Here is a 168,553-nt window from a genome sequence, read left to right as displayed (position 1 = left end):
GTCCTGTTCGCCATGCTCCGCACCAAGACCCACTACCGACACCCCGACACCGCTCCCACGCCGGCTGCGGCTTGACAACCACATAGGGACACCCCCCGCAAGGAGTTGTCGTGCCACAACGCCGTGGCTTCATCGCCGTTTTGTCGGCCCTCCTGCTCGGTGGCCTCCTGGCACCGCAGGCCGAGGCGGCACCCGTGACGATCACCAACGGAACGCAGTTCGTCGACACGTCGGGCCAGGTCGTGCACGCGCACGGCGGCGGTGTCATCAAGGTCGACTCGTACTACTACTGGTTCGGCGAAAACCGGAACGCGGACAACACGTTCCGCGCGGTTTCGGTTTACCGGTCCACCGACCTGCGCACCTGGGAATTCCGCCGGAACGTGCTGACGCAGTCGTCCGACCCCGAGTTGGCGGTGGCCAACATCGAACGCCCGAAAGTGATCTACAACAATTCCACCGGCCGTTTCGTGATGTGGATGCACAAGGAGAACGGCAGCGATTACGGCGAGGCGAGGGCGGCCGTGGCCAGTTCCGCCACCGTCGACGGCGACTACACCTGGCACGGCAGCTTCCGCCCGCAGGGCCACATGTCGCGCGACATCACCCTGTTCCGCGACGACGACGGCACCGGCTACATGATCTCCGCCGCCCGCGAGAACGCCGACCTGCACGTCTACCGGCTCACCCCCGACTACCGCCAGGTCAGCACCAGGGTGCACGTGCTGTGGCCGGGCTCCTGGCGGGAGGCGCCCGCGATGTTCAAGCGCAACGGCGTGTACTTCCTGCTCACCTCCGGCGCGACCGGCTGGGCGCCCAACCAGCAGAAGTACGCCACCGCCACCAGCGTGGCCGGCACGTGGAGCGCGCTCGCGAACGTCGGCGACGGCACCGCCTACGGCTCGCAGGCCGCGTTCGTGCTGCCCGTCCAGGGCTCGCAGACCACCTCGTACCTGTACCTGGGCGACCGGTGGGCCGGCGCGTGGGACGGCCGGGTCAACGACTCCCGGTACGTGTGGCTGCCGCTGACCTTCCCCAGCAACACCACCATGTCGATGAGCTACGCCTCCCGGCTGACCATCGACACCGCGACGGGCGCGGTGACCCCGGTGTCCTCCCCCGCCCAGACCTTCACCGCGCGGCACAGCGGCAAGTGCCTGGACGTCCCCTCCTCCAGCCAGCTCACCGGGGCGCAGGTCAAGCAGTACCCGTGCAACGGCGGCAACAACCAGCGGTGGGAGGCGCAGGGCACGGGCGACGGCTACTACCGGCTGGTGGCCCGCCACAGCGCCCTGTGCCTCGACGTGGACGGCCAGTCCACCGCCGACGGGGCCGTCGTCAGGCAGTGGACGTGCGGCAGCGGGACCAACCAGCAGTGGCAGTTCCAGGACGCGGACAGCGGCTACGTCCGCGTCGTCGCCCGGCACAGCGGCAAGTGCCTCGACGTGGTCAGCGGCTCGTCCGCCGACGGCGCGCTGATCAAGCAGTACGCCTGCAACGGCGGCAACAACCAGCAGTGGAGCCGGGCGGGAGCCTGACACCGGTCCGCCGGGGCGGTCGCGACCGACCGCCCCGGCGCGCAACGCTGACCGAAACTTTCGACTCTCGCTTTCGGCCCTGACCCCGACTTCCTTGGCGAATATGACGGTGGACCTGACCCGATCTCCGATCCCACCAGTGACTGAGACGCAGCGGTGTTACCACCTTTCGATGACCGGACCGAAACTTTAAGCAGTCGGTACGTGATCACTGATCGGTGTCGCGGTCCTCACCCACCTCGTCTCACAGGAGAGCACTGGTGATCATCAGCCGGTGATGTGGGCGTCATGGCGGTGGAGGACGACGGGGCGGATTGCCCGGTGTCGTTGCCGGGGTCGACGGCGTCGAACTCGCGGTTGCCGGACCCGTTCACCAGGATCAACGGGCAGCGGATCACGTCGAAGTCGGACTGGCGGTGCCGGCGGGCGGAGATCCGCGAGCTGGCCGAGCGCTACGTCTACGGCGACAAGCCCGCCAAGCCCTCCAGCGTCACCGGCACCGTGACCAGCTCCGGCATCACCGTCTGGGGCGTGCGCGACACCGACTCCTGGCGCGCCTCGGGCACCCCGCTGCTCTTCGACGGCTCCGGCAACAAGAAAGCCGCCTACAACGCCACGCTGGACGCGTTGAACGAAGGTTCACCCAGCACCACCCCGACGACCCCGACCACCCCGACCGACCCGGGCGGCGGCTGCACCGCGGCCTACTCCGAGGGCCAGAAGTGGAATGACCGCTTCAACGGCCAGGTGACCGTCTCGGGCACCGACAACCGGGTCGTCACGGTCACGTTGACCTCGCCGCAGAAGGTCGTCGCCACCTGGAACACCAGCGCCACCTGGGACTCCAGCGGCAACGTGATGACCGCGCGCCCCAACGGCAACGGCAACGCGTTCGGCTTCACCGTCCAGCACGGCGGCAACTGGAACTGGCCTTCCCCCACCTGTCGGGCGGGCTGACGTTCGCCCGGTCCGGTGGCGAGGCGACCTGCCTCGTCACCGGGCCCCGACCCCCGGCGGCGCGGTGCTCTGCCGGATCACCAGCTCGGTGGCCAGGTCGATCCGCGGGTACGGCGGTCGTTGCCCGCGGGCCAGGGTGATGGCCATCTTCGCGGCCACGGCGCCCATGTCGCGCAGCGGCTGCCGCACGGTGGTCAGGGGCGGGCCGCTCCACTCGTTGATGGACAGGTCGTCGTAGCCGACGACGGACAGGTCCCGGGGCACCGACAGGCCCAGCTCGTGCGCCGCGCGCATGACGCCGAGCGCCTGGTAGTCCGAGCCCGCGAAGATCGCGGTCGGCCGGTCGTGGTCGGGGCGGTCGAGCAGCTCCAGGCCGTGCCGGTAGCCGCTGGTGGCCCGGAACTCGCCGTAGCGGACGTGGTCGGGCGCCGCGGCGAGCCCTTCGGCGGCCAGGGCGGCGTGGAAGCCCTCCACGCGGGCGCGGCTGCACAGCAGCCTGACCGGCCCGGAGATCACCGCGATGCCCCGGTGCCCGAGCTCGATCAGGTGGCGGGTCGCGACCAGGCCGCCCGACCGGTTCGCCGAGCCCACCACCGGCACGTCCGGCGGCTGCTCCTGCGCGGTGTCCACGAAGACGAACGGGATGCCCGCCTCGGTCAGCAGCCGGCGCTGCCGGTCGTCCAGCTCGACCACCACGAGGACCACGCCGAGCGGCCGGCGGTCGAGCAGGTCGTCGAACCAGTCGTCGCGGGGCCGGTGGTCGCCGCCCAGCTCGGACAGCACCAGCGCGGCCTGCTCGGCGGAGAGCACCTGCTCGACGCCGCGGATGATCTCCATGGCCCACTCGGAGTGGATGTGGTCGAACACCAGCTCCAGCAGCGCGGGCCGGGCCGGCAGGCGGTCGGGCGCGGTCCGGTGCGGGTGGCGCTCCACGCCTCGACCCGAACCCGCCATGGCGGGCTTGGCGGCAGCCCCCGCCCGCTGGGCGGGCACCCGCGGCGCGCCCGTGCTCCACGGCTGCGGCGACGTGCTCATGGCTGTCCCTGTCCGAGAGGTGGTCCGGTGGGTCGGGGAACGCCAGGAGGACGGCCGCGCCCCGACCCACCACGGTACGTCGTGAACCGGCGGACACCCGTTGAGACGCGATGTTGCGGAGTGTTTCGCCGCGCCGGCGGCGTTCGGCGTAGAACGATCACCGCCACTTTCGACGGCGTTACACTCCGGCCATGACCTCGGCGTCGAAACCCGCGCAGGACGCCCCCGACCGCGGCAGCGCGACCATCGCCCAGATCGCCGACCTGGCCGGGGTTTCCACCGCCACCGTGTCCAAGGTCGTCAACGGCCGCGCCGACGTCGCGCCCGAAACCCGCGCCGCCGTGGAGAACCTCATCCACGAGCACGGTTACCGCCGGCAGAAGAAGGTCACCCGCGCCACCATCGTCGAACTGGTCCTGCCCGAGATCAGGGGCGCGTACGGCATGGAGGTCATCAAGGGGGTCGAACGCGTCGCCGTCGAGCACCAGCTCGCGCTCGTCGTGTCCGAGCTGCACGGCGACCACGTGCCCGGCCGCAACTGGATCGAGGCCGTCATCGCCCGGCGTCCCACGGGCGTGGTCGCCGTCCTCTCCGGTCCGCCGCCCGCCGAGCAGGACCAGTTGCGCAACCGGGAGATCCCCCTCGCGCTCGTCGACCCCGTCGGCGAGATCGATCCCGACCTGCCCTCCGCGACCGGTGACAACTGGGGCGGCGGCCTGGCCGCCACGCGCCACCTGCTGCTCCTGGGGCACCGGCGCATCGCCGCGATCACCGGGCCGGCGCTGTCGCTGCCGAGCAGGGCGCGGTTGGACGGCTACCGCACCGCCCTGGACACCGCCGGCGTGGCGATCGACCCCGAGCTGGTCCGCGTGGGCGACTTCCAGCTCGAAGACGGCCTGACCCACGGCCTCGACCTGCTCACCCTCCCCGACCCGCCCACGGCCGTCTTCGCGTTCAACGACGCCCAGGCGATCGGCGTCTACCAGGCGGCGCACCAGTTGGGCCTGCGCATACCGCACGACCTGAGCGTGGTGGGGTACGACGACCTGCCCACCGCGACGTGGGCGATCCCCGCGCTCACCACCGTGCGCCAGCCGCTGCGCGACATGGCCGCCACCGCCACCCGCATGGTCATCGACCTCGCGCAGGGCGCCGCCGCCACACCGCACCGCTCGCTGTTCGCCACCGAGCTGGTCGTGCGCGCCAGCACCGCGCCCCCTTCCCGCTGACCTCGGCCGGCCGGCCCGGGTCCACCGGTGGAGGACTCCGCGCGCGTCACCCGGTGCCGCGTGACGGACGAACCCCTCGCGCCACCGGCACCAGGGCGGTAACGGCGTCGTCCGGCGGCTCGATCCCGGAAGGGACCAGGGTCGTCAGGGCCCTGCGGAAGAGGGCGGGTCCGGATGTCCTTATTCGATGCGGCGCGGCACAAATCCGGTGCGGCGCCGGCCAGGTTGTGGGCGGCCGTGGTGGTCACCGCCGCGCTGGTGGTCGCGCGGGGTGGCGCGGAGCGGGCCCCGGTGGCGGCGGCGAGCACGACGACCGCTTTCACCGACGTCCCGGGCACGGCGGCGGTCGGCGCGCCGTACGCGTTCTCCGGCACCGTCACCGACGAGAGCCCGGTCGCCGCGGTCGAGGTGTCCACCGACGGTGGCGTGGCGTGGACCCCCGCCGGGTGGCGGGTCGGGCAGACCACGTGGAGCCACACGTTCACACCAACGGGTTCCGGGACCGCACAACTGCGGGTCCGCGCCCTGGACGCGGCGCGCGAGGCGGTCGGCCAGGCGTCCGCGGAGACCCCGGTCGCGGCCCGCACCTGCCCGTGCGGCCTGTGGTCCGACTCCGACGTGCCCACCGCGGTGAGCGCGGCGGAGGGCGCGGCGCTCGAACTGGGCGTGAAGTGGCGGTCGACGACGGACGGGCACGTGCGCGGCGTCCGGTTCCACAAGGGACCCGACAACACCGGCACGCACACCGGCTCCCTGTGGTCGGCCTCCGGCGAGCGGCTCGCGACCGGCACGTTCCGCGGCGAGACCGCGAGCGGCTGGCAGACCCTGGTCTTCGCGGCGCCCGTCGCGGTCGCCCGCGACACCACCTACGTCGCCTCCTACTTCGCCCCGAAGGGGCGCTACTCCTACGACCGGGACTACTTCGCCCGGTCGTCCCGCTACCTGGAACCGCTGACCGGCCTCCAGACCGGTGTCGACGGGCCCAACGGCGTGTTCCGCGCGGGCGGCGGGTTCCCGAACACCGGTTTCTCCGACACGAACTACTGGGTCGACGTGGTGTGGGCGCCGGAGCCGGGCGCGGACACCAGGGCGCCCGACCTGCTCGGCACCACGCCGCTCGACGGCGCGACGAGCGTCGCACCGTGGGGCGCGGTGACCGCCGCCTACGACGAGCCGCTCGCGCCGGGCCAGGTCGAGTTCACGCTCACCGGTCCGGCCGGCCGGGTGGCCGGCGCGGTCTCGTTGACCGGCAACGGGAAGACCGCCCAGTTCACCCCGGGCGCCGCGCTGCTCCACGGCGCCGCGTTCACCGCGGTGGTGCGGGTCCGCGACGCCGCGGGCAACCGGACCGCCGAGCACACCTGGCGGTTCACCACCGGCACGCCGCGGACGGCGGGGTGCCCCTGCTCGCTGTGGGGCGACCTGGACGCGCCGCTCGTGCCCTCCTCCGACGACCCGCGGCCGATCGAGGTCGGCACCAGGTTCCGGTTCTCCGGCCGGGGCGAGGTGACCGGCGTCCGGTTCTACAAGGGGCCCGGCAACAACGGCACGCACACCGGGTCGTTCTGGACCTCGACGGGGACGCTCCTGGCGACCGGCGCCTTCAGCGGTGAGAGCGCGGCCGGGTGGCAGACGCTGGTCTTCGACCAGCCGGTGCCCGTCGAGGCCAACACCCCCTACGTGGCGTCCTACTTCGCGCCCGAGGGCCACTACTCGGCCTCCCAGGGTTACTTCCGGGGGCAGTCCGGCCTCGGCCCGGTCATCGCCGTCGTCGACGGCGTCGCCGGTCCCAACGGCGTGTTCAGCTACGGCGGCGGGTTCCCGACCACCGGTCACCTCGCGTCGAGCTACTGGGTCGACGTCCTCTACCGCACCGGCCTCAACGGCGACACCACCCCGCCCGCGCTCGTCAGCCGCACACCCAACCAGAGCGACGTCGGCGTGTCGCTGGACCCGGTGGTGACGCTCGTGTTCAGCGAGCCCGTCGACCCGCAGTCCGTGATCGTCCACATGGTCGACGACGGGGCGGCGACGCTGCACGGGGCGCTGACCTTCTCCGACGACCGGGAGACCGTCACCTGGAGGCCGAACGGCGCGCTCAAACCCGGCAGCCGCTACTGGATCCGGCAGGAGGCCGCCGACGTCAACGGCAACGCCCTGGCCGGCTCCTCCGGCTCGACGGTGTTCACCACCCGGACCGCGGCGGTCTGCCCGTGCTCGCTGTTCAGCACGGCGACCGTGCCGAACACCCCGTCCGCCAACGACGGCGGGCTGTACGAGCTGGGCGTCCGGTTCTCCGCGGCGCGCGGCGGCTGGGTCAACGGCGTCCGGTTCTACAAAGGACCGGGCAACACCGGCACGCACACCGGCTCGCTGTGGACCGCCACCGGCGAGCGGCTCGCGACCGGCACCTTCACCGGCGAGACCGCGGAGGGCTGGCAGTCGCTGACCTTCGCCGAGCCCGTGGCCATCAGGAGCGGCACGACCTACGTCGCCTCCTACACCGCGCCCCACGGCCACTACTCGGCCAACCAGTACTACTTCCTGAACCGCTCCCAGGTCGTCTCCGGGCCGTTGAGCACGGCGGACGGCAACCAGGCCGGCGTGTTCATGCCCGGCGGCGGGTTCCCGAACCGCTCGTGGAGCGGCGCCAACTACTGGGTCGACGTGGACCTCACGCCGTTCGAGGACGTCACGCCGCCGGTCCACACCGCGCACACGCCCGCGAACGGCGGCGCGGACGTCGGGTTGGCCGAACCGCTCACGATCACCTACGACGAGCCGGTCAGCGAGGTCGACTCGACGTTCCAGGTGCGGGACTCTCGCGGTGTCACCATGCGCGGCGCCCTGACCCGGGCGAACGGGAACCGCACGCTGGTCTGGACACCGGCCGCGCCGCTGGTCCGGACCACGACGTACACCGCGGCGGTGCGGGCGGGCGACGTCTACGGCAACATCGCGGCGGGCGCCACCACGTGGTCCTACACCACGGGCAACCCGCCGTGCCCGTGCTCGCTGTTCAGCGAGGCGGCGGTGCCGCAGGTGCAGCAGCAGACCTACTACGGCGGCATCACCCTGGGCGTCAACTTCGTCCCGACCACCGACGGTCTCGTGACCGGTGTGAAGTACTACAAGTCGGCGGCCAACGGCGGTCGGCACGTCGGCGGGCTGGCCCTGCCGGACGGCACCGGGCTCGCGTCCGCGACCTTCACGGACGAGACCGCGACCGGGTGGCAGTCGGTGTCGTTCGCCACGCCGGTGCCGGTCACCGCCGGCACGACCTACCTGGCCCTGTACGAGACGGTGCAGGGCAACTACTCCGAGAACACGAACTACTTCCTGGCCGGTGACGTGACCACGCCGCAGCTGGTGGCCCCCGCCTCGCCCAACGGGATGTCCGGCCGGATCCAGGGCTACCCGGCGTTCCCGAGGACCGCCACGGGCCACAACTTCTGGGTCGACGTCGTCTTCACCACGACCCCGTAGCGCGGGGTGCGCCGGTGGGCGGGGTCCGTCCCGCCCACCGGCGCACCGGTCACAGCCCGATGCCGGCCTGCGGCCCGGTGTTGGTGCGCAGCAGCGCCGGCACGTCCGCGGCCGGGTCGAGGGTGTAGGCGTAGAAGGAGCGCGGGTCGAAGGCGTTGCCGCCCGTCTCCCGCTGTCCCGTGGAGTTCACCACGACGCTGCCGGACTGGCGCAGCTGGGCGGTGTCGTCGCGGTAGTACGGGTCCTTCACCCGGTCGTAGTAGGTGTTCTCGATGACCATCTTCGTGCCGCCGCGGGCGTAGTTGCCGTAGCCGGTGATGTTCTGCATGTGGTTGTTGTAGAGGTGCGCGTAGGCGACGTTGTCGGTGCTGGGGTTGCGCTGGTTGGTGTCGTGGATCCAGTTGTGGTGGATCGTGATGCGGGAGGTGACGTTGTCGGTCCACCCGATGCCGAACGACTTGTTGTTCTCCGCCAGCACGTTCCACGACACGGTCAGGTTCGTGGTGTCCTTGCGGCTGTCGATCAGGCCGTCGTTCATGCGGGTGATGGTGTTGTGGTCGATCCAGATGTTGCGGGAGTTGTCCATCTGGATGCCGTCGTAGTCGAAGTCCTTGTCGTCCGGGTCGTCGGAGGCCATCCGGGTGTCGCGGATGGTCAGGTTCCGGATGATCACGTTGGACGCGTCGGTGAGGTTGAAGCCGCCGTTCACGACCTGCCCGGCGGTGCCGACACCGACGATCGTCTTGTTGGAGGCGACCTTGACCTCGGTGCCGTAGGGGGTGACGGTGATGGCCCGGTCGACCCTGATGGTGTACGGGGTGGTGGCCGAGGCGTAGCGGACGAGGTCGGCGTAGGTGGTGGCGGTGACGGTCTGGCCGCCCGCGCCGCCGGTGGTGCCCGCCGCGCCGGCGAAGCCGTCGGGGGTGTTCGACCAGGTGCGGCTGCCGGTCACGGGGGTGAACAGCCACTGCTTGTTGGAGTTGGTGGTGCAGGTCTCCTGCACCACCGCCACCCCGTTGTCCTTGCCCGCGTCCTTGTTCGACAGGCACAAACCCGACTGCGCGTTGACCAACCGGTAGGTGCCGCTGCCCGAAGCGGTCAACCGCCACTGCTGCATCACACCGTCCCAGCAATCCCACTGCTGCGCCTGCACGAACAACTCCGTCGTGCCATAAGCGATGTCCAGGCACTTGCCCGTCGCCACGTTCACCAGGGCGAACGTGCCCGAACCCGAACCGCGCAGCACCCACTGCTGCATCGCCCCGTTCCAACAATCCCACTGGTGCACCGGCACACCGTCCTCCGGCGCACCGTTGACCACGTCCAGGCACTTCCCGCTGTTCCTCACGCTGATCGCGTAGGTCGAGCCCGCCGTCGGGACGGCGGCTTGGGCGGCGGGTGCCGCCGCGGTGAGCGCGGCGAGGCTCATCGCGGTCACGCACGCCGCGAGGAACTTGGTTCTCATCGGTGGACGTCCTTGTCTCGATGAAGGGGGTCTCGGCGAACGGGGTCTCTCAACGGACGGGGTTCCAGCCGTCGCTGCCGGCCAGGTACTTCTGCGGCGTGTACTCCGCGGCCTGGGCGTCGCTCAGCTGCGGGCGGTTGGAGTTGGAGCCCGCGCCGGACCCGGTGTTGCGGTACTCCAGGAATCGGGCGTTGCGCCACGAGTTGCCCGACATGTCGGTCCACGGCTGCGCCGTCTTGACGGTGGCGTTGAGGGTCGACTCGCGGTAGAGGACCTGCGCGTCGGGTCGCCACGGGCGGCCGAGCTGGGTGACGTTGTTCGCCGCGCCGGTGATCGTGGAGCGGTGGAACAGGAAGCCGTACTTCTTCGCGGCCGGGGTGCTGGCCGCCGTGATCGGGCCGCCCGAGGTGCGCTTCTCGTGGACGGTGGTGCGGTCGAAGACCATCGTGCCACCGCCGAAGATGAAGTCGACGGTGCCCTCGACGTAGGAGTCGACCATGTAGGCGCGGGTGTTGTCGTTGACCAGGAACGTGTCCTGGTCGCCGAGCAGCCGCACGGTCCGGAACACCGCGCGGTCGGCGTTGAGGTGCAGCGCCACCGCCTGGTGACCGCTGGAGGTCGAGTTCTCGTCGAAGTCGTTGGAGATGGTCAGGTTGGTCGCTTCGAAGCCCGCGCCGTTGACGAACACGCTGGCGCTGCCGGACGTGCCGTGCGTGCCCGCGCTGTTGTTGAACACGATCACGGTCTGCGACGGCGACGAGCCCAGGCCCTGGAAGGTGATGTCGGGCTTGTTCGCCGGCACGGTCACCACCTCGCGATAGGTGCCCGCCTTGATCGTGATCACGGTGCGGCCGGAGTTGGCGGGCACGGCGTTGACCGCGTCCTGGACCTTGCGGTGGCGGCCGGTGCCATCCGCGGCGACGATCGGTTGCTGCGCCGAGGCGACCGGGGTGAACAGCCACTGCTTGTTGGAGTTGGCGGTGCAGGTCTCCTGCACCACCGCCACCCCGTTGTCCTTGCCCGCGTCCTTGTTCGACAGGCACAAACCCGACTGCGCGTTGACCAACCGGTAGGTGCCGCTGCCCGAAGCGGTCAACCGCCACTGCTGCATCACACCGTCCCAGCAATCCCACTGCTGCGCCTGCACGAACAACTCCGTCGTGCCATAAGCGATGTCCAGGCACTTGCCCGTCGCCACGTTCACCAGGGCGAACGTGCCCGAACCCGAACCGCGCAGCACCCACTGCTGCATCGCCCCGTTCCAACAATCCCACTGGTGCACCGGCACACCGTCCTCCGGCGCACCGTTGACCACGTCCAGGCACTTCCCGCTGTTCCTCACGCTGACCTGGTACGTCGAGCCCGCCGCGGGGGTGGCCGCGGTGGCAGGGGGCGACGTCAGGGTCGTCAAGCCCAGGAGCAGGGCCAGGAGCGCCGCCCCTCTCCCGGTGCTCCCCCGCGGGGAGCCGGTCTTTCCGCTTCTGCCGAGCACGGGGATTCCTTCCTCAACCGGCGTCGATGACGGTGAACCCGCCCCGGGCAGGGCCGCGGGCAGGGCTCGGGTGCACAGACACCCCCGGCCTGTTAGCGATAACACAAACCGGTGTGGTTCACTCGTTCGGACTAACGCTCCCCGTGAAGGGCGCCGGGGCCGTCGAACGGTTCGACGATCTTTACAACCCGCCGGCACCTGTGCGAGCCTCTGCGACCGCATCGCACGACACCCCGGGCGACCGGCAGGACGAGAGGCGGCGACGTGGTGGCGGAAGTCGACCCCGACGTCGTCGCGGCCGCCCGGTCAGGCGACCGACGAGCACTGGACCACCTGGTCACCGCCTACCTGCCACTGGTCCGCAACGTGGTCCGCCGGGCACTGCCCGGCGACCCGGAAGCCGACGACGTGGTGCAGGAGACCATGCTCCGCGTGGTGCGCGGCCTGCCCGCCCTCAACGACCCGGAGCGGTTCCGCGCGTGGATCGTCACCACCGCCATCCGACAGGTCCGCAACCACACCCGCGGCCGCCGGGCCACCCTCGCCCGCCGCCTGCCCCTCGACGAGGCCGCCGACGCGCCCGACCCCCGCGCCCGGGTGGCGGAAGACGCCGTCGACCGCGTCGCGGTCGCCCGGGAACGACGAGACCTGCTCGACGCCACCCGGTGGCTCGAACCCGACGAGCAGCGGGTGCTCGCGCTGTGGTGGCAGGAGGTCAACGGCGAACTGACCCGCACCGAGGTCGCCGAAGCCCTGGAACTCAGCACCGCGCACACCGCGGTGCGCGTGCAACGCGTGAAAGAACGGCTGCTGACCGCACGCACGGTGCTGCACGCCTGGCGGGCCACACCCCGCTGCCCCGGCCTCGCCGACACCGGCCGGACCTGGACGGGCGCACCCGACCGGCGGTGGCTCAAGCGCCTCGCCCGCCACGTGCGCGACTGCCCCGCGTGCACGGCGGCCGGCGCGCCGCGCACCTCCTCCGAACACCTCGCGCTGGGCATCGGCGTCCTCGCCGCCACCCCCGCCCTGACCCAGGCGCCCGCGCACACCGGCCTGCTCGGCCGGCTGCCCGACCTGCTGTGGACCAAACCCGCGATCGCGATCCCCTTCACCGGCGCCGCCGCGGTGGCGCTGACCGTGTGGATCACCCCGCTGCCCGCCGAGGACGAACCGCGCCACGACACCGCCCTGCCCACCACCTCCGCCCACGCGGACGCGCCACCCGGCGCCACACCCCCCTCCCCCGGCACGACCCCGCCCTCCACCACCGCCACCCCGACGGCCCTCTACGTCTCCCCCACCGGCGACGACACCGCCGCCGGCACCGAAACCGCCCCGTTCGCCTCCCTGGCCCACGCCGTGTCCGTGGTACGACCGGGACAGACCGTCTACCTGCGCGGCGGCACCCACCGACCCACCGCACCCGTGGTGATCACCACCAGCGGCGCCCCCGACCACCCCATCACCCTCACCAGCCCGGCGGGCGAACACGCCGTCCTCGACGCGAGCGCCGTGCCGAACGGCCCGTTCATCACCCAGCGGGCCGCGCACTGGACCCTGCGCGGCCTGGAGATCAGCGGCGCGAACGGCACCGCCTACTCGTGCCAGTCCTGCCGCGCCACCACCTTCCAGGGCCTCTCGATCCACGACAACCTCGGCACCGGCCTGCACCTGCACGGCGCCGGCACCACCGACAACCAGGTCCTCGACAGCGACCTCCACGACAACCGCGACCCCACCGGCCGCCACGCCGACGGCCTGACCCTCGGACCCGGCTCGGGCACCGGCAACCTCGTGCGCGGCTGCCGCACCTCCGGCAACGTCGACGACGGACTGGCCGTCGACGACTTCACCGACCCGATCGCCATCGACTCGACCTGGGCCTACGGCAACGGCGTCAACCGCTGGTCCCTGCCCGCCACCAGCGGCTCGGGCCACGGCTTCGACCTCGGCGGCGCCGGCGCGCACGTGATCACCCGCAGCGCCGCGTGGAAGAACAACGGCCACGGCTTCGCCGCCAACGGCCCCGCACCGCGGCAGTTCACCGGCAACAGCGCCCTGCGCAACGCCGGCGACGGCTTCGCCCTCGGCGACTCGGGCTCCTCGGTGCGCCGGAACTTCTCCTTCGGCAACCGCGAACAGGTCGTGCCCACCCGCCGCGTCCCCGAGGAGGGCAACACCTGGGACGGACCGGGCTGGGGCACCCACGTGCTGCGAAGCCTGGACCCCGGCACCGCCGAAGGCCCGCGCCCACCCGACGGCTCCCTGCCGGCCACCGACTACCTCGTCAACACCAGGGACCCCTCGGTCGGCGCACCCATGACCGCCGCGCGCTGAACCGCGCGGCCCGACCGAGGACCGGCCGCACGGGGCAGGACGCCGCTCAGTCCGTCCCCCGCGCGGCCTCCGCCTGCTCCGCGCGGTAGGCCAGCACCTCGGTGTAGGTGGGCGGCGTGCCGCGCCACCCCAGCTCGCGGTGGCGCACCGTCAGGCGGTTGAGCAGCCACACGTCGGCCACGCGCCGGTTCTGCGGTTCCATCCGGGCCTGCGCCCGGATCAGCGGGTGGTCGTGCTCGCGGGCCTGCTCGTCGGTCATGGCGTGGACGGTCAGCAGCGCCACCAGCTGCTCGCGCCGGTCGGTGGGGGCGTTGGTCATGGCGTCATGATCCGCACCGGCGGCCTCACCTGATCGAGATACCACCGTCGATACCGATAGTGTTCGATCTGCACTGAAGTGGTAATTATGGCTGATGTGCGACCACCCTATGGGTTGACACGGCCGATTTCCCTTTGACAAGGCTGACAAAGTGGGTCGACGTGATGCGGGACAACACGCGCGAGATCCTCGACATGGCCGGGCTGGCCACCCCGATGGCGCTGCGGGTGGCGGTGACCCTGGGCCTGCCGGACCGGCTCCCCGGCGACGGCAGCCCCACCGACGACCCCGGCAACGGCAGCCCCGCCGACGGGCTCCCCGCCGGCGCGCTCGCCGCCGACCTGGGCGTCGACCCGGTCGCGCTCGAACTGCTGCTGAGCCACCTCGTGACCCTCGGGATCGTCGAGCGCGCCCCCACCGGCTACCGGACGACCGCGTTCGGCGCGAACCTCCGCTCCGACGCGGGCAACGGCCTGGTCGACCGCCTGCACCTGGGCGCCGCCGGCGGCCGCGCCGAACTGGCCTTCGTCGAACTCGCCCACAGCGTCACCACCGGCGGGGCCGGCTACCCGCACCGCTACGGGCGGGACTTCTGGGCCGACCTGGACGAGCACCCGGGCCTCCGCGAGTCGTTCGACCGGCAGATGACCCACCGGTTCCACGAGCAGGTGCCGCGGGTCGTCGCCGGCGTCGACTGGTCCCGGTTCGCCACCGTCGTCGACGTGGGCGGTGGCCGGGGCGGCCTGCTCGCCGCGATCCTGGCCGCGCACCCCGGGGTGCGCGGTCACCTCGTCGAGCTGGAGGCGACCGCCGCCGGAGCCCGCCGCACCTTCCACGCCCACGGCCTCGACGAGCGGGCGCGGGTGACGGCGGGGAGCTTCTTCGACCCGCTCCCGGCCGGCGCGGACGCCTACCTGCTGGTCGACATCCTCCACAACTGGGACGACGAGCACGCCCACCTCGTCCTGGGCCGCTGCGCCGAGGCCGCCCGGCCGTCCGGGCGCGTCCTGGTCCTCGAACCGGTCGGCGGGCTGCGGTCCGAGAGCGAGTTCGACCTGGCCATGCTCGTGATCTTCGGCGGTCGCGAGCGCCGGCTCGACGAGTTCCGCGCGCTCGCCGCGCCGCACGGCCTGGTCCTCGACACCGTGACCGAGCTGACCGACCAGCGCTGCCTGCTCGAATTCCGGCTCGCCGCCGGGTGAACCGCCCGCGACGGGGCCCCGCCGCGGGCGGTTCCGGGCCTCACAGGGGCAGTCGCGGCCAGGACGCCGTGTCGCGCAACAGCTGCCGGTCGTGCGTGGCGATCACCACCGCGGCCGGGGTGGACCCGAGCGCGGCGGTCAGCTCGTCGACGAGCGCGGCCGACAGGTGGTTGGTCGGCTCGTCCAGCAGCAGCACGTGCGGGCGGCCGGCCAGCACCAGGGCCAGGTCCAGCCGCCGCCGGGCGCCGACCGACAGCTCGGACACCGGCCGGCGACCGTCGTGGCCGCTGAGCAGGCCCAGCTCGCCCAGCCCCGGACCTGATCCGCCCGACCGGGCGAGCCGTTCGTCGTACAGCTCGGCCGCCGTGCGCCCGCCCGGCGGGTCGGACTCCTGGCCCAGCCTCCCGACGCGCACGGACGGGGCGCGGGTGACCGTGCCCGCGCCCGGCTCCAGGTCGCCCGCCAGCACGGCCAGCAGGGTCGACTTGCCCGCGCCGTTGGGCCCGGTCACCACGAGCCGGTCACCGGCCTCCAGCGCCAGGTCGACCGGGCGCGCGAGCCTGCCGGCCACGGTCACCGCGGCGGCCCGCAGCAGGGTCGCGCCGCGACGACCCGGCAGGTCGGGCATGGCGAACCGGGTCGGCGGCGGCGGGACCGCCACCACGTGCGCGGCCAGCTCCTCCTGCCGCCGGTGCACCGCCCGGACCAGGCCCGGCGCGCGGGTGGCCCGGGTGTGCCTGCCGTGGCCCTTGTCCGGCCGCCAGTTGTCGCGCAGCCGGTTCCGCGCCGCGGACAGGTCGTCGGCCAGGCGCTGCCGCTCGGCGACCTGCTCGGCGTGCGACGCCTCCCAGCGGGCGCGCTCGGCGCGGCGACCCTCGACGTAGGCGGCGTAGCCACCGCCGTAGACCCGCGGCCGGCCGTCGCCGGACGGGTCGAGGTCGACCACCGCGGTGGCCACGTCGGCGAGCAGCGCCCGGTCGTGGCTCACCAGCACGACCACGCCCGGGTGGGCGCGCAGCCGCTCGGTGAGGTGGTCGAGCCCGCCCGCGTCGAGGTGGTTGGTCGGCTCGTCGAGCAGCAGCACGGGGTGCCCGGCGCCGAGCAGGCAGGCCAGCCGCACCCGGTGGCGCTGCCCCACCGAGAGGGCGCCGAGCGGGCGGGCGCGGTCGGTGACGGCGTCCAGCGCGGCCAGCGAGACCCCGACCCGCCGGTCGGCGTCCCACGCGTCCAGCGCCTCGACCTCCGCGAGCGCGGCGGCGTAGGCGTCGTCCGCGCCGGGACTGCCCTCGGCGAGCGCGTCGCCGGCGCGGTCCAGGCGGGCCAGGGCGTCGCGCGCGGCGGCCAGTTCGAGGTCGACGAGGTCCCCGACGGTGTCGGCGGGTCCGAGCGGTAGCTGCTGGTCGGCGACGCCGACCGAACCCGCGCGGCGCACCTCGCCGCGGTCGGCGGGCAGGCTGCCCGCGAGCACCCGGAGCAGGGTGGTCTTGCCGCGGCCGTTCTCGCCGACCACGGCGAGCCGGTCGCCCTGGGCGGCGACGAGGTCGACCCCGGCGAGCACGGGCCGCCCGCCGAAGGAGACGTGGACGTCCGACGCGCGGACGTGTGCCGCGCGCACGAGCGCGGGCGAGAGGTGGGACGACATGGGGAACTGCCTCCGCGAGAGGTGATGAGCAGGAAGGGCGAGGTCCGGTACGGCGGGTTCGCGGTACCGGTGGAGGCGTCGCCCCTCAGAGGAAGAACAGTTGCTGCATCACGACCGCCAGGCTAGGCCAGGCACCCGGACCGGCGCACCCGAATTACCCCGTGCCCCGTCAGGGCACCAGAGGTCGCCGCGCCCACCGATGACCTCCAGCACTGCTCCGCGAAGTCCGAGCCCCGGGAGTCGAACCTATGGGCCCCTGGTGGGTCCACCGACGTTGATGCTGGTCAGCGCGGCCTGTAGCGGCCTGGTGCAGGCAGGTGTGGCGGGTGGCGACCGTTTGGTGCCCCCCGTGGGATCACGCGGTGGTCGGTACCTGTCCCCAACCCGGCCGCTGGGGTCCGGGTGGGGGACACCGGCTCCAGCTACGTCTGCGGTCACGTCCGGCACGTGATCCCGGTGACGTACCAGTCGGGCCCGAGACTGCTCGACCCGGCAGGCCGGTCCGAGGGTTGGCTGTCGAGTCAGGCCCGGGCCGCTCAGTCGAGTACGGCGGCGGCGCTACTCGTCGTGCCGGATCTCCACTATCCGAAAAAGATCGGTGAAATTCATGGGCTGCAAGGCTTTGAGGACACCCGCGATGAACACCGGACCCGACGCCGGGTCACCTTTGCGACGCGGGTCGCTGTGGACCTCATTCTTCCTACGCCGGTTCTTTAAGTGCGGTGCGCGTGATCCGGCCGAGCCCGGCGGGCTGCGCGATCCGCGCTCACCTCACGAAGAAGGCCGATCCAGGTGGCGGTCGGGTTCGCGGAGGGTGCGGAGGAAGAGCCACCCCAGCGCGGGCAGCGCGATCAGCGGGACCAGGGCCACCCTCAGGGAGGTCGCGTCGGCGAGCGCGCCGACCAGCGGGCCCGCGACGCCGCCCACGCTCACCGCGAGGCCGAGCGTCACGCCGCTCGCGGTGCCGGGGTGGCGCGGCAGGTAGTCCTGGCCGAGCGTGATGTGCAGCGAGAACGGCACCGACAGGCCCACCGCGGTCACCGCCGCGAACAGCAGGAGCAGCGGCCCCGGCACGAGCACGGCGCCGGCGACGGCCGGCGCGGTCAGGGCGTAGGACCAGCGCACGACGCGGAGCCTGCCGAACCGGCCGGCCAGCCGGCCGCCGAGCACGGTGCCGACCGCGCCGCCCGCGTAGAAGAGGAACAGGGCCGTGGTGGCGACCGCGGTCGCGCCGCCGACCTGCTGCCCGGCGTGCAGGGAGATGAACGTGCCCAGGCCGACGAAGACGACGGAGCGGCAGGCGATCGCGGCGGACAGCCGCGCGAACGACGCGCGGTCGTCGCGGCCCGCCGGGGACCGGGACGCGTCGGCGCCGGGTGGCTGCCGCCTGCCCGTCGACCGCAGCGCGGCCGCGCAGAGCAGCGCGCCGGCGACCGCCGGGAGCACCAGCAGCGGTGACGCGGCCAGGCCACCGGTCCCGACCACCCCGGAGACCAGCAGCGGCGCGGCGGCGAACCCGAGGTTGCCGCCGAGGCTGAACCAGCTCATCGCCCGGTCGTCGCCGCGGCCCGCGATCCTGGCGACGCGGGCGGCCTCCGGGTGGTACGCGGCCACCCCGACGCCCGAGAGGGCCACGACCGCCAGGGTGAGCGCGTACTGCCCGGTGAGGCCGCACAGGGCGATGCCGACGCCGGCGGCGAGGGTGCTCACCGGCAGCAGCCACGGCACCGACCGGCGGTCGGTGAGCACCCCGAAGAGGGGCTGCACGACGGAGGACAGCAGCGACGCGGCCAGCACCACGCCGGCGGCGGCCGCGTAGGGGTAAGCCCGTTCGGACACGAGGAACGGCACCAGCGCGGCCACGGAACCCTGGTAGACGTCGACGCACGCGTGACCGACCGACAGCAGGGTCACCGGACCGCCGCGGTGGCGGGAACTCTTCACCATGCCCGGAGCCTCGCCGCTGCGACCGCTGTCCCGCTTCCGATAAAGTGCCAGTTCATGCCGGAAATCCGCCACCTGCCGCGAGCCCCGACGCGGACCCGGCGGCTGCCACCGTCGGCGGGCATCGACGCGCACCGCCACGACGAGCACCAGATCGCCTACGCCGCCTCCGGCGTGGTCGCGGTGACGACGGGCGCGGGCACCTGGTTCGCCCCGGCGACGCAGGCGATCTGGGTGCCCGCGGGCACCGCGCACGCGCACCGCGCCCACGGCCGGGTCGACCTGCACCTGGTCGGCCTGCCCGCCCGGACCAACCCGCTCGGCCTGCGCGAGCCGACCGTGCTCGCCGTGAGCCCGCTGCTGCGGGAGCTGATCGTCGCCTACACCCGCGAGCCGGACGAGGACCGCCCCGAGCGGCGGCGGCTGCGCGGCGTGCTGCTGGACCAGCTGCGCGCCTCTCCCCGGCGGGCCGTCCAGCTGCCGACACCCCGGGACCCCAGGCTGGTGGAGCTGTGCGCCGCGCTGCACGACGACCCGGCCGACCCGCGCACCCTGGCCGAGCTGGGCGCGTCCGTCGGGGTGGGCGAGCGCACCCTGAGCCGGCTGTTCCGCGCCGACCTGGGCATGACCTTCCCGCAGTGGCGCACCCAGCTGCGCCTCTACCACGCCCTGCGCCTGCTGGCCGACGACGTGCCGGTGACCGCGGTGGCGCACCGCTGCGGGTGGTCGTCGGCCAGCGCGTTCATCGACGTCTTCCGCCGCTCGTTCGGCCACACCCCCGGCGCGTCCCACCGCCGCGGCTGACCCCCGGTCTCAGAGGCCGAACAGCCGCTCGACGCGGTCGACCAGCCCGTCCTCGCCCACCCCGGTGTCGAGCTCGACCACGTGCAGGTCCAGCGCACCCGCCTCCTCGCGCAGGCGGTCGGTGAACATGCGGTCCCGCTCCAGCAGGTTGGCCAGCGCGCGGGGCGGGTCCCCGGTCCGGTTCGCGATCTCCCACAGGGAGCCCCGGCTCTCGAACGCCGCCCGGCGGAACCGGGGCGTCGGCAGGAGCCAGACGGCGTGCCGGGGTTCGGCCAGGAGCGGCTCCACGAGGCGGGGCAGCAGCCGAAAGCCCTCGACGACGACACCGGGCTCCTCCGCGTGCGCGAGGAGGTCCTCCACGATGAGCCCGAACCCCTCGCCCCGGAACCAGTGGAAGGTGTCCAGCATGGCCGCCGGGGACCGGGTCACCCACCGCTCGTCCAGGTCCATGGCGGCGAACCGCCGGAGGTGCGGCGACTCCCCCGGCGCCAGCCGGCGGGCGTGGTCGGCCATCAGGTCGTCGGTGGAGCACAGGGCCAGGCCGTGGCGCTCCGCGAGGCGGCGGGCCGCGGTCGACTTGCCCGCGCCGCTGCCGCCGCCGATCCAGTAGACGTGCCGCAGTCGCTCGCGCGCCGCGACGGCGTCCGCCGGCATGCCCACCCCCCTCACGGCCTCCCGTTCGAGGTTACCGCGCGCCCACCGCCGGGCTTGCGTCCCGCGCGGTCGTCCGCGGCTCTTCGTGCGCGCACCTCAGGGTGGCCTCGGACAGGTCGCCGAAGGCGAGGTGCAGCAGGGGCGGTTCCGCCCGCCGCAGGGAGTCCACGGCGGCGGTGCGGGCGGCGGGCAGGTCCGCGTCCGGCGTCGGCCACCTGATCTCCAGCACCGGGTCCGGGCCGGCGGCCGGTCCGACCGGGACGTCCGCCTCCCGCCACGACCGGCTCGCGGGCAGGACGGCGACGGCGCGCCCGTCCAGCAGCACCTCGCCGGCCCCGGTCCCGTGCGGGGTCCGGTACACCAGCCGCAGCACGCCGCCGTGCGCGCAGTGCAGCCTCGCGCCGAACCGGGGTTCCAGGCACCGGAAGAACGCCGGTTCCCGGCCGTGGGTGAGGGCCTGCGCGCCGTCCTGGCGGTCGGCGACCAGGTCGTGCTCCGGGACGTGGCCGCCGGCGGGCGGCGGGCCGACGAGGTCGCGCAGGACGCCGGCCAGGTCGGTCTGCCGCATCTGCCGGAACGAGCCCAGCGCCGCGGCGGCGAAGTAGCGGTCGGCGTGCCGGTGCGCCGAGCACATCCGGTCGAACGCCTCCGACGTCCACGCCGGCACGTCGTCGTGGACGAGCCGGTGCAGGTCCTGGACGTGGGCGCGGGCAGCCGGCCCGGCCTCCGCCGCCAGGGCGAGGTGGCGGCGCAGCACCGGTCCCCGCTGCCCCAGCCAGGCGTTGTGCGACGCGGCCAGGACGTGCCCCGCCGCGACCTCCTCCGGCGTGCCGGGGCGCTCCGGTCCCACCGGCCGCCCGGTGAGCGCTCCGGCGAGCCTCGCGGCGAGGATCGCGATCCCGCTCGGGGCGAGGTGGCAGTAGTCCAGGAAGTGCGCGGGGTCGGGCAGGCCCGTCCGGGGGTCGGCGAGGTCCGCGGTCAGGTCGACCAGCCGGTGCCCGTGCGCGGCGGCGAAGGCGCGCAGCGCGTCCTGGACCTGGCGGGTCGCCCGCGGGGTGTGCCGGACGAGCAGGCCGGTCGCCGCGTCGCGGGCGCGTTCCAGGGCCGCGCGCGCGGCGGCGTGGTCGCCGAGGGCCGACAGCGCCCGGCCCCTGGCGCGTTCGGCCGCGGCGGCGAACCCGTCGAGCCCGGCGAGCTCGTCGGCCAGCGCGACCACCTCGGCCCACCGGCCCGCGACGCCGGCCTCCGCCAGCCGCTCGCGCGCCGACCGCCACCGCTCCAGCACGGGGGCCGGGGCCAGCGGCGGCGGCAGCAGCGGCAGGTCCTCCCACTCGGTCAGGTTGAACTCGGGCACGACGACGGTCACCCGCGCGCCGGAGCGCTCGGCGACGCCCTGGAGCTGGGACAGGAACCGCTCGACGCGACGGGCGACGACGACCTCCGCGTAGGCGGCCCTCATGCCCTCCGCGCCGTCCCGGTCGAGCGCGTCGGCCAGGGCGTCGCACTCGTTGTGCGTCAACGAGTGCATCGACCAGTTGTTGCCCGCGACCAGGACGACCTCGTCCGGCTCCAGCGCGGGCAGGTCCCGGACGACGGCGGACAGCTCGCGGATCTCGATGCCCGTGCGCGCCAGGTCGACGCACTGGTGCGCGCCGGGCGCGCAGCGGTCCAGCGCGGCCTGGAGGGCGGCCGCGGGCGTGATCACCGGGTCGAGCAGGTAGCCGCGGGCCACCGACTCCCCGATCAGCACCACCCGCGCGCGGTCGCCCTTGCCCCCGACCTCCGGCGCGTCGGCCCACAGCCGGCGGATCGCCGCGGGCGCGTTCGCCCGGCGCAGCCCGGGTCCGCCCGGACCGGCGACCACGCGCCAGATGCCGACGCGGTTCCCCGAGGGCTCGGCGGTCCAGTCCCGCGGGTCGGGCGCCACGTGGGCGGCCTTCTGCGCCTCCGCGAGGGCCCGCGCCCCGGCCTCGTCCCCGAACAGCGCGGCGAGGCGGTTCGCCCTGGCCACGCGGTCGTCGTGCTCGCGCACGGGTGCCTCCTCAGAAGAACGTGTAGACCGACTCGCTGATCGACGGCGCCCGGTACGGCGCGACGTCCGCCAACCGCCGGCGCAGGCGTTCCGGCACGTCGGCCCGGTCCACGACGAGGTCGTCGAGCACGAGGACGTCCAGGTCCGAGCGCAGGAAGCACGCCAGGGCGTCCCCGGCGGTGTTCACGATCGGCTCGCCGCGCATGTTGAACGAGGTGTTGAGCAGCACCGGGTAGCCGGTGCGGTCGCCGAACGCGGTCAGCAGGGCGTGGAAGCGCGGGTCGACGGCCGCGTCGACGGTCTGCACCCGCGCCGAGCCGTCGACGTGGGTGATCGCCGGCAGTTCCATCCCCGGCACCACCCGCACCGTCTCCAGCATGAACGGCGAGGGCACGTCCAGCTCGAAGAACTCCGCCGCCCGCTCGGCCGCGACGGCCGGCGCGAAGGGCCGGAACGCCTCCCGCTTCTTCACCAGCGCGTTGATCCGGTCCCGCATGGCCGCGTCCCTCGGGTCGGCGAGGATCGACCGCGAGCCGAGCGCCCGGGGGCCGAACTCGGCCGCGCCCTGGAACCAGCCCACCACCGCGCCGCCGGCCAGCCGCCCGGCCACGGCGTCCGCGAGGCGCGCGTCCGAGCCGAGGTCGGTGAACGGGACGCCCGCGCCGGTGAGCAGCGCCCGGCACGCGCCGGCCGGTTCGGCGAAGCCGAGGCGGACGTCCACGAGGCGCTCGCGCGTCGGCCGGCGCCCGGCGCGGTGCGCCACGAGCGCCGCCGCGCCGATCGCGGACCCGGCGTCACCGGCGGCCGGCTGGACGAAGACCTCGCGGAACGGCCCCTTCGCGCGGATGACGGAGTTCGCCACGCAGTTGAGCGCCACCCCTCCCGCGTAGCACAGGCGGGGCGACGGCACGAGCCGGTGCAGCCGGTCGACCTGCTTGAGCAGCAACGACTCCAGCAGCGACTGCACGCTCGCGGCCAGGTCCTCGTGCTCCCGCGTGACGTCGTCCCCCGGTTCCCGGGGCGGCACGCCGAGCGCCTCCACCAGGGCGTCGGTGTACATGCGGCGGTCGTCGGCGAAGTCGAAGAAGTCGAGGTCGAGGGCGAAGCCGCCCTCGTGCTCGGTCACCAGCGCGTCCATGGCGTCGCGGTGGCGGGGCGTGCCGTAGGGCGCCAGGCCCATGACCTTGTACTCGTCGCTGTTGACCGAGAAGCCCAGGTAGCTGGTCAGGGTGCTGTAGAGCAGCCCGAGCGAGTGCGGGAACCGGACGTCCTCCAAGACCTCGACGCCGTCCTCGCCCGCCCGGCCGAGGCTGGTGGTCGACCACTCGCCCACCGCGTCCACCACCAGGACCGCCGCGTCGGGGAACCCCGAGCAGTAGAACGCGGACGCGGCGTGCGCCTCGTGGTGGGTGACGAACTCGACCGGCCCGTCGTAGCCGAGCAGGTCGCGGATCTCGCGCAGCGGCCGGGACGCGTCGAGCCGCAGCAGCGCGGCCGGCCGGCCCACCACGTGCCGGGGCAGGTCGGTCCACAGCTGCCGCGCCAGCTTCTCCCGCGGCTGCTCGTAGTAGCCGACCAGGTCGACTTCGTGGACGCCGACCCCGGCCCGGCGCAGGCAGGAGCGGAACGCCCGCACCGGCATGGCCGGGTCGAAGCGCGCCCGGCTGAACCTCTCCTCGTGCGCCGCGGCGACCAGCTCGCCGTCGACGTAGACCGCGCAGGCGGAGTCGTGGTAGAGGGCGGAGACGCCGACGACGATCACGGCCGCCCCACCCCGCTCAGCACGCGGGCGGAGTCCTTCACGCCCAGGAAGCCCGCCATCGGGAAGGCGCGGACCGCGGCGACCAGGCCGTCGGTGTCCAGCACCTCGACGCAGCGGGTGAACCAGCGGCGCACCGCGGCGGCGTCGCGGTCGCCGACCGGGTCGAGCCCGGCCAGCTCGCGGTACTGCTCGTACTCCAGCACCAGCAGCTCGACCGCCCGGTCCCGCAGCACCGTCGTGGCCCGGTCGCGCTCGTCCTCGGGCAGGTCGCCGGCGTCGAGGCGGCGGACCAGGTCGTCGGCCGCCGCGCTCAGCGCGGTGGGCCGGTTCTCGGCGACGTCGACCGGCTCGTAGCCCGCGCCGAGCATGAACGGCTGGAACCGCTGGAGGGCGGACCGGCCGAACACGCGGTCCCGGCGGGCCAGCTCGGGGTCGCTCAGGACCGCGGCGATGCCGATGCCGCGGAAGGTCGGGTGCACTACCGTGCGCCGCGAGATCGTCAGGTGCTCGTTGACCTCGGCGAACACCGCGTGCCGCGCCCAGCTGCGCGGGTAGGCCGCGGACGTCACGTGCACGCCGGCCACGATCCCGTTCACCCGCACCACGTGGACGTCGATGTCGTAGGCGCTCTCCGGCACCTCCAGCCCGCCCATGTAGTGGAACCGCGACAGGGCCTCGTAGTCCTCGACGGTTCCCCGCTCGACGACGATCCGCCCGGCGAAGGGCCGCGCCGGCGCGGGCACCGGCCGCTCCTCCACCACCTTGCTCCCGTTGTGGTCGAGCGTGATCCGCACGTCCGGGGCCAGCGCCTCGGCCAGGTCCTCGTGGGCGGTGGCGACCACGGCCGAGATGCCGTTGCGCCGGCAGAACTTCTGGAAGCCGTACGCGACGATGGCCGCCGTCGTCCGGTCTACTGTGGACAGGAATTCGTCGACGACCAGGAGCTCCTTGCCCTTGGCGTAGGCCAGGGCGAGGCGGGCGCGGGCGCGCTGGCCGTCGGAGAGCCGCCGGTAGGGCGTGAGGAACACGAACGCCTCGCCGAGGCCGACCCGGCCCAGCAGCGCCAGCACGTCGGGCAGCTCCAGGTCGAACAGCTCGATCAGCGGCCGGTCGTCCTCGGGCTCCTCCGGCACCCACGCGTCCGGGTTGTCCCGGAGGAACAGCTCCAGCAGCTTGGACTTGCCGGTGCCGGAGAACCCGGTGACGTAGGTGATGCCGGCGCGACCCAGCGGGACCGCGTCGAGGACCGGGATGTCGGTGAAGCGGTCCTCGGTGAGGCCGAACAGCTCGCGGACCAGGTCGGTCCGGGCGGATGCGCCCGCTCCGGCCCCGCCCGCGCCCGGAGCAGGCCGGGTCCAGTGGTAGATCGTCACGCCGTCCCCCATCTCTCGTCCGTCGCGGGCGCCCCGTCCGTCGCGGGCGCCCCACCCGTCGCGGGCTCCTCGTCAGCGCCGCCCGCCGCGTCGCGCCGCGGCCGGTTCGGCCCGCGCCCGCTCGTCCCACACCGGCTCGTCGCCCTCGGTCACCGCGCCGTCCGCGCCGATGACCAGGTAGCGGTCGAAGCCCCGGGCGAACCAGCGGTCGTGGGTCACCGCGACCACCGAGCCCTCGAACCGGCGCAGGCCGTCCTCCAGCGCCTGCGCGCTGTGCAGGTCCAGGTTGTCGGTCGGCTCGTCGAGCAGCAGCAGCGTCGCGCCCTCCAGCTCCAGCAGCAGCACCTGGAAGCGCGCCTGCTGGCCGCCGGAGAGGTGGTCGAAGACCTGGTCGCCCTGGGCGCGCAGCTCGTAGCGGTTGAGCGCGGCCATCGCCGCGCCGCGGTCGCGGCCGGCCCGCCGGTCGTCGCCCTCGTGCAGGATGCGCACGAGCGTGCGGCCGGCCAGGTCGCGGCGGCCGTGGGTCTGCGCGAACCAGCCGGGGACCACGCGAGCGCCGAGCCTCGCCTCGCCGGTGTGCCCGACCGGCGGGCCCAGCAGGTCGGGGTCGTGCCGGTCCGACGCGGTGCCGCCCGCCGCCAGCAGGCGCAGCAGGTGGGACTTGCCCGTGCCGTTCGCGCCGAGCACGGCCACCCGGTCGCCGTAGAAGACCTCGAAGTCGAACGCGTCGGTCAGGCCGGTCAACCGCAGCCCGGTGCAGGTGACGGCCCGCTTCCCGGTCCGGCCGCCGGTCAGGTTCATCCGCACGTGCTGCTGCTCCGGCCGCTCCGGCGGCGGGCCCTCGGCCTCGAACCGGGCCAGCCTGGTCAGGGTGGCCCGGTACTTCGCGGCGACCGCGGACGACAGCTTCGCCTGGACCTGGAGCGTCCGGACCAGCTCCTTGAGCCGCGCGTGCTCGTCGTTCCAGTCGCGGTGGCGCTGTTCGAGGCGTTCGACCCGCCGGTCCCGTGCCTCGGCGTAGCTGCCGAACCCGTCGCCGTGCACCCAGGCCCCGTGGCCCTCCAGGGTCACGACGTGGGTCGCGGCGCGGGCGAGCAGCTCGCGGTCGTGGCTGATGAACAGCACGGTCTTGGGCGACTCGCGCAACCGCTGCTCCAGCCAGAGCTTGCCGGGGACGTCGAGGTAGTTGTCCGGCTCGTCCAGCAGCAGGACCGGCGCGGGCCCGCGCAGCAGGCTCTCCAGGGCCAGCCGCTTCTGCTCGCCGCCGGACAGCGTGCGGACCTCGCGGAACCGCACCAGGTCGTAGGGCTTGCCCAGCGCCGCCTGGCACACGACGTCCCAGGCCACCTCCGCCTCGTACCCGCCGACCTCGGCCCACTCGGCCAGCGCGGTGGCGTACGCCATCTGCCGCCGCTCGTCGTCGTGCTCCAGCAGCTCGTCCTCGGCGTCCCGGACAGCCCGGTGGGCGCGCCGCACCGCCGGCCGCTCCAGGTCCACCAGGAAGTCGGCGACGAGCGAGTCGTCGTCGACGGACCCGATGAACTGCGGCATGAAGGCGACCGCGCCACCGGCGACCGCGCCGCCCGACTTGGCCGGGCGGTTGCCCGCCAGCACGTCGAGCAGCGTGGTCTTGCCGACGCCGTTCGCGCCGATGAGCGCGGCCTTGGCGCCCGCGGCCACCCGGAACGACACGTCCCGGAACAGCGTGCGCCCGTCCGGGAGCACGTACTCCAGCCGCGAGATGTCGATGTGGCCCAGTCAGACCACCCCCCGGCCCCGCCGGGCGGCCGGGGGCGGCGTCGCGCCGATCCCCAGCTCCCACGCCCGGTCGACGGTCGCGCAGGCGTCGACCACCGCGCCCGTCATGAACCCGCCCGGCCCGGCCAGGGCCGGACCGGCGATGAGCACGGCCTTGCCCGCCGAGCCGACCGGCACGTGCACCACGCAGCCGTCGCTGTGCGCGCCGGCCTCGGTGGCGCGCAACCGCCCGTCCTCCAGGCTGAGCCACAGCGTGCGCTGCTCGCCGGCCGGGCCGCGGGCGGTGGGGACCGACACGACCGCGCCGGGCGCGCTGGTGACCCGGTCGCGCAGGTAGCGCTCCAGGTCCGGTCCCGCGACGTCGAGCGGCTGCCCGGCGACGAGCGCGGCGTGCAGCAACGGCAGCGACAGCTCCGGGGTCCGGTGCGCGGCCAGGGCGTGGGCCGAGGTGAACCTCGTCCACACCGAGGTCGCCAGGAACCCCGACGCGCCCAGCACGCCGCTCACGCTGAACGCGCCGCGCAGGCCGGCGCGGCGCCGCAGCTCGCCGCCCACGCGCGCGGCGGCGCCCAGCACCGCCGCGACCTCGTCGGTGGCGAACCGGGCGTAGGTCGAGCAGCCCGCCACGTGCGGGCGGTCGCCCCGGCGCAGGACCACGACCTCGTACGGGTGCAGGACGACCACGTGGTCCGGCAGGACGAAGCCGTGCGCGGCGCAGTGCACGCCGGGCAGCACCGGGGTGACCCGCACCGCCGCGCAGCGGGCGGCGAGCCAGTCCGCGGCCGGTCCGCAGTCCTCGCCGTCCGCGACCCAGCGGGCCAGCTCCATCGTCGGGTCGCCGCCGCCGCGGGCGGCGCCCTCGCACAGCACGCCGTACCCGAGGTCCCGCTCGGCGACCGCCGCGGCCAGCGGTCCGGCCGCCGGCGCGACGACCGAGGACGGCAGGCGCGCGATCCCGCTGTCGTCGAAGAACGCGTCGACCGCGGTGGGGTCCTCGTACCGGGTCCACGCCGGGCGCTGCGCGTCGACGACCGGGCGGCCGTCCAGCTCGGCCGCCGCGGAGGAGGGCTCGGCCAGCACGATCGCGTCGCGGTCGGGGTCGTAGGCCGCCACCGCCGCCCGCACGTCGTCGGGCGGCGCGCCCAGCACGGCGGCGACCCCGGCGCGGTGCGCCAGGAAGCTGTTCATGTCCGCGGTGATCTCGCGGTGGCCCGCCAGGCCTTCCGGCGCGCCACCGGCGCCCGTGCCGTTGGCCACCGCGAACGGGGGCCGCGCGCCGTGACGGAGCAGCGCGTCGACGCGGTCGGCGTACTGCGACAGCGGGCCGCCCACGAGGACCACCCGGCGGTCGCGGTAGAAGCGGCCCAGGGCCGCGGTCACCGCGGCCTCCACGTCGCGCTCACGTCCTGGCATAGCGGAACCTCACCGGGAGCGCCACCCACGCGTCCCGGACGGGGGCGAACAGCGACAGGGAGGCCAGGCGGCGCACCGCGTCGCGCTCCGCCGCGCCCAGGTCGGCCTCCGCCGCGCAGGACCGCGCGGTGTCCGACAGCAGGTCCACCTCGACCGGGTCGTCCAGGTAGGTCCTGCTCAGGGCGCCGCCGCGGCGGTCGTCCACCAGGGCGAAGTCCGGGCCGCGGCGCACCGTGAGCAGCGGCGCGGGCGCGACCGGCCACAGCGCCCGGCCCTCGGCGTCGCGCGGCGGGTCCAGGTGCCGGAAGGGCCGGTGGTCGAGGTCGCCGAACCGGCCCCGCCACAGCACGTGCAGCCCGACGCCCGCCGCCTCGCGCAGGAACGCCAGGTGCTCGGCCGCGGCGCGGGTGGGCAGCGCGCCCAGGTCGAGGGCCTCGGTCAGCCGGACGCCGCGCATCCCCGAGCGCGCCAGCGCCACCAGCTCGGCGCGGCTCGGTCGGGTCGACGGGTCGAGGAGGCGGAACAGGCCGCGCCGGTCACCCACGACGGCGGTCATGCCCACTCCAACCCGGTGGCGAGCGCGACGTGGTGCTCGCCGTCCCGGAACACCAGGCCCGCGTCCACCCAGCCCGCCACCACCTCGGCCTGCTCCGCGCCGCCGAGCGGGGAACCGGCCGCCGCGGCGCGCTTGGCCAGCGCCGCGAGCGTGCGCCCCTTCAGCAGGTCCCGGTAGAGCAGGCCCTCCGCGCCGGTCAGCTCGAACTCCCGGCGCCTGCCCCGGACCCGCTCATCGACGACCGACAGGCCGCCGGGCCGCTCGACCGCGACCAGGCGCGCTCCCGGGTGCCCGTCGTTCCAGGCGGTCAGCCCCGCGACCAGCTCCTCGCCCTCGGCCCGGCCGATGCCGGCGGGCGCGCTGTCGAACACGTACACCAGGTCGGACAGGTCGTCGACCGACTCCTGGTAGATCGAGGAGAGCAGGCCGGAGGGCCCCTCGTTCACCATGCCCAGGCCGGGGTCGTCGAAGTACGGGCTGAACCGGGTGAGCCGGACCCGCGGCCAGGCGTCGGGCGGGAACAGGTGCACCAGGTTCGGCAGCTGCGCGACGATCGGCGCGTAGTCGTCCCAGGTCTCGCCGGGGAAGCCGTAGAGGAAGTTCCAGCTGGGGAAGATGGCCAGGCTGCGGCAGTCCCGCAGGAACCGGACGTTCTGCCAGCCCTGCACGCCCTTGCGCATCAGCTTGAGCACCCGGCTGCTGAGGTTCTCGATGCCGGGCTGGATCTGGGTCACCCCGCCGTCGGCGAGGGCGCGCAGCTGGCGGTAGCCCAGGTTGGACTTGACCTCGAAGAACAACCGCAGGTCCCAGCCCGTGTCGCCGAGGTCGGGGATCAGCGAGTCGAGGTAGCCCATGTCGAGGATGTTGTCGGCGAACACGACGTCGAGCGCGCGGTGCTCGCGCACGGCCGAGACGATCTCCTCCAGCATCCGCTCCGGCGGCTTGGACCGGTGGGTCATCAGCGAACCGTTGAGCCCGCAGAAGGTGCAGTGGTGCTTCTCGCCCCACCAGCAGCCGCGCCCGCCCTCGACGCAGATCTTCGGCAGCACGTCGCGGCACGCCCGCGTGCGGTGGAACTCGGCGAAGTACTCGTCGAACCGGGGCGCGGGCACCCGGGCCATGGGCACCATCGCGCCGCTGAGCGGGTTGACCACGCTGCGGCCGCCCTCGCGCCAGCACAGGCCGCTGATCCCCTTCAGCAGCGGCGCGACGTCCTCGCCCGCCGCCTGCGCGGCCAGCGCGTCGAGCAGCTCGACCAGCACCAGCTCGGCCTCGCCGCGCACGACGTGGTCCAGGAACCCGAACGCGCGGTGCAGCGCGGCGCCCTGCGACCCGTCGCAGTTCGCGCCGCCCAGCACCGTCACGACGTGCGGCGCCAGCTCCTTGATGCGCTTGGCCAGCGCCAGCGAGGCGATGTTCTGGTCGAAGGTCGTGGTCAGCCCGACCACGTCCGGCCCGCTCCGCACGATCTCCCGGGCCAGCTCGTCGACGAACCCGCGCGAGCAGCCGAACATCCGCGCGGGCGCTTCGAGGTCCGCGCCCTGCTCCCGGGCGAGGGCGTGGAACGGGGTGTCCTCCGGCGCGGGCGTCGGGTACAGCGCCGGTGAGAACACCCACTCGCCCATGCCGGTGAAGTCGCCCCGGGCGATCACGTTGTAGTCGCGCTCGCCGATGGTCCCGGAGGTGTGCTCGTGCACGTATTCGACCCAGCGCAGGTTCGCGTACAGCACGTCCACCTCGGACACCCCGTCGTGCTCCGCCACCAGCGGCACCAGGGTGCTCAGCGCCAGCGACGGCATGTCCACCGACGCCCACGGCATGCACACCAGCAAAACCCGGCGTGGCCGCAGCGGTCCCGCCCGGTGGCGCGGGCGCGGGTGCGGCAGGGAAACGCTGGTCATCGGCTGACCTCCGCGTCAGGTCGATCGGACTCGTCGTGCTCCGGCACCCGGTGGAACCGGCGGACCCCGCTCAGCGCGGTCCAGGTCGTCGACAGGGCGATGCCCGCGGACGCGACCACGAGCGTCGCGCGCATCCCGAGCGGCCCCGCCGCGAGCGCGCCGCCGGCGATCGCGCCGATCGGCTCGACGCCCCAGGTCAGGAAGCGGAACGTGGCGGTCGTGCGACCCAGGTAGGCGTCGTCGACCAGGGCCTGGCGGATGGTCATCCCGGACACCAGCAGCAGGACCACGCAGAAGGACCAGAACAGCGACGACCCGCCGACCAGCGCCACCGCCACCCAGGTCGACGCGCCCTCCGCGGCCGGGACCAGCAGGCCCGCCGCGCCCGGCAGCGCGTAGCAGGCGATCAGCATGCGGCCGAGGCCGGTGCGCCTGCTGATCGGGCCGACGAGCGTCGACGCCGCCAGGCCGCCGACGCCGCCGAGGGCGGTGCACACGCCGAGCAGCAGCGGGCTGAAGCCGAGCACCTTCACCACGTAGAGCACGTACACGGCGAAGAACATCGCCGTGAACAGGTTGAAGTGCGCGGCGGACAGCGCCAGCGGCCGCAGGATGTCGTTGCGCCACACCAGGGACACGCCGCGCAGGGCGGCGCGGAAGTGGCCGGTCCGGTCCTCGGGCGCGACCTCCTTCGGCGGGGCCTTCGGCAGGGTGCTCAGCGTCGCCGTGCTCACCAGGTAGGTGATGCTGTCGACCAGGATGGTCACCGGCGCGCCCAGGACCTGCACCAGCAGGCCGGCGACGCCGGGGCCGCCGACCTCGCCGACCGCCTCGGTGCCCTGGAGCCACGAGTTCGCCTGCGTCAGCGACGACCGCCCGACGAGCCGGGGCACGTAGCTGGAGAGCGCGCTCTCGAACAGCAGGGTCATCGCGCCGACGACGAACGCGACCGCGAAGAGCACCCAGACGCTCAGCGAGTCCAGCCAGTACAGGACCGGCACGAGCAGCAGCGTCACCGCCCGCACCAGGTTCGCCAGCCGCATGACGTTGCGGCGCTCGTACTGGTCGGCCCACACGCCCGCGGACAGCCCGAAGAACAGCACGGCCAGCGACCCGGCGGCGGCCAGCAGGCCCATCTCCCAGGCGCCCGCGTCCAACGTGAGCACCGCGACCAGCGGCAGGGCGAACAGGGTGACCTGCGAGCCGATCAGCGAAGTCGACTCGGCCGCCCACAGCCGGAAGAACCCGGTACGCCGGAGTTCGGAATTCAGGGACACGTCATTCACCCATCGCCGCACGGAGGACACTGGCAGGCCACGCCGTCGAGGTCCTCGGTCCGCCCGGACGGGAACACCAGGTGACGGCGCGCGTTGACTATCGAACACGTCCCGGACGCGAGGAACCGCACCACCTCGTAGGCGAGGAAAGCGCTCACCGCGGTGTTCACCGGGCCGAACGAGAACCTGGTCGGCTCGGTGAGCGCGGCGCCCACCTCGACGTCGGCGGGCGCGAGCAGGCTCGTCCGGCGCGCCTCGAAGCACGGCAGGCAGTGGCCGCGCCGCGGGTCGAGCAGCGGGCCCCAGTAGCCGGTCTCCAGGCCGACGGCCGCGCCGCACACCGGCACGCCGCGACCGCGCGCCCACGCCCACACCCGGTCCGGCAGGTCCGGCGGCGTGTCGGCGGCGACGACCAGCAGGTCCAGGTCCGCGGGCAGCACGTCCAGGTCGCCCGGCTCGCGGACCGCCGCGCGCACCGCGCGGACGCGGGCCCCGGGCGCGGTCGAGGTCAGGGCCGCCGCGGCGCGGTCGGCCTTGGGCGAGCCGACGTCGGCGGCGCGGTAGACGAACTGGCGGTTGAGGTTGTGCGGCGCCACGGTGTCGTGGTCGATGAGCCACAGGTCGCGGACGCCGGCCCCGACGAGGTGCTGCGCGACGATCGCGCCGACGCCGCCCACGCCGAGGACGGCCACCGACGCGCGCTCCAGCCTGCGCTGCATCGCGACCGGGTCGGCGCCGAACATGCCGAGGTAGCCCACCTGCCGCTCGACCGGCTCGCCGACCCCGTACCCCGGGGCGTCCGCGGTGAGCCACCCGCGCTCGGCCAGCGCGGCGGCCACCCGGGCCACCACCGGCGCGCCCTCGACGCGCTCGGGCACGCCCGAGGTCAGCCGGTCGACCGCGTCGGCGAGCGGACCGAGGGGACCGCGCACCCGCAGCGACTCCGCGCCGCGGACGAACCGGAACCCGTCCGCGCACGGGACCACCGACACCACGTCGAGCAGCCGCACCACACCACCGTCACCGGGCACGGGCACCTCCCGGTCCGGCGGCGACCAGGACGCGCGCGGCGGCGAGCTTGGCCAGCACCTTCTCCGCGTTCGCGACGCCCAGGCTGGACGCGATCTCGCCGGCCGCGAAGGGCTCGCCCGAGCGGTGCGGCGCCAGCGACTCGGCGACCCGGCCCGGCAGCGACACCCGCTCGCGCGTGCCGATGTGGGTGCACACCAGCGTCCCGCCGGTCTCGAACAGGTCGAGGTCCTCCACCGGGAGCCGGACCACCGCGTCGAGGCCCAGTTCGGGCACCGAATCCTCGTCGCCGACGAGCGCGCGGGCGTTGACCCGGTTCGCGAACGCGCGGTACCGGCCGTGCACCTCGGCCCGCTGCTCCGCGGTCATCGCGGGGTCCTGGTTGTGCAGGTGGTTGAGCGAGTACTGCGACTGGCCCCGCGCGCCGTCGAAGTCCACGGTGAGCAGGCCGAACGAGCCGGGGTCGCGGCCCACGTTGGAGGAGCGGGTCGCCTCGAACGGGAACACCGAGACCGACTCGAAGCAGTCGGTGAGCTGCTCGGCGTCCGCCAGCGCGGACAGCGACTCCTCGTAGGTGGTGGTGGGCAGGTCGGGGATCAGGTTGACCCGCAGCTTCATGCCGGTGTCGCGGGCGTCGCGCAGGAACCGGAAGTTCTCCTCCCGGTCGGCGCTCTTGTGCACCAGCTTCAGCACCCTGGTGACCATCGTCTCCAGCCCGATCACCAGGAACTCGCAGCCGGACTCGGCCATGAGGGACAGCAGCTCCCGGTCGAAGCGGCGGTCGACCATGGCGAAGGAGTTCCAGGTGATGCCCAGGTCCGAGTCGACCAGGCGCCTGCTCAGCCTGCGGGCGAACGCGGGCGGGATCGACTCGGTGACGAAGTTGAACCGGCGCACGCCGTACTCCGACACCATGCGCTCGACCTCCTCCGCGAAGCGGTCCGGGTGCCTGCCCCGGTAGGGCGCGCTCCCGCCGTACAGCTCCACGAAGTCGCAGTAGTCGCACTTGCCCCAGTAGCAGCCCCGCGCCTGGGTGACGCTCAGCGACGGCGACACCAGCCGGTCCAGCGCCTCCTTCGGGTAGGCGGGGAACGGCAGCGCGTTGAGGTTCGGGCCGGGCGCGGGCGGCTCGTGGTGGCACGCGCCGCCCCGCGCGACGGAGGCCCCGGGCACCTCGGCGGGCTCCCACCGGTCCTGGAGGACCTGCTGGGCCAGCGCGAGCAGCGGCGCCTCGCCGTCGAACCGCACCGCGCAGTCCACGTCCGGGTTCGCCGCGAGCAGCCGCGCCAGGTCGTCGTCGTCCATCAGGCTGATCGCGGCGCCGCCGAGGACCACGCGCGCGGCGGGTGCGAACGCCTTGAGGTAGCCGGCCAGCGCCAGGGACGGCACGAGCTGCGGCCCCATCGCCACGGTCAGGCCGAACAGCTTCGTGCCGGGGTCGACCCGGTCGCCGAACCCGGCGAAGTCGAACGCGCGCCGGTAGACCTCCCGCAGCGGGACGTCCACCTGGCCGCCCGCCAGCGCCTCCGGGCCGGGGTCCACCGAGAACGGCTGGGCGAGGATCTCCATGACGTAGCCGTAGGGGCTGTCCGCGCCGAAGTGGTGCCTGCCCTCGTCGTCGATCAGCTTCTCCCGGTTGCGCGCCGCCCACCGGGCCACGGCGGCGGCCATGGAGTCGGGGCCGACCGCGGCCAGCTCGCCGCGCCCGACCGCCTCCAGCACGTCGTCGGTCAGCAGGAACTCGGCGAACCGCTCGTTGAGGTCGACCTGCGCGCAGGCGATCCCGGCCTCGGCGAGGTAGGCCGCGAGCACCGCGGGCGCGGGGTACAGGCTGCCGAAGTTGGACTCCACGAGCGGCGGGAACACCAGGCAGACCGGTGGCGGGAGGGAGGCGCTCACGAGTGCGGTTCCTTTCCGGCGAGGGCGGGGGCCTGGCGGGCTTCGCAGGCTTCGTGGGCGTGGCGGGCTTCGCCGGCGTGGCGGGCGCTCAGGTCGTCGAAGGGCACGATCCCCGCCGAGGACACGGCGTACCCGCCGACGCCGCGCTGGACGCTGTGCGAGCGGACCCGCGCCAGGGGCACCCTGGGCATCAGGGCCAGCCACCGGTCGTCGACGTGCCGCCACGCGCGGCGGGCGGCCACCGGGTCCACCTCCGCGCACGCCAGGTCGACGCGGCGGTCCAGCTCGGCGTCCGCGAGACCCGCGCGCCGGGCCTGCGCGCCGCCGCCGCGCCAGGGCAGCAGCACCGACGCGGGGTGCGGGAAGTCGGCGGTCGTCAACGTGTAGAGCAGCGCGAAGTCCTCGCGCACCACCGCCCGCACGTACTCCTCGTAGCTCAGGCGCCGGGGCTCCGCCTCGACGCCGAGCAGTTCTCCGAGCTGGTCGCACAGCCCGGCGACGACGTCGCCGTTGGGGGTGAAGTCCGAGTAGCCGACCGACACCCGCGGTCCCAGGGCCGCGCGCAGGGCGCGCACCTGGTCCGGTGTCGGCGGCACGGGCGCGGGCACCTCGTCCGCCGGGCCGTCCGGCCACGCGCCGGAGTGCCCGAACGCCGGGCTGAGCAGGCCGCCGACGGCGCGGGCCAGCCGGTGCCGGTCGAGCGCGAACCCGAGCGCGGCGCGCGCGTCGGCGTCCGCGCGCAGGCCGGGCGCCCGCTTGCCGAACTCCAGGCAGCCGAAGATCGAGATGTCGCGGGCGCAGAACCCCTCGTGACCCCGGTAGCGGGCGACGTCCTCCACCCGGAAGCTGGTCGTCGGCGACAGGTCCAGCTCGCCGCGGTCGAAGGCGGCCAGCGCGGTGGCGATGTCGTCGAAGCAGCGGAACTCGATCGCGCGCACGGCGTCGTCGCGGTCGACCGCGTGCGGCTGCCGGTGGAGGGTCAGCGTGCGGTCCGTGCGCCCGACCAGCCGGAAGTCGCCCAGGCTGACGTCGCCGAGCCGCGTGTTCGGCGTCCGCGAGGGCGCCAGCTGGGGCAGGGTGAGCAGGGCGGGCGCGAACCCGACCGGGCGGGCGAAGCCGATCTCGACGACCTCGTCGTCCACCGCGACCGCGGCGCGCCGCCGGTCGAGCAGCGCGTGCAGGCCGGCCCGGGGGTGCGGCGCGGCGCGCTCGGCGGAGCGGACGACGTGCTCGGCGGACAGGTGGGCGCCGTCGCTCCACCTCAGCGACCGGTCCAGCCGCACCCGCCAGCGCCTGCCGTCGTCGAGGCACTCGGCCGACACCGCCGCGCCCGGACCGACCGCGCCGGTCACGACGTCCTCCACCAGCAGCGTCCGCACGGTGGCGCTCGCCACGAGGCGCGCGTCGTAGTCGCTGGGCCAGTGGCTGTCGTCGTTGAGCGGCATCGAGTCGAGGCCCGCGGCGATGCTGGTGTTCACAGGTCACCCCCGGTGTGGAATCGTTGGTGAGCCCGGGGTGGCGTGGTGCAAGCACGCCACCCCGGGCCCTCATCAGCAGCGGTGCGCCATGGCGAGGTAGTCGCTGAGCGTCTCGCGGTCGAACTCCAGCTCGTCCGCCTCGACGTCGACCTCGGTCGCGACCAGGGTGGTCTCCTCCATCTCATTCCCTCCCTTCGGGTTCCGGTTGGCAGGCTCGGCGCTGATCCCGGCCGCGGTCACGCGGCGCGGTGCTCGCCGATGCTGACCGTGTAGCGGCCACGGCCCTCACCGGCGAACGGCTCCACCCAGTGGTGGCAGCTCGCGTCGATCGGGATCAGCGAGAACGAGTTGAAGAGGGGGTCGACGGCGAACTCCCGCCCCTCTTCGTTGCGGAAGCCGAGCCGGGCGCCGGCGCCCGGCCGGTAGTCGCGGTCCAGGTAGAAGTTGACCGCGATCACGCGGTTCTCGATCAGGTCCTGGTGGGGCCTGATCTCGTCGCCCGGCTCGTAGCAGGCCAGCTCGACGCTCGTGCGCTTCTCCAGCGGGAAGCCCACGCCCGCGCCGAGCCAGGAGCGCAGCAGGTCGGAGATCACGGCGAAGCTGATGAAGTTCTTCAGCACGGCCTGGTGGCGCTCGTCCATGCGGCCGGGTTCGAAGGCGTCGAGCAGGGGCCGCGCGAAGAAGTGGCGCGCGACCCGGTCGGGCCGGTCGGCCCACCCCGCCTCGTCGACCTCCACCGTCTCCTGGGCGTTCCGGAAGGCCGTCACGCACCGCGACCACACCGGCAGGTCGCGCAGCGCGGCGCCCACCGCCTCGGCCACCTCCGGGCGCAGGAAGTCCCGGAACACCAGGGGCCGGCGCGGCGCCCCGTGGAACCAGCCGTGTACGCGGGCCAGGGCGTCGCCGGTCAGGTGCTCGGCGCTGACGAACCTGCCCAGCTTGACCGGGTCGAGCCCGGACGTCGTCGTGGGTGTCATGATCGTCGGCTCTCCTCTCAGGTGGCGGGAACGGGCGGTTTCGAGGCCCACAGCACGCCACCCAGGTCGTGTCCTGGCGCGCGCACGGCGCTGTACCCCGGTGAGGTCAGCCCGCAGCGCTCCATCGCGGCGAGGACCGGCCAGCGGCTGCCCCGCCCGGACCGCCAGCGGGTGCGGGACGCGGCGAGCGCCAGCTCCAGCGCCCACGGCGTGCCGCGCCGGTCGGTGTGGCCCGCGACGTGCCCGACGACGAGGAGGCCGCCGGGTGCGAGCCGGTCGACGAGGTCGGGCAGCGCGGCGCCCGGGTCGGCCTGCTCGACCAGGCCGGTCACCGTGATCAGGTCGACCGGGTCGGCCGTTGACCGCGGCGGCGGGTCGCCGGTCACGTGCAGGGCGCTCCCGGCGCGCCCGCGGCGGGCTTCGACCACCGCGGCCAGCAGGTCCCGGTGCGGCGCGGTCTGCTCGGACCACGCGGCGCCCGGGTCGGGCGCGGGTCCGGTCGAGCCCCACCACTCCAGGAGGTCGTCCAGGGCGCGGTGCGCCAACCCGTGCCCGTGCTCGTGCTCGCGGTGCGCAGACCCGTGCCCCTGCGCGCGGTGCCCCGGCAGGCCGGACAGCCGGACGGCCAGGGCGTGCACCCGGCGCGCCACCGGGTCGCTCGGCGCGGGCGTGCCCGCGATCACGTCGGCGACGGCCGCCGCGTGCGCGAGCAGCGCCCGGTACCGGGCGTCGCCCTCCCGGACCGGCAGCCGCGCGGCCATCTCCCGCCGCCGCGGCTTCCCGGTCGAGGTGGCCAGCAGGCCGGAGGCGTCGACCGCGACCGGCACCGGCCCGCGGGCCTGCTCCAGCCCGGCGACCCGGCCGATCGGCCCGGGGTCCAGGACGAGGCCGAGGTCGTCGCCCAGGGTGGGCGACTCGACGCCCACCGCGGCGAAGGTCCCGGTGAGGCCCGCCTCGCGCCACTGCCGCTCGACGTCGAGGGGGTGGTGCTTCTCGCCGCCGCGGTTGATCACCTCGGTGCGCCTGCCGCGCAGCACGAGCAGCCCGTCCCGGACCTCGCCGAGGTCGCCGGTGCGCAGCCAGCCGTCCTCGGACAGCACCCGCGCCGTGAGGTCGGGCCGGCCCCAGTAGCCGCGCATCAGGTCCGGCGAGCGCAGCACCACCTCGCCGTCGTCCAGGACGAACTCGGTGCCGGGCAGCGGCAGGCCCACCGGCGGGTGCGCCTCGACGTACTGCCGCTGGAAGTCCAACCGCGACAGGAACGGGGTCACGAAGCTGAAGTTGACCGCCTCGCTGAGGCCGTAGCCCTGGCGCAGGCGCGGGCCGTAGGCCCGGTAGAACCGCTCGGCCAGCTCCCGGGTCAGCGGCGCCGCGGCCGTGATCAGGTAGTCCAGCGGCTCCGGCCAGGGCGGTCGCTCCTCGACGATCCGGTGGAGCAGGGCGGGCACGACCGACGCGGTCCGCGCGCCCGTCGCCGCGATCCGCGCGAAGTAGCCGGCGGGCGTGAACCGGGGCTCCAGCACCAGCGGCGCGCCGGTGACCGCGGCGCCCAGCAACGACATCATCGCGGCGTTGACGTGGAACAGCGGCAGGCAGGTGGCGTGCGGCGCGTCCGGGCCGAAGTCGTGCAGCCGCGCGACCTTCCAGGCGTTGCCGAACACGCTGCGGCGGTCGAGCTTCACGCCCTTCGGCTCCCCCGTCGAGCCGGAGGTGAACACGATGAACGCGAGGCCCCGCGCCTCCGGGTGCTCCGACCGTCCCGCGTGGACGGTCGAGCGCTCTCCGTCGACCACCGCCGAGGCCTCGACCCGCTCGGCGATGCGCGCCACGTCCGCGTCAGGCGTGCGCGGGCTCAGCGGGACGACCACGAGTTGCTCGCGCACGCAGTGCGAGATGACCCGGGCCAGCCGTTCGCCGGACGGCATCCGCACGACGACCCGGCTGTGCTCGGGCAGCTCGGGGAGTTCCGGCGGCCCGGCCGATCCGGTCGGCTCGTCCAGGCCGGTCGGTCCGTCCAGGTAGGTCGGCTCGGGCAGGTAGGTCGGCTCGGGCGGTTCGGCCGGGTGACCGATCAGCCGCGGCGGCGCGGTGGCGTGGTCAGTGGACACCCCGGTCACCCCCGAGGTTGACCGTGATCGTCTTGGGCCGCTGGTACTCGCGCAGCGCCAGCACGCTCAGGTCGGTGCCGGAGCCGGAACCGCGCCGGCCGCCGTGGGGCAGCTCGGGCGTCTGCACGAGGTGGCAGTTCACCCAGACCTCCCCCGCGTCCACCCGGCCCGCCAGCCCGATGCCGTCCGCCAGCGACGAGGTCCAGACGCTGGCGGCCAGCGCCTGCGGCTGCCCGTTGGCCAGCCGCACCGCGTGGTCGAGGTCGTCCGCCGCCTGCACGGTGAGGACCGGTCCGAAGACCTCCTCGCGGACGGCGATGTCGTCGTCGTCCACATCGGACAGGACGACCGCCGGTCGCCAGAAACCGCCACCGGTGCCGTCGTCCGTCGCCGTGGGCGACACCGCCCGCGCGCGGGCCGCGGAACCGCCCACGAGGCGGTCGTACCTGGCGACCTGGTCCGGGTTGTTCAAGGGGCCGAACGACGTGCCCGCCACCCGTTCGCCCACGGCCTTGGCCAGCAGCTCCACGACCCGGTCGTGGTCCGACCGCAGGGCGATGACCCGGGCGGGCGCGGCACAGCTCTGGCCCGCGTTGTACGTCACGGCGTCGGCCAGCGCGTCCCACGTCGGCTCGGGCGCGTCCGGCAGCACGACGCAGGGGCAGTTCCCGCCCAGCTCCAGGCTCACGCGCGCCACCCCGGCCCGCGCCGCCACGTCGGCGCCGCCCGCCGAGCTGCCGGTGAACGCGACACCGCCCACCCCGGACGACACCAGGTGGCGGCCGGTCTCACGACCGCCCTGCACCACCCGCAGGACGTCCGGGCCCAGCGCCTCCGCGGCGTCCCGGGCGAGCAGCGCCGCGGAGTCCGGTGTGGTCGGCGCGGGTTTGAGCACGACCGCGTTGCCGGCCGCGAGCGCGGGCGCGCACCGCCAGGCCGCCATCATCACCGGGTAGTTCCAGGGCAGGACGGCCGCCACGACGCCCAGCGGTTCCCAGCGGACCCAGCTCTCGTGGCCCGGCACGAGGTGGCCGGCGGCCGGGCCCTGGTCGGCCCGCGCCGCCCAGGCGTAGAAGTCGAACAGCTCCGCCGCGCCCAGGACCTCGGAGCGCGCCTCCCGTTCCGGTTTGCCCGTGCCCGCGACCTCCGCGGCGACGTACTCGTCGGCCGCGTCGACGATCCGGCGGGCGAGCGCGGCCAGCCGCGCGCAGCGCTGCGCCGGCACGAGGTCGGCCCACCCGGTCGCCGCGCGCCGGGCCGCGCCGACCACCTCGCGCACCCGGTCGGCGGTGCTGTGCTCCAACTGCCCGCGGACCCGTCCCGTGCGCGGGTCCACGAGGTCCACCGCGGTCATCGGGTCGACTCCGCCGCGGCGCACCGCGCGCAGGGGCAGTGCGGGCAGCCGACGTCGTGGAGGTGGTCCGGCGACCGGGACTCCGAGCCGCACACCAGGCAGGTCAGGTCGCCGATCTCGCTGAGCACCTCGCGGTAGTCCACAGGGGACATCCGCGCGTCGGACTCGACGGGCGCGTGCGGCGCGCCGATCGCCAGCACGACGTGGTCGGTGATGGCGCCGACCGCGTGCGAGACGGAGCCCTCCACCAGGAAGACCTGCCCGGCCTCGGTCGGGTGCACGCGCCCGCCGTAGGTGATGGTGCCGCGCCCGCCGACGATGACGAGGACGTGGTGCCCGACGTGCGTGTGCGGCGGGAAGCCCGTGCCCGCGGCCAGCCTGATGAGGTCCGCGCCGATCGCGCCGTTGCCCACCAGGCCCGATCCGGTCGCCTCGGCGCCGTGCAGCCGGGTCGGCAGCGGTCCGTGCGGGACGGTCAACGTGGACGTGCCACCCCCGACGACCCCGCGGGCCCACCTGACGATCTCCAGCCCGGCACCAGAAACGACCGCATCCGTCATAGCGCGAGAACCCCCATTGTTTCCGCACATGGTCGGGAATGCGCACCCCCAGGTACGCAGAATGATCCTGAACAGCGCTAAAGAGCACCCAATGCCATTGTTGCCCCCAGTTGAACCACAATTCGGTCGCAGATTCCCAAGACCTCGACCGACCCCCAAGCTCCACCTAGCAAAGCAGCGGAACATCTGTCCGAGCATCGGCCGTTCGGGGGAACTTGCCCGCCGGCCGAGTGGGCACTCCGTGACCGTACCTGCTGCGATCAGCCCCCATTGGACCATCGACGCCCGATCGACAAGGGACGGACACGAAGGACAGATCAACATTAGGGCCGCCTTACCGCAGGACGACAGCGGGCAGAATCAGGGACTTCCGCCAGCGGCGACCGGTGTTACAGTCGAAGTGATCGCGACGTCACCCGACGTCGCGACACACCGAAGTCCCCGCGTGCCCGAAAAAGGCACCGCGACCGTTCAAGGCACCCTTGCCGGGTGAATTATCGCCTTTTTCCGGTCCGCCGGCGCGGCCACCGCGGCCCGGCCGCCGACCGTCCACCGGGGACCGCCGGCGCGGCGGGGCTCGCCCGGCGGCCCGCGCGAGGTGGAGACTCCACCGGTGAACCGCGGACGAGTGCTGGTCGTGTCGGTCGGAGTCGTGCGCCCCCTGCCCTGGCACGGGCGCACGGTGGCGTCGGGCATCGCGAAGACACCGGTGGCGGGGCCGGTCGAGGTCACCCGGCTCGGCCTGGCGGGCGACGAGCAGGGTGACCGGAAGCGCCACGGCGGACCGGACAAGGCGGTCCTCGTGTACCCGGACGAGCACTACCGGGCGTGGGCCCGGCAGCTCGGCGACCTGACCGCGCCCGCGTTCGGCGAGAACCTCACCACCACCGGCGTCCTGGAGGGCGACGCCGTGCTGGGATCCGTCTACGCCATCGGCACGGCGGTGCTCCAGGTGACCCAACCACGCCGCCCGTGCTTCAGGCTGGCCGCGCACCACGGCGTCGAGGACATGGCCGTCCTCACCCAGCGCAGCGGCCGAACCGGTTTCTACTGCCGCGTCCTGCGCCCCGGCCACCTGACCGCCGGCGACACCGTGGCCCTGCTCTCCCGACCGGAGCACGGCATCACAGCCGCCGAGGTGCACCGCGTGCTCAACGTCGACCGCGGCGACCACGTGGCGGCCCGCCACCTGCTCGACCACCCCGGCGTCCTGCCGGAGTCGTGGGTCGCCCTGCTGCGCAAGCGCTTGGACGGGCACCTCGACGACCAGGCCGAACGCCTGCACGGCCCGGCGGGCGCCACGCCTCCCCCGTCCTGACCCCGGCCCCCGCCGGACCGGCGGGGTTTCAGGTGATCTTGCGGATCAGACCGGTGTAGCCCGCGACCGCCAGGGTGGCCAGCGCCCAGACCGCGCCCTGCAACAACCAGATGAGCACCGTGAAAGCCTGGCCCTGCCGCGTAGCGGTGTTCAGGTCGCAGCGGTCCCGCAGACCGGTCGCGCCCAGCGGGAGGCCCCGGTCGATGCCCAGGCCGACCTGTTCGACGAGGGAGCACGGCGTGTGGGGAGCCCTGGCGTTCTTGGTGCGCTCGGCCGCGTAGTGGCCCGGGGAGGTCGGCACCTGCCCCGCCGCGACGCCCGCCGCGCCCGCCATGAGCAGCACGACCAGCAGGGCGACGGCGGTGCGGCCCGCCCGGTAGCCGTAGCCGCCGACGACGCCCCAGGCGCGGTGCGCCAGCTTCCCCCAGGGGCGGGAGCGGAGGTCGCCGCGGTCGCGCAGGTCCTCCTGCTGGGTGATGAGGACCCGCCTGGCCGCGGCGTCGTGCCCGGCGGCGCGCTGGACGGCGGCGAGCTGCTGGTACGGCTGGGCGGCGTAATCGACGGTGTGGTGCCGGATCCAGTGCAGCCAGCGCTCCCACCCCGTGTGGTCCAACGAGGCGTAGGTGAACCCGGCGAGCCTCATCTTCCGCCGACCGTCGCAAGTCTCGGCGCAGAGGAGCCGGTCGTCCAGGTACACCGACGTGGACCGGGTGTGCACCAGGTCCAGGACGGGGCCTCCCGGGTTGGACAGCTCACCCGAGACCAGGAGCATCCCGCCGATATTCGCCGAGTGCAGGACGACCGACGCGGCGGGTCCGGCGCCGGACGCGGTGAAGTTGTCGGCCAGGTAGACGTTGCCGCCCACCTGCGCCCCTCGGGCGGACACCGCGCTCGCCGCGCTGTTGGTGATCGTCGAGTGGTTCAGGTCCAGGTCGCCGTCCACGCGGGCGGCGATGAGCCGCACGGTCCCGTGGTGGTCATCGGAGTGCGCGGTGAACCCGCGGCGCAGGAACACCGAGAGGTCGACGTGCAGCCCGTCGGCCATGAACGCGGGACCCCGCGTGCAGGTGAGCACGGCGCCGTTCGCCTCGAAGTTGCCCGCGATGTGCGCCCCGGTGAGCCGCACCGCGCCCTGCGGGTGGTCGGTGTTCGCGACGACCCCGCGGAGGAACGCGTTGCCGTCGACCCGCAGCCGGTCCGCGTGGAACGCCGGCAGTCGGCTGCCGTCGAGGTCCAGCGCGGAGAGGCGGGCGCTCCGGGCGGTGACGATCTCGGTGATCTCGCAGTCGGCGAGGCGCAGCCTGACCGGGCTCTGGACGAAGTCGAGGTCCAGCGCGCCGACGACGCGGGCGCCGCTCAGCTGCACGCCGCGCGGGTCCGGTCGGTCGACGTGGCGGCCCAGCAGCAGGTCGCGGATCAGCTCGGCCCTGATCTCGTTGCCGCCCTCCAGGACGGCGCCGGAGCGGACGGCCTCCACCAGGGCGCGTTCGGCCTTCGTCAGCCGGGACTCGGCGAGCACCCTCCCACTGTCCCACGCCGACGCGCGGGGGCACCGGCGCAACGGGCACGGCTTCACGCCGGCGCGGGCGTCCGCTCCTCGGCCAGGTGCTGCTGGAGGCGGGTGTGCCGGAACTGGTAGATCGCCCCGGTCTGCCGGAGCACCCCGCGCCGGTGGGCGTCGTCGAGGAACCGCACCAGCCGCCACGGGAGCCTGCCGCACAACGCCCACCAGGCCAGTGACGCCGCGTACAGCACCGAGGCGTTGCCGACCACGTACCCGAGGCCCGTGCCCAGGCCGAACCCCAGGGCCGCGACCACGTGCCAGCCCTGGACGGGCCGGCCGATCACCACCGCCGCGAACAGCACGGGCAGCTGGAACGCCACGGCCCAGGAGAGCAGGCACACGGCGGTCGACACGACGTCACCGCGCAGCGACCTGCCGGGCCGGGGCACGCTGAACGCGTCCGGCGGGGCGGTCAGCCACGTCCCGAGCCCGACGGCCGCGGCCACCACCACGCCGAGGGCGACGGGCGCCCACCAGTCCCGCGGGTCCTCGACCCCGGTCGCCAGGAGCGCCCCGGTCGCGGTCACCGCCGCGAACAGCAGGCCGAGGACCACCCGGGACGTGATCGTCCCGCCTCGGCCCCTGACGCGCGGGCCGAGGCGGTGCGGCGGGCGCTGCCCCGACGAGGCGATGCCGACCAGCAGCACGAGCGCCACCCCGGTCACCGCGGTCTCCCAGGCCGGTGCGGGGTGGGCGTAGTCGAGGAACCAGGTGGCCGTGCCCAGCACCACGGGCGCGAGGAGCAGGTGGCGCAGCGGCGCCCGCTTCCGCGCGACCCCGACCAGCCAGGTGAACGCGAACCCGATCGCGAAGCCGGACGCGAGGGACGAGGCCTCGCCGACCGCCGCCCAGAAGAGCGGGCCGGCGAGGGCGGGCACGAGGACGAGGCGGGGCCGGGGCAGCCGCCACCAGGCGATGTCGCGGCCGGCCGGCCCGGTGGCGTTGCGGGCCAGGAAGGTCAGCCAGCGGCGCGCCCGGTCGGCCGGGTACCGACCGGTGCGCGCGGGCAGCGGCGCGAGCCGGGGCGGTGGCGCGGGCGGGTCGCCGTAGACCGCGGTCACCAGCGAGTCGAGCAGGTGCCGCTCCACGTCGGCGGGCTCGGCGAACCGCCGCGGGTCGGTCAGCTCGGCGGGGTCGCGGTCGGGCCCGGCGTAGACGGTGCGGGCGAGGTTGATCGCCAAGGGGTTCGACAGGGACCGCGTGAGCGCCGAACCCGGCGCCGCGCGCAACTGGTCGAGCACCGGCGCCCAGCGCCGGGCGGCCCGCGGCGACGAGGCGGACAGGAACTCGATCGCGTCGTCGGCGGCGACGGGTTCCAGCTCGACCACGGCGGCCGCGGGCAGGGCCTCGCCACCCTCGCGCACGGCGTCCTCGTACTCGTCGCCGCGGCACGTCAGCACCAGCGGCCGGCCCCGGCCGAACGCGCGGTGGACGCCCTCCAGCGCGGGCGCGAGCAGGGCGTGCGGCAGTTCGTCCAACCCGTCGAGCAGCGGCACGAGGCGCTGCTCGGCCACCAGGCGGCGCGCGGCGTGGCGGCCGTGGGCCCTCCGGTTCCGCAGGGCCGGGTGGTCGGACTCCAACCGCCGGATGATCCAGTCCTCCAGGTGCTCGCCGCGCGGGTCCCACGACGACGGCGAGAGCAGCACCGGCACGGGCTCGCCGGGGCGGCGCCGGGCGAGCAGGTCCAGGGTGAGCAGCAGGGCCGTCGCCGACTTCCCCGCGCCGGGCCCGCCGAGGACCACCAGCCGCCGGTCCGCCGAGGCGAACAACCCGGCCAGGTCGTCGAGGTCGCCGCCCGCGACGACGGGCGCGACCGGGCAGGCGACCGGGCGGCGGGTGGGTGCCCAGCGCAGGCGCAGCGGCTCCGGCCTGCGCAGCGAGCGGATCGCGGCCTCGGCCTCCCACTGCCGGCCCACCACGGCCGCCAGGCCGTCCGCGGCGCCGCCCGGGGCGGGACCCCCGGTCACGACGTCGCCGTTGACCACGCCGATCTGCGTGACCTCGCCCGCGTGGCCGTCGAACCCGTTCCACACGATTCGCGCCGCTGCCCGGTCGCGTCGGAAAACACCCATGTCCACCCCCGCGCTTCGCACGAGAGTACTTGTCGGACAACCGGAAATCGGGAATCCGTCGCGCATTCACACCAAAGAGGAGCCGGGGATTCCACTCGGCGGCAGCCCTTTCCCACGGGCCTCGTCGGGCCGCGAGGACCTGCTCCGCGGACCTCGCCCACGACGACGCGGGTCCGACCGGTTCGAGGCTGCCGCCCGCCCGACGCGGCGGCGGTGGTCCCGGCACCCGGCCCGGTACCGGGATCGACCGGAACAGCGGTGGTGGCAAGGAAAAACCCGCCACCGGGAGCTGTTGCCCCCGGTGGCGGGTTTCCCGGTCGTCAGGCGTGCGGGTTGAACGGGATGCCGCTCGGCTTGGCCTGCGCCAGGTTGTTGTTGAACGCGCTGTCCTTGATGGCCAGGCTCGCGCTGCCGAAGTTGGCGTTCACGAGGATGTCCCTGATGCCCGGCGGGAAGTGGTCCCAGCTGACCAGGTCCGGGTACTGCCAGGCGCCGTAGTGGTTCTCCGGCTGCTCGGTCGAGCTCGCGAGGCGGAAGCAGTGCGTGCTCAGGCCGTCCTTGTGGTAGACGATCTTGGGGTGCGTGCCCTCCCAGGAGACCTGGGAGCGCGGGTAGGTCGAGTACTTGCCGTGCGCCGAGGTGGAGACGTACTGCGCCTGGTCGTTGCTGACCCACACGACGACGTGCTCGATGTCGTGCCGGTGGCCGCAGCAGTCGAGGCCCGGCACGGCCTGGTCCTTCTCGAAGTAGAGGTCGTAGAGGTAGGCGCACCAACCGTTGTTGCACTTGGAGCGCGAGTACGAGTTGGTGTTGTCCAGGTCGGACTGGTCGCGGCACTGGCCGTTGAGGGCGCCGGAGTTGTTCAGGCCCGTCGCGATCGCCCCGGTCGGCGAGATGGCCGGGGTCGGGTAGCAGCCGTCGGTGTCGTAGTCGAAGGCGGGCTGCCACTTGGCGTCGGCGGCGGCGGCGCTCGCGGGCAGCGCCTGCGGCGGCTCCGCCCAGGCGATCCCGGGCACGAGGACCGCCAGCAGGGTGGCGCCCAGCAGCGCGGTCAGCAGTTTCCTCGGGGTGGTTCGGATCCGGTCCGTCGTCTTGGCGGTCACGGCGACCATGCTCTCCATCCGTGTCGAGCGGCACGAGCGTCAGGGCCGGCGTCGCGGAGATCGACCGGCCGGTGACGAGGTTCGCGGCACGGGGCCGCACCGTCAACCCGCCGATGGTCGCACCGGGGCGAACAACCGGCGAACAGCGGGCTGCTGGTCTACACCACTCGGTCGTTGCCGCCGTCGACGGGCACCTGGGCGCCGGTGGTGCAGGCGAAGGTGTCCGAGCACATCTCCGCGACGAGCCTGCCGACCGCGGCGCTGGTGACCTCCGCGCCCAGCAGGTTCCGCCGCTTGTAGGCCTCGACGTCGAGGCCGTAGTGCGCGGCGCGCCGGGCGAGGACCTCCTCGGTCCACAGGCCGGTGTCGAAGACCGCGTCGGGGTGGACCGCGTTGACCCGGATGCCGTCGGGCGCCCACTCCAGGGCGGCGACCCTGGCCAGTTGGGTGACCGCGGCCTTCGACGCCGAGTACGCGGCGGCGCCCGGACCCGGCGCGGGCGCGTTCTTCGACGCGATGACGACGACCCGGCCGCCGCGCGGCGCCAGCCGGAGGAACGGGTGCGCCGCGCGGAACAGCATCGCGGTGGCCTCGGCGTTGACCGACATGGTGCGCCGCCACGAGTCAGCGTCGAGGTCGGCGATGGGCGTGTCGCCGGGGAACACGCCGGCGGAGGCGATCACGACGTCCAGCCCGCCGAACCGCTCGACGCCGCGCCGGATCGCGTCCTCCACCGCCGCCGTGTCGGTGACGTCGACCCGGAGGCCCAGGTAGTCGGTGCGGCTCCCGGTCGGGGTGAGGTCCAGGCCGATCACGCACGCGCCCCTGGCGCGCAGCGCGTCGGCGCAGGCCCGGCCGATGCCGGAGGCGGCGCCGGTGACGAGGGCGACCTCGCCGGTGAACTCCGCCGGTGGGCCCGCCCGCCGGAGCTTGGCCTGCTCCAGCTCCCAGTACTCCATCTCGAACAGGTTCGCCGGCGGCAGGGCGCGGTACCCGCCGAGTTCTTCGGCGTGCTCGATGATGTCGATGGTGTGCGCGTAGATGTCGCGGGCGATGTCGGCGTCCGCGGCCCGCCGGCCGGCGGTGAGCATCCCGAGTTCGGGGTCGAGCACGACGCGGGGCGCCGGGTCGAGCATGGTCAGGCCCGGTCGCGCGTGCCGCTCGAAGTAGCGGCGGTACTCGGCGGCGTAGCCCCCGACGTCCCGGCCGACCAGCGGCACCCGCTTGGTGCGGATGACGTGGTCGGGTGTCGCCGGGCCGCGGGTGGCGACGTCGGCCAGGTCGGGCCTGGCGACGAAGGCCGCCGTGGCGGGGTCGGTGTGCCTGGTGACGACCATCGGGTGACCGGCGGCCGCCGAGATCTCCGCGCGGAGGGCGGCGAGGTCGCGGGGGTCGACGCGGGGCAGGGACGCGGGCGCGCGGGTGGGGCGGCGGCGCGCCAGGTGGGCCTCGGCGGCGCTGACCAGCTCGACGTGCCGGGCGTAGGCCTGTTCGGTGTCCTCGCCGAAGGTGAACAGGCCGTGGTTCGCCAGGACCACGCCGATCGTGCGCTCATGGGCCTGTTCGGCGAACGACCGGGCGCATTCGCGGGCGAGGGCGAAACCCGGCATGACGTAGGGGACGACCACGACGCGGTCGCCGAAGACCTCTTCGACGAGGGGCTCGCGCAGGTTGGTCAGCGTGATCACGGCGTCGGCGTGGGTGTGCAGCACGGCGGGGTGCGGCAGGAGCGCGTGCAGCAGGGTCTCGACGCTGGGGTCGGGCGCGCTCGCGTCGAGCAGGGCGCACCGCAGCTCGTTCATCATCCGGTCGTCGGGCAGGTCGGGCACGGTCAGCAGCTCGCGCAGCCGGTCGAGCCTCAGGGGCGCGAACCCGGCGCGTTCGATGTCCGCCAGGTCCCAGCCGCTGCCCTTGACGTGCAGCACGTCCACCCGGCGGCCGGTGAGGTCGGTGACGACCGCCTTGACCGAGGTGTTGCCGCCGCCGTGCAGGACCAGCGACGGTTCGCGGCCGAGCAGCCGGGAGCCGTGCACGCAGGCGTCGAGGGGGTCCGTCCCGGGGTCAGCCCAGCGGTTGTCCACTGATCGTCCGCTCGTCGGTGATGATGGCCGTGACCAGGTCGGCCGGGGTGACGTCGAAGGCGTAGTTCAGCGCGGCGGTGGGGCGGTCGCCGACCACCTCGGCGGGGTCGCGGACCTCGATCTCGACCCCCGCGCCGTCCGGGGTGGCAGGGTCGATGGTCGACTCGGGCGCGGCGACGAGGAACGGGATGCCCGCCCTGGCCGCGGCCAGGGCCAGCGGGTAGGTGCCGATCTTGTTGACCACGTCGCCGTTGGCCGCGATCCGGTCCGCGCCGACGACGACCGCGTCGGCCAGGCCGCGGGCGATCACGGTCGGTCCCGCGGAGTCGACGACCACGGTGTGCCCGACGCCCATCCGGGCCAGCTCCCACGCGGTCAGCCTGCTGCCCTGGAGCAGCGGCCTGGTCTCGTCGACGTAGACGTGGCCCAGGGCTTCGGCATCCCGAAGCGCGCGGACCACGCCGAGCGCGGTGCCCCACTCGACGCAGGCCAGCGCGCCCGCGTTGCAGTGGGTCTGCACGTTGACCGGCCCGCCGAGCCGGTCGACCAGCCAGCGCGCGCCGCGCAGGCCGAGGGCGCGGTTGCGGCGGACGTCGTCCTCCAGCACGTGGACGGCCTCGGCGACCACGGCGTCCAGGCCCTCGTCGAGCCGCGCCAGGACCCGGTCGACGCCCCAGGCGAGGTTGACCGCGGTCGGGCGGGCGGAGCGCAGCCGGGCCGCCTGGGCCCGGACGTCCCCGCCGCCGCACGCGGCCAGCGCCACGCCGAGCGCGCCGGCCACGCCGAGCGCGGGCGCGCCCCGGATGGCCAACCGGCGGATGGCGTGGACGAGCTGGTCGACCGTGTCGATGCGCAGCGTCGTCAGCTCGTCGGGGAGCAGGGTCTGGTCGATCGCGATGACCCGGCCGTCCGCCCAGTCGATCGTCCGCATGGTCCGAGTGTGCCGAGCCGGGCCGGTCCGGGGAAGCGGGCGACACGAACGGACGATCATGGGCCCGACGCGGGGTGCGCCCTGGCGGTCGGGCGCACCCCGGTCCGCCGCTACCCGCTGACCGAGGCCGAGAAGTTGTCGACCGCCAGGCCCGTGCCGCCGTTCCACGGCTCGAAACCGGCCTGGATGCTGGTCAGGTACCAGGAGTTGGTGATCGCGCCGCGGTTGCGCACGTCGTTGATGAAGTCGAGCACGTTGAACGACCACGACGTGATGGGCGAGGGCGCGACGTAGGAGATCACGTTGTTGCCGCCGTTGTTGCCGCGCCAGACCTGCCAGGTGCGGCCGCCGACCGTGGCGTTGCCCACGGCGCTGCCGATCGGCTGGATCGAGCCCTGGCGGTTGAACCAGATCATGATCTCCATCTGGTTCACCCCGGTGGTCTTCGGCGTGGGGTCGAGCCAGATGTCGTACGAGGCGTTGTAGGTGCCGCCCGCGTACCGGTAGTTGATCGACGACGTCGCGCTGCGGATGCGGCTGACCTGCATGGGCAGGTTCGACCCCGGCGAGCAGTTGCCGTAGTGGCAGCCGAGGTAGACCGACGGGTAGGACAGGGGCGCGCCGTTGGTGGGGGCCGAGCCCTGCTGCTGGGTGAGCTGGAACCCGGTCGAGGTGACGTTGATGCACTGCGTGGCGGAGGAACCCCACCGGTTGTTCTGGACCACGTAGCGGCCCTGGATGGTGGTCGTCCCGTACTGCTGGCAGATCGTCACGTCGGCCTGGGCCGGCCCGGCGGCGGACACGAGCGCGCCGGCGGCCAGCAGGCCGGTCAGCGCGAGGGACCGGAAGGTGCTTCGCATGGAACTCCTCTCGAAGGATCCGCGGCGGCGATGGCGCAGAGCGCTCTGGGAGCGCTCCCAAGGTAACCCCCGCACGCGTCCGGCGCACAGTCCGTTCCGGTGAAGCACGCCCCCTCCCCCGCGACGGCCCGCCCGGCGGCGCCCGCTCCGGCACGGGGCGGGAGCGGTTCCCGTTTCGCCGGAGAACCGCGGCGAGCGGTTCCGCCCCGCGATCCGGCACCGCGGCGAACCCATTCTCCTTTGGCGGAAAATCCTTTCTCGGCGCACTCTTTCCTGAACAGTGGAAAGTATCCCGAAAATTCTCTTCCACCATTTCTCCGGCATTCGTCGCTCAGTGGTCCTGCACAGGCCGCCGGGCAGTGGACCTGCCACCCGCACGCGGCGGGCACCACGCTCGGTCGGCGCGACCGGACACGAGAGGACCAGCGATGGACGAGAACCACGTGTCCCCCGGCGAACCCCTGCCCGGCGGGGCCCAGGACGGCGGGATCCAGGACGGCGGGCCCCGCACCGTCGACCGCCGCCGGTTCCTGTTCCTGGCCGGCGCGGGCGGCCTGGTGCCGGCGGTCGCCTCGTCGGGCGGACCACCGGGCGCGGTCGGCGGCGACGTCGCGTTGGCGGCCAACGCGACCCGGACGCCGCACCTGCGCCGCCGCGAGGACCTGCTCAACCTGCGCGTCGACCTGCTTCAACGCCGACGTGGCCCAGACCTCCGGCGGCGCCGGGCTGCGCCGGGTCGCCGCCGGCAGCGCTTACCTGGTGGTGCACTTCCCGCCGCAGGCGGTGCTGGAGCGGGTGTTGACCGACCGGCTGCGGCTGGGCGACCTGCCGCTGCCCACCAGGGTGGCCGGGCCGAGCAGGCCGGCCTTCGACATCACCTCCGCGCTGCCGATGGCCCTCACGCTGGAGAACCTCCTGGGGTGGACCGGTTTCGCGCCGCGCCTGGCCCCCACCGCGACCGTCGTGTTCGTGCCCGACGCCGCGATCACCGGGGCCGACCAGCTGCTCACCCGGATCCACGACGCCTACGACTCCGGTGACCAGGCCGAACCCGTCGCCGTGCGCACCGCCGACACCGGGGGCCGCCGGATCGCCCTGGCGCGACCCGGCAGCCACCCGGCCGGCAGCACCACCGCCACCGTCGACCAGGTCGTGTTCAACTCGCACGTCTCCTCCGGCGCCAAGAGCGACCTGCCGGCCGCCGGCAAGGCGCCGTTCCACCCGCACCTGGAGCGGGCCGTGCCGAGGCTGCCCGAGGTCGCCGCGCTGACCGGCACCAAGAACCCCGACGACGAGCCGAAGACGAGCCGAAGACGAGCCGCCGCTACCGCGAGGACGTCGACGCCGACGAGTGGACGGTGAGCTGGACGCCCGCGGTCCAGTCCGGGCCCGCGAGGCTGCCGGTGTTCGAACCGCTGCCCCTGCCGCCGAACGAGCCGTCCGCCAGGACGCTCACCCTGCTCTCCACCTAACACCCACCCGCGCAAGGCCGGTGTGGACTCCGGCTACCGGGTCCACGGCGAGCTGCGCGACTTCGCCCTGCACCTGTTCGGGACGCGGGGCGAGTGGCGGGTCATCACCCTGGAGTTCGACCACCTGCGGTTCACGCAGGCCACCGGCGCCAAGACCGCCATCGCCTGCCGGGTGCGCCACAAGGTGTCGGTCTAGTTCTACCTGGACCTGACCTACCAGGAGAAGGCCGACCGCAGCTCGGTGCTCGTCGGCGAGGCGAGCGTGACCGTCTCGATCGAGTTGTGGCTGTTCAGCGAGACCTTCACCGTCCGCACCCGGCGCGAGTTCGCCAAGACGCCCGCGCCCGCCGCCCGTCGCGCGTCCGGCGGCGACCGCGCCGCCCTGGCCGCGCCGGGAGCGCCCGCCCACCACTTCGGCGCGATGTGCACCCAGCAGGACTGGAACACCTACTGCGCCGCGTTCGCACCCGTGGGAGCCTGACCGTGAACGAGCAGACCATCACCTGGACCGTGCTGCCCAACGGGATCACCCCCGGCCTGGACGTGGTGCGGTTCTCCCTGCACGTGGCGCCGCGGCTGCTGCCCGACCCCGCGCCCGGCGAGCTGATCGACTTCCCGGACTGGGCCAACTGGCCCGCGCGGGTCTCCGGGGCGGCGTTCCAGCTGGAGTTCCCCGACCTCGTCGACCCCGGCACCGGAAGACCCGTGCGCGCCGCGGCCAAGCGCGTGTCCGCACCGGGCAGCGGGCGCTGGACGGCCCTGTTCACCGACCTGTCGCGCGTCAACGGGCACTCGCTGACCAGGTTCACCCGGCGGCGCATCCGCTCCTACCCCGCCCGCCACGTGCGCGATTTCCTCGACCAGCGCTACGGCCGGTTCGGCGCGCGCACGCCCGAGCGGTTCCCGACGCTGGACGAGCTGACCGCGGACGACGCGTTCGGGCCCGTCGGGTTCGAGCTCGACAGCGACCGGGCCGGGCTCGGCCCGGAGCGCAAGAAGCGGCTGCGCGACCAGTTGGAGCGCATGTTCAGCCTCGGCGCGCAGGACCCGGCGGGGTGGGCGGTGCCGTTCCGGCCGGGCGACGCCGCGACCGCCGACGGCGTGGCGCTGACGTTCCTCCAGGCCGAGCGGTTCCACCGCAGGCGGCCCCCGATCGTCGGCGACCTGCCGCCGCTGCCGGCGCCCGAGCCGGACTTCCACCAGGTCGTCGCGATGACCCGCGAGCACCACCACCTCCAGCGGCTGCTGGGCCTGGTGCTGGACCTGGGGTCCACCGACCCGGTCCTGCTGGGCCTGGCGCGCGGCAACGAGCAGGTCACCCGGGTGCGCGTGGTCACCGACCTCAAGCCGCTGCTGGGCTCCGCGGACGCGGTGCACGTGCGGCCCACGATGCGGTGCCGGATCGGCAAGGGCGCGCGGGGCCACGTGTTCACCGCGACCCCGCAGGACACCGACAGCGACCTGCGCGACGGGCTGCTGCGGGTCGGCGACCCCGACCGGTTCGCGGTCGTGCAGGTCGACCCGGACAGCGCGGCGCCGGCCGTGCGGGAGTTCGCCGACACCGTCACCCGGCTGCGCGTCGAGCGCGGCGGGCAGGTGCGCAAGCGCAGCGCGAGCACGCCGGACGAGCAGGCGCTGCCGGTGCTGCGCACGGCCGGGTTCTCGGTGGGCAGGCTGTCGCGCGCCGCCCGGTTGGCGGCGAAGGTCGACCGGGGCCGGGCGGTCGACGAGGCCGCGTTCGGCCCGGGTGGCGACGAGATCACCGACGACATCGCGCTGAACGCCGACGACGTGGTGCGCGGCTACCGGTGGGACGTGCGCGACGAGAACGGCGGCGAGGTCGAGCTGGACCCGGACTTCCCGTTCGACGCCAAGTTCGGTCCCAGGGCGCTGCCACGGCTGCGGTTCGGCAGGCGGTACCGGTTCCGGGCGCGGGCGGTGGACATCGCGGGCAACTCGCTGACGGCCGAGCAGGCCGACGCGGTCACCGACGCGGCGCCGAGCACCCCGGTGGAGACCTTCCGCCGGTTCGAGCCGGTGGACGCCACCCGCTACGCCGAGCCGGCCACCCGGGACGCCGCCGTGCTGGAGCAGCACTCCTCGGCTCGCGCCCTGCCCGCGCCCGCGGACCGGCACTGGTGCTACGACACCGACCAGCCGGCGGTGCCCTACCTGCCCGAGCCGCTGGCCAAGCGGATCCTCGTGCGCGGCCTGCCCGGCGGCGCCACGTCCACCGCGATCACCGCCGTCGACCCGGCCACCTGGCCCACCGCCAGGGTTTCCGGCTCCGGCTCCGGCAGGGCACGCCCGGCTGGACGTGGAACGAGTCGGCGCGCCTGCTGACCGCGCGGCTCATGCCCGGCGACAGCTACCGGCTCCGGCTCTCCGCGCAGTCAGCGAGTTCTTCCGGGAGCACCGGGAGGTCTCGTTCACCGGCGCGGCCACCGGCAGGTTCGAGCGCACCTCCGGCGGCAGGCTCGCCACTCCCCGCGTGCTGGAGGTGGCGTTCGTCCGCCCCGACACGCGCAGCGCGCCCGCCGTGGTGGAGCACGACATCCCCAGCTCGGCGCGCCCCGCCGCGCCCGTGGTCCGCCAGGTCGTGCCGATCTTCCGCTGGGAGGACCCCGCACCGGGCCGGAGCGTGCGGCGCGGCGCGGTGACCACGTGGGGCAACGACCCCGCGCAGCACTCCACCTCGGTGGCCGACGACGTGCTCCACAGCTCCTTCCCGCCGGCCACCTGCTTCAGCACCGGCATGACCGTGCCCGAGCACCCGACCACCGAGCTGAAGGTCGCCGCGCACGACGTGGCCTACGACGGCTCGCGCCGCCTGTGGTGCTGCGACATCCACATCACCCGGCAGGACGACACGGCGCTGGAGGGCTACTTCCCGTTCGTGCGGCTGGCGCTGGCCCGCTTCCAGCCCAGGTCGGTGCTCGGCTGCCACCTGTCGGCCGCGGTGACCGCGGACTTCGCGCAGCTCGCGCCGGACCGCTCGGTCGTGGTGACCGGCGCCGGCTCCACCCGCTCCGTGCAGGTGACCGGTCCCGGCGCGACCATCGGACCCGGCAGCGGCCCGCGCAACGAGGTCCGGCTGACCGTGGAGCGGCAGCTCGACGGGGTGACCGACCCGGTGCTGCGGTGGCAGCCGGCGGGCGTCGGCTTCACCGCCACGCTGACCGACCCGACCTCCGCCACGGGCGTGCTGACGTGGTCGGGCGCGGTGGCGCTGCCCACCGGGGCCGGTCCGCTGCGGCTGGTGGTCGAGGAGTTCGAGGCGCACCGCGACGGCGGCGGCGGCACCGTCGCCACCCGCCTGGTGCACACCGACACCGTCCCGCTGTCCTGAGGGGACGCGGCGGACCGGCGGGCCGGGACCGGGAAAAGGGGCCGGCACCACCCCCAGGGTTGGTGCCGGCCCCGTCTCGGACCTCCGGTGTCCCGCCGCGGCGGTCTACCAGGGGCTGCCCCCGCCCGAGCCGCTGCCCCGGCTGTCGGCCGGGCGCTGCTGGGCGACGACCTCGGTGTCGGCGCCCCGGACCTGCGAGGTCAACGCCTCGGCGGTGGTCGCGAGCGACGCGGCGGCGGCCAGTGCCAGCGCGGCGCCGGCGATGGTCCTGCGGATGTTCATGAGAACTCCTCCCCTTCGTTTCCTCTTGCGCACAACCCGCGCGGAGCGCGCGGACGACTACAGGGCGATCGCCCGGTCGGTGGTCAGGTCGTCGGCGGTCAGGTCTTCGGCGGCGAGCACGTCGACCAGCTCGTCCAGCACCGTGCGCAGCACCCGGTCGGGCAGGTGGCCGTGGCCGAGGACCAGCCCGTTGCCCGCCGGCCTGCCGGGCAGGTGGAACGAGGCCAGGGTGGGCACCAGCACGCCGCGCCGGCGCAGCTCGGCGTGCGCGGCCCCGGCGTCGAGCCGGTCGGGCAGGTGCGCCACGACCGTGCCCGCCGCGCCCGGCGGCGCGAGGCGCACCGCGGGGCCCAGCGGCGCGAGCGCGGCGCGCACCAGGGCGTCCTTGCGCTCGAACAGCCGCCCGAGCTGGTGCAGGCGGCGCACGACGCGGCCTTCGTCCAGCAGGTGCGCCATGGCCGACTGGGCCACGTGGGACGGCTGCTCGTCGTCCTGGCGCGCGCACCGGCCCAGGTCGCCCAGCAGGTCCCGGTGCGCCAGCACGTAGCCGACCCGCAGCGACGGGGCGAACACGCCGCGGAAGTCGCCCACCAGCGCGGCGCACGGCCCGGCCAGGTGCAGCAGCCGGGGCAGCGGCGCGGCGGCGGGCGCGACGTGGTCGCAGGCCACCTCCACCAGGAGGCCGTCCTCGCGGCGCGCCCAGTCCGCCAGCTGCTGGCGGCGCAACGCCGACACGACCGCGCCGAACGGCTGCTGCCCGTCCGGTGAGACCAGCACGGCCGCGCACGAGGGCGGCACCGCGCCGGTCCACCCGCCGTCCCGGTCCACCGGCAGCGCCACGGGCCGGTGGCCGCTGTCCGCGACCACCTGCCGCAGCACCGGCGGCGCGGGGTCCTGGACGGCCACGCGACCGCCGCCCAGCGCGTCCAGCACCAGCCGCAGTCCGTGCGGCACCCCGGCGGTGATCAGCACCTCGTGCTCGTCGCAGGCCAGGCCGCGGGTGCGCCGCAGGTGCCCGGCCACGGCCCGGCGCAGCTCCGGCAGGCCGCCGCGGGGCAGCGCGCTCACCGGCGGCGGCCGGAAGCTGGCGTGCCGCCACGCCGCGCGCCACGCGGCCAGCGGGAACCGCTCGCGGGTCGCCTGGCCCGGCGTGCAGTCGACGCGGTCGGGCCTCGTGGGCGCCGCCGGCGGACCGGCCGCGGCAGGTCGGGCGCGGCGGGCGGCGACGTAGCTGCCCGAGCCCTGGCGCCCCTCCAGGTAGCCCCGCACGTAGAGGAGCTCGTAGGCCGCCAGCGCGACCCCGCGCGAGACCCGGAGCTGCTCGGCCAGCGTCCGCGTCGACGGCAGCCGGCAGCCGCGGTCGAGCAGCCCGCGGTCGACCGCGCCGGCCAGCTGCTCGGCCAGCTGGTCCTGGAGCGGGCGGCGCGCGGCGCGGTCCAGCTCGATCGGCACGGTCAAACCCTGTGAACTGCGCATCTTCCCCCCTGGTGCGGCAGTGCCGGCGCGTGGGCGACCCGGCGGGCCTCGACGATCCGCTCGAAGGGCACCCCGGCCCGGTCGAAGGTCGTCCCCAGCTCCTCCGGACCGTCCCCGGTGAACAGGCAGAAGTAGTTGTCGTCGCCCGGCACGGTCAGGCAACAGGTCAGCTCGGCGGTCCCCCGACCCTCGGCGAGCACGCGGCGCAGCGCGGCCACCACCTCGTCCGGGTCCGCGCCGGGCAGGTAGCACTCCACCAGGAACAGCCGCGCCGAGCGCCACTCCGCCGTCTCCGCCATGCCACGAGCGTGCTCCCCCGACACCCCTCGACGAATCGGGGAGCAACCCCACAGTTGATCGGCCGCCCCCTGTGCACGTTCCCAGTCTTCGTGGCAGATGCGGCCTTGATCTGCGGTTGTATCTGCGCTTCCATTTTTGTGCACGTTCACATCCCTGTTCCGCCGCAGGCGCCGCACCCTCGATCAAAGGAGATCGGATGTCCGGACCCCACCGGGCGGCCAAGGCCGCCCTCGCCCTGGCGACCGCCGTGCTGCCCCTGACCGCGCTCACCCCGGCCGTCTCCGCGGCCGGTTCGCTGACCATGCTCGGAGCCGACGTCTCGACCGCGCAACGCGCCCTGGAGCTGGGCGCGAGGTACTACGACGCGTCCGGCACGGCCCGGGACCCGCTCGACATCCTCAAGGGCGCGGGCGTCAACTACGTCCGCCTGCGCGTCTGGAACAACCCGCGCAGCGGCTACAACAACAAGGCGAAGGTCCTGGCCTACGCCAGGACCGTGAAGGCCAAGGGCCTCAAGCTGCTGGTCGACTTCCACTACTCGGACACCTGGGCCGACCCCGGCAAGCAGCACAAGCCGGCCGCCTGGTCGGGTCACGACATCGGCCGCTTGCAGACCGACGTCTACGACTACACCCACGACGTGTGCAGCAGCCTCAAGGCCCAGGGCACCACGCCGGACAGCGTGCAGATCGGCAACGAGATCAACGTCGGGATGCTGTGGAACGAGGGCAAGGTGGTCAACAACGACTTCACCAACCTCAGCCTGCTGCTGAAAGCCGGGTACAACGCCACCAAGGCGTGCCACAGCGGCACCAAGGTCATGATCCACACGGCGAACGCCGACAACCTCGACCACGCCCGCTGGTTCTACGACGGGATCAGGTCGAAGGGCGTGCCCTGGGACATCACGGCGCTGTCGTACTACTGCTCGTGGCACGGCACGATGGCCAACCTCCACAACGTCATCACCGACGTGCGCTCCCGTTACGGCAAGGACGTCGTGCTGGCGGAGACGGCGTACCCATTCACCTCCGCGAACGCCGACGGCACCGGCAACTCCATCACCTCCGGCTGCGCCGACTACCCGCTGACGTGGAGCGGCCAGGCCACCAACTTCACCCACGTGCAGAACACCGCGCGCAACGCGGGCGCCATCGGCGTCTTCTACTGGGAGCCGACCTGGCACGCGGTCCCCGGCAACGGGTGGGACCCGGCCGACATCAACGGCAGCGGCAACGGTTGGGACAACATGGCGATCTTCGACTGGTCGGGCCGGATCAACCCGAACGTCCGCTGGACGCCGTGACGCGGTTCCCGGGTGGGGCGGCGCCCCACCCGGGGTCGGCCGCGCCCACCGCTCCCGCTCAACCGGGACCCTCGCCGAGGAACTCCAACCGGGCCAGCTCGCGCCGGGTGCGCACGCCCGTCTTGCGGTAGACCCGGCTCAGGTGCGCTTCGACGGTCTTGGTGCTCACGTACGCCGCCGCGGCGACCTCCCGGTTGCTCAGCCCGCTCGCCACCAACCGGGCGATGTGCAGCTCCGTGGCGGTCAGGTCGTGCTCGTCGCCGCGGCGCAGCCCGAGCCTGCCCAGCTCGGTGTCCGCGCGCGCCGACCACCGGGGCGCGCCCAACCCGTCGAACACCCGCTTGGCCGCCAGCAGGGCCTCGCGCGCGGCCAGCTTCTCCTTGCGCCGCCGCAGCACCCGGCCGCGCACCAGGTCGGTGCGGGCCTGCTCGAAGGGCATCGGGGGCGGCTCGACCGACAGCGCCTCGTGCGCGCCGGCCAGGTCCCCGCGCGCCATGCGGACCAGCGCGGTCGACCGGGCGGCCACGGCGGTGACCCACGGTCGCGGCGCGCGGTCGCGGCGGCGTTCCAGGTCGGCCGCCAGCGCCTCGGCCTCGTCGACCAGGCCCAGCTCCGCGGTCGCCTCGACCAGGTCCCCGTACAGGGAGCTGACCGGGAAGTCGGCCAGCCCCACGTCCGCGCACACCTCCAGGGCCGCGGTGAGGTGCGCGCGGGCGGCGGCGGGCTCGTGCCGGGACAGCTCGGTGAAGCCCAGCGCGGCCCTCAGGTGCACGGTGACCCAGGAGTCGTCCAGCTCGGTGGCGATGCCCAGCCCCTCGGTCGCCGCCCGGTGCGCGGTCCCCTCGTCGCCGCGGTGGGCGGCGACGAGCGCGCGGGTGTAGAGGGAGTAGGCGACCCACGGCCGCTGCCCGGCCTGCTCGGCGGCGTCGACGGCCTCCGCCGCCTCCCGGTCGGCCAGGGCCCAGTCGCCCAGCCACACGTCCAGCTCGGCCAGGTGGACCAGCTCGTGCACGGCGACCGCCTCGTCACCGCGGTCCAGCGAGGCGCGGCGGGACCGCTCGAACTCCCGCCGCCCGCGGACCGGGTCGGTGTACTTGGTGATCACCCGCAGGAGGCTGCGGGCCATCCTGGCGTCGCGGGACTGGGCGGTCGGCGAGACCAGGTCCGCCGCCCGCCGCAGGTCCTCGGCCGGCAGCCCCTCGCCGGCCAGCAGCCGGTAGTAGGCGCTGCTGGTCAGGATGCACGCCACCAGGTCGTCGGGCGCGGCGGACTCGTGGCCGGTGATCGCGGCCAGGGCCTGGCGGGTGTTGCGGTAGCGCAGGGCGGTGTCGTTCTGGCAGAACCACGACCGGCGCAGGTAGGCCGTCGCGGTCAGCACCGGGTCGTCGCCCGCGCCGGCCAGCGCCCGGTCGCCCAGGGCGGTCGCCTCGACCGGCCCGTCGCCGTAGAACACGACGACGGCCAGTTCGAGCAGCGCCGCCACCCGCTCCGGCCCGTCGGGCAGGTCCGCGACGGCCGCCTCGAACAGGTCGCGGGCGCGCTTGGCGTCACCGGCGAAGAACAGGCACTGCGCGGCCGGCGCGAGCAGGGCCGCCCGGCGGACCGGGTCCACCGCGTGCCCGGCGGCCAGCTCCCACAGCCGGGCCGCGGTCTCGGGCGCGCCGCGCGACTGGGCCGCCGAGGCGGCCTCACCCAGCGCCTCCGCCACCTCGGCGTCCGGTCCGGCCGCGCCGAGGGCCAGGTGCAGCGCGCGGGTCTCGGGGTCGTCCACGACCTCGGCCAGGCGGCGGTGCGCCCGCCGCCTGCGGCCGGGCGGCGCGGCGGAGTAGACGGTCGAGCGCAGCAGGGGGTGGGTGAAGCGGACGGCGCCCGGCAGCACCTCGACGACGCCGCGGTCCTCGGCGTCGGCGAGCGCGTCCTCGGCCGCGTCCGGGTCGGGCATCGCGCGCCGCACCAGGTCCGGGGTCGGCTGCGCCAGCGCCGCCGCGTACAGCAGCGCCTCCCGGCCGGCCGGGGTCAGCGAGGCGACCCGGTCGGCCAGCAGCTCGTCGACGCCGCGCGACGCGGGCAGCGGCAGGCCGGGCGCGGTCGCGTCGCCGTCCCGGGCGAGCGCGCCGGCGAGCTCCAGGGCGTAGAACGGGTTGCCGCCGGAGGTCCGCTCCAGCCGGATCAGCGTCGGGCGCGGCAGCGGCGAGCCGAACGCGGAGCGGACCAGCCGGTGCAGGGCGCCGATGCTCAACCCGGTCAACCGCAGGTGTTCCACGTGGTCCTGGCCCGCCAGCCCGAGCGGCAGCCGGTCGTCCTCGCCGGAGCGGACCGACACCACCACCGCCACGCGCTCGTCGACGAGCCGGCGCAGCACGTACTCCAGCACCCGCGCGCTGGCCTCGTCGAGCCACTGCGCGTCGTCCACGGCCAGCACGACGGGCGTGCGCGCGGCCAGCGCCCGCACGACGTTGAGCGCGCCCAGGCACACCGCGCGCGGGTCGCCCACGTCGTCGTCGGCCCGGCGGCGCAGCAACGCCACCTCCAGCGCCACCCGCTGCGGCTCGGGGAGGCCCGCCAGCGCGTCGTCGGGCACGCGGTCGAGCAGGTCGACCAGGCCGCCGAACGCCAAGCGGGCCTCGGCCTCGACCGGGCGGCACGACAGCACCGCGAACCCGCGCCCGGCGGCGTCCCGCAGCACGCGCTCCCACACCGAGCTCTTGCCGATGCCCGCCTCGCCGGACAGCACCAGCCGGGCGGTGCGCCGCTCCGCCACCCCCAGCGCCTCGGCGGCCGCGGCCAACTCCGACTCGCGCCCCACCAGTGCTCCAGCGGCCACGCTGCCCCACCCCCCGTAGGGTCCGAGACGGTAGCTGGCGCCGGAGCACCGGGCGAGCGGTTTCGGGAGGTGAGGCGAAAGGTTCGGCGGGGAGTCGCCGGGATTACGGCATACGAGCGATCCGACCTGCACCGGAGAGGCGATCGCCTGCCCCGTCAAGGCCCGCTAGTCTGGCACCTCGGTGTTTCGCACAAGCGGAGGTGCCCGGTGCGGAGTTCCCGGAGGTTGCGCAAAGTCCTCGTCACCACGGCTTTCACCGGCGCGCTGATGACGGCGGTGAGCACGTCCGCCGACGCCGCCGGGTACTGGATCCACCACTACAGCGGCGCCTACGACACGGCGGCGACGTGCGGGGCGGACCGCCAGGCGGCCATCGACCAAGAGGCGAGCCTGGGCCACATGTTCTACGCCTGGCCGTGCGTGTACGAGGTGCGCAACCCGGAGACCGGCACCGGCCCGGCGGGCTGGTACTTCCGGTGGAAGATCTTCGCGGAGTGAACCGCCCTACCGGCCCGTGAGCCCGGTCTCGGTCACGCCGCGCACCAGGTAGCGCTGGAGCAGCACGAACACCAGCACGATCGGCAGGATCGACACCGCCGCCGCGGCGAACAGCAGCGTGGTCCGCGGGTTCTGCGCCGTGAGCAGGCTCGACAGCGCCACCTGCACGGTCCACGTGTCCGAGTCCTGCGCGATGACCAGCGGCCACAGGAACTGGTTCCAGCTGCCGATGAAGTCGATGACCGCGACGGCGGCGAAGAACCCCGTCGAGTTCGGCACGACCACGCGCCGGAACACGCCCCACCGGGAGAGGCCGTCGAGGCGGCCCGCCTCCTCCAGCGACGCCGGGAAGTCCAGGAAGTGCTGGCGGAACAGGAACACGGTCAACGCGCTGAACAACCCCGGCACCACCAGCCCGCGCAGGTCGGACAGCCACCCGAGGCTCGACACCACCACGAAGCTCGGCACGAACGTGACCGCGGTCGGCACCATCAGGGTCGCCACGATCGCGTACAGCACCGCGGGCGCGTGGCGGTAGGGGATCCGCGCCAGGCCGTACCCCGCGAGCGAGCACAGCAGCAGCTGCCCCGCGGTCTGGAGCACGGCGACGACGGTCGAGTTCAGCAGGCTGCGCGCGAACGGCACCTCGACGTCGGCGGAGAACACCTCCGGCAGCGCCGACCACCCGTCGCGCAGCAGCACCGCGAACGGCAGCAGGAACAGCCCGCCCGCGACCACGAGCGCCGCCCAGCGCGCGGCGGCGCCCGCGCGGCCGGCCGCGGTGCGGTGGTAGCCGACGGGGCGCATCAGCGCGCCCTCCACAGCACCCGGCCGGACAGCACGGTGGCCAGGGCGATCACCAGCGCGAGGACGAGCGCGCCCGCGCTGCCCCGCCCCAGGTCCTGCCCGCCGGAGCCCAGCGAGGTGTAGTACAGGTAGACCAGCGGCGGTCTCGCGAACGGCGGGTAGCCGCGGGAGTCGCCGAGGATGTTGTAGAACTCGTCGAACGCCTGGTAGGCGTTGACCAGGTTCAGCACGAGCACGGCGACCAGCGCGCCGCGCAGGCCGGGCAGCGTGACGTGCCGGAAGGTCTGCCACCGCGGCGACGCCCCGTCGACCCACGCCGCCTCGTACAGGTGCGCGGGCACCCGTTGCAGGGCGGCGATGAACAGGATCATGTAGAAGCCGAGCTGGAGCCACAACCGCGCGGTGACGAGCACGACCCAGTACAGCGGCGGGTCGACCGTGCCGACCCACGCCTGCGGCTCGCCGCCGAACCAGCCGAGCACGGTGTTGGCGACACCGCTGTCCACACCGGAGAACAGCGACATCTTCCACACCAGCGAGGCGACCACGTAGGAGCACGCGAACGGCAGGAAGAACACCGACCGGAAGAACGCCCGCGCCACGCGGACCTGGTTGACCAGCAGGGCCAGCACGAGCGACAGCAGCACGGTGACGGGGATGACGAGCGCGGCGAACACCGTGAAGGTCCCGATGCTGCTCAGGAACGCCCGATCGGTGAGCACGTCCGCGTAGTTTGCGAGCCCGACGAACGCCGTCGGCGTCACGGTGTTGCGCGCGTCGAACAGGCTGAGGTAGGCGCTCCAGCCAATCGGCACGTAGGCGAAGACCAGCAACCCGGCCGCGAAAGGGCCGACGAACAGCCAGAACGCGAGCGCGGCGCGCCGACCGCTCACCGGTCCTGCCGGTCGATCTCGGCCTTCGCCACCTCGACCGCCGCGCGCAGCTCGCCCTCCGCGCCCGCGCCCTCGCGCGCGATGCGGGAGACCGCGTCCGACAGCGCCGTGTTGGCGCGCGCGGGCCAGCGGGCGGGGCTGGCGATGCGACCGCTGTCGGTGACGAACCCGACGACGTCCCTGCCCGGCCCGTCGCGCAGCGACTCCGCGCGCTCCGCCAGGCTCTTGCGGGCGGGCAGGTGCGCGCCGAACGCGGTGGCGAACTCGACCTGGTGGTCGGCCTGCTCGACCCACAGCCACTTCACGTACGCCTTGGCCGCGTCCACGTCGGCGCTGCGCGCGTTCACCATGGCGCTGAACGCGCCTACCGGCACCGAATCCGCGCCGGCGTCGTCCAGGCGCGGGAACGGCAGCACGCCGACGTCGTCGCCGTGCGCCTCGGTGATCTTCGGCAGGTTCCACAGGCCGGTCCACTGCATGGCGGCGAGCCCGTCGACGAACGCGCCGGGGTCGGCCCAGTCGGTGGGCGCGCCGAGCAGGAGCCCGCCGCCCTGGTGCAGCTCGCGGAGCTTGCCGAAGGCGGTGGCGGCGCGCGGGTCGTCGAAACCGGGCGCCTCGCCGTCCTCGGACAGCAGGTCCAGCCCCGCCGACCACAGCAGCGGCGCGGTGAGCACGCCGACACCGCCGTCGTTGCCCGCGAACAGGCCGCGCACGCCGCCCGCGGTGAGCCTGCGGGTCGCCTCGACCAGCTCGTCCACGGTCCGGGGCGGCGCGACACCCGCCCGCTCCAGCAGGCTGGGCCGGTAGTAGAGGACCTGGGTGTCGATGGCCTGGGGGATCCCGTAGAGCGCGCCGTCGACCGTCTGGGACTCCAGCAGGGTCCCGACGAAGTCCTCCCTGGTCCCGCCCAGCAGGTCGTCCAGCGGCACGACCTGCCGCTGCCGCACCCAGTCGACCTTGACCTGCGCCTCGAACACGTCGGGCACCGCGCTGTTCTGGAGCGCGGTGAGGACCTTGGAGTCGTAGTCGCCGGGGTTCCACTGCACCTCGACGCGGGCGCCCGGGTAGGCGGCGGCGTAGCGGCGCACCGCGTCCTGGACGCCGTCCTCGCCGTAGGCGTGGTACCAGTGCCGCAACGTGCCCTCGGCGGACCCCTCGCGCCCGGTGTCGGACCCGCACGCCGTGGTGAGCCCCAACAACCCGGCAACCGCGAGGAACGACCGACGGCTCAGCTCGGCGCCCATCCCGACCTCCCCCACTCGACCCCTCCCGGCAAGGTAGCGGAACGCGGTGACCACCGGTCGGGTCGTCTCACCAGGAGGACGGGGTTGCGTGCTGCGGATCGCACGAACGGGTGATCGGCGGGACAAGGCGGGACAGGGACGGGGCAAGGCGCGGCCGGACGAGGCAAAGCGCGGCGGGATGGCGGGGGTTCAGCGGCAGGGGTGCGGGGTTCAGCGCACGAAGGGGTCGGCGGCCTCGCGGAAGGCTTCCGGCCGCTCCACCCACGGGTAGTGGCCGCAGTCGTCGATCACCACCGCCTCGCCGTTCGGGAACAGCTTCGCGGCGGCCAGGACCGGGGCCAGGCCGGTGGTGAAGTCCTGCGCGCCCGCGATGACCCGGACCGGCGCGCGCACCTCGCCCAGGCGCCGCGGCAGGTCCTCGGGCAGCTCGACGTCGAGGAAGGCGCGCACGGTGCTCAGCAGGGTGCGGCCGATCCTGGAGTGGGCCTGCTCCACCTCCGTCCACGCCGCGTACGTCGCCGGCGCGGCCACCTGCTGCCACCGCTCGAAATCGGCCTGGTCCTCGCCCCGCGGACCGGTCCGGTAGGCCTCGACCGCCGCGTCGAACGCGGGTTCGCCCCTGCGGTGCGCGGTGATCAGCGCGGCGTCGGAGGGCGTGTCCGTCAGGTAGGCCGCCGGCGGCGTGACGAGCAGCATGCTCGCCACGCGGTCCGGGTACCGGGCGGCGTAGGCGATCGCGACGCGGGTGCCCGCCGAGTGGGCCACCAGGTCCAGGCGGTCCAGGCCCAGGTGGGCGCGCAGGCCGTCCACGTCGTGGGCCTGGTCCCAGAACGAGCGGGCGCCCTCCGCCGGGGAATCGCCCGAGCCGCGGAAGTGGTGCACCACCAGCCGGCCGGGCAGGCCCGCCAGGTCGCCCAGGTAGCTCGGGTGGCGCCCCGCGCCGCCGGGCAACACGACGAGGGTCTTGCCCTCACCGGACTCGTCGTAGTGCAGCTCGGTACCGTCGGCGGCGAGGAAGGTCGGCACGCCCGACCCTAACAAGGGCTGGTGGACACCTGGCGCGGAACCGGTTCCGATCAGCGCTGGGAACGTGACGGGCCGTCGGCTACGGTCCTGCCCATGTCCACCGGATCCGGGTCCGAGCAGCGGGTCATCGGCCTGCTCGGCGGCATGAGCTGGCAGTCGACCGCCGAGTACTACCGCCTGGTCAACGAGCTCGTCGCCGAACGCCTCGGCGGCCTGCACTCGGCCCGCTGCGTGCTGTACTCCGTCGACTTCGCCCCGATCGCCGCGGCGCAGGCCGCGCAGCGGTGGGACGAGGCCGTGCCGCCGCTGGCCGAGGCGGCGGACGCGCTGGTGCGCGCGGGCGCCGACGTGGTGGTGATGTGCACGAACACGATGCACCTGGTCGCGCCCCGGCTGGCGGAGCGGCTCCCGGTGCCGCTGCTGCACATCGGCGAGGTCACCGCGCGGGCCGTGGTCGACGCGGGCGTGCGCCGCGTCGGGCTGCTCGGCACCGCGTTCACCATGGAGAAGTCCTTCTACCGCGACCTGCTCGCGGGCCACGGCGTGGAGACGGTCACGCCGGAGCCCCGGGACCGCGAGACCGTGCACCGGATCATCTACGAGGAGCTGTGCCGGGGCGTGTTCACCGAGTCCTCCCGGCGCGAGTACCTGGCGGTGGCCGACCGGCTCGTGGCGCGCGGCGCGCAGGGCGTCGTCTACGGGTGCACGGAGATCGAACTGCTGCTCAACGGCTCGGTGGCGCCGGTGCCCGTGTTCCCCACCACCCGGCTGCACGCCGAGGCCGCGGTGCGGTTCGCCCTCGGGTCGCCGACCGACCGGCCCGCGTAGCCGGGACGCCGCGGGCGCGCGGGGAGGGGCGGCCGGGGCGTCGTGGCGGCGCGGCGCACCGCTGGTTTCGACGTGCCGGGCGGGGCAACCCGGGAACGACCGCCCGCGCGGTGCGGTGCGGTCCCGGAGGTGCGGAGGAAGTCGTGTTCGTCGACGAGGACGTGCGGATCCCGCTGGACGGGTCGCACCTGGACGCCCGGCTCACGCTGCCGGCCCGCAACAGCGGCGTCGTGGTGTTCGCGCACGGCAGCGGCAGGCACAGCCCGTGCAACCGGCACGTGGCCGACGTGCTCCAGCGCGAGCACGTCGGGACCCTCCTGCTCGACCTGCTCCCGGAGGAGGAGCGGGGTGGCGCGGACCCCAGTGGCGCCGAACCCGGCTTCGACGTGCCGACGACGGCCGGTCGCCTGGCCGCGGCGGTGGACTGGCTGGCGGACCGGGCCGCGACCCGCCGGCACCCGATCGGTCTGTTCGGCGGGAGCACCGGGGCCGCCGCGGCGCTGGTCGCCGCGGCGGAGCGACCGGCCGCGGTGCGCGCCGTCGTCTGCGGGGGCGGGCGGACGGACCTGGCCGAGGACGCCCTCACCGGTGTCCTGGCGCCGACCCTGCTGATCGTCGGCGAGCAGGACGAGCGGGTGGTGGAGGCCAACCAGCGGGCCGTGCGGCGGTTGCGCTGCGGCGGGCGGCTGGAGGTCGTGCCCGGCGCGGGCCACCTGTTCGAGGAGCCCGGCGCGCTCGACCACGTGGCGCGGGCGGCCGCGCGGTGGTTCCACCGGCACGTCGGCAACGGGCCGGTCCCGCTCCACGCGCCCTGACCCCCGCCGTCCCTCCGGCCACCGGGACCTTCACGTCAGGCACGTCACATCAGGCACGTCACGCCAGACCCGTCACATCGAGCCCGTCACGCCGGGCCCCTCACGCCCGTTCCGTCACACCGGCACCGACCGCAGCGAGGGCGCTCCGCAGGGCACCTGCGCCCACACGGTCTTGCCGTCCTCGTGCCGGATCGTCCCCCAGTCCTTGCTCAGGTTGTCCACGATCACCAGCCCACGACCGCGCTGCGGCCCCAACCGCGACCGACCGAGGGTCGGCTCGACGACCGAACCGTCGTCGACCTCGATGTGCACGCAGCACGGGTCGTCCGACCGGTGCAGGCGCACGCTGCGCGGTACGCAGCCGTGGTCGTAGGCGTTGGCCACCAACTCGGTCACCACCAGCATGCAGTCGCCGAGTTCCTCGTCGGTCAGGTCGGCCAGCGCGTCTGCCGCCCAGCGCCGCACCCGCACCAGCGGCGGGACGTCGGCGGCCAGGGCCAGTGCCAGCGGTCTCGGCCCCCCGGAGTCGTCCATGCCGCACACCCTCCTGTTCGAGACGCCTGGTACGGGTGGTTGGTACCCCGATACCGCCCCTGTCATGCCCGCGCGGTCGCGGAGCGGTCGACGACGACCCGATCGACGGTCACCCGACGGTCACCCGGCGGCCCGCCCGGCGGCCGGGCGCGGTTCGCCCGGCGAACCGCCGTTCCAGGTAGACTGGTGTGCTCGACGCTGGCTCGTACGGCAACCGCCCTATGCTCTTGCCGGTCGCTCGATGCAGGGGTCGGGACGTGGACGGGGTTGGCGGATGGCTGGGACGCGGAGTTCGGGTATGCGGCTGCGCGTGCTGGAGGCGGTCACCGACAGCGCGCTCCGGGAGCTCGACCTGGACAAGCTCTTCGAGGTGCTGCTGTGGCGGGTCCGCGACCTGTTCGCGGTCGACACCGCCACCGTCCTGCTGATCGACCCCGCCGGCGAGCAGCTGGTGGCCAAGGCCGCCTCGGGCCTGGAGGAAGAGGTCTTCCAGGGCGTCCGGGTGCCGGTGGGCGCGGGCTTCGCCGGGCAGGTGGCCCGGCGGCGGGAGCCCGTGCAGATCGAGCACGTCGACAGGTCCACCGTGGTCAACCCCCTGCTGTGGGAGCGGGGCCTGCGCGTCCTGCTGGGCGTGCCGATGCTGGCCCAGGGCGACCTGACCGGGGTCCTGCACGTCGGCAGCACCTCGACCCGGCGGTTCACCGACGAGGAGGTCGAGCTGCTCCAGCTGGTCGCCGACCGGCTCGCCATGGCGGCGCACGTGCACCGGTCGCGGTCCGAGCGGGCCGCGGCGGTCATGCTCCAGGACAGCCTGCTGCCCGGTCTGCTGCCCGCCGCCGAGGGCTGGGAGCTGGCCGCGCGCTACGTCCCCGGCACGGACGTCGGGGTCGGCGGCGACTGGTACGACGTGTTCCACCTGCCCGGCGGGCGCATCGGCCTGGTGATCGGCGACGTGGTGGGCAAGGGGCTGCCCGCGGCGATCGTCATGGGCCGCCTGCGCAGCGCGCTGCGCGCCTACGCCCTGGAGTTCGACGACCCGGCGGAGGTGCTGGGCAAGCTCGACCGGAAGGCCAGCCACTTCGAGACCCACACCATGGCCACGGTCGCCTACGCGGTCATCGACACCACGACCCACCGGATGGACCTGGCCCTGGCCGGCCACCTGCCGCCCGTCTTCCTCCTGCCCGGCCGGGAGCCCGTCTTCGCCGACGCGCCGGTCGGCCCGCCCCTCGGCTACGACCTGGCGGTCACCGGCCGCCGGAGCGCCCACCTCGACATGCCGCCCGGCTCGCTGGCCGTCCTCTACACCGACGGCCTGGTCGAGCGCCACGAGGCGGACCTGGACAGCCGCCTGGAGGAGCTCCGGGCAGCCGTGTCGCCGGCCACGCCGGAGACGGCGTGCGTCCGGATCATGGCCTGCATGGTCGGCGACCAGCCGGCCACCGACGACATCGCCCTGGTCGCCATCCGGCACGCCCCCGAGCACGACGGCTCCACCACGGGCTGAGGGAGCGCGCGCCGGGCGCGGCGGCGGCCGCGACCCGCGGTGGTGGAATACTGCCCGGGTGGACGTGCGGAGCAGGAACCACGTGACCGAGTCGGGTCGCGTCGACGGGCGGCCCGTGGTGTTCTCCCACGGCTTCGGGTGCGACCAGAACATGTGGCGGTCGGTGGTCCCGGCGTTCGAGCCCGACCACCGGGTGGTCCTGTTCGACCACGTGGGCGCCGGGCGCTCCGACCTGTCCGCGTGGCGGCCCGCGCGCTACTCGTCCCTGGCGGGCTATGCCGCCGACGTGCTGGACGTCCTGGACGAGCTGGACCTGCGGGACGCGGTGTTCGTCGGGCACTCGGTGAGCGCGATGATCGGCGTGCTGGCCGCGAACCGGGACCCGTCGCGGTTCGGCGGGCTGGTCATGGTCGGCCCGTCGCCGCGCTACGTCGACGACGGCGACTACCGGGGTGGTTTCACCGCCGCGGACATCGACGAGATGCTGGACTCCCTGGACAGCAACTACCTGGGCTGGTCCGCCGCGATGGCGCCGGCGATCGTCGGCAACCCGGACCGCCCCGAGCTGGGGCAGGAGCTGACCGACAGCTTCTGCCGCACCGACCCGGAGATCGCCCGGCACTTCGCGCGGGTGACGTTCCTGTCGGACAACCGCGACGACCTGCCCCTGGTCACCCTGCCGACCCTGGTCCTCCAGTGCCGCGAGGACGTCATCGCCGACCGGCCGGTGGGCGAGTTCGTGCACCGGAGCATCCCCGGCAGCGAGCTGGTGGTGCTCAACGCCACCGGTCACTGCCCGCACCTGAGCGCGCCGGAGGAGACCACCGCCGCCATCCTGGACTTCACCGCGCGGCTGGGCGTCCGGCAATGATGTGCGGGGCCGACACCCAGCTGGACCCCGACGAGCCCGGCGACGGCGAGGAGTCGGCGGTCGGGTCGGCGGTGGTGTTCTCCTCCCTGCTGGAGGACAGCGCCGAGGACCTGTACGACACCGCGCCCTGCGGCTACCTGTCCACCCTGATGGACGGTGAGATCGCCAAGGTCAACGGCACGCTGCTGGGCTGGCTCGGGTACCGGCGGGAGGAGCTGGTCGGGGCCAGGCGCTTCACCGACCTGCTGACCGCGGCGGGCCGGCTCTACCACGAGACCCACTACGCGCCGCTGCTGCGGATGCACGGCGAGGCCCGCGAACTGGCGCTCGACCTGGTGGCCGCGGACGGCCGCCGGCTGCCCGCGCTGGTCACCGCGGTGGTGAAGAGCAGCGAGGACGGTCAACCGCTGCTGGTGCGCGTCACGGTGTTCGACGCCCGCGAGCGCCGCTCCTACGAGCGCGAGCTGCTGGAGTCCAAGCGGAAGGCCGAGCGGGAGCGCGAACGCCTCCAGCGCCTGACCTCCACCCTCCAGCGGACCCTGCTGCCCGACGCGCTGCCGGACATCGACGGCGTCGAGGTCGCGGCGCACTACCACGCCGCGTCCAGCGACCAGGTCGGCGGCGACTTCTACGACCTGTTCCCGCTGGGCGGCGACCAGTGGGGCTTCTTCCTGGGCGACGTGTGCGGCAAGGGCCCCGAGGCGGCCGTGCTGACCTCGCTGACCCGTTACGCCCTGCGCGCCGCGGCCGTGCACGACGCCGACCCGTCGTCGGTGCTGACCACGCTCAACACGGTCCTGCGGCAGCAGCGCAGGCCGGGTGCGCCGCGGTTCTGCACGGTCGTGTTCGGCGTGCTCGAACCGGACGGGGACGGGTTCACCGTCGTGCTCGCCGGCGGCGGTCACCCGCCGGCGCTGGTCATCCGCGCCACCGGGGAGGTGGACGTGCTGGAGACCCCCGGCGGGCAGCTGGTCGGCGCCCTGCCGCACCCCCGGTTCACCGGCAACTCGACGCGCCTGGACCCCGGCGACGTCCTCGTGCTCTACACCGACGGCCTGACCGAGGCCCGCCGGGCCGACGGGACGATGCTGGAGGAGGAGGGGCTGGCCGAGATCGCCGCCGGCCTCGCGGGCCAGAGGGCCGAGGCCGTGGTGAAGTCGCTGGTCGACGTGCTGACCGAGTGGTCGGGCGAGCCGTCCGACGACACCGCGGTGCTCGCGATCGGCCATCCCGGCGCGATCCACCCGGAGGCGCGGTGCTGACCCTGACCACGACCACCGGCGCAGCCGGCCGCACCATCGCGCTCGACGGCGAGCTGGACCACCAGACGGTCCCCCGGCTCCACGAGGCGCTGGCCGGGCTGCGCCTCGCGCCGGGCGAGCGGCTGGTGGTGGAGCTGAGCGCGCTGACCTTCTGCGACTCCAGCGGGCTCGCCGGCTTCCTCGCCGCGCACGAGGCCGCCTCCGCCGCGGGCGCCGGGATCACGCTGGCCAACCCGCCCCGGGTCCTGATGAGGATGCTGCGCTTCACGGGCCTGGACTCGGTGTTCGACACCGAGGGCGCCGCCGCGACCGGCTGATCCCGCCGGCGCGCCGCCGCAGGTGTCCCGGTCGTCGCGGAAATGCCCGACCGGGGCCGCGGACTTCCCCGGTCGCACGCATTCGCCGCGCCCGGATCGGGGCCCGTCGTTCACGAGTGTGATCGGATACCGCGGATTCCGTTCACAAGTATGACCAGCCGCATTGCGCCATTCCAGGTGGATGATCAACGCGAACGCCGATCACCTCGGTGTTCGACAAAATTCGACGCCGAGCGGCCACGATCGCGCGGACACCACTGTTGACCAGCGGCTTCTGGCCCATCTAACATCCGGATGAAAGCGGTTTCCGTACGACGGCGTAAGGAAGCACCCCAGGAGGCGATGTTGGCCACCCGCCCGTTCTCGGCGGAGTGCGATCTCCGGGAAGCAGATCGAAAAAGGGCGGCAACCCTTTTTCGCCGCGCGAACGGATGTCCAGCGAAATCATTCACCACCGGCCCCGGCCTCCGGGGAAGCCAGAAGTGGAGTTGTTCATGAGCGCACTTGACAGATCGCCGACCGGGCGCGCCCCGCGGCGGGGTGACGCGCGGTGGCGGCTGAGCCTGACGGCCGCCGCGGGCGCCACGGCGCTGGCCGCGGCCCTCGTCGCCTGGCCGAGCGCCCCGACCGCGGACGCCGCGGTCGGCGCGGGCACCTACACGGTGACCAACGCGGGCAGCGGGCAGTGCCTCGACGTGCCCGGCGCGAGCGCCTCCAGCGGCGTGCAGCTCCAGCAGGCGGGGTGCACCGGCGCCACCGGCCAGCGGTGGACGCTGACCGCGGTCAGCGGCGGGTTCCGGATCACCTCGGCCGCCAACGGCCTGTGCGTCGGCGTCCGGGACGGGTCGACCTCGGCCGGCAAGGTCATCGAGCAGGCCTCCTGCACCGGCGCCGCCGGCCAGACCTGGTCGCTGACCGCGAGCGGCAGCAACTACCGCGTGGTGGACACCAACGGCGGCAAGTGCATGAACACCAAGGACAACTCCACCTCGGCGGGCGCGCCGGTGCAGACCAACTCCTGCGACAGCGCCGCCACCAAGCAGTGGACGTTCTCCCCCACCTCCGGCGGGCCGACCTCGACCACCACGTCGACGTCGACGTCGACCACGACGAGGACCACCACCACGACCACCACGACGACGTCCCAGCAGCCGGGCGGCGGTGACGGCAGCGGCCCGTGGCCGTCGGACACCGGCAGCGTCCACCAGACGACCACCCGGAACGTGGGCACGTACTTCAACGGTGGGATGAAGCGGCACTACGGCATCGGTGACGGCGGTCAGGGCGAGGGCCAGGACCCGATGTTCGTGGTCGCCAACGGTGGCACGATCGAGAACGTCATCATCGACACCCCGGCCGGCGACGGCATCCACTGCGAGGGCTCCTGCACCATCCGCAACGTCTGGTGGAACGACGTGGGCGAGGACGCGGCGACCTTCAAGGCCTCCAGCTCCTCGGCGACCTACCTGGTCGACGGCGGCGGCGCGAAGTCCGCGTCGGACAAGGTGTTCCAGCACAACGGCGCGGGCACCCTGACCATCCGCAACTTCCAGGCGCACACCGCGGGCAAGCTGTACCGGGCGTGCGGCAACTGCGCCACCTCGTACCAGCGGCACGTGGTGATGGACGGCGTGACCGTGCGCTCCACCAAGGTGCTCGCGGGCATCAACACCAACTGGGGCGACACCGCGCGGTTCTCCCGGATCACCGTCTACGGCAGCGCGGTCATCTGCGAGAAGTACCAGGGCGTGCCGAAGGGCTCCGAGCCGAAGAAGATCGGCGAGGGCGCGGACGGCAGGAACTGCTTCTACTCCGCGTCCGACATCACCTACCGCTAGTCGGTCGGGAACACGGGTCGGGGCTTGGAGAACGGGAACCCCGCGGACCTCGGTCCGCGGGGTTCCCGTCGTCCGTCGGGCGTCGGTTCGGGGCGTGGACCTGGTCCGCGGCGTTGGCCGCGCAGTCCCTCGTGGCGCCTCGGACGAACATGTTCACCGGCGCGTGGTTGCCGGAGAAGTGCTGCTGGATCGAACCGTTGCACGGCGTCGTAGTAGCGGCTCGGGTTGAGCACGTAGAACAGCGGCTGGATGGTGAACGACAGCTGCGACGTGCTGATGGAGAAGTCCGAGAACCAGAACTCGTGCAGGTCGTTGGTGTCGAACGGGACCTCCTTGCCCTGGATGACCTCGAAGTGCGCCTGCCCTCCCGGATCGCCTGGACGCAGTCCGCGGCGGTGATGAGCCGCCCGAGCGAACGGGTGTCGGACGGCGAGTCGGCGGGCACGGCCGGGCCGACGCCGGTGAACCCGCCGGTGAAGTTCGGCCCCGGGCAGTCGGTGGCGCTGAAGCCGCCCGGCCGGCCGCTCGGGATCAGCGCGGCGAACCGGGCCTCGCTGACCTGTCCGTCGTCGTTGTGCGCGCACCGGTTGGCGCAGATCAGCTCGTGGGAGTTGCTGGTGAACGCGTCGGTCGGGTGCGTGCCCTGGTGGAACTCCAGCAGGACGTCGCACACGGCGGTGGTGGCGCCCTGCGGCGGGAATACGCCCAGTACCGCGCGTGGACCTCGACCGAGCACTCGAAGAATTCACCGGAAATGCGTGCCAGAACGTATCAGAATGTCCTTCCCAATGGTTTTCGGCGGTGCCGGCGGAGGTGTTCGCCGAAGCTCCGGCGCACTCCGCGCCACCCTCGACGCCCTCCGCCGCCGCCGTCGCGAACTCGACCCGCGTCACCACCCGCCGGGTGGTGACGCGGCCGGCGTCCGCGGCGCCGAAGACGTCCAGCGGGTCGTCCCGCGGCGCCACGGCGACGGGGACGACCCGCACGCCCTACCCCGCGACCGGCTCCGCGCTCACTGCGGCGGGTCCTCGCCGACGAGCCCGTCGACGGCCTCGCGGAGGAGGTCGGCGTGGCCGACGTGGCGGGCGTACTCGTCGTGCAGGTCGACCAGGCCGCGCCGGAGGTCGGGCGACCCGCCGGGGCGGGCGCTCGCCGACGGCCGGTCGAGGCCGCCCTCGGCGAGCACCCCCGCCCACGCCGCGCGCGAGCGGGCCACGGCGGCGCGCCACAGCGCGTACAGCTCCTCGGGGGCGTGCTCGTGCGCCGTGCGCCACTCCCAGTCGGGATCGGCGTCGAAGTCGATCCCGGCGGCGTCCCACGGCGGACCCGGCGGCCGCCCGGTGACGTAGTGGGCGGTGTGCCGGTCCTCGACGAGGGCGAGGTGCTTGAGCAGCCCGCCCAGGGTCATCGCCGACGGCGGGTGGGGCCTGTTCAGCGCGTCCGCGTCCAACCCGCCGCACTTCCAGGCGAACTGGGCCCGGGAGCGCTCCAGCGCGAACAGCAGCATCTCCACCTCGCCGGCCCCGGCGGCCGGTTCGCGGATCACGGTGTCCTCGTCCATGGCCGCACGGTAACGTCCTATCCGGACGGTTCCACTCCCGGATCGGTCGATGGCGCCCGGGGCGCACCGGGTCGACCGGGTGCACGAGGTGGCGGCGCCCGGCGGGACCGACCACGGCGGAACGTCCAGGGGTTCCCGGGCCATCCGCAAGATAAAGTGATGCAGATCACATGAAACGGGACGCGAACCGGCGACGTTCGCCACCCGGCGCAAGTTGCACCATACGGGTCGGCATCGGCCCGCGGCAGTGGACGCCGCATCACCGAGACGTGAACGCCACGTGACCGGGGTCATGATTACACATCGGATGGAGTAACCCGCCGTGACCGTCGGTGAAACTGCATTTTTCATTGATTTGTGGCATTGTGAGCCCCGTCGTAGAAGGCGCTCATCCGGGGAGAGCTGATCACGTTGACGACTTGGGGCAATCCGTTTCCGGGCCGCCGCGGCCGTTTGCTCCGCGGGTTGAGCTGATTCCGTGATCCCGTTACCCCTCATGGCGTCGTGCGGTGAGCCCGAAAGGTTTCCCGCGATCCGGCGCAGACAATGTCGGGCACCGAGTCGAACCGGGGCGGGAGGGCGCCCGGCGGTCGTCGGCGAGGTGGGCGGGCCTCCTCGGAGGAGAGCCGCGACCACGGGCTGAGGTGCTCGTCCCGCGCGGGGGCAGGTCGCAGACCGGTGCGACCGGATGCGTGTCGTACTACTGGGTGGACGTGCTACTGGGTGGACGTGGGCGGTCGGATCCGGCACGACCAGGGGCGCCGGGTGCCGACTCGCTTCACCGTGCATTGGAGGAATCGTTGGAGACCCGTCATCTTCTCGCCTTCACCACCGTCGCGCAGACGGGGAGCTTCACCAAGGCCGCCGAACTGCTCAAATGTTCGCAGCCCACGGTCACCGCGAGGATCAAAACGCTCGAAGACGTGCTCGGCGCCCCGTTGTTCCGACGGCTGCGCCAGGGCATACAGCTGACCCGCGCCGGCGCCGAACTACTCCCCCTCGCCTCCGACATCATCAAGCTCACCGACAAAGCGTTAAAAGTGAATTCGGTGGACGACGAGCCCAAGGGCAACGTGGTCATCGGCACCACGCAGAGCCTCACCGAGTACCGATTGTTCCCCCTGGTGGAGTACGTCCACTGGCGGCACCCGGAAATCCGGCTGTCGCTGCGCTCCCGCGACACGCCGGGCAACCTGGCGGCGGTGCGCGACGGCACCCTCGACTGCGCCTTCTTCACCGACGAGGTCGAGCACCGGGACGGCCTCGACGTCACGGTGCTGTGCGAGGAGCCGCTGGTCCTGGTCACCGGCCCCGACCACCCGCTGGCCCGCCGGTCGACCGTCACCGACGCCGACCTGCGCGGCGCCACCCTGATCAAGGCGGAGAGCGGGGGCGCCTACCACGACCGGCTGGTCCAACTGCTCGACCTGACCGGCGCGGAGCACCGCTCGTCGGTGCTGGCGCTCGACTCCGTCGACGTGGCCAAGCGGGCCGCGGCGTCCGGCCTGGGCGTCGCGCTGCTGCCCTCGGTCACCGTGCGGTCGGAGATCGGCGAGGGCCGGCTGCACTGCCTGCCGTGGTCCTTCCCGTTCCCCGTCTACACGCAGCTGGCCTGCCGGCGCGGTCGCGCGCCGAACGCCGCGCTCACGGCGCTGACCACGGCCGCGACGCGGGTGGTCAGCGAACAGGTGGCCGAGCACGCCTAGGGCGTGTTCCGGGGGTGAGGTGACCGGCGGCGCGTCGGTGACCGGGACGTGGCGAGGTCTCCGATGAGCGGGTGAGCGACCGGGCGAACCCGGGCACCGGAGACCTCGTGGCCGGCGGGGCGGCAGCGGGGAGGGGCGGGCCGACCCGGTCGACGACCGACCCCGCCCCGGCCCGAGTCCGCGCCGAACACGACCCGGCCCCGGCTCCGGTCCGGAGGTCCTCCCCGCTGCGGGCCCCCCGGACCGCGACCGCTTCCCCGCACCGCCTCCCCGCACCAGCGGCTCAGCACCGGTGCTGCTCCCCGGCCCGCAGCACGAGCGCCGGGTGCTCCCCGCTGGTCGACCAGGCGACCCGGCCGATCACCAGCGTGTGGTCGTGCACCTCCAAGGCGTCCTCGATCACGCAGCCGACGCTCGCGACCGCGTCGGGCAGCACGGGCACACCGCCGCGCAGCACGTGCCGCACCCCGTCGAACCGGCGGGCCGGGTCGCCCACCGCGAACCGCCGGCACAGCTCCCGCTGCTCCCACGCCAGCGCGTTGACCGCGAACGCGCCCGCGGTGCGGATGTGCGCCAGCGTCCGGCCGCCGCTGCGCAGCGACACCACCACGCTCGACGGCTCCAGCGACAGCGACATCACCGCATTCGCCGTGCACCCCACCGGTCCCTCGGGGCCGCGCGTGGTGACCACGGTGACGAACGTCGGCAGCTGGGCCATGGCCCGCCGGAAGGCCTCCGCGTCGACCAGCTCGACCGACGTCACCGCGCCACCTGCTCGCTCAGCAGCGCGAACAGCGCGTTGCGGTCGGTCTTGCCGTTCCGGTTGAGCGGCAGCTCGTCCAGGACGGTCACGCCCCGCGGCACCATGTAGCCGGGCAGCCGGTCGCGCAGGGCGGTCAACAGCGCCTCCTCGTCCAGGTCGGCCCCGGTGCACACCGCCTCCAGGTCGAGTTCGCCGTCGCCGCCGGGCACCGCCACCACGACCGCGCCCAGCACGCCCGGCTGGTCGCGCAGCGCCGCCTCCACCTCGCCCAGCTCGATCCGGTACCCGCGCACCTTCACCTGGTGGTCGAGCCGGCCCAGGTGCACCAGCAGGCCGTCCTCCCGGCGGACCCGGTCGCCGGTGCGGTACCAGTGCTCCTCGGTCAACGGCCCGGCGCCGTCGTAGCCGACCGCCACCTCGCCGTCGAACGACAGGAACCGCCCGGCGTTCTCGGCCGGGTCGAGGTAGCCGGGGAACCGCTGCGGCCCGCGCAGGCACAGCTCGCCCTCGTCGGCGGGGCGGCCGTGCTCGTCCAGCACGACGTGCTCCAGGTGCGGGTACGCCGTGCCGATCGGCACCGTGCCGTTCGCCGGGCGCGGCCAGTCGGCGGGGTCGGCGGGCAGCGTGTACTCGGTGCAGGTGATCGTCAGCTCGGTGGGCCCGTAGAAGTTCTCCACCCGGCTGCCGGGCGCGGCCGCCCGCCACGCCTCGGCCTGCTGGAGGGTCAGCGCCTCGCCGGCGAACAGGCTCCAGCGCAGGGTCGGCATGCTGCCCGGCTTGAGCGCCCGCAGCCGCTGGGCGAAGGAGATCACCGACGGCACCGAGCACCAGTGCGTGATCCGCTTGGCGTTGACGAACCTGACCGGCGCCAGCACCTCGTTGCGCGTGGGCACGACCAGGGTCGCGCCGGAGCCCCAGGCGACGAACATGTCGAAGACCGAGACGTCGAAGGTGGTGTCGAAGGTCTGCGACACGCGGCTGCCGGGCCCGACCTCGTACCTGGGGATCACGTGCTCCAGGTAGGCCGACGCGTTGCGGTGCCGGATCGGGACGCCCTTGGGCGTGCCGGTCGAGCCGGAGGTGAACAGGACGTAGGCCAGGTCGTCCGGTCCCGGCGTGCGCGGCCGGAGGCCCTCGGCCGACGCGGGCGCCTCGTCGCCCTCGCGCAGCACCCGGTCCAGCCGGGCGGACGCGGCGATGGTGTCGTTGCGGGCGGCCGGGAACTCCGGGTTGAGCGGCACCACCGTGCCGCCCAGCCGCTGCACCGCCAGGTACCCGGCGTAGGTCAGGGTGCTGCGCGCGGCCAGCAGGCCGACCCGCGCGTGCGGGCCGCGGGCCAGCCCCGCGGCGATCCGGTCGGCCAGCTCCGCCAGCTCGGCGTAGGTCAGCCGCTCGTCGCCGACCTCCAGCGCGACGTGGTCGCCGTACCTGGCGGCCGACTCCGCGAACCACTCGTACAACGCCTTGCTCATCCGTTCCGCCTCTCCACCGCGATGACTTCCTCGAAGGCCCGGACCACGAGGGCCGGGCGGGGGCGCCCGCGCTCGGCGGACTGCACCGCGAAGCGCACCGCCCTGGGCAGCTCCGCCCACGCCGCCGCGGCCACCGGGTCGTCGGCGTGCTTGAACTGGTGGTGCCTGCTCGCCGCCCACAGGTCCTCGGCGTGGCGGCCCAGCGCCGCCGGGTCGCCGGCGACGTGCTCGGCCAGGTGCCGCAGGGCGGGTTCGGCGCCCGTCACCCACCGTCCGGCCGGGGGCGGCGGTGGCGGGACGTCCCGCCGGGACAGCCACCGGTAGCGGCCCGGCGGCGGCACCGCGACCGGCGCGCCGAGCGCGTGCACGTCGCGGTTGTGCACCTCGGGGCGCAGCGGCGGCAGCGGCGCGAGCAGCTCCCGCAGCGCGTCGTCGTCGAACCAGCCCCGGTAGGGGCGCTGCTCGCCGTGCGGCAGCAGCGCCTCGAAGCCGTCGACGACCAGCCAGCGCCCGTCGTCGTGGTCGGTCACCAGCACCCAGTGCGGCACGTCCTCGCCGGACGGCGGCGCCCACGGCAGGTTCCGGGTGTTGGCCACGGCCAGGGCGCGCCCGGCGTCGGCCAGTTCCGCGCGCAGGCCCGCCGCGGCGCCGGACCAGTCCTCGGCCGACCGGTAGCCCAACCGCGGGTCCACCGGCGCGTGGTGGGTGAACGCCACCTCGCCCGGCCGGTCGACGCGCACCGAGAGGGCGACCGCCTCGGCGAACCGCCGGTCGACGTCCGGTTGTTCCGGGCGCAGGCAGTCGAGCAGGTTGGTCGTGTAGCAGCTCAGCATGTCCACTCCTCGAACGCGCAGCTCAACGGCACGTCGACGGCGTCGCGCAGGGCGACCCACCCGAAGCGCCGCCACCGGCCGGAGACCGGGCGGGCCGGGACGTCGATCGCCCACGGCCGCCCGGCCAGGCCGGTGCCCTCGGCCTTGACGCACGCCTCCTGCACCGTCCACACCCGGGCGAGCTCCACGGCCCGCTCGGCCTCCGGCAGCCGGTCCAGCTCGGCCGCCCGCTCGCGCAGGCAGCGACGCACGACCCCCGCCGGCAGCTCGGCCGGCGGCCGCTGGAGGTCGACGCCGACGGCACGGCGCAGCGCCACGGCCGCCGCGACCGCGCCGCCGTCGTGCGACACGCTCACCCCGACCCCCGGCACGCCCGCCAGGACCGGTTTGCCGGTGGCGGTGGCGGCCACCTCGGCGTCCCGCGCCCACGGGGCGACCGCCGCGAGCAGGTCGCGCAGGACGCCGCGGCCCGCGAGGAACTCCCGCGCCCGCCACGGCGGCATCCCGACCGCCGCTCGGGCGTCGGCCGGGTGCGGTGGACCGGTGGACCCCTCGGCGACCCGCACCCACACGTCCTCGTGCACCTGGACGTCCACGGCACCGGTCATCACGAGCCCCGTCTCCACAGCCCTGGTCTCCGCCGCCCTGCTCCCGGCAGCACCGGTCCCCGCGGATCCGTTCTCCAGCGCGGTCTTCACGACGCCGACTCCCAGTCCGCCAGCTCCGCGAGCAGCCGGTCCGCCTGGTCCGCGACGCCGCCCAGCACCACCTCCGTCACACCGCCACCCACCCCGAAGACCCCGGCCTCCGCCCGCAGCAGGTGCGGACCACCGGCGGCGAACCCCTCCGCGCCGTGCAGGTGGGCGCACTCCGCGAGCACCCGGTCCACGGTCAGGCCCACCGACGCCTTCAGCAGCGCGCCGGCCGTGCCGTCGTGGTCGACGGCGATCCGCCCGGCCAGGCTGTCGGCCAACGCGCGCAACTGGTGCACCTCGACCAGCGCGGTCGCGAAGCGCTGGCGCACGGCGTCGAGCTGCCACAGCCCGTCGCGGGCGGTCAGCGACCGCTTGGCCGCGTCGAGCGCCCGCCGGCACAGGGCGACCGCCCACAGCGCGCCGGCGAGGCGTTCGACGGCGATGTGCCGGGCGAAGCCGGCCAGCCCCCGGCCCGGCCTGCCGACCAGGTGGTCGGCGGGCACCCGCACGTCGTCGAACCGGACGTGCCCGACACCGCTGCCCGCGAACAGGTCGGTGTCGGCGGGCCGCACCGCCACGCCGGGCGCGTCGGCGGGCACCAGCACCCACGAGAAGTTCGTGAAGTGCGGTCCCGGTCGACGCCGGGCGAGCACCAGCAGCCAGGTCGCGTGGGTCGCGTTGGTGATCCACCGCTTCGCGCCGCGCACCACCAGCTCGTCGCCCTCGGCGCGGACCTCGGTGGCCAGGGCGGTGAGGTCCGAACCCGCCGCCTCGTCCGTGGCGGCCAGCGCCGTGGTGGCGGTGCCGTCGAGCGTCCGCCCCAGCGCCTCCGCCACGGCCGGCCCCGACCCGACGCCCTCCGCGAGCAGCGGCAGCACCGTGGCCAGCTGCACGCACGCGGCCAGCGTCACGCCGTTGAGCCCGCGCTCGTCCAGCGCGGCGAGCAGCGCGCCCAACCGCCCCGGGTCGACGCCGCGCTCCGGTCGCCCGTCCCGGTAGGCCTGGGCGAGCACGCCCGCCTTGCCCAGGGCCGCCCAGCAGGCCGTCGCGTCGGGCACCGGCGGCACGGCGGTCAGGACGCGCCCCACCCGCTCGGCGAAGCCGGTACCGATCGGCTGCTCAGGCAAAGCGCACCTCCGGGTCGAGCAGGGCGAGCCTCCCGTCCGCTAGGTACAGCCGGTCGTTGCTGTAGTTGAGCGCCGCCGAGCGCAGGTCGCGCAGCGCGCGTTCCAGCCCGGTCGGCGAGTTGCGCAGGTAGCCGTGCCGCAGCCCCACCGCCTCCACCAGCTCGTCGACCGCCGCGTGGCACTGCTCGGCCGCGGTGATCTTCAGCTCGTTGAGCAGGAGCTGGACGCGCGGCCGGGACAGGTCGTCCGCACCCGCCACCACGGCCTCCGTGCGCCACAGCAGCGCGTTGACCACCTCCAGCCGCTGTCGCGCCCTGGCGAGGCGGGTCAGCAGCAGCTCGGAGCCCAGGTTCAGCGACCCGCGCGCGGACGGGTCGCGCAGCACCCCGATCACCCGTGACAGCGCGCCGCTCGCGGTGCCGAGCCAGCACGCCGACCAGCCCAGGTGGGCCAGGGGGCCGAACGTGCGGGTGACGACCTCGCGGAAGCCGCCGTGCCCACCGACCACCTGGTGGCCGGGCACCCGACCGCGCAGCCGCAGCGCGCCGCTGTGGCTGGCCCTCATGCCCAGCGGCTGCCACTCGCCGGACGGGGTGACCTCCAGCTGGTCCCGCGCGGCGTAGACGAGCGAGACCTGGTTCGGCGAGGTCGCGTCCGGGCCGAGCATCGTCACCAGGAAGCCGTCGGCGTGCGCGCCGCCGGTGACGATCGGGGCGAACCGGTCCACCACCAGCTCGCCGTCGTCGGCGCGCAGCTCCGCCTGCGCCGTCAGCAGGTGGCCGCCCTTGCCCGCCTCGGTGGTCACCGAGGCCAGGTACAGCTTGCCCTGCGCGATCGCGGGCAGCAGCTCGCCGCGCAGCCGGTCGCCGGCGTGGCGCACGACCGCGGCGACCTGCTGGCAGTGCATCGCGAAGATCATGGCCGCGGACATGTCCTCCCGGCCCAGCCGCGTGCTGACGGTCAGCACGTCGGCGACCGAGCCGCCGAGGCCGCCGTGCTCGACCGGCACCAGCAGGCCGAGCAGGCCGGTGGCGCGCATCTCGTCCAGCGCCCGCACCGGGAACGCGGCGTCGGCGTCGGCCTGCCCGGCGTGCTCGGCGACCACGGCGGCGACGGCGTCCGCCGGCTCGGCGAAGTTCGGCGCGGTGGTGGTCACACCGCACCGACCTGGGTCTCCGCCGCGGCGGAGATGGCCCGCCACAGGTTGCCGGCGGTGGCGAACGTCGTGTCGTTGAGGTCCTCGTCGGGCAGCGACACGCCGAACTCGTCCTCGATGGCGAACAGCAGCTCGATGGACTGCATGGAGTCCAACCCCAGGTCTCGCAGCGGGGTCTCGGGGGTCAGCTCGCGGTCGCCGCGCGCGGGCAGGAAGCGGGTCAGCAGTGCGGTGAAACGCGCGTCCATGGCGTCGGTCCTCTCGGGTCGGTTCAGGACTCGGGTCGGGTCGGAACTCGGGTCAGTTCGAGGCGGGAGGCGTGGACCAGCCGGTCGCCGTCCACCACGGCCTCCACCGGGCAGGGTTGGCCGAGGAAGGCGACCAGGGAGGCGTACAGGCCGTAGGCGCCGACGTTCGGCACGGCGAGCAGGTCGCCCGGCCGCAGCCGCGGCAGCCGCGCGGTGCGCGACCAGGTGTCCAGCGGCGTGCACAGCGGTCCGGCCACGACGGTCGGCCCCGCCGTTTCGTCACCCGCCGTCGTGTCCCCCGCCGTCGCGTTCCCCGCCAGGTGGACCAGCGCGGGGTTGAGCGGTGGCAGGCGGCGCAGCCCGGCCATGCCGCCCAGGTGGTTGATGCCCGACTCCAGCACGACGACGTCGCGGCCGTGCGACCGCTTCACGTCGAGCACGGCGGTCACCAGCGACCCGGCGGTGCCGACGAGGTAGCGGCCGGACTCGAAGACGACCTCCGGCGCGCCACCCCGCCAGCCGGGCGCGTGCTCGTCGAGCAGGTCGTGCAGGCCCCCGCGCAGCCCGGTCAGGTCGACCGCGCCGCCCTCCTTGCCGAACGGCGCGCCGAACCCGCCGCCCAGGTCGAGCACGTCGACCCGGAAGCCCTCGGCGCGCAGCTTCGCCGCGGTGGCCAGGCTGCGGCCGAACTGGGCGAGCAGCTCGTCGACGCCCACCAGGTTGGTGCCCATGTAGAGGTGCAGGCCGACCACCTCGACGTGGTCCCGGTCGCCGAAGCGCGCGGGCTCGGCGAGCACCCAGCCGACGTCCGCGCCGAACTGCGAGGTGACGCCCGTCATGGTCAGGCCCTGGCCCGGTTCCGGCTGGTCGTCGTTGATCCGCAGCAGGCAGCGGACCCGGACCGACCCCGCGCGCGCCACCGCGTCCAGCTGGTCCAGCGCGTGCGGCGAGTCGACGGAGAACTCCCGCACGCCCAGGCGCAGGGCGCGGGCGAGGTCGGCGTCCCGCTTGCCCGGCCCGTTGTAGAGCAGGGCGCCCGCGGGCCACCCGGCGGCGAGCGCGGCGTCCAGCTCGCCCGGCGAGCAGACTTCGGCCCGCGCGCCGCCCTCCCGCAGCGCGGCGAGCACGTGCGGGTGCGGGTTGGCCTTGAGCGAGTAGTAGAGGCCGGACCGCTCGGGCAGCGCCGCGCGCAGCCGCGCGAGGTTCGCGCGCACCTCGGCCAGGTCGTAGACGTAGGCGGGGGTCTCCACGCCCTCGCGCAGCGCGGTCGCGACCGCGCGGTTGTCCGACACGGCCCGGCCCCCGGCCCCGGCCCGGTCCTCGGGCACCGCCCGGGCCTCGGGCACGGCTTGGTCCTCAGACACCGCTGGTCACCTCCCGCAGCAGGGCCTTGCGGTCGACCTTCCCGTTGCCGGTCAGCGGGAGCGAGGGCGCCACCACGCAGCGGTGGGGGATCTTGAACTCCTCGATCTCGTCCTTCAGCAGCGCGGTGACCTCGTCCGCGGTGAGCTGCCCGACGACCACCAGCACCGCGGACCGGTCGCCGTCCGGCGGGAGCACCACCGCGGACTCCACCCCGGGCACCCGCCGGACGGCGGCCTCGACCTCGGTCGCGCTGACCCGGAAGCCGCGCTGCTTGTAGATGTCGTCGCGGCGGCCGTCGAAGTACACGTAGCCGTCCTCGTCGAGCCGGCCGTAGTCGCCGGTCCGCAGCTCCGGGAAGAGCCCCTCGGCGCGGTGGAAGCGCTGGGCGGACAGCTCGGGCCGCCGCCAGTAGCCCGCCATCACGTTGGGCCCGCGCACGACCAGCTCGCCGATCTCGCCCGGCGGCAGTCGCCTGCCGTCCGCGTCGATCGCGAACAGCTCGGTGCCCGGCAGGGCGCGGCCGGACGCGCCGGGGCGCTCCAGGTCGCCGTCCGGCGGCATGATCGCGGCCCGCTTGCACTCGGTGAGGCCGTACATCAGCTGCACCCGCAGGGTGGGGATCGCGGCGCGCAGCGCGGTCAGCGGCTCGACCGGCATGGCCGCGCCGGTGTTGGTCAGCAGCCGCAGCGGCGGCACGCCCGCGCCACCGGAGCGCTTGACCAGCCGGGCCAGCGTCTCGGCCACGGCGGGCACCGAGGCCAGCACCGTGGCCCGCGCTCCGACGAGGTTGCGCAGCAGGGACGGCCCCACCTCGGCCGGCTGCCCCAGCCGCACGTGCGCGCCGCTCGCCGCGCCCAGGAACAGCTGGTACAGCCCGTAGTCGAAGGACAGCGGCAGCGGGCAGTAGACGACGTCGTCCGGGCGGTAGGCCAGCTGGGACTGGATCGCGCCGACCGCGAACACGGCCTGCTGGTGCGTGCTCACCACGGCCTTGGGCAGCGAGGTGGTGCCGGAGGTGTAGATGAGGCAGACCGGGTCCACCGCCAGCGGGCCCGGCGCCTCGGAGCGAGCTGGGGCATCGGAGCGAGCCGGCGCGTCGGCGAAGGCCGCGGCCCCGACCTCCTCGGGCGTGGCGGCCCGGACGCCGCGGGACCGCGCCGCGGCCCGCGCGTCCTCCTCGGCCGCGACCAGCAGGGCGGGTTCGCTGTCGTCGAGCACGTGCTCCAGCGGTCGGCCCCGGGTCCGCTCGTGCAGGACGGTGAACGCCGCGCCGATCCGCGAGGCGGCGTGCACCAGCACCGGGACCAGCGTGCCGGACGGCGCGACCAGGACCACCCGGTCGCCCCGGCCCACGCCCCGGCCGGTCAGCCACGACGCCAGCCGGCGGCTGCCCTCCGCCACCTGCCGGTGGGTGAGCAGGTCGGTGGCGGTGGACACCGCGGGCCGGTCCGGCCAGTTCCGCTCCGCCGCGTCGATCAGGTCGTGCAGCAGGGTCGTCATTCCGGTCCTCCGGAGGAGCGAGAGACGAGACGGCACAGGTCGTCGAGCCGGTGCAGGTTCTCCGGCACCAGGTCGTCGGCGTCGAACTCGACGCCGAGGGCGGACTCCAGGCGCTCGACGATGTCGACCACCCGGAACGAGGAGAACGACGGGAAGGACGGGAACGGCTCGCCGCCCAGGACCTCGGCGGGGTCGACGTTGAGCACCCGCGCCACCACGGCCGCGATCTCGCGCCGCAGCCCGTCGAACACGACCCGGTCGGCCGCGAGCAGGTCGGCGAGCCGGGGCAGCACGCCGGGCGGCTCCGGTCGGCCGCGCGCCACCCGGCGGTAGGCCAGGTAGGTCTGCTCGGCCAGCGCCTCCCACTGCCGGACGTGCTCCTCGAACGCCCCGGGCTCGTCGTGGCACGCCGCGTGCAGCCGCCGGGACCTGGCCAGCAGCCACGTCTCCAGGGTCAGCCGGTCCAGCGCGGCCACCCGGTCCGGGTGCTCCCGGTAGGCCCGCGCGTAGGCGTCCACGACGTCCGGTTGGGCGTGGTCCTGCCGCGGCCGGACCTCGGCGGGCCGGTCCACCGGTTCGAACCGGAACACCCGCGCGCCGTCCGGGACGGCGGCCGACAGCTCCGCCGCGGTCAGCTCCCAGCGGCCCGGTCGGGCCGGGCCCCACTGGGTGTCGTTGTGGTAGGCGTCGTGCACGGTGAAGCCGCCCGGCCCGGCCTCCACCAGGAAGCTGTGGTCCATGTGCCGGTGCCCGCGGTAGGGCACCCACGGCAGGTGGAACGCGTCCGCGACCACGTACACCGGGTCCCGCGGCAGGTCCGCCGACGTGGTGGCGTGCCACCGGTCGACCACGGCCAGGCCGAGCAGGTGGCGCGCGTCGCGCAGGTGGTCGTCGAGGGTCGGTTCCACGGTGGGCAGCCCGTCCGGGCCGGGCACGGGCGCGAACCGCAGCCGCGCGCCGAGCGCGAGGTGCCGCCCCGGGCCGTGCCGGCGGTCGGCCAGCAGCGCCAGGTTGGCCTGCACGCAGTCCAGCAGCTCGGCGCGCACGACGACGTCGGTCGAGGCGGTCACACCCGCGCCCCTTCCACGCGCGGCAGCCCGGACACCGCCGCCAGCAGCGCTTCCTCCGCCGGGGCCTGGTCGCTCAGCTCGCCGTCCAGCAGCTGCTGGTACGCCGCCAGGTCCAGGTAGCCGTGGCCGCTGACGCAGACCAGCACGCCGCGCTCGGCGCCGTCGGCCGCGAGCCGCGCCGCGGCGGCCAGCGCGTGCCCGGACTCCGGCGCGGGCAGCACCGTTTCGCGCACGGTGAAGCGGCGGCCCGCCTCCAGCGCCTCGACCTGGTCGACCGCGACGGCGTCGACCTGGCCCGCGTGCCGCATCGCGGAGACCAGCTTGGCCGCGCCGTGGTAGCGCAGGCCCGCCGAGTGCGAGTCGGGGATCGAGTAGGAGCTGCCGATGGTGTACATGGCCTCCAGCGGGCCGGTGCCGGTGGCGTCGGTCTGGTCATAGGCGTACACGCCCCGGGTCAGCTTGGGCGTGGAGCTGGACTCCGCGGCGACGAGCCGGGGCGGCCGGGTCCCGCCGGCGGCGGCCTCGGCGTGGAACGGCAGCGCGATGCCGCCGAAGTTGGAGCCCGCGCCGACGCAGCCGACCACCGCGTCCACGTCGGCCTCCAGCTCCGCGAGCTGCGCGATCGCCTCGACGCCGATCACCGACTGGTGCAGGATGCTGTAGGTCTCGCCGCTGCCGATGCAGAACGCGGCGCCCTCCTTGCCGGCGGCGTACTCCACGGCCTCGCCGATGGCCAGCGACAGGCTGTTGCCCTGCCCCTCCGTCTCGCGGGAGACCCTGGTCGTGCCGGTCGGGCTGGCCAGCACCTCCGCGCCGAGCATCCGCATCAGCACGCCGCGGTAGGGCTTGCGGGCCAGGCTCGACCCGACCATGAACACCGTGCAGCGCAGGCCGAACAGGGCGCAGGCGGCGGCCAGGGCGGTGCCCCACTGGCCCGCGCCGGTGCCGGTGACCAGCTCCGCCACCCCGGCGCGCTTGTAGTAGTAGGCCTGGGCCAGCGCGGTGTTGAGCTTGTGGCTGCCGGAGATGTTGCCGCCCTCGTACTTGACGTAGACCGGCACCTTCGCGCCGACCGCCTCCTCGAAGCCCGTGGCCCGCCACAGCGGGGTCGGCCGGAACTTGCGGTAGGCGTCCAGCACCTCGTCGGGGATCTGCCAGTACTCGCGCGGCTGGATGCTCTGGCGCACCAGCTCCATCGGCAGGTTGACGCCGATGCCGCCGCCGGCGGCGCGGTCCGGGGAGCGGTCCTCGGGCAGCGGGGTGGTGAGGTGGGGCAGCACGCTGCGCCAGCTCGTGGGCAGTTCGGTCATCGCGCCGCCTCCACCGCGTCGAGCACGACGGCCACGAGGTCGTCGACGGTGGTGAAGGTGCGGCCGACGAACAGGTCGTCGGGCAGCGTCACGCCCAGGTCGTCCTCCAGCCGCACGAGCATCCCGACGAAGCCGAACGAGTTGACCCGCAGCAGCTCGCCGTTCAACGGCTCGTCGCCGGAGACCGCGTCGGGGTCGATCGACAGCCGCGACTCGGCGATCACGACGGTCTTGACCGCGCGGGTGACGGTCACGCGGTCCAGTGCCTCGACGGACATCAGTTCCCCCTTTCGGCGCGCAGCGCACCGCGGGCCTCGACGACCCAGGTGTGGGTGAGCAGCGCTGAGACGGTCACCGGGCCGCGCACGTGCAGCCGGCCGGTGCTGATGGAGATCTCGGAGCCCAGCCCGAGGGTCGGGCCGTCGTGCAGCCGCAGCGAGCCGTTCACCACGATCGCGGCGGCGTCCACGCCGCGGGTGAACCGCTCGATCGCGGCGTCGTCGGCGCTCACCACGCCCTCGGTGTGCGCCGACCCGTAGCGGCGGACGTGCTCGACGGCGGCGTCCACGTCGGGCACCGGCAGCACGCCGATGGTCGGCTCCAGGAACTCGCGGCCGAGGTCGTGCGCCGCCAGCTCGGCGATCCGCACGCCGCCGCCCGGTCGTGCCTTGAGCCCGCCGCCGAGCTTGAGGGTGACGTCGGCGCCGGTGCGGACGACCTCCTCCACGAAGTCCTCGGCCACGTGCTCGTCGACGAGCACCAGCTCCAGGGTGTTGCACGCGGAGGGCTCGGCGAGCTTGCTGTCCAGGGCGATCTCGGCGGCCCGCGCGAGGTCCGCGCTGCCGTGCACGTAGAGGTGGTTGACGCCGCCGCCGCTGGCGATGACCGGGATGGAGCCCGCCGAGCGGCAGAAGTCGATCAGCGCGGGGCTGCCGCGCGGCACCAGCACGTCCACCGCGTCCGGCCGGCGCAGCAGCGCCCGGAGCACGGAGCGGTCCGGGTCCTCGATCACCGTGACCAGCCCGGCCGGGAGCCCGGCGGAGACCAGGGCCTCGTGCACGGCGGTGGCCAGGGCGGCGTCGGTGGCGGCCATCTCCTTGCCGCCGCGCAGCAGCACGCTGTTGCCGACGACCACCGGGATCAGCGCGCCCTCGACGGTGACGGTCGGGCGGGCCTCGTAGACCATGAACACCACGCCCAGCGGCTTGGGCACCTTGCGCAGCGCGCCCCAGTCGCCGATCGGGACCGGCGGCGCGGGCGTGGTGGCCGGGCCCAGCTCGGCGGTGACCGCGTCGATCAGCCGCAGCAGGCCGTCGAGGTGGTCCTCGGTGAGCCGCAACCGCTCCACCAGCACGGGTGGGAGCCCCCGCCGTCGGGCCGCTGCGACGTCCTCCTCGTTGGCCTTGAGCACCAGGGGCCACGAGCTGGTCAGGTGTTCGGCGAGCGCACCGCAGTAGCGGCGGTAGGCCGCGTCGCCGACCGGTGGCGCCGCGTGCAGCGCGGCGCGCGCGGAACTCAGCAACTGCTCGGTCATGATCTCCTCACCACATGAACTGGCCGCCGTCGACGATCAGCTTCTGGCCCGTCAGGTAGCCGCTCTGCGGGCTGACCAGGAACTCCAGGGCGTCGGCGATGTCGTCGGTGGAACCGATGCGTCGTTGGGGGATCTCGGCCAGCACCGCGGCCAGCCGGTCGGGGTCGTCGAGCCGGAACCGGGTCCGCAGCTCTTCGGTGTCGGTCATGCCGGGGATCAGGCAGTTCACCCGCACGGCCGGGGCCAGCTCCAGCGCGAGGCACTTGGTGAGCTGGAGCAGCCCGGCCTTGCTGGCGCAGTAGTTGACGCCGTTGAGCCGGGGGCGGATGCCGGTCGTGGCGCCGACGTTGACCACGTTCCCGGAGCCGGCCGCGAGCATGGCCGGCGCCAGCGCCCTGGTCAGCCGGAACGGGCCGGACAGGTTGGTGCCGAGGACGGTGGACCAGTCCTCCTCCGTCATCTCCAGGAAGGGCCGGTCGACGTTGACGCCGGCGTTGTTCACCAGCACCTCGGGCGTGCCGTGCGCGGCGAGCAGCCGTTCGGCCCACGCGGTCACCGCCGCCGGGTCGGCGACGTCGACCCGGTCCGCGGCCACCCGGTCGCCGTGCTCGGCCACCAGTCGCGCCGCGGCGTCCGCGTCGCCCCGGTACAGCGCCACGACGCGGTACCCGAGCTTGACCAGGCGGGTGGTCAGGGTCAGGCCGATGCCCCTGGTGCCGCCGCTGACCACGGCGAGCCGGTCAGTCATCGAGGAACTCCTTGGTGTGCGCGACGAGGGTGGGCAGGTGGTCGGGTGCGAAGACGTCGAAGTGGCCGCAGTCCAGGCGCCTGGTCCGCAGGCGGGGCGCCAGCTCGGGCCACCGGGTGTCGGTGTTGTCGGGGCAGCGGACCAGCAGCGCCGGTCCGTCGTAGCGGGCGCGCACGCGGTGCCGGTCGACCGCCCGCAGGTGGGCGTCGGTGACGGCGGCGACGCGGTCCCGGTCGGCGGCGGTGGGCGCGAACCCGGCGGAGGCCACGACCCGCTCGCGCAGCCGGTCGTCCACCGGTTCCGGGTCGGCGGTGCTGTCCACCATGACCACGGCGGGCCGGGCGCCCCGCCCGGCGAACCTGGCGGCCAGCTCCCAGGCCAGCACGCCGCCCATGGACCAGCCGAACAGCAGGGCGGGCGGCTCGTCGACGAGGGCCGCGTAGCGGTCGACCATCGCGGTCAGGTCGTCGTCGGGCTCCTCGCCCGGCAGCAGGCCGGCGGCGCGGACCGCGCGCACCGGGCCGCGCGCGGCCAGTTCGGCGGCGATGCCGAGGTACGGTCCGATGCCGCCGCCCGCCGCGTGCAGCAGCAGGGTGGGCGCGCCGTCGCCCGCGGCCAGCTCCACCAGCAGGTCCGCTCCGCGCGCGGTGGTCATCGGCGCTCCCGGACCAGCTCGGCCAGCGCGGCCACGGTGGGGTCGCGGAAGAAGTCGAGGATCGGGACGCGCACGCCGTGCTCCTGCTCCACGCGGCTGAGCGCGACCAGCGCGTTGAGCGAGTGCGCGCCGAGCTCCAGCAGCGAGCGGTCGAGCGGGGGCGCGGGGTGGTCGAGCAGCTCCGCCCACAGGGCCTGGAGCCCCGCCTCCAGCGGGTCGTCGGTCGTGGTGCGCCCGGCCTCGTCCGCCCGCTGCTCGTCGACCAGCGCGTCCGCCTGCCGCAGCAGGGCGGCGCGGTCGACCTTGCCGTTGCCGGTCAGGGGCACCTCGGCGACGGTGAAGGTGCGCAGCGGCACCATGTACGGCGGCAGCGCGTCGGTCAGCCGGCGGCGGAGGGCCTCCAGGTCGGGTTCGTCGGCCTGGACGAACAGCACCAGGTGGCGGTCCGCGCCGTCGCCGCGCGCGACGGCCACCGCCCGGCGCACCCCGGGGTGCTGCTGGGCGACGACCTCGACCTCGCCGAGTTCGACGCGGTAGCCGCGGATCTTCACCTGGTGGTCGTCGCGGCCGAGGAAGACCAGCACGCCGTCGGCGTCCCACAGCACCTGGTCGCCGGTGCGGTAGCGGGTCGTGCCGCGCGGGTCGGGGACGAACCGCTCGGCGGTGCGCTCCGGTTCGTTGACGTAGCCGCGGGCCGGGCAGTCCCCGCCCAGCAGCAGCTCGCCGACGACGCCGCGCGGCGCGAGGTGGCCGGTGCGGTCGACCACCTGGGCGGTCACGCCGGTCAGCGGCACGCCGATCGGCACGTGCGAGGGCCAGTGCGAGTCCTCGGCGGACAGCCGGTGCGTGGTCACCGCGTGCGTCTCGGTCGGGCCGTAGAGGTTGACCAGCCGAACGCCGGGGTGCCGGGCGAAGAAGTCGCGCACCACGTCGTTGACGGTGAGCTGCTCGCCGGAGACGCACACGTATTTCAGGTGCTCGAACCGCAGCCCCTCGGCGGCCTGGACGAACGGTCGCAGCGCCGCCACGGGCAGGTAGACGTGGGTGACCGCGGTGTCGAGCACGCGCTGCACCACGGCCGGGACGTCCCGCCGGTCGGCGGGTTCTCGGGAGACCACCGTGCCGCCCGCGGCCAGCGTCGGCACGATCTCCTGGAAGGACACGTCGAACCCGAGCGGCGCGTACTGGAGGAACCGGGTGCCCTCGTCCATGTCGAGCGCGGCGAGCTGCCACGCGGTCAGGTTGACCAGCGGGCGGTTGTGCATCAGGACGCCCTTGGGGTTGCCGGTCGAGCCCGAGGTGAACATGACGTAGACACCGTCCTCTTCGGACGGTTCGCCGACGTCGTTCGCGGCGTCGCCTGCTTCACCCCCTGCCTCGCCGGCGGCGCGCAGCTCGGCCACGGGGTGCACCGGCACGCCCGGGTCTCCCCCGCCGACGGCGATCCGGCAGTCGGCCTTGCCGACCATGTGGGCCAGCCGCTCGGCGGGCAGCGCGAGGTCCAGCGGCAGGAACGTGGCGCGCAGCCGCAGCACGGCCAGCATCGCGACGACGGTGTCCACGAGGGTGGTCGTGGTCAGGCCGACGACCCGACCCGGCTCGACGCCGCGCCCGCGCAGCCCGGTAGCGACGGCGGCGACCTCGCGGGCCAGCTCGGCGTAGGTGAGGGCGCGGCCCTCCTCCTCGACCGCGACGGCGTCCGGTCGCCCGGCGGCGACGCGCGCCAGCCAGCCGTCCAGGTCGGCGCACGGCGGTTGCCCGTAGTACCCGTCCGCGCGGTGCGCCTCCTCCACCGAGGCGTCCTCGAACAGGTCGCGCAGCGGCGTCGAGGGGTCCGCGGCGGCCCGGTCCAGGGCGTGCAGCAGGGAGTCCGCGACGGCGGCGGCGATCGGCTCGGGCAGCAGCGCGACGTCGTGCTCCAGCTCCAGCAGCCAGCCGCCCGGGGTGGGGGTGACGCCGAGCCACAGGTCGAACTTCGCGGTGCCCGTGCCGTGCTCGCGCACGGAGCGCACGGCCGAGCCGGGCGGGGTGCCGGTCGAGTCCTGCATCGCGAGCATCGCGGAGAACAGCGGGTTGCGGTTGCCGCCGCGGTCCGGTGCGGCGTGCCGGACGACCCGGTTGAACGGCACGGTGACCGCGCGCCGCACGCCGTCGACCTCCCGGTCCACCGCGGTGCGCGCGTGCTCGGCGAAGCTCCGGTCCCAGTCCACGTCCACCACCAGGGGCAGCGTGTTGACGAAGAAGCCGCACAGGTCGTGGGAGCCGATGGTGCGCCGGGCCATCAGCGGGCTGCCGAAGACGGCCTGGTCGGCGCCGCCGTGCCGGGCGAGCACGGCCGAGTAGGCGGCGGAGAAGAAGGTGAAGGGCGTGACGCCGAGCGCGGTGATCGCGCGGTCCACCGCGGCGGAGCGCTCGGGCGACAGCGGCAGCTCGCGGCGCGCGCCGCGGAAGTCCGTGGTGGCGGGGCGGTTGGGCCGCGGGTAGAGCACGGTCGCGGTGGTCTCGCGCAGCCGCGCGCCGATCGCCTTCGCCTGCTCCTCGACGGAGTCCGCCGCGCCGGCCTTGACCTGGGCGTCGAGTTCCCGCAGCAGCGCCCGTTCGCGCGCCGGGCGCACCCCGTCCACGTCGAGGTCGCCGGCCAGCGCGGCGTCGAGGTCGCGGACCAGCGGTTGCAGCGAGTACCCGTCGAACACGGTGTGGTGCACCGAGATCAGCAGCACCGACTCGTCGCCCGCGGTGGCGCGCAGGTGCACGGCGCGCAGCAGCGGCGCCTCGCCGAGGTCGAAGCCCTCGGCGGCCAGTTCCGCCAGCTCCCGGCGGGTGCGCTCGGCGAAGTCGCGGTCCACCGGCACGTGCCGCAGCGGCGCCTCCCGCGGCGTGAACGGCTCTCGCAGCCAGGCGGCGGGCTCGGGCAGCTCGCGGAAGGCCAGGCGCAGCGCGGGTTGCGCGTTGAGCACCGCGGTGAGCGCGGCGCGCACGTCGGCGGCCGACCGGGTCGGGTCGAGCCGCAGCTCGACCAGCACGGTGTAGAGGTTCCCGACGGGGACCGAGCGGTGCACCACCAGCAGGCCGAGCTGCGACTCGGTCACCGGGGTGGAGCTGATCGTGGCGGTCACCGGGTCACCTGCCCGGCGACCCACGCCCGGAACTGGCCCAGCGTCTTGAGGTCGGCCAGTTCCGCGAGGTCGATCTCGCGGTCGCCGTCGGGCACGAGCGCGGCCACGACGCGCAGCGTCGTCAGCGAGTCGAGCCCGATCTCGGCCAATGTCGAGGCATCGGTGAAAGGAACGCGGACGAACCGCCGGATTGTGGCGTCAATGTCATCGACGAAAATGTGCACGGCAGGATCCATCGACCAAACTCCCAGGTGGCTGCTTGAACACCGGAGGCGATGAAGCCAGGATGCTGCCACCGGGCAGGCCCATCAAGCCCGGTTCGGGGGTGTCCATAGAAACAGCCGATGGTCGAATAGGAGCGGCCGGAATAAATTCCGAGAATGCGTTTATCGATCTTCGGGGAAAGTCCGGCGGTCGGCGCCGCCGACATCTCGAACGGTAAAGGGGCCCGGGGTGAGGGGGGCCGCGGTCGCGCCTGGGGGGTGCACGACCGCGGCCCGGGAAGAGCCTGCCCCGTGGGCGGGTCAGGCTCCGGTCTCGGAGTAGATGCGGTTCAGCACGGCCGGGGTGAAGGTGCGCAGGAACGGCACGATGAGCGCGAGGGTGGCCACGGCGAACACCGCGAAGGCGACCCGGAAGCCGAACCACTCGGCCAGCACTCCGACCAGGGCCGCGCCGACCGGCATCGCACCCCAGCTGAACAGCCTCAGGGCGGCGCTGAACCGGCCCATCATCTCCTGCTCCACGAGGAGCTGGGTGATCGTGCGCGAGTTCACCGTCCACAGCGTGCCGCCCAGGCCGCCGAAGAACGCCGCGGCGGCCACGGCCACGGCGTTGGTGGTCAGCACCGGGACGGCGACCATGGCCAGCGTGCCGATGATGTCGACGAACATGACCGTGCGGCGGCCGAGCAGGCGGTTGAGCGGGCCGACGGTCAGCGCGCCGACCAGGCCGCCGACGCCGAGCGCGCTGAGCACGAAGCCGTAGCCGCGGGCGTCGAGGCCCATGGTGGTCGTGGCGATCAGCGGCATCAGCGCGAGCCACGCGCCCCAGCACGCGCACAGCACGGTCAGGACCAGCGCCATCAGCCGCAGGACCTGGCTGTGCCACAGCACCTTCAGCCCTTCGGCGATGTCGCTGTGGACCGTCCTGCCGCCCCGGTCCTCCGCCCGAGCCACGCGGAACTTGCCCACCAGGAACACCAGCACGCCGATGCCGATGACGTAGGCCACCGCGGTGGAGCCCAGGGCCACCGACGCGCCCGCCGCCACCAGCAGGCCGCCCACGAAGGGGCCGCAGAACTCGTTGCAGACGGTTTCCGCGCCCGCCACCCACGTGTTGGCGCGTTCGCGACCGGCGGGGGCGACCGCGTCGGGCACGAGCGCGCCCGCCGACGTCAGCGCGATGACCTCGGCGACGCCCAGGATCAGGCCGCCCGCGTACAGCATGGGCAGGGTGGTGGTGTCCGAGGCCGCCGCGACCAGCAGGCAGGCGACCACCACCAGGCGCATCCCGTTGGCGACCCACAGCAGGCCGCGGCGGTCGACCCGGTCGACCAGCACGCCGACGTGCAGCGCCACCAGCAGCCACGGCAGCGTGAGCGTCAGCCCGACCGCCGAGATCTGGAGCGGCGAGCTGGTCAGGGCGGTCGCCATCAGCGGCAGGACGACCTTGGTCACGCCGTCGGCGAGGTTGGTGACGGCGGTGAAGGCGACGAGCACCGCGGTGTTGCGGCTGCTGGTCCGGTCGACGCCGGTGGGCACGTCAGTGGTCGTCATCCGCCCCCCCTAACCATCTATTGCGTTAGCCGGTCAGTTCTGGCTCCCGGGTTACCCTAGAGGAGTCCGGGGTAACCATCAACCGGGTTAGGTGGTGGGAAACATGATCGAACCGTCCCCGGCAGCGGATCTCACCAGGTCGTTCGCCAACACCGTCGACCTGGAGGACGAGACCGACGACCTGGCCGGCGCCGAATCGGCCGCGGCCTGGCTGCACGCCCGCGGCCTGGTGGACGAGCCCGTGCCGCTGACGGCCGGGGACCACCGCAGGCTGCTCGACCTGCGCGCCGGTGTCCGGTCCGCGCTCGGCCAGGTCCAGCCGGACGGGCTGGCCGCGGGCGAGGCCGTGCTCACGGGCCTGCCGGTGCTCGTCAGCCTCACCGCCGGCGGGCTGGTGCCCGCGCCGGGGCTGACCCCCGCCGACCGGGCCCTGGCGCGCCTGGCCATCTCCTGGTCCGAGCTCGTGACCACCGGCGAGTCGCAGCGGCTGAAGCGGTGCGCGGACGACGTGTGCGGCTGGGTCTTCTGGGACGTGTCGCGCAACCACAGCAGGCGCTGGTGCAAGATGCGCGTCTGCGGCAACCGCGCGAAGTCCCGGCGCTACTCGGCGCGGCAGCGGGAACTGCGCCTCCGGGAAGAGGTCGGCTGACCGGCGACCCGGGTCACGGCCACGTGCGGGCCAGGGCCGCGAACGTCCCCGGGTCGCTGTGCACGGGCACGACGCAGAGCAGGTGACCGCCCGGCGCGCGCAGCGTGTGGCACTCCAGCCACCGGGACACCGGCTCCGCGCCCAGGGCCGTCAGGCGGGCGACCTCCGCCGCCACGTCGTCGGTCTCGATGTCCACGTGGTAGCGGGGCGCGCCGTCGTCGATCGCCTGCACGTCGAGGACCAGGCCGGGCACCGCGCCGTCCAGGGCGGTGAACTGCTCCTCCCCCGCCACCGGGCGGGGTGCGACGCCCAGCGCGGAGGACCAGAACGCCGCCGCCGCGCCGGCCCGCGCGGCGGGCGCGTCGATGAAGATCCCGAACAGCCGACTCCGGTGCACGGTCGCCGACGCTACCGGTCCGGTCAACGCCTTACGCGGTGTCCACCAGGATCGGCGCCGCACCGCCGCGAGCCCACTCGGCCAGGCGCCGCCGGTCCACCAGGGTGATGCCGACCCGCGCCGCGACGTCCCGGGCCGGCCCGGTGAACGTCGACGTGGTGACGATCAGCGGGTGGTCCGCGCGGTGGTAGTACCGGGCGGTCCCGGAGAACCGCTGCACGGCCTCACTGCCGACCTTGTTGGTCGGCGCGTAACGCTTGCACTGCACCACGACCCGCCCGCCATCGGGCGCGACGGCCACCACGTCCGCCCCCGCGTCACCGGCGCCGCCGACGACCTCCACGTCCACGCACCCCGACCGGCGCAGCAACCGGGCGGTCCACTGCTCGAAGTCCGAGCCGCTCATGCCGTCGGTGGACTCGACGGCGCGGTCCAACTCGGCCTGGCGCACCGCCTCGGCGCGACGCCCGCGCAGCCGCAGCACCAGCACCACCGCCCCCGCGGTCAGGCCCGCACCGGCGATCACCGCGGACAGCACGGGGTGCGCCTGGACGAACCACCACACCAGCACCGCCACGACCACGGCGGCGGCCACCGCGACCCTCGGCAGCACCTTCTTGCGCTTGCGCCGTTTCGCCACCGTCCCCCCTCGTCCCCCGTTCAGCGTGCGTGGGGGCCGGACGGTGGCAACAGGTCTTGTCGGGTGAATCCGCGCCGAGCCGTCACCACCGGGGTGGCACGGTGCGGTTCCCGCCGGTCGGGGCTGTCACACCTGCCGGACGCGCAGCACACCGGTCAGCATCGGCAGGGTGAACCCGCCACCGGCGGTCTCCGGTCGACCGGCGAGGAAGGCGCGGATCCGCCCGAGCACGACCTCCCGCCCGGTCGTCCACGACGTTCCACAGACCGGCCAGCACACCACCGGGCGTCAACACCCTGGCGATCTCGGGACCGGCCACGGCCAGGTCGAACCAGTGCAGGGCGTTGCCCGCCAGCACGGCGTCGACGGACCCGTCCGGCAGCGGTATCGCCTCGGCGCTGCCCGGCAGGGCGCGCACAGCGGGCAACGCGCGCCGCAACCCGCCCAGCATCGCCGGGTCGGGCTCGACCGCGACGACGTCGGCGCCCAGCGCCACCAGCGTGCCGGTCAACTTGCCGGTACCGGCCCCCAGGTCCAGCACGCGCGGACCGGGCGCGGCCTCCAGCGCCCAGCGCACCGCCGCCGGCGCGTAGTCCGGGCGGTGCTCGGCACAGGCGTCCGCCGCCGCGCCGAACGAAGAGGCGTGGAGCAACCGCGCGTCTCGTTCCACGCGGTCACCCTAGTGGCCTCTCGGCCGCTGTTGCGTCGAGCACGGGCGGGCAACCGGGTGGACCGGGTCGGTCCCGGCGCGGTTCGACGACGACCGGTCGTGGAACGTCTCCGAGTTCTTCGTGGCGCGGTTGCCGTCGCCGAGGGGTGGCCAGCGAAGCCGCCCGACGCCTGCTCGCCCGGCATCCCGGGGTGTGGACGCTGTCCACCGACCACGACAACGGGCCGGCCGCGGCCCTGTGGCGGTCCGTCGTCGGCACGGTCGCCGCGGGGCCGGTCGTCGAGACCGACCGGCGTCCGCCGGAAGCGGGCGTTGCCGGCACACGCCTCCGGTTCCGCACTCGATCCTGACGACCAGCGGATTCGCAGGGCCGCCCCCGACGAACCCCGCGACAGGGCCGTGTCAGCGCCGTGACTGCCCGGCGTCAGGGCAGCGGCCGACCCTGATCACCGTGACCGAGATGCTCAAGGGCGTGTGGAGCTTCCTCGCAGGACGACTGGACGAGCTCCGTGAAGGGGGCAAATGATCATGGGCATCGCGGACCTCGCGTCGAAGGTGATCGGTGACAAGCGGCGCCGGCGGGCCTACAAGGCGCGCGTCCGGGAGCGGCAGCGGCTGGTCACCGCCGTCGAGCGCGCCTCCGGCGAGGACCGGGGGGCGTCCCGATGACCGCTCGACGGGCGCAGGCGGCGCACCAGGCCCCGGCGATCCGGGTGCGCGATCTGGAGAAGTCCTACAAGGACCTGCACGTGCTGCGCGGGGTGGACTTCGACGTGGAGCGGGGCAGCATCTTCGCCCTGCTCGGCTCCAACGGCGCGGGCAAGACCACGGTCGTGAAGATCCTGTCCACGCTGCTCAGGGCCGACGCGGGCACGGTCGGCGTCAACGGCTTCGACGCCGCGACGCAGGCCGCGGACGTGCGGCGGTCCATCAGCCTCACCGGCCAGTTCGCCGCCGTCGACGAGATCCTCAGCGGGCGCGAGAACCTCGTGCTGGTGGCCCGGTTGCGGCACCTGCGGAACCCGGGTGAGGTCGCGGACGGCCTCCTGGAGCGGTTCTCGTTGACCGACGCGGCAACGCGGAAGGTGGCGACGTACTCGGGCGGGATGCGCCGTCGGCTCGACATCGCGATGAGCCTGGTCGGGGACCCTCCGGTCATCTTCCTCGACGAGCCGACCACCGGGCTCGACCCCCAAGGTCGCATCGAGGTGTGGCAGGCCGTCAAGGAACTGGCCGCCCGGGGCACGACGGTGCTGCTCACCACGCAGTACCTGGACGAAGCCGAGCAGCTCGCCGACCGGATCGCGATCCTCCACGAGGGGCGGGTCATCGTGAACGGCACCCTGGCCGAGCTGAAGCGGCTGCTCCCGCCCGCCGAGGTCGAGTACGTCGAGAAGCAGCCGACCCTGGAGGACGTCTTCCTCTCGCTCGTCGGCGCCAAGGAGGGGGAACGATGACGACCGCGCACTTCTTCGGCGACACCGCCGCCCTGCTGGGGCGGTCCCTGCGCCACATCGCGCGCAGCCCGGACACCATCATCACGACCACGGTCATGCCCATCGGCATGATGCTGATGTTCGTCTACGTGTTCGGCGGCGCGATCGACACCGGCTCGGACTCGTACGTGCAGTACATGCTGCCCGGCATCCTGCTCATCACGATCGCCTCGGGCACCGCCTACACCGCGTTCCGGCTCTTCGGGGACCTCAAGAGCGGCATCTTCGAGCGGTTCCAGTCCATGCCGATCGCGCGGTCGGCCGTGCTGTGGGCGCACGTGGTGACCTCGCTGGTCGCCAACCTGGTCTCGCTCGTCGTGGTCGTGCTCGTCGCCCTGCTCATGGGCTTCCGCACGTCGGCCGGCGTGCCGGCGTGGCTCGGGGTCACCGGCGTCCTGGTGCTGTTCACCCTGGCGCTGACGTGGCTGGCCGTCATCCCCGGCCTCACCGCGAAGACGCCGGACGGCGCGAGCGCGTTCTCCTACCCGCTCATCTTCCTGCCGTTCCTCAGCTCGGCGTTCGTGCCCACCGACACCATGCCCGGCCCGGTGCGCGCCTTCGCCGAGCACCAGCCGGTGACCTCCATCGTCAACGCCGTCCGCGCCCTGTTCGCCGAGCAGCCGGTCGGGACGGACCTCTGGGTCGCCCTCGCCTGGTGCGTCGGCATCCTCGTCGCCGCCTACGTCCTGGCCACGGCCACCTACCGGCGCAAGACCTCCTAGCCGTCACCCCTGGAAGGGATCACAACGTGGACAGCACAGGAGTCGAGGACGGCTGGGGCAAGGTCGCCGACGCGTTCCGGGCGAACTTCGAGGGCGAACCCGGCGAGGTGGGCGCGGCGTGCAGCGTCTACGTGGACGGCCGTCCGGTCGTCGACCTGTGGGGCGGCCTCGCCGACCGCGAGGCGAACCGGCCCTGGACCGGGGACACCGTCGTCCAGGTCGCGTCGACGACCAAGGGCGCCACCGCGATCTGCGCCCACCTGCTGGCGCAGCGCGGCCGGCTGGACCTCGACGCCCCGGTGACCCGCTACTGGCCGGAGTTCGGGGCAGCGGGCAAGGAGGAGATCCCGGTGCGCCTGCTCCTGTCGCACCAGGCTGGTCTGCCCGTCGTGGACGGCCCGCTGACGTTCGAGCAGGCGTGCGCCTGGGACCCGGTGATCCGCGCGCTCGAAGCGCAGGAGCCGCTGTGGGAGCCGGGCGCCGGGCACAGCTACCACGCCGTCACCTACGGGTTCCTGGTCGGGGAGGTCGTGCGCCGGATCACGGGCAGGTCGCTCGGCGCGTTCTTCGCCGAGGAGGTCGCGGCGCCGCTCGGGCTGAGCGCCTGGATCGGCCTGCCCGAGGAGCACGAGCCGCGGGTGGCCGGGTTCGAGGACGCCGCCCCGTTCACCCTGGAGGAGCTGCTCGCCGGGATGATCGCGACGACCGGCCTCGACGCGGACACCGTCACCGCGTGGGTGCGGTCCATGTGGAGCCCGGACGCGGTCCAGATGCGGGCGGGCGTGCTCGGCGGGGCCCTGGACCCCGCGACCGGCTACTTCCGGACGCGGGAGTGGCGGGCGGCGGAGTTCCCGGCCGCGAACATGGTGGCCGACGCGCGATCGCTGGCCCGGATGTACGCGGCCACGGTGAGCGACGTCGACGGGGTGCGGCTGCTCGACCCGGCGACCGTCGAGGCGATGACCGCCGTCCAGACCGACCGGACCCGGATGTACGGGCTGCCGCCGGGCCTGGACGTCCCGGCCAACCGGTCCTTCAACATGTCACTGGGCTTCTGGCGGTCCTGCCCGCCGCTGCCGATGCTCGGACCGGGCTCGTTCGGCCACCCCGGCTCCGGCGGCTCCATCGCCTTCGGCGACCCGGACGCCCGCGTCGGCTTCGGTTACGTCACCAACCTCTGGAACTACCGGCCCGACGACCCCAGGGCGACGAACCTGGCGCGGGCCGTCCGGTCCTGCCTCGGCTGAGGACGAAAACGCGGGCGGCGCGGTGGGGACCGGGTCGGGGGACACCGGTCCCCACCGCGCCGACGGGTCGCGGTCCGCCCGGCGCGAGGTCGCGCGCCCCGGTCGTCCCGGCGGCCGGTCCGTCCCACCATCCGGTCGACAGGACTGGGCCGGGAACCGGATGGCGGGCGCGTCCGACCAGTGGGCAGGTGTTTCCCGTCTCCCTGCCAGAGGTGCTCCGTGTCCGCTCCTGTCCTCGACCACGAGCCACCGGGTGACGACGTCGCCCCGGTCCGGGTGTCGGTGGTGCCGCTGCTGCGCCGCCTGCACTTCTACGCAGGTGTCCTGGTAGGACCGTTCCTGGTGGTGGCGGCGCTGTCGGGCATGTTCTACGCGTTCGCGCCGCAGTTCGACGAGGTCTTCTACGGCGACCTGCTGGAGGTGTCCTCGGCCACGGGCGCGCCGCGCCCGCTCGCCGAGCAGGTCGCGGCGGCGCAGGCCGCCGTGCCGGACGGCGTGGTGACCGCCGTGCAGCTCTCGGACGACCCGACCGCCACCACGCGGGTGGTGCTCTCGCTGCCGAGCCTGGCCGCGGAGCACGCCCGGACGGTGTACGTCGACCCCTACACCGCGCAGGTCGACGGGCAGCTGACCACCTGGTTCGGGTCCACCCCGGTCACGGCGTGGCTGGACAACCTGCACGCGAACCTGCACCTCGGCGAGACGGGCGCGTTGTACTCCGAGCTGGCGGCTAGCTGGCTGTGGGTGGTCGCGCTGGGCGGGCTGGTGCTGTGGATCGCCCGGCAGCGCACGGCCCGCCGCCGCGCGAGGGCGCTGCCGGCGCCGGAAACCGGCGCGAAGGGCGTGCGCAAGACCCGGTCGTGGCACGCGAGCATCGGGGTGTGGGTGCTGCTCGGCGCGCTGTTCCTGTCAGTCACCGGCCTGACCTGGTCCAACCACGCCGGCGCGAACTTCGGTGCGGCGTTGGCGGCGTTGAACGCCGAGGCCCCCGCGCTGGACACCGGCCTGGGCGGCGCCACGGGCTCGACCGGCTCCGACGGGCACGGCGAACACGGCACCGGGTCGACGGGGACCGCGGTGGACCCGGCGACGTTCGACCGGGTGCTCGCCACCGCCCGCGGCGCGGGCCTGGACGGGCCGCTGGAGCTGGGCGCGCCGGCCGCGCCCGGCACCGCCTGGACCGCCGCGCAGACCGACAACACCTGGCCGGTCCGCCTGGACAAGGTCGCCGTCGACCCCGCGACCGCGACGGTGACCGCCCGCGCGGACTTCGCCGACCGGCCGCTGTTGGCGAAGCTGTCCACGCTGGGCATCCAGGCCCACATGGGCGTGCTGTTCGGCCTGGCCAACCAGGTCGCCCTGGTCCTGCTCACCGCGGGCATCCTGACCCTGGTCCTGCTCGGCTACCGCATGTGGTGGCAGCGCCGCCCCACGCGCGCCGACCGCCGCGCGCCGCTGGGCTCCCCGCCCAAGCGCGGCGCGTGGCAGCACCTCCCGCTGTGGTTCGTCATCCCCGCGCCGCTCGTGCTCATCGCCATCGGCTGGGCGATCCCGCTGCTGGGCCTGAGCCTGGCCGCGTTCCTCGTCCTCGACGGGCTCATCGCCCTGGCCCGCCGACGCGCCGCCGGGTGAACGGGTCCCGCGTCGTCCGCACGGCCTCGCTCGAAGGCGAGGCCGTGCGAACCGGCAACCGCCCCTGCCGTCAGCCCTCTCCCCGGGGGCCGGGGGCGCCGCGGTAGCTGATGGCGAGGTGGCCCAGGTCGTCGCGGCCGATGTGGGCGTCGACCTCGTAGACCTCGCGCAGCCGGTCCCCGGTCAGCACGTCGCCGGGTGGCCCGTCGGCGAGCAGCTCTCCCCCGCTGAGCAGGAGGAGCCGGTCGCAGTAGCGGGCGGCCAGGGCGAGGTCGTGCAGGGCGACCAGCACGGTCTGGTCGGTACCCGCCAGCAACGACATCAGCTCCAGCTGGTGGCGGATGTCGAGGTGGTTGGTGGGCTCGTCGAGCAGGACCGCCCACGGCCGCTGCGCGAAGGCGCGGGCGATGTGCGCGCGCTGCCGCTCCCCGCCGGAGAGGGTCTTCCAGTGCCGGTGCCGCAGGTGGGCGAGGTCGAGGTGGTCGAGGGCGGCGTCGACGATGGCGTGGTCGGCCGGTGTCAGGCCGCGCCACCGGTCGCGGAACGGGGTCCGGCCGAGCGCGACGACGTCGGCGACGCGCAGGTCGCTGTCGCTCTCGGCGGCCTGCTCCACGAAGGCGAGGCGGCGGGCGATCCTGCGGCTGTCCCAGCCCTTGACGTCCTCGCCGTCGTAGCGCACCGCGCCGGAGGTCGGGGCGCGCAGGCCGGCCAGGCAGCGCAGCAGCGAGGACTTGCCGGAGCCGTTGGGCCCGATCAGGCCCACGGTCTGGCCGGGTTCGACCTCGACCGTGAGGTCGCGGACGATGTCGCGACCGCCCACCCCCCAGGTCAGGTCCTCCGCCGCGATCCTCACCACTCGCCCCGCTTGCGCAGCGCCAGCAGGAACAGCGGGACGCCGACCAGGGCGGTGAACACGCCGACCGGCACCTCGCGCGGGGCGAACACGACCCGGGCGAGCGCGTCGGTCCACACCAGGAAGATCGCGCCGGCGAGCGCGCTGAAGGGCAGCAGCACCCGGTGCAGCGGACCGACCAGGAACCGGATGCCGTGCGGCACGATCAGGCCGACGAACGCGATGGCGCCCACCGACGCCACCACCACGGAGGTCAGCAGCGCGGTGGCGACCAGCAGCACGACCCTGGTCGTCCGCACCTCGATCCCGAGCGAGGCGGCGGTGTCGGTGCCGAAGGCGAAGGCGTCCAGCGCGGTCGAGTGCAGCCACAGCACCACGAGCCCCACCGCGCCGACCAGCGCCGTCACGACCAGGGAGTCCCAGCGCGAGGAGGCCATGGAGCCCAGCAGCCAGTGCATGATCGCGCGGGTGGTGTCGGCGTCGCTGGAGGCCATCAGGACCAGGAAGGTGATCGCCTCGAACAGCAGGCCGATGACGATGCCGGTGAGGACCACCCGGACCGACCCCAACCCGTTGCGGCCCAACAGGGCCAGCAGGAGGGCGAACGAGCCCAGGGCCCCGGCGAAGGCGCCGGCGGACACGCTCAGCGCTCCCCCGCCGACGGCCAGCACCACGACCAGCACCGCGCCGGTGGAGGCGCCGTGGGAGACGCCGAGCAGGTAGGGGTCGGCGAGCGCGTTGCGGGTCACCGCCTGCAACACCGCGCCGCAGATCGCCAGGGCCGCGCCGACGACCGCGGCCATCAGCACCCGCGGCACGCGCAGGTTCCACACCATCGAGTCCAGCAGCCGCGGCAGCGGTGCGACGTCGAGGCCGAGGTGCGCGCCGAACACCCGGCCCAGTTCGGTGAAGCCGATGCCACCGCTGCCGATCACCATGGCGCAGGCGAGCGACCCGACGAGCACCACCGCGCCCAGCGCGAACAGCGGCACGGGCGACGCCACCGGGCCGCGACGCGCCGCCGGGGTCGCGGCCGGGGGTGGCGGCGCGACCGGGGCGCCGGGGCGCAGCGCCGGGGGCAACCGGCGCGCGCCCGCCACCCGGCCGCCGGTGGCGCTACCGGACATGGCCCAGCTCGCGCATCCCCTTCGCGACCAGCCCGAGGGTGTCGACCGACCGCACCGACGGGTCCATCTCGATGCCGGGCACTTCGATGATCTTGTTGTCGCGCACGGCCGCCAGCTGCGACACCACCGGGTGCTCGCGCATCATGGAGACCTTCTCCGCGGCGCTGTCGCCGGGCGCGCCGCGCTCGGACAGGTCACCGACCACGATCACGTCCGGGTCGCGTTCGGCGATCCGCTCCCAGGACACCTCGGGCCAGTCCTCGGAGATGTCGTCGAAGGCGTTCTTCGCGCCCACCAGCCGGCTCATCTCGGCGGGCAGGCCGCTGCCACCGGCGACGTAGGGCGTGCCGTTGAACGTCGAGTACAGCCACAGCACGGTGGGTTCGCCGGACACGCCCTCCCCGGTCTTGGCGGCCTCGGCCACGGCGGCGCGCTGCTTCTCGACGAGCTCGCCGGCCCGGTCCTCGACCCGGAAGATCCGGCCCAGCGCCTCGTAATCGGAGAACAGCAGTTCGAAGGGCGTCCTGCCGGCCTCGTCGGCCTCCGGGCACGCCACGGCGCTGACGAACGAGGGCAGCCCCAGCTGGGCCAGCTCCTCACGGGTGCCGACCCGGTCGGCGGTGTACTGGGCCTTGAACGAGGCGGCGACGAAGTCGGGGTTGGCCGCCTGCAACTGCTCGCCGGTGAGCAGCTTCGGGTTGAGCACCGGCACCTTGGCGTAGTCCGCCGCGTACCGGGGCGCGACCTTGGTCTTGAGGTTCGCCGTGCCCACCACCCGGTCGACCAGCCCCAGCGCGAGCACGGTCTCGGTGGAGGACTGGTCGAGCGTGACGACCCGTTCCGGCGGGGCCTGGAACGACAGCTCCTGCCCGCACTTGGTCACCGTGACCGCCCCGGCCCCGGGCTCGGCGGGCGGCGCGGAGGGGTCCGCGCACCCGGTCAGGCCGAGCACCAGGACCATCAGACCGGCCAGGCCCGGCAGGACGCGCTGCGTCATCGGCATCTCCGCATCACTTGCTCGAACGGGAACCCCAAGGCAGTGTAAGTGACATTCAGTTTCATTAAGTAGGGATCAGGCGGGATGAGCGCGCGGATGTCACCGGGCCGCGTCGGTGCGCAGCGTCAGGATCCGCACCGCGCGGTCGCCGGTGTGCGGGTCGCGGCCGTGCCAGCAGCGGTAGTTGTCGACCGCGAGGATCTCGCCCTCCTCCAGGCGGACGCGGGGCAGGTCCGGTTCCAGCGCGTGCACGGCGCGCTGGAACCGGTCGAGCATCGCGGTGACGTGCTCGGCGGCGGGGTCGCGGTGCAGCGGGACGGCCCCGTCGGTGCGGCGGACGATGCGACGCCCGGTTCGGGTGTGCTCGACGTGGCGGCCCACGCGAGGGGTCGCGGGCAGCCCGCGCAGGCCCGCCCACTCGCCGTAGAGGTCGACGTCCACGCCGGTGAGGAAGTCGACGAGTTCGCGATCGGGGCACGTGTCGACGTAGCGGTAGGCGTCGAGGACGAACGAGTCGCCGCCGGTGGGGGCGGGGCGCGCGCACTGGACCAGCACGGCGTCCTCGTCCGGGTCCCGCCGCCGGGACGGCACCCCGCCGATGTCGACCACCTGGTCGAAGCTGTCGGCGTGCAGGTGCACCGGACCGCCGTCGCGGGACGCCCGCTCGCGGATCGGGAACAGCTGCCGCAGCCGGCCGCCGTACAGGTGCGCGGCCGCCACCGCCAGGGCGTCCGCGGTCACGGGCAGGCCCGTCAGGACCACCGCGCCGGTCTCGGCGAGCACCGCGCGGGCCTCGTCGGCGTCGTGGGCCCCTACCCGGGCGGGCAGGACACCGAGCTCACGACCGCTCATCGCCTGGCCTCTTCGACGGTGTGCCGGGAGAACTCCTTCGTGCTGGGCACCAGCGCGGCGACGGCCGGGGCCAGGAAGCACGCGGCCGCGCAGGTGCCCAGCACCGCGGTGACCCCGAACGCGTCGACGGCGGGCGCGATCAGCGCGAGGCCGATCGGGGCCAGCCCGTAGGACAGCAGGAAGTCCAGGGAGGAGACGCGGGCCAGCTTGTCGGGCTCGACCTCGCGCTGGGTGGCGGTGAACCAGGGCACGTTGAACAGCTGGATGCCCATCCCGGCGACCACGTAGGCGGCGACGATCACCAGCCAGTGCACCGGCAGCAGCAGCGCGAGCGGCGCGAACCCGTAGCAGGCCAGGGCGGCCAACGCGATCCACCCCTGCGCGGGGGGCTTCCAGCGGGCCATCAGCAGCGCGCCGACCAACCCGCCGACGGTGGCGGCGGTCAGCGCCGCGGCCAGCACCACCTCCGAGCCGTACCGGTCGCGGCTGATCAACGGCAGGATGACGCCGGTGGCGGAGTAACCCAGGGAGATCACCGCGGTCAGCGCGCCCAGCCCCGCGAGGAACCACGGGTGCCGCCGCGCCTCGCGCACCCCGTCGGCGAACTCGCGCACGAAGGACACCCGGGTCTTGCCGGCGGCCGCGAAGCGGCGTCCCCGCGGTGGCACCAGCGCGGCGCACAGCCAGATCACCCCGATGCCCACCAGCAGCGCCCTGGTGTCGAGCACGAGGGCCAGCAGCGTGGTCAGCGCCGGCGCGACCAGCGTGGTGACCCGCACGGCCATCGACATCGCCGCGTTGGCCGCCTGCCGCTGCTCGGCGTCGACGACCTCCGCGACCAGCGCCTGGTACGCCGGCCGGCACGCGCCCTGCCCCGCGCCCATGACCGCCGCCGCGGCGATCATCAGCGGCAGCGACCAGCCCAGGCCCAGCGCGAGCACCGGCGCGCCCGCCGCCGCCGCGAGCCCGGACCACAGCACCACGCCGCGCCGGGAGTGCCGGTCGGCCAGCACCCCGCCCACCGGGACCGCGGCCAGGAAGCCGACCGTGCGCGCGGCCAGCACGACACCGAGCTCGACCGCGCTCAGCTCCCGTTCCAGCACACCGAGGCCCAGCACGAACGGCAGCACCCAGGTGGCCAGGCCGGAGGCGGTGGCGCCCGTCCACAACCGGAGGAAGCCGGGATCCCGCAGGACCGACCGCGGTCGTCGACTCCCCTCGGCATCGGTCGACGTCGACGACGTGGTCATCCGAGACTCTCCCCCGTGTTCGATCCGTTACGCACCGAGCAACAACCACATATTGGCAATTGCGGGACGGGCACGCCAACTCCCCTGCCTCTCACACCACTCGTACGGTGCACGCCGGGTGAGACGACCTCCGGCGCTCCCGGCCTCGCCGCACCCGTCGGGAACCGGGTCGTGTTAGGTTCTGCGCGAGCCAGTCGTGCCCATGTGGCCAGGGAATCCGGTGTGAGTCCGGAACTGTCGCGCAGCGGTGGGGGTGACCGGCGGAACACGTGCCACTGGGCCTGACGGCCTGGGAAGGCGTTCCGCCGGGGTGAGCCCGAGTCCGAAGACCTGCTGGTTCGTTCGTCGACCGACCGGGCTCCGCGATCTGGGCCCCTGACGAGAGCGGGTCTCGCATGTCCGTCGCGACGCGACGTGTCCGGTAGTGGTGCGGCGCGCAGGGCGCCGACCCTGCCGCTGCTGCTCGTGCTGTTCGCCGGCCTCGCCGTCAGCGTGGTGCTCTCGCTGGCCCTGGGCTCGGAACCGCTCCGGCCGGCGGGGGTGTGGGAGACCGTCCGGGCCAGGCTGACCGGTGCCGCGGGCCCCGACCCGGTGTACGACGCGATCGTGTGGGAGCTGCGCGCGCCACGGGTGTTGATGGGCGCCGTGGTGGGCGCGGGTCTGGCGTTGGCGGGCGCGGTGGTGCAGACCCTGGTCCGCAACCCGCTGGCCGACCCGTACCTGCTGGGGGTGTCCGCCGGCGCGGGTGTCGGGGCGACGCTGGTCATCGTCGTGGGCGTGTTCGGCGGGCTGGGGGTCTGGGCGTTGTCGGCCGGGGCGCTGACCGGCGCGGTGCTGGCGTCGCTGCTGGTGTTCGGCGTGTCGGTCGCGCAGGGAGGGCTGACGCCGCTGCGGCTGGTGCTCACCGGGGTCGTGCTGTCGGCGGCGTTCTCGTCGGTGTCGAGCTTCCTGGTGTTCGTCGGTGACGAGCCGGAGGCGACGCAGGCGGTCCTGCACTGGTTGCTGGGCAGCCTGTCCGGTTCGACGTGGGCGAACACCGGTCCGGCGCTGGTCGCGGTGGTGCTGTCCGCCGCGTCGCTGATGGCGGTCCACTCGTGGCTGGACGCGCTGGCCGGCGGCCCGGACGCGGCCGCCGCCCTGGGCGTGCCGGTGCGCGAGGTGCGGATCGGGTTGTTCGCGCTGACCTCGGTCCTGGTCGGCGTGCTCGTCGCGGTGTCGGGCGGTGTCGGCTTCGTGGGCCTGGTCGTGCCGCACCTGGCCCGGATGGCGGTCGGCGCGCGGCACGCCGCGGTCCTGCCGGTGGCCGCCCTCGGCGGCGCGTTGTTCCTGGTGTGGGTGGACGTGGTCGCCCGCGTGCTGGTCCGGCCGCAGGAGATGCCGTTGAGCGTGGTGACCGGGCTCGTCGGCGCACCGGTGTTCCTGGTCCTGATGGGTCGCAGGCAGTACGGCTTCTCCGGGGGCGGTCGATGACGCACCTGCGGTGCCGCGGGGTGCGCTGCGAGGTCGCCGGGCGGACCGTCGTGTCCGACGTCGACCTCGACGTGCCGCCGGGGCGGATGCTCGCGCTGGTCGGGACCAACGGCAGCGGCAAGTCGACCCTGATCCGCGCGCTGGCCGGGCTGCGCGTCCCGGCGGCCGGCCTGGTCACCGTCGACGGTGAGGACCTGCACGCGTTCTCGGCACGCCGACGGGCGCGGACCATCGCCTACGTCGGCCAGGAGGAGGCGCCGCCGGAGGACCTGCTGGTGGGTGAGCTGGTCGCGCTGGGCCGCGTCCCGCACCGGCCGCCGTGGGCGTTCGGGCGGGCGGAACGCGCGATCACCTTGGAGGCCTTGGAGGCCGTAGGTCTGGCCCACGCGGTGGACCGGCGCTGCGACCGGCTCTCCGGTGGCGAACGCCGCCGGGTGATGCTCGCCCGCGCGCTCGCCCAGGAGTGCGGGCTGGTGCTCCTCGACGAGCCGACGAACCACCTGGACATCGGTCACCAGACCCGGTTGCTGGAGACGTTGCGCGGTCTCGGCCGCACCGTCGTGGCCGCGATGCACGACCTGCCGCTCGCCGCCGCCTACTTCGACCGCGTCGCGGTCCTGCACCGGGGTGCGCTCCGCACCGTCGACACGGCGTCGACCGCGCTGGCGCCGACGACGGTCGAGGAGGTCTTCGCCGTGGCCGCCGCCCGGTTGACCGATGCCCGCACCGGTCACGAGCACCTCGTGCTCGGCCCCGGCGCCGCACCGTCCCGCACCGTCACGAAGAGGACCACGCCATGACCTCACGACGCAGGACCTCACGACACCGGACCTCACGACGCCGTGCCGCGTTCTGCGCCGCGACGCTGACCGCCGGCCTCGCGCTCGCCGGGTGCGGTGGCGACGAGCGGCCCTCGGCCGCGCCCGGCCGGGTCACCGTGGACAACTGCGGCGAGCAGGTCTCGTTCCCCGACCCGGCGCGGCGGCTGTTCGTCAACCAGGGCAACCGGATCGCCACCGTCCTCGCCCTCGGCGCGGCGGACCGGGTGGCCGCGGTGAGCGGCCTCGGCGACGACCGGGACGTGCTCGGAGCCGCCTACGGCGCGGACGTCGTCGGTGACCTGCCGGTCGCCACGGAGGGGCAGCCGTCGCTGGAGAACGTCGTCGCGCGGCGGGCCGACGTGGTGGTGTCCTGGTTCAGCGACGGCGACGACGTGACGCCGGAGCGGCTGGCGACCCGGTCGATCGCCGCCTACCAGTCCAGCGAAGGCTGCCGACAGGGGCCCGACGACGCGCGGGGCACCATGGAACCGTGGGACGCGCTGTACGCCGACCTGCGCAACCTCGGGCGGATCACCGGGCACGACCACGAGGCGGAGGCCCGGGTGACCGGCATCCGGGAACGCCTCGACGCGCTGGCCGCCGCACCCGCGGCGCAGGACCCGCCGACGGTCTTCCTGTTCGACCGCGGCACCGCGGACGTCTACTCCAGCGGGGCCTACGGTGCGCCGCAGGCGATCATCGGGGCCGCCGGCGCCCGCAACGCCCTCGGCGACCTCCGGGAGTCCTGGACCTCCGTGTCCTGGGAGCGCGTCGTCGCGGCGAAGCCCGATTTCATCGCCTTCGTCGACTACGGCAGGCAGAGCTTCGAGGACAAGGTCGCCGTGCTGCGGGGCAACCCCGCAACCAGGGACCTGCCCGCCGTCGTCGAGGGGCGGTTCCTGAACCTGCCGTTCGCGATGTGGACCAGCAGCCCGCTCAACGTCGACGCCGCCGAGCACCTGCGCACCGCGCTGGAAGCCCGGGACCTCCTGCCCCGCAGCGAGGTCCGGGCGCGCCTCGACCTGCCCCGGTGATCCGGTGGCCAACGTCAGCACCTCCCCGGTCCGCTCACCGTCACCGGAGCCCGACGACGATGCGCTCCTGGAGGTCCTGCCACACGACGCCCGCCTCGGCGAACCCGGCGTCGAGGAGGGCCGCCTCGGTGAACCGGTACGAGGCGGCCGCCCAGTCCCGCGCGCCCTCGGGCCAGAGCGTCGCGCGCTGGGCGAACGCGTCGGCCAGCTCGGGCTGCGCCTCCGCGGCCTCCCACCACGCCTCCCAGGACTCCGCGCCGCCGGCCACCGCGCGGTCGCGCCGGTCGAGGGCGAGGGCGTCGCACACCTCGCGCAGCCTGCTGCCGGGCGGGTGCGGCAGGTGGTCGGCGTTGAGCAGGACCCCTTCCGGGCGCAGGAGTCGGAACGCGCGGCGGTAGGTCGCGACGAGGGTCGCCGGGTCGAGCCAGTGCAGCGCGGTGCTGGAGAGCACCGCGTCGAAGGCGCCGTCGGCCCCGTCGTCGTCCAGGGCGGTGGGCCAGTCCGGGTCGCGCAGGTCGGCCCGGACCCACCGGAGGCGGCCGTCGAAGTCGCCGAGGGCGGCTTCGCCGATCGTCAGCAGCACCGGGTCGACGTCGAGGGCCACCGCCCGGGCCTTCGGCAACCGGTCGAGCAGTCGGCCGCTGATCGCGCCGGGACCGCAGGCGAGGTCGAGCACCACCAGGTCCTCGGCCGGTCGCAGGTGGGTCAGGACCTCGAACATCACCTCGTACACGCGGTCGCGGTCGGCGATGTAGGCGGTCTGCTGGACGTCCCACCTGCCGAGCAGGTCGGGCCGCGGTTCGATCTGGTTGAGCATGGTCACGAGCTTTCATCTGTGCGGAACTGCGGGACCCCGGGCTGCGCGCCGGGTCGGTCTCAGCCCGGCTCCCGCCCCGGTCCGCCCGCCGCGGTCGTGACGACGTCGGCGGTCGGGTCGGGCAGGCGGGAGAAACCCAGGTGCGCCTGTCCGGTGTCGGGGTCGACCCACCGGTGCGACCGGACGCCGAAGACCTCGGCGACCAGCCCGGGGGTGAGCACCTCGGCCGGTGGTCCGTCGGCGACGACCCGGCCGCGGTGCAGGACGTAGACGCGGTCGCAGTGCCCGAGCGCCAGCGTGAGGTCGTGCATGACCGTCAGCGTGGCCACGCCGAGGGTGCGGACGAGGTTGAGCAGCTCCAGCTGGAAGCGGATGTCGAGGTGGTTGGTCGGCTCGTCGAGCACCAGCAACCGCGGCTGCTGGGCCAGGGCCCTGGCCAGCAGCACCCGTTGCTTCTCCCCGCCGGAGAGCGTGTCGTAGTCGCGCCCCGCCAAGGCGGAGACGCCGGTCCTGGCCAGGGACTGCGCGCAGATCCGGCGGTCCTCCTCGGTGTCGCGGTCCAGCGGGCCCTTGTGCGGGTTGCGGCCCATCGCGACCACGTCGGCGACCTTGAGGACGAAGTCGCTGCCGGACTCCTGCACCACCACGGCGGTGCGCTGGGCGGACTGCCGGGCGCTGAGCTCCCACACGTCGGAGCCGTCGACCCGCACCAGTCCCGCTCCCGGGCGCAGCGCGCGGTAGACGGCCCGCAGGAGCGTGGACTTCCCGCTGCCGTTCGGACCGACGATGCCGACCATCTCGCCGGCGCCGACCGTCAGGCCCGCCTCGAACACGATCGGGGTTCCGCCCAGCGCCACCGACACCCCGTCGACGACGACCCGCGGCGGCGCGGACCCCTGTGCTGCTCCCGTCATCCGAACCGCGCCTCCCGTCCTACCTCGCGTTGGCGCAGCAGCCAGATGAAGAACGGCACCCCGAACACCGCGGTCACGATGGACAGCGGCAGCTCGGTCGGCGCGAGCACGGTGCGGGCGGCGAGGTCCATCAGGACCAGGAACGCCGCCCCGGTCAGCGCCGCGACCGGCAGCAGCCGCCGGTGGTCCGAACCGACCAGCATCCGGCACAGGTGCGGGATGATCAGCCCGACGAACGCGACCGCGCCGCTGACCGCGACCATGACGCCGACCACCAGGGAGGTGACCACCAGCATCCGGATCCGGAACCGGGCGACGTCGAGCCCGAGGGAGACCGCCGTCTCCTCTCCGCCGAGCAGGGAGTTCAGCGGCCGCGCCTGGGTCAGCAGGTACAGGATCCCCGCGATCACCCCGACGGCCGGGATGCCCACGTCGCTCCACTCGGTGGACCCGAGGCTGCCGAACAACCAGATGAGCACGCCCTGCACGTCGTGGGGGTTCGCGCGCAGCAGCAACAACCCGTAGAGGGCCTGGAACAGGTACGCCAACGACACACCGGCCAGGATCAGCCGGAACGGCGTGACCCGCCCGGCGCGCTGGGCCAGCAGGTACACCAGCAGGGTCGCGATGAGCGCGCCGGCGAACGCCGCCGACGACAGGCCCAGCCCGGCGACCGAGGCGGAACCGACCACCAGCACCAGCACGGCGCCGAAGGAGGCCCCGGAGGACACGCCGAGCAGGTACGGGTCCGCCAGCGGGTTGCGCACCACCGCCTGCAACACGACCCCGACCGCGGCCAGGCCCGCGCCGACCACCGCGCCCAGCAGCGCCCGGGGCAGCCGGAACTCCCACGCGATCTGGGCGAAGACCGGGTCGGCCGGCTTCGCGAACCACTCCGAGGAGATGTGGTAGAGCACCACCTGCACGGTGTCCCGCAGCGGAACGCTCACCGGGCCGAGGGAAGCGCCCAGGGCGATGCTGACCACCACGGCGGCGCCCAGTCCGAGCAGCACCGCCACCTGGCCTGCCAGGCGGCGCCGGACCGGGGGCGCCGGGTCGTCGACCGGCTGGAGGTCGGTATCGGGTGCCATCGGCGTCACTTCTCCCCCGACGGGGTCGTCGGCGACGTGCTCGGCTCGGCGTCGAAGGCGTCCGGGTGCAGGGTCCGGGCGAGGCGCTCGATGGTGTCGACGAAGCGCACGCCCGGCGTGTTGGCGCTGTCGTAGGTCACGGTGAACCGCTTGTCCTTGCTCGCCTGCATCCCGGGGAACATGCGGTACAGGTAGTCGGTCCTGTCCTCCAGGTCCTTGTCGCTGTTGGCGCTGGCCCCGACCAGGAAGACCGCGGGGTTGGTGGCCGCCACCTGCTCCAGGGAGACCTGGAGGAAGCCCCGGCGCCCGCCGCCGACGTCGCCGAAGACGTTCACGCCGCCCGCCAGGCCGATCACCTCGTTGACGAAGGCGTCACGGCTGCCCGTCCGGATCGGGCCCTCGCCGCCGTAGTAGTAGAGCACCGGGACCGGGGTGCGGCCCGCGACCCGCTTCTGCACCTCGGCGATGCGCGCCTTCATCCCGTCGATCATCGCCTTCGCCCGGTCCTCGACGTCGAAGATGCGGCCGAGGTCGGTGAGGGCGCGGTAGGTGAACGCGATCTGGACCGGGTTCTCGCCGGGGCACACCAGGGCGTACACCTGCGCGCCGATGGACTGGAAGTCCTCGACCGTGGCCAGGCCGGGAGCGAGGTGCTCGGGCCCGCCGTACTCGGAGTTGACGTAGGCGAAGAGCATGTCGGGGCGCAGCCCGAACATCTCCTCCTTGCCGACCGGGACGTACGCGTCGGGGGACTCGTCCGGCACCCGGTCGAAATCGGCGGCCTGCTCGGGCAGCGGGGTGTCGATCGGTTTGATCTGCGCGACCGCCCGCTCACCCAGCCCCAGGTCGAAGAAGAGTTCCGCCGCCGGTTGGAACCCCAGGAAGACCCGGCTCGGCGCCTTCTCGAACGTGACCTGCCGACCGCAGTTCTCGACCGTCACCGGGTAGTGGTCGGACGATCCCGGTGAATTCGCGGAATCGCCCCCGTTCGACGCGCCCTCGCTCCCGGCGCACCCGGCCACCAGGACGGACATCGCGAACAAAGCCGCCGCCAACGGCCGGGCGCGACCACGTTTCGGGAACGCCACCAGGCGATGTCCGGCCATCGACAACCTCCACCATCTCGTCTTCGATCGCGATCGACGACCGAGTTCGCCGGCGGGGCGTGCCGGTGAACCGCCATCGGGACAGCATGAAAACGCGGACGACCAGGTGACGCCCGGATCCATCCTCTGTGACAACTCGCTTCGCACACAGCGCGTTTGTGATCCAGATCACACCGCATTACGACTTTCGCGGGCGAACCACCCGTGAACGCGCGAGGAATCATTCACATATTCATATGAGTCATCATGACCGGATCGCGCGCCGCGCCCCCGAGCGGCCTCGGCCGAGGAGGTGCGCGGCGGTCCGGACGGACGGCGCCGCCCCCGGCCGCCGCCGACCACTCGGCAGCGGTTCGACCGGGGACGGCGCCGGCGGTCACCACGCCTTCGTGATCTCCTCGCAGATCATGGCCAGGTCCTCGCGGAAGTCCTGCACCGCGAAGGCGTCGGACAGCGGCTCGCCCGCCCGGACCCGGGCCGCTTCCTCCAGGGTCCGCTCGTACCGGCTGATGAGCTTGTCGATGGTCGGGCAATCCACTCCCAGGTGCCGGGCGACGCCCTGGATCACCTTCGTCCGGTAGTAGTCCTCCTTCGGCATCCTGGGCACGTCCCAGCGCCCTTCCCCGTCCACGAAGACGGGGCGGAGGGGAACCGCCGAGAAGTCGAAGTACCTGCCGTTGGCATCGGGTTCGGAGAACGGGTCGACCAGCAACGAGGCGTAGCGGACGTACACCAGGTAGTCCTGGTGCACGGGCGGCAGTTCTTCAAATCGCTCGATGTCCTCCCGCGAAATGCTCTCCGGCCGGATCGGGTAGCTGTCGTCGACCATGAACCGGAGCAGGTTGACGCCCTTCAACCCCATCTTTCCGATGATGTTCCCGATTTCCTTCCACTGGTTCACCATCTCGTTGACCAGGGTCGGCGTGATCGGTCCTTCGGGCACCAGCTTGTACACGTACCTGACCGGTTCCGGGTTGAAGAACACGGCGTCGAGCGAGATCTCGTTCATGAACAGCGCCGGGTGGACGTACAGGGAGATGTTCCTGGTCTCCGCCTCCAACGGGGTGCCCATGACCTCCGTGGTGACCCCCAGGCGCCGATGGGCGTCGCACAGCAGGTCCAGGTTCTCCGACCGGCCCCGGCTGGAGCCGATGTACAGCTTCTTCTTGACCGCCGCCGTCAGGACGTGGCTCGACGGCGTGCCGTCCTTCCACCGGGTGCCGCCCAGGTAGCTGGAGAGGCTGATGACCTCGGCCTCCCCGGCGCGACCCTTCAGGCAGTTCCGCACGAGGCTGTTGGAGCCGAAGGTGGGCGACACCAGGACCACGCACCTGACCCGGCTCAGCACGTCGCGGTCGATCCGGGTCAGGACCTGCGCGTACGCGTCCGCGGTCACCGCCATCACCAACGCGTCCCACTCGCCGGTGACCGCCTCGTACCCCTGGAACAGCTCGTCGACCGGGCACTCGCCCGCCGCCGCGCGATCCTTGCCGTTCTGGACGTCGACCCGCACCACCCCGCCGTTCCGCTCCACGTCGGCGAAGAACGCGGCCGAGCGGGCGGACTCCCGGCCCGCGATCCCGATCGTGCAGCCCAGTCGGTCCTTCAGCATGACCGCCAACTGCACGGAAGTGGGCCCGGTGCCCGCGATCAAGACCCGCCGGAAATCGCTCATCCATGCCCCCATTTACGCGTTGAAGCAGTTAGGCCTTCACGTACAGCGCCACGTCGAAGATGTGCTCCGGACGGAGGACCTGTTCGACCGCCTTCCACTTCCGGGGGTCGACGTCCTCCATCGGGTAATTGAACAGGGATTTCAGGTGGTCACCGTACCGGATGGCCACCACCACGTCATCGCGGGTCAACGGGTGGATCGAATCGAGGAGCGCGTACTTCACCGAGACGGTCGAACTGAAGATGATGTGCGACGCCTCCCCGGTGAACGCCAGGTCTTCCAGCGACGACCGCTCCAACCTGATGTCCAGGTCGCTGCCCAGCGTCTTCACGACCCTCCGGCCGAGTTCGACGGCCTCCTCGTCGATGTCCACGCCGACCACGGCGGCGCCGGTGCGCTTCGCGATGTACAGCGGGGTCATCGGGAACGATCCCGAGCCGACCAGGAGGACCTTGGAGGAGGACGTCAACCGGAAGGTGCCGAATTCCACCTCGATGCCCGACTCGATGTTGTCGAAGTACCCGGCCGTTTCGGTGCGACCGTCGAGCAGGTTCAGCGCGCGGTACTTCTCCATGATCGCCGCGCAGCGCGCGGACTGCGCTCTCAACTCGTCCACGAGGCGCGTTAAATCACTTGCGCCCTCCTGTTCCAGCACGTCCCACGCCGAGTGGTGGCGCGCGTCCACGACGAATGCCGAGTAGTCGCCCACGACGCGTTCCATCTCCAGGCCGTGACGAGCGGTCCCATCGTACCGCTCTGCCGATTCCCGAAGTTTTTTCAGGTGCTCACCCATCAGCAACCAGAGATCCGCGGTGCCCATTTTTCTCCTTGCCGATCGATTACCGGACCGACGTCAGGCCGCCTGCTGGAGGTATGCTCTTCCTTCAGCCACGATCCTGACGCCCCCTTCGACCTTGATGCCGGCCAGGCCACCTCGCGCGTAATCCGCCGCCACTTTCATCACTCCCCCGGGCTGGATCACGCTCGTCGCGACGGACGTGTTGTTCTTCCAAGCCAGGTAAGCCCCGAGCGAGGCCGTGCCCGACCCGCAGCCCCTCTCCCAGACCATGCTGCCCAGGAGCGGGACGTGGACGAGCGGGGTCAGGCGGCCCGAGTCCGGGTTGTACAACATGACGCCGACCAGGGACACGTTCCACGCCTCCCCGAGCCGGGCCGCCAACAACTGCGCCTTCTCCCTGGTGGCGCGGTCGAGCCGGCCCGTCTCGATCACCACGTGCAGCGAGTCGTCGTAGCGCACGAACGCGGAGCCGCTACCGACGTCGTCGGTCAGCGCGCTGCGCTCCACGGCTCGAGGAACGGGCATCGCGAGTTCGCACACGTACTCGGCGCTCCGCTTCACGACGCGGCACACGACGAGGTCCTCGGTCCCCGAGGCCTCCAGCACCACGTCCACGGGATCCCCGGCATGTGGACCTTCCTCGGCCACGGTCAGCGCCGCCAGGGCCATGCACGCGTTGCCGCAGAACTCGCCACCCGCCATGCGCAGGCTGATGTCGGCGTCGGGCGACTCCGGCTTCTGGACGAATCCCACCTGCTCGGCGTGGACGTGCTCGTAAGCCATGATCTGCCGGGCTATGTCCCGGTGCTCGCCTTCCGGGTGCTCCGTCGTCACGAGGAGGGTCATGTTCTGCGTCGGGCTCAGTTTCACGAAGTCGATCGCGCGACTGATCAACGAGCGCCCCCGGCGACGAGGTCTCCGCGGCGGCGCCCGGCGGCCGCGCCCCCGCGCGGCGTACCCGGACTCACCGACCACCGCGGCGACCCCGGTAATCGGGGCGATGCCCCCCCTGTCGACCGGTCTGAGTGTGCATGAACGAGGCCGTTCCCCACCGAAACCCTCCCGAATCTCGTTGTAAACCCTGCCCAGATGAGTCCCTCACCTGGACATATAGCGGAACGCACACGATCCATTACATCAGAGAGTCGGGGGGTGAAACGAGGGAGTTCCACATCGGTAACAACTGTGAGCCACGCCACATGTACTATCCGTGAGCGCCTTCGGCCATCCGAGGGAGGCCCGCGGGAGGTGGCCCGCCCCGGCGCGTTCGAGGGGTCGGGCTGCCCGCCGGTGCGCCCGGAGCGGGCCGCCCTCGGTGGGCGCGGGCGATCAGGCGGGCCGACAGCGCTCGACGACGGGGTTGGCAGTCCACAACACCGGTAGTCGCTCCGTTCGGCCCACGAGTTCCCGGCACCCGGGTGGTTACCATTCGGAATCGTGACAGCACCCGACGACGAGGTGACGAACTGGGCGCTCCGGGCCCGCACCGGTGACCGGGACGCCCTGGAACGGTTCGTCCGGGCCACCCAGCGCGACGTGTGGCGGTTCACCGCCCACCTCGCCGACGTCGCGACGGCCGACGACCTCACCCAGGAGACCTACGCCCGCGCCCTGCCCAGCCTGCGCCGCTTCGCCGGGCGCTCCTCCGCCCGCACCTGGCTGCTGGCCATCGCCCGCCGCGTCGTCATCGACCAGATCCGCACCGCCCAGTCGCGACCACGCCTGTCCCCCGGCGCGGACTGGGCGCAAGAGGCCGACCGGAAGACCGCCCACACCGGCTTCGAGGACGCCGTCGAGCTCAACATGCTGCTCGACGCCCTGGACCCCGACCGCCGCGAGGCGCTGGTGCTCACCCAGGTGCTCGGCCTGTCCTACGCCGAAGCCGCCGAGATCTCCGCCTGCCCCGTCGGCACCATCCGCTCACGCATCGCCCGCGCCCGCGACGACCTCCTGCGCGCCACCCACGACGAGGCCACCGAAACCGGCTGAACCCCGGCACGCGGTCGCAGCGGGCCGGCCCGGCAGTCCCGGAAAGCGTGCGGCACCGGTCCCGCGACCACCGCGCACCGGAGGGCCAGGACGGCGCGGACGACCAGGCAGCAGGGGCACGGGGCGTGGATGTCCCACAGGCTCGCCGGATCTTCGCGCGCGGCTCGCGGCGGTGGAGCGGCGGTAGAGCGCCCGGCGGCGATCGGCCATGATGGCACCCCGTCCAGCGGCGCGCCGCTGGACGGCACACCCCGGAGGCATGCCACGAGCACTTCGCCCGATCAGCCCTCCCGCGTCGTCCTGGGGGTGTCGAGCCGACCCGACGCCCTCGACGCCGCGTTGTGGGCGACGTCGCACGTGGAGCGGTGCGGCCGCGACCTCACCGCGGTGCGGGTCACCGAACGCGCCCTGGTCGCCGAGTCCCGCACCGCGGACCTGGTCGTGCTGAGCGCGCGGACCGGGGCGGAACGGGAGCTCGCGCTCGCCGTGGCCGCTTCGGCGCGCTGCCCGGTCGTCGCGGTCCCGCCCGGCGGCACGGTGCGCGACGACCTGCCCGCGGTGGTCGGCGTCAGCGGCGACCACACGTCCCGGACGACGCTGCTGATCGGCTTGGCCCTGGCCACGGCGCGGGGAACCGGTGTCCGCGCGGTGTGCTGCACGCGGGAACCTCCCGCCACCGAGCCCCTGGTCGCCCTGGCCGTGGTCGACCGGTGCGCCCGGGACCACCCGGAGGCGCCGGTCGACGTGAGGGTCGCCAGGTCGCACCCGGTCACCGGCCTCATCCGCCACGCCCGGCAGGCCTCGCTGCTGGTCGTCGGCTGCACGCCCACCACCGCGCACTCCACCAGCCGCCACCTGCTCGACCGCTGCCCCAGCCCGATCGCGCTGGTCGGTCCCCTGGTCGCCCGGCGCCGGTGCGCGGCGGCCGAAGGCGGTCCGGTGGATCGCCGCGCGCCGCGCGACGGGGACGCGCACTCGGCCGGGAGCGGCCGACCGTTGCGCTCTTGACACCATCGCGTCCGTGCTCGCACACTATGACCGCCAAGGATGTTAACGCAAACATTCCTGGTTCCCCACCCGCCGGAACGCCGTTGACGACCGTTGGCGGCGGTGTCGCGCTGGGCAATTCCCGATGAGCCGTCGGCGTTCCCGACCTGCGGCGTGGCGCCGTGGCGCCGCCGGACCACCGTCCGGGTCGGGACGACCGGCAAGGCCCGCGCACAGCCGGAAACCACCGACCCGCACCGGCGCCGACACCGGCAGGCCGACGCGGGCCGCCTGGCAGCAGACGCACCCGAGGAGATCAACGATGAACTCTTCACCCTCCCGCCGCAGGCGTCCCGCCCGTGCGGCGACGGCACCGGTCTGCCGGGCCTCGGACGTGGGCGACCTCCTCACCGGGTGAACCGGGCCGCGCCGCCAGGGCACCGCCGCGCGATCCGTCCTAACAGGACACCTGCGCCACCGCCGACCGCTCCCGCCGGGTCCCCGCACCGGACCGAGGTCGGCCGTGGCCGCGCGGACCCCGTCCCACCGACCGAGGGATCACTCATGACCAGGCAGAAGCTCAGAGACCGGGTGGCCCGGCTCTGCCTCGTGGCGCTCACCGCCGCCGGCGCCGCGGTGGCCGTCGCACCACCCGCGCAGGCCGCCTCCGGCTACGTCTACACCACGTTCAAGGGCGACGGGGCCGCCGACCAGGAGCTCTGGGTCTACTCGTCGACCAACGGCACGAACTTCGGCGTGCTGGCCGACACCGACTACCGCGGCCCGTCCGGCGTGCTGCGCGACCCCAGCGTCATCCAGCACAACGGGCTCTACTACATCGCCCACACCGTCCAGTCGTGGACCACGAACTCGACGCACTTCAACATCGCCTCCAGCCCCGACCTGATCAACTGGACGCACGTGGCCGGCGTCGACTCCGGCATCGCCAACACGCGGTTCACCTGGGCGCCCGAGTTCTACGTCGAGGGCGGCACCGTCCGGGTCATCGTGAGCATCGCCCAGACGACGTGCTCCAACTGCTTCCGCCCCTACGTCTTCACCGCCCAGAACAGCTCGCTGACCTCCTGGAGCGGACCGGCGCAGATGGGCGGCCTCGGCTACAACTACATCGACACCTACGTGGTGAAGTCGGGCAGCACCTACCACGCCTTCGCCAAGAACGAGACCTCCAAGTACATCGAGCACTGGACCAGCGCGAGCCTCACCAGCGGGTGGAGCAACCGGGGCCGGCTGTGGAGCTCGGGTCACGAAGGGCCGGCCGTGCTGCGGATGGGCGACGGCTCGTGGCGCATCTGGGTCGACAAGTACACCAACGGCGGCATCTGGACGGCCACCAGCCCGGACCTGAACTCCTGGTCGGGCCTGGGCCAGATCACGTGCCCCGGTTGCCGGCACGGCACGATCCTGCCGGTGGCCGACGTGCCCGGCCCGCCGCCGGCCCACCGCGTGACCAACCGCAACAGCGGCAGGGTGATGGACGTCGTGTCGGCCTCCACCGCGAACAACGCCGAGGTCAAGCAGTGGGCCTGGAACGGTGGCGGCAACCAGAGGTGGGAGTTCCAGGACGCCGGCGGCGGCTACTTCCGCATCGTCAACCAGAACAGCGGCAAGTGCCTGGACGTGGCGAGCGGCTCCACCGCCGACGGGGCCAACGTCATCCAGTACACCTGCGGCGGCGCCACCAACCAGCAGTGGCAGTGGCAGGCGACCGGCAGCTACCACCGGATCGTCGCGCGGCACAGCGGCAAGTGCCTCGACGTCGTCGACTCCGGCGCCGGCGACGGCGCCGACATCCAGCAGCACACCTGCGGCAGCGGCGACAACCAGCAGTGGAGCCGCGCCCAGGTCTGACCCCGATCGATGCGCTGCCCACCCGCCGGAGCAGCCCCGACGCGGCCCGTTCAGGTCTAGTGATGGGACATTCGATGACACTGATCATGGCGTCCGGTGGGTACTCACCAGGACCACGGCGGAGCACCCGGCCGTTGCGCCGGTCGCTGACCACCCTCGCGGTGGCCGCGCTCACGGCGGCGGCGAGCCTCGTCGTCACCACGCCGCAGGCCGTCGCCGCCACCAGCCAGTTCCGGGGCATGAACTGGGCCGTGCTGGGTGACAACTTCAGCACCGGCACGCTCGTCGTGCAGGGCCTGAACCTGTCCGACAGCAACGCGACGGTGCGCGCCAAGGCCAACGCCATCTACGACGACATGGCCTCCACCATGGGCGTCAACACCGTCCGGCTGCCCATCAACACCCACACCGTGGCCAACACGACCTGGTGGAACGCCTACCGCGGCGCGATCGACGCCGCCACCGCCCGCGGGTTCAAGGTCATCCTGGCCTACTGGGAGGACGGCGCGGCCTCCGGCGGCAGGATCACGAACCTCGCCGCGTGGAACACGATGTGGTCCAGCGTCACCAACGCGTACGGCTCGAACGGCAACGTCTACTTCGAACCGATGAACGAGCCGCACGGCTACTCGTCGGCGGACTGGCGCACCGTCGCGGCGAACTGGCTGAGCTACCACACCTCGGCGGTGCCGAGCCGGGTGCTCATCGGCGGCACCGGCTACAGCCAGGACCTGAGGGACGTCTGCAACGACAGCCGCTTCAACTCGACGCTGCTGTCCTTCCACCACTACGCCTTCTTCTACAGCCCGATGACCTACGACGCCTTCCGGAGCCACATCCAGGCGCGCCTGGGCAACTGCGCCTCCCGCGCGGTCGCGACCGAGTTCGGCGCGCCGATGTCCACCGGCCTCGACTACGGCGACGCGAACAGCACCGACAACTTCGTGCGCCACATCCGCGCCATGGCCCAGGTCATGCGCGACAACCGGATGGGCGGCACCTACTGGCCCGCCATCGGCGGCAAGCCCGGCACCATCGGCTACGACTACTACTCGATGTACTCCCTGAGCGGCAGCGGCACCGACCTCGACCTGACCCTCCGCAACCCCTCCGGCGCCGACCGGATCCGCTACGCCTGGGGCGACGGCGGCTCGACCCCGCCGCCGACGTCCTACCGGCTCGACGTGCGCCACAGCGGCAAGGCCATGGACGTCCAGCAGCCGAACACCGACAACGGGGCGCGCGTCGGCCAGTACGCGTACGGCGGCAACGCGTGGCAGCAGTGGCAGTTCCAAGACGCCGGCAGCGGCTACTGGCGCGTCATCAGCCGCCACAGCGGCAAGTGCCTCGACGTGGTGAGCGCTTCCACCGCCGACGGCGCCGAACTCGTCCAGTACACCTGCGGCAGCGGCGCCAACCAGCAGTTCCGGATGGTGGCCAACGGCAGCTGGTTCCAACTCCAGGCGCGCCACAGCGGCAAGTGCGTGGACGTGCCGTCGGCCTCCACCGCGGACGGCGCGGTCCTCAAGCAGTACCCGTGCAACAGCGGCACCAACCAGCAGTGGTCGCGCACGGCCGTCTGACGTCGTACGTGTGATGTCGTAGGCGTGGTGTCGTAGGAGTGGTGTCGTCACGGTGGACCCGGCGGTGGTCGGGCAGCCGTGGCGACACCACCGCCGCACCGGCACCCGGCAGGGCGCACCGCCGAGGCCCTGCACGGCTCGCCCACCGGCCTCGACGCCCGGTGCCCATGGGCCTTCGCCGTAGAACGCACCCGTGCGACCCCGACGTTTTCGGGCGCGGTGCGAATCGGCACGGGCCGTGCAGCCCGCACCGATCCGCACCGCGCGCTCAGGCCGGTTCGGTGCTGGCTTTTCAACACGCGGCGCGGCCCGCACGGACCCCCAGGAAAGTGGCCCGACCGCACCTCGCGCGAGCGCGGCACTCGGCTGAGTACCCGCGCTGACCCGCTCTACACCACTTCGACGGTGGTCTCGGCAATCATCCTGCGCCCGACCCGCCACAGGGCAGAACACCGGCCCGTGGTGACAGGTCCGGCGCTTCTCCTCCACCTCATCGGCAGGTCTCCGCACCGACTTGAACGATTCTGCCTCGTTTCACCTGATCGGAGTATTCGACCGGCTCGTGCGCGTCGACCGGCCCGGCTCCTGCGCCGGGCCGAGGTCGAGGTCGAGGTCGTCGAGCTGCCGTTGGACGCGTTCGGCATCGGCGCCGCTGTTCTGCTGCCGGTAGAGCGCCAGGGCTTCCTGCCAGGCCGCGCAGGTTCGTGAGCACTGACCGAGGGCGGCGTGGGCGCGACCGAGGCGCCGGTGGGTCTGGGTGCGGGTGGCGGGGTCCGGCAGGTGGGAGTGGTGGGCGTCCAGCCAGGCCAGTGCGGCCGGGTGGTCCGGCAGCGGCTGCACGTGGACGTCGGGGGTCGGCGGGTCCGGGTGGATCGGCGAGCGGTGGGGTCGGTGTCGTCGAGCGCCTCCAGGCCCAGGTCGCGCAACTCGGCGGCGAACTCGGCCAGGGGGATGTGCGGACGGGTGGCGGCGTGACGGGCCGTGATCGCCAGGGCCGGCGGGTGGCGCCCGCACAGCCCGACCAGCTGGTCGGTCACCCCGGGTTCGCCGTCGACCCGCGCCCGGCCGAGGCGGGTGGTCAGCAGGGCACGCGCCTCGGCCGGGGTGAGCACGTCCAGGGGCAGGTGGTGGGCGCCGTGGCGGTCCATCAGCGAGGGCAGCGCCGTGCGGCCGGTGACCAGCACGGCGCAGGTCGGGCTGCCGGGCAGCAGGGGGACGACCTGGTCGGCGGTGGCGGCGTTGTCCAGCACCACCAGCACCCGCCTGCCCGCGACCAGGCTGCGGTACAGCGCCACCCGCGCGTCCGGATCCGCCGGAAGAGCGTCGGGGTCGGTCCCCGGGGCGATGAGGAACCCGCGCACCGCGGCGTCCGGTTCGAGCGGCCGCCCAACGGGGCTGAAGCCGCGCAGGTCGACGAAATCGGCCGACCCGTTCCGCACAGGGACGGGCCACCGGAGCCGACCGCTGGGCCGGGGCTGTTACAGCCGGTGATGTGGTTGACCGCCTTCGGCAGGGACCACCGCGCCCGTGCAGGCATCATGTGCTCCCCCGCGAGCGGGGGTGGTTCGGCGGCGGCCGGGGAGGCGTGGCTCGGCTACCGACTCCTGCCGGATGCGTGGGGGCGCGGGTACGCCGCCGAGGCGTGCGCGGCGGCGCTCGGTTGGTTCGCCGACTCGCTCCCCGGCAAGCCGGTGGTGCTCTGCACGCAGGCCGCCAACGACCGTGCGATGCGCCTCGCGGCGAAGCTGGGGTTCACCGAGGTGGAGAGGTTCGAGGCGTACGGCGCCGAGCAGTGGTTCGGCGAGCGGTCCTCGGTCACGCCGTCCGGTTGAGCTCGTCCCGGCTGCGAGACCAGGGTCCACCGGCCCGCCGTGCCAACCCGACCGGTACCGGGCCCGACCAGGCGGTCCCGCTCCTCGATGCCCCCGCGCCCGCTGCCGTCGACGAACACCAGCCCCGGGACCGGGCGATCGGACCTCGGCCTCCGCCGGCCAGCCGGAAGTGGTCGTCGCCGGCTGCGGGCCGACCGGTGCGATGGTGGCCGCCGAGCTGCGGCTGCACGACGTGCGGGTGCTCGTCCTGGAGAAGGACACCGAGCCCGCGTCGTTCGTCCGCATCGTCGGTCTGCACATCCGCAGCATCGAGCTGATGGCGATGCGCGGGCTGCTGGACCGCCTCCTCGAACGCGGGAGGCGGCGCCCGGCCGCCGGGTTCTTCGCCGCCAAGGTGGCCGAGATCCGTGGAACCGACAGGGCTTTCAGCCTCACGCCCTTCGGCGAAAAGGTCTACCGCGTCGTGGTCCCCGCCGCGGGTGTCGGCGACCGCGCGGAACCGCCCACCCTGGAAGACGTCGCACAGCGGCTGCGCGCCATCGCCGGCACCGATTTCGGCGTGCACTCGCCACGTCGGCTGTCCCGCTTCGGCGACGCCACCCGGCTGGCCGAGCGCTACCGGGTCGGGCGGGTGCTGCTGGCCGGCGACGCGGCCCACGTCCACCCGCCCATCGGCGGGCAGGGCCTCAACCTCGGCGTCCAGGACGCGGTCAACCTCGGCTGGAAACTGGCCGCGCAGGTCCGCGGCTGGGCGCCGGGGACGCTGCTGGACACCTACCAGGCCGAACGCCGCCCGGTCGCCGCGGACGTGCTGGACAACACCCGCGCCCAGGTCGAGCTGCTGTCCGCCGAACCGGGCCCGCGGGCGGTGCGCAGGCTGCTCGCCGAGCTGATGGACCTCGACGAGGTCAACCGCCACCTGATCGGGAAGATCACCGCGATCGACATCCGCTACGACCTCGGCGAGGGCCACGACCTGCCGGGTCGCCGCCTGCCCGACACCGACGTGGCGCAGGACCGCCTCTACGACCTGCTGCACCGCGGCCGCGGCCTGCTGCTGGACCGCACCGGACGCCTGACCGCCGGCGGCTGGTCGGACCGGGTCGACCACCTCGCGGACCCGACCGCGGCGCTGGACGTCCCGTGCCTCCTGCTGCGCCCGGACGGCCACGTCGCCTGGGTCGGCGACGACCAGCAGGACCTGGACGACCACCCCTCCCGCTGGTTCGGCGACCGCTGATCCTGGAACGGCGTGCCGGCCCGGTGCGGTCACCGGGTGCGCGACGGTGACCGCCCGGGCCGGGTGATCCTGCTCAACGGGACGTCGAGCGCGGGCAAGACCACCCTGGTCCGCGCCATCCAGGACGAGAGCGAGACCCCGTTCGCCTACTGGGGCATCGACACGCTGTTCACCGTGGTGCCGCCGAACTGGGGCGGGGGCGCGACGGTCAGCTCAGCCGTGACGGCTTCTGGCACGACCGCACCGGTGGCGACGCGGACGGGCGCCCGGAGGGGCGACGACCTGGTCCCTACGGCGTGTCCGCGACCTTGATCCTGCCCTCGATGATCTGGGCCTTGAACCCCTCCAGGATGCCCTGCAACCTCGCGTCGATCCGGCCACCGGACGTGGCGTACCCGATGCCGTTCACCTTGAGGTCGAAGACCTTCGGCAGCGACGCCAGGTCGTTCCTCGCCGCGGCCCTGAAGAAGTCGTACACCGCCACGTCGACTCGCTTGAGGCTCGACGCGACGATGACGTCCCTGCTGTCCGCCAGCGCCGGCTGGTGGTACTGGTCGGCGTCGCACCCGATCGCCAGCACGCCCGCCTGCTTCACCGCGGAGAAGACGCCGATGCCGGACGCGCCGGCGGCGGGGTAGAGGACGTCCGCGCCCTTGTCGATGAGCCCCTTCGCGGTCTCCAGGCCCTTCGCCGGGTCCTGGAAGCCCGAGAAGTCGGTGGCCGGCGTGATGTACTTCTTCTCGACCACGACCTTCGGCGCGGCGGTCCGCGCGCCCTGGGCGTAACCGGCCTCGAACTTCCGGATCAGCGGGATGTCGACCCCGCCGACGAAGCCGACGTGGCACTTCTTGCTCTGGTACGCGGCGACGACACCGGCCAGGAACGCCCCCTCCTGCTCGGCGAAGACCAGCGGCGTGACGTTGGCCGCGCCCTCCACGGCCGAGTCCACCAGGCCGAACCGGACGTCCGGGAACTCCGGCGCGACGACCTTCAGCGCCTCGGTGTACGCGAAGCCGACGCCGACGATCGGGTTGAAGCCCTCGCGCGCGAGCTGCCGCAGGCGGCCCTGCTTCACCGACTCGTCCTCGTTGGGCGCGGCGGAGACCTCGCGGGTGTTCTCCTCCCTGACCCCCATGTCCTCGATCGCCCGGTCGAACCCGGCGGCGGCGAGGTCGTTGAACGACGCGTCGCCGCGGCCACCGATGTCGTAGGCCAGACCGATCTTCAGCGCGCTCCCGTCGACCTCCTCGCGCCCGGCCTCGTCGCCGTCGGCGGCGCTGGTGGTCGAGGTGGCGGGCGGGTCGGGCGGCGTCGCGAACTCGCACGCCGCGCCGGTGGCGCCGGTCGACCCGGTGGTGTCGCCGGCGGAGTCCTTCGCGCAGGCGCTCAACACCATGAGGCCGGTCAGCGCGATCGCGACGACGGCGGTGCCGGACACAGGACGGCGCACGGCTCGTCTCCCTCCCTGCTCGTCGAGCAGACAACCCTCCCCGACAGCTGCACCGGGGCTTGCGCGACGGACCGTACCTCCTCGTCGCGCCCGCCTGGATGAGCGCTCAACCGGTGGGAACGGCGCGCGGCCCCCGAGCGGCGGTCACGCCGGGGCCCGGTGCCGGGGCCCGGTGCCGGCGACCGGTCCGGGCACCGGTCACGCCGTCAGCCCGAGGTGGAACCGCAGGACGCGCGCCTGCTCCGGCCCGAGGACGGGCCGAGCCCGCGCGAGCAGTGCGGACAATTCGTCCGCGCGTGGTCCGGAGGGGGTGGAGTAGCTGGTCGCGGCGTCCTGCGCCAGCCAGTTGGCGAGATCCGCGCGGGCGTTGGCGTGCACGACGTGACCGGGGTCGTTGACCAGTTCGAGGTCGACGCTGATCCTCGTCCAGGTGCCCTGTGCGCGCAGGAGGCGGTAGGCCGCCCACTGGACGTGCGGTGGGTGTGATCGGTGGAGCAGCGGTCGCAGGTGGTGCTCGTCGGGGGTGCCCGGCTGCCGGAGCAGGGAGAGCACGACCTGCCTCGTCACCGAGGACACCGGGTCGGTGAGCAGGGGCAGGAGCGGTTCCGGGCAGGTGTGGCCGAGGCGGCGCAGCGCGCGGACCGCTTCGACGCGGCCGCGCGAGGAGGGGTGCGCCAGGCACGGCACGAGCGCGGCGGTGTCGGAGCGGGTTCCGGTCTCACCGAGGCCGGCGATCACCGGGGGTCGGGGTGGTCGTCCGGCGAGCAGCGCCCGGTACCGCGTGGCCGGGTCGGTGCCGGCGCGGCGCACGAGGGCCTGGGCGGTCGCGCGCACGAGGGCGCTGCGGTCGGTCAGCGCCCCGGTGGCGGGGTCGACCTCGCCCGCGGCCGCCAGGGCTCGCACGGCTTCGGCGCGCACGGCGGCCGTTCCACTGGCGAGCAGTTGACGGGGCACGTCGTGGTCGCCGACGGCCTTCGCCGCGCGGATGGCGGCGTCGGCGCACATGACCCGGATCGGCAGGTCGGCGTCGGTCTTGGCGGCGCGCACCAGCCGGTCGACGTCGAGGCGACCGGCGTCCAGGCCGACGGTGTGCGCGAGTCTCCGGGTGCGCCGGTCCCCCGCCGCCAACGCGGCGGCCAAGGCCTCGGGCGGACCGTCGCGGAGCACGTCGTCCACGACGCCGGCGAGCCAGCGGCCTCCCTGCCGGGCCCGCAGGGCCAGGGCGACCGGCGCCAGGGAGGTGATCGCCTCGCCCGGCGCGCGGTCGAGCTGCCGCCCGCACGCCCGGCGGGCCCGGTCGCGGACCTCGGGGACCCAGTCCGCCGCCCGCAGCGCCAGCACGGGCAGCGCGCCGGCCTCGTCGCGCTCGTCGAGCGCGGCCACGGCCGCTTCCCGGACGAAGCCGTCCGGGTGGCAGGCGGCGAGCAGCGTTTCCAGCGGCCCGGCGTGACCGGCGGCGAGGCGGCGGGCCGCGGTGTCCGCCCACCGGGGCGTGTTCCACGGGCTTCGTCGAGCGGCGACGTCCAACGCGAACCACATCCGCGAGTCCGCCGCGGCCAGCGCCCGCGCGGTGTGCGCGATCAGGTCGGCGTCACCGCGACCGCCGACCACGAGCAGCAACGACGCGAGCCCGTCGACCGCATCGCCTTCCCCCGCCACCACACCGGCAACGGCGCGGTCGACCTGCCCGGGGTCGGGCGGCTCCGACGACGGGCCGTCCGCGGGGTGCGCGGCAGCCGACAGCCGGCCGAGGCGCTCGCGCAGTCGCCTGACCAATCGCCCACCGATGGCATCCACGGCTACCCATGATCCCGGCAGGCCCGGCCGCGGGCACGCGGTTTTCCACGGCCGGCCGGGCCCTGGGTGGTCGACGGCGTCGCGGGTCACCTCACGACCGTCGTGGCCGTGGGGTGGTCGCTCCCCCGCCAGGACTCGAACCCGGTCCTCCCGATCAACAGTCGGGTGTGCCGCCCGGTGCACTTCGGGGGAATGGCGTCGCGTGCCCCTGCCAGGACTCGAACCTGGGACCTCGACGTTCGTAGCGTCGCGCTCTGTTCCGCCTGAGCTACAGGGGCTTGGTGGAGGGCGGAGTCCGCGCGGGACGCCCCGAACGGCTCCTCCTCCGCGTCCCGCCCCAGGTCGCGTGACGACCGGGGGGCGAGGCGCGTGAATCACTTGTCTGTTCCGCCGTGGAGTTGTCGACGAACACGCCGAAGAACGGGCGCATTCAGCAGTGGCGGAAGGAGTCGAACCCTCGGGCAACGGTTTTGGAGACCGTTCCGCTTCCCCGGCACGCCACCGGGAAGAAATCACCATCGGCGCACCGATGAAGAAGCCGCCCGGATCGGTTCCCCGATGGGCGGCTCCCTGTCCACGTGACCTGGTCCAGGTCAGGGCGGGGAGTCCGCGCAGTTCACCGGCGTCGCACGCCGGATCGAGACGGTATTGGGCCGGCCGGCGGACGGGCGCACGACGGCGATCGCGGCGCGTCGGCGCAAGCGCTGCGCCCCTCGCTCCCACGTGCTCGCCATGACTTCGACTCCTCGTCTCGTTCGGTGCGTCGAGTATGCGCCTCCCGCGCCAAGGGCAGCAATGGTTTTTTCCTCATTCTCCTCGGAGGACGAGGATCGCGGCGGATGGGAAACCCATTCGCCAGCCCGCGTCGCGACGCATAACCTGCGCGCGTCCACCGGCAACGGACGGGATCCGGCAGTTGCCGCGTCATGGCGGAGAGGCTCATGCGAGACCACACGACCAACGACACGCAGCAGATCGTCCGGGCCAACGGCATCGAGCTCTGCTACGACACCTTCGGCGACCCCCGGCAGCCCGTGCTGCTGCTGATCATGGGCCTCGGGTTCCAGCTCGTGCACTGGCCCGACGAGTTCTGCCGGCGGCTCGCCGAGCGCGGCTTCCTCGTCGTCCGGTTCGACAACCGCGACGCCGGCCGCTCGACGCACCTGCCCGGCGCCGACTACGCGCTGACCGACCTGGCCGCCGACACCACCGGGCTCCTCGACGCGCTCGGCGTCGACCGAGCCCACCTGGTCGGGGCGTCGATGGGCGGGATGATCGCCCAGGTCGTGGCCGCGCTCCACCCGGCGCGGGTGCTGAGCCTGGCGTCGCTCATGTCCACCACCGGCCGCCGCGGCAGGGGCCGCACCTCCCCGCGGCTCATCCGCCACGCGTTCTCCAGGGGCGCCCGGACCGAGCAGCACGCCGTCGAGCGGCGCGTGCGGCTGTTCGGCACGATCGGCTCCCCCGGCTTCGAGCAGGACGTCGACGAGATCAGGCGGGCGACCGCGCTCTCGTTCCGCCGCGACCCCGACCACCGGGAGGGCAGGCGCCGCCAGCACAGGGCGGTGCGCGCGGCGGGCGATCGGACGGACCAGCTCGCGCGGATCACGGCCCCGACGGTCGTCATCCACGGAACGGCGGACCTCGTGTGCCACCACTCCGGCGGCGAGGCGACCGCGGCCGCGATCAGCGGTGCGCGGCTCCTGCTCATCCCGGGCATGGGGCACGACCTCCCGCCCGGCGCGTGGCCGACGATCATCGACGCGATCGCCGACAACGCCCGCCGCGCACCCCAGGGCTGAACCACCGGAGCACGGCTCGACAGATGGCAAACGCTCGCCGAAGAGGTGCGAAATTTTCTCTCTCCAGAGAGAACGTTGACCGAGACACTCCCAGTGGTTCACCATTCAGTGCTGAAGGCGCTCTTCTGGGAGCGCTCCCGGTCCGCAACACTGTCGTTCTGGATCGAGAATGTTTCGGCCAGGGTGGCGGCGTGATCCAAGGAGGATCTGCCCGTGCGCACTCATCACCGGCTCCGGCGGGGGGTGGCGGTCGCGGCGGCCCTGGCGTTGGCCGCGGCCGCCCTGGCACCGACGGCGGCCTCGGCGGCTCCCGACGCCGGTCCCGCGGTCAAGGTCAACCAGGTGGCCTACGTGCCCGGCCTGCCGAAACAGGCCACGGTGGTGACCGCCTCGGGCTCGCCCCTGGCGTGGGCGCTGCGCGACGCCTCCGGGGCGACCGTGGCCTCGGGGCAGACCGGCGTCCGCGGGCCGGACCCGTCGTCCGGCGACAACGTGCACGTCGTCGACTTCTCGTCGTTCGACACGCCCGGCACCGGCTACGTGCTGTCGGTGGCCGGGACGACCGGCAACCCGTTCGACATCTCCGCCGAGCCGCTCAAGCGCCTGCGGTACGACGCGCTGGCGTTCTTCTACCACCAGCGCAGCGGCACGCCGATCGAGGCGCGGCACGTCGGCTCGCAGCACGCGCGGCCCGCCGGTCACCTCAACGTCGCCCCGAACCGGGGTGACGACGGGGTGCCGTGCCGGGTGTCGTGCGGCTACACCTCGGACGTGCGGGGTGGGTGGTACGACGCGGGCGACCACGGCAAGTACGGCGTGGACACCGGTATCGCCGCCTGGCAGCTGATCAACGAGTACGAGCGCACCCTGCACGTCGCCGGTGCGGACCGGGCGGCCCTGGGCGACGGGAAGCTGGCGATCCCCGAGCGCGACAACGAGGTGCCCGACATCCTGGACGAGGCCCGGTGGGGCGTCGAGTTCCTGATGAGGATGCAGGTGCCCGAGGGCCGGGCGGACGCGGGTATGGCGCGGCACAAGGTCAGCGACGAGAACTGGACCGGTCTGCCGATGCGCCCCGACCAGGACCCGCAGCCCCGCCTGCTGTCGGCCGTGACGACCGCCTCCACGCTGAACCTGGCCGCCGCGGCCGCGCAGGCCGCGCGGGTGTGGAAGGGCATCGACGCGGACTTCGCCTCCCGCGCCCTGGCCGCCGCGCAGCGCGCCTACGCCGCGGCCAAGGCCAACCCGACGCGGTACGCCGACCCCGACGACGGCAACGGCGGCGGCACCTACGTGGACAACAACGTGACCGACGAGTTCTACTGGGCCGCGGCGGAGCTGTTCACCACCACGGGGTCGAGCGCCTACCGCGCCGACGTGACCGGGTCGCCGCTGTTCCGCGGCCGGGGGTTCGACCAGGGCGGGTTCGACTGGTGGTGGACCGCGGGCCTGGGCGACACGACGTTGGCGCTGGTGCCCAACGGGCTGCCCGCCTCGGACGTGGCGGCCACCCGCGCGGCGTTCGCCTCCTACGGCGACCGGTTGCTCGACCAGGCCTCGACGCAGGGCTACCCCGCGCCGGCGAGCGGCTACTACTGGGGTTCCAACGGCGTGATCGCCAACTCGGCCAACGTGCTGGCCCTGGCGCACGACTTCACCGGCCAGGCCAGGTACCGGGCCGGTGTGCACCAGGCGCTGGACTACCTGTTCGGGCGCAACCCGTTCAACCACTCCTACGTGACCGGCTACGGCGAGCGCGCCACCCGCAACTCCCACCACCGGTTCTGGGCCAACCAGCTGGACCCGTCGCTGCCCAACCCGCCGGCCGGTCTCCTCGCCGGCGGCCCGAACACCGACTTGCAGGACCCGGTGGCCCAGGAGCGACTGGCGGGCTGCAAGCCCCAGAAGTGCTACCTGGACGACATCAACGCCTGGTCGGTCAACGAGGTGGCGCTGAACTGGAACGCCGCGCTGGCGTGGCTGTCGGCGTGGGCGGCGGAGAAGGCCGGGTCCGGCTCGCCCGCGGACACCACCGCGCCCGGCACGCCGCCGGGCCTGACCGCGACGGCCTCGGGCGACTCGGTGTCGCTGTCGTGGGGCGCGTCGACCGACGACGTCGGCGTGACCGGCTACGACGTCCTGCGCGCCACCGGCTCGTCCGGCGCGTTCACCCGGGTCGCCACGGTGTCGGGCACGTCCCACGCCGACCGCGGCCTGGCGGCGGGCGCCTACCGCTACCAGGTGCGGGCGCGGGACGCGGCGGGCAACACCTCCCCCGCGTCGTCGCCGGTGCCGGTGACCGTGCCGGGCGGTGGCGCCGGTTGCGCGGTCGTCGCCGCGGTGCAGACCCAGTGGGACACCGGTTACGTCGTGCAACCCGTGCGGGTGACCAACACCGGGTCGTCGCCGATCACCTGGGTGGTCGCGTTCACCCTGCCGTCCGGGCACTCCGTCACCGGGTCGTGGAACGCGGCGGTGTCCACCAGCGGCCAGGGCGCGACCGCGCGGGCCCCCCGCCCGCTGGCGCCCGGTGCGACGGCCGAGTTCGGCTTCCAGGCGTCGCGCCCCAGCGGCGCCACCGCGCTGCCCCCGAACTACACCTGCGCCGGCTGACCCCCGTCACGGCGGCGGTGCGGTGCTGCCCCGGACGACCAGCTTCGTCGGCAACTCGACGCGGTCGTTGTCCGGCTCACCGCCCGCCGCCAGGACCAGCAGCATCCCGGCGGCCTCCGCGCCCATCCGCCGCAGCGGCTGCCGCACGGTGGTCAGCGGCGGGTCCGACCACAGGGTGAACGCCAGGTCGTCGAAACCGACCACGCTCAGGTCGTGCGGGACGCGCAACCCCATCTCACGTGCGGCTTCGTAGGCGCCCAGGGCTTGCAGGTCGTTGGCGGCGAAGATGGCGGTGGGCCGGTCGGGCAGCCGCAACAACTCGCGCGCGGCGTCACGACCACCCTCGTGGTAGAGCGGCGCGGTCCGCACCAACCTGCGGTCCTGCCGCACACCGGCCGCGTCGAGCGCCGCCCGGTGGCCGTCGAGGCGGGCGCGGCAGCACAGGAACTCCGACGGGCCGTTGACCATCGCGATGCGGCGGTGCCCCAGCCCGACCAGGTGACGGGTGGCGACCAGGCCGCCGTTCCAGTTCGTCGCGCCCACCGACGGGATCGAGTGGGTCGGCTCACCCGTCGGGTCCAACGCCACCAGCGGGATGGCGCGACTGCCCAGCTGCGCCAACTGGGCCTCGCTGAACTCCGCCGACACCGCGATGACGCCCACCGGCCGGCGGGCCAGCATCTGCCGCGCCCACGCGCTCTCCGGGGTGTGGCCACCCCGCATCTCCGTCAGCGTCACCGCCAGGCCGTGCGGGCGGACCGCCTCCTCCACCCCGCGGATGATCTCCAGCGCCCACAGGCTGTCCAACGACTGGAAGACCACCTCGACGATCGGGACCGCTTCGGCCTTCTCGTTCTTCTGGAAGCCGTGCTCGCGGATCAGCTCCTCGATGCGCCTGCGCGTCCCGTCGGACACACCCGGCCGGCCGTGGATCACCTTCGACACGGTCGAGGCGGACACCCCGGCCAGGTCCGCGATCCGGGAAACCCGCACCTCACCGCCCGCGCGCCCATCCACAGCCACGAACGGCAGCCTACGCGAGGCGGCGCGGTCAACCGATCATGCCCCGCCGGCCCGCCCGTCGCCGGAACCGGGGCGCGACAGCCGCGACGCGGGACCCCGCAGCCTGGCCGCGGACCGCTCAGCGGGCGCCGACCACCCCCCTGAGGAACTCCAGCCCGTCCACGGCGAGCGCGTCCTGGGTCGGCGCGAGCGGGCGCCAGATGGACGCGGCGGTCGCGATGCTCGCGTTCCCGGCGGTGAACGACTCGATGCACAGCGGCCCGGTGTAGCCGGCCCCGGCGAGCGCGGCGGCGATGTCGGGCCAGTCGAGGTGGTCGGCGCCCGGCGCGCCGCGGTCGTTGGCGCACACCTGGACGTGCGCGATCCGGCCCCGGGCGGACCGGATCGCGTCGCCGACGTGCTTCTCCTCGATGTTCTGGTGGTAGACGTCGACCGCGACGCCGCACCCGTCGACGGGCAGCCCGTCCAGCGCCGCGAGGGTCTGCCCGATCGTGTTCAGCAGGCTGGTCTCGTACCGGTTGAGGGGTTCGACCGCGACCCGCACGCCCGCCGCGCGGGCGTGCTCGACCACCGGCGCCAGGTTGTCCCGCAGCTCGGCGATGCGGTCGCGCCGCTCCCGCTCCGCCATGCGCCACGTGCGGCCGACCGACGCGTAGGCGGGACCCGCGACGACCGGCGACCCGACCTCCGCCGCGATGTCCACGACCCGTCGGAGGTAGTCCTGGGTGGCGCCGACGGTCGAGGGCCCCGCCGCGACCAGTTCCCGGCCCGGCGGCATCACCAGGCACACCGTCGCGGCGAGCCCGTGGTCGGCCAGCACGCGCGCGGCGCGGGCCGGGTCCCAGTCGCCGACCTCCTCCACCGGGAGTTCGAGCACGTCGAACCCCCACCCGGCCACGCGCGAGGCCAGCTCGGCCAGTGCCGCGTCGCGCAGCGGCGACGTCCACACCCACGTGCTCACACCGATCGGGTGCACCGTTCCTCCGTCCGGACCGGGGTCGCGGGATCTCTCCCGCGGAGATGGGGGTTCAGCCGCGAACGGGGTCGGGCGGGCCGGCGCGGAGCCGGGACCCGAGCCGCCGCCCGCCGCCGCGGGCGGCGTACGCGACGGCGGCGATGATGATCACGCCCTGGATCGCGGACTCCGGTGCGCCGGTGACGCCGAGCAGGTTGAGCAAGGAGAAGAGGGCTTCGAGGGTGAGCGCGCCGGCCGCCGCCGCCACGACGGAACCCCGGCCGCCGCCGAGCACGACGCCACCGAGCACGACCGCGGTGATGGCGCGGAACTCCAGGCCGCTGCCGACCTGCGCCGACACGCCCGCGAACCCGCCGAGCAGGATCGCGGCCAGTGCGGCGAGCAGGCCGGACAGCGCGAACGCCAGCACCTTCAGGCGGTCCACCCGACCGCCGGCCAGGCGCACCGCGTTCTCGTTGTCCCCCACCGCCACGAGCGTGCGGCCGGTGCCGCCGCGCAGGAACAGCACCGCGGCGACGAGGACGGCCAGCAGGATCGCCACCGACCACGGCAGGTGGCCCAGGACCGGCAGGTCGACGCCGCCGCGACCGAACACGCGGAACGACGACGACAGCGCGCCGCGCGGCGCGCCACCGGTCCACAGGAACACCGCGCCGTCGAGGACGAGCAGCATCCCGAGGGTCGCGATGAACGACGGCACCAGCAGCTTCGTCGTGACCAGCCCGTTGACCAGGCCGACCAGCAGGCCGAAGCCGAGCAGCAGCGCGATCACCCAGCCCGTCGCCGACTCCCGGCCGTCGACCAGGCGGGCCGCGACCACCACCTCGGCGGTGACCAGCGAGCCGACCGACAGGTCGAACCCGCCGGAGACGACGACGAAGTACTGGCCGACGGCGAGCAGCACCAGCGGCGCGGCGCGCTTGAGCAGCGCCAGGTACCCGGCCGCCTCCGAGTAGGCGGGGCCGGCGAAGGCCAGCGCCACCAGCAGCACGGCCAGCACCGCCAGCACCGGCGCGGCGCCTTCCGCCAGGCGGGGCCGCCACGTGGTCGGCGCGCTCACGCGACTTCTCCCGCACCGTGCCCCGTGGCGAGGCCCATGACGGCTTCCTCGGCGGCGCCCGCGGGGAGTTCGCCGGCGATCGCGCCCTCGTGGACGACCAGGACCCGGTCGCTCATGCCGATCAGCTCGGGCAGTTCGGAGGAGATCATCAGGATCGCGACCCCGCCGCGCGCCAGGTCGCGCAGCAGCCGGTGCACCGCCTGCTTCGCGCCGACGTCGACACCGCGCGTCGGCTCGTCCACGACGAGCACGCGCGGTCCCACGGCCAGCCACTTGGCCAGCACGACCTTCTGCTGGTTGCCGCCCGACAGGTACCGCACCTCCTGGTGCTCGCCCCGGGAGACGACCGCGACGGACCCCAGCAGCGCGGCCAGGTCGGCGCGCTCGCGCCCGCGGCGGCCGGTGAACGCCGCGCGGCGCACCAGCAGCGCGTTGTCCCGGATGGACTGGCGCAACGCCAGGCCCTCGCCCTTGCGGTCCTCGGTGACGTATCCGATCCCCAGCCGCACGGCGGCACGCGGGTCGGTGACGCGCCGCACGACGCCGTCGACCTCCAGCGCGCCGGTGGTGAACGGCTCGACGCCGCAGATCGCCCGCGCGATCGCCGACCGCCCGGAGCCCTGGAGCCCGGCGATGCCGACGACCTCGCCCGCCCGCAGCTCGAACGTCAGGTCGCGGACCCGGTCGTTGCCCGCGCCGCGCAGCGCCAACCGCACGTCACCGAGGTCGTCCGGGGTGGCGCGGTCGGGGTGGCGCGCGTCGAGCGAACGCCCGACCATGTGGCGCACGAGCCGGTCGGGGGTCAGCTCGGCGGTGAGCGCGCAGGTGACGAACGCGCCGTCCTTGAGCACGGTGATCCGCTCGCTCAGGTCGAACACCTCGCGCATCCGGTGCGAGACGTAGAGGATCGCGATCCCCTTGGCGCGCAACCGGTCCACCAGGCCGTGCAGCAACCCCACCTCGTGGTCGGCCAAGGCGGCGGTCGGCTCGTCCATCGCCAGAACCCGGGGGTCGGTGGACAGCGCTTTGACGATCTCCACGACCTGCTTCTGCGCCACCGACAACCGGGTGACGGTGGTGGTCGGGTCGATCCCGCCCTCGCCGAGCAGGTCCAGCAACCCCCTGGTGTCCGCCTCCATCTTCCGGCGGTCGACCCGGCCCCGGCGGACCGGCTCGCGGCCGAGGTGGACGTTCTCCGCGACGGTGCGGTGCTCCAGCAGGGTGAACTCCTGGTGGATGATCGCGATGCCCGCTTCCCGGGCGTCGCGGGGCGTGGCGAGCACGACCGGCTCGCCGTTGACCTCCACCCGACCGGAATCGGGCCGGTGCACGCCCGCGAGGACCTTGAGCAGCGTCGACTTGCCCGCGCCGTTCTCGCCCACGAGCGCGTGCACCTCGCCCGCGCGCAACTCCAGGTCGACACCGCGCAGCACGGGCACGCCGAGGAAGCTCTTCGTGATGTCGGCGAGCCGGACGACGACGTCCGGCTCGCGGGGGTGCTCGCTCATGGCTGGTGTCAACGAGAAGTCCGTCCCATTCCGGTGATCCGGTTCAGCTGCGCAGGCTCCACTGCTGGTTGGCCCCACCGCCGCAGGACCAGAGGATGATCCTGGTCCCGTTCGCGGTGGCGGCGCCGTTGGCGTCCAGGCACAGCCCGGACTGCACGCCGGTGATGGTGCCGTTGGCGTTGACGTTCCACTGCTGGTTGGCCTGCCCGTTGCAGTCCCAGATCACCACGGCGGTGCCGTTGGCGGTGCCCTGGTCGCTGGCGTCCAGGCACTTGGTCCCGGACACCTGCAACTGCCTGCCCGAGGTGTGGGTGAAGCGCTGGTTGGCGCCGCCGTGGCAGTCCCACAGCTGGGCCTGGGCGCCGTTGGTCGTGGCCGCGCCGGCGATGTCGACGCACCGGCCGGACTGCCCGCCGACGATCGTGGCGCCCTGCTGACCGCCGCCCTGCCGCCGGGCGATCGAACTCGACTCGGGCGACCGGTTCCCCTGCGCGTCCACGACGTACAGCCGGTAGTCGCCGGGTGAGGCCGGCACGTCGATGGTCGTCGCGGTGCCGCTCGCCCTGGTCATCGTCGGACCGGCGGCGAAGGCGGTCGTGCCCCGGGGCGCCAACCAGACCGTCCTGGTCGCGTCGCCGGTGCTCCGGATGGGGATCGACGAGCTCCCGGCACCGACGAACGTGCTGGACGGCAGGACGTGGTCCGGGCTGGACCGCGTGCCCGGCGGCAGGATGTCCCGGTACTGGTCCTGCAACCCGGAGTTCACCGCGACGGCGTGGGCCGGCGCCGGCCACACGTAGTCGGGGTAGGTGAGGATGTCCTGGATCGTGCTGTTCGGCAGGTTCTTCTGGGAGACCTTGTTGATCGGCCCGTAGGTCTGCGTGATGCTCAGGTCGTGCTTGCGCCCGAAGTCGTCGGAGTTGACGAGCCAGGTGATGTTCTTGTCCACGCTCAGGACGTTGTCGCGGAAGCTGATGTGCGCGGAGCCCTCGTCCGGGTGAAGCCCGTACTTGTGGCCGGCCGGGACGCCCTGGAGGTAGTTGTCGGTGATGGTGGTGCCCGGTTGGCTGCCCAGCGTGTAGATGGGGGCCGTGTCGCTGAGGCGCTGCACCGTGTCGATGATGTGGTTGTGGCTGATGGTGTTGTTCCTCGCCGTGGTGGTCGGCCGGTTGGGCGCGATCGAGCCCGACGACCCGTCGAAGTTCCACCACCCCCAGCCGAGCGTGATGCCCGACCACGGGCTCTTCTCGATCCGGTTGTGCTGGATCGTGAGGGTGTCGGCGAAGTACGCCGAGATGGGGCTGTGCCCGTGGAACAGCACGGCGCTGTCGTGCAGGTGGTTGTTCCTGATCTCGATGTTCCTGGGCAGCCCCTCGACCTGGGCGGGGTACTTCTCGCCGTTGCCCGCCGTGTGGTCCCCGATGTAGACGTGCTGGGGGTGGCCCACGGTGATGGCGGAGCCGGCGACGTCGTTGGTGCGGTTCCCGGTCAACCGCGCGCCCTGCACGTCGTTGACCATGGTGATCCCGTCGACACCGGTGTGCTGGACCCGGTTGCGGTCCAGGTGGATGCCGTCCGCGTTCTCGACCTGGATGATGCCCGGCGCGACGTCGACGTTGCGGTAGTGGTAGACGTGGAAGTTCCCCTTGACGTACAGGGAGTTGCCCAGGTTGCCCTGCTGGGCCTGCTTGAACGCGGAACCGGCCACGGTGAACAGGTTCCAGTCGGAGTGCTGCACCGTGAGACCGGAGAACGTGATGTTCCGGACGTGGTCGGTCGTGGACGTGCCGGCGACCTTGAGCACGGTGGGCACGTTGTTCGGCGCGTAGACCGCCGCCGTCGCCATGTTCTCGGAATCGGACTTGTAGTAGTAGAGCGTCCGGCTGGTCTTGTCGAAGTAGAACTCGCCCGGTGAGTCGAGGAACTCGTGGGCGTTCATGAACTTGTGGCTACCGCCGACCTGGTGGTTGCCGTTGAACGCGCCCTGGGCGATGGCCGCGCCCGGCTGCTGGAACAGCGCCACGCGGTGGGCGCCGTCACCGCTCGTGGTGACCTGGCGGACGCCGACGATGGCCGTCGTCCAGGTCGTCGCCGTCTCGATCTCGACGTCGTCCGGGTTGCGGGAGATGGCGGGGAGATCGGCCAGGCCGTACCTGGCGCCGTCGCACTGCGAGCCCGATTCCCGCGCCCAGGAGGCCTGGCCGGCGGTGACGGCGTACGTGCCGTAGCACCCCTGCGAGGCGATCGTCTTGGTGGCCATGAACGCGCGCTTGTCGTTGACGTAGAGCGCCCGGAGCTTGTTGCCGCGGTTGAGCGGGGCCTTCCAGACGTTGCCGCCGTGCTGCGTCCACCCGGTCACCCGCACGCCGCCGCTCAGCACCGGCGTCTCGCCCGGGTACGCGGAGTAGAAGACCCGGTGCCCGTTCGTGCCGGAGTCGGCCGGCGTGAACTCGATCGCGCTGCCCACCGGGTACTCGCCCCCGCGGAGCTGGACGTGGATGTCGCCCGACATGCTCCCCTTCGTCGCGCGGACGACGTCCCGCGCGCGCTGCACGGTCCGGAACGGGGCCGCGATCGTCCCGGCGTTGGCGTCGTTGCCGTCGGGGGCGACGTAGTAGGTCGCCTGGGTCGCGGCCGAGGCCCGGGAGTGGTCACCGTAGGTCGGTAGCAGCGCGGCGGACGCGAACACCGCGATCGCCACCAACGACCTCACGGCGGTGTTGGCTGGTTTCACCTTCGTCTCCCTCTGCGGACACGTGGTCCGGTAGTCCATGAGAGCAACAGGGCGTGGGTCGCCGGGTTGTCCGGAGCCGGTGGACGGGCGGCCGGGGCGCGCTCGTCGGGGCCCGGGTGGCAGGGCCGGATCGCGGGCGGCGCGAAGACCACGGCACCGACAGGCTAGCAAGACATCCCATGTCGCCGAAAGGGTTCCGACGCCCAGGGCTTCACGACCGGCACCAGGGCAAGCCTCGGCTAGGTCAATACCTAGGCTGCGCAACCTTTTTGGCCGTACGACGCGGATGGGCGCCCACCGACGGGCCCGCGAATACATCCCATGTCGTACGGCGGCAACCCGAGCGCCAGGACCGATCACCGAGCGCGCTGGACCCATTGCTGGTTGGCCTGCCCGGTGCAGGACCGCAGGACCAGCGCGGTGCCGTTGCCGGTGCCGCGGTTGGCCGCGTCCAGGCACAGGCCGGACTGCGCGTTGGTGATCGTGCCGTTGGCGTTGGCGTGCCACTGCTGGTTGGTGTCGCCGTGGCAGTCCCAGATCACCACCCACGTGCCGTTGGCCGTGCCCCGGCCGTAGGCGTCCAGGCACTTGGTGCCGTGGACGACCAGCTGCCCGCCGGAGGTGCGCGTCCACGACTGGTTGGGCCCGCCGTGGCAGTCCCACAGCTGGAGCTGCGCGCCGTTGGCGGTCGTCGACCCCGGCACGTCGAGGCAGCGCCCCGACGCCACGCCGACGACCTGGGCACCCTGCGGCGCCACGGGGTCGCCGATGCTCCCGGGCACGGCGCGCAGCGCGGCGTACCAGGTCGCGGCCATCTTGTCGTAGCCGGTCGCGGTGGGGTGGATGCCGTCGATCAGGTCGGCCGTCGTCAGCGCGGCGTGCATGTCCACCAGGCGCACGCGCTTGCCCGCGTTGACCTTGCCCTGCACCATGCCGGGGATCGTGGCGTTGAAGGCCCGGGCGGCGGCCTCCTGCCCCGGGTTGGCCAGCGGGGTGATCGTCGCGACGAACACGTCGGCGTTCGGCGCGGTCGCGGTGATGCGGTCGACGAGCGCCGACAGCCTGGCGGGCGCGTTCGCCACGTCGCGGTTCTGGAGGATGTCGTTGGTGCCGATGTGCAGCAGCACCGTGCGCGGGGTCGTGTTCCGCAACCAGGTGACGACGTTCGCGTCGACCTGGTCGATCCGCCAGCCGGGGTGGCCCTGGTGGTCGTGGTCGCCGAGCGAGGCGGGACCGTTGAACTGCGAGCCGACGAAGTCCACCCGGTGGTTGCCCGACCCGAACCGCTGCCACAGACCGATCCGGTACCCGCCGGGTACCTGCGTCCCCTCGGTGATGGAGTCGCCCAGCGGCATGACCCGCACCCCGCCGTTGGACTCGGCGGCGGCGGGCCCGGCGGGCAGCAGCGCGGCGGCGACCAGCGCGGTGGCCAGGGCGGTGGTGGCCAGGGCCGCGGCACGGGCGGCGAACTTGCTGAGGTGTTGTCGCACTTGCGCTCCTACGACGGTGTGGGAGGGCGCGGGGGCCGGTCCGCCGGCCTCCGCGTGGTGGGTTCGGTCGCGTGCGCTCCACCGCTGGTTCGCGCCGCCGTGGCACGACCAGAGCTGGAGGGGGTGCCGTTGGCGATCACGGCCTGCGCGCCGGCCGGCCGGTTGTCGGTGACCCTCCGGCGGGGCAGCCGGTCCCGGTGCCGGAGGGCGAGGACGAGGGGGCCTCCTGGTGGGAGGTGGCGCTTCGGGACCGGGGGCCGGCGGCGACTCCCGGCACGGGTCGGTCAGGACGGCAGGGGGTGCAGCTGTTCCGGTGGCGCGGCAACGCCCTGCACCACCGCCAGCAGGCGCTGCCCGGCGCGTTCCGGCCGGACGTGCGGGCCCTCGGTCGCCGGGACGGCGAGCCGGCGGTGGGACGCGGCGACCGCTTCCTCGTCGACGCGGATGCCCAGCCCCGGGCTGTCGCCCAGGACGAACGCGCCGTCCTCGACGTGGAGGTCGATCGAGAGCCCCGTCGGCGGCCGCAGGTCCTGCAACTCGCTGACCATGTGGTTCGGCACGGACGTCGCGGCGTGCAGCAACCCGACCGGCGTGTGGCCGATGGGACTGACGGGCAGGTCGTGGGCGTGGGCGAGGGCCGCGACCCGCAGGAAGTGCGTGACGCCCCAGCCCGCGGCCGCCTGCACGACGTCGACCGCTCCCGTCGAGATCAGCGGGCGGTACTGCTCCAGGCCGGTGAGGTTCTCGCCGCTGGCGACCGAGGCGCGGACGCCGCGGCCGACGACCGCGTGCCCTTCGGCGTCCCACCGCCGGACCGGCTCCTCGATCCAGATCAGGTCCAGCACCCGCTCCAGCTCGCTGACGTGGCGGACGGCCTGCTTGCGGGTCAGCGCCTCGTTGACGTCGAGCATCAGACCCGGTCGGGTGCCCCGGCCGGCCCTGGTGAGCACGTCGCGCACCAGGATGAGGCGGTCCCGGTCCCGCTCGACGTCGAGCCCGCCCTTGAGCTTCGCCACCCGCAGCCCGCGGTCGGCGTAGGTCTCGTACAGCGCCACGAGCTCGTCGTCGCCCAGGCCGATGTCCAGCCCGGAGGCGTAGGCGGGCACGCGGCGGTCCCGCCCGCCGAGCAGTCGCCACAGGGGTTCCCCGGCGACCTGCGCCTTGATGTCCCACAGCGCGGTGTCCAGGGCGCCGATGGTGCCGAACACCGCGCCCGCGTGGCCCGCCTTGAACGTCTGCCGCAGCATCCGGTCGTACAGGGCGGTGACACCGCGCGGGTCCTCGCCCTCGACGGCGGCGAAGACGGAGTCGATCTCCACGTGCGGCCCGAGTCCGACGCCGGTGACGCCCACGTCGGTCTCGACCAGGACGATCGGCACCCGGACGACGCCGTCGGCGAAGACGCCGTTGGCGTCGCCGACCGGTCGGCCCCAGTCCTGGGCGGTGGTGAGGGTCCGGTAACCGGTGATGCGCATGTCAGCCCTTCGTGGCCCCTGCGGTGACGCCGTCGGCGATCCGGCGTTGCAGGAACAGGTAGACGACGAGGACGGGTACCGCGGCGATCAGCACGCCGGAGGCGAACGCGGGGATGTCGTCGGAGTACTGGCCCCTCAAGGAGGTGACCCCGACCATGAGCGTGCGGTGGTCCGCCGACGGCATCACGAGCAGGGAGATGAGCACGTCGTTCCAGCAGAACAGGGCGTTGAGCACGCCGACCGACAGCAGCGCGGGCGCGCCCATCGGCAGCATGATCCGCCAGTACACGCCGTAGGTGGTGTTCCCGTCGATCCGCGCCGCGTCCACGATCTCCGGTGGCACGGCCGAGTAGTAGCTGGTCATCAGGAAGACCGTGAAGGGCAGGAACTGCGCCACGTACGCGAGGACGAGGCCCGGGTAGGTGTCGACGAGACCGGCGTCGGCCAGGATCCGCGCCAGCGGGACCATGATCACCTGGAACGGGATGAACAGCGCCGCGAGGATGCCCAGGAAGAGCGCCGACGAGCCGCGGAAGCGCAGCCGGGCGAGCGCGAACCCGGCCATCGACCCGAACAGCAGCAGCAGCGCGACCGAGCACGCCACGACGACCACCGAGTTCAGGAAGTACCGGGACATCCCGACGCTCGACCACGCCGTGGCGATGTTCTCCCAGTGCGGCGAGCCGGACGGGGAGAACCGGTCGAGGACGTACTCGCGCCGGGTCTTCACGGCGACGTTGGCGGTGAACACCAGCGGGTAGACCGTCGCCAGCGCGAGCCCGGCCATCGGCACCACGACGACCCACCTCGCCAACCCCCGGGCGGCCATCAGCCCTCCCTCCCCGCGCGGCGCAGGACGGCCACCTGGGCCACCCCCACGACGAGCATGACCAGGAACAGCACCGTGGACGCCGCGGACGCGAGCGCGGGCTGGTTGAACTGCCCCTGCTGGATCCAGATGTAGTACTCGGGGAGGTAGGTGGAGCCCTCGGGACCGCCCCCGGTCATCACGTACAGCAGGCCGAACAGCGAGGTCAACATGCCGATCATGGTGGTGACGAAGACGAACTGGATCGTGCGGGTCAGGCCCGGGACGATCACGTGCCGGATGGTCTGCGGCAGTGACGCGCCGTCGACCTCGGCCGCGTCCAGCAGCGAGGGGTCCAGGGTCGAGAAGCCGGCCAGGAAGACGACCAGCGCCATGCCGAACGTCGCCCAGACGTGCACCCCGACGACGGCGAAGATCGCCACGTCGGGATCGCCGAGCCAGTCCACCGGCCCGAGGCCCACCCCTCCGAGGAGCGCGTTGAGCGGACCGTCGTGGGCGAGCAGCAGGTTGAAGATCGCCCCGACGATCACCGGTGACAGCACGGCCGGGAAGAAGTACACGCCGCGGTAGACCCGGTGCCCCGGCACCCGCAGGTGGATGAACGTGGCCAGCAGACCCGGGATGGCCACCGCCACCGGCAGCAGCAGCACCAGCAGGCCGACGTTGCGCAACGCCGTGCGGAACAGCGGATCGGCGAACAGCGTGGCGTAGTTGTCCAGGCCGACCGGTGTGCCGTTGCGGTCGCCGTCGCCGGTGAAGGAGAAGTTGACCCCGAGCACCAGCGGCCACAGGCGCAGCGCCACGATGATCAGCACGGCCGGCGCCAGCAGGACGAGCGGCGCCAGGCGCTCGGCCCGCGACCCGCGACGGGTTCGCCGCGAGGACGGCCTCCCCGGTCGCCGGGCCGCCGCTCCGGCGACCACCTCCTCCCCGGTCCGCCCGGCGGTCGCCGGGCGGACCGGGGAGGGAGGACCCCCGGGCGGCACGGATCAGCCCGCCGCGTCGGAGGCGGCCAGTTGCGCCACCGCCTCGTCCACGGTGGTCGAGCCGCTGAGCAGCTGCTGCGAGAGGCGACCCATCAGGTCGATCGTCTTGCTGGACAGGGCGACGTGCAGGGCGGGCTTGCCGGTCCTGATCCCCGCGGTGATCGCGGTGACGGCCGGGCCGCCGGCGGAGACGTCGGTGGTGGTGTCGGAGGTGATCGCGCCCGCGTCCGCGTGGAAGGCCCCCAGCGCCTCGGGCGACGTCAACGACCGCACCAGGTCGGCGGCCCGCTTCGGGTCCTCGGTCCACTTGGCGACCGCGTAGCCGATGCCGCCGTCGTACGGCAGGCTCGGCGTCGCCTCGGGGTTGACCACCGGCGCGGCCATGACGCCGACGTCGGCCGGGTCGAGGAACTCGGCGAAGTCCTTCCAGTGCCCGGTGTCGGACATCAGGCCGATGACGTGCGCGGCCCGGCCCGACTGGAAGACCGCGAACGCGTCGTTGAACATCGCGGTGGAGTTGACCCCGTCGTTGTTCAGGCCGCCGGCGTCGACCTGCCGCCAGAGCTCGAAGATCCGCTTCACGCCCGGCGAGGACCAGTCCCGCTCCCCGGCGATCCAGTCGTCGTACTCCGCCGGCGTGAGCACCGCGGAACCGATGCCGGACAGGAAGAACTGGATGCCGATGCCCTCCTTGTTGCCCACGCCGAAGCACTTCGCGCCCGTCTTGCCGGTGATGGCGCCGCAGTCCTCGACGAAGTCGTCCCACGTGCCGGCGGGCCGCTCGGGGTCCAGTCCCGCCTGCTCGTACAGCGCCTTGTTGTAGTAGAGCGGGTGGCCTTGCAGCGTCACCGGCGAGGCGTAGGTCTTGCCGTCCCGGGTGAACGCGTCCCAGCCGGCCAGCCGCTGCCGGTCCCGGGTCACGTACTCGTCCAGCGGCACCAGCGCGTCAACGCGGTCCCGGAGTTGGCCGCCGCCGTTGAACAGCATGACGTCGGGTCCCCGGCCGGCCTGGATCGCCGCGCCGAGCAGCGTGTAGTACTGGTCGAACGGCTGCGCCACGAACTCGACGTCGACGCCCGGGTGGCTCTTCGCGAAATCGGCCTTCGCCCGGTCGAGGTACGCGGCCGCGCTCGCGTCGCCGGACTTCCAGTCCCAGACCACCAGCCCGTCGCCCGAGCCGCCGGAGGACCCCGGCGACGTGGCGCTCCCGCACCCCGAGGCCAGGGCCAACCCCAACGCCGCGGCAGCCGACCACAGTGCGCGCTGCTTCATCGCTGCTCACTTCCCAGACGGCGGCCGGGCGATCTGCGCGCTCGGCGCGAGTGGCTCGTGGACCTGGCCCCGGCCAGCATACCGATCAACCACGTCCATGAGAACGATGAGTAGTACTTACCTGATCAGCTGTCCAGCGCATCGCGACGAAACGGGCAGGATGATCAAGGATTCGCTGCGGTGTCGCGAAATAAGCTCAACTTTTTCCTTGACGGCACCGCCATGAACAGGCTGTCATGGGTAGTTAGCACAACCCGATGAGTCAGACTCATCACCAGGAGATCCAGCTCGTCGGACTCCGACCCACGAGCACCACGACGTAGTGGAGCGGCTCATGCCCCGACGGCCGTACGGCCGCGCGCCCCGCGCGCCGAACCGGTGGCGAGCGCTCCCGGTGGCCGGCTCCCCATCCGCACGGCCCCGTCCCTTGTTGTGCACGCACCGGTCGCCGTGCCTCGGCGGCCGGGCCCGGAGAACGGGAGGTCCACGTTGGGCGCACGACGGGTCACGTTGGCCGACGTGGCCAAGGTGGTCGGCGTCTCCCAGACCACCGTGTCCCTGGTGCTGTCGGGTCGCGGCCGCGACCTGCGGATCTCCGAGGAGGTGCAGCGCCGGGTCCGCGAAGCGGCGACGGAGTTGGAGTACCGGCGCAACCGGGCGCCGGCGGGGCAGCGCGGGGCGAAGGCGCACACGATCGCCTTCGTGTCCGATTCGGTCGCCAGTTCGCTGCTCGCGGGCCACATGATCAAAGGTGCGCTCGGCGCGGCCCGCCGGCACGGCGTGACGCTGCTGTTCGCCGAGACCGAGGGCAACGCGGGCTTCCAGCGCACGGTGATCGAGACGATGCGCGACCACCACGTCGACGGCATCGTCCTGGCCTCGGCGCGCACCAGGACGACCAGCGTCCCGGCCGAACTCGCCGCCGGTCCCGCCGTGCTGCTCAACCTGGTGCCCCGGGAGCCGTCACCGCTGGCCTCGGTCCTGCCCGACGAGTTCCAGGCCGGCCGCGCCGCCGCGCGCGTGCTGCTCGACGCCGATCACGGCGAGGGCATCCACCTCATCGGCGCCGGCCCGTCCGGGGAGGACGTCCCCCCGGGCCGGGCCGCGGCGTTCGACCGGCTCACCGGTATCCGCCGGGAGCTGGGCGAGGTGGGGGTCGAGGTGGAGAGCGGGCAGCCGTGCCGCTGGTGGCTGCCGGAGCACGGTTTCGAGGCCACCCGGGCCCTGTTGGGCAAGGCCCGGCCCCGCGCGTTGATCTGCCTCGACGACCGGCTCGCGCTCGGCGCCTACCAGGCGTTGCAGGACGCCGGCCTCACCGTGCCGGGCGACGTCTCCGTCGTCTCCTTCGACGACCACCCCATCGCCTCCTGGCTGCGCCCCGGCCTCACCACCGTCGCCCTCCCGCACCACGACCTCGGCGCGCGGGCCGTCGACCTCCTCTTCACCGACGCCGACGAGCCCGGGCCGGACCGCGTGCGCCGGGGCCGCACCCACCGCGTCCCGATGCCCGTCCGCCACCGGGATTCCGTGGCCCCGCCCCGGTGAGCCGGTGGCGGACGGCGTCACGGGCGGGCGTTCGCGCGGTGCGCGATCACCGGCGCCCGCCCCTCGGCAGCGAGTCGCCGGTGTCGGTCGCGGCGTCGGTCGGGTCGACGTCGGCGGGGTCGACGTCGGCGGGGTCGACGTCGGCGGGGTCGAGCGGGAGCCGCCCGCTCCGGCGGGGCGCGGCCTACTTCCAGGGACCGGGGTAGCCCGGCATCGACTCGCACCCGCACATGGCGTAGTGCAGCGGCGGCATGTCCTGCTCGATGAAGCCGTGGAGGGTGTCCCGGGTGACCTTCGGCTGGGGCAGCACCCACTCCTCCGGCACCTGCCGACCGCCGAGGATCCTCAGCGCGGCGATGACCGGCGTGCGCCACTGGTAGGTCGGGTAGGTCGGGGCGACGGCGGTCATCCCCTCGTCCGCCCACATCCGCAGGAAGTCCTGCTGGTCCTCGCCGACGAACGCCGGGATCGGCGCGCCCGCGTCCTGGAACGCCTCCACCGCGGCCACCGCGGTCGCGCCCGCGTCCATCCACACCCCGTCGATCCGACCCTCGCGCTGGAGGTGGTCACCGACGATCGCCTTGGTCTTGGCCGCGTCGCCGTCGGTGAACTCGACCCCGACGACCTCCAGCCCGCTGCCCGAGAAGATCTCGTTCGCCGCCGCCCACCGCTGCTCCAGCACGTCCACGCCCGGCAGGATGCGCAGCGCCAGCACCTTGCCGCCCGGCTCCAGCCGCTCCGTCAGGAACTCCGCCCCGTCCGCGCCGAACGCGAACCCGCCGATCGGGTGGATGAACGTCACCGGGCAGTCGGAGTCGACCCCCCGGTCGAACACGATCACCGGCACACCGGTCGCGCACGCCGCCTCGACGGCGGGCGTCAGCGTGGCGGTGGTGTTCGGCGACACGATCAACGCGCTGCACCCCCGCGAGGACAACGACCGGATGTCGCTGATCTGCTTGTCGTCCTTGGCCTCCGCGTCCAGCACGGTGAACCCGGTGATCTCCGGGTGCGCCCTCACCTCCTCCCGCATGGTCGTGAGCCCCACCTGCCGCCACGGGTTGTCGACGGACGCGTTGGAGAAGCACAGGTGGTAGTCGCCCCCCGGCTTCGCGAACCGCGCCGTGTCGACCATCTCCGGGTCGAGCGCCTGCTCCCACGGCCTGTCCGCCGGCCCTTCGGCCGCGGCCGACCGGAACCCCAACTGGCGCTCGTACTCGGCCCGGTCGAAGAACCCGGACCCCGCCGCGGTCCCGTCCGGGGCCGTTGTGGCGCCCGGACCCCCGGCGGGCAGGTCGCTCGAACACCCGGCGGCCACCAGGGCCCCCGCGAGGACGACCGCGAACCACTTCCCGCGCATGGTGCTGCTCCTCACGTCGACCTCCGGGTCACCTGGCGGCGGGCGTACAGCGCCACCGCGACTACGAGCACGACGCCCCGCACCACGTCCTTGAAGAACGGGTCGACCGCGAGGTCGTCGAAGACGGTGTCCAGGGTGGCCAGGACGAGCACGCCGCCGATCGTGCCGACCACCCCTCCCCGGCCACCGGCGAGCGCCGCGCCGCCGAGCACCACGGCCGCGACGGACTCCAGGTCGTACCCCGCGTCCGTGCCGACGTACGGCGCGCCCGACCCGAGCCTGGCCGCCAGGAACACGCCGGCCAGCCCCGCCGCGACCGAGCACAGCACGTGCGCGGTGACGATCACCCGGCCGGTGCGCACCCCGGACAGGCGGGCGACCTCGACGTCACCGCCGACCGCGTACATGTGGTACCCGGCGCGGGTCCGCCGCAGGTGCCACCACGCGGCCGCCGCGATGAGCGCCGTGAGCAGCGCCGCCACCGGGACCGGCCCGACCCGGTCGTACCCGAGGTGCTGGAACGACCGCGGCACGCTGCCCGCGGGGCCCGTGTAGTTGTGCTCCAGGTACCCGCGCAGCACCAGCGCGACCCCGAGCGTGGCGATGAACGCGTTGACCTTGAGGACCGTGATCACCAGCCCGTTGACGAGGCCGACGAGCGCCGCGACCGCCAGCGCGAGCAGCACGCCGGGCACGACCATCGTCCCGCTGCCCGCCATGGTCTCGGCCGCCACGAGCGAGCACAGCCCGACCAGGTAGGCGACCGACAGGTCCAGCGACCCGGTGACGACCACCACCGTCTGCCCGACCGCGACCAGCCCGAGCGCGGTGCCGCGGGTGAGGATGGTGAGGACGCCGTCCTGGTCGAGCAGCACACCGCCGTCCAGCGCCACCAGGGCGCTGCCCACGACGAGCAGCGCGACCAGCGCGGCGTACACGGTCGCGGTAGGGGTGAGCGCGAACCGCCGCGGTCGCGGCGGCGCGTTCCGCACGACCTGCTTCGGCACGGCGCTCACACCGCGTCACCCCTCCCGTGCCCGGTCGCCGCTTCCGCCGGTGATGCCGTCACCACACCTCCTCCACCGTGGACGATCACCTCTCCCCGATCGGGTCCGACCACGGGGAGGGCAGCCCGGGTGCCGGCCCGGCACGTGCCGGGCCGGCACCCGGGTCGACGCCTCCGCCACCGGGTCGCCCGTGCGGTCAGAACTGGGAGATGAATCTCCACGCCTCGCCCTTGGTCCAGGTCCGGGCGCCGTCCTCGCACGCGCACCCGTCGACCGGACCCGGCCCGTGGCCCCCGTCGAACGCGGCCCACTGCACCGGGTACCCGGCGCGGCACGAGTACGTGGTCGTGATGTGCGTGCGGCTGCCCGCGGCCGGTTCGCGCGGGCTCTGCGCCGCGCAGCCGTTGTTCGCCACGAACCGATCGCGCAACGACCGGCCCGCCGAAATGGTGAGCACGTTGTCCGAGATGCCGTGGATCCCGAAGTACGCGATCGGCTGGGCGCCGCCCGCGCACCCGCTCAACTGCGCGCCCGCGTAGACCACCACCGCGCGGAACACCGCCGGCCGGGAGCACGCCAGCGAGTAGCTCATGCCGCCGCCGTAGCTGAAACCCATGGCGAAGCGCAGCCTCGGGTCGACGCAGAGGTCACCCTCGATCCGCTTGATCACGTCGTCGGTGAAGGTGACGTCCTCGCCACCCGAGTTGGCCCAGCCGTTGCCCAGGCCCTGGGGCGCGACCAGGATCGCGCTGTTGTTCGACTGCTCCTGCATCCCGTAGTACGACCACGCGGCCCCGCTCGACCCGCCCGACGACACGTCGTTCATCGTGCCGCCGCGCCAGTGGAACCCGAAGATCAACCGGTAGGGGCGGGTGTTGTCGTAGCCGTCGGGCACCCGCAGGACGAAGCTGCGGCTCTTGCCGCCGCTCTGGATGGTGTGCGTGCCGCTGCGCAACGCCGGGGCCTTGCCGCAGCCGCTGCCGCCGGGGTCGCCGCCGCCCGACACCTTGACCGGCTGCCACTGCTGGTTGTTCCCGCCCGTGTCCGCGTACTGGACGACGTTCGCGTTGTCCGCGGTGGAGCCGCCCTGCACCTCGACGGACTTGTTGCTGTGCCGGGCGATCAGCCGCACGTGCCCGCCGTCGGAGTCGGCCGGTCGGAACTGCTGGTTGGTGCCGCCGTGGTCGGCCCACTGCTGGATCGCGGCGCCGTCGGCGGTCGACGAGCCGGGCACGTCGAGCACCTTGCCGGAGTGGCGCGACCTGATCCGGTAGTAGCCGTCGCCGGAGTCCGAGAACTGCCACTGCTGGTTGGCCCCGTCGTGGCGCGTCCACTGCGTGACCCGCGCGCCGTCGTTGGTCGCCGAGCCGGACAGGTCCAGCGCCTTGCCGCTGGCGCGGTTGACCAGGACGTACCACGCGCTCGTGTCGATCGTCGCCGCCGACGCGGGCACGGCGGCGACCGCGGTGATCGTGCCGGTCGCGAGGACGACCGCCGCCACGGCGGCCGTGACCGACCGGCGGGGCTTCCGTGGGGAGGCGGTTGCCTCACCGCTGCTTCTCATCCGGGCACTCCTTCGGTTCAGGGCAGGGTCCACCGCTGGTTGGCGCCGCCGTGGCAGCTCCAGATGATCAACTGCGTGCCGTCGGCCGAGCCGCCGCCGTTGGCGTCCAGGCACCTGCCCGACTGCGGGTGCACCAGCGACCCGTTCGCGCCCGCGGCCCAGTTCTGAGCGCCACCGCCGGTGCAGGTCCACAGCCGCACGGCGGCGCCGTTGGCGGTGCCTGCCGCGTCCAGGCACTTGTCGAGCGCGCGCAGCGTGGACCCGTTGGCGGTCCAGCGCTGGTTCACGCCCCCGTTGCACGTCCACAGCTGCACCTTTGCGCCGTCGGCCGCGCTGCCGCCGTTGACGTCCACGCACTTGCCGGAGGCGGCGGTGATCGGCCCGGTGCGCGGCACGGCCCCGCCCAGCTCCTTGACGCGGATGTTGCGGAACGAGACGTCGTCGCCGGCGCCGTGGTTCTGGATGCCGATGTGCCCGGACACCAGCGACCGGGCCGGGTCGGTGTTGGTGAAGTCGTTGACCCGCGCCCCGTTGAGGAACACCTGGAGGCGCTCCCCCTCGACCAGCAGCTCGAAGGTGTTCCACTCGCCGGGCGGGTTGAGCGCGGCGTCGCGGGCGGCCTGGTCGGCGCCCTGGAACCCGTAGATCGCGCCGGTGGTCCGGTCCGCGGTGTCGGTGGCGTCGATCTGCACCTCGTAGCCGTTCGCCATCGCGGAGTTCGGGTCGGTGCTCGGCGGGAAGCCGACGAAGACCCCGGAGTTGTCGTCACCGGGCATCCGCCAGTCCAGCTTGAGCGAGTACGAGCGGTGCTCGCGGGCGCTGTGCCAGAACAGGCCCTGGCCGCCGAACGAGGTCAGCGTGCCGTCGCTGGTGGTGAAGCCGCCGGGCCCGGCCTGCGACCAGCCGGTGGTGGAGCCGTTGTGCAGCGGGGTGTAGCCGGTCTCCGGCCGGCAGTCGGCCCTGGTGCGGCCGGCCGCGTACCGGATGCCGCCGAGGATCATCGAGCGGAAGCCCGGCTCGGCGTAGGCGGCCTGGGTGTGGCCGCTGCCGGTGTAGAACGAGCGCCCGCCCCCGACCGCCTTGCACCAGGTGTGCGGGTGGTCGGCGCCCATCGAGCCGCCGCTGTAGCTCGACTCGTCGAGGGTGGCCAGGACGCGGGCCGTGGACCGGACGTCGCCGCGGAAGTTGTACCACTCGTCGGTGCGGGTCCACGTCGGGCCGAGGTGCGCGGTGGCCGCGTGCGCCCGGTCCTCCACCCGGGTGGTCGCCTGCTGGATCGCCGGGTGCGAGGTGAAGTAGGCGCCGACCAGCTCGCCGTAGAACGGCCAGTCGTACTCGGTGTCGGAGGCCGAGTGGACGCCGACGTACCCGCCACCACCCCGGACGTAGGACTCGAACGCGGTCTGCTGGGTGGCGTTGAGCACGTCGCCGGTGGTGTTGAGGAAGACCACCGCCTCGTACCGGGACAGGTTCGCGGTAGTGAAGTGGGTCGAGTCCTCGGTCGCGGTGACCGTGAAGCCGTTGGCCGCGCCCAGGTCCCGGACCAGCTGGGTGCCGGCCGGGATCGAGTCGTGGCGGAAGCCCGCGGTCTTGGAGAAGACCAGCACGTCGTAGGGCGCGTCGGCCGCGGCGGCCGGCGGGCCGGAGGTGAGCGCGGCGACGGTCATGGCGGTCGCCACCGCGCTGATCGCGCGCCGGGTGGAGGGGCGTTGCATCGTCGACCGTCCTCGTGGGTGCGTCACGGCAGGGTCCACCGCTGGTTGGCGCCGCCGTGGCAGCTCCAGATGATCAATTGGGTGCCGTCGGTGGAGCTGCCGCCGTTGGCGTCCAGGCACTTGCCCGACCGCGGGTTCACCAGCGAACCGTTGGCGCCGGCGGTCCAGGACTGACCGCCACCGCCGTTGCACGTCCACAACCGCACCAGGGCGCCGTCGGCGGTGCCGGCCGCCTCCAGGCACTTGTCCAACGAGCGCAGGGTGGACCCGCTCATCGTCCAGCGCTGGTTCGCACCGCTGTTGCACGTCCACAGCTGCACCTTCGCGCCATCGGTCGAACTGGCGCCGTTGACGTCGACGCACTTGCCCCCCGCGCCGACGACCGGCCCGTGCCGGGTGACCGCCGACGTGCCGAACGTGTAGGCGTCGACGTCGAAGAGGGTGCCGGCGCCGCCCGCGAACGTCAGGTACAGCGTGACCGTCCCGGTCGGCACGGTGGTCAGGCTGGTGGACACGTCGGTGAACACGTCCCACCCGCCGGTCACCGGCACGGTCACCGTGCCGAGCACCGGTCCGGTGGGCGAGCCGGTGCGCACGGACAGCGTGCCGCCCGAGCCGGCGGACGACACCCGGGCGGTGAACCTGGTCTCCCCGCCGAGCGCGTACGGCTCGAACGCGATCCAGTCGCCGTCCTGGATGTCGCCCACGGTCCGCCCGCCCTCGGCGGTCGCCTTGTCGTAGGGGGCGGTGCCGGACTGGGCCGAGTGGTGCTCGGCCTGGTGGTGCCGCAGTTGCAGCACGTGCTGCGAGTGGGTGGTCGCCGGCGGCTGGCCGTTCGCGCCGGAGTCGGTGTACTCGGCGTCGAACACCGCGAACAGGTTCGCCGCCGTGTCGTGCTCGCCGTCCACCGGGATCCGCAACGTGCCCGAGCAGCCGGTCTGCGTGGTGATCGGGTGCCCGTGGCTGTCGTGGCCGAGCACGTAGCTCAGCTTCACCCGGCCGCAGTCGATCGTGCCGTCCTCCACGTCCGACGCCGTGATGGTGTACGGCACGGTGTCGCCGAAGCTGAACAGGGCCCCGTTGACCGGCGCGTCGATCTTGACCGTCGGCGCGGTGTTCCCGACCGAGATCGCCACGTTGGCGGTGCCGGAGCGGCCGCCGCTGTCGGTCACCGTGAGCGTGGCCGCGTACTGGCCGTTGGCGGTGTAGGTGTGGCCGGGGTTGGCGGCCGTGGACGTGCCGCCGTCGCCGAAGTTCCACGAGTAGGTCAGCGCGCCGCCCTCGGGGTCCGAGGAGCCCGCCGACGAGAAGTTCACCACCAGCGGCGCGCTGCCGGACGTGCGGTCGCCGCCGGCGCGCGCGGTCGGCGCCCTGTTCCCGGCCGGGTTGTACTCGATGCGGTAGAGCGCGGAACTGGCGTCACCGCTGCCCCAGCCGGTGCCGTAGTCCAGCACGTACAGCGCGCCGTCCGGGCCGAAGGCGGCGTCCATGACCTGCGTGCCGCGCCAGGGGAACTCGTTGACCTGACCGGCCGACCCGTCGGCGTTGACGTCGATGGTCTTGATCCAGCGCCGGCCGAACTCGGTGGCGAACACGTGGCCGTCGAGCGCGGCCGGGAACTTGACGGACGACGGGTTGGCCGAGTCGTACCGGTACACCGGCGCGCTCATCGGGGACTCCGAGCCGCAGCCGAACGCGGCGAAGGAGCAGTTGTCGTACTTGATCCACGCCGATCGCGCGGCGGGCAGGGTGGTCACCCCGGTGTTGCGCGGCGAGTTGTTGACCGGCGCGGCGCAGGTGAACCGGTTCCCGGACGGCCCGGACGGGAACGCGTAGTCCACGTACGCCTCCGCCGTGGTGTTCGAGCCGACGCAGTAGGGCCAGCCGAAGTTGCCCGCCGAGGTGATCCGGTTGAACTCCACCAGGCCGGCGGGCCCCCGCGCGGTGCTGCTCGTGCCCGCGTCCGGTCCGTACTCGCCCAGGTGGATTGCCCCGGTCGCCTTGTCCACGTTGAAGCGGAAGGGGTTGCGCAGGCCCATGGCGTAGATCTCCGGCCGGGTCCCGGCGGTGCCGACCGGGAACAGGTTGCCGGACGGGATCGAGTACGAGCCGTTGGGGTTCACCTTGATCCGGAGCACCTTGCCGCGCAGGTCGTTCGCGTTGCCGGCACTGCGCTGCGCGTCGTAGGCGGGGTTGCGGTCGCCCCGCTCGTCGATCGGGGTGTAGCCGCCGGAGTCGAACGGGTTGGAGTCGTCCCCGGTGGACAGGTACAGGTTGCCCGCCGCGTCGAAGTCGATGTCGCCGCCGACGTGGCAGCACATGCCCCGGTCGGTCGCGACCTCCAGCACGGTGACCTGGCTGGCCGAGTTCAGCGTGAAGTCGGCGTTCAGGGTGAACCGGGCCAGCCGGTTGACCCCCTTCCACGCCGAGAAGTCCGTCCCGGTGGCCGGCGCGTCGCCGCCGGGGGTGGACAGCGGCGGCGCGTAGAACAGGTAGATGAACCGGTTGGTGGCGAAACCGGGGTCCACGCCGACGCCTTGGAGGCCTTCTTCGTCGTGCGTGTAGACCGGCACCGTGCCGACCACCCCGGTGACCCCGTCCGCGGTGGTGCGGCGCAGCGTCCCGTTGCGGGAGGTGTGCAGCACCGAGCGGTCCGGCAGCACGGCCAGCGTCATCGGCTCGCCCACCTCGCCGACCCCCCGGGCGAGCTCGACCTGCTGGAAGTCGGCGGGGTTGACCGCGTGCGCGACGGCCGGTGACGAGGAGCCGATCACCGTCGCCACCACACCGGCGGCCACGAGGAGAGCGGCGGTCGACGCCGCCCTGACCCGGTATCTCATGGCAGGCTCACACCCTTCGATCTCATCCGACGGGGGCTTCGACACGACCGGTGCGCGAGGCGGCGACGCGCCGGAGGACCTTCTTGCCCGACCGAATGGCGCCCAGCGCTCCCTGGAGCGCTCCCATTCGACGTCACGGCAAATCGGGCGGTGTGCGGCTCCAACCGACCCGGACAGGAGGGAGGCTAAGCGCTAATAATCGGCTAAAGCAACGACTTCACCCGGAGCCCGCGGAAGCCCGGGGCGGCGTGCACCGTAGCCACCGGCGACCGCGGGCGTCAACGCTCCGGGTTGCTAAAATTGTTAGCGCTAACTGGAGATGCCGAGCGGCTCCGATCGCGCTTTCCCTGCCGCACAGCACCATTCGTCGAACGGCATTCGACAGCGTGCCACTGGCGGAGTGTTTCGTGTTATCGTTAACATGAATCGCGCGCGCCGGCGTTGACGGCGACCACCGACGTCCACAGAGGACAACCGCACCCCGCCCCCGGTCCACCACCGTCCGCTTTGGAGGGTCCAGAATGCCGGATTTGCCACGTAGGCGACTGATGAAGTTCGGTGCGGCGGGCGCCGGGGCCCTGCTGGCGCAGGGTGGGTGGACGGCGGTGGCCCGCGCCGGGTCGACCGCGCCGCCGGAGGTGCGCGCGGTCGACGACCTGGCGCTGTGGTACGACGAGCAGGCCGGTTCGGAGTGGCTCCGCGCGCTGCCGGTCGGCAACGGCCGCCTGGGCGCGATGGTCTTCGGCAACACCGACGTGGAGCGGTTGCAGCTCAACGAGGACACCGTCTGGGCCGGCGGCCCCCACGACTACACCAACACGCGGGGCGCGAGCGCCCTGCCGGAGATCAGGCGGCTGGTGTTCGCCGACCAGTGGGCGCAGGCGCAGTCGCTCATCGACCAGGCGATGCTGGGCAACCCGGCCGGCCAGCTCGCCTACCAGACGGTCGGCGACCTGCGGCTCACCTTCCCCGGCGGCGCGGTGTCCGGCTACCAGCGGTGGCTCGACCTGACCACCGCCACGGCGGTCGTGACCTACGTGGCGAACGGCGTGCGGCACCGGCGCGAGGTGATCGCCAGCGCGCCGGACCAGGTGATCGCCGTGCGCCTGACGGCCGAGGCGCCCGGGTCGATCTCGTTCACGGCCTCGTTCAGCACGCCGCAGCGGGCGACGGCGTCGAGCCCGGACGGCACGACGATCGGCCTGGACGGCCGGTCCGGCGACCACCGGGGCATCGCCGGCGCCGTCCGGTTCCTCGTGCTGGTCAAGGCGATCACCGAGGGAGGGGGCACCAGCAGCTCCGGTGGCTCGCTGCGGGTGTCCAACGCGACCAGTGCGACGCTGCTGATCTCGATCGGCACCAGCTACGTCGACTACCGGAACGCGAACGGCGACTACCAGGGGATCGCGCGGGCGCGCCTCGGCGGCGCGCAGGGCACGGCGCACGACGTGCTGCGCGACCGGCACGTGGCCGACCACCAGGCGCTGTTCGGGCGCGTCGCGCTCGACGTCGGCCGGACCGCCGCCGCGGACCAGCCGACCGACGTCCGGATCGCCCGGCACACCAGCACCGCCGACCCGCAGTTCTCCGCCCTGCTCTTCCAGTACGGCCGGTACCTGCTGATCGCCTCGTCGCGGCCGGGCACGCAGCCCGCCAACCTCCAGGGCATCTGGAACGACCAGCTGACGCCGTCGTGGGAGTCGAAGTACACCCTCAACGCCAACCTGCCGATGAACTACTGGCCGGCCGGCACGACGAACCTCGCCGAGTGCCACGAGCCCGTGTTCCGCATGATCGACGACCTCACCGCGACCGGCGCCCGCACCGCGCGGGCCCAGTACGGCGCAGGGGGGTGGGTCGCCCACCACAACACCGACGGGTGGCGGGGCTCCTCGGTCGTCGACGGCGCGCTCTGGGGCATGTGGCAGACCGGCGGGGCGTGGCTGGCCACCCTGATCTGGGACCACTACCTGTTCACCGGCGACCTGGCGTCCCTGCGTTCCCGCTACCCCGCGATGAAGGGCGCCGCCCAGTTCTTCCTGGACACCCTCGTGGCGGAACCCACCCTGAAGTGGCTGGTCACCAACCCCTCCAACTCCCCCGAGCTGCCCCACCACGCCAACGCGAGCGTGTGCGCCGGGCCCACCATGGACATGCAGGTCCTGCGCGACCTGTTCGAGGGCTGCGCCCGCGCCTCGGAGGCGCTGGGCGTGGACGCGGACTTCCGGGAGCGGGTCCGGGCGACGGGCCGGCGGCTCGCCCCGACGCGGGTCGGCTCCCGCGGGAACGTCATGGAGTGGCTGCACGACTGGGTGGAGACCGAGCCCGAACACCGGCACGTCTCGCACCTGTACGGCCTGCACCCGAGCAACCAGATCACCAAGCGGGGCACGCCGCAGCTGTTCGAGGCCGCCCGCCGGACCCTGCAGCTGCGCGGTGACGCGGGCACCGGCTGGTCCCTCGCCTGGAAGATCAACTTCTGGGCGCGGATGGAGGAGGGCGGCCGGGCGCACGACCTGATCCGCTCCCTGGTGACCCCGGACCGGCTCGCGCCCAACATGTTCGACCTGCACCCGCCGTTCCAGATCGACGGCAACTTCGGCGCGACGTCCGGCATCGCCGAGATGCTGCTGCACAGCCACGACGGCGAGCTGCACGTGCTGCCCGCCCTGCCGGCCGCCTGGCCGACCGGGCGGGTGACCGGGCTGCGCGGCCGGGGCGGTTGCACGGTGGGGGTCGCCTGGAGCGGCGGCTGGGCCACGGAGCTGACCGTCACCCCGGACCGCGACGGCGTGCTCACGGTCCGCGGCCGGGTGTTCACCGGGGCCTACGAGCTGCGCGACCTGACCGGTGGCGCCGTGCTCCAGCCGGAGCGGCCCGAAGCCGACCTGATCCGCTTCACCGGGCAGGCGGGCCGCACCTACCGCGTGACCTCTCAGGGGCGACCGCCGCTGGTCGAGCCGGGCGCGCACTACCACCTCGTGGCGCAGCACAGCGGCAAGCGGGCCGACATCAGCGGCGCTTCGACCGCCGCCGGGGCGCTGCTGCACCAGTGGTCGGGCACGACCGGCCTCAACCAGCAGTTCGACTTCCTGCCCACCGGCGACCACCACCGCGTCCGGGCCCGGCACAGCGGTCTGGTGCTCCAGGCCGCGGGCGTCGGCAGCGGCGCCGGCATCACCCAGCAGCGCGATGCCGGCACCCCGAACCAGCTGTGGCGGCTCGTCGACCACGGCGGCGGCGCGGTGAGCCTGGTCAACCAGCAGAGCGGCCTGGCGATGGACGTGTGGTCCGCCTCGACCGCGGACGGCGCCCGCGTCTCCCAGTACGCCCTCACCGGCAACCCCAACCAGCGCTTCCAGCTCCGGCGCGCCTGACCGCCGTCACGCCCGGCGCGACGCACGGGATCGACCCGCCGGTCCGCGGCGGCGGCGCGAGCCGTCGGACCGGTCACGAACCGAGGTGAGGACGACATGCTCCGGATCGACGCGCACCACCACGTCTGGCGGCTCTTCCCGGGCGCACCGGCCCGGACGGGGCCGAACCGCCGCGCCCACGACTGGCTGAACGGCGCGGACCTCGCCCCGATCCGCCGCGACTTCACCCTCGACGACCTGTCGCCCGTCGCCGCGGTGGCGGAGGTCGACCGGACGGTCCTGGTCCAGGTCGTCCCCGAGGTCGAGGAGACCGCCGAGTTCCTGTCGCTGGCGGCCCACGAGGGCGAGGGGCTGGTGGCGGGGGTCGTCGGGTGGGTCGACCTCACCGACGCCGGCGTCGCCGACGTGCTCGCCGCACTGCGCGCGGGCCCCGGCGGCGACCTGCTCGTCGGCGTCCGGCACCTGGTGCAGGACGAGCCGGACCCGCGCTGGCTGACCCGGCCCGACGTCCGGCGCGGGCTGCGCGCGGTCGCGGAGGCGGGGCTGGCCTACGACCTGCTCACCCGCGTCCACCAGCTGCCCTCGGCGATCGCGACCGCGCGCGCGCTGCCAGGGGCGACGTTCGTCCTGGACCACCTGTCCAAGCCCCCGATCGCCGTCGGCGACCGCGAACCGTGGGAATCCCTGGTCCGCGGGCTGGCCGCCGAGCCGAACGTCACCTGCAAGCTGTCGGGCATGGTCACCGAGGCCCGGGTCGGGTGGACCGTGGCGGACCTGCGCCCGTACGCCGACGTGGTGCTGGACGCGTTCGGCCCCTCACGGGTGATGTTCGGCTCCGACTGGCCGGTCTGCCTGCTCGCGGGCTCCTACGAGGAGGTCATCGCGGCGGCCGAGGAGCTGACCGCGGGGCTGACCTCCGACGAGCGCGACGAGGTGTTCGGCGGCACGGCCGTGCGGGTCTACCGGCTGCCGGGGGCGCGGTGAAGGTCCGCCCCGCCCACCCGGACCCGAGGCCGCAGAGGAGGCGATAGAACACCCGAACCGGGCACCAGGTGCCCTTCAAAGCCGAATGAGCATGCTTATTTTCGCGTGCCCGGCCGCATAACGCTCGCTCCGAGTACGATCGCGCACCTGACGTGAGGTGCGGGTCACCGCGACGCGCGCTCGACACCGGTCGTCCCGACCGGCTGTAGAGTGGGCGGACAGCGGTGAGCCGTCACTCTCTTCGGGCGACCCGTCACTAAGGAGCGGCGTTGACGGATGGCGCACTTGTGCCGGAGGGCCCGGCCGGGCAGCCGGACACCACCCCCGCGCCCGGTCCGTACCGACCGGGCTACGAGCTCGTCGCGGAGCAGATCCTCCAGCTGATCGCCGACCTGGAGCTGCGGCCGGGCGACCGGATGCCGACCGAGAACGAGCTGGCCGCGCGGATGGGCACCAGCCGGACCGTGGTGCGGGAAGCCGTCAAGATCCTCTCCGCGATCGGGCGGGTGCGGGCGCACAAGGGCCGCGGGCTCTACGTGGCCGACGACGAGGGGATGCTCGGCTCCTCCCGGTGGGGCGGCTTCTTCCTGCCCACCGACCTCGACCACGTCTACATGCTCTTCGAGTTCCGCCGCGTCCAGGAGACGGCGGCCAGCCGACTGGCCGCGACCCACGCCACCCCGGCCGAGCTGCGCGCCATCGGCGACGCCGCGGAGACCTGCCGCCAGGGCCACGTGACCGACCAGTCCGCGCTGTTCGACCGGGGTGACGACGACTTCCACCTCGCCGTCGCCGCGGCGTCCCACAACCAGTTCCTCGTCGCCGCCGTGCGCGAGGCCCGCCGCCTGCAACGCCAGTCCAGCACCATCGGGCTGCGCGGCACCGTCGGCGGGCACGCGGCCGAGGCCGTCGAGGAGCACCTGGCGATCTACCACGCGATCCGCGACGGCGACCCCGACGCCGCCGCGCGCGCCGCGGGCGTCCACATCGACAACACCTTGCAGGACTACCGCAGCGAGATCCAGCGCCGCCTCTTCGGCTGAACGCGCGGGCACCCGGACCGATCGCCGCCACTCCCCGCCCTCGGCGGCGGGGAGCGCCTCGGCGACGCCGCGACCTGGACTCGCCCGGCTGATGTGTGATACAAATCGCAGCAGTAGTACGGGTATGTGTATGACAAATCAGTGCCCGGACCGAGGTGGTGCCGTGCACCTCGCCCACCGCTCGGGCACCGGTCTTCCCGCACACCGCCGCAGCCGCCGCAGCCGCAATCCAGAAGTCGCCTCCGAGCGCCCCAGAGGAGTGGCCATGCGACACAGATTCGCGCGCCTGCTGTCGATCGCAGGTTGCGCGTTAATGGTGACGGGGCTGGCTTCCGCGCCGGCGCCCGCCCACCCCGAAGGGCTCCACGTCCTGCTGTTCAGCAAGACCGCCGCCGGGGCCTACCGGCACGACTCGATCCCGGCGGGGATCACGATGTTCGAGCAGTTGGCCGCCCAGAACGAGTGGGAGCTGACCAGGAGCGAGGACTCGTCGGTCTTCAACGACACCGCGCTCGCCACGTTCGACGTGGTCGTCATGCTCCAGACCTCCGGCATGGTGTGGGACAACGACGCGCAGCGCGCCGCGGCGCAGCGGTACATGCGCGGCGGTGGCGGCTTCGTCGCCATCCACAACGCGACGGACATGAACGTCGAGCAGCAGTTCCCGTGGTGGGACCAGATGCTCGGCACGACCATGACCCAGCACTCGGCCACCGTGTCCGGCACCGCCGAGGTCGCCGACCACGAGCACCCGTCCGGCACGGCGCTGCCGGACCGGTGGACGCGCACCGAGGAGTGGTACAACTTCACCCGCTCGGTCCGCGGCAACGCGCACGTGCTGGTCACCGCGGACGAGACCACGTACGACCCCGGCACGGGCCGGATGGGCCACGACCACCCGATCTCGTGGTGCCGCAACTTCGAGGGCGGCCGGTTGTGGGCCACCGCGATGGGCCACCAGGCGTCCAGCTACTCGGAACCGCTGTTCCGCGAGCACGTCAAGGGCGGCGTGGAATCGGTGGGCGGCAAGGTCCAGGCCGACTGCGGCCCCACCGCGTGGAGCAGCTTCGAGAAGGTGGCGCTGGACGACAACACCGTCGGACCGGCGGCGCTCGACGTCGCCCCGGACGGCCGCGTGTTCTTCGCGGAGTACGGCGGCCGGGTGAAGGTCTACAAGCCGGACGACCGCACCACGGTCACGGCGGCCGCCCTCAGCGTCTACTCCGGTGGTGAGGACGGCCTGACCGGGCTCGCCCTCGACCCGAACTTCGCCACCACCAGGTGGGTCTACCTGATGTACTCGCCGGCCGGCGGCAACGAGGACGTCGCGAGGGTCTCCCGGTTCACCGTGAACGGCGACGCGCTGGACCCGGCGAGCGAACGGGTGGTGATGAAGGTGCCGTCGTCGCGGCAGGCCCCGGAGCCCGGCCACACCGGCGGCTACATCGCCTTCGGCCCGAACGGCAACCTCTACATCGGCACCGGCGACGACGTCCAGCCTCACCGCTCCGACGGCTACGCGCCGATCGACGAGCGGCCGGGCTGGGCGAACAACGACGTGCAGGGCACCTCGGCCAACACCAACGACCTGCGGGGCAAGATCCTGCGCATCCACCCCGAGGCCAACGGCGCCTACACGATCCCGGCGGGCAACATGTTCGCGCCGGGCACGGCCAGGACCAGGCCCGAGATCTACGCGATGGGCTTCCGCAACCCGTTCCGGTTCTCGGTCCACCCGACCACGGGCGCGGTCTACGCGGCCGACTACGGCCCGGACGCGGCCAACGACAACGCGAACCGCGGCCCCGGCGGGACCGTGGAGTGGAACGTCATCACGTCGCCCGGCTTCTACGGCTGGCCGTACTGCATCGGCGACAACATCCCGTTCAACGACCACAACTTCGCCACCGGCCAGTCGGGCGCGAAGTTCAACTGCGACCGGCCGGTGAACAACTCGCCGAACAACACCGGCCTGACCGAGCTGCCGGCCGCGCGCAAGGCCGACGTCTGGTACGGCAACGGCGCGAACGGCAACAGGTTCCCGGAGATGGGGAGCCCCTCGGGCGGCGAGGCCCCCGGCGCGTTCCCGGTCTACCAGTACGACGAGGACAACCCGTCGCCCACCAAGTTCCCGGCTTACTTCGACGAGACCCCGTTCTTCGGCGAGTGGTCGCGCAACCGGATGTGGGAGTTCCGGCTCGACCGGGACGGGAAGCTGTTGAAGATCAACGACTTCCTGCCGAACCTGAGCTTCAAGTCCCCGCTGGACGCGAAGTTCGGCCCCGACGGCTCGATGTACCTGCTGGAGTGGGGCTCGGGCTACGGTCGGGACAACCCCGACTCCGGGCTCTACCGCATCGACTACCACAGCGGCGACCGCACCCCGATCGCGACCGCGACGGGGACGCCCACCTCGGGTTCCTCACCCCTGGCGGTGCGGTTCTCCAGCGCCGGCTCCGGCGACCCGGAAGGCGGCCCGGTGACCTACCGGTGGGAGTTCGGCGACGGGAGCACGTCCACCGAGGCCAACCCCTCGCACACCTACACGACCCGGGGTCAGTTCAACGCCAAGCTGACCGTCACCGACGCGGGCGGCAAGTCCGGCGTGACCACCGTGATCGTGACCTCCGGCAACACCGCGCCCACGGTCAACCTGGGCATCCCGGACGGCGGCATGTTCGGCTGGGGCGACTCGATCCCCTACACGGTCGCGGTCACCGACCCCGAGGACGGCGCCGTCGA

The 168,553-nt window shown here is 73.7% G+C and carries 136 protein-coding genes, 3 tRNA genes and 1 riboswitch (1 of these 140 only partly in view); of the genes, 46 read left to right on the top strand and 93 right to left on the bottom strand.

Annotated elements, in window-relative coordinates:
• Positions 1 to 110: 110 nt before the first annotated feature.
• Positions 111 to 1,538, top strand: coding sequence for an RICIN domain-containing protein (locus ABD223_RS18655; protein ID WP_344037548.1), 1,428 nt, complete (start codon positions 111 to 113; stop codon positions 1,536 to 1,538).
• 288 nt (positions 1,539 to 1,826) lie between these two features.
• Complete coding sequence (locus tag ABD223_RS18650; protein ID WP_344037547.1) at positions 1,827 to 2,495, top strand: endo-1,4-beta-xylanase; 669 nt, start codon at positions 1,827 to 1,829, stop codon at positions 2,493 to 2,495.
• A 36-nt stretch (positions 2,496 to 2,531) separates the two neighbouring features.
• On the opposite strand, the gene ABD223_RS18645 is transcribed toward ABD223_RS18650, so the two are convergent.
• The gene (locus tag ABD223_RS18645; RefSeq protein ID WP_344037546.1) at positions 2,532 to 3,530 is read right to left on the bottom strand and encodes a substrate-binding domain-containing protein; all 999 of its coding nucleotides are present in this window, start codon (positions 3,528 to 3,530) and stop codon (positions 2,532 to 2,534) included.
• 191 nt (positions 3,531 to 3,721) lie between these two features.
• On the opposite strand from ABD223_RS18645, the gene ABD223_RS18640 reads away from it, so the two are divergent.
• Complete coding sequence (locus ABD223_RS18640) at positions 3,722 to 4,759, top strand: LacI family DNA-binding transcriptional regulator (RefSeq protein WP_344037545.1); 1,038 nt, start codon at positions 3,722 to 3,724, stop codon at positions 4,757 to 4,759.
• Between the two features lie 174 nt (positions 4,760 to 4,933).
• Positions 4,934 to 8,245, top strand: coding sequence for a DUF4082 domain-containing protein (locus tag ABD223_RS18635; RefSeq protein ID WP_344037544.1), 3,312 nt, complete (start codon positions 4,934 to 4,936; stop codon positions 8,243 to 8,245).
• A gap of 49 nt (positions 8,246 to 8,294) precedes the next feature.
• Here the strand turns inward: ABD223_RS18635 and ABD223_RS18630 are convergent, their stop codons facing one another.
• Positions 8,295 to 9,710, bottom strand: coding sequence for an RICIN domain-containing protein (locus tag ABD223_RS18630; protein ID WP_344037543.1), 1,416 nt, complete (start codon positions 9,708 to 9,710; stop codon positions 8,295 to 8,297).
• A 49-nt stretch (positions 9,711 to 9,759) separates the two neighbouring features.
• Entirely contained in the window at positions 9,760 to 11,202 is a 1,443-nt protein-coding gene (locus ABD223_RS18625) for a pectinesterase family protein (protein WP_380649056.1), read from the bottom strand.
• A 264-nt stretch (positions 11,203 to 11,466) separates the two neighbouring features.
• Here ABD223_RS18625 and ABD223_RS18620 point away from each other — a divergent pair, with 264 nt between their 5' ends.
• On the top strand, positions 11,467 to 13,542 hold the full coding sequence (locus ABD223_RS18620) for a sigma-70 family RNA polymerase sigma factor (protein WP_344037541.1): 2,076 nt from the start codon (positions 11,467 to 11,469) through the stop codon (positions 13,540 to 13,542).
• Between the two features lie 46 nt (positions 13,543 to 13,588).
• Here ABD223_RS18620 and ABD223_RS18615 read toward each other — a convergent pair whose 3' ends face one another.
• A complete protein-coding gene (locus ABD223_RS18615) occupies positions 13,589 to 13,861 on the bottom strand; it encodes a hypothetical protein (protein WP_344037540.1) in 273 nt (90 codons plus the stop codon).
• A gap of 164 nt (positions 13,862 to 14,025) precedes the next feature.
• Here ABD223_RS18615 and ABD223_RS18610 point away from each other — a divergent pair, with 164 nt between their 5' ends.
• Entirely contained in the window at positions 14,026 to 15,063 is a 1,038-nt protein-coding gene (locus ABD223_RS18610; RefSeq protein WP_344037556.1) for a methyltransferase, read from the top strand.
• 40 nt (positions 15,064 to 15,103) lie between these two features.
• On the opposite strand, the gene ABD223_RS18605 is transcribed toward ABD223_RS18610, so the two are convergent.
• Positions 15,104 to 16,705, bottom strand: coding sequence for an ABC-F family ATP-binding cassette domain-containing protein (locus ABD223_RS18605; protein WP_344037539.1), 1,602 nt, complete (start codon positions 16,703 to 16,705; stop codon positions 15,104 to 15,106).
• 771 nt (positions 16,706 to 17,476) lie between these two features.
• Positions 17,477 to 18,652 carry an MFS transporter gene (locus ABD223_RS18600; RefSeq protein WP_344037538.1) on the bottom strand — a complete coding sequence of 392 codons (1,176 nt, stop codon included), beginning with the start codon at positions 18,650 to 18,652 and terminating at the stop codon, positions 17,477 to 17,479.
• 54 nt (positions 18,653 to 18,706) lie between these two features.
• Between ABD223_RS18600 and ABD223_RS18595 the strand changes: the two genes are divergently transcribed.
• Positions 18,707 to 19,453, top strand: a complete 747-nt coding sequence (locus tag ABD223_RS18595) for an AraC family transcriptional regulator (RefSeq protein ID WP_344037537.1) — start codon at positions 18,707 to 18,709, stop codon at positions 19,451 to 19,453.
• Positions 19,454 to 19,462: 9 nt separating this feature from the next.
• Here ABD223_RS18595 and ABD223_RS18590 read toward each other — a convergent pair whose 3' ends face one another.
• The 16 genes from ABD223_RS18590 to ABD223_RS18515 form a co-directional block, all read right to left on the bottom strand.
• A complete protein-coding gene (locus ABD223_RS18590) occupies positions 19,463 to 20,107 on the bottom strand; it encodes an AAA family ATPase (RefSeq protein ID WP_344037536.1) in 645 nt (214 codons plus the stop codon).
• A gap of 31 nt (positions 20,108 to 20,138) precedes the next feature.
• Positions 20,139 to 22,139, bottom strand: a complete 2,001-nt coding sequence (locus ABD223_RS18585; protein WP_344037535.1) for a hypothetical protein — start codon at positions 22,137 to 22,139, stop codon at positions 20,139 to 20,141.
• A 10-nt stretch (positions 22,140 to 22,149) separates the two neighbouring features.
• Complete coding sequence (locus ABD223_RS18580; RefSeq protein WP_344037534.1) at positions 22,150 to 23,901, bottom strand: carbamoyltransferase family protein; 1,752 nt, start codon at positions 23,899 to 23,901, stop codon at positions 22,150 to 22,152.
• A complete protein-coding gene (locus ABD223_RS18575) occupies positions 23,898 to 25,274 on the bottom strand; it encodes a hypothetical protein (RefSeq protein WP_344037533.1) in 1,377 nt (458 codons plus the stop codon). The genes ABD223_RS18580 and ABD223_RS18575 overlap by 4 nt, the downstream gene beginning before the upstream one ends.
• A 72-nt stretch (positions 25,275 to 25,346) precedes the next feature.
• On the bottom strand, positions 25,347 to 27,032 hold the full coding sequence (locus ABD223_RS18570) for an ATP-binding cassette domain-containing protein (protein ID WP_380649061.1): 1,686 nt from the start codon (positions 27,030 to 27,032) through the stop codon (positions 25,347 to 25,349).
• Entirely contained in the window at positions 27,033 to 28,445 is a 1,413-nt protein-coding gene (locus ABD223_RS18565) for a hypothetical protein (protein WP_344037531.1), read from the bottom strand.
• On the bottom strand, positions 28,432 to 29,001 hold the full coding sequence (locus ABD223_RS18560) for a DUF5825 family protein (RefSeq protein WP_344037530.1): 570 nt from the start codon (positions 28,999 to 29,001) through the stop codon (positions 28,432 to 28,434). Before ABD223_RS18560 ends, ABD223_RS18565 begins: the two co-directional genes overlap by 14 nt.
• Complete coding sequence (locus ABD223_RS18555; protein WP_344037529.1) at positions 28,998 to 30,902, bottom strand: RiPP maturation radical SAM C-methyltransferase; 1,905 nt, start codon at positions 30,900 to 30,902, stop codon at positions 28,998 to 29,000. The genes ABD223_RS18560 and ABD223_RS18555 overlap by 4 nt, the downstream gene beginning before the upstream one ends.
• Entirely contained in the window at positions 30,899 to 32,179 is a 1,281-nt protein-coding gene (locus ABD223_RS18550) for an MFS transporter (protein ID WP_344037528.1), read from the bottom strand. The genes ABD223_RS18555 and ABD223_RS18550 overlap by 4 nt, the downstream gene beginning before the upstream one ends.
• Before the next feature lie 5 nt (positions 32,180 to 32,184).
• A complete protein-coding gene (locus ABD223_RS18545) occupies positions 32,185 to 33,210 on the bottom strand; it encodes a ThiF family adenylyltransferase (protein ID WP_344037527.1) in 1,026 nt (341 codons plus the stop codon).
• Positions 33,200 to 35,107 (bottom strand): B12-binding domain-containing radical SAM protein, encoded by a 1,908-nt coding sequence (locus ABD223_RS18540; RefSeq protein ID WP_344037525.1) that lies wholly within the window; start codon positions 35,105 to 35,107, stop codon positions 33,200 to 33,202. The genes ABD223_RS18545 and ABD223_RS18540 overlap by 11 nt, the downstream gene beginning before the upstream one ends.
• Positions 35,104 to 36,585 carry an ABC transporter substrate-binding protein gene (locus ABD223_RS18535; RefSeq protein WP_344037524.1) on the bottom strand — a complete coding sequence of 494 codons (1,482 nt, stop codon included), beginning with the start codon at positions 36,583 to 36,585 and terminating at the stop codon, positions 35,104 to 35,106. The genes ABD223_RS18540 and ABD223_RS18535 overlap by 4 nt, the downstream gene beginning before the upstream one ends.
• 236 nt (positions 36,586 to 36,821) lie before the next feature.
• Positions 36,822 to 37,562, bottom strand: coding sequence for a 2OG-Fe(II) oxygenase family protein (locus tag ABD223_RS18530; RefSeq protein ID WP_344037523.1), 741 nt, complete (start codon positions 37,560 to 37,562; stop codon positions 36,822 to 36,824).
• A 17-nt stretch (positions 37,563 to 37,579) separates the two neighbouring features.
• Positions 37,580 to 39,670 carry a class I adenylate-forming enzyme family protein gene (locus tag ABD223_RS18525; RefSeq protein ID WP_344037522.1) on the bottom strand — a complete coding sequence of 697 codons (2,091 nt, stop codon included), beginning with the start codon at positions 39,668 to 39,670 and terminating at the stop codon, positions 37,580 to 37,582.
• On the bottom strand, positions 39,660 to 41,024 hold the full coding sequence (locus ABD223_RS18520; protein ID WP_344037521.1) for an aldehyde dehydrogenase family protein: 1,365 nt from the start codon (positions 41,022 to 41,024) through the stop codon (positions 39,660 to 39,662). Before ABD223_RS18520 ends, ABD223_RS18525 begins: the two co-directional genes overlap by 11 nt.
• On the bottom strand, positions 41,021 to 41,584 hold the full coding sequence (locus ABD223_RS18515; RefSeq protein WP_344037520.1) for a cupin domain-containing protein: 564 nt from the start codon (positions 41,582 to 41,584) through the stop codon (positions 41,021 to 41,023). Before ABD223_RS18515 ends, ABD223_RS18520 begins: the two co-directional genes overlap by 4 nt.
• A gap of 613 nt (positions 41,585 to 42,197) precedes the next feature.
• Here ABD223_RS18515 and ABD223_RS18510 point away from each other — a divergent pair.
• Positions 42,198 to 42,902, top strand: a complete 705-nt coding sequence (locus tag ABD223_RS18510; protein WP_344037519.1) for an MOSC domain-containing protein — start codon at positions 42,198 to 42,200, stop codon at positions 42,900 to 42,902.
• 28 nt (positions 42,903 to 42,930) lie between these two features.
• Here the strand turns inward: ABD223_RS18510 and ABD223_RS18505 are convergent, their stop codons facing one another.
• The 6 genes from ABD223_RS18505 to ABD223_RS18480 all read right to left on the bottom strand — a co-directional run bounded on the left by ABD223_RS18505 (position 42,931) and on the right by ABD223_RS18480 (position 51,513).
• Positions 42,931 to 44,421, bottom strand: coding sequence for a hypothetical protein (locus ABD223_RS18505; protein WP_344037518.1), 1,491 nt, complete (start codon positions 44,419 to 44,421; stop codon positions 42,931 to 42,933).
• Between the two features lie 53 nt (positions 44,422 to 44,474).
• Complete coding sequence (locus ABD223_RS18500) at positions 44,475 to 46,538, bottom strand: hypothetical protein (protein ID WP_344037517.1); 2,064 nt, start codon at positions 46,536 to 46,538, stop codon at positions 44,475 to 44,477.
• Positions 46,539 to 46,858: 320 nt separating this feature from the next.
• Complete coding sequence (locus ABD223_RS18495; RefSeq protein ID WP_344037516.1) at positions 46,859 to 47,641, bottom strand: NPP1 family protein; 783 nt, start codon at positions 47,639 to 47,641, stop codon at positions 46,859 to 46,861.
• A gap of 158 nt (positions 47,642 to 47,799) precedes the next feature.
• The gene (locus ABD223_RS18490; protein ID WP_344037515.1) at positions 47,800 to 49,722 is read right to left on the bottom strand and encodes a bifunctional aldolase/short-chain dehydrogenase; all 1,923 of its coding nucleotides are present in this window, start codon (positions 49,720 to 49,722) and stop codon (positions 47,800 to 47,802) included.
• Positions 49,703 to 50,653 (bottom strand): S-methyl-5-thioribose-1-phosphate isomerase, encoded by a 951-nt coding sequence (mtnA, locus tag ABD223_RS18485; RefSeq protein ID WP_344037514.1) that lies wholly within the window; start codon positions 50,651 to 50,653, stop codon positions 49,703 to 49,705. The genes ABD223_RS18490 and mtnA overlap by 20 nt, the downstream gene beginning before the upstream one ends.
• A 110-nt stretch (positions 50,654 to 50,763) precedes the next feature.
• Positions 50,764 to 51,513: a GH12 family glycosyl hydrolase domain-containing protein gene (locus tag ABD223_RS18480; RefSeq protein ID WP_344037513.1), complete on the bottom strand. Its 750-nt coding sequence runs from the start codon at positions 51,511 to 51,513 to the stop codon at positions 50,764 to 50,766.
• Between the two features lie 699 nt (positions 51,514 to 52,212).
• On the opposite strand from ABD223_RS18480, the gene ABD223_RS18475 reads away from it, so the two are divergent.
• The gene (locus ABD223_RS18475) at positions 52,213 to 52,875 is read left to right on the top strand and encodes a hypothetical protein (protein WP_344037512.1); all 663 of its coding nucleotides are present in this window, start codon (positions 52,213 to 52,215) and stop codon (positions 52,873 to 52,875) included.
• Here ABD223_RS18475 and ABD223_RS18470 read toward each other — a convergent pair.
• Complete coding sequence (locus ABD223_RS18470) at positions 52,838 to 52,969, bottom strand: hypothetical protein (protein WP_344037511.1); 132 nt, start codon at positions 52,967 to 52,969, stop codon at positions 52,838 to 52,840. The two genes, ABD223_RS18475 and ABD223_RS18470, sit on opposite strands and share 38 nt — an antisense overlap.
• 38 nt (positions 52,970 to 53,007) lie before the next feature.
• Between ABD223_RS18470 and ABD223_RS18465 the strand changes: the two genes are divergently transcribed.
• The 4 genes from ABD223_RS18465 to ABD223_RS18450 all read left to right on the top strand — a co-directional run bounded on the left by ABD223_RS18465 (position 53,008) and on the right by ABD223_RS18450 (position 56,334).
• Positions 53,008 to 53,181 carry a hypothetical protein gene (locus ABD223_RS18465; RefSeq protein WP_344037510.1) on the top strand — a complete coding sequence of 58 codons (174 nt, stop codon included), beginning with the start codon at positions 53,008 to 53,010 and terminating at the stop codon, positions 53,179 to 53,181.
• A gap of 66 nt (positions 53,182 to 53,247) precedes the next feature.
• On the top strand, positions 53,248 to 53,466 hold the full coding sequence (locus ABD223_RS18460) for a hypothetical protein (RefSeq protein ID WP_344037509.1): 219 nt from the start codon (positions 53,248 to 53,250) through the stop codon (positions 53,464 to 53,466).
• 2 nt (positions 53,467 to 53,468) lie between these two features.
• Complete coding sequence (locus ABD223_RS18455) at positions 53,469 to 55,328, top strand: hypothetical protein (protein WP_344037508.1); 1,860 nt, start codon at positions 53,469 to 53,471, stop codon at positions 55,326 to 55,328.
• Entirely contained in the window at positions 55,303 to 56,334 is a 1,032-nt protein-coding gene (locus ABD223_RS18450; RefSeq protein WP_344037507.1) for a hypothetical protein, read from the top strand. Before ABD223_RS18455 ends, ABD223_RS18450 begins: the two co-directional genes overlap by 26 nt.
• Positions 56,335 to 56,439: 105 nt before the next feature.
• On the opposite strand, the gene ABD223_RS18445 is transcribed toward ABD223_RS18450, so the two are convergent.
• The 3 genes from ABD223_RS18445 to ABD223_RS18435 are packed head-to-tail and all read right to left on the bottom strand — an operon-like array spanning position 56,440 to position 58,391.
• The gene (locus tag ABD223_RS18445; RefSeq protein WP_344037506.1) at positions 56,440 to 56,616 is read right to left on the bottom strand and encodes a hypothetical protein; all 177 of its coding nucleotides are present in this window, start codon (positions 56,614 to 56,616) and stop codon (positions 56,440 to 56,442) included.
• Between the two features lie 57 nt (positions 56,617 to 56,673).
• A complete protein-coding gene (locus ABD223_RS18440) occupies positions 56,674 to 58,092 on the bottom strand; it encodes an aminotransferase-like domain-containing protein (RefSeq protein ID WP_344037505.1) in 1,419 nt (472 codons plus the stop codon).
• A complete protein-coding gene (locus tag ABD223_RS18435) occupies positions 58,071 to 58,391 on the bottom strand; it encodes a hypothetical protein (protein ID WP_344037504.1) in 321 nt (106 codons plus the stop codon). The genes ABD223_RS18440 and ABD223_RS18435 overlap by 22 nt, the downstream gene beginning before the upstream one ends.
• Positions 58,392 to 58,588: 197 nt before the next feature.
• Between ABD223_RS18435 and ABD223_RS18430 the strand changes: the two genes are divergently transcribed.
• Positions 58,589 to 59,698: a glycoside hydrolase family 53 protein gene (locus ABD223_RS18430; RefSeq protein WP_344037503.1), complete on the top strand. Its 1,110-nt coding sequence runs from the start codon at positions 58,589 to 58,591 to the stop codon at positions 59,696 to 59,698.
• A gap of 58 nt (positions 59,699 to 59,756) precedes the next feature.
• On the opposite strand, the gene ABD223_RS18425 is transcribed toward ABD223_RS18430, so the two are convergent.
• The gene (locus tag ABD223_RS18425; RefSeq protein WP_344037502.1) at positions 59,757 to 62,522 is read right to left on the bottom strand and encodes an AAA family ATPase; all 2,766 of its coding nucleotides are present in this window, start codon (positions 62,520 to 62,522) and stop codon (positions 59,757 to 59,759) included.
• Positions 62,523 to 62,747: 225 nt separating this feature from the next.
• Here ABD223_RS18425 and ABD223_RS18420 point away from each other — a divergent pair, with 225 nt between their 5' ends.
• A complete protein-coding gene (locus ABD223_RS18420) occupies positions 62,748 to 63,020 on the top strand; it encodes a hypothetical protein (RefSeq protein ID WP_344037501.1) in 273 nt (90 codons plus the stop codon).
• A 6-nt stretch (positions 63,021 to 63,026) separates the two neighbouring features.
• On the opposite strand, the gene ABD223_RS18415 is transcribed toward ABD223_RS18420, so the two are convergent.
• The 4 genes from ABD223_RS18415 to ABD223_RS18400 all read right to left on the bottom strand — a co-directional run bounded on the left by ABD223_RS18415 (position 63,027) and on the right by ABD223_RS18400 (position 66,990).
• Complete coding sequence (locus tag ABD223_RS18415; protein WP_344037500.1) at positions 63,027 to 63,827, bottom strand: carbohydrate ABC transporter permease; 801 nt, start codon at positions 63,825 to 63,827, stop codon at positions 63,027 to 63,029.
• Complete coding sequence (locus ABD223_RS18410) at positions 63,827 to 64,720, bottom strand: carbohydrate ABC transporter permease (protein ID WP_344037499.1); 894 nt, start codon at positions 64,718 to 64,720, stop codon at positions 63,827 to 63,829. Before ABD223_RS18410 ends, ABD223_RS18415 begins: the two co-directional genes overlap by 1 nt.
• Positions 64,717 to 65,964, bottom strand: coding sequence for an ABC transporter substrate-binding protein (locus tag ABD223_RS18405; protein WP_344037498.1), 1,248 nt, complete (start codon positions 65,962 to 65,964; stop codon positions 64,717 to 64,719). The genes ABD223_RS18410 and ABD223_RS18405 overlap by 4 nt, the downstream gene beginning before the upstream one ends.
• A gap of 210 nt (positions 65,965 to 66,174) precedes the next feature.
• Positions 66,175 to 66,990, bottom strand: a complete 816-nt coding sequence (locus ABD223_RS18400) for an alpha/beta fold hydrolase (RefSeq protein WP_344037497.1) — start codon at positions 66,988 to 66,990, stop codon at positions 66,175 to 66,177.
• A 93-nt stretch (positions 66,991 to 67,083) separates the two neighbouring features.
• On the opposite strand from ABD223_RS18400, the gene ABD223_RS18395 reads away from it, so the two are divergent.
• Together ABD223_RS18395 and ABD223_RS18390 are read left to right on the top strand one after the other, a co-directional pair.
• Positions 67,084 to 67,818 (top strand): aspartate/glutamate racemase family protein, encoded by a 735-nt coding sequence (locus ABD223_RS18395; RefSeq protein WP_344037496.1) that lies wholly within the window; start codon positions 67,084 to 67,086, stop codon positions 67,816 to 67,818.
• Positions 67,819 to 67,961: 143 nt separating this feature from the next.
• Positions 67,962 to 68,633 (top strand): dienelactone hydrolase family protein, encoded by a 672-nt coding sequence (locus tag ABD223_RS18390; protein ID WP_344037495.1) that lies wholly within the window; start codon positions 67,962 to 67,964, stop codon positions 68,631 to 68,633.
• A gap of 114 nt (positions 68,634 to 68,747) precedes the next feature.
• Here the strand turns inward: ABD223_RS18390 and ABD223_RS18385 are convergent, their stop codons facing one another.
• On the bottom strand, positions 68,748 to 69,167 hold the full coding sequence (locus ABD223_RS18385) for an ATP-binding protein (RefSeq protein ID WP_344037494.1): 420 nt from the start codon (positions 69,165 to 69,167) through the stop codon (positions 68,748 to 68,750).
• Positions 69,168 to 69,465: 298 nt separating this feature from the next.
• Here ABD223_RS18385 and ABD223_RS18380 point away from each other — a divergent pair, with 298 nt between their 5' ends.
• The 5 genes from ABD223_RS18380 to ABD223_RS18360 all read left to right on the top strand — a co-directional run bounded on the left by ABD223_RS18380 (position 69,466) and on the right by ABD223_RS18360 (position 74,962).
• Positions 69,466 to 70,674, top strand: coding sequence for a PP2C family protein-serine/threonine phosphatase (locus tag ABD223_RS18380; protein ID WP_344037493.1), 1,209 nt, complete (start codon positions 69,466 to 69,468; stop codon positions 70,672 to 70,674).
• An 82-nt stretch (positions 70,675 to 70,756) separates the two neighbouring features.
• Positions 70,757 to 71,545 (top strand): alpha/beta fold hydrolase, encoded by a 789-nt coding sequence (locus ABD223_RS18375; RefSeq protein WP_344037492.1) that lies wholly within the window; start codon positions 70,757 to 70,759, stop codon positions 71,543 to 71,545.
• Entirely contained in the window at positions 71,542 to 72,807 is a 1,266-nt protein-coding gene (locus tag ABD223_RS18370; protein ID WP_344037491.1) for a PP2C family protein-serine/threonine phosphatase, read from the top strand. Before ABD223_RS18375 ends, ABD223_RS18370 begins: the two co-directional genes overlap by 4 nt.
• Positions 72,801 to 73,124 carry an STAS domain-containing protein gene (locus ABD223_RS18365; protein WP_344037490.1) on the top strand — a complete coding sequence of 108 codons (324 nt, stop codon included), beginning with the start codon at positions 72,801 to 72,803 and terminating at the stop codon, positions 73,122 to 73,124. Before ABD223_RS18370 ends, ABD223_RS18365 begins: the two co-directional genes overlap by 7 nt.
• Before the next feature lie 494 nt (positions 73,125 to 73,618).
• Complete coding sequence (locus ABD223_RS18360) at positions 73,619 to 74,962, top strand: pectate lyase (protein WP_344037489.1); 1,344 nt, start codon at positions 73,619 to 73,621, stop codon at positions 74,960 to 74,962.
• A 1,012-nt stretch (positions 74,963 to 75,974) separates the two neighbouring features.
• On the opposite strand, the gene ABD223_RS18355 is transcribed toward ABD223_RS18360, so the two are convergent.
• The gene (locus ABD223_RS18355; protein WP_344037488.1) at positions 75,975 to 76,523 is read right to left on the bottom strand and encodes a mycothiol transferase; all 549 of its coding nucleotides are present in this window, start codon (positions 76,521 to 76,523) and stop codon (positions 75,975 to 75,977) included.
• A gap of 800 nt (positions 76,524 to 77,323) precedes the next feature.
• On the opposite strand from ABD223_RS18355, the gene ABD223_RS18350 reads away from it, so the two are divergent.
• On the top strand, positions 77,324 to 78,229 hold the full coding sequence (locus ABD223_RS18350) for a LysR family transcriptional regulator (protein ID WP_344037487.1): 906 nt from the start codon (positions 77,324 to 77,326) through the stop codon (positions 78,227 to 78,229).
• A gap of 283 nt (positions 78,230 to 78,512) precedes the next feature.
• On the opposite strand, the gene ABD223_RS18345 is transcribed toward ABD223_RS18350, so the two are convergent.
• The 18 genes from ABD223_RS18345 to ABD223_RS18260 form a co-directional block, all read right to left on the bottom strand.
• Entirely contained in the window at positions 78,513 to 78,992 is a 480-nt protein-coding gene (locus tag ABD223_RS18345; protein WP_344037486.1) for a flavin reductase family protein, read from the bottom strand.
• Positions 78,989 to 80,464, bottom strand: a complete 1,476-nt coding sequence (locus ABD223_RS18340; RefSeq protein ID WP_344037485.1) for an amino acid adenylation domain-containing protein — start codon at positions 80,462 to 80,464, stop codon at positions 78,989 to 78,991. Before ABD223_RS18340 ends, ABD223_RS18345 begins: the two co-directional genes overlap by 4 nt.
• Positions 80,461 to 81,297 carry a hypothetical protein gene (locus tag ABD223_RS18335; RefSeq protein ID WP_344037483.1) on the bottom strand — a complete coding sequence of 279 codons (837 nt, stop codon included), beginning with the start codon at positions 81,295 to 81,297 and terminating at the stop codon, positions 80,461 to 80,463. Before ABD223_RS18335 ends, ABD223_RS18340 begins: the two co-directional genes overlap by 4 nt.
• The gene (locus ABD223_RS18330; RefSeq protein WP_344037482.1) at positions 81,291 to 81,995 is read right to left on the bottom strand and encodes a 4'-phosphopantetheinyl transferase family protein; all 705 of its coding nucleotides are present in this window, start codon (positions 81,993 to 81,995) and stop codon (positions 81,291 to 81,293) included. Before ABD223_RS18330 ends, ABD223_RS18335 begins: the two co-directional genes overlap by 7 nt.
• Positions 81,992 to 83,119, bottom strand: a complete 1,128-nt coding sequence (locus ABD223_RS18325; protein WP_344037481.1) for an acyl-CoA dehydrogenase family protein — start codon at positions 83,117 to 83,119, stop codon at positions 81,992 to 81,994. Before ABD223_RS18325 ends, ABD223_RS18330 begins: the two co-directional genes overlap by 4 nt.
• Positions 83,112 to 84,275 (bottom strand): acyl-CoA dehydrogenase family protein, encoded by a 1,164-nt coding sequence (locus ABD223_RS18320; RefSeq protein WP_344037480.1) that lies wholly within the window; start codon positions 84,273 to 84,275, stop codon positions 83,112 to 83,114. The genes ABD223_RS18325 and ABD223_RS18320 overlap by 8 nt, the downstream gene beginning before the upstream one ends.
• A complete protein-coding gene (locus tag ABD223_RS18315) occupies positions 84,272 to 84,523 on the bottom strand; it encodes an acyl carrier protein (RefSeq protein WP_344037479.1) in 252 nt (83 codons plus the stop codon). The genes ABD223_RS18320 and ABD223_RS18315 overlap by 4 nt, the downstream gene beginning before the upstream one ends.
• Before the next feature lie 23 nt (positions 84,524 to 84,546).
• Entirely contained in the window at positions 84,547 to 85,887 is a 1,341-nt protein-coding gene (locus tag ABD223_RS18310; protein WP_344037478.1) for an alanine racemase, read from the bottom strand.
• Positions 85,880 to 87,388, bottom strand: coding sequence for a class I adenylate-forming enzyme family protein (locus ABD223_RS18305; RefSeq protein ID WP_344037477.1), 1,509 nt, complete (start codon positions 87,386 to 87,388; stop codon positions 85,880 to 85,882). The genes ABD223_RS18310 and ABD223_RS18305 overlap by 8 nt, the downstream gene beginning before the upstream one ends.
• Complete coding sequence (locus ABD223_RS18300) at positions 87,385 to 88,458, bottom strand: acyl carrier protein (protein WP_344037476.1); 1,074 nt, start codon at positions 88,456 to 88,458, stop codon at positions 87,385 to 87,387. Before ABD223_RS18300 ends, ABD223_RS18305 begins: the two co-directional genes overlap by 4 nt.
• Positions 88,455 to 89,768 (bottom strand): TrpB-like pyridoxal phosphate-dependent enzyme, encoded by a 1,314-nt coding sequence (locus ABD223_RS18295; RefSeq protein WP_344037475.1) that lies wholly within the window; start codon positions 89,766 to 89,768, stop codon positions 88,455 to 88,457. Before ABD223_RS18295 ends, ABD223_RS18300 begins: the two co-directional genes overlap by 4 nt.
• Positions 89,765 to 90,046, bottom strand: coding sequence for an acyl carrier protein (locus ABD223_RS18290; protein WP_344037474.1), 282 nt, complete (start codon positions 90,044 to 90,046; stop codon positions 89,765 to 89,767). The genes ABD223_RS18295 and ABD223_RS18290 overlap by 4 nt, the downstream gene beginning before the upstream one ends.
• Positions 90,046 to 91,302, bottom strand: coding sequence for a glutamate-5-semialdehyde dehydrogenase (locus ABD223_RS18285; protein ID WP_344037473.1), 1,257 nt, complete (start codon positions 91,300 to 91,302; stop codon positions 90,046 to 90,048). Before ABD223_RS18285 ends, ABD223_RS18290 begins: the two co-directional genes overlap by 1 nt.
• A 7-nt stretch (positions 91,303 to 91,309) precedes the next feature.
• Entirely contained in the window at positions 91,310 to 92,050 is a 741-nt protein-coding gene (locus tag ABD223_RS18280) for an SDR family NAD(P)-dependent oxidoreductase (protein WP_344037472.1), read from the bottom strand.
• Complete coding sequence (locus tag ABD223_RS18275) at positions 92,043 to 92,705, bottom strand: alpha/beta fold hydrolase (RefSeq protein ID WP_344037471.1); 663 nt, start codon at positions 92,703 to 92,705, stop codon at positions 92,043 to 92,045. The genes ABD223_RS18280 and ABD223_RS18275 overlap by 8 nt, the downstream gene beginning before the upstream one ends.
• Positions 92,702 to 95,821 carry a non-ribosomal peptide synthetase gene (locus tag ABD223_RS18270; protein ID WP_344037470.1) on the bottom strand — a complete coding sequence of 1,040 codons (3,120 nt, stop codon included), beginning with the start codon at positions 95,819 to 95,821 and terminating at the stop codon, positions 92,702 to 92,704. Before ABD223_RS18270 ends, ABD223_RS18275 begins: the two co-directional genes overlap by 4 nt.
• Positions 95,818 to 96,045 (bottom strand): phosphopantetheine-binding protein, encoded by a 228-nt coding sequence (locus tag ABD223_RS18265; RefSeq protein WP_344037469.1) that lies wholly within the window; start codon positions 96,043 to 96,045, stop codon positions 95,818 to 95,820. The genes ABD223_RS18270 and ABD223_RS18265 overlap by 4 nt, the downstream gene beginning before the upstream one ends.
• Positions 96,046 to 96,345: 300 nt before the next feature.
• Positions 96,346 to 97,599: an MFS transporter gene (locus ABD223_RS18260; protein WP_344037468.1), complete on the bottom strand. Its 1,254-nt coding sequence runs from the start codon at positions 97,597 to 97,599 to the stop codon at positions 96,346 to 96,348.
• A 103-nt stretch (positions 97,600 to 97,702) separates the two neighbouring features.
• Here ABD223_RS18260 and ABD223_RS18255 point away from each other — a divergent pair, with 103 nt between their 5' ends.
• Positions 97,703 to 98,248, top strand: a complete 546-nt coding sequence (locus ABD223_RS18255) for a CGNR zinc finger domain-containing protein (RefSeq protein WP_344037467.1) — start codon at positions 97,703 to 97,705, stop codon at positions 98,246 to 98,248.
• 13 nt (positions 98,249 to 98,261) lie between these two features.
• On the opposite strand, the gene ABD223_RS18250 is transcribed toward ABD223_RS18255, so the two are convergent.
• The 3 genes from ABD223_RS18250 to ABD223_RS18240 form a co-directional block, all read right to left on the bottom strand.
• Entirely contained in the window at positions 98,262 to 98,645 is a 384-nt protein-coding gene (locus ABD223_RS18250) for a VOC family protein (RefSeq protein ID WP_344037466.1), read from the bottom strand.
• A gap of 31 nt (positions 98,646 to 98,676) precedes the next feature.
• Positions 98,677 to 99,285: a restriction endonuclease gene (locus ABD223_RS18245; RefSeq protein ID WP_344037465.1), complete on the bottom strand. Its 609-nt coding sequence runs from the start codon at positions 99,283 to 99,285 to the stop codon at positions 98,677 to 98,679.
• Positions 99,286 to 99,367: 82 nt separating this feature from the next.
• The gene (locus ABD223_RS18240) at positions 99,368 to 99,955 is read right to left on the bottom strand and encodes a class I SAM-dependent methyltransferase (RefSeq protein ID WP_344037464.1); all 588 of its coding nucleotides are present in this window, start codon (positions 99,953 to 99,955) and stop codon (positions 99,368 to 99,370) included.
• A 528-nt stretch (positions 99,956 to 100,483) separates the two neighbouring features.
• On the opposite strand from ABD223_RS18240, the gene ABD223_RS18235 reads away from it, so the two are divergent.
• From ABD223_RS18235 to ABD223_RS18215, 5 genes are all read left to right on the top strand, one after another.
• Positions 100,484 to 100,624 carry a hypothetical protein gene (locus ABD223_RS18235; RefSeq protein WP_344037463.1) on the top strand — a complete coding sequence of 47 codons (141 nt, stop codon included), beginning with the start codon at positions 100,484 to 100,486 and terminating at the stop codon, positions 100,622 to 100,624.
• Complete coding sequence (locus ABD223_RS18230; RefSeq protein ID WP_344037462.1) at positions 100,621 to 101,412, top strand: ABC transporter ATP-binding protein; 792 nt, start codon at positions 100,621 to 100,623, stop codon at positions 101,410 to 101,412. The genes ABD223_RS18235 and ABD223_RS18230 overlap by 4 nt, the downstream gene beginning before the upstream one ends.
• A complete protein-coding gene (locus tag ABD223_RS18225; protein WP_344037461.1) occupies positions 101,409 to 102,173 on the top strand; it encodes an ABC transporter permease in 765 nt (254 codons plus the stop codon). Before ABD223_RS18230 ends, ABD223_RS18225 begins: the two co-directional genes overlap by 4 nt.
• Positions 102,174 to 102,199: 26 nt before the next feature.
• Complete coding sequence (locus ABD223_RS18220) at positions 102,200 to 103,420, top strand: serine hydrolase domain-containing protein (RefSeq protein WP_344037460.1); 1,221 nt, start codon at positions 102,200 to 102,202, stop codon at positions 103,418 to 103,420.
• Positions 103,421 to 103,639: 219 nt separating this feature from the next.
• Entirely contained in the window at positions 103,640 to 105,052 is a 1,413-nt protein-coding gene (locus tag ABD223_RS18215) for a PepSY-associated TM helix domain-containing protein (protein WP_344037459.1), read from the top strand.
• A gap of 70 nt (positions 105,053 to 105,122) precedes the next feature.
• Here the strand turns inward: ABD223_RS18215 and ABD223_RS18210 are convergent, their stop codons facing one another.
• From ABD223_RS18210 to ABD223_RS18190, 5 genes are all read right to left on the bottom strand, one after another.
• Entirely contained in the window at positions 105,123 to 105,905 is a 783-nt protein-coding gene (locus ABD223_RS18210; protein ID WP_344037458.1) for an ABC transporter ATP-binding protein, read from the bottom strand.
• Entirely contained in the window at positions 105,902 to 107,032 is a 1,131-nt protein-coding gene (locus ABD223_RS18205; protein WP_344037457.1) for a FecCD family ABC transporter permease, read from the bottom strand. Before ABD223_RS18205 ends, ABD223_RS18210 begins: the two co-directional genes overlap by 4 nt.
• Entirely contained in the window at positions 107,022 to 108,029 is a 1,008-nt protein-coding gene (locus ABD223_RS18200; RefSeq protein ID WP_344037456.1) for an ABC transporter substrate-binding protein, read from the bottom strand. The genes ABD223_RS18205 and ABD223_RS18200 overlap by 11 nt, the downstream gene beginning before the upstream one ends.
• A gap of 99 nt (positions 108,030 to 108,128) precedes the next feature.
• Positions 108,129 to 108,881 carry a TauD/TfdA family dioxygenase gene (locus tag ABD223_RS18195; RefSeq protein ID WP_344037455.1) on the bottom strand — a complete coding sequence of 251 codons (753 nt, stop codon included), beginning with the start codon at positions 108,879 to 108,881 and terminating at the stop codon, positions 108,129 to 108,131.
• On the bottom strand, positions 108,878 to 110,131 hold the full coding sequence (locus tag ABD223_RS18190) for an MFS transporter (RefSeq protein ID WP_344037454.1): 1,254 nt from the start codon (positions 110,129 to 110,131) through the stop codon (positions 108,878 to 108,880). The genes ABD223_RS18195 and ABD223_RS18190 overlap by 4 nt, the downstream gene beginning before the upstream one ends.
• A gap of 174 nt (positions 110,132 to 110,305) precedes the next feature.
• A riboswitch (cobalamin riboswitch) is annotated at positions 110,306 to 110,483 on the top strand.
• A gap of 62 nt (positions 110,484 to 110,545) precedes the next feature.
• Between ABD223_RS18190 and ABD223_RS18185 the strand changes: the two genes are divergently transcribed.
• The 3 genes from ABD223_RS18185 to ABD223_RS18175 are packed head-to-tail and all read left to right on the top strand — an operon-like array spanning position 110,546 to position 113,456.
• Positions 110,546 to 111,601 (top strand): FecCD family ABC transporter permease, encoded by a 1,056-nt coding sequence (locus ABD223_RS18185; protein WP_344037453.1) that lies wholly within the window; start codon positions 110,546 to 110,548, stop codon positions 111,599 to 111,601.
• The gene (locus ABD223_RS18180) at positions 111,598 to 112,401 is read left to right on the top strand and encodes an ABC transporter ATP-binding protein (protein WP_344037452.1); all 804 of its coding nucleotides are present in this window, start codon (positions 111,598 to 111,600) and stop codon (positions 112,399 to 112,401) included. The genes ABD223_RS18185 and ABD223_RS18180 overlap by 4 nt, the downstream gene beginning before the upstream one ends.
• Entirely contained in the window at positions 112,398 to 113,456 is a 1,059-nt protein-coding gene (locus ABD223_RS18175; RefSeq protein ID WP_344037451.1) for an ABC transporter substrate-binding protein, read from the top strand. Before ABD223_RS18180 ends, ABD223_RS18175 begins: the two co-directional genes overlap by 4 nt.
• 40 nt (positions 113,457 to 113,496) lie before the next feature.
• On the opposite strand, the gene ABD223_RS18170 is transcribed toward ABD223_RS18175, so the two are convergent.
• The 7 genes from ABD223_RS18170 to ABD223_RS18140 form a co-directional block, all read right to left on the bottom strand.
• Positions 113,497 to 114,273: a class I SAM-dependent methyltransferase gene (locus tag ABD223_RS18170; protein WP_344037450.1), complete on the bottom strand. Its 777-nt coding sequence runs from the start codon at positions 114,271 to 114,273 to the stop codon at positions 113,497 to 113,499.
• Positions 114,274 to 114,332: 59 nt separating this feature from the next.
• Positions 114,333 to 115,187: an ABC transporter ATP-binding protein gene (locus tag ABD223_RS18165; RefSeq protein ID WP_344037449.1), complete on the bottom strand. Its 855-nt coding sequence runs from the start codon at positions 115,185 to 115,187 to the stop codon at positions 114,333 to 114,335.
• On the bottom strand, positions 115,184 to 116,278 hold the full coding sequence (locus ABD223_RS18160) for a FecCD family ABC transporter permease (protein WP_344037448.1): 1,095 nt from the start codon (positions 116,276 to 116,278) through the stop codon (positions 115,184 to 115,186). The genes ABD223_RS18165 and ABD223_RS18160 overlap by 4 nt, the downstream gene beginning before the upstream one ends.
• 5 nt (positions 116,279 to 116,283) lie before the next feature.
• A complete protein-coding gene (locus ABD223_RS18155; RefSeq protein ID WP_344037447.1) occupies positions 116,284 to 117,384 on the bottom strand; it encodes an ABC transporter substrate-binding protein in 1,101 nt (366 codons plus the stop codon).
• Between the two features lie 376 nt (positions 117,385 to 117,760).
• Positions 117,761 to 119,059 carry an opine metallophore biosynthesis dehydrogenase gene (locus ABD223_RS18150; RefSeq protein ID WP_344037446.1) on the bottom strand — a complete coding sequence of 433 codons (1,299 nt, stop codon included), beginning with the start codon at positions 119,057 to 119,059 and terminating at the stop codon, positions 117,761 to 117,763.
• 28 nt (positions 119,060 to 119,087) lie between these two features.
• The gene (locus ABD223_RS18145) at positions 119,088 to 119,780 is read right to left on the bottom strand and encodes an SAM-dependent methyltransferase (RefSeq protein WP_344037445.1); all 693 of its coding nucleotides are present in this window, start codon (positions 119,778 to 119,780) and stop codon (positions 119,088 to 119,090) included.
• 132 nt (positions 119,781 to 119,912) lie between these two features.
• Positions 119,913 to 120,728, bottom strand: a complete 816-nt coding sequence (locus ABD223_RS18140) for a histidine racemase CntK family protein (RefSeq protein WP_344037444.1) — start codon at positions 120,726 to 120,728, stop codon at positions 119,913 to 119,915.
• Between the two features lie 567 nt (positions 120,729 to 121,295).
• Here ABD223_RS18140 and ABD223_RS18135 point away from each other — a divergent pair.
• The 4 genes from ABD223_RS18135 (at position 121,296) to ABD223_RS18120 (ending at position 126,289) form a co-directional block, all read left to right on the top strand.
• Positions 121,296 to 121,847 carry a sigma-70 family RNA polymerase sigma factor gene (locus tag ABD223_RS18135; RefSeq protein ID WP_380649022.1) on the top strand — a complete coding sequence of 184 codons (552 nt, stop codon included), beginning with the start codon at positions 121,296 to 121,298 and terminating at the stop codon, positions 121,845 to 121,847.
• A gap of 306 nt (positions 121,848 to 122,153) precedes the next feature.
• The gene (locus tag ABD223_RS18130) at positions 122,154 to 122,855 is read left to right on the top strand and encodes a hypothetical protein (RefSeq protein WP_344037443.1); all 702 of its coding nucleotides are present in this window, start codon (positions 122,154 to 122,156) and stop codon (positions 122,853 to 122,855) included.
• A 543-nt stretch (positions 122,856 to 123,398) separates the two neighbouring features.
• Positions 123,399 to 124,706, top strand: a complete 1,308-nt coding sequence (locus tag ABD223_RS18125) for an RICIN domain-containing protein (protein WP_344037442.1) — start codon at positions 123,399 to 123,401, stop codon at positions 124,704 to 124,706.
• Positions 124,707 to 124,840: 134 nt separating this feature from the next.
• On the top strand, positions 124,841 to 126,289 hold the full coding sequence (locus ABD223_RS18120) for an RICIN domain-containing protein (protein WP_344037441.1): 1,449 nt from the start codon (positions 124,841 to 124,843) through the stop codon (positions 126,287 to 126,289).
• A gap of 389 nt (positions 126,290 to 126,678) precedes the next feature.
• On the opposite strand, the gene ABD223_RS18115 is transcribed toward ABD223_RS18120, so the two are convergent.
• The gene (locus ABD223_RS18115) at positions 126,679 to 127,728 is read right to left on the bottom strand and encodes a hypothetical protein (RefSeq protein ID WP_344037440.1); all 1,050 of its coding nucleotides are present in this window, start codon (positions 127,726 to 127,728) and stop codon (positions 126,679 to 126,681) included.
• 99 nt (positions 127,729 to 127,827) lie between these two features.
• Between ABD223_RS18115 and ABD223_RS18110 the strand changes: the two genes are divergently transcribed.
• The 3 genes from ABD223_RS18110 to ABD223_RS18100 all read left to right on the top strand — a co-directional run bounded on the left by ABD223_RS18110 (position 127,828) and on the right by ABD223_RS18100 (position 129,673).
• Complete coding sequence (locus ABD223_RS18110) at positions 127,828 to 128,121, top strand: GNAT family N-acetyltransferase (protein WP_344037439.1); 294 nt, start codon at positions 127,828 to 127,830, stop codon at positions 128,119 to 128,121.
• Between the two features lie 169 nt (positions 128,122 to 128,290).
• Positions 128,291 to 129,361: an FAD-dependent monooxygenase gene (locus ABD223_RS18105; protein ID WP_344037438.1), complete on the top strand. Its 1,071-nt coding sequence runs from the start codon at positions 128,291 to 128,293 to the stop codon at positions 129,359 to 129,361.
• Positions 129,362 to 129,397: 36 nt separating this feature from the next.
• Positions 129,398 to 129,673 carry a phosphotransferase-like protein gene (locus tag ABD223_RS18100; RefSeq protein WP_344037437.1) on the top strand — a complete coding sequence of 92 codons (276 nt, stop codon included), beginning with the start codon at positions 129,398 to 129,400 and terminating at the stop codon, positions 129,671 to 129,673.
• On the opposite strand, the gene ABD223_RS18095 is transcribed toward ABD223_RS18100, so the two are convergent.
• The 5 genes from ABD223_RS18095 to ABD223_RS18075 form a co-directional block, all read right to left on the bottom strand.
• Positions 129,651 to 130,799, bottom strand: coding sequence for a BMP family lipoprotein (locus ABD223_RS18095; RefSeq protein WP_344037554.1), 1,149 nt, complete (start codon positions 130,797 to 130,799; stop codon positions 129,651 to 129,653). The two genes, ABD223_RS18100 and ABD223_RS18095, sit on opposite strands and share 23 nt — an antisense overlap.
• A 210-nt stretch (positions 130,800 to 131,009) precedes the next feature.
• Entirely contained in the window at positions 131,010 to 132,608 is a 1,599-nt protein-coding gene (locus tag ABD223_RS18090) for a HEAT repeat domain-containing protein (RefSeq protein ID WP_344037436.1), read from the bottom strand.
• A gap of 120 nt (positions 132,609 to 132,728) precedes the next feature.
• Positions 132,729 to 132,800 (bottom strand) — tRNA-Asn (locus ABD223_RS18085).
• Between the two features lie 11 nt (positions 132,801 to 132,811).
• A tRNA-Arg gene (locus ABD223_RS18080) sits at positions 132,812 to 132,886 on the bottom strand.
• A 156-nt stretch (positions 132,887 to 133,042) separates the two neighbouring features.
• Positions 133,043 to 133,111, bottom strand: a tRNA-Trp gene (locus ABD223_RS18075).
• Between the two features lie 438 nt (positions 133,112 to 133,549).
• Between ABD223_RS18075 and ABD223_RS18070 the strand changes: the two genes are divergently transcribed.
• Both ABD223_RS18070 and ABD223_RS18065 read left to right on the top strand, forming a co-directional pair.
• A complete protein-coding gene (locus ABD223_RS18070) occupies positions 133,550 to 134,410 on the top strand; it encodes an alpha/beta fold hydrolase (protein WP_344037435.1) in 861 nt (286 codons plus the stop codon).
• Between the two features lie 213 nt (positions 134,411 to 134,623).
• A complete protein-coding gene (locus ABD223_RS18065; protein WP_344037434.1) occupies positions 134,624 to 137,023 on the top strand; it encodes a glycoside hydrolase family 9 protein in 2,400 nt (799 codons plus the stop codon).
• A gap of 6 nt (positions 137,024 to 137,029) precedes the next feature.
• On the opposite strand, the gene ABD223_RS18060 is transcribed toward ABD223_RS18065, so the two are convergent.
• The 10 genes from ABD223_RS18060 to ABD223_RS18015 form a co-directional block, all read right to left on the bottom strand.
• The gene (locus ABD223_RS18060) at positions 137,030 to 138,046 is read right to left on the bottom strand and encodes a LacI family DNA-binding transcriptional regulator (RefSeq protein ID WP_344037433.1); all 1,017 of its coding nucleotides are present in this window, start codon (positions 138,044 to 138,046) and stop codon (positions 137,030 to 137,032) included.
• Between the two features lie 118 nt (positions 138,047 to 138,164).
• Positions 138,165 to 139,022, bottom strand: a complete 858-nt coding sequence (locus tag ABD223_RS18055) for a sugar phosphate isomerase/epimerase family protein (protein ID WP_344037432.1) — start codon at positions 139,020 to 139,022, stop codon at positions 138,165 to 138,167.
• A 52-nt stretch (positions 139,023 to 139,074) separates the two neighbouring features.
• Entirely contained in the window at positions 139,075 to 140,082 is a 1,008-nt protein-coding gene (locus ABD223_RS18050) for an ABC transporter permease (RefSeq protein WP_344037431.1), read from the bottom strand.
• Positions 140,079 to 141,590, bottom strand: coding sequence for a sugar ABC transporter ATP-binding protein (locus tag ABD223_RS18045; RefSeq protein ID WP_344037430.1), 1,512 nt, complete (start codon positions 141,588 to 141,590; stop codon positions 140,079 to 140,081). The genes ABD223_RS18050 and ABD223_RS18045 overlap by 4 nt, the downstream gene beginning before the upstream one ends.
• Before the next feature lie 43 nt (positions 141,591 to 141,633).
• Positions 141,634 to 144,324: an RICIN domain-containing protein gene (locus ABD223_RS18040; protein ID WP_344037429.1), complete on the bottom strand. Its 2,691-nt coding sequence runs from the start codon at positions 144,322 to 144,324 to the stop codon at positions 141,634 to 141,636.
• Positions 144,325 to 144,680: 356 nt separating this feature from the next.
• Entirely contained in the window at positions 144,681 to 145,814 is a 1,134-nt protein-coding gene (locus ABD223_RS18035) for a ricin-type beta-trefoil lectin domain protein (protein WP_344037428.1), read from the bottom strand.
• A 284-nt stretch (positions 145,815 to 146,098) separates the two neighbouring features.
• Complete coding sequence (locus ABD223_RS18030; protein WP_344037427.1) at positions 146,099 to 147,289, bottom strand: mandelate racemase/muconate lactonizing enzyme family protein; 1,191 nt, start codon at positions 147,287 to 147,289, stop codon at positions 146,099 to 146,101.
• Between the two features lies 1 nt (position 147,290).
• The gene (locus ABD223_RS18025) at positions 147,291 to 148,118 is read right to left on the bottom strand and encodes a carbohydrate ABC transporter permease (RefSeq protein WP_344037426.1); all 828 of its coding nucleotides are present in this window, start codon (positions 148,116 to 148,118) and stop codon (positions 147,291 to 147,293) included.
• Complete coding sequence (locus ABD223_RS18020) at positions 148,118 to 149,041, bottom strand: carbohydrate ABC transporter permease (RefSeq protein ID WP_344037425.1); 924 nt, start codon at positions 149,039 to 149,041, stop codon at positions 148,118 to 148,120. Before ABD223_RS18020 ends, ABD223_RS18025 begins: the two co-directional genes overlap by 1 nt.
• Positions 149,042 to 149,107: 66 nt before the next feature.
• Complete coding sequence (locus ABD223_RS18015; protein WP_344037424.1) at positions 149,108 to 150,376, bottom strand: ABC transporter substrate-binding protein; 1,269 nt, start codon at positions 150,374 to 150,376, stop codon at positions 149,108 to 149,110.
• A gap of 489 nt (positions 150,377 to 150,865) precedes the next feature.
• On the opposite strand from ABD223_RS18015, the gene ABD223_RS18010 reads away from it, so the two are divergent.
• Positions 150,866 to 151,921, top strand: coding sequence for a LacI family DNA-binding transcriptional regulator (locus ABD223_RS18010; RefSeq protein WP_344037423.1), 1,056 nt, complete (start codon positions 150,866 to 150,868; stop codon positions 151,919 to 151,921).
• Between the two features lie 184 nt (positions 151,922 to 152,105).
• Here the strand turns inward: ABD223_RS18010 and ABD223_RS18005 are convergent, their stop codons facing one another.
• From ABD223_RS18005 to ABD223_RS17985, 5 genes are all read right to left on the bottom strand, one after another.
• Positions 152,106 to 153,281 carry a substrate-binding domain-containing protein gene (locus ABD223_RS18005; protein ID WP_344037422.1) on the bottom strand — a complete coding sequence of 392 codons (1,176 nt, stop codon included), beginning with the start codon at positions 153,279 to 153,281 and terminating at the stop codon, positions 152,106 to 152,108.
• A gap of 11 nt (positions 153,282 to 153,292) precedes the next feature.
• Positions 153,293 to 154,297, bottom strand: a complete 1,005-nt coding sequence (locus ABD223_RS18000) for an ABC transporter permease (RefSeq protein ID WP_380649014.1) — start codon at positions 154,295 to 154,297, stop codon at positions 153,293 to 153,295.
• 187 nt (positions 154,298 to 154,484) lie between these two features.
• Complete coding sequence (locus tag ABD223_RS17995) at positions 154,485 to 155,852, bottom strand: RICIN domain-containing protein (protein ID WP_344037421.1); 1,368 nt, start codon at positions 155,850 to 155,852, stop codon at positions 154,485 to 154,487.
• A gap of 17 nt (positions 155,853 to 155,869) precedes the next feature.
• Complete coding sequence (locus ABD223_RS17990; RefSeq protein ID WP_344037420.1) at positions 155,870 to 157,567, bottom strand: ThuA domain-containing protein; 1,698 nt, start codon at positions 157,565 to 157,567, stop codon at positions 155,870 to 155,872.
• A 23-nt stretch (positions 157,568 to 157,590) separates the two neighbouring features.
• A complete protein-coding gene (locus tag ABD223_RS17985) occupies positions 157,591 to 160,407 on the bottom strand; it encodes a PQQ-dependent sugar dehydrogenase (protein ID WP_344037418.1) in 2,817 nt (938 codons plus the stop codon).
• A gap of 548 nt (positions 160,408 to 160,955) precedes the next feature.
• Between ABD223_RS17985 and ABD223_RS17980 the strand changes: the two genes are divergently transcribed.
• The 4 genes from ABD223_RS17980 to ABD223_RS17965 all read left to right on the top strand — a co-directional run.
• Positions 160,956 to 163,784 carry a glycosyl hydrolase family 95 catalytic domain-containing protein gene (locus ABD223_RS17980; RefSeq protein ID WP_344037416.1) on the top strand — a complete coding sequence of 943 codons (2,829 nt, stop codon included), beginning with the start codon at positions 160,956 to 160,958 and terminating at the stop codon, positions 163,782 to 163,784.
• A gap of 96 nt (positions 163,785 to 163,880) precedes the next feature.
• Complete coding sequence (locus ABD223_RS17975) at positions 163,881 to 164,768, top strand: amidohydrolase family protein (protein WP_344037415.1); 888 nt, start codon at positions 163,881 to 163,883, stop codon at positions 164,766 to 164,768.
• A gap of 269 nt (positions 164,769 to 165,037) precedes the next feature.
• Complete coding sequence (locus ABD223_RS17970; RefSeq protein ID WP_344037414.1) at positions 165,038 to 165,811, top strand: FadR/GntR family transcriptional regulator; 774 nt, start codon at positions 165,038 to 165,040, stop codon at positions 165,809 to 165,811.
• Between the two features lie 313 nt (positions 165,812 to 166,124).
• Positions 166,125 to 168,553, top strand: the 5' portion of a protein-coding gene (locus ABD223_RS17965) for a ThuA domain-containing protein (RefSeq protein WP_344037413.1). It continues 997 nt past the right edge of the window; 2,429 of the gene's 3,426 nt are visible here — the first part of the coding sequence; the start codon lies at positions 166,125 to 166,127; its stop codon lies beyond the right edge, outside the window.

The organism is Saccharothrix xinjiangensis, from assembly GCF_039527585.1.
GTDB classification, from domain to species: domain Bacteria; phylum Actinomycetota; class Actinomycetes; order Mycobacteriales; family Pseudonocardiaceae; genus Actinosynnema; species Actinosynnema xinjiangensis.
The sequence above is the reverse complement of the archived record's forward strand: the minus strand, read 5'-3'. Positions and strand labels throughout refer to the sequence as shown.

What these genes read in the sequence shown, in the direction of transcription:
- ABD223_RS18650 (WP_344037547.1), top strand. Translation starts at nt 1,827, where the DNA reads ATGGCGGTGGAGGACGACGGGGCGGATTGCCCGGTGTCGTTGCCGGGG.
- ABD223_RS18645 (WP_344037546.1), bottom strand. Translation starts at nt 3,530, where the DNA reads ATGAGCACGTCGCCGCAGCCGTGGAGCACGGGCGCGCCGCGGGTGCCC.
- ABD223_RS18640 (WP_344037545.1), top strand. Translation starts at nt 3,722, where the DNA reads ATGACCTCGGCGTCGAAACCCGCGCAGGACGCCCCCGACCGCGGCAGC.
- ABD223_RS18635 (WP_344037544.1), top strand. Translation starts at nt 4,934, where the DNA reads ATGTCCTTATTCGATGCGGCGCGGCACAAATCCGGTGCGGCGCCGGCC.
- ABD223_RS18630 (WP_344037543.1), bottom strand. Translation starts at nt 9,710, where the DNA reads ATGAGAACCAAGTTCCTCGCGGCGTGCGTGACCGCGATGAGCCTCGCC.
- ABD223_RS18615 (WP_344037540.1), bottom strand. Translation starts at nt 13,861, where the DNA reads ATGACCAACGCCCCCACCGACCGGCGCGAGCAGCTGGTGGCGCTGCTG.
- ABD223_RS18610 (WP_344037556.1), top strand. Translation starts at nt 14,026, where the DNA reads ATGCGGGACAACACGCGCGAGATCCTCGACATGGCCGGGCTGGCCACC.
- ABD223_RS18605 (WP_344037539.1), bottom strand. Translation starts at nt 16,705, where the DNA reads ATGTCGTCCCACCTCTCGCCCGCGCTCGTGCGCGCGGCACACGTCCGC.
- ABD223_RS18600 (WP_344037538.1), bottom strand. Translation starts at nt 18,652, where the DNA reads ATGGTGAAGAGTTCCCGCCACCGCGGCGGTCCGGTGACCCTGCTGTCG.
- ABD223_RS18595 (WP_344037537.1), top strand. Translation starts at nt 18,707, where the DNA reads ATGCCGGAAATCCGCCACCTGCCGCGAGCCCCGACGCGGACCCGGCGG.
- ABD223_RS18590 (WP_344037536.1), bottom strand. Translation starts at nt 20,107, where the DNA reads ATGCCGGCGGACGCCGTCGCGGCGCGCGAGCGACTGCGGCACGTCTAC.
- ABD223_RS18565 (WP_344037531.1), bottom strand. Translation starts at nt 28,445, where the DNA reads ATGCCAGGACGTGAGCGCGACGTGGAGGCCGCGGTGACCGCGGCCCTG.
- ABD223_RS18560 (WP_344037530.1), bottom strand. Translation starts at nt 29,001, where the DNA reads ATGACCGCCGTCGTGGGTGACCGGCGCGGCCTGTTCCGCCTCCTCGAC.
- ABD223_RS18555 (WP_344037529.1), bottom strand. Translation starts at nt 30,902, where the DNA reads ATGACCAGCGTTTCCCTGCCGCACCCGCGCCCGCGCCACCGGGCGGGA.
- ABD223_RS18530 (WP_344037523.1), bottom strand. Translation starts at nt 37,562, where the DNA reads ATGACACCCACGACGACGTCCGGGCTCGACCCGGTCAAGCTGGGCAGG.
- ABD223_RS18520 (WP_344037521.1), bottom strand. Translation starts at nt 41,024, where the DNA reads ATGACCGCGGTGGACCTCGTGGACCCGCGCACGGGACGGGTCCGCGGG.
- ABD223_RS18515 (WP_344037520.1), bottom strand. Translation starts at nt 41,584, where the DNA reads ATGACGGATGCGGTCGTTTCTGGTGCCGGGCTGGAGATCGTCAGGTGG.
- ABD223_RS18500 (WP_344037517.1), bottom strand. Translation starts at nt 46,538, where the DNA reads ATGGGTGTTTTCCGACGCGACCGGGCAGCGGCGCGAATCGTGTGGAAC.
- mtnA (WP_344037514.1), bottom strand. Translation starts at nt 50,653, where the DNA reads ATGCGGACGATCGACTGGGCGGACGGCCGGGTCATCGCGATCGACCAG.
- ABD223_RS18480 (WP_344037513.1), bottom strand. Translation starts at nt 51,513, where the DNA reads ATGCGAAGCACCTTCCGGTCCCTCGCGCTGACCGGCCTGCTGGCCGCC.
- ABD223_RS18445 (WP_344037506.1), bottom strand. Translation starts at nt 56,616, where the DNA reads ATGAACATCCGCAGGACCATCGCCGGCGCCGCGCTGGCACTGGCCGCC.
- ABD223_RS18440 (WP_344037505.1), bottom strand. Translation starts at nt 58,092, where the DNA reads ATGCGCAGTTCACAGGGTTTGACCGTGCCGATCGAGCTGGACCGCGCC.
- ABD223_RS18435 (WP_344037504.1), bottom strand. Translation starts at nt 58,391, where the DNA reads ATGGCGGAGACGGCGGAGTGGCGCTCGGCGCGGCTGTTCCTGGTGGAG.
- ABD223_RS18430 (WP_344037503.1), top strand. Translation starts at nt 58,589, where the DNA reads ATGTCCGGACCCCACCGGGCGGCCAAGGCCGCCCTCGCCCTGGCGACC.
- ABD223_RS18415 (WP_344037500.1), bottom strand. Translation starts at nt 63,827, where the DNA reads ATGCGCCCCGTCGGCTACCACCGCACCGCGGCCGGCCGCGCGGGCGCC.
- ABD223_RS18405 (WP_344037498.1), bottom strand. Translation starts at nt 65,964, where the DNA reads ATGGGCGCCGAGCTGAGCCGTCGGTCGTTCCTCGCGGTTGCCGGGTTG.
- ABD223_RS18395 (WP_344037496.1), top strand. Translation starts at nt 67,084, where the DNA reads ATGTCCACCGGATCCGGGTCCGAGCAGCGGGTCATCGGCCTGCTCGGC.
- ABD223_RS18385 (WP_344037494.1), bottom strand. Translation starts at nt 69,167, where the DNA reads ATGGACGACTCCGGGGGGCCGAGACCGCTGGCACTGGCCCTGGCCGCC.
- ABD223_RS18380 (WP_344037493.1), top strand. Translation starts at nt 69,466, where the DNA reads ATGCGGCTGCGCGTGCTGGAGGCGGTCACCGACAGCGCGCTCCGGGAG.
- ABD223_RS18370 (WP_344037491.1), top strand. Translation starts at nt 71,542, where the DNA reads ATGATGTGCGGGGCCGACACCCAGCTGGACCCCGACGAGCCCGGCGAC.
- ABD223_RS18360 (WP_344037489.1), top strand. Translation starts at nt 73,619, where the DNA reads ATGAGCGCACTTGACAGATCGCCGACCGGGCGCGCCCCGCGGCGGGGT.
- ABD223_RS18355 (WP_344037488.1), bottom strand. Translation starts at nt 76,523, where the DNA reads ATGGACGAGGACACCGTGATCCGCGAACCGGCCGCCGGGGCCGGCGAG.
- ABD223_RS18340 (WP_344037485.1), bottom strand. Translation starts at nt 80,464, where the DNA reads ATGAGCAAGGCGTTGTACGAGTGGTTCGCGGAGTCGGCCGCCAGGTAC.
- ABD223_RS18335 (WP_344037483.1), bottom strand. Translation starts at nt 81,297, where the DNA reads ATGCTGAGCTGCTACACGACCAACCTGCTCGACTGCCTGCGCCCGGAA.
- ABD223_RS18315 (WP_344037479.1), bottom strand. Translation starts at nt 84,523, where the DNA reads ATGGACGCGCGTTTCACCGCACTGCTGACCCGCTTCCTGCCCGCGCGC.
- ABD223_RS18305 (WP_344037477.1), bottom strand. Translation starts at nt 87,388, where the DNA reads ATGACGACCCTGCTGCACGACCTGATCGACGCGGCGGAGCGGAACTGG.
- ABD223_RS18295 (WP_344037475.1), bottom strand. Translation starts at nt 89,768, where the DNA reads ATGACCGAACTGCCCACGAGCTGGCGCAGCGTGCTGCCCCACCTCACC.
- ABD223_RS18290 (WP_344037474.1), bottom strand. Translation starts at nt 90,046, where the DNA reads ATGTCCGTCGAGGCACTGGACCGCGTGACCGTCACCCGCGCGGTCAAG.
- ABD223_RS18285 (WP_344037473.1), bottom strand. Translation starts at nt 91,302, where the DNA reads ATGACCGAGCAGTTGCTGAGTTCCGCGCGCGCCGCGCTGCACGCGGCG.
- ABD223_RS18280 (WP_344037472.1), bottom strand. Translation starts at nt 92,050, where the DNA reads ATGACTGACCGGCTCGCCGTGGTCAGCGGCGGCACCAGGGGCATCGGC.
- ABD223_RS18275 (WP_344037471.1), bottom strand. Translation starts at nt 92,705, where the DNA reads ATGACCACCGCGCGCGGAGCGGACCTGCTGGTGGAGCTGGCCGCGGGC.
- ABD223_RS18260 (WP_344037468.1), bottom strand. Translation starts at nt 97,599, where the DNA reads ATGACGACCACTGACGTGCCCACCGGCGTCGACCGGACCAGCAGCCGC.
- ABD223_RS18255 (WP_344037467.1), top strand. Translation starts at nt 97,703, where the DNA reads ATGATCGAACCGTCCCCGGCAGCGGATCTCACCAGGTCGTTCGCCAAC.
- ABD223_RS18235 (WP_344037463.1), top strand. Translation starts at nt 100,484, where the DNA reads ATGGGCATCGCGGACCTCGCGTCGAAGGTGATCGGTGACAAGCGGCGC.
- ABD223_RS18230 (WP_344037462.1), top strand. Translation starts at nt 100,621, where the DNA reads ATGACCGCTCGACGGGCGCAGGCGGCGCACCAGGCCCCGGCGATCCGG.
- ABD223_RS18225 (WP_344037461.1), top strand. Translation starts at nt 101,409, where the DNA reads ATGACGACCGCGCACTTCTTCGGCGACACCGCCGCCCTGCTGGGGCGG.
- ABD223_RS18205 (WP_344037457.1), bottom strand. Translation starts at nt 107,032, where the DNA reads ATGTCCGGTAGCGCCACCGGCGGCCGGGTGGCGGGCGCGCGCCGGTTG.
- ABD223_RS18200 (WP_344037456.1), bottom strand. Translation starts at nt 108,029, where the DNA reads ATGACGCAGCGCGTCCTGCCGGGCCTGGCCGGTCTGATGGTCCTGGTG.
- ABD223_RS18195 (WP_344037455.1), bottom strand. Translation starts at nt 108,881, where the DNA reads ATGAGCGGTCGTGAGCTCGGTGTCCTGCCCGCCCGGGTAGGGGCCCAC.
- ABD223_RS18190 (WP_344037454.1), bottom strand. Translation starts at nt 110,131, where the DNA reads ATGACCACGTCGTCGACGTCGACCGATGCCGAGGGGAGTCGACGACCG.
- ABD223_RS18180 (WP_344037452.1), top strand. Translation starts at nt 111,598, where the DNA reads ATGACGCACCTGCGGTGCCGCGGGGTGCGCTGCGAGGTCGCCGGGCGG.
- ABD223_RS18175 (WP_344037451.1), top strand. Translation starts at nt 112,398, where the DNA reads ATGACCTCACGACGCAGGACCTCACGACACCGGACCTCACGACGCCGT.
- ABD223_RS18170 (WP_344037450.1), bottom strand. Translation starts at nt 114,273, where the DNA reads ATGCTCAACCAGATCGAACCGCGGCCCGACCTGCTCGGCAGGTGGGAC.
- ABD223_RS18165 (WP_344037449.1), bottom strand. Translation starts at nt 115,187, where the DNA reads ATGACGGGAGCAGCACAGGGGTCCGCGCCGCCGCGGGTCGTCGTCGAC.
- ABD223_RS18160 (WP_344037448.1), bottom strand. Translation starts at nt 116,278, where the DNA reads ATGGCACCCGATACCGACCTCCAGCCGGTCGACGACCCGGCGCCCCCG.
- ABD223_RS18155 (WP_344037447.1), bottom strand. Translation starts at nt 117,384, where the DNA reads ATGGCCGGACATCGCCTGGTGGCGTTCCCGAAACGTGGTCGCGCCCGG.
- ABD223_RS18150 (WP_344037446.1), bottom strand. Translation starts at nt 119,059, where the DNA reads ATGAGCGATTTCCGGCGGGTCTTGATCGCGGGCACCGGGCCCACTTCC.
- ABD223_RS18145 (WP_344037445.1), bottom strand. Translation starts at nt 119,780, where the DNA reads ATGGAACGCGTCGTGGGCGACTACTCGGCATTCGTCGTGGACGCGCGC.
- ABD223_RS18125 (WP_344037442.1), top strand. Translation starts at nt 123,399, where the DNA reads ATGACCAGGCAGAAGCTCAGAGACCGGGTGGCCCGGCTCTGCCTCGTG.
- ABD223_RS18110 (WP_344037439.1), top strand. Translation starts at nt 127,828, where the DNA reads ATGTGCTCCCCCGCGAGCGGGGGTGGTTCGGCGGCGGCCGGGGAGGCG.
- ABD223_RS18070 (WP_344037435.1), top strand. Translation starts at nt 133,550, where the DNA reads ATGCGAGACCACACGACCAACGACACGCAGCAGATCGTCCGGGCCAAC.
- ABD223_RS18045 (WP_344037430.1), bottom strand. Translation starts at nt 141,590, where the DNA reads ATGAGCGAGCACCCCCGCGAGCCGGACGTCGTCGTCCGGCTCGCCGAC.
- ABD223_RS18030 (WP_344037427.1), bottom strand. Translation starts at nt 147,289, where the DNA reads ATGCGCATCACCGGTTACCGGACCCTCACCACCGCCCAGGACTGGGGC.
- ABD223_RS18025 (WP_344037426.1), bottom strand. Translation starts at nt 148,118, where the DNA reads ATGGCCGCCCGGGGGTTGGCGAGGTGGGTCGTCGTGGTGCCGATGGCC.
- ABD223_RS18015 (WP_344037424.1), bottom strand. Translation starts at nt 150,376, where the DNA reads ATGAAGCAGCGCGCACTGTGGTCGGCTGCCGCGGCGTTGGGGTTGGCC.
- ABD223_RS18005 (WP_344037422.1), bottom strand. Translation starts at nt 153,281, where the DNA reads ATGCGCGGGAAGTGGTTCGCGGTCGTCCTCGCGGGGGCCCTGGTGGCC.
- ABD223_RS17995 (WP_344037421.1), bottom strand. Translation starts at nt 155,852, where the DNA reads ATGAGAAGCAGCGGTGAGGCAACCGCCTCCCCACGGAAGCCCCGCCGG.
- ABD223_RS17990 (WP_344037420.1), bottom strand. Translation starts at nt 157,567, where the DNA reads ATGCAACGCCCCTCCACCCGGCGCGCGATCAGCGCGGTGGCGACCGCC.
- ABD223_RS17985 (WP_344037418.1), bottom strand. Translation starts at nt 160,407, where the DNA reads ATGAGATACCGGGTCAGGGCGGCGTCGACCGCCGCTCTCCTCGTGGCC.
- ABD223_RS17980 (WP_344037416.1), top strand. Translation starts at nt 160,956, where the DNA reads ATGAAGTTCGGTGCGGCGGGCGCCGGGGCCCTGCTGGCGCAGGGTGGG.
- ABD223_RS17975 (WP_344037415.1), top strand. Translation starts at nt 163,881, where the DNA reads ATGCTCCGGATCGACGCGCACCACCACGTCTGGCGGCTCTTCCCGGGC.